The organism is Serinibacter arcticus, assembly GCF_003121705.1.
Taxonomy (GTDB): domain Bacteria; phylum Actinomycetota; class Actinomycetes; order Actinomycetales; family Beutenbergiaceae; genus Litorihabitans.
Window position 1 is genome coordinate 2,932,773 of the sequence record NZ_PYHR01000002.1, and the last position, 230,686, is coordinate 3,163,458.

Below are 230,686 nucleotides of genomic sequence, written 5' to 3' on the forward strand. Positions count from 1 at the left end.
GCCGACACCCCGGGCTGCACCGCCTACCGTGACCGCACGGGCACCCCCGTCACGGTCAACACCGGCTGCGCCCCGCGCGGTGCGTGGGGCACGGCCGACCTCGAGCGCCAGCAGTCCAAGCTGGTCGACGCCATCAACGCCACCGACGCCAGCATCGTCGGCCTGATGGAGATCGAGAACTCGGCGCGTCTGGGTGAGGACGCGGACGAGGCCACCGCGAGCCTGGTGACGGCGCTGAACGCCGACGCCGGCACGACCAAGTGGGACTACGTCGCCTCCTCCACCGACCTCCCGGCCGCCAGCGGCCAGGATGTCATCACGAACGCGATCATCTTCCAGCCGGCCGAGGTCGTCGAGCAGGGCCCCGCCCGCGCGCTGGGCAACCTCAGCGGCACCGGTCAGCCGTTCGTCAACGCTCGTGAGCCGATCGGCCAGGAGTTCGTGGCGGTCGACGGCGGCGACAGCATCTTCGTCGTCGTGAACCACTTCAAGTCCAAGGGTTCCGCCGGACCGCTCCCGGGCGACGCCGACAGCGGCGACGGCCAGAGCGCGTCCAACGCCTCGCGCGTGGCGCAGGCCACCGCGCTGAGCGAGTGGCTGCCGACGGTCACCGAGCAGGGCGACGCCGTCGCGCTGCTGGGCGACTTCAACTCCTACGGCCAGGAGGACCCGCTGCAGGTCCTGTACGCCGACGGCTTCACGAACGTCGACCAGGCGTTCGAGGACATCGGCTACTCCTACAGCTTCTCCGGCCTGTCCGGGTCGCTCGACCACATCCTGCTCAACGAGGCCGCTCTCGAGCGCGCCACCGGGGCGGACATCTGGAACATCAACTCGGGTGAGTCGCTGGCGCTGGAGTACAGCCGCCACAACTACCACGGCACGAACTTCTACGCCGAGGGCCCGTACCGCTCCTCCGACCACGACCCCGTGATCGTCGGCCTCACCGCCGACGGCGAGACGCAGCCCTCCGGCCCCGTCGACCTGTCGCTGCTGAACATCAACGACTTCCACGGACGCATCGCCGCCACGACGGTGACGAACAACGTCCCGAACTGGGACGGCACGCTGCAGTTCGCCGGCACGCTCGAGCAGGAGCGCGCGGAGATCGAGGCGGCCGGTGGCTCCTCGCTGTTCCTCTCCGCCGGTGACAACATCGGGGCGTCGCTCTTCGCCTCCTCGGTGGCGCAGGACCAGCCCACGATCGACGTGCTGAACGCGCTCGAGCTGGCCTCCTCCGCGGTGGGCAACCACGAGTTCGACGGCGGCTACGCCGACCTGGTCGACCGCGTGATCGACGGCGGCGACAACGCCGCGTTCCCCTACCTGGGCGCGAACGTCCGCAACGCCGACGGTTCCGCGGCCCTGCAGGAGTACTCGCTGCACGAGGTCGACGGCGTGACCGTCGCCGTCATCGGCGTCGTCACCGAGGAGACCCCCTCGCTGGTGACCCCGGGCGGCATCGAGGGCCTGACCTTCACCGACCCGGTCGAGGCGGTCAACCGCATCGCGACGCAGCTCTCCGACGGTGACCTCACCAACGACGAGGCCGACGTCATCATCGCCGAGTACCACGAGGGCGCCGGCGCCGGCATCCCCGACGGCTCCACGCTCGAGGAGGAGGTCGCCGACGGCGGTGCGTTCGCCGCCATCGTGACCGAGACCTCGGCCGCGGTCGACGTCATCTTCACCGGCCACACGCACAAGCAGTACGCGTGGGACGGCCCGATCCCGGGCGCCGAGGGCAAGACCCGTCCGATCCTGCAGACGGGTTCCTACGGCGAGTACCTCGGCCGCGTCGACCTGACGTTCGACCCCGAGGCGGGCGAGGTCGTCACCTACTCGGCCGAGAACGTCGCCCGCGTCAAGACGCCGGACGCCACGCTCGTGGCGACCTACCCGCGCGTCGCGGCCGTCAAGCAGATCGTCGACGAGGCGCTCGCCTACGCCGACGTCATCGGCTCGCGCGGCGTCGGTTCCGTCACGGCCGACATCACGACCGCCTACTCGGGCGGCTCGTACGTCGACGGGAAGTACACGGGCTCCGGCCCGCTGCCGACCACGGGTCGCGACAACCGCGCCGCCGAGTCGGTCCTGGGCAACCTCGTGGCCAACTCGCTCGTCAGCACGCTGTCCTCCCCGGACCGCGGCGCCGCGACGATCGGTGTGGTCAACCCCGGTGGCCTGCGCAACGAGCTGTTCAAGGGCGGTGACAGCATCGTCACGTACGCCGAGGCGAACGCCGTCCTGCCGTTCGTGAACAACCTCTGGACCACCACCCTCACCGGTGCGCAGTTCAAGGTGCTCCTCGAGCAGCAGTGGCAGACGAACGCCGACGGGTCCATCCCGTCGCGTCCGTACCTGCAGCTGGGTCTGTCGGACAACGTGTCGTACACGTTCGACGCGACGCGCCCGATGGGCGACCGCATCACGTCGATCACGGTGGACGGCGGCGTCATCGACCCCGCCGCCGAGTACCGCGTCGGCACGTTCTCGTTCCTCGCGACCGGTGGTGACAACTTCCGGATCTTCACGCAGGGCACGAACACGCGCGACTCGGGTCTCGTCGACCGCGACGCGTGGATCGAGTACATCACCGCCAGCTCGCCGCTCTCGCCCGACTTCGCCCGCCGTGCGGTGCAGGCTCCGGCCGTCGCCCCGGTCAAGGCCGGCGCGCAGCTGTCGGTCCCGGTCGGCCAGCTCAACCTGACGTCCCTCGGTTCGCCCGAGAACACGACGGTGACGGCGACGCTCGGCGACGTCGAGCTCGGCTCCTTCCCGGTCACGGGTGGGGCGACCACGATCACCGCACAGGTGCCCCGCACCGCCGCGGCGGGTCAGTACGACCTGGTCGTCACGGCCGCGCCCTCGGGCACGACCGTGCACATCCCGGTCACCGTCACGGCCGGGGACCCCGCGCCGTTCGGTGACGTCCCGGCCGACAACATGTTCTTCGAGGAGATCATGTGGGCCTTCGAGGCCGGGATCACCACCGGGTGGACGGAGGCCGACGGATCGGTCACCTACCGCCCGCTGGCGAAGATCAACCGTGACGCGATGGCGGCGTTCCTCTACCGCCTCGCCGACCCGGAGGGCTACGTGGCTCCCGAGGTGTCGCCGTTCACGGACGTCGCGACGGACAACCTGTTCTACACGGAGATCGCCTGGCTGGCTGAGCAGAAGATCTCCACGGGTTGGGTCGCGGCCGACGGCACGGCGCAGTTCCGGCCGCTCGAGCCGATCAACCGCGACGCGATGGCGGCGTTCCTCTACCGCCTCGCCGACTCGCCCGAGCACGAGGCCCCCGCGGTCTCGCCGTTCTCGGACGTCACGCCCGGCGACCAGTTCTACAGCGAGATCACGTGGCTCGCCGAGAACGGCATCACCCGCGGGTGGGTGGGCAACGACGGCAGCAAGCAGTTCCAGCCGCTGACCCCGATCGCCCGCGACGCCATGGCGGCCTTCCTGTTCCGCTACAACGAGCTGGGCCTCTGAGGTCGGCAGCTCTGAGCACAGGCGTTCCGAGCGCGTGAACGTCTGAGCTCGACGCGACACGGCGGCGCCCGGTGGGATCTCCCACCGGGCGCCGCTGCGTCGTTCCGGGGGGTGGTCCGCCAGGAGGTGGTCCGACGGTCCTGTGCGCCGTCCCAGAGTGTTCACCCGCGCGAGGGCCGTTCGTCACCGGGCGGTCCCCGACGCGTCGGTCCCCCTTGTTTGGGTCGAACGCGTGCGTGCCGTCTCGGCGCGTGCGCCCTTCGCCCCGACACGTGAGGATTTCCCCCGCATGGGACTTCGCCCCTCCCCGACCGACGGTGCGCCACGCCGTCGATCGAGATCCGCCGTCCTCGTCCTGGCGGCGGTGACCGCCGCCACCCCCCTGCTGGCAGCGGTCCCCGCCTCCGCCGACACCCTGACCGCGTTCGACGCGGTCGACCCCTTCATCGGCACCGAGCTCGACACCACCGAGAACAAGAGCAACGACGCCTACGGCAACACCTTCCCCGGGGCGACCGTCCCCTTCGGCCTCGTGCAGTCCAGCCCGACGACCTTCCGCGAGGGCGGCAACGGCGAGAAGGGCGGCTACGAGTACACGGGCACCCAGCTGCGCGGCTTCGGCCTCACGCGGATGTCGGGCACCGGCTGCACCGGCAACTACTCGGGCTTCGACGTCCCGATCCTCCCCTTCACCGGTGACCTCGTCGACGGTGCGCTGCCGACGGACCCGGGCGCCACGATCCGTGACTACTACCTCGACTTCTCCCACGACGACGAGATCGCCCAGCCGGGCTACTACTCCGTCGAGACGGCGAACGGCGTGGTCACGGAGCTGACCTCGACCGAGCGCACGGCCGTCAGCCGGTTCGACTTCCCCGAGGGCACCGACGCCACGCTCCTGCTCGACGTCGCCGGTTCCAACAACGCGATCTCCGCGAGCGCCGTGTCGATCGACGCCGCGACCAGCACGGTCGAGGGCTCCGTCACGGCCGCCGGCCTGTGCGGCAGCGCGCCGTACACGCTCCACTTCTCCGCCACCTTCGACGCCCCCTTCGCGTCGCACGGGGTGTGGGACGACGGCGCGGTGACCGCCGGTGGCGACGAGGCGAGCGGCACGAGCGCCAAGCACGGCACGGGCGCGTTCCTCACGTTCGCCGACGGCGCCGAGGTCACCGCGCGCATCGGCATCTCCTACGTCGACGTCGACGGTGCCGAGCTCAACCGCACCACCGAGGTCGGCGACACCTCCTTCGACGACGTGCGCGCCGGCGCGCGCGCCGCCTGGGAGGACGCCCTGGCCCGCATCGAGGTCGGCGGCGGCACGGACGAGCAGCGGATCAAGCTGTACACCGCGCTCTACCACGCGCTGCACCACCCCAACGCGTTCAACGACGTCGACGGCCGGTACATCGGCGCCGACAAGCAGATCCACGAGGTCGAGGAGGGTCGGACCCTCTACACGAACTACGCCGGCTGGGACTTCTACCGCTCCTCGGCGCAGCTGATCGCGATGCTCTACCCCGAGGTCGCCAGCGACATCAACCACTCGATCCTCACGCTGACCCAGCAGAACGGCGGCCGCTGGGTCGACGGCTGGGCGCAGCACAACCCGCAGACCCGCATGGCCGCGGACTCGCTGCCCACCGCCGTCTCGAGCATCGACGCGTTCGGCAGCACGGACTACGACCGCGAGGCGGCGCTGGCGTCCCTCACGAGCTCGCAGACCCTGCCGGGCACCCGGAGCTCGCGTCCCGACGCCCAGCAGTACTTCGCCACCGGCGTCGTGGAGAACCGCAAGGGCAACTTCGCCACGGCGCGCGTGCTCGAGTACTCCATCACCGACTTCGCCATCGCCCAGCTCGCCGAGCGCCTCGGCGACGACGCGGCGAGCGAGCGCTACATGGTGGGCGCGCAGAGCTGGCTCAACGTCTTCGACGACCAGACCCAGCACATCCGACCGCGCGAGCGCACCGGCTTCGACCGCGGTTTCGACCTGCGCGGCCGCGACGGCACCGGGGGCGGCCAGTTCAACCAGGCCACCGGCTACCAGTACGGCTGGCTCGTCCCCCACAACATGGGCAGCCTGGTGGACCGCCGCGGCGGCCTGGAGGCGGCGACGCGCGCGCTCGACGAGCACACGGTCGACCTCGACGCCGGCGCCTACACGCAGGTCGGCGCGTACCTGAGCAACCAGCCGAGCCTCAACATGCCGTGGTCGTACCACTGGCTGCAGGCCCCGCACCGCACCACCGACGTGCTCCACCGCGCGACCGACCTGTGGGACACCACGCCCGCCGGCATCCCGGGCAACGACGACCTCGGCGGGCTCTCCGCCTGGTACGTCTGGAGCAACCTCGGCATCTACCCGGGCATCTACGGCACCGCCAACCTGCTCGTCAGCGCCCCGCACTTCGAGCAGATCACGATCCGCAGCGCCGACTCCGACCGGGTCTACGAGATCAACGCCCCCGGTCAGAACGAGACGGTCCGCTACACCACGGCCCTGAAGGTCGACGGCGTCGAGCACACCTCGTCCTGGGTGGGCGAGGACTTCGCCCGCGAGGGCGGCACGCTCGACTTCACCCTGGCGGCCACGCCGGGCGCGTGGGGCACGACGGCGGCGGACGTCCCGCCGTCGTACACGGACGGGATGAACGACCGCAACAACGTGGGCACCACCCCCAACGGCCGCGGCAACATGGGCTCGCTCGACTACAGCGACTGGTCCTTCTCGCGCGAGACGCTCGCGCAGCGCGGCGCCGCCCCCGGCGCGCAGCTGCCGCTCGGCGACACCGGCATCACGTTCACGTGGCCCGAGACGGCGGTCGGCGAGCCCGACAACTGGATCGTCAACGGTCAGCGGATCGAGGTCGACGCCCCGGGCGCCGCCACGGTCTCGATCCTCGGCCTGGCCACCAACGGTCCCTCCAAGGGCACCGCCTACGCGGAGTACAGCGACGGCACGCGGCAGGCCATCGCCGTCGAGCTCACCGACTGGGCCGGCCAGCCGGGCGGGGGCAACTCCACGGTGGTGCAGCTCGAGGGCCGCAACAACGTCAACGGCACGTCGGCGGGCGGCACGTTCCGCGTGTTCGCCACGCGTCCGGCACCGCTCGACGCGAGCAAGGACCTCGTCGCGGTGCACCTGCCGCGCGTGACCGACAAGGGCGTCATGCACGTCTTCGACGTCGCCGCGAGCACGACCCCCTTCGTCGACCCGAACGCCCCGACCGGGGCGCCGGACCGCATCATCCTCACGGTCCCGGAGGACCCCTCCACGTCGCAGTACGTGACGTGGCGCAGCACGTCGTCCCTGCCGATCGACGGCAAGGTCGAGGTTCGCACGGTCGACGAGGCGGGGGTGCCCCAGGGCGCCGTCGTCACGGTCGACGCCGAGGAGAAGCCCGAGCGCACGCTGAACGGCTACCCCTCGCGCAGCCACTCGGCCAAGCTCGTCGACCTCGAGCCGGGAACGACGTACACCTACCGCGTCGGCGCCGGTGCGGCGTGGAGCGAGTGGTCGGAGTTCACGACGGCGACGGCCGAGGCCGACCCGTTCACGTTCCTGTACTTCGGGGACGCCCAGGAGGGGATCGACACCGTCTGGCACGACTCGGTCGACGCGGCGTGGGCCGCGGCGCCCGACGCCAGGCTCTCGATCTACGCGGGCGACATGACGAACACCTCCACGATCGAGAAGGAGTGGGACGACTGGCTCGGCGGCATCGGCGAGAAGGCCCGCACGACGAACGCGGTCCCCACGCCGGGCAACCACGAGGTCGGCCCCGAGCCCTTCATGGAGCACTACCTCGACACCTTCGAGCACGACGACAACGGCCCCGTGGCCGCTGACGCCGGGCGCTTCGCCGGGACCTACGGCGCCCACCTCGCGCGGGTGCTCAAGGACACGGTCTACTTCAGCGACTTCCAGGGCGTGCGCTTCGTGACGCTCAACGCCAACCGGGACGACATCTGCCCGATCTCGCGGCCGGCCGGGTTGGCCTCGTTCAGCTGCGACACGGCGCGGACCGCCTGGATGACGATGCAGGCCACCTGGCTGGACCGCGTGCTGCAGGAGAACCCCCACGAGTGGAGCGTCGTCACGGCGCACCAGCCGGTGTACTCCACGGGCGTCTCGGGCAACGGCCTGCGCGACGAGGCCAACTGGCGCTCGCACATCCTTCCGGTGCTGGAGACGAACAACGTCGACCTGGTGCTCCAGGGGCACGACCACACCTACGGTCGCGGCTACTCCAGCTCGACGGCGACGGGCATGGACGGCGTGACCGCCGGTCCCGTGTTCGTGGTGTCCAACGCCGGGCAGAAGCACTACACCCTGCCCTCGGCCACGGACAACATCTGGACCCGCAACAACGCCACGGCCGTGGTCCGGGCGCAGGACACGGCGACCTTCCAGAAGATCACCGTGGACGGCGACACGCTCGAGTACACCTCGGTCGTGACGCAGAACCGCCCGGGCGGCAGCGCGAGCGTGGCGGTGGGCGAGGAGCTCGACTCCTTCACCATCACCAAGCGCGAGGACGGCGCCAAGTGGGTCACCGAGGCCGGCGTCGCCGTCCCCGGTCCCGAGGTGGCCCCGGTGAACGTCGACCAGCCGTTCAACGGTTCCTTCGACGACGCCACGTTCGGCGAGGTCATCTTCGACGACGACTTCTCCACGGACCGCCTGGCGGAGTACACGACGTTCGCCGGACCGGGGGAGCCGCAGGCGGCCCTCAGCGTCGACACCGGTGCCGGGGTGCTGAACGCGGTGGCCGACGGCCGCCGCTGGAGCAACCTCCAGGTTCCGGTCGAGGCGGGGGACAGCTTCGCGATCGTCGTGGAGCCGGAGCACTTCGCGGGCGTCGCCTCCGGTGAGGACACGTTCTTCCTCGGGGCGGCCGCGGGCGCGAACGACCGCGCCCAGTCCTGGTACCACGACCCGGGCGGCAGCTCCGGCTTCGAGAAGTTCTCGGGCGGGACGCGCCGTGGTCTGGCCGAGGGCCCGGCTCGGTGCCCGTCCGCTGGGAGGAGGGCGACCGGTTCGCCACCGTCCTCGACGCCGGCGAGATGTCGTCGTGGATCGAGAAGGACGGCGAGTGGCGCCCGATCACCGCCGGCCTCACCCGTCTGTGGATCGATCCGGCCGACCTGGCCGGGTGGAAGCCCACGATCGGCCTCCGCCTGGACCCGGGCACGATCGCGCTCGACCGCGTGACCGTGCTGCGCCCGACGCAGGAGGTGACGCCGCTGGAGGTGACGTTCACCGACCTGCGCGGCCGCGAGGACGACACCTACACGGTGCCGCAGGTGACGGGTGTGGAGTACGTCGTCAACGGCGAGGTCACCCCGGCCGGCACCTACCCCGGTGCCGACCTGGTGCGGGTGGAGGCGCGGCCGCTCCCGGCCTACGTCTTCCCCGAGGGCTCGGTCACGGTGTGGGAGCACGTCTTCACGCCGCCCACCACGTCCCCGTTCGCCGACGTCCCCCTGGAGAACATGTTCTTCGAGGAGATCGCGTGGGCGTTCGAGGCCGGGATCACCACGGGGTGGTCGGAGTCCGACGGGTCGGTCACCTACCGGCCGCTGGCGAAGATCAACCGTGACGCGATGGCGGCGTTCCTCTACCGCCTCGCCGACCCGCAGGGCTACGTCGCCCCGGAGGTCTCGCCGTTCACGGACGTGGCCACGGGCGACCTGTTCTACACGGAGATCGCGTGGCTGGCTGAGCAGAAGATCTCCACGGGTTGGGTCGCGGCCGACGGCACGGCGCAGTTCCGGCCGCTCGAGCCGATCAACCGTGACGCGATGGCGGCGTTCCTCTACCGCCTCGCCGAGTCGCCGGAGCACGAGGCCCCCGCGGTCTCGCCGTTCCTCGACCTCGCCCCGACCGACCAGTTCTACGCCGAGATCACGTGGCTCGCGGAGAACCGGATCACGACGGGCTGGGTCGGCAACGACGGCACGGCGCAGTACGAGCCGCTGATGCCGATCGCGCGTGACGCGATGGCGGCGTTCGTGTACCGGTTCGCCCACCTGGGCTGATCCGTCGCGACCAGTGACGGGCGACGGCGTCCGGTGGCCTCACGGCCGCCGGGCGCCGTCGTCGTTGCGGCGGTTACGGTGGAGCTCAGCCCGATCTCGATCCCGTCGCCGCAGCCGGGAGTCCAGGAGGACGCCGGATGACCGCACGACCGTCACCGCGCCGTCGTGCGCGCGCCCGCGCCGCGGCCCTCGTCGTGGCGACGCTCGCCCTGGTCGGTTCCCTGGCCGCCGTCCCGGCGACGGCGGGCCCCGATCCGACGGCGACGCCGGCGGATCCGACCGTGGTGGTCGGCGACGACTGGGTCGTCACCGGTGCGGGCGGCCGCTACGAGGTCGTCCTGGAGCTGCCGGAACCCCTCGAGGCCCGGGCCGCGGCGCCCACCGTCGTCGTCGACGGCGTGGAGCTGGACACCGCGCAGGTGTCGGAGGACGGCCGCACGCTGACGGCCGTCACCGACGACCCGGCGGTGCTGGAGGCGGACGCCGTCGAGGCCGGCTGGTCCGGTCAGACCCCGACCGACGCCCTCCCCGCCGTGACCGGACCGACCACGACGGCGCTGCCGAGCGCGGTGCCGTTCCCGCTCGACCCGACCGCCGGCGGTCCGTACGGGTTCCAGAGGATCAGCTACGACGGCGGCCGGCAGGTCGTGCCGCTCGAGGGGATGGGCAGCACGCTCGGCGAGCTGGCCGGCGTCGTCCACGTGCCGGTCGGCGCCCCGGGGGAGCGACCGGTCGTGCTCGTGCTGCACGGCCGGGGAGGGCCCTGCCGGACCGCCGGCGGCGCGGTGGTGTTCACCTATCCGTGCACCGCCGCCCAGACCGAGGTGGCGTCGGCGGACGGGTTCACCACGCTGGGCGAGACGCTCGCCTCGTTCGGCTACGTCGTCGTCTCGATCAGCGCCAACGCCATCAGCGCCTACGACAACTCTCGCGCGCGCGACCTCGGTACCGCCGCGCGCGGCTCCCTCGTGCTGACCCACCTCGACCTGCTCGCCCGGGCCGACGCCGGGACGTCGACGATCCCGGCGCTCGCGCCGCTCCAGGGCAGGCTCGATCTCGACGACGTCGGTCTCGTCGGCCACTCGCGCGGGGCGAGGGCGTCGTGCGCGCCGCGCACCTCGCGGCCGAGCGGAACGCCCCCGTGACGATCACGTCCGCGCTGCTGCTCGCTCCGTCGGACTTCGGCCGGGTCGCGCTGCCGGACGTCCCGACGGCGGTCGTGCTGCCCTACTGCGACGGCGACCTCACCACGCTGCCCGGCCAGCGGATCGTCGACGACTCCGTCGCCGCGTTCGACGACGACGTGCTGCGGGTCACCGCGCTCGTCCAGGGAGCCAACCACAACGGCTTCACGACGGCGTGGCCCACCGACGACTGGGCGCGCCCCGACGGGCCGGACCCGGGTTCCACCGATCCCGTCTGCGGCGCCTCGGCGCCCGGCCGGCTGGCCGTAGCCGACCAGCTCGACCTGCGGGACTCCTGGGCGGCCGCCTGGTTCCGCCTCACCCTGGGCGACGAGATCGCCCTGCTGCCGATGTTCGACGGGTCGGGGGCCGTGCCCGACGCGCTCGGCGGCGCCGTCGTCACCACGACGGCCTCGGTCCCGCGGGGGAGCCGGACCGCGACGGCGACGCCGACCGCCCTGTCGGTGGGGACGGCCGCGGGGTCGGCAGACGCCTGCGCCTCGTTCGACGGTCGGCCGGCGCCGGGGGTCGGCGGCGTGTGCCTGAGCCTCGCGGGTCCCGGCGCCCTCGCGGTCGAGCAGGTCCCGCACCTCGCCCCGGCGCAGCTGGTGCCCTCGCTGCCGGCGTCGGGGATCACCCGGGTCGGCTGGACCGGGCCGGGAGCCGGCGCCGAGGCGCGGCTCGCGGCGGGCGGGACCGACGTCTCGATGCGCGCCGCCCTGACCCTCCGGGCGGCCGCCTGGCCCGTCCCCGACCCCGCGCACCCCGCGCCCGCGGTCGATCTCGTGCTGGTGGACACCCACGGCGTCCGGGCCGCCGTCGACCTGGCCGACCACAGCGACGCCCTGACTCCGCTGCCCGGGACGTCGGCCCCGCTCGCCCGGACGCTGCTGCGGCAGGTCACCGTCCCGCTCACCGCCTTCGGCGGCGTGGACCTGACGTCGATCGCCGCGGTCGAGGTGGTCGGCGCGACCTCCGCCGGCTCGGTGCTGGTGGCCGACCTCGCGTTCACGACCCCCGCCGTCGGCGCGCCCGTGGGCCTCGACCTGCCGTCCGTGACCGTCCAGGGCGGAACGGTCGAGGAGGGGTCGGGTGCCGGGACGGCGCTGATCGGGCTCCACCTCGACCCCGCCCCCACGGCGGCGGTGGAGGTCGCGGTCGAGCTGAGGGGGGTGGGGATCGCGGGCCCGCGGCCGGCGCTCGTCCGCCGCACGATCGCGCCGGGCACCACGTGCCTCGCGGTGGCGGTCCCGATCCAGGGCGACACGTCGCCGTCGGCCGCCCGCCTGACGGGGGAGCGCGTGACGGTGGTCGGGACCGGGGGCGTGATCCCCGGCACGACGGCGACCGACGAGCTCGTCGTCCGCGAGGACGACGGGGTGATCCGGTTCGTCGGGGGCGTGTGGGTGCCGGCCGACTCGGCCCGCAGCCCCGGACCGCAGGCGGACCCGTGCGCACCCCGCGCGTCGTCGGTGTTCCTCGACGTCCCCGCCGGCTTGCCGTTCGAGGACGAGATCGGCTGGCTCGCGGCCTCCGGGGTCTCGACGGGCTGGACGGTCGCCGCCGGTCAGGAGTTCCGCCCGCTCGCGCCCATCGCGCGCGACGCCATGGCGGCCTTCCTCTACCGGCACGCCGGCTCGCCGGACTTCACGATGCCGACCACCTCGCCGTTCGCCGACGTCAGCCCCACCCAGCAGCACTACCGGGCGATGGCGTGGCTGGCCACGACGGGGATCAGCACGGGCTGGGCGACGCCGCGCGGTCAGGAGTTCCGTCCGTTCGAGCCGATCAACCGCGATGCGATGGCGGCGTTCCTCTACCGCTACGCGGGCTCGCCGTCGTTCACCCCGACCGGGCCGTCGCCGTTCCTGGACGTGCCGGCCGGGATGCCGTTCGAGCGCGAGATGCGCTGGCTCGCCGCCGAGGGCATCAGCGCCGGCTGGACCGTTCCGGGCGGATCGGAGTACCGGCCCCTGGTGCCGATCAACCGCGACGCGATGGCGACGTTCCTGCACCGGTACTCCGGGCGTCCAGCGACGCCGCGCTGACGCGTCGCTCACCCGTCGCTGATGCGCCGCTGACCCCTCACTGACCCCTCGCTGACCCACCGCGTCAGTCCGGGTGTGCGAACCCGTTCCGTCGGAAACGTTTCCGGCATGAGTCGGGACCGGCCGGATCGAAACACAGCCGTTCCACAGGAGAAACCGCCGCTCAAGGTTGCCGGGAGATGGTGACGACACCACCACACCTCGGCGTCGCCGTCGAACGCGTGGCACGCCTGCGGCCGCACGCGCCGCACAACTCCTGAGGAGCACGATGAGAAAGACTCCAGCACGTCGTCGATCACTGGGGTGGGGCGCGGCCGCGGCCGTCGTCGCTCTCGTGGCGACCCCGGTCGCCGCGCAGGCGGCCCCCGACGCCCCCCTCGTGATCCAGGGGGACGGCTGGAAGGTCGAGCAGGTCAGCGGTCTGTACGAGGTCAGCGTCCAGCTGGACGCGCAGCTCGAGGTCAGGAGCGCCGCCCCCGCGGTGTTCGTGGACGGGGTCGAGGTGGGCAGCGCGGTCGAGTCGGCGGACGGGCTCACGCTCACCGTCGTGACGGCGGACCCCGCCGTCCTCGACGCCTCCGCGGTCGAGGCGGGCTGGTCCGGCCAGCCGCTCGGGTCGACGTCGTCGCCCGCGCAGCAGCGGAGCGCCTCGCCGCAGGGCGCCGCCCCGCAGAGCACGTCGCCGCAGGCGATCACCGACGTCGAGACGTACGCCATCGCGGCCGACCCGACGGCGCCCGGCGAGTTCACCGTCGCCCGCGCCGACTACGACCTGGGCGACCAGGCCGTCGACCTCGTCGACATCGGCGGCATCAAGGGCGAGGTCCGCGCTGCGGTCTACTACCCCGTGGAGGCGGAGGGCGAGCGCCCGGTCGTGATGTTCCTGCACGGCCGCCACACCTCGTGCACCCAGGGCACGCCCAACCCGCTGCGCTACCCGTGCGGGCCGAACCAGATCGACATCCCCAGCTTCGAGGGCTACGACGCCCCGGCCGAGACGCTCGCGTCCAACGGCTACGTAGTCGTCTCGATCGCCGCGAACGCGATCAACTCCAACGACAACCAGCTCGCCCCCGACTACGGCGCGACCGCCCGCGGTGGGCTCGTGCTGAGCCACCTCGAGCTGCTCGCCGAGGCGAACGCGGGCGAGGCCGAGGGCCTGTCCGCCGAGCTGGCCGGACGCCTCGACCTCGACCACGTCGGCCTCATGGGCCACTCGCGCGGCGGTGACGGCGTCGTGCGCGCCGCCCTCATGAACGAGGCGCTGGAGGAGCCGTTCGGCATCGAGTCGGTCCTCCCGCTCGCGCCGGTCGACTTCGGCCGCCTCAGCCTCCCGAACGTGCCGACCTACACGCTGCTGCCGTACTGCGACGGCGACGTGGTCAACCTGCAGGGCCAGCACTTCTACGAGGACTCCCGGCACGCGTTCGACGACGGGGTGCTCCGCGCCACCGGCCTCGTGATGGGTGCCAACCACAACTTCTTCAACACCAACTGGACCCCGGGCCTGTACCCCTACGCCGTCTCCGACGACTGGGCCGCGCAGGACCGCCAGCAGGTCAACCCCGTCTGCGGCCAGAACGCCGAGCCGCGCCTGACCCCGGCCGAGCAGTACTCGCTCGGTGACGCCTACGTCTCCGCGTGGTTCCTGCTGACCATGGGTGGCCAGGACGAGTTCCTGCCGATGTTCGACGGTTCGGGTGCGGTGCCCGACGTCGTCGGCGACGCCCAGGTCTACACGGTCGCCTCGCAGGCCGGCGCGAGCCAGCTCGACGTCGCCCCGCTGATGACCGAGTCCACGCGCGTCACGGTGCAGGGCGCGGCGGTCGCCACCTACTGCGCCTCGCTCGACGGCCGTCCGTTCCCGCAGCAGATCCCCGCGTGCGCCCAGACGGCGAACGTCACCAGCTCGCAGGCCCCGCACTGGACGCCGATGCGGTTCGCGCCGTCGGCCCCCAGCGGTCAGATGCTCGACCTGCGCTGGACCGCCGCCGGCGGCGGCGTCCGCATCGCGCTGCCGACCGGCTCGCGCGACGTGTCCGGCTTCGAGAACCTCTCCTTCCGCGGAGCTCCCGGCCAGCTCACCACCGGCGCCCAGGACCTGACGGTCTCGGTGCTGGACGGTTCCGGCCGCACGGCGTCGTTCACGGTCTCGCAGGTCAGCGGGGCGCTCGCGCCGCTGCCCGGCACCGCGACGCCCCTGAAGAAGACCTACCTGCGCACGATCAGCTACCCGGTGGCGAGCCTCACGGGGATCGACCTCACCGACGTCCGCCAGATCCGCCTCGCCGGGGTGGGCGCGTCCGGGTCGGTGTACCTGTCCGACGTGGCGTTCTCCACGCCCGACGTCGGCGGGGTGGCCGAGCTCGGCCTCCCGAGCCTCACCGTCGGCGACGCCTACGTGAACGAGGGCGACGGCCCGGGCGAGGCCCTCATCGGCCTGCGCCTGTCCGCGCCCAGCACCGTCCCGGTCACCACCTACGTGGAGGCGATCGGCGGCTCCGGCACCCCCGGCGCGCAGCGACTGGCGTCGTCGGTCACCTTCGCCCCCGGCCAGACGTGCGTTGCGTTCGCCGTGCCGCTCGAGGGCGACCGTCTGCCCTCGCGCGTGCCGACGACGTCGATCGCCGTCACCGCCGCTACCGTCACCAACGCCGTCACGGCCGACGCCTTCGGGCTGCTCACCGTGCGCGAGGACGACGCCGTCGTGCTCGCGGACGGCACGGTCGGCGTCATGGCGCCGGACCCGGGCCCGCAGGCCGACCCGTGCGCGCTGCGCGCCGACGAGGTCTTCACGGACGTCGCGCCGACCAACCAGTTCGTCGACGAGATCAGCTGGCTGGTGGCCACCAAGGTCACCACCGGCTGGGACACGCCGTCGGGCAAGGAGTTCCGCCCGCTCGCCCCCGTGGCGCGCGATGCGATGGCGGCGTTCCTGTACCGCTACGCGGGTTCGCCCGAGTACACGGCCCCGACGGTCTCGCCGTTCGTGGACGTCGCGACGACGAACCAGTTCTACAAGGAGATCGCCTGGCTGTCCGAGCGCGGGGTCAGCCTCGGCTGGGACACCCCGGCGGGCAAGGAGTTCCGTCCGCTCGCCCCGGTGGCGCGCGACGCGATGGCGGCGTTCCTGTACCGCTACGCGGGTTCGCCCGAGTACACGGCCCCGACGGTCTCGCCGTTCGTGGACGTCGCCACGAGCAACCCGTTCTACAAGGAGATCGCCTGGCTCGCCTCGACCGGCATCTCCACGGGCTGGCCGCAGGTGGACGACACGGTGAAGTTCGAGCCGTTCGTCTCGGTCAAGCGTGACGCCATGGCCGCGTTCCTGTTCCGGTACGCCGACCAGAGCTGACGGTTCTGGAATGACGAAGGCCGGGTCCCCTCGCGGGGGCCCGGCCTTCGGTCTGTCTGCTGGGTGGTGCCGTGGTGCTGTGGTGCTGGGTGGTGCTCAGGCGTCGACGGCGTCGGCCTTCTCGCTCGCCTCCTGGGCGGCGATGTCGGCGCGGACCTTGTCCATGTCGAGGTCGTTGACGGCGGTGAGGAGCTCCTCGAACGCCGCCGGCGGCAGGGCGCCCGAGGAACGGTGGACGAGGATCTGGTCGCGGAAGACCATCAGCGTCGGGATCGAGGAGATGCCGGCCTGACCGGCGAGCTCCTGCTCGGCGTCGGTGTCGACCTTCGCGAAGACGACGTCGCCGTGCTTCTCGGACGCGGCCGAGAAGGTCGGTGCGAACTGCTTGCACGGGCCGCACCACTCGGCCCAGAAGTCGACGACGACCGTGCCGTTGCCGGTGATCGTCTCGCCGAAGGTGGCGGCCGTGAGGTCGATGGTGCTCATGCTGCGCACTCCTTGGGGTTCGGGGCTGGTGTGCCTACGGGAGAACGTCGCGAGGTCCGTCTTCATTCCGCGACGGCGCGGGCGCGTCCTCCGGGGCCGTCGCGGCCAGCTCGCCGTGGGGCTCGGCGACCTCCTCGCCGTCGGCCTCGGGGACGGGGGTCGTGAGCCGGCCCCGGCTGCGGACCGCCATGGCCACCACGGTGACGACGACGGCGACCGCGCCCGCCCCGATCGAGACCAGGAAGCCGGAGTGCGAGCCGTGCACGTCGATGAGCGGGCCGGCGACGGCGGAGCCGCCCGCGACCCCGACGCCCAGCGCGGTGCCGATCCAGGTCAGGCCCTCGGTGAGGCGGTCCCTCGGCACGATCGCCTGCACGAGGGCGTTGCCGGTGATGAGCGTCGGGGCGATGGCGATACCGACGACGAGCATGACGGCGGCCAGGACGAGCAGCGAGCTCGCGAAGAAGAACATCGTGACGCCGACGGCGAGCGCGACCGTGCCGATCGCGAACCGGCGCCACAGCGAGGCCTTCCAGTCGCGCGCGCCGTAGAAGAGTCCGCCGACCAGCGAGCCGCCGGCGAAGCACGCGAGGATCACGCCGGCCAGGCCCTTGTTGCCGACCTCCTCCGCGAAGGCGACGGTGGCGACGTCGGTCGCGCCGAAGATCGCGCCCATGCAGATGAAGACGACGACGAGCACGCCCATCGCGCGCGAGCGCAGCAGCGAGGTGCGTCGCACGCCGTCGGTCCGCGGACCGCTCGGGGCCGGCTCGGTGCCGCGCTGCGCGAGGAACCAGTAGCCCCCGACGACGCACGTGACGATCGCGACGACGATCCCCGCCGTCGGGTGCACGCTCGTGGCCAGGACGGTCGCGAGGACCGGGCCGATGACGAAGACGACCTCGTCGAGCACCGACTCGAGCGAGTAGGCGGTGTGGAGCTCCTTCGAGTCGGCGGCGACGGCGTTCCAGCGCGTGCGCACCAGCGAGCCGATGCTGCCGAGCGTGGCGCCGACGACGACCGCCAATGCGAAGAGGACGAAGGTGGGGGAGAGGTTGGTCGCGGCGAACGCGAGCACCGCCAGACCGGACATCGAGATGGCGATGGCGGGGCGCATGACGCGCGCCTGGCCGTACCGGTCGATGAGCTTGGCGATCTGGGGCGCGGCGATCGCCTGGGCGATGATGTACGCCGCCGAGACCTGGCCGGCCAGGCCGTAGGACGCGTAGAGACGGTCGTCGGAGACCATCAGGACGATGCCGATGCCCACCATCGAGATGGGGAAGCGGGCGAGCAGGCCGGCGGCGGAGAACTGCCAGGCGCCGGGCTTGGTGAGGATCTGACGGTAGGGGTTCGCCACGTGCCTCATCTTCTCACCGACCAGGTGGTCGGTTGGGCGTGACGCCAGTCACCGGGCGGGCGACCCGACCGCGTCCTTGTGGTCGCTGTCCTCCGGTGGGCGCGCCCTTGTGGTCGCGATTCCGCGCGTGCAGCGACCACAAGGGCGCGCTCGCGCGCGGGAACTGGGGCTTGACCCCTCGCTACTCAGCGCTACTATCTACCAGTACCAAGTAGTGCTGAGTAGCGAGGGGGTGGCGATGGGCAAGCAGGGCAGGCAGATGACCGAGATGCTCAAGGGCACCCTCGAGGGCATGGTGCTGGCGCTGGTCCGGGGGCGTCCGGCCTACGGCTACGAGATCACGAGCTGGCTGCGCGACCAGGGGTTCTCCGACATCGCGGAGGGCACCGTCTACGCCCTCCTCGTCCGGCTCGAGCAGCGCGGCCTCGTTGACGTGGAGAAGGTCCCGTCCGAGAAGGGGCCGCCGCGCAAGGTCTACACGATCAACGCCGAGGGCGCCGCGTACCTCGACGAGTTCTGGAGGACGTGGAGCTTCCTCGCCGAACGCCTCGACCAGCTCCGCCAGGAAGGGAACTGACGTGACCGCGAAGTGGATCGAGCTCCTCACGGGATCGCTCGAGGAGAAGAAGCAGTACAAGCAGGCCCAGGCGCGGATCGACGCGCTTCCCGAGCCGTACCAGGCCGTGGCCAAGGCGCTGCAGCGCTACCTCATGTACTACGGCCAGATCGGCGACGGACCGACCCTGGTCACGATGACCGGCGACCTCGCCGACCTCTGGGACCGCGCCGCCACCGACGGCACGCCCGTGCGCGACGTCGTCGGCGACGACCCGGTCGACTTCGCCGAGACGTTCGCGAACGCGTACGTGAGCAAGCAGTGGATCGACAAGGAGCGCGCGCGCCTGCTGCGGAGCATCGAGGAGGCCGAACGGGGTGGTGGGCGGTGAGCACCGCCACGACGGCGACGACGGCGCCGCCCGCCGTCGCCATCGCGGTTACCGGGGTGAAGAAGGCCTACGGCGACCTCCGGGTGCTCCGGGGCGTCGACCTCGCCGTCGCGCGCGGGAGCGTCCACGCCCTGCTCGGCTCGAACGGCGCCGGTAAGACCACGCTGGTCCGGATCCTCGCGACCCTCCTGCGCGCCGACGCGGGGACCGCGGAGGTGAGCGGGTTCGACGTCGCGACCCGCGCCGAGGACGTGCGCCGCTCGATCAGCCTCACGGGCCAGTTCGCCGCCGTCGACGAGATCCTCACGGGGCGCGAGAACCTCGTGCTCGTCGCGCGGCTGCGCCACCTGGCCGATCCCGCCCCGATCGCCGACGCGATGCTCGCGCGGTTCGACCTCGTCGAGGCGGGTGCGCGGCCGGCGTCGACCTACTCGGGCGGGATGCGCCGTCGTCTCGACATCGCGATGAGCCTCATCGGTGACCCGCCCGTCGTCGTCCTCGACGAGCCGACCACGGGCCTGGACCCGCAGGCGCGCCTGGAGGTGTGGGCCACCGTGCGGCGGCTCGCGGAGGGCGGCACGACCGTGCTGCTCACCACGCAGCACCTGGAGGAGGCCGAGCAGCTCGCCGACCGGATCTCGATCCTGCACACCGGCCGGATCATCGCCGAGGGCTCGCTGGCGGAGCTCAAGGCGCTGTTCCCGCCGGCGACCGTCGAGTACGTGGAGAAGCAGCCGAGCCTCGAGGCTATCTTCCTCGCGATCACCGGGACCCCGGGCGGGGCCGACCCGAAGGAGCAGTCATGACCACGCACGCCGTCGCCGACACCTCGGCGCTCACCGGCCGCTCGCTGCGCCACGTCCTGCGCAGCCCGGACACGATCATCACGACGGCGGTGATGCCGATCGCCTTCATGCTCCTGTTCGTCTACGTGTTCGGCGGGGCGATCGACACGGGCGTCGTCGCCTACGTCGACTACCTGCTGCCCGGGATCCTGCTCATCACGGTCGCCTCCGGCGTCGCGTACACGTCCTACCGGCTCTTCCTCGACCTCAAGGGCGGCATCCTCGAGCGGTTCCGATCGATGCCGATCGCGCGGTCGTCGGTCCTGTGGGCGCACGTGCTGACCTCGCTCGTGGCGAACCTGGTCTCGCTCGTGATGGTCGTGGGCGTCGCCCTGCTGATGGGTTTCCGCAGCGGCGCCGGGATCGGGGCGTGGCTCGCCGTCGTCGGCATCCTGGCGCTGTTCACGCTCGCGCTGACGTGGCTCGCGGTGTTCGCCGGGCTGTCGGCCACGACGGTCGACGGCGCGAGCGCGTTCTCCTACCCGCTGATCCTCCTGCCGTTCATCAGCTCGGCGTTCGTGCCGACCGCGTCGATGCCCGGCCCCGTGCGGTGGTTCGCCGAGCACCAACCGGTGACGGCCGTCGTCGACACGCTGCTGGCGCTTTTCGGCGAGCAACCGGTGGGCGGGGACATCTGGGTGGCGCTGGCGTGGCTGGTCGGCGTGCTGGTGCTGGGCTACGTCCTGGCGAGCGTCACCTATCGCCGCAAGTTCGCCTGACCCTCCCCTGTCACGCGAGAACGCTCCTCGCTGCTGTATCCACGGGATACGGCAGCGAGGAGCGTTCTCAGCGGGCTGTGTCAGCCGATCGCGTCGGCGACGACGGCGCGGGCGGCGTCCTGCACCTGCTCCAGGTGGTCGGCGGAGACGAAGCTCTCCGCATAGATCTTGTAGACGTCCTCGGTGCCGGACGGCCGGGCGGCGAACCACGCGTTCGCCGTCGTGACCTTGAGGCCGCCGATCGCGGCGCCGTTGCCGGGCGCGGTCACGAGCCGACCGGTGATGTCCTCGCCGGCGAGCGTCGTGGCCGTGACGGCGTCGGCCGACAGGTCCTTCAGCTTGGCCTTCTCCTCGCGGGTGGCGACGGCGTCGACGCGGGCGTACCAGGACTCCCCGTGCTTCTCGACGAGCGTCGCGTGGTAGGCCGAGGGCGACTCGCCCGTCGTCGCGACGATCTCCGCGGCGAGCAGGTCGAGGATGAACCCGTCCTTGTCGGTGGTCCACACGGTGCCGTTGCGGCGCAGGAACGACGCGCCCGCGCTCTCCTCGCCGCCGAAGCCCATCGAGGTGTCGAGCAGGCCCTCGGCGAAGTACTTGAAGCCGACTGGCGTCTCGATGAGCGGGCGGCCGAGGTCGGCCGCGACCTTGTCGATGAGCGAGGAGGAGACGAGAGTCTTGCCGATGCCCGAGTTCGGCGACCACCCCGTGCGGTTGCGGAAGAGGTAGTCGATCGCGACGGCGAGGAAGTGGTTCGGGTTCATCAGCCCGCCGTCGGGCGTGACGATGCCGTGACGGTCGGCGTCGCCGTCGTTGCCGGTCGCGAGGTCGTACTTTCCGGCGTTCGTCGAGCCGGGCGCCATCAGCTCGCGCAGCGAGGCCATCGCGTAGGGGGAGGAGCAGTCCATGCGGATCTTGCCGTCCCAGTCGAGCGTCATGAACGAGAACTGGGGGTCGGGCTCGGGGTGGACGACCGTGAGGTCGAGGCCGTAGCGCTCGCCGATCTCGGCCCAGTAGTCGACGGCGGCGCCGCCCAGGGTGTCGGCCGCGATGCGGACGCCGGCGGCGCGGATCGCCTCGAGGTCGATGACGGAGTCGAGGTCGTCGACGTACGTCGTCATGAAGTCGTGCTTGATGACGAGCTCGTGCTCGACGGCGCGCTCGAACGGGATCCGCTCGATGGAGGCGAGGCCGTCGCGGACCAGCTCGTTGGCGCGGCGCGCGATCCAGCCGGTGACGTCGCCGCCCGCCGGGCCGCCGTCGGTGCCGTTGTACTTGATGCCGCCGTCGGTGGGCGGGTTGTGCGACGGCGTGATGACGATGCCGTCCGCGATGCCCGGTCCCGCGGTGCGCACGCCCTCGGACGTCGCCGCGCCGTTGTGCAGCAGGATCGAGTGCGAGACGGCGGGCGTCGGGGTGGAGGAGTCGCGGGCGTCGACGCGGACCTGGATCCCGGCGGCGACGAGCACCTCCACGACGGTGCGCTGCGCCGGCTCGGACAGCGCGTGCGTGTCGCGGCCCAGGTAGAGCGGGCCGTCGATGCCCTGGTTGCGGCGGAACTCCACGACGGCGGCGGCGATCGCGGCCACGTGAGTCTCGGTGAAGGAGCCGTTGAGGCTCGTGCCGCGGTGGCCAGAGGTCCCGAAGACCACCTGCTGCACCGGATCGGCGACGTCGGGCACCAGGTCGTAGTACAGACCGACGAGGCGGTCGACGTCGATGAGGTCCTCAGGCTGGGCGATCTGGCCGGCGCGACTGTGCATGCCTCGATCCTGCCAGTAACGGGGGGGTCGGCGTCAGGGGTGTTCGCGACCCGTCACGAGGCCGAGGGGCTGTGGCCCGGTCGGCGATCGGGACCGGGACCCAGCGCCGTCGGCCAGCGCCGCGCGAGCCAGGTCTCCCACCCCTCGTCGGGCGCGAGGAGGTCGTACCGGCCGGCGAGCTCGTCGGCGTCCGGCACGTCGAGGAACGTGCGCCACTCGTCGAGCTCGGCCTGCGTGAAGGGCCAGGTCCGGTCGGGCGTCTCGCGCCAGCGCTGCGCGACGCGGACCGCCTGCGTGTCCCGGTCGACGTCGACGTAGATCGTGCGCGGGGTGGCCCCGATCGTGCCGGCCAACCACGCGAGCGAACGCCGCTCGTCACGACCCCAGAGGCCGAAGTCGAGGATCACCGAAGTCCCCGCTTGCAGGATCTCGACCGCGGTCCAGACGAGCCGACCCTCCAGAACGTCGCGCTTCCCGTCCGGGTCCGAGGCGCCGAAGAGCGGTCCCATCCACTCGTCGGGGCTGAGTCGAACGGCGCCGGTGGCGGCCGCGAGAGACGTCGCGTGCGTCGTCTTCCCGGCGCCGACGTGGCCGACCATGAGGAGGAGCTCGGGCATCGGCCCACGATAGGTCGCGGGGGTCGGGCCCGAGGAGCGTATCGGTCTCGAGGGCGGCGGGAGGTGCGCGGGCGCGCCCGGCGGGCGTCCGGCCGCGTGGCAACTAGGCTGGTGGCCCATGGCCAAGAAGAACCGTCCGGGTAACCGTCCTGCCGCCTCGACGCGCCCCGGCAGCAAGCCGTCGACCGTCCCGCCGCAGCCGCCGAAGCCCAAGCGTCAGCTCGCCCCGTTCGTCGCCCGCCCCTTCGAGGGCCTGCCGAACGAGGCCGACTGGGTCGCGATGCGCGAGATCGTCCCCGCCGCCTCCGCCGTCGTCCGCACCACGAAGGAGCACGGCGCCCGCGAGGTCACGATCGTGAGCCTCCTGCCCGACATGCTCCCCGCCCTCCACCGCGAGGACGGCGTGATCCTCGTCGCGCTGCAGACCGTCGGCACCAGCGGTGACGCGAGCCGCGACGTCGCCGACGCCCTCCTCCAGGCTCTCGAGCTCGAGGCCGGCGCGGGTCTCGGCTCGGTCGACCTGCCCGAGGCCGGTCCGCGTCTGCAGGACATCCTCGACCTGGACGCCCCGTTCGAGGTGACCGTGCACGACACCTTCGACTACTGGGTCACCGAGGCCGAGAAGTCCGACGACGAGGTGCAGCACGCCCTCGAGAGCGCCAACGAGATGATCGTCCCGACGGTCGCCGTCGAGGTCCCCAAGGGTCTCGGCGCCGCGTACTGGTGCCGCATGAACGGCAAGGAGTTCCTGCGCTGGTCGGTGCCCGCCGAGGAGGAGGTCACGCTCGACGCCCTGGCCCGCCTGCAGGCCGCGCGCACGTCCTCGCTCGACGACGACGCCCGCGTCATCGGCGCGTTCCGCACCTGCGGCGTGCTCGTGCCGGTCTGGGAGCTCGCCCGCGGCACCGAGGCGGACGAGCTGGCCGACGCCGTCGCCGCCCTCGGCGCCCGGCTGCAGGACGCGCTCGACACGACAGACCCGCTCACGTCGGACCAGCGCCGCGCACGCGCCGGCCTCGTCTCGCGACAGGTCAACCTCCGCTAAAGGGTTGGGTAGGCCAGGGGCAAAGGCTGGGTAGGGTAGACCTGTGGATGCAGACACGGCTTCGAACCGCGATCCGTTGCGCGTCGTCCGTGCGAGGGGCGTCAGCGCACGGGTAGCCGCCGAGGGCGGTGCCGCCGCGCGCAGCCAGCGTGTCGCCGCGATCATCCCCGCCAAGGACGAGTCCGCCCGGATCGCGGCCACGATCCGGTCGGCCCGCTCGATCCCGAACGTCGACATCGTGCTCGTCGTCGACGACGGCAGCGAGGACGACACCCAGCACATCGCGCGGGCGGCGGGCGCCGTCGTCGTGCGCCACTCGCACAACCGCGGCAAGGCGTCCGCGATGGAGACCGGTGCCGCCGTCGCGGCCATGCGGGACGCCGACGGCGAGCCGCCGCGCCTCCTGCTGTTCATCGACGCCGACCTCGGCGACACGGCCGTGAACACCGCACCGCTCGTCCCGCCGGTGCTGGCCGGGAAGGCCGACCTCGCCGTCGCGGTCCTCCCGCCGCAGGCCGGGGCCGGGGGCCACGGCATCGTGCTCGGCCTGGCGCGCAAGGCGATCCACGCCGTCTCCGGGTGGACGCCGAAGGCACCGCTCTCGGGTCAGCGCTGCATCACGCGCGAGGCCTTCGAGGCCGCGACGCCGCTGGCCCGCGGTTGGGGCGTCGAGACCGGCATGACGCTCGACCTGCTGGAGCAGGGCTTCGGCGTGGTCGAGGTGCCGTGCGACCTCAAGCACCGCCCGAGCGGCTCCGACCTGCGGGGATACCTCCACCGGGCCTCGCAGTACCGCGACATCGCGCTGGCGATCGCGGTCCGCCGCGTGCGGCGCTACCCCGCCGAGCGCTGAGCTGCGGGGGCGGCGGCCGCTCTTCGCCGTCGTGATCCTCCGCCCCACCGTTCCCTCCCACACCGCTGCTGCGCTGGTAGCGGTTGACGGGGTCGTATCCGCAACTGCCGCAGCAGCGGTCTGGGGAGGGGTCGGGATCGGCTGATGGCCTGCGGCCCGACGGCGACTGGCGCGTCTCGCGCGGATCGGCGGCGGTATCCGCGCCAGGTGCGCCAGTCGTGACTCCGTCCCCTGAACGACTGCTGCGCCAGCTGCGGATACGTGTGGCGGATCCGCAACTGGCGCAGCAGTCGTCTGGGGTCCGGCGGTGTCAGCGGGTCGGGTCGGCGGGTCCGGGGTCGGCAGGGGCGACGGCGTCGGCCTCGTTGTCCGACGACGACTCACCCGCCTCACCGGCCACCTCCCCACCCGCCGGCAGCGTCAGCATCCAGCTCGCGCACGCCGCCAGCAGCAGCGGCACCGCCACGGCCACCCCGTACGCGGGGATCGCAATCCCCGAGTCGTTGACCGCGAAGCCGATCCCGAGCACCACCGCGAGCGCGACGAGCCCCGGGCGCAGCATCGGCGCGACGGTCCCCATCTGCGAGATCGGCGCCCCCGAGCTCAGCCACGAGAACTTGCCGCCGCCGGGCGAGGTGATCGCCGTCCGCAGCGGCCTGGCCAGCACGAACACGACCAGCGCGACGCCGGTGATCGCCAGGATCGTCAGCGGCCGGTTGTTCGCGAGGATCCGCAGGTTGGCCTCGAGCTTGCGTAGCACGACCTCCCACGCGCCGCCGTCGAACAGCGTCGCGATGAAGCTGCCCAGGTGCGAGCGTTCGCTCGCGGGCCGCAGGTAGTCGACGTAGGCGAACGCGAACGTCGCCAGCCCCGCGCCGCCCAGCACGAGCACCACGCGCTTCCACGTGATGCGGATCCCGGCAGCCATCAGCGAGAGCAGCGCGAACGCCGGCAGGATCGCGGGCGGACCGCCGAAGTCGGCGCCGATCGACGGGGCGCCGTCGACCACGGCCGCCACCACCCCGATGACGGCGATGATCCCGGCGGCGAGCCAGCGCCGCCCCCGCCGCACCAGCGGGTTGGTGATCGCCACGGACAGCAGCACGCACGCCGTCGCGAACAGGGCGAACGCCGTGTTGTTGAAGCCGTAGAACCGCCCGGCCACCAGCACCGGCACACCCATCACGGCCGAGAGCTGCAGCGTGGCTCCGGTCGCGATGTCGACCAGGAGGACGACGGCGGTGAGGCCCGCCACGATGCCGAGCGGCGTGAGGATCTGGTGCCGCCACGGTCGGGCGAGCGCGATCGCCGTCACGACAGCGATGATCGCGAGCGTCACGCCGGCCAGCCCCAGCGACGGGGAGTCCACCCGCCACCACGGCACGAGGTTGGCGAGATAGGTCGAGACGGGCAGCGAGGCCATCGCGACGGCGACGACGCGCAGCGCGCGCAGCACGTGCGGCCGCACGTGCGAGAGCGGGACGCCGCGGCCCTCGAGCTTCATCCAGCGGGCGACGGCGGCGCCCGTCCGCGTCGCGGCGGGCCGGCTCAGGCCGAGCGCGACGCCGGCGTACAGGGCGACGTTGAGGACGACCACGAGCAGGTAGAACGGCGCGACGATCGGCCGCATCGCCTGGGCGTGCCGCTCGGCGTCGACGAGGCCTTCGATCCGGTCGGCCCCGGCGGCCGCGTCCACCCCACCCTCGAGCACGCGCGGGGGCGAGCCGATCACGGCGGCCCGCGACGCCGTCGCGAGGTCGGTGATGCCGGAGGCGTCGAGGAACGCGGGCAGCAGGTCGGTGCTCTGCACGTACCCGGGCTGGCGCGTGGAGGTGGTGGTGAGGATGCCGTGCGTCAGGTCGGGCTGGCCGGCGACGAACGCCGGGCCGGTCGCGGCGAGCACCTGCATCGCGGGCGAGCGACCCGAGTCGGCGAGCGAGACGACGACGGTCGTGGTCGCGTCCGTGCCGGTCTCCGCGATGCCCGCGAGCGCGGCGGCGACGTTGGCCTCCACCAGCGCGACCTGCTGCGCGCGGTACAGCTCGGGGTTCGGGGGCGGCGACGGTGTGGGCGTCTCGACGGGCTCGGCACCGTCGGTCCCCAGGGACTCCTCGGGCGGCGCCGGCCGGGCGAAGTCCCGGATCTCGCCGGCGTCGACGACCACGACGCTCGTCGTCGCGACGGCGTCGCTCACCAGCGCGGTGAGGTCGGTGGGCTCCGTGGGGCGGGGAACGGCGGTGGCGGCCAGCGTCCCGTCGGGGAGCGCGAGGGCGATGGCGGCGCCGGGGCCGATCGCCGTCGCGCCGATGCCGGCCTCCCGGAGCTCGTCGCCCCAGAGGCCGAGCACGGTCCCGAACGACGACGCGTCGGCCGCCTCGAGGTAGTCGGGCCAGCCGGGGACGGCGCCGCCCACGCCGTCGAGCGCCGAGACCGTCTCCGCGAGCGGGCGGCACGCGAGGCGCGAGGCGTCGGTGGTGCGCTCCTCGAGCGGCAGGTCGGCGGCGCGGGCGCCGGAGCTCAGCGCGAGCCAGCCGTCCACGGGGCACGTGCTGGAGCGCACGGAACGGACGGTGAGGTTGCTGATCGCGCCGTCGACACCCAGCTGCCAGAGCGCCGGCGTGGCCTCGGGATCGACGTCGTCCCAGGTCAGTCCCGTGACGCCGAGGACGACCAGGCGACCGGGGTCGGCGGTCGGCGGCTGCGCGGGGCTGACGCGGGGGCGGGCGCGTTCGGGGCGGGCGCATTCGGGGCAGCGGCTGCCGCCGGCGCCCCGATCACGGCGACGAAGAAGCCGGAGAGCGTGGTCAGCAGGAGAGCCAGGATGCCGACGACCGCGGCGGTGACCGTGATGCGTCGTCGGCGGGCGGCCCGGCGTTCCCAGGGCGTCTGGTGGTTGGGCAAAGGCACCCTGCCAGGGTACGGGGGCGATAGTGTCGGCCCGCCTGGGATCCCGGGCGCAACCGCTTGAGATGACGGGGAGATGCTGTGGAGAACGCCCAGGCCCGACCGGCTGCCGAGCGCTACGCCTTCCTCGGTCCGGCGGGCACGTTCACCGAGGCAGCGCTGCTCCAGGTGGCGCCCGGCTCCGTCCACCAGCCGATGCCCGACGTCGTCACGGCGCTCGACGCCGTCCGTCGCGGCGAGGCGGACCGCGCCGTCGTCCCGATCGAGAACTCGGTCGAGGGCGGGGTGTCCGCGACGCTCGACGCCCTGACCTCCGGCGACCCGCTCGTGGTGGTCGGCGAGGTGCTCGTGGAGATCTCGTTCGTGCTGGTCGCGCGGCCGGGCACCCGCCTCGAGGACGTCCGCTACGTCGCCACGCACCCCCACGCCTGGGCCCAGTGCCGCGGCACGCTCGCGCGCCTCGTGCCCGGTGTGCAGCACCTGCCCGCGACGTCGACCGCGGCCGGGGCCGCGCTGCTCGTGGAGCACGACGGCGTGGAGGAGCTGGGCTTCGAGGCCGCGCTGGTCGCGGCGCACTCCGCCGCGGCGACCGGTCTGGAGGTGCTGGCCGAGGGGGTCGAGGACCGCATCGGCGCGGTGACGCGCTTCGTGGTCGTGGCGCGGCCCGGCGTCGTGCCTCCGCGCACGGGCGCCGACAAGACGACGCTGCTGGTCCACCTCCCGCACGACGACGCCGGTGCGCTCCTGACGATGCTCGAGCAGTTCGCGGCGCGCGGGGTGAACCTGTCGCGCATCGAGTCGCGCCCGATCGGCGACGCCCTCGGGCGGTACGCGTTCTCGATCGACGCCGACGGTCACCTCGCGGACGAGCGCGTGGCCGCGACCCTCATCGGGCTGCACCGCGTGTGCCCGTTCGTCCTGTTCCTCGGGTCGTACCCGCGGGCCGACATGTTGCCGACGACGGTGGCGGCCGGGACGTCGGACGACGCGTTCGCCGCGGCCCACGCGTGGGTCGCGGGACTGCGGGCGGGGCTCGACGAGGCGTAGCTCCCGGTCAGGACGACGAGAAGCTCAGCGCCGCACGCGCACGCGCAGCCCGTCGGGCTGGATGCGCACGCGGAGCGCGATCGCGTCGCCGATGAGGTCGCCGTCGACCTGCACGGCGTGCGGCTCCTCGAGCCGGACCGAGACCGTGCGTGCACGCCAGAAGTCGATGCGCGACGGGTTGTAGACGTTCGACGAGCGCCAGCCGAGCCCCTGCAGCAGCACGCGCCAGAGCAGCGACGCCCAGCCGATGAGGCCGCCGCGGGTGTCGATCGCGGCGACGTCGAGGTAGCCGTCGTCGAGCTCGGCGTCGGGGAGCAGCACGATCCCGCCGGGCAGCCGGCCGCAGTTGGCGAAGAGCAGGGTACGCACGCGCTGCTGGTCCCAGCCGCCGTTGCCGATGCGGAGCGACAGGCGCGTGCGGCGCGCGTGCAGGTGCCGGACGCCGACCAGGAAGTACGCGACCCAGCCGACCCGTCGCTTGAGGTCGTCGTCGGCCCCGGCGACCATCGCGGCGTCGAAACCGAGCCCGGCCATGACGAGGAACAGGTGCTCGCGCTCCGGAGCCGGACTGCCGGACGCGATCTCGTCGTCGGTGGGCTCGTCGCCGGCCGGGGGCCGCGCGGTGAGCCAGCCGAGGTCCATCGCCATGTCGCGGCCCGAGAGCGCCGTGCGGACCTGGTGCGGCAGCCCGTCGACGGGGAGGTCGAGGTTGCGGGCGAGCAGGTTGCCGGTGCCGGCGGGGATGAGGGCCATCGGGACGTTGGTGCCGGCGAGGGCCTCCGCGACGGCCCGGACGGTGCCGTCCCCACCCGCGGCGACGACGACGCTCGCCCCCGCCTCGAGCGCCGAGCGAGCCTGGCCGACGCCCGGATCCTCCGCCGTCGTGCGGTACACGAGAGGTTCCGGCATGCCGAGCTCTCTCGCGGTGAGGCGGGCGAGGTTCTCGAGCGCGGTGACGTCGGTGACCTTGATCGGGTTGACGATGAAGGCGGCGGGACCGTCGGGGACGGCCGGGGCGTCGTCGGGCAGCGGGGACACGGTGAGCGTGGTCCGCGGGGCGCGCAGCGCGGGCGACGTGCGGGAGGCGCGCTGCTCGCGGTAGCCGATGACGGAGATGATCAGGGCGATGGTGGCGATGGCGAGCGCGATGATGCCGATCACCAGGGCCGCGTTCGCTGTCACAGGGGCAACCGTAGTCGCGGTGCGCGGGCGGGCCGCCGGCGGTGAGCGCCTCGCGCGCTGCGGACGGCCCTCGCTGTCTGCGGACGGATGGGGGAGTCCGTTGCGCCCGCTCGGCATCGGTGCAGGTCAGAGGCTTGGCATCGCGACGGCGTGCGGTTCCGTCCGCAGACAGCGAGGGTCGTCCGCAGACGGCGAGGGCGACGCGGGCCACGCGGGCCGACCGGGCGCCGCTGCGTCCCCACCCCGTAACCTTGCAGGTGTGATCGACATCAAGGCTCTGCGCGACAACCCCGACCTCGGCCGCCGCAGCCAGCACGCTCGCGGCGCCGACGAGACCCTCGTCGACCGGATCCTCGCCGCGGACGAGAAGCAGCGCTCGCTCCTCACCGCGTTCGAGACGCTCCGCGCCGAGCAGAAGGCGATCTCCAAGTCGGTCGGCAAGGCCTCCCCGGAGGAGCGCCCCGCCGTCCTCGCGCAGGCGAAGGCGCTGGCCGACGGCGTGAAGGAGGCCGAGGCCGCGGCCGACGCCGCCCGCACCGAGCTGGACACGCTCGTCTGGCAGATGCCGAACCTGGTCGTCGACGGCGTCCCCGAGGGCGGGGAGGACGACTACGTCGTGCTGCGCCACGAGGGCACGATCCGCGACTTCGCCGCGGAGGGCTTCGAGCCCAAGGACCACCTCGAGATCGGCGAGGGTCTGGGCGGGATCGACATGGCGCGCGGCGCCAAGGTCTCCGGCTCGCGCTTCCACTACCTCGTCGGCCTCGGCGCGCGCCTCCAGCTCGCGCTGCTCAACGCCGCGATGGACCGCGCGATCGCGCACGGCTTCCTCCCGGTCATCACCCCGACGCTGGTCAAGCCGGAGATCATGGCCGGCACCGGCTTCCTCGGCGCGCACGCGGACGAGATCTACCACTTGCCCGCGGACGACCTCTACCTCGTCGGCACCTCGGAGGTCGCCCTCGCCGGGTACCACTCGGGCGAGATCGTCGACCTCGAGGACGGCCCGCTGCGGTACGCCGGCTGGAGCTCGTGCTTCCGCCGCGAGGCCGGCGCCGGCGGCAAGGACAACCGCGGCATCGTGCGTGTCCACCAGTTCGACAAGATCGAGATGTTCACCTGGGTCAAGCAGGAGGACGCGGCCGCCGAGCACGAGCGCCTCCTCGCCTGGCAGGAGGAGATGCTCGCGATCGCCGGCCTTCCCTACCGCGTCATCGACACCGCCGCGGGCGACCTCGGCTCCTCGGCCGCGCGCAAGTTCGACTGCGAGGCGTGGGTCCCGAGCCAGGGCACGTTCCGCGAGATGACGTCGACGTCGAACTGCACCACGTTCCAGGCCCGTCGCCTCGGCGTCCGCGAGCGCACCGAGGACGGCTCGACCCGCCCCGTCGCCACGCTCAACGGCACGCTCGCCACGACGCGCTGGATCGTCGCGATCCTCGAGAACCACCAGCAGGCCGACGGGTCCGTCACGGTCCCGGAGGGCCTGCGCGGCTACCTCGGCGGCCTCGCGGAGCTGCGCGCGTGACGGCAGCCGAGTACGACGGCGGGGAGTACGCCGGCAGCGCGTTCGAGGACGCCGACCTGGTCGACACCCCGGCGTTCGACGCCGCGATGCTCGAGTCCGCCGGCATCACCGCCGGCGCGGACACCCTGGTCGCGCTCGACATCGACGGCACCTTGCTCGGCCACGACGGCACCCTGAGCGCCGGGGTGCGCGACGCCGTCGCGGCCCTGCGCGACTCCGGCACCCACGTGGTGCTCTCCACGGGACGGGGCACGCCCGCGGTGCTGCCGGTCGCTGCCCAGCTCGGCCTGACGCACGGCTGGGCCGTGTGCTCCAACGGCGCCGTCACCCTGCGCCTGGACCCGGAGCTCGACGGCGGGTACGAGTTCGTGGAGGTCGTCACGTTCGACCCGGGCCCGGCCGTTCGGATGCTGCTCGCCGAGGACCCGGACGTGCTGGTCGCCGTCGAGGACCTCGGGCGCGGCTTCAAGGTGAGCGCCCCGTTCCCCGTGGGGGAGCTCGGCGACCCGGTCGAGGTCGTGACGCTGGACGAGCTGCTCGCCGCACCGGTCGCGCGCGTGACGCTGCGCGCGCCGGGCCGCCCGTCCGAGGACTTCATCGCGCTGGTCGAGCGCGCCGGCATGCACGGCGTGACCTACGCCGTCGGCTGGACGGCCTGGCTCGACATCACGCCCGACGGCGTCTCGAAGGCCTCGGCGCTCGAGCGCGTGCGCGGGTGGGCGGGCGTCGAGCTCGCGCGCACCGTCGCCGCGGGTGACGGCATGAACGACCGCGAGATGCTGCAGTGGGCGGGCGTCGGCGTCGCGATGGGCAACGCGGATCCCGGCACGGTCGCGCTGGCCGACGCGGTCACGACCACCGTGCACGACGACGGCGTGGTCGCCGTGCTGCGCGCCGTCCTGCGCTGAGCCGGCCCACGTCGTCGCCGAGAGCGATCCAACCGCGCCCGCGGCGACGTCGGCTCCGTCGTCGCGACGGCGGATGGATCGCTCTCGCGAGCGGCGGGAGGCCGAGCAGCTACAGGTACTGGCCCGGGTGCGGGCGACCGTCGGGCGCGCCGTCCGGCGCCTGACCCGCCGCCGCAGCAGCACCCGGCGGCAGCTGGTGCGCGAGCGCCGCGGCCTGCGCCGCCTGGAGCTGCTGCGCCGCGATCGCCGTCTGGATCCCGTGGAACAGACCCTCGAGCCACCCGACCAGCTGCGCCTGCGCGATCCGCAGCTCGGCGTCGGTGGGCGCCTCGCCGTCGTCGTCCGCGAGCGGGAGCGAGAGCCGGCGCAGCTCCTCCGCGAGCTCGGGGGAGAGCGCTGACTCGAGCTCGTGCACGGACGCCCGGTGGATGGTGACGAGGCGCTCGCGGGCGTCGGCGTCGAGCGGCGCGGAGCGCACCTCCTCGAGCAGGTGCCGGATCATCGTGCCGATCCGCATCACCTTGCCCGGCTGCCCGACGGCGACCGGTCGCCGCTGGTCGTCCGGCTCACCGCCCGGCGCGGCCCCGGCCTCGGGCGCGGTGGTCTCGGGGCGGGCTTCGCGGCGTCGTCGTCCATCGCCCCATCATGACTCCCCTGCCGCGATCGGGGAGAGGTGGAAGAGTGGAGGTCGTGACCAACGACGCCACGACCACGCCCTCCGTCCGCTCCGCGATCGACGCCCCCCTCGGCTGGCTCGGCAGCCCGGCCCACGCGCGCTGGCTCGAGCAGCACACCGACGAGCTCATCGCCTTCGCCTCGGGCAGCGCGATCGACGCCGGCTTCGGCTACCTGCTCGGCGACGGCGAGCTCCGCGGCGGTGACGACGCCGTCGACGGCGAGGCTGAGCTCTGGATCACCTGCCGGATGATCCACTCCTACAGCCTCGGCGTGCTGCTCGGCCGCCCGGGCTGCGCCGTCCTGGTCGACCACGGCCTCGCGACGCTCGAGCAGACGTTCGCCGACCACGCGAGCGGTGGGTGGTTCTCCAAGGTCGCCCCGGAGGGCCCGACGGCGGACGTCAAGGAGGCGTACGCGCACGCGTTCGTGCTGCTCGCGACCTCCTCCGCGCTGCTCGCCGGCCGCGACGGCGCCGACATCCTGCTCGAGCGGGCCAAGCAGGTGCACCTCAGCCGGTTCTGGAACGAGGACGAGGGCATGGCGGTGGAGTCGTGGAACGCCGACTTCACCGAGTGCGAGGACTACCGCGGCGTCAACGCGAACATGCACACGGTCGAGGCCTACCTCGCGGTGGCCGACGCGACCGGCGAGGACGTCTGGCGCGAGCGCGCGCTGCGGATCCTGGAGCGCGTGCTCGGCTACGCGAAGGACTTCTCCTGGCGCATCCCGGAGCACTTCACCACCTCGTGGGAGCCGCTGCCCGACTACAACACCGACGAGCGGGCGCACCCGTTCCGCCCGTACGGCGCGACCGTGGGGCACTGGTTCGAGTGGGCGCGGCTCGCGCTGCACGCCCGTGCCGCGGTCCTGGCCCACGGGGGCAGCGAGGGCGAGACGGCCTACCTGCTGGACTCCGCCGTCGCCCTCTTCGAGGCGGGGGTGCGCGAGGGCTGGGCGGTCGACGGCGCGGACGGCTTCGTCTACACCGTGGACTTCGACGGCGCACCCGTCGTGCGCGACCGGATGCACTGGGTGGTGACGGAGGCGATCGCGGCGGCCGCGGCGCTGTGGCGCGCGACGGGGGAGACCGGCTACGCCACCTGGTACGCGACCTGGTGGGACTACGCGCAGCTGACGATGCTCGACGGTTCCGGGTCCTGGGTGCACCAGCTCGACGTCGACAATCACCCGGCCGACTCGGTCTGGCCGGGCAAGCCCGACATCTACCACGCCATCCAGGCGAGCCTCATCCCGCGGCTGCCGCTGTGGCCGGCGCTCGCGAGCGCGGTGAAGGCGGGGCTGCTCGACAGCTGAGGGCCGTCGGCCGAGGCGGCGGCGCCCGCCGAGAACGGTCCAGCTCGCGGCTGGAGGCTGGTAGCCGCGAGCTGGGCCGTTCTCGATGGGTCGGATCCCGTTACCGTCCCAGGGCTTTCCGGATCTGGGCCGGCACGTAGCCCGGCCGGCGCAGGTCCTGGACGGTGAAGCGCAGGACGACGATCCGCCCCGCGGCGACCAACGCGTTCTGGCGCGCGCGGTCCGCGTAGGCGGCCTCGGGGTGCTCGTGCACCTCGCGGCCGTCGATCTCGACGACGAGCCACCGGCCGCCGGGGAGTCGCCAGGCGAGATCGCCCCGCAGGACCCGACCGTCGGGCAGCTGGATCGGTAGCTGCACCGCGTCCGGCGGGATCCCGGCGTCCACGCACTCCAGGCGCGCCCAGGTCTCGAGGAACGACTCCGCCCGACCGTCCGCGAGGTCGAGGCAGCACCGGAGGTGGCGAGCCCCGCGTCGACCGGCCGTGAGCTCCCGCACGGCGTCGATCGAGCTGAGGGTCCCCGACGCGAGGGCGGAGTCGACGGCGGCGGTGAGGTGGAGCCGACCGAGCTGGGTCGCGGACTGCGTGAGCGCCCACGGCACCGTCGCCGCGCGCGTGCCGCCGGCGAGCGTCACGACCTCGAACCGACGGTGCTGACTCACGAGTTGACCCGGGCGGTCCTGGTGGTCGGCCCGCGCAGCCGTGGCGCGGATCCGCAGGGGCAGACCGCGGTTGCCGTGGAGCGCCAGGGCGGCGACGCCGGTCGCGACGGCGTCGTCCCCGCACCGGACGAGAGCGAGATGGGCGGCGCGCACCCGCTGCTCGGACGGAGTCCGCGCGGCGTGGGGGTCGGTGTCGAGGACGCCGGGGGCGGGCCGGTCCCACAGGCCCGCCTCGACCCGACGTCGTCGCGAGTCGGACAGGACGCCGAGGCGGGTGCAGTCGTGGGCGGTGACGTAGCCGCTGCGCCGGGCGGCGACGTGCAGCAGCTCGGCGGGGAGGGGAGGGAACCGTGACATCCCGGGACAGTGGCAGCCGGGAGGTCGGGGCGTGGTCGGCCGTCCCCAGGCAGACGGGCCACGGATCGGTCGACGTCTGTGGGGACAGTCGAGCCCCGCGAGAACGCCCCAGCTCGCGGCTCGGCGGCCGGAGCCGCGAGCTGGCTCGTTCTCGCGAGCGCCGGTGCCCGCGAGAACGAGCTGGCTCGCGGATAGGGGGGCTGAGGCGCGAGGTGGGGCGTTCTCGCGGACGACGCCGGAGGGGCCGGCCACCGTGCGGTGACCGGCCCCTCCGGGTCGTGGTTCAGATCAGTGGCTCAGATCAGCGGAGCCACCGGTTCTTCTTGACCAGGTCCAGGCCGCCCCACCACTTGCCCAGGCCCCAGGTGTCACCGGCGAGCGTCGCGGCGGCGATCAGGAGGAGGCACGCCTCCACCCAGTGCGAGTCGAGGATGGGGTTGGTGCTCCCGGCCACGAACACGGGCCACTCGGCGAGGTACATGAAGATCATCAGCAGCGTGCCGCTGACGGCGGCGATCCGGAGCCCGGCGCCGGCGAGCATCGCGACGCCGATCCCGAGCAGCCCCGCCATGAACAGGACGTCGCCGAACGGGTTGATGAAGAGCTCGAAGAAGCCCTTGAACGGCGAGGTGCCGTCGGGGCCGGTCATGCCCTTGAGGAAGCCCTGGGCGGGGGTGCCGCCGTTGATCCAGGCGCGCTCGGCCGGCGTCGAGAAGCCGAGGCCGAAGGTCTTGTCGAGGAAGGGCCAGAGGAAGAAGAACCCGATCACGATCCGGGAGAACGCCAGCACCTTGCGGGCCAGCGGGCTGGTGACGATCGACGCCTGGCTCTCGGCGGTGAGAGTCGTGGTGGTCGACGTGGTTGCGCGTTGCGCGGTCGCGCTCATCTTCTCGGTCCTTTCGGGGCGAGGGTCGCGGTGTGCGACCCGATGACTCCACCCTCCCGCGCCCGCGCGCCGATATCTCGGGCCCAAGGTCCCAACTTTCCGAGCGCCCGGTCTCGCGACCAGAGGGTCCCTCAGGGGCGCGTGAGGAAGACCAGGCGATCGACGCCGTCGGGCACCTCGACCTCGCCCACGCCCAGATCCGCCCCCGCCCCCACCGGCTGCGCCACGAACAGGCTGACCTCGAACCCGCCCGGCAGCTCGCCCGCCCGCACCCGCGCGTCGCCCAGCGAGCGCGCCCGCGCGACCTGCGCCGCCTGCCGCGGCCCGACGGCCGTGTTGAGGTTGATCCCGTCGGCGACGGCGCCCGCGAGCTCCACCATCGCGTCCGACCCGCCGCCCAGCACGATCGGCGGCGCCTGCCCGGCCACGACGCCGGCGAGCCCGTCAGTCGCATACCTCCCGACGGCGTCGCTCCCGTTCCAGATCGCGCGCAGCGACGTGACGTACTCGCCCAGTCGCTCACGCCGCTCGGGCGCCGGGGCCGGCGCGCGCCGGAGAGCCGCGTCCTCGCGCGCGAAGGGCGACGACGGCGCCGACCCCGACCCGAGCCCGCACACCACGCGCCCGGGGGCGAGGTCGCCGAGCGTGTCCATCGCGAGCGCGAGCTGCGCCGGGTGGCGGTTGTGGAGGTTGGCCACGAGCGTGCCGAGCCGTACGCGCGACGTCCGCGCCGCGATGGCACCCAGCAGTGCGAACGGGTCGCGCGAGGCCCCGACGCCGGGCGCGGTGAGGGACGCGAGCGAGGTGATGTGGTCGAAGACCCAGACCCCGTCGTAGCCGTCGTCCTCGGCGCGGACGGCCAGGTCGACGATCGCGCGTGCGTCGCCGCCGAACGGGGAGATGACCAGGTCGCGCCTCATCGGGCCATCCTCCTACGTGGCGGGCCTGCGACGGAGCCGCGACCCCGGCCTACCGCCGCCCGCGCAGGACGGCCGCGACGGCGTCGTCGAGCACCTGGAGCTCCTCGGCGGCGTCGTGCCGCGCGACGGGCAGGATCCGCGATGTCGCCAGACCGTCCACGACCGTCATGAGCAGCCGCGCCGAGCGTTCCTCGCTGCCGGGGGCGACGGCGCCCTCCTCCGCCAGCACCGCCAACCAGCCGGCGACCCGACGCCGGAGCTGGGCGCCGTTGGCGGCCCAGGCCAAGCGGCTCTCGGCCGTGGCGTCGGGGCCGAAGACGGCGGCGAGCGCCTCGGCCCACCGGCTGAACGGCAGCTCCTCGACCAGCGCCTGCGGCGGCAGCAGCTGCAGCAGGCACTCGGTCAACCGCTCGGCCGGCGGCCGGCTGGAGTCGCGGATCGCGAGCTCGGACGGCGGCTCCTCGAGCGCCCGGTCCAGCACCGCCTCGCGCAGCGCGCGCTGCGTGGGGAAGTAGTGGCGGAGAGTGCTGGCGCCGATCCCGGCCTCCAGCGCCACGGCGCGCACGGTCGGGCTGGACTCGGGGTCGGCGGCGAGCAGGCGGCGGGCCGCCTCGACGATCTGGTCGCGTCGGGTGTCCACGGTGGTCCTCTCAGTGACGACTAGCACATTGTACTAACGGGACATGCCTTGCTACTGTCCTGGCACAGTGTGCTAGTACGCCGTGCTAGAGCCGATCGAGGAGCGCGGGAGCGCAGGGAGCAGGAGCACGATGAGTCAGGCCACCACGTCAACGCCGACAGCCACCCCCACCCGCCGTCTCGCGGTCTGGCACTTCCTCGTCCTGACCGTCGCCTACCTCGCCCTCGTCCAGGGCACGAGCGCCGTCCTCATGGCGGGCCAGGTCTTCGAGTACGCCGCGCCCACCTCGATCGACTACGTCGTGCGTGCGCTGGTCGTGCCGGTCGGCCTGGGGATCGTGCTCGTCGTCGGCGTCGTCGCCTACCTCGGCACCTGGCAGCAGATCTTCGTCGACCGCGTGCCGCTGCGCCGCTGGGTCGGGTGGATCGTCGTCGCCCTGCTCGTCACGGTCGTGGCGATCACGAACTACTCCGGGCTGGGCGAGAAGGGCCTGGCATTCGCTCTGCTCCTGCTGATCGCGACGCTCATGGTCGGGTTCGGCGAGGAGCTCCTGTTCCGCGGGGTCGGCGTCCAGGCCTTCCGCAATGGCGGCTTCAGCGAGTTCAGGGTGGGGCTGTGGACCACCGTGCTGTTCGGCGTCGCCCACGGCACCAACATCTTCTCGGCGGGACCCAGCGTGCTGATCCAGGTCGTGCTGACCACGGCGACCGGTTTCGTCTTCTACCTCGTGCTGCGCAGCACGGGCGCCCTCGTGATGGCCATGGCCGCGCACGGCCTGTGGGACTTTTCCGTGCTCAGCACCCAGGTGAATCCCGAGGACCCGTCGCCGCTGGCGAACGTCGCGGCGGTCGTCCTCGGGATCATCCTGCTGACGGTCCTGGTGCTGAGGAAGCGGCTCTCGCCGGCCACCTCCTGACCGCCCTACGGCAGCAGCACCACGCTCCCGGTCGCGACGCCGTCGCGCAGCATCTGGTGGGCCTCCTCGGCCCGCGCGAGCGGCAGCGTCGCGTGCACGAGCGGGCGGATGCGCCCGGCGGCGACGTGGGGGAGGAGGTGCGCGACGACGTCGTGCACCACCGCAGCCTTCTCGGCCGCCGGCCGCGCGCGCAGCGTGGTGCCGTGGACGCTCGCGCGCCGCTGCATCAGCTCGAGCAGGTCGAGCTCGCCCCGCCGTCCGGCCTGCGTGCCGATGACCACGAGCCGCCCGCCGGACGCGAGCCGGTGGACGTTCTCCGCCAGAGCGCCGCCCCCGAGCACGTCGAGCACGACGTCGACGCCGCGTCCGTCGGTCGCCTCGCGGACGTCCGCGGTCACCTCCCCGGGGGTGCGCTCGCGGTGGTCGATCACGACGGCGGCGCCCAGGTCGCGGACCGCGTCCAGCTTCGCGGTGCTCGCGGTGGCGATCACGCGCGCACCGAGCGCGGCGGCGACCTGCACGGCGATCGAGCCGATCCCGCCGGCGCCGCCGAGCACGAGCACGGTCTCGCCGGCGCGCAGGCCGCCGACCGGGCGGTCGCCCACGCCGACGAGGTTGGACCACACGGTGGCCAGCGCCTCGGGGAGCGCGGCGGCCTCGGCGTCGGACAGACCCTCGGGGATCGGCAGCAGCTGCCCGACCGGCGCCACCACGTGCGTCCCGTACCCGCCGCCGGCCAGGAGCGCGGCGACGCGGTCGCCGTCGTGCCACGCGGTCACGCCCTCGCCGACGGCCGCGATCGTTCCCGCGACCTCGAGCCCGGGATGCGCGGGCGCGCCGGGCGGGGAGGGGTAGTGGCCGGCGACCTGCATCAGGTCGGCGCGGTTCACCCCCGCCGCGGCGACGGCGATGAGCACCTCGCCGGGGCCGGGCTGCGGGGTGGGCACGGTCGCGGCGCGCAGGGCGGCGTCGTGCACCTCGAGGATCGTCGTGTCGGTCACAGCGTCACCGCGGGGCCCGGTTCAGGCGTCGTCGCCGGCGCGCAGCGGCTCGAGCGCCCGGGTCCACGCCTCGAGCTGGTCGAGCATCTCGCCGACCTGGGGCGTGAGCTCGTCGCTCGGGGTGAACGTGGAGAAGTCCTCGAACTCCGTGGCGAGCGGGAGCGCGATCTGCGCCCGCACGGTGGCGATCTGCAGCTCGGAGGCGATGAGGCGCAGGTGCTCGACGGCGCGGACCCCGCCCGCGCTGCCGTAGCTGACGAAGGCCGCGGCCTTGTTGTTCCACTCCGCGTAGACGAGGTCGAGCGCGTTCTTCAGCACGCCGGTGGTCGAGTGGTTGTACTCGGGGGTGACGAACACGTAGCCGTCGTAGCGCGCGACGACGCGGGCCCAGGCCTTCGTGTGCTCGTGGGTGTACTGGCCCATGGACGGCGGCACCGGCTCGTCCAGGTGCGGCAGGGGGTGGTCGGCCAGGTCCACGAGCTCGTACGTGACGTCGGAGCGACGGGAGGCGAGGTCGAGCACCCAGCGGGCGACGGCCTCCCCGTTGCGGCCGGGGCGGGTGCTTCCGAGGACGATCGCGATCGTGGTCATGCCTTCCAACGTACGGTCGGTCGGCAGTGGAGTCACGGGCCGTGATCGGAGGCGACGGACGACCACGCGACGGCGGGCGGGCCCGCGCCGTCGCCGTCCGGGACCGAGCTCCCGAGCGCGAACGTGAAGACGAACACCCCGAGGGCGATCACCGTGATGACGACGAACACGATGAGGAAGACGACCCTCCCGAGCGAGTTCGCGCCCGTCCGGACCGGCCCCACGCGGAACGGGTCGCGCAGCCCGCCCTGCCGCGGGGGTCCGGTCGGGGCGTAGGGGTTGGGCCCGAGGTCGGCGCCCGGCGCCGCGTCCTGCGTCCCGACGTCGGCGCCGGCCGCGGCGTCGGACACCCACAGCTGCCAGCCGGCGGGCGGCGGGCCCCAGGCGGGATCGGGCTGCCAGCCGGGCGGGGGAGTCCACCTGGGCGGGGCGTGGGCCAGCTCGGCGGAGGGTTGTAGGTCATGTCGCACACCTGCCTCTCGGCGATCGCGGGTCGCCTCGTCCGTCGGATGGGCCGAGACCAGGGTGCCACCGCTCGCGCGTTCGCACGGGTCTACGCTCGGACCATGCCTCTAGACGCCGAGTACGCACCGAGCACGTCCGACTGGGCCCGTGAGCAGGCCGAGCTCATCGAGAGCTCGGGCGGCACGCAGGGCACCGAGCTGCACGGCCGACCGGTCATCGTGCTGACCACGCTCGGCGCCAAGTCCGGGAAGCTCCGCAAGACCGCCCTGATGCGGGTCGAGCACGAGGGCGTCTACGCCGTCGTCGCCTCCCTCGGCGGGGCGCCGAAGCACCCGCAGTGGTACTTCAACATCGTCGCCGAGCCGCGCGTGGAGCTGCAGGACGGGCCCGACAAGCACGACTACGTCGCGCGCGAGATCACCGGCGAGGAGAAGGCGACCTGGTGGGAGCGTTCCGTCGCCGCCTTCCCGCCCTACGCCGACTACCAGGTCAAGACCGAGCGCGAGATCCCCGTGTTCCTGCTGGAGCGCACCGAGGGCTGAGCCCGGCGGCGGTCGGCCCGCGACTGGCACAATGGACCGGGCTCGACGGCGGTCATCCGCCGCGCCTGCTCCGGGAGAGGTGACAGAGCGGCCGAATGTGACGGTCTTGAAAACCGTTGTTGTGCAAGCAACCAGGGGTTCGAATCCCCTCCTCTCCGCGGCGTGACGAGGGCGGGGCGCCGACCGGTGCCCCGCCCTCGTCCGTTCTCCGGTGACGTCTCGCGAGCGCTCAGCTCGCGCGGTCGGCCACCCGACGGAACAGCAGCTGCGCGCGCACCTCGGTGTGGCCGGGCGACTTGTCGACGGCGACGTGGTCGAGCTGGTCGAGGCGCCAGCCGAGGTTCTCGACCGACTGGATCAGCGGCCCGATGTCGAACGCCGTCGAGCTGCCCAGCAGGCCGGTGATCCGGCTCTCCACCGGCACCGCGCAGGTGAAGATCGACCAGCCCTCACCGAGACGCTGCGACGCGAGGTCGAGGATCGGCTGGGCATCGTCCTGACCGAGCAGGGTCTGCGTCATCGTCGGCTCCTTCTGGCCCGCTCGGCGTCGGGACGGTCCCTCGCGAGGCGCGGCCGGGTGCCCCTCCATCGTGGCATCCGCGCGGCTCTCACCCCAGCGTCACCCGCAGGATCTCGTCGACCACGACGGCGAGCGGCGCGCCCGCGTCGATCCGCACCCCCGTCGCGGGGACGTCCTCCTGCGTGCGGTGCAGGCGCTCGATCAGCTCGCGCTCCCGCGTCCGACCATGCCCGCCCCACTCGTCCGCGGGCCGCTCGTCGAGCCGTCGCGCCAGTGTCGCGGCGTCGACCGTGAGCACGACGATCGCGTCGAACACGTCCGCGAAGGCCGCGACGTTCCGCGAGCCGCCGCAGAAGAACGTCACCGGGTGGCTGTGGTCGAGGGCCATCGCCCGCACCTCGTCCGCGCGCCACAGGTGGTGGTCGTGCACCGCGAGGCCGGTGACGTCGTCGCGCGCCTCACCGGTCTCCGGATCGCCCTGGTAGGCGAGCTCGCGGTCCCCGTTGATCGCGTGATGACCGCGACGGCGGAGCTCGTGGCAGACGGCCGTCTTGCCGGTTCCCGACACGCCCTCGACCAGGACGTTCCGCAGCCCCACGCCTCGCCCCCGGTCTCAGGACCGCGCGCGCCGGTGCACGGCCCCGAGCACGCTGCTCGGCGCGATCGTCACGTCCACCCCGAGCTCGCCGATGTGACCCAGCTCGACCGGTGAGGCGAGCGTGTCCGTGACGAGGATGTCGATGCGGTGGGCCGGCACGGTCTGGACCGTGGAGTCGACGCCCACCTTGGTGTGGTCGGCCAGCACCACGACGCGGTCGGCGGCGGCCATCGCCGCGCGGTCGATGCTCGCGACGTGGATGTTCGGGGTGCTGAGCCCGTGCCGAGCGGTCAGCCCGTTGCCGGACAGGAAGGTCGTGCGCACGCGCAGCCGGCCGAGCGCCGCCTCGGCGTCGCCCCCGACCACGGCGCGGATGTTGCCGCGCAGCACCCCGCCGATCATGAAGAGGTCGACGTCGTGCGCGTCGGCGAGCTCGCCGGCCACCAGCAGCGAGGTGGTGGCGACCATGAGCCGACGGCGGGTGAGCAGCCGGGCGAGCGCCTGCGTCGTCGTGCCGGCACCGATGAAGATGGCGTCGCCGTCCTCGACCAGGTCGAGCGCCGCGGCGGCGATCTCCTCCTTCTCCGACAGCGCGACGCCGCTCTTCTCGACGTAGGTGGGCTCGTCGATGGCGGACTTCAGCAGGCTGGCGCCGCCGCGGCGGCGCTGCAGCAGACCGGCCTCCTCGAGCAGGCGCAGGTCCCGCCGGATGGTGATCTCGGAGGCGCGGACGGTGCGCGCGAGATCCGCGACGGAGACCGAGCCGTGGACGGCCAGGACCGACAGGATGACCTGGCGTCGTTCGTCGGTGAACACGGGACGCTCCTTCGTGTCGTCGTGCGGGGGGCGGCCGTGCCCCTCGTTCTTTCGACCCTAACCCCGGCCCACGACGGCGGGCGCCCGACCCGGTGAGTGCTCACCGGAACCGGACGCCCGCCGTCGTGCTCAGCCCCCGATCAGGGCAGGGCGTCGAACCGTGACAGGAACGCGGCCATCGCGTCCCGGTTGACGGGCTGCAGCGGCTTGTAGTCCGCCGAGCCGTCGTTGCCGACCCAACCCGTGGAGATCTTGTTCTCCGCGAGCCAGGAGATCTCGTCGTAGAACTGGTTGCTCGTGGTCACGTCCAGGAACGGGGACGTGGCCGGAGCGTCGTAGTCCGTGACGGCCGCGAGGCGGAACAGGAACGCCGCCATCGCGTCACGCGCGATCGGGTCGAGCGGGCGGAAGCTCGCCGTCCCGTCGGCGTTGGCCCAACCGGTGGAGATCTTCGTCTCCGCCAGCCAGGTGATCTCCTTGTAGAACTGGTCCGTCGGCTTGACGTCGACGAACGGCGAGACGGTCGGCGCCGTGAACTCGGGCGACTCGGCGAGTCGGTAGAGGAACGCCGCCATCGCGTCACGCGCGATCGGGGCCAGCGGTCGGTACTCCCGGCCCTGCGGAGTGACCCACCCGGTGCTGATGCCCTTCTCGGCGAGCCAGGTGATCTCCGAGTAGAACTGCAGGCCCTGGGGCACGTCGAGGAAGAACGTGCGCACCGTGACGTCGAACGTCGCCGTCTGCTGGCGACCCTCGACCTCGTAGGTGAGCGTGATGGTCTGGGTGCCGACGGTGGTGCCGTCGAACCCGGTGACCGTGAGCGCGGTGAGCGGGACGTCGGCGACGGTCTCGTCCGAGAACGTGGCCGTCACCGCCAGCCCCGCCAGGTCCAGGCTCTCGCCCAGCACGTAGTCCGTCTTCGACGGCGGCGTCACGATCGTGAGCGCCTCCAGCGTGGCGGCGTCGATGGGCGTGAGCCCGGCGACGGCGGCAGCCAGCGCCGCGGTCGCCTCCGCGACCTCCTGGGAGGTGGCGTCGGCGTCGGCCAGCACGGCCGCCGCCTGGTCGAGCGCCGCCTCGAGGACGACCCACGACTCCGGCTTGAAGTCGTCCTCCTCGAGGAGGAGCGCGGCGTCGTACGCGGCCTGCAGGCCGGACTTCACCACGGCTCCGACGACGGACTCACCGTTGACGACGGCCGACACGATCCGGAGGTTCCCGGTCGCGGAGTACGGCGTGGCGTTGGTCAGCCCGACGCGGATGCGCTGCGTGAACACGCTGTCGAAGTCGAGCGTGGTCGGGGCGTTCGAGGCCGTGGCGAACGTCGTCTCCAGGCCCTCCACGTCCTGCCAGGCCAGACCGTCCCAGTACTGCGCGGTGACGGCCGACGGGCGGGCGTTGGGGCCCTCCGCCGTGAAGGAGAGCTGGACCTGGTCGAAGGTCCGCTCGCCGTCCCAGAACAGCTCGAACCACTCGTGCGTCCGCGAGGCCGAGTAGGCCGGGAGGAGCACGTTCGCGCCGCGGGAGTACTGGTTGCTCCACGCCGACGCGGTGTCGCCGTTGAGCGCGTTGTTCGGGTAGGTGGTGGCGGCCCCCGTGAAGGTGGCCGTCGCCAGGGCGCCGGCACGCAGCGGGGAGTCCGCGGGCAGAGCCGCGAAGTTCCACGCCTGGTTGTTCGCGCCGAGCGTCGGGTTCGCGGCGATGTCGCCGCTGGCCGTGCTCGTCACGACGGAGACGTAGGCCTTGGCCGGCGTCTCCACACCCTCGACCGTGCCCGTGATCACGAGCTCGCCCGGGGTGGCAAAGGACGAGGCCGGGGGCATCGTCCACGTGACCTCGCGCGTGACGCCGAAGGCACCGACGGTCGCGTCCGCGTAGGTGACCTGGACGTCGACGGGCAGCGTCGGGACGCTCCCGACCGGTGCCGCGTAGGCCACCGGGGCGATCCCGGTGAGCGTCGGGGCCAGGGTGGGCTGCGCCGGCGCGGTGCCGGTGCCGTCCTCGGTGGCCGCGATGGTCACGACGGCGGGCTGGAGCCCGTCGGCGCGGGCGGTCAGCGTGATCTGGCCGACCGCGTCCTTGTCGGACTGGACGATCGCCAGGACCTTGCCGGCGTAGGCGCTGCGCTGGGAGTAGGTGCTCCGCTGCTCACCGTCCCACTTGTACGGCTCGGTGCTCTCCTGCTGGCCGTTGTCGACACCGACGATCGCGCCGTTGTCCACGGTGAACTGCACCAGGTTGTCGGCGTCGGGGACCTCGTTGCCGTCCTCGTCGACCACCGTGGCCTCGATGTAGGCGAGGCTGCGGCCGTCGGCCGTGATGACCTCCTTGTTGGTGCTCAGCTCGATCGTGTACGGCGAGGACGCCGTGGCGACCGTGTCGATCGCGACCGGCTCCGTGGCGTCGGCGGAGTCGTAGGCGCGAGCCTCGAGCACCCCCTCCGCGAACGGGACCTTCCACGTCAGGTGGAGCTTGCCGTAGTTGGTGCCGGCCGGGATGGCGCTGTCACCGCTGGCGTCCACGATCGTGGCACCGGTGCTGGCGTAGCCGCCGGTGTTGCCGTTCGAGGTGGGCCAGGTCTTGTCGTCGGCGACCGCCTCGGACGTCTCGAGGTACTGCTTGCCGTAGGCGGTCTCCTTCACGTCGAAGGACTTGCGGCCGAGCGACTCGCCGTTGAGGAAGAGCTCGACGGTCGGGGCGTTCGCGTTGACCCAGACCTCGACCTCCTCGCCCTCGCGCCACTCGTTCCAGTTCCCGGGCAGCACGTGCACCTGGGCGCCGTCGGCCGGGTCCAGCCACTGGCTGCGGAACAGGTGGTAGGAGTCCTTGGGGAAGCCGGCCGTGTCGATCGCGCCGAAGGAGGAGACCCCCACCGGGTAGACGGAGTACGGCGTCGGCTCGCCCAGGTAGTCGAACCCGGTCCAGATGAACTGACCCAGGAACGCCTTGCGGTCACGGTCCTTCTTCAGGCCGTACTCGTTCGACATCGTCCAGGAGGCGAAGTCGTTGTCGTAGTTCGAGCCGCCGCGTCGACCGGGCGTCAGGTTGATGCCGGTGTTGCGGATGGTCGGGTCGAGGTAGACACCGCGCGAGGACGTCTGCGAGGAGGACTCGGACTCGAAGAAGAACGTGCCCGGGAAGCGCTCGGTCAGGCGGTCGACCGAGATGGCGGTGTTGTAGTTGAGCCCGTAGCCGTCGAGGAACCGGTTGACGCGACCCCACGTGGAGTCGATCGCCGGGGGGTTGCGCTGCTGGTCGCCGCCCATGGTGACGAGGCGGTTGGGGTCGATCGCCTTGATGCCCTGCGTCAGACGCACGGCCTCGGTGTACTCGTTGATGGCGGTCGCGCCACCGAAGCCGGCGAGGTCGTACTTGCTCGGGTCGTACCAGCTCGGACGGCTGCCGACGCCGCGGACCTCGTTGCCGATGGACCACATGAAGACGGACGGCTCGTTCTTGTCGCGCTGGACCATCTCGCGGATGACCCAGTCGCTCCAGAGGTACTGCGCGCCGTCGTAGTTCACGGCGGGCGTGGGCGGGCTCAGCAGACCGTTCGGCCCGAGGCCGGCCCAGTCCTGCGGGACCGGCTGGAGGAAGAAGCGACCGAAGTCGTAGGTCGCCTTGGTGGCGCCCCAGCCGTCGTAGGCCTCCTCGACGACGATGATGCCCTTCTCGCTCGCGACCTCGATCGCGTCCTTCGCGGCGGGGTTGTGCGCCGTGCGGAAGGCGTTGACGCCCATGCTGACGAGCTTGTCCCACTGACGGTCGAACGCGTCCTTGTTGGCCGCGGCACCGAGGGCGCCGGAGTCGTGGTGCAGGTCGACGCCCTGGATCTTGGTGTAGACGTCGTTGACGTACAGACCGCCCGAGGAGGGGTCGGTCAGGTCGACGTCGGCCACCTCGAACCAGCGGAAGCCGAAGCTCGTGTCGACGGTGTCGACCAGCCGCGTCTCGACCGTGCCGTTGCCCAGGTAGAAGAGCTCGGTGCGGACCGTGTAGAGCGTCGGGTCACCGATGTTCCACGGGTACCAGAGGTCGACGGCGGGGACCGTGATCGTGTCGCTCAGCGTGGTGAGCGTGCTCGGGTTGGTCTCGACCGGGTCGCCGACGGCGGTCGCCGCGACGGTGCCGTCGGCCTCGATCACCGAGGTCTTCGTGTAGATGATGCCGTTGGTGGCGTCGGAGAAGACCGAGGCCTCGAGCTCCAGCTGCGCGCTGCCGTCGGCGTTGTAGGTGGTCTCGAGCGTCGGCGTCGTGAGGTCGATGCCGTGGCGCACGAAGCGGACCGGGTCGGTGACGACGAGGTTCACCGGGAGCGTGATGCCGCTTCCCGTGTACCAGCGGCCCGACGGCGCGGGGTTCTGCACCTTCACGACGATGGTGTTCACCGCGTCGTCGCCGTAGACGAGACGGTCGGTGAGGTCGTAGGCGAAGCCCGTGTAGCCGCTGGGGGTGGTGCCGACGAGCTCGCCGTTGAGGTAGACGACCGAGTTCTGGTAGACGCCCTCGAAGTCGATCGTGACCCGCTTGCGCTCGGCCTGCATGGACTCCGGGACGGAGAACGTCTTGCGGTACCAGCCGAGGCCGCCCTGGAGGTAGGCCTGGGAGTTGGTGGAGCTGGAGACCTTGTCGCCCTCGATGCTCCAGTCGTGCGGCGTCTGGACCGTGCGCCAGGCGCTGTCGTCGAACGCCGGGTCGATCGCCTCGGCGGTGGTGACGCCGACGTCCTCGAGCTCGAGGGTCGCGTTGCTCAGGACCGTGGGGGTCCGGGTGGCGAGGAAGAACTTCCAGTCCTCGTTGAAGTCGATGGTGCGGGCGCCGGAGTCCTCGATCACCTCGGGGACGGCCGCGGCGGCGACCGCGGTGGAGCTGGTGGACGGGGTGGAGCTGGTCGAGCTGGGTGCTGCGAACGCACTGCTGGCTGTGCCGATGAGGAGGCCTGCTGCCAGGGTGGCGCCGATGATCGATTTCGATCGCTTCATCGAGGCTCAATCCTTCCTTGCATTGAACTGGCGCCTCACCGATGAGACGCCTAGATTCCGGACGCTAATGTGCACGGTCACAGACGGTCAATCGGGGGACTGGTAACGATCAAACGATGTTTCGGACCGATCAATCGCGATCAATGATGACGTCACCATGGCCTAGCCATGGGTTGACACGGGGATCGGGCCGGGCGTGCGAACGGGGCGGTCGAGAGGGCGTCAGCCGAGGCTGCCCTGGTACTCCTCGAACGAGAGGATCTCGTCAGCGGGAGGTGCCTCGATCGACACCGCGCCGTTGAAGCCGCTCATGCGGATGGTCACGGACGACGTGCCGATGCTGACCTCGGAGCGGATCGGTCGTCCCTCGGCGTCCAGGTAGATCTTGTACTTGAGCTCCTCCGGCACGACCGTTCCCGCGTCGAGCTCACCCGCGGGGAGCCTGGTTGGGTCGACCATCACCGTGTATCGCTCGGCCGGGACGCCGTTCTCCTGGACCGAGCCCTCCCGCACCACGCTCGTGATCGCCTGCGAGAAGTCCCTCATGTCGCCGATGGGGTCGTACGCCTCGGTCATGCCGGTCGCCTCGACCCACAGGTGCTGGCTCCGCTCACCCATGTACATGTACATGACCCCGTCGAGCGAGATGGCGTGCATCATCACGTCCGGGTCGTCGGGAGCGGGCATGGTGAAGGACGCCGCGATCGGGCTCCGGGTGTAGTCGATGACCCCGGCGATGATCGAGGGGTAGCCGGCGTCCCAGAGCTCCATCTCGTACTGCGCCGTCTGCACGGCGTCGAGCCCCTGGGTGAAGTGGGCGAGGAAGGCCTCCGTGTCGTCACCGATCGCCGGGGCGGGGGAGGCCTGCTCGGCGGTGTTCTCGGCGTCCTCGGTGTCCTCGGGCGAGGGCGTGCTCTCCTGCGTGACGGCGTCGGCCTCGGTCGATGCGGACGGGCTGGTCTCCGCCGGCTCCGGCGCCGCGCCGTCCTCGCCGGACCCGCACGCCGCGAGCGTGATCGCGACGGCGCAGGCGGCCGCGAGCAGCGCGGGGGTAACGGGACGGCGGCGTTGCCGGGAGGTGGCCATGGTGCCGAACTTAGCGCCGAGCCCCGCCGGCCGCCTGCCAGGCCGGCAACGATGTGGTCACGATGCTGGTCGACGATCGAGCCGGCGACGCGACGGCCCGTGGTCACCTCCCGGACACACACGTGCCTTACGGTTGGATGACCGATCCCTTGCCGAAGGAAAACCCCTGTGAGCCTTGTCGCCGAGCACGCCATCGTCTCGATCCAGGTCGCCGACTTCGCCATGGCGGATCCGGGCGGCAAGGCCACGATCGTCGGGTCCGGCATCTCGGTGCTGACCCACACCGCCGGCAAGACGTCCACGACCCGCTTCAGCGTCGTCGTCGAGATCGAGGTCCCCTACGACCTGCTGCCCCAGGACTTCCCGATCGAGATCGCGCTGATCGACGCCGTCGGCGGCCTCGTCTCGCCCGGTGGGAGCCAGCCGCTGCGCATCGCGCAGCTCGCCAGCGTCGAGCGCCCGCAGCGCACCGCCGGTCTCAGCTACCCGCGCGAGGCGCTCCGCGGCCGCACGCGCCTGGTCGTCGACTTCGCGCAGGGCCTGCCGCTGCCGGCCGAGGCCGCCTACGCGTGGCGCGTGACGGTCGACGGCGACGAGACCCGCAACTGGACGTACCCCTTCGCCGTCGCGACGAACGGCGCCGCCGCCGGCGGGGGCCCCGTCATCGGCTGAGGTCCCTCTTCTCGCCTACCCCTCACCCCCTCCGCCGAGCATGTCTGCGGCTGCTGTATCGCGCTGATACAGCAGCCACACGCATGCTCGGCGGAGGGGCTGGTCGGCCAGAATGCGCTCGGCTGCTGTATCAGCGCGATACAGCAGCCAGGCGCGTGCTCGGCGGGGGTGGGTCGGGTCAGGGGCGGGCGTCGCCTCCGGCCGGGGCGCCCGGCGGGCGCTCGCCGTCCGCGCCGCCCATGCCGCCGGGCATGCCGCCTCCGCCGCCCATCCCGCCCGTGTGCTCGCCGGCCGTCACGGTGACGCCCGCACCGCCGTCGACCGTGACGGTGTAGCTCTCGCCGGCGGTGACCTCCGCTGAGGAGTAGACGACCGAGGCGACTTGCTTCGCCGTCGTGAAGCTCGCGATCTCCGCGCCGGAGGCGTCGGTGACGACGACGCTCGATCCCGCCGCCGCGGTCACCTGCGCCGACAGCCAGCCCTGCGACGACTCGGTCGACGGCGCCACGGCCATCCCCGCCGAGCCGACCGCCAGCAGCGTGCCGCCCGAGACGTCGAACGTGCCGTCGACGTCGAACGCCCCGTTGCCGTCGTTCGTCGGACCGTTGACGACGACGTCGCCCCCGGTCACCGTGAACGCCCCGTTCGCGTCGATCCCGTCGCCGTCGCAGCTCACGAGCACCGACCCGGCCGAGACGAGGATCCACGGCTCGGCCACGACGTCGGAGGCGGCGTTGATGCCGTCGTCGGACGCCGTGACGTCCACGGTGGCGCCGGCGAGCGCGACCGTCGCCCCCTCGACGCCCTCGGTGGAGGCCGTCACGGTGACGGCCCCGCCGTCGAGCACGACCTCGGCCTCGCCCTTCACGCCGTCGTCGACCGCGTCGACCGCGAGCGTGCCGTCGGCCACGAGGGCGTCGGTCTGCGCGGCCACGCCGTCGTCCCCGGCCGTCACCGTCGCGGTGCCGCCCAGCAGCGCGACGTAGCCGGCGGTGCCGTCCTCGGTGTCGTCGGACTTCAGCCCGTCGCCCCCGGCCTCGACCGTGAGGGTCCCGCCGGTGACGACGAGGTAGTCCTTGCCGCGCACGCCGTCGTCGACCGCGGTGACGGTGATGTCGCCGCCCGCGATGACGAGGCCGTCCTTGGAGGTGATGCCGTCGTAGGCGCTGCCGGTGACGCTCAGGGCGCCGGTGCCGGCGATGGTGAGGTCCGCCGTCGAGAACAGCGCGGCGTTCGGCTCGTCGACGCCGTCGGCGTAGACGTACGTGGCGGCGTCGGTGAGCGCGTTCTCGGAGCCGTCCGCAAGCACGACGACGACGCTCTTGGCGTCCGTCACCTGCAGCGGGGAGGTGGTGGAGGAGGTGATGTCGGCGCCGTCGAGCACGAGGCGCACCACGCCGTCGTCGGTGCTGTTCACGACGACCTGGCCGTCGGTCAGCGTCCCCGACAGCACGTAGGTGCCGGACGCGGTGATGGTGACGGTGCGGCCGTCGACGGTCACGCCGTCGCCGTCCGTCGAGGCCGTGTCGCCCTCGAGGGTGATCGCGACGGCGGAGCTCGCGTCGTAGTCGGCGTCCCCCTCCTCGTAGGCGAGGTTCGCGGCGAGGGCGTCGGCGACGGTGGTACTGCCCGTCGTCGCGACGGCGGCGGTCGAGGTGGTCGCGTCGCCGTCGGTGGTCGGGGTGTCGGTGGTGGCGTCGTCCGCGGACGACGTGCCGGTCTCCTCGGAGGTGCCGGACGCCGTCGCCGAGTCGGTGCTGCAGGCGGCCAGGACGCCGAGGCCGAGCGAGGCGGCGAGGACGCCTGCGCCGGCCTTCGCGAAGGCGGTGTGGCGGAGGTGGCGGGCGGTGGTCGAGGGACGCATCAGAGGCTCCTGGGGGTGAGGGTCGGGGTGGGGGTGGCGAGCTCGTGCAGGTCGCGCACGATGCGGTGCCAGCGGTTGTGGGTGAGCGGCTGGTCGCTGGTGAGGGCGAGGCCGCAGGTGTACTTCGACAGACGGGTGGGGCGGTGGCCCGCGCGCCACAGGAGGCGGTCGAGCTCGCAGGGGCGGCCCGTCGTCTTCGTCTCGACGACGGCGTGGCCCGGCAGGGTGAGGACGTCACCGGTGGGGGCGCCGGTTGCGTCGAGGGCGGCCCAGGTGAGGCGGGTGTCGACGGTCACGCGGCTGCCGCTCGCGGGGAGGTAGTAGGTGGTGCGGTCGTAGGTGACCTCGAGGACCGGGGTCAGGGCGCCGAGCTCGTGTCCGGTGCGCATCCGGACCGTGAGGGGCGCGAAGCGCTGGTGCTCGCCGCGCGTGGCGAGCGCGAGATCGAGCCGGTCCTTGACCGTCTCGCCGCGCGCGCTGCGCGTCTTCACCTCGAGGAAGCTGAGGCCGGAGTCGCAGTACGTGCGGCGGCGAATCTTGAAGCGGCTCGGACGGGCGCGGGCGGCCAGGTGGTAGGCGGCGAGGTCGGCGGTGTCGAGATAGGTGGACGCGTAGGCGTGGGTGGTAAGGCCGTCGATCGTGAGGATCCGCAGGTCCGGGTCGGCGGCGTCGACGAGGGCGAGCTGCGACGTCGGGAGGAGGTACTTGCGGTCCGTGCGGGTGAGCAGCGGCGCGGTGGCGACGAGCTCGTCGAGGGTGATCGGGGTGCTCATCGGGTCACCGTGAGGTGGTCGACGGCGGAGGTGGGGGTGGGGGTGGTGGCGCTCGTTGCGGGGGTGGCGACGGCGGGGGTGAGCGTGGTGCGGAGGGTGGGCTCCGCCGTCGTGATCCTGGTCGGCCGGAGCCGGTAGCGGACCTCCACCCAGGTGGAGTCGTTGACGAGGTCGAGGCGTGTGACGGTGACGGCGCGGACGTCGGCGCCAAGCATGGCCTCGAGGTGGTCGGTGAGCTCGGTCTCGTCGGCGATAGCGCGGTCGAGCACGATCGTCTGGCTGCGCGAGTGGGGGAGGAGGCGGGGGTGGTCGGCGATCCAGATGAGCCCGACGATGAGGCCCATGCCGGCCGCGGCGAGCCACAGCGGGGTGGGGGCGAGGCCGCCGAGGAGGCCGATCGCGAGCGAGGCGAAGTAGTAGGCGACCTCGCGCTGGCTGAGCTCGTCGGAGCGGAGACGGATGATCGACAGGACGCCGAGGAGACCCAGGCCGAGGCCGGCGCCGACCGCCGAGCTGGCGAGCGTCGCCGAGACGGTGAAGACGCCGATGTTGATCCCGAGGTAGGCCACGACCAGATCGCGCCGGTGGTGGCGCGGGTGGTAGAGGCCGAACACGAGAACGGCGATGGCGGCGAGGTCGGCCGCCAGCAGGGTGAGGGTGGTGCTGATCGTCATGGGGACTCCTTCGGTGAGGAGTCCCAGTCAGCCGGGGGTTGCTGTGCGGTGGCTGTGCGGGGGGTGGGGTGGTTGCTGTGAGGGTGCGGCGCTGCACAGGATCGAGTGGTGGGTGACGCGAGGCCAAGCCGCGTTTGGTCGGACTGGCTGCGGGAGGGTAGCCTGCTTCGAGCCGATCGGCGCCAGCCGCGTCCCGCCAGACGCGCTGGAGCCGCCCGGTCTTGGAGACGTCGCATAGTCAGGTCTAGTGCGCGGCCCTGCTAAGGCCGTGAAGGGGCAACTCTTCCGTGGGTTCAAATCCCACCGTCTCCGCGTGTGTGATGTCTCAGGACATCGGGATGGCTCGGACCCACGGATGTGGGTTCGGGCCATCGCTCATTTTGGGTGTTGGGGCTGGTAGTTGCGGGTGAGGTCGATGGTGATCTCGCTTGTAGTGGCGTGGATGACGGTGGCCTCGAGGTCGTGGACGAGGACTTTGACGTGGGTTCCGGTTTGGGCTCGTCCGACGGCGAGGTGGCGGAGCTTGCCGGCTACTCGGGGTAGTCCCTAGCCTTGCATCGTGACCACCTAGTGCAGGAGTGTCGGCGCATGGTTCGCGCGGCGGCTTAATGACCTGCAGGGCGGCACGGTAGGCGAGTGAGTCTTGGGACTCGGCGCGTTAGGCTCGTGCCAGAATTGTGGAGGATCCTTTGACAGAGGAACGGCGGCAGGAATCGCCTAGTAGGGGCGCGGATTCTCTGTTGGAGGGGCTTCGGGCGGTGTTGGGCGCCGATTCGGGAAGAGTCGTGCCGGAGACAGCGCTTGTTCGTGATGGTGGGCCGATTGTGATTGCGTTTTTAGTAGCGCAAGGAGCTGTGTCTGAACGAAAGACCGACGGGCGCTTCGAGATTGTCAGTGACGTGGCTCGCGCCTATATTGCAACCCTTGCCGAACATGTTGACTCAGGTGTTCCCCTCTATGAGGGCTGGGACAGGGCGGTCCCGGCCGGTTCGGTGGAGGGAGTTGCGCTTAACGGACCTTACCTCACGCTCAAAATCGAGGAGAGGCGCTTCTCGGGGTCGAAGAGCGTCCCCACTCGAGAGGTCCGGATAGTTCAGGCGGCAATTAAAGCCCGGTTTGCCCTGGGTTACGGTGACCGATTCCTCGTGAGGTGGGACGCGAAGGCACGATGCTTTCAGCCAGTCGGCGGCCACGTTCGCAACTCTGACACCGACACAGAACGGGCGATGCGACGGGAGATCGAGGAGGAAATTCCGGACGTAGTCTCGGGCGAAGAGTTCACGATCAGCCGCGTCGGTGCTGGAGTGACTGCTCAAGTATCTCGGACTACGTCGGCGTTGACCCAGTATGATATGGAGTTCTTCTCGGTCACTTTCGGAGCGCGCTCGCCTAGGCTGACGCAAATCGACCGTTGGGTCAAGCGTCAAGAGATGCTGAATGGCCGAACGCGAGATGGAGAGGCCATCAATGTTCTCGGCATGGCTCGGTCCCAGCCTGATTTCGATTCGTTTCTGAATCGCTTACCGTACAGCTTTCCGACGTCCCTCAAGCCGTCTCGGCAGTTGATATTGCGGCGCATCTATGAGTCGATCTTGCTCATCAGCGGCTTGGCCGGAATCGCGACCGTGGTAAGCATGCTGCACGGCGTCCTTAGGGGATAGTCATTGAGATGCGCATGCCGCGCTGCGTCCAAGGCCTACGAGTGGCCCACTGAGCTAGGGGCACTCCGAACGGCCGGGTGGCGGCCGCTGGCAGATTTCTCGCCGGTCGGGTGTTGAGTTCGATTTTCGTTGGCCTGGGTGGCGGCTAGGGGTCTTGGTTGTCGAGAATAGGGAGTGGCCAAGCTGCCTGATCGATGGCTTATCGAATCACCCTGGGTTTGGTGGAGTCGCCTGAGTTTGGGAACGAGGATGGACTCATGCCGAAGGAGCAGAGTGCGGGGAAGCCGACCACGAGGCGGTACTCCGATCAGGAGAAGGCCGCCGCAGTCCGGATGGTCCGATCGCTGCGAGCGGAGCTGGGGACCGATCACGGCACGGTCCATCGGGTCGCGACCCAGCTCGACTACGGAGTCGAGTCGCTCCGAATCTGGGTCAAGCAGGCCGACATCGACGACGGCGTTACGCCGGGGGTGACGACCGACGAGGCTGCCAGGGTGAAGGCGCTGGAGCAGGAGAACCGGGAGCTGAAGCGGGCGAACGAGATATTGCGGCGAGCGGCGAATTTCTTCGGGGCGGAGCTCGACCGCCAGAGCAAGTAGCCGCGTTCATCGACGCCAACCGCACGGACGTCGTCGAAGGCCGCCGGCTGGGGATCGAGCTCATGTGCAGCGTGCTGCAGGTGGCCCCCAGCACCTACTACGCCCGCAAGGCCCGCCCGCCCTCGGCCCGGCAGGTCCGCGACGCGGTCACTGGGTCAGAGCTGTTGTCGTTGTGGGAGGCGAACTACTGCGTCTACGGAGCTCGCAAGCTCTGGAAAGTGGCCGGCCGAGCCGGGCTCGACGTGGGACGCGATCAAGTCGCGCGTCTGATGCGGGCCGCGGGAGTTGTGGGCGTGCGCCGGACGAAACGGGTACGGACGACCCGGCCAGACCCGCTGGCTGCCCGCCATCCGGACCTGGTGCGCCGGGACTTCACCGCGACGGCTCCAAACCAGTTGTGGGTGACGGACTTGACCTACGTCCCGACGTGGGTCGGGGTGGCCTACGTCTGCTTCATCATCGATGCCTACTCCCGGATGGTCGTGGGCTGGCGGGCAGCGCCGACGATGAGGACCGAGACCGTGCTGGACGCGATCGAGATGGCTCGCTGGTCGCGCGGGGCGAACCTTGCGGGGCCGCGATGTCACAGCGATGCGGGCAGTCAATTCACCTCGCTGCGCTACGGGGAACGTCTCGCCGAGATCGGTGCGACGCCCTCGATCGGCACCGTTGGCGACAGCTACGACAACGCCCTGGCCGAGACTGTGAACGGCTACTACAAGGCCGAACTCATCCGAAGCCCCGCCCGCCAGCGGCCCTGGAAGAGCGTCGAGGACGTCGAGCTCGCCACCCTCGGCTGGGTCCACTGGCACAACACCCTGCGGCTGCACGGCTACCTCGGCGACGTCCCACCGGCTGAGTTTGAGCGGGCCTTTTATGCTGACCAGACCGACCACCACCAGGTCGTCGGAATCCAATAGCGCGACCCTCCATCAGACCCAGGGCGATTCAGTGCCAGGCCAGCGTCTCGGCGCCCGCGTCCAGGCCCGCCGCGACGAGCCGGGCGCGTAGCTCACGCAGGACCATCACGGTCTGGGGTGGAGTCGGGTTTGGGGAGGATCGCGGCCGTCGCGAGCGGGGCTCGAACGCGGCCTCACCCTCAGCGGCGTAGCGGGCCAGGAGCTTGTAGATCCAGGAGCGGTGCACGCCATGGCGGCGGGCGACCTCGGCAACCGAGACCCCCTGGAGAGTCACGCCGGTGATGACGAATCTGGCTGTCGACATGCCCGAGCATCCAGCCCCACCCCGAGCCCGCGCCGGGGTGATGCCGATGACGTGAGACATCGTGGCTCCGATGACCCGAGACAGCCGTCGCCCATGTCCTGAACCTGGACACCATAGTCTCCGCATTCTTTGTAAAGCATTCGCAAAGGCCCGAGCTCTCCTCAGCTCGGGCCTTTGCCGTGCTGATACCTGTTAGTGCAGTTCCCGCTGGGCGGGTAGCCGGCCATGCCTCTAGTCCAGTTGGACGCAGGGATCCGCTGGCCCGGCGGACGCTTCCTGTGGGCGTGATGAACGTAGGGGTCAAGTTGAGACCCTGATAGTGGTATAACGCGGTGCCCGGCCTGGGCCGGATGCGGTCATCGTGCTACACCGCTTTCTGGGACCCAACCAGGCGCGTGGACCCTGGTCAGGTGACCCGTCGGATCTAACGCGCCGCTCGGGGGCCAAGTAGTCGCGTTGGGGGTGGCATTCAGGGGCACGCGCGCGCTAGGGTCTTCGAATGGAACCTGAGACTGCCGATGACGCCAACCTGAGTAAACTTCTAGATCGAACTCTGACCGAGCTGGAGTTCGATGATCAAAGCGACGCTGATGAGTCGCCGGTTCCAGTCACTTTCTCCACTCAGGACTACCCTGTCGACGGCTTAGTATCCCGCCTTGAGCGCGGAACGATGTTGGTTCCGCAGTTTGGAACGGCGGACGCCAGAATTCATACAGCTGGGTTCCAGAGGGGGTTCGTGTGGACGAAGAAACAGATGGACAAGTTTATCGAGTCTCTGCTGCTTGGGTATCCAATCCCTGGGATTTTCTTGGTGAAGCAGGCGGCCGACAATCGACTTCTTGTGCTGGACGGTCAGCAGCGACTGGAGACCTTGCGTCTCTTCTATTCGGGGATCTATGAAGATCGTGCGTTCAAGTTGACAAATGTTGGGACCGAGCTTCAGGGGTTGACGTATGCAACTCTCGGCGACGAGCGACAACTCATGCTCGATAATTCCTTCATGCAGGCTACCATCGTAACCGCTGACGGGACGGCTGAGGTCAATGAGGCCGTCTATAGTATCTTCGAGCGGCTCAACTCCGGCGGAACCCAGCTAACCCCTCATGAAATCCGCATGGCGCTCTTCGCTGGGCCGTTGATGGACTCGATCGCCGCCATAAATGAAGAAGAAGGCTGGCGCTGGATATACGGAACAAAGTCCAAGAGGGCGCGAGATCACGAGTTGATCCTTCGCGCAATCGCTCTCTTCGAGCGGAGCTCTGAGTATCGGAGACCGCTCAAGTCGTTCTTGAACTCGTTCTCCGCGGACCGCCGTGACGTGGACGCGGCTGCGACCGACTCCGGCCAGTGGTTTGTCGAAGCATGTGAGATCCTCTCGTCCGAAGTCGGCTCTGGCGTATTGCGGCGGGACGAAGGCGGCGCCGTGAACGCTGCCCTTGCGGAAGCGATCATTGTTGCCTTGATGGAGCATCTCCGAGACTCGGGTAGTGCGCCCGAGAACCTCGAGGAGCGCGTTGCAACTTTGAAGTCCGATTCGCAGTTCCTATCCGCAACGGCTCGTGCCACTGCTGACAACGAGGCCGTACGGCAAAGGTTGGCGAGTGCGCGAGCCATCCTTGCCGATCGCGAGCAGTAGCCCGTGGGTGAGAAGGGCGTTACTGCTGCTTGGCCACCAGTTTCGGTGCGCCAGAAGTCCTTGGCACTCAAGGAACTGGCCGACGTGGTGCGGGGTGCAGACACTGCCGTGAGTTCGCACCTAAGTAGGTACTTAGTGGTGCGCTCGGCGGGGCTGCTCGAGGCTGTTCGTGATGACCTGATGGATCAACACTGTCTAATCGTCGGCCATCCTCGGCTGCGCCGTAGAATTGTAGCCGGGCTCCGCCTAGGGCAAGGAGTCCGACCGTCTCAGCTTGGTGATTTCCTGGGGACGTTTGACCCTGACTGGAGAGTGCAGTTCGAGGCGTACATGAGTGAGGACGATAACGCCCGAAGGGATCGCCTGGGTGCTATGGTTGACGCTCGCAAGAAGATCGCGCATGGCGATGGTGAGCAGGTTCGCGTTTCCAGTGCTTTGGTGTGGTCTGACACGGCTCTGGAAATTGCGTCTTGGCTTGAGAGGATCCTGTCGCCTAACGTTTCCAAATGAGTACTGCCGGATCGGGGTCGTGCTTGCAGCGACCCAAGAAGAATGTGGGCGACCCCTCGGGTTCTGAGAAGCTCAACGAAATGCCCGCTCCTATGGGACCGGATCACGCGAGGTAGTCAAACAGTCCTTCGCTGAGTGGGCGTTCCAGCCGTATGTGCATCCTGACCACCGGAAGCCGTTTTCCCGAGTCGTCCGGCATGCTGGTATCGATCGCTTCGCTTACCGCCGCCTTTCCCAGATAGTAATGGTCGGCCCCTTCCGCTCCGTCGCGCTGGACAAAGACGTGGAGCGTGGTTGCCCCTGATGTTAAGGCCCGTACGTCCTTGCTTTCGAGTGTCCGATTATTCTTTGAGAACCACCGCATCGTTTGCGGATCAAGGAGTTCGTCCTCGTATGCGGTGCGCGCGTCGACGTCGTGCGCCTTATGCAAGGTGGAGAAGGCTGCGCAAACGCCGAGATCCTCGTCGACTTTATACCCGTAGATCGTCGAGGCTGTGCTACGGGACCATCCCAAGATGCGTGCTGCATCGCGGCGCGAGTACTGCATCCCCGCAGTGAATGGCTCGTCGGGCGCGTAGCGCTCGGCGATGAGTGCGAAGCCCGTGGTTACCAGGTCGTGGGTGGCTGCGACGAGCGCCGGTGAGTCGGCCCACTCGGTTAGAAACTCTTGCGTGAGGCGTACGCGCGAACCTGCGACCTCGGCGATGCCGTCGACGTAGCGCTTCTGGTCTGCTTGTGGGTAGCGACGCAGGGCGAGCGTGTCGATCGCGCTCTCTACTTGAGTGTCTGATCCGAGCATGCCACGCGTCGCAATCCCTGCCGTCAGCTCGGACCTCGTGACGACCTCACGGTCGAGAAGGAGCTCGAGCAGGACGAGCTCGTGGAGTCGCTTTGCTGCGAGGACCTCATGGGAGAGCAGGGCGAGGTAGCGGCTGGCTCGCGGCGACAGAGTTGTCTCGACTCGCAGGAGCCTGCGGGCCAGCTCGGGGTAGTGCTCTTCGCGGGTAGCGAGGAGAACGGGGTCGACAGACTTGAATCGGTGGAAGTCGCCAAGGGTCGGCACGCGACCCACCCTGTCCCGCATCGCTGTCATCGCGAGCTTGAGGTTGCTCATGCTGTCGAGTCTGTTCTCCGTGATCGACCGCAGCACGCGATCTCGGGAGAGCTCGTCGAAGCTCACGCTGGATAGTCCGGGCAGTGAGCCTCCGTCAACAGCCTCGTTGAGCTTCTCGCGCAGGGACTCCTTATTCAGGGTCTGGTCCCCAAACAGCGCGATTGGGATCAGATAGTTGTTGGCGTAGTTGCCGATGAAGTCGATGACGACGAGATAGTCCTTGCCCGTGGCGAGCCGCAGGCCCCGACCGAGTTGCTGGACGAAGACGATCGCCGATTGAGTCTGGCGGAGCATCACCACTTGGTTCACAGAGGGAATGTCGACACCCTCGTTGAAGATGTCGACGGTCAGGAGGTAGTCCAACTCTCCTCGCTCGAGCTCAGCGACGCGTTGCTCGCGGTGCTCGATGCTGTCGTCACTGGTCAACGCCACCGTCCGGAGCGCTCTCCCTCTCAAGGAGCGGGCGTTCAGTGCCGCGGAGAGCGCCTGTGCCTCCTCCTTTCGGCTGCAGAAGATCAGTCCGCAAGGCTGCGTGCCGGCCTGGCCATACAGGTCGAGCTTCGCGATGAGGTGTTCGATGCGCTCGGGGTTGATGAGCCGGTTCAGTTCGGCCTCTGCCGTGAGGACGGTGCCGTCGTCGAAGGCCACATCGGCTACCCCGTAGTAGTGGAATGGACTGAGCATCTCGGCCTCGAGGGCGTCGTGCAGACGGATCTCGTAGGGGACGTTGTAGTCGAAGAGCTCGAAGACGTTGAACGCGTCTGTGCGCTCCGGCGTCGCCGTCATTCCCAGCAGGAAGCGCGGCTTCAGCGTGTCGAGCACGCGCCGGTAGGTCGGCCCTCCGGCGCGATGCGCCTCGTCGACGATGACGTAGTCGAAGGCGTCGGGGTCGATCCCGTCAAGCACCTGTGGCTGTGAGAGGGTCTGGATCGTCGCGAAGACGTAGCGTCGATCTGCCTGCTTGTATCGGCCGGTGAGCTTGCCGTAGTCGGAATCGGAACCGCCCAGCACGTGCTGATAGGACGCGATGGTCCGGTCCAAGATCTGCTCTCGGTGGACGATAAAGAGCAAACGACCGGGCGCGGCGGCCCGCACGTCGAGGGCGGACAGGATGGTCTTGCCGGTACCTGTCGCCGAGATGATGATCGCCCGCTCCGCACCTTCAGCTCGCGCCAGCGAGAGCGCGAGGAGTGCATCCTGCTGCATCGCGTTCGGCTGGATGCGCTCAGCCCCTACGCCGAGCGGTGTCCGGACGGCAGCACGAGGCGGAGGCGGCACGTAGCGGCTCGCGTACTCTGCGATCCACTCGGCGGTGAGCGGCGTGGATGATGAGACTTCCCGTCCGACAAGCTCCTCGAACTGCTGCGCGAGGTGACTCCCGCGGGCAGCGGAGACCTTGAGATTCCACTCATGGTTGCTCGAGAGCGCCGCACTCGTCAGGTTCGAGCTTCCGATGACCGCCGTGAGGCTGGGTCCGCTCTCGAAGACGTATCCCTTGGGGTGGAACGCTTGGGAGTGGTGGATCCGGACGTCGAATCCGAGCTGTGTCTTCAAGGCCAGCAGCTCTGCGAAAGCGTGGGGGCTGTTGAAGGCGAGGTAGTCCGAGGTGATCACGGTGCCGTGACCATCGAAGTCGATCAAGTGCTGCTTGAGCTGTGCGATCGCCCCTGGGGAGATGAACGCCACCGAGAAGATGAAGCGCTCGCAGCGACGAAGCTCCTCGAGGAGTGTGTGCTCAACGGTGGTGCCGTCGCCGTTAAGGACGAGTCCGGGGACGTGGTGTAGCGGCGCCGCGACCTCGACGTTGAGGTACCCGTAGTGGAGGTCGCTACTGAACTGCTCTGACCAGTCGGCCGAATCGTTCATGCGCCCAGATCGGCCATGATGCGCCGGACGGCAGGGATGTCGGCGGGTGCCCACTCAAGGGTGTCGAGGTCGGCAGGCTTCAACCACGCCAGGTCGGCGTGTTCGGTCAGCTTCGGTGAGCCCGATACGAGGTCGCAGTAGAAGGTGGTCAGCGTGACCTCGCCAAACGGGTACACGTGCGTCGTGGTCTCCACCTCGTCGCCCACGCGCACGGTGCAGTCGAGCTCTTCGTCGATCTCACGCTCCAGCGCGCTTCTCGGTGTCTCGCCCGACTCGATCTTCCCGCCCGGGAACTCCCAAAGGCCCGGAAGCGATCCGTCCGGGCCGCGCTGCGCGCACATCACCAAGCCGTCTCGGAGAATGACTGCTCCGACGACGCGAATCTTGCGCACGACCTGGCCTCCCGTTTGCTCGTCATCCGGAGGGCTCCGAACCAGCTCGTTGAGCTTAGCTGCGGCCTGGCGGGGTCGCTCAGGACCCGAGACGAATCGGTTCGCCGGGCGGTCGCGCCATCGTCCGGGCAGCATGAGGAGTGACCGATCAAACGCTGCGAGACGAAGGAGTCCCTATGCCCCACCTGCTCTGCTTCGAGTTCCCCTCCGACGGGCCGTTCGGCCCCGAGGCGACGCCCGTCTACAGCGAGCTCGCCGGCGACATCGCGCACGAGGACGGCCTGATCTGGAAGGTGTGGACCGAGGACGCCGAGCGCGCTCGCGCGGGCGGCGTCTACCTGTTCGCTGACGAGGAGAAGGCCGCCCGGTACGTCGAGAAGCACTCAACCCGCCTCGGAACCTTCGGGATCACCGACATCGAGGTCCGCTCGATTGGCGTCCAGGGCGACCTCTCTAGCATCACCCACGCCACCCTCGCCTGACCCGCCGCGCGCCCAGCCCTGGCGCTCCGCTGCCGTCAGGGCTGGACTGGTCCCATGACCGTCGCCCGCAGCGCCGCCCTCCTCGTGGTTCGCCCCGACCCCGACCCCGACCCCGACCCCGACCCCGACGCCGGTCCGCTCCTCCTCATCGGTCACATGGGCGGCCCGTTCTGGGCGCGCAAGGACGCCGGGGCGTGGTCCATCCCCAAGGGCGAGCACGCCGACGACGAGCCGGCCGAGGCCGCTACGCGCCGGGAGCTCGCCGAGGAGACCGGCTACGTCTACCCGCCCGACGCCGAGCTGGTCTACCTCGGCGAGTTCGCCCAGTCCCGCAAGACCGTCCGGGTCTTCCTCGGCGTCGAGGAGCCCGACCTCCCAACCACCTGGGACCTCGCCGACTTCCGCAGCAACACCTTCGAGCTGGAGTGGCCGCCGCGGTCGGGCAACATGCGCGAGTTTCCCGAGCTGGACCGCGTCGGCTGGGTCTCGACCCAGATCGCGCGCACGCTCCTGGTGAAGGGCCAGATCCCGGCGGTCGAGGCCGCCGTCACCCACCTGGGCGAGGAGACGAGCGACCCCGCGGTCGCCCGGTTCCATCCGCCGGCCTGAATGTCGTACCTCAGGCCTACCGTGAACGCAGCAGCACTGTTGCCGCTCGCGACCCACTCCGCGATTCCGTCGTCCAGGAGCACCGCCCCCCAACCGAGGAGAGAACGTGACCGAACCGCTCGCCGTCGTCGTCCGCAACGACACCCTCCACCTCGGCCCCGTGAACGTCCACTTCCGGCGCACCGTGCGGATCCCCGAGAAGGGCCTTCACCACCTGCCACCCAGCCTCGGATCGTTCCCGCTCCGTCGGGTGCAGGACTACCCCGACACCGTGCCCGCTGACTGGCTCGCCCGCGGCGGCGTCATGCTTCCGATCCGTCAGCGCGAGGCGATGTGGCTCGATCTCGGCGGCGCCGAGCCAGCGGCGCTGCAGGTCGCTCTCGGCAAGGTGTGCGCCGTCAGCGGCGCGATCTGGTCCGCGACGCTGACCGCCAACCCGCAGAACTACGTGTCCCTCCCGCGGCAGCCCTGGCTCGACGGCATCAACTCGGGCGAGGGGTCCGTGCGCCAGTTCGTCGCGACCCGGCTCGGGCTCGGCGCCACGGTCGAGGGCCAGGTCACCGGAGAGGAGACGGTCGGCGGCTTCCAGCTGCGCGCTGTGGGCCTCACCGCCCAGGCGCTCGAGGTCTGGAAGGCGCAGGAGGTGGCGTCCCCGCAGATCCGTGGGGCGGCAGGCGTTCACGCGATGGCCGGCGCCCCGCTCGGCATGGGGGTCGGCGCCGGCGGCACGATGCGCCAGGAGATCTACCGCGACTCCCGTCCTCTCGACGACTACGACGCCGAGCGTTCCTCCCGCGTGTTCGTTCACCTGTGCTCCGCCGAGCAGTGGACGGCGATCACGGGGGAGGCGCCCCCGCCGTCGCCCATCGACCGCGAGACGTACGTCCACCTCAACCTGCCGTGGTTCGACTACTTCGACGACGACGGCGAGGACCTCGCCCCGAGCGACACCCTCGCCACCGTCAAGACGGTCGGCGATGTGCTGGAGCTCGACGAGCCCGCCTTCACCCCCACGAAGCCGGCGACCGTGGTCGTGCTGAAGGACCAGGGAGGGGACGCCGTCGCACCGGGGGAGTGGTGACCCGGGTGCACCCCGCCCCTTGCCATCCGTCCCCCCATCTGGGGAGGGTGGACGGATGAGATGCTCCGCTCTGACCCTCAGTGCCGTGCTCCTCGCGGGTTCGCTCGTCGCCTGCTCGCCCTCGTCCGACGGCGATGACGCCGCTCCGGACGAGTCCGCGACGCCGTCGACCAGCGAGAGCGCGTCCCCCACCGAGGAGGAGACGAGCCCCAGCCCGACGGCCACCAGCCCCACGGAGACCGAGCCACCGCCGTCGGAGCCCGCCGTCGAGGTCCCCGTCCAGGTGGTGCCGGAGGCGACCCTCGACGCCGAGACCCTCGGCACCGTCGACCAACCGCGCGAGGAGGCTGTCGGCCTCACCGCCTGGCGCCTCCCCGAGGACTGCCAGCCGACGACGCCGGACGCCCTCGACATGTGGACCGTCACCCAGGGCTCGGGTGAGTTCGAGGAGGCCGTCGGGGTCCAGCAGGTCGCGGTGTTCGCGGACTCCGACGCCGCGGCTGCCGCGGCTGACGAGCTGATCGCCGCGATGCAGAGCTGCACGGCGGCCGAGGGCGCGGCGACGCGCTACGTCGTCGAGGGGGTCGACATCGGCGCCCAGGGCAACGGCCTCGCCACCGACTACTACGGCGCGTCCGCCACCGGCGACCTCGCCACCGCGATCGGCGACTACGTCGCGGAGACGCGCCGCGGCACGGCCGTCACCCTCGTCGGCTACCAGGGCGGCGAGAGCCAGATCCAGTCGGCCGGCCAGAGCACCCGACTGCTCCTCGCCACGGCGTGGGAGCGCCTCTGCGTCTACGACAGCGAGGGCTGTTGAGCACCGCCGTCACTCGCGAGTCCGTCCGCGAGCTTGCCCGCGAACAGGCCGCCGACCCCACGACGGTCCGCGAGGTCATTCACTACGCCTTCAACGCCGATCCCGTCAGCGGCGGCTTCGCCTTCCTGCGCGACGAGGTGCTCCTGATCTGCGGCGTGGGCGGCGGGCGGACGTGGACCGTCGACCCCGGCGACGACGACGCGCGGCGCGACGCGATCGACGCCTTCTGGCGGGTCGCGCAGCGGCACAGCCTGCGCAAAAGGCTGGCAGCGCTGGAGCCGGAGGTGCGCGTCGCCGTCGCCGGCCTGGTCGCGGGCGTGCGGAGCGTGCGGAACCTGGACGCGGGGGCACTGAGGGACGACGAGGCCGGCGTCGACCCGTGGGTGGCGGACGCCCACCTCGCCTACCTCCGCTTCCACACGAACGCGAGGACGCAGGCCGAGGCGGTGCTCGCCGTCGAGCGCGCGCTGCGCGACCGCGGCCGCTCGACCCTCCCGATTCACCCGTGCCCGGTCTGCGGCTACCCCGCGCTCGGTGACGGTCCCTACGCGCGGGCGGTGTGCGAGGTCTGCGAGCTGCTGACCGTGTGCGAGCACGGCCGGGAGGTCCGTGGAGCGCCGACCAGCCGGTTCGGTGGGTTCGTCGCCCGGCACGCCGACGACGAGTCCGAGTGCGAGGCGACGACGGCGAGCGGCGCCGTCGTCATCGGGGAGCGCGCGGTGATGATGACCGGGGTGGACGGGAGCGTCGTCGTCGAGGTCGTGGCGTAGGCCGGGTCCGGGCAGGCCGTCCATGCCGAACCCGGTGCCGGCCGGCATCGGACGTGGCTGCCCAGGCCCCGACAGCCCTCGTCGCTCGATGATGCTCGTTGGCGATGAGAGCGGGCGGCTTGACCCCGCCCCTACGTCAGGGTGATGACTGAGGGGCATGAACCTCGTGCCCGCCGCCTATCTCGCGTCCTACGTGCTCTCGCTGCTCGGCACCTCGATCGCCGGCATCGCCCTTCCCCTGATCGTGCTGCAGACCACCGGGAGCGTGCTCGGTACCGGTGCGGTCGCTGCGGCGACCGCCGTCCCCGCCGTCCTCGCCGGCTTGTTCATGGGCGTCGTGATCGACCGGATCAACCGGCGCACCTCCTCGGTGGTCACCGACCTCGTCTCGGCCGCCGCGATCGCGGCGCTCCCCCTGATCGACGTCGTCACCGGCCTCAGCCTCGGCTGGTTCATCCTCTTCGGCGTCATCGGCTCCCTCGGCGACGTGCCGGGCATGACGGCGCGCGAGACCCTGCTGCCGGCGATCGTGCGCCACGGCCGGATCAGCGCTCAGCGACTGATGGGGATGCGTGAGGCACTGGGCGCCGTCGCCCTGATCGTCGGCCCAGCGGCGGCAGGGGTGCTCATGGTCGCCTTCGACGGGTCCACGGTCCTGTGGATCACGGCGGGGACGTCCCTGGCGGCAGCGCTGCTCACGCTGCTCATCCCGCACCGGGTGGGGGCGATCGTCGCCTCCGACGGTGCGGCGCCCCCGGCCTCGACCCGAGGCCGGACCTGGAGTCGCCTCCGGGAGGGTTGGCGGGTGCTGTTCCGCAGCCCGTTCCTGGTCGCGACGACGACGCTCAGCCTGGTCTCGGTGCTCGTCCTCGCGTCGCTGCAGGGCCTGATCCTGCCCGTCTGGTTCACGCTCGTGGAGCAGCCGGGGATGCTCGGGTTGGTGCTCACCGCACTCGGCGGCGGGACCTTCCTCGGCGGCGCCGCCTACGCGACCGCCGGGGCCCGGGGGCGCCGCCGCGCATGGTTCCTGTGCGGGCTGATCGGGACGGCGACCGGGTTCGCGATCATCGCCACCCTCGGGTCGGTGTGGATCGTGCTCACGGGCGCGTTCGTGGTCGGAGTGGCGAACGGGCTGTTCGGGAGCCTCCTCGGCGTCCTCATGATCGAGCGGATCCCCGAGGAGATGCGCGGCCGGATCATGGGCACGCAGAACGCGATGATGACGGCGGCGCCGTCGCTCGGGATCGTCGTCGCCGCCGTCCTGGTGGAGGTCGCGGGGGTCGAGGTCGCGGCGGTCGCGATCGCCGGGGTCTGGGTCGTCGCCCTCGTGGTCGGGCTCGCCGCGCGCTCGCTGCGTACCCTGGACCCGCTGACGGCGGGGACGGACGAGCACGTGACGGAGGCGGTCGTGCATGCACAGCGGTGAGCTGGCGCGGTTCGCCGGGGTGAGCGTGCGGACGCTTCGGCACTACCACCAGGTCGGGGTGCTGCCCGAGCCGGAGCGGCGCAGCAACGGCTACCGCGACTACGGCGTGCGCCACCTGGTGCGCGTGCTGCGGATCCGGCGTCTGGCCGCACTCGGACTGCCGCTCGAGCGGATGCCGGCGCTCCTGGACGACATCACGGGCGACCCCGGCGCGCTGCTCGCGGAGCTGGACGGCGAGCTGGCCGCCGAGATCGATCGGCTCAGCCGTCAGCGCGAGGTGATCGCCCGCCTTCGGCTGGCGGGCGGAGCCCCCGACGTCCCACCCGACCTCGCCCCGTTCCTCGCCGCCCTCGCGGCGCGCCTGCCGCCCGACCTGGCAGCGATGGACCGCGACCAGACGGTGCTCGTGGCGCATCTGGTGGGGGAGGACCACGGACCCGCGCTCGCCCGCCTGTACGAGCGGATCAGCGCCCCCGAGGCCCTCGCGGAGATCGCGGAGCGGTTCGGACGGCTGGGGCCGGACAGCACCGACGACGACGTGGCCGACGTCGCCGAGCGCTACGTCGTGGCACTCGACGGCGCGCTCGACGAGCTCGCGGACCTGTCGCCGTCGATCGACCCGCGCCGCGCCAGCGACGTCGCCCAGTACAGCACCGAGCTCCTCAACGAGCAGCAGCGGCGGGTGGTCGCGCTGCTGGAGCGGCGTCTGGCCGATCGGGCGGACGGCGGGGTCACGAGCTGATCTGGTCGGCCGTCGTTCACCGACGGACGAATCCACCGATCGGCCGCACTCCGTGTTGGGATTGAGCATCCGCCCACGAGCAGAGGAATCGCCATGGCTGCCCCACGCCCCCAGGTTGTCGCGGCCGTGATGGCCACGAACGGTCCCGAGGTCCCGTTCGTCTGGTCGACGACGCCCACCGGGCTCGTCGGCACCTGGAACTACGCCGACGCCCAGTGGGCCGGGCCGCTGGCTGCCGGCGCCGTCGACGCGACGTACCGGCTGATCGTCGAGCTCGACGACGACGCCACCTACACGCTCACCGATCACACCCAGGAGGCGCAGGGCGGCGTCGGGTTCGGGGGCGGGAGTGCGTCGTTCAGCAGCTTCCGCGGCACGGTCCGCAGGAAGAGCTTCAACAGCAGCGCTGCGCCGATCGCGTCCGACCACGGGCAGGTCGGGCAGACCTTCGGGTGGAACTTCGACAGCGCCGTTCCCAAGCGCGTGCTGCAGGACGTGCTTGCGCAGCACGGCTGGAGCGAGCGGAAGGTCGGGTTCTGGGCGCGATTGACGGGACGCACGAGCTGATCCGGGTCGGGGTTCGGCGTGCGAGCGAGCCCGGAAACGCACAGACGCCCCGGCCGGAGCCGGGGCGTCTGTCGTAGGCGCTGACGAGCGTGAGCGCGCGACCGAGGATCAGGCCGGCTGCGCCGCCCCGTCCCCACCGCTCGCGGCCCCCGCCGGGAGCAGCCGCGTCACCAGGTCGGAGATCGTGACGGCGACGCGCCGGTCGCCGTCGTGCACCACCGCGAGCTGGGTGCGGGCATCCCGCATCGTGCCCAGCGCCTCCCACGCGAGGGTCGCGGCGGGGAGCTCGAGCACCGGACGCGCCACCGATGCGGCGGGCGCCGAGGTCTCCAGCAGCAGGACGTCGCGCACGTGCACGACCTGCGTGGGGACCCCGGCGTCGTCGAGCAGGAGCACCCGCAGGTCGCCCCGGTGACGCGCCTCGTCCAGCACCTCGCCCACGCTCGCGCCGACCGGGAGACCCGTGACGGTCTCCGCGTCGGCCGCGAGCACGGCCAGCTCGAGCTGCTGCAGGTCGAGCGCGTGCGAGATCTGCGAGCCCAGCTCGGGCTCGAGCACCCCCACCTGCTCGGAGTGCTCCACCAGGCTGCGGATCGTGGCGACGTCGCGGCCACCCACCGCGGCGCGGTCCACCGGCGTGACACCGGTGCGCGCCACGAGCGCGTTGGCGATCGTGTTGATCAGCGTCAGCAGCGGGCGGAACACCCACGCCACCCCGCGCGCGGGGAGCGAGACGAACCGGGCCGCCACCTCGGGGTGCGCGATCGCCCACGACTTGGGCGCCATCTCGCCGATGACGAGGTGGAGGAACGTGACCACGAACAGCGCGATCGCGAACGAGACCCCGCCCGAGAGCCAGCCCGGCAGCCCCCAGCCCGACAGGATCGGCTCGAGCCAGCCGTCCACGGCCGGTTTGGTGACGGCGCCCAGCGCGAACGTGCACGCCGTGATGCCGAGCTGCGCGGTGGCGAGCATCATCGTGAGCTCGTTCATGCCGCGCAGCGCGGCGCGGGCCGCACGGTCCGTCGGCGCGAGCGCCTCCAGACGATGACGGCGCGCGCCCATCAGGGAGAACTCGATGACGACGAAGAACGCGCTCAGCACGATCAGTCCCACCGTCGCACCGGCGACGACCCAGCCGTTCATCGCTGCTCCTCGGAGTCGTGGGTGCCGGCGGCGTCGGCATCGGCCCCGTCGTCGGGATCGAGCGGGGCCTCGTGGAGGCTCAGCCGCACGCGGGAGGGGACGAAGCGGTCGACGTCGAGAGTCTCCGCCAGGGCGAAGCGGGCGACGGCGTGGTGCTCGAGCAGGTCCTCCACCATGACCGGCAGCTCGATCCGCTGCACCTCGCCCACCTCGGGCAGCGCCTCGCGCAGATCGATGAGCAGGCCGGCGATCGTCTCGTAGTCGCCGCGCGGCAGGTCGTGGCCGATCGCGCGCTCGACCTCGTCGAGGTGGGCGTCGCCGTCGAGCAGCCAGGTCGTCTCCGACTCCTGCTCCACGCCCTCGACGCCACCGTCGTCGCCGTCGTGCTCGTCGACGATGTCGCCGGTGAGCTCCTCGGTGAGGTCCTCGATCGTCAGCAGGCCGACGAAGCCGCCGTGCTCGTCGATCACGCACGCCAGCTCGTTGGCCGAGGTCTGCAGCTGCACGAGCGCCGTCGGGAGCGGCATCGCCGTGGGGAGCACGAGCGGCTCGCGCATGATCGCGGTGACGGGGCGGTCGTCGTCGGGATCGCACTCCAGGACGCCGACCAGGTCGACGACGCCGACCGGTTGCGACCGCTCGTCCACCACCGGGTAGCGGGTGTGAGCGGTGGCCATGAGCCGGCGGACGTCCGCGATGGTGGTGTCCTCGCCCACGACGTCGGCCCGCACGCGCGGGACCATCGCGTGGTCCACCTCGCGCTCGGGGAAGTCGAGGATGCGGCTCAGCAGCAGCGAGAGGTCGTCCGGCAGGTCGCCGCTGTCGCGCGAGTCGCCGATGATGTGGCCGAGGTCCTCGGCGCTCGCGCTGGAGTCGACGTCGTGCACGGGTTCGACGCGCACCAGCTTCAGCAGCAGGTTGGACGCCTTGTCGAAGAGCGTGATGAGCCACCCGAGCACCGCGAGGTAGATCAGCGTCGAGCGCGCCAGGGCCCGGGCGAGCGGCTCGGGGTTGGAGATGGCGAGGTTCTTGGGGAAGAGCTCACCGAAGATCATCTGGACGACGACGGAGACCAGCAGCACGCCGGTCGTGATCGCACCGACGGCTCCGGCGGCCCCGAACAGCGCGGCCAGCGATCCGCCGACGAGCGGTTCGGCCACGTAGCCGACCAGCAGTCCGGTGACGGTGATGCCGAGCTGGGCGCCCGAGAGCATGAAGGACGTGCGACGCGTGACGCGCAGGGCGCGTTCGGCGCCGGCGTCACCGGTGGCGGCACGGGCTCGCAGCGCGGAGCGGTCCACCGACATGTAGGCGAACTCCTGGGCGACGAAGTAGCCGCCGGCGGCGATGATCACTCCGATCAGCACGAGGCCGAGCAGGAGCTGGAGGACCTCGGCTAGCACGAGGGCCTCGGCAACGGCGCGAGGGGTGGAACGGGGCAGATTCTCGGCGGTGAAGCCGGACTGTCACTGGCCACGGGGCCGGTACCTCCTGTGATCGGGAGGACTCATCGTACGGTCGCGGGGCGATCAGGTGGTGGGTCGGGGAATCGGCGACTGGCGCGGCCGCCGCCCGGTCACCCCGAGCAGCGGCCGCGCCCACGCTCACGGGCGGATGAGCACCTTCAGCGCCTCGCGCGCGTCCATCAGCCGGTAGGCCTCGGCGATCTCGCCCAGCGGCAGCTCGCGGTCGAAGACGCGACCGGGGTCGATCGTGCCGTCGAGCACGGTCGGCAGCGCGGCCTCGAGGTAGGCGCGGACCGCCGCCGGGCCGCCCGTCAGCGTCACGTTCTTGCCGAACAGCGACGCGAAGCCGACCGGAGCATCCTCGTACTGCGGCACCCCCACGCGCGAGATCGTGCCGCCGGGACGGACGATCCCGTAGGACTGCTCGTAGGCGGGCATGTGGCCGACGGCCTCGAGGACCACGTGCACACCCAGGCCGTCGGTGATCTCAAGCACCGCTGCGATGCCCTCCTCACCGCGCTCGGCGACGACGTGGGTCGCGCCGAACTCGCGCCCCAGGTCGGTGCGCGCCTCGTGGCGGCCCATGAGGATGATCGTCGTCGCGCCGAGCTGTGCGGCCGCGAGCACCGCGGAGAGCCCGACCGCGCCGTCGCCGATCACCGCGACGGTCTTGCCGGCCTCGACCCCGCCCCGGACCGCGGCGTGGTGGCCGGTCAGGTAGACGTCGGAGAGCGTGAGCAGGGACGGGAAGAGCGACTCGTCGGTGCCGGCCGGGACGACGACGGCGGTGCCGTCCGCCTGCGGGACGCGCAGCTTCTCGGCCTGCGTGGCCGAGGGGGCGCCGTCGAAGAAGCCACCGTGCACGCACGAGGTGGTGATCCCGTCGCGGCAGTGCACGCAGGTGTTGTCCGACCACGCGAACGGCACGATGACCGTGTCGCCGATCGCCAGACGCTCGACGTCGGCACCGATCTGCTCGACGACGCCGATCGCCTCGTGACCCATCCGGCGCCCCTCGGGGGTGTCCTCGAGGTCGTGGTACGGGTGCAGGTCGGAGCCGCAGACGCACGCGTGCGTCACGCGGATCACCACGTCGGTGGGCGCCTCGATCTCGGGATCGGGCACCTCCACCACGCGCACGTCGCCGGCCTTGTACATCAGTGTTGCTCGCATGAAGCGGGTCCTCTCGTCGTGCTGTCGGACTCCAGTCAATCCGTGGCGCCGACGCGGGGGAGTCTCTGTCGAGAGGTGTACCCGCGGGGCATCCCTCCCCGTCCGGGACCGGCTTACCGTGGACGGCATGGACCAACGAGCCGAGGTGCGGGAGTTCCTCATGACGCGGCGGGCGCGGATCTCCCCGGCCGACGTCGGTCTGCCCGCGGGCACCAACCGGCGGGTGGCCGGTCTGCGGCGGGCGGAGGTTGCGATGCTCGCCGACGTCAGCGTGGAGTACTACGCCAAGATCGAGCGCGGCGACATCGCCGGCGCCTCCGCCGCGGTGCTCGAGTCGCTCGCGCGGGCCCTGAACCTGGACGAGACCGAGCGCCGGCACCTGCACCACCTGGCCCGCGCCGCGGACGGCATCCCGGCCTCGGGGCGCGTCCGCCGTCGGGCCTCCGCGCAGCAGCCGACCCGGCAGGGGCTGCAGCGCACGCTCGACGCGATCACCGGCGGGCCCGCGTTCGTGCGCGACCGCCGGCAGAACCTCGTCGCCACCAACGCGCTCGGCACGGCCTTCTACTCCCCGGTGATCGGGAGCGGCGGGCGGGTGCCGAACCTCGCGCGGTTCCAGTTCCTCGACCCGGCCTCGCGCGAGTTCTACCCGGACTGGGACCTGTTCGCCGCGATGTGCGTCGGCATCATGCGCGCCGAGGCGGGCCGCGACCCGCACGACCGCGAGCTGCAGGACCTCGTCGGCGAGCTCACCACGCGCAGCGAGACGTTCAGCCGGCTCTGGTCCGCGCACGACGTGCGCACGCACGGCGCCGGCACCAAGCGGTTCCACCACCCCGTCGTGGGCGAGCTGAGCCTGACGTACGAGGAGCTGACGATCGCGGCCGACGACGGGCGCACGCTCCTCGTCTACACGGCCGAGCCCGGGTCGCCGTCGGCCGACCGGCTGCAGATTCTCGCGAGCTGGGGGGCCGAGACCGGGGCACGGTCCGCCGTGCACGACGGGAGCGTCGCGCATGACTGAGGCTGCGCCGTCGGGCATCGCCGGTCTTCCCGAGCTCCTCGCGCTGCTCGACGGCGGGGAGCGCATCCCCGCCGGCTCGCCCGCCCACGCGGTGATGCACGCGGTCAGCCAGGAGTCGATGCGGATCACGGGTGAGCTCAACGGCGGCTACCACGAACCGGAGCGCGTGCGGGAGCTGCTCGCCCGGCTCACGGGCGCGCCCGTCGACGAGTCCGTGACCCTCTTCCCGCCGTTCACCGCGGACTTCGGCCGCAACCTCCACCTCGGCCGCCGCGTCTTCATCAACTCCGGCGGCCGGTTCCAGGACCAGGGCGGGATCACGATCGGGGACGACTGCCTCATCGGTCACAACGCCGTGATCGCGACGCTCCAGCACGACGTCGACCCGGCCCGCCGCGCGGACCTGCTCCCCGCGCCCGTGGTGCTGGGGCGCAACGTGTGGCTCGGCGCGAACGTGACGGTGCTGCCCGGCGTGACCATCGGGGACGACGCCGTGGTCGGCGCCGGGTCGATCGTCACGCGGGACGTGCCGGCCCGGGCGATCGTGGTGGGGTCGCCGGCGCGGGTGGTGCGGATGATCGACGGCGACGGCGGGCGTCCGCCCGGGGTCGAGGCCCGAGAGGCCTGACGGTCAGAACCCGAGGAACCGGGTCGCCGCTCGGCGCCCGATGAGCCGGCGGGTCGCCGCGATCGCCAGCAGGCTCAGCGCGAGCACGACGGCCAGCTCGACCAGCTGGAGCGCCGGCAGGACCGGCACCTGGCCGTCGTCGAACGGCACCTCGAGGACCCGCCAGGCGAGCACGAACCACAGCAGGTGCACGTAGTAGATGCCGTACGAGTCGCGGCCGAGACCGTCCAGACCGAACCACCGCTCGCCGTCGTGCGCCGCGCCGGTCCGCTCGCGGCGCTGGTGCAGCGCGAGCAGCAGCGCGATCACCGCGAACGCGCCCAGCACGGAGCCGACGGTGAGCTGCCCGGCCGCGAAGCCGATGTCGCCGCCGGACCGCACCAGGAGGAACGACTCGGCCACGCCGGCCGTGACCGTCACGGCCACCGCGCCGACGGCGACCGGCACCCGGATCGACGGCGCCCCGTGCCGCCGCACCCACAGCCCGGCCAGGTAGAAGGCGAACCAGCCGAAGAGCCACGTGTTGGAGAACGACGGCGGGGTGCCGTCAGCCAGCGTGCGGACGTACAGCCAGACGAGGTAGATCGGCGTGACGGCCCACAACGCCCACCGCCAGCGGGTCTCCAAGGCGCGCAGCAGCAGCGGCGTGAGGAGCACGAGCTGGAGCAGCACCACGATGAAGTACAGGTGCGGGACCGAGGCGCCGAGCACGACGTCGCGGACCAGCAGGCGAGGGTTCCACGCACCGCTGATCGTGGCGATCAGCAGCGTGTAGGCGGTGGACCAGAGCAGGAACGGCACGCCGAGGCGCACGGCGCGCGAGCGGAGCCAGGCCGCGCCGTCGGCCACCTTCGACGGCGAGACGAAGTACGCGGCCAGGAAGAGGAACACCGCGACGGGGAAGTTCACCAGCTGCCGCTGGGCCAGCCAGTAGTCGAGGTTCCAGGCGTGCGGGCCGTCGAGGTAGGGGATGCCGGTGGTGGTGTGGGTCCAGATGACGCCCAGGATGCAGAGGCCGCGGACGGCGTCCCAGTAGGTGTCGCGTCCCGAGGGTGCCGGCCGCTGCGTCGCGGGGGCGGTGGGCGTGGTCACCTCGTCAGGGTAGGTCGGGGGTGGGTGCGGGGGACAGGACGACGCACGCGGCCGTGATCGAAGCGGATCGGAGACGATCCGTCCGCGGTGGCCCGCGATCAGTTCCGAGCGGATCGGTGCGGATGTCGGAGGCAATTCGTACAGTCGATGGAGGTACTCAACGTGGAGTGCCGACTCAGAGGAGGACGCAGTGCTGCATTCTCAGAACCATCTCCATCCATCCGCGAGATCTCGCCGCAGGTCACGCTCCGCCGTCGCGCTCGGAGCGGCCGTGTCCGTGCTGGGCGCGAGCGCCCTGGTCGCCGCCCCGGCGTCGGCCGCGCCCGACGGCGAGTGGACCGTCACGTCACCGGGCGGCGGTGTCGTGGCTGACGTGGCCCTCGAGGCGGGCGTGCTCAACCTCACCGCCGGCACCGGCGGGGAGACCCTCGTCGACGTCGCGGACCTCGGCCTGGAGACCGACACCCTCGACCTGGCGACGGGGCTCGACGTCGTGGGGTCCTCGACCCGCACGGTCACCGAGACCTACACGATGGTCACCGGCAAGGAGCGCGAGCGCTCCGCGACCCACACCGAGCTGCGGCTCGACCTGGCCAAGGGCGGGATCACGTTCGGCGTCGTGATCCGCGCGGCCGACGACGGCGTGGCCTTCCGCTACGACCTGCCCGCCGCGCTGGGGACCTCCTACGAGGTCGTCCAGGAGCCGACGACCTTCACACTCCCGCCCGCGGCCGACGCGTGGCTGCAGCCCTACGGCCCCCAGTACGAGAACGCGCACGTCACGACCACCGCGGCGAACGCCGCCACCCGCGCGTACGGGTTCCCGAGCACCTTCCGCAGCGGTGAGGACTACGTCGTCCTCACCGAGTCCGACGTGACCGGCACGTACGCGGGCACCCACCTGACGAAGGTCGCCGGCGCTCCCACCTACGCCCTCGAGCTCTACGAGCAGGTCCCCGTGGAGGCCTCCGGCGCGCTCGTCACCCCGTGGCGCGTGGCGATCCTCGGCGACGCCGCGACCGTCGTGGAGTCCACCCTCGTGGACGACCTCGCCACCCCCAGCGTGGTGGCCGACACCTCGTGGATCGAGCCGGGCGTCTCGGCGTGGTCGTGGGTCCCGGGCGCCTCGCGTCCCGACCTCGGCTCGCAGATCGGCGCGCAGGGCAACCTCGAGTTCCAGAAGTCCTTCGCCGACCTGGCCGCGCGCAACAGCTGGCCGTACATCCTCATCGACGAGGGTTGGCAGGCCGAGTGGGTGCCGGAGCTCGTGCGCTACGCGGAGGCGCGCGGCGTGGGGGTCCTGGCCTGGTTCCACTCCGACCGGTTGTGGACCCGCGAGCAGCGCGACTCCTGGTTCGACCGCCTCCAGGAGTGGGGCGTGCGCGGCATCAAGGTCGACTTCATGGACTCCGACGACCAGGAGACCTTCCGCTGGTACGACGACATCCTCGCCGAGACCGCCGAGCGCCAGCTCATGATCAACTTCCACGGCTCGACCATCCCGCACGGCGTCCAGCGCACGTGGCCGAACGCGGTCACGTTCGAGGCCGTCCGCGGTGAGGAGCAGGGCAAGGACTCCGCCTGGGCGTCGCACAACACGGTGCTGCCCTTCACCCGCAACGTCGTCGGCTCGATGGACTACACGCCGGTGCGCTTCAGCGGCAACCGTCCGGCGAGCAAGGCGCACGAGCTGGCCCTGCCGGTCGTGTTCGAGTCCGGCATCCAGCACTACGCCGACACCCCGGAGGCCTACGCCGCGCAGCCCGCCGCCCAGCGCTTCCTGCGGCAGGTCCCGACGGTCTGGGACGAGACGCGCCTGGTCGCCGGGTCCCCCGGCTCCGAGGCCGTGATCGCCCGGCGCGACGCCGACACCTGGTTCATCGGCGGGATCTCGGGCACGGCGGCGCGCACCGCGACCGTCCCGCTCGAGGTGCTCGGCGACGGCGAGTGGCTCGTCCACACCATCACCGACCGCAACGGCGGGCTCCAGGAGACGGTCACGACGCGGACGGCGGCCGACGTGCTCAGCCTCCCGCTCGTGGAGAACGGCGGCTTCGCGCTGCTGGCCTGCCCCGCGACCGAGGGCCGCACCGCGTGCTACTCGGGCGGGGCGCAGACCGAGACGCTCGTCGACGTCGACCCCACCGCCGTCGCGATCGGTGACCAGATCACGGTCGACGCCGTGTTCGTGGTCCGCTCGGGCGGTCCGGTCACCGACGTCGAGCTCAGCCTCGACATCCCCGAGGCGTGGACGGTCGTCTCCGGCGAGACGGTCGCAGCGCCGTCGGTCGCCACGAGCGGCACCGTGACCGGACGCTGGGTGGTGCGCGTGGGGCCCGGTGGCCCCGTGAACGACGTCGCGATCTCCGCCGTCGCCGCCTACACCGACGCCGAGGGCAAGGCCATGCGCAACGGTGGTTCGGCTCTCGTGCAGGTGGAGCCGCCACCGCTCGAGGGCGACGTGTGGGTCTCGGAGCTCCCGTTCACCGAGGCCGTCACCGGCTTCGGCCAGGTGGGACGCGACCTCGACCTCAACGGCGGGAAGGTCGAGGTCGCGGGCGTCACCTACGACCGTGGCCTCGTCGTCCACGCGCCCGGTCGGGTGTCGGTCAGGCTCGGCGCCCAGTGCACGGTGTTCCGCGCCGTCGCGGGGGTGGAGCCCGGCGGCGAGCGGGTGCAGGAGGCGAGCATGACGTTCTCCGTGCTGGGCGACGGCGTCACGCTGGCGACGGCGGGCACCGACGCTGCGCCGATCCGGGTCGACACCCCGGCGCAGACGTTCGAGGTCGACGTCACCGGCGTCGAGACGCTGACCCTCGTGGTCGGCGACGGCGGCGACGGTCGCAACAACGACCACGGGGCGTTCGCGGACGCGAGGCTCGAGTGCGCCGAGCCGGCGGTCGCGGACGGCGTCGCGGTGACGACCGCCCCGACCGCGCCCGACGGCGACGGCGGCTGGTTCGTGACGCCGCCGCGCGTCTTCCTCGAGACCACGCCGCGCGGGACCGAGTCGCTCATCGCCTACAGCCTCGACGGCGAGACCTGGCTCGACTACGACGGGGCGTTCTCGGTGTCGCAGGAGGGTGTGACGACCCTGTCCACGCGCCTCGTGGGCGTGGACGGCTCGGTGAGCGAGACCACCACGACCGAGATCAGGCTCGAGACGTCGGCGCCGAGCGCGCCGGTGATCTCGGGGATCGCGGCCTCGGGCGAGGCCGGCGCGTCGATCGGGTGGACGGCGCAGGCCGTCTCCGGGATCGCCTCGTACGCGGTGACCCTGAACGGGGAGGCGGTCGCGGGTGACGTCGAGCTGGCCACCGCGGACCTGCCGGCGGGCACCCACACGCTGACGGTCACGGCCACGAGCGTGGCGGGCCACACCGGCCCGACGACGACGGCGACGTTCGCCATCCCCACCGAGTTCGTCGACATCCCGGTCGGGACGCTGTTCTTCGACGAGATCGCCTGGCTCAGCAACGCGGGCATCTCGCAGGGGTGGCCGCTGCCGGGCGGGGCGGTCGAGTTCCGACCGCTCGCTCCGGTCGCACGGGACGCGATGGCGGCGTTCCTGTACCGGCAGGCCGGTTCGCCGGACTACACGCCCCCGACGGTCTCGCCGTTCGTGGACGTGCCGACGACCAACCAGTTCTACACGGAGATCGCCTGGGCGCACGCGCAGAAGATCACCACGGGCTGGGAGCGGGCCGACGGCGGCCGGGAGTTCCGGCCGCTCGCACCGATCGCCCGCGACGCGATGGCGGCGTTCCTCCACCGGGCCGCGGGCTCGCCGGTGGTCACCGCGCCGACGGTCTCACCGTTCGAGGACGTCGCACCCGGCGACCAGTTCTACGACGAGATCACCTGGATGCAGGAGCAGGGGATCGCCACGGGCTGGGCGGGCAACGACGGGCGGTTCGAGTTCCGGCCGCTCGACAGCGTGAAGCGCGACGCGATGGCGGCGTTCCTCTTCCGGTTCGACGCGCTGTAGTCAGGCGCCCGGAGTAAGGGCGACGGCGGTGGTCCGGGATCTCCCGGGCCGCCGCCGCCGTCCGTGCGTCCGTGCGCCGCTGAAGGCCCCGCCGCTACTGCGGCGCCGGCGGCGGCTGGATCTGGAGCGCGTCCTCGCGCTCGACGTGAACGCCGTGGAGCGCGGCCAGCGCCTTCTCGCCCGCGTCGTCCACGGTCCCCGTCACGATCGACATCGTGGTGAGGGTCGCGTCCACCGTCAGGCCCGCCTCCCGCAGCCGCGGGAGGGTGCCGGCCAGGTCGCCGTCGACCGTGACGACGACCTTGCGGCGGCCGGCGTCTGCCGGACCGCCCGCGCCCGCGTCACCCTCCGGACCGCTCACGGCTTCGCCGCCGCGGGCCGGGTCGGCGCCGTCGCGAGACCGCGGCCCACCAGCTGGCTTCCCTCCGCCAGCGCGGTGGCCGTGCCGAGCAGCTTCTCCGACAGCTCGCGTCCCCGCAGCCCCGTCGCCTGGGCGTAGAGCGCCGCGATCCCGGACACGTGCGGCGTGGCCATGCTCGTGCCGCGCAGCACCTGGTAGGAGCCGGCGTCCACCGGCCAGGAGGAGTAGATCCCGACGCCCGGACCGGCGATGTTCACCTCGCCCCCGTTGCCGTTGAGCGCGATCGAGGAGAACGGCGCCCGGCGCAGGTGCTGGTCGACCGCGGCGACCGCGAGCACCGACGGGCAGTTCGCCGGGGAACCGACGGGGTTGTCGCCGTTGTTCCCGGCGGCAGCCACGATGATCGACCCGGCGTCCAGCGCCGCCCGGCCGGCGGCCTCGTAGTACCGCAGGTAGGTGTCGCCGACCCGCGTGTCCGAGCCGAGCGACATCGAGATGACGTCGGCACCCTGCTCGATCGCCCAGTTCATGCCCGCCAGCACCCCGCCCGACGTGCCGCCGCCGGAGTTGCCCAGCACCTTGCCCACCAGCAGCCGGCAGCCGGGGGCGACGGAGTAGCGCCGCTGACCTCCCGAGGGGTGCCGCACCGCGCCGATCGTGCCGGCGACGTGGGTGCCGTGGCCGTTGCCGTCCTGCGCCGTCTCCCCGGGGATGAACGAGTGCGACAGCGCCACCCGGCCGTCGAGGTCGGGGTGGTGGGCGTCGTACCCGGTGTCCAGCACGGCCACGGTGATGCCGCGCCCGCTCCACGGGAGCGGCGCAGCACGGGGGCGACCGCCTGGACGGCCAGCAGGCCCCAGGTCGCGGCGTCGGTGTCGCTCCACGGCAGGGCCGCCAGGGCGTCGGCGTCCTCCTCGTCGAGGAAGCCGTCGCCGCCGGACACGGTGCCCTCCCAGCTCTTCTCGCCGTCGTTGCCGATGTCACCGCCGCCCCAGCCGTCGCTGCGGCCGCCGGGCCACTCGGCGTGCGCGCCGTAGGCGTGCACGTACACCTCGGGCTCGGCGGTCATCACGGCCGTCGCGGGGTCGGCGGCCGCCTCGGCCATCAGCGCGGGGGCGTCCTCGAGGATCGCGATGCCGAGGTGGTCCAGCACCAGCGCGGTGCCGGGGGGAGTGGCGTGCCGGGCGCCCGGGTCGGAGTCGTCGGTCGCGTGGACCGAACGGACGCCCAGCGAGCGCAGCGTCTCGGCCGGAGCCTCCGCGGCGCGGTCCAGCACCACGATCGTGCGGCCGGTGGGGCCGGAGGGCAGGTCGTGCGAGGGAGTGGTCATGGCCGTCGTCCTTCGTGCGGGGTGGGGCACGGGGGCGGATCGCCCGCGTGCCGGTGTCACCGCAGGAGGGGCGCGGGGCCTGCTCCTGATACACACGGCCGCGAGCGTTCGACGTCGGCGCCGTCACCACCCGTTGCCGAAGCACTGCAGCGGCACGGGAGCCGCGCCCTCCGCCACCATCGCCACGAGCGCGTGCGCGGGCTCGAGACCGGCAGCGAGGTGCGCGTGCAGGCGGGCGAGGGTCACCGCCGTCGCGGCGTCGTTGATGCGCACCGGCGCCGCCACCACGCACCGCACGCCCGCGTGCAGCCACGCGCGCGCCATCCCGACGGTCTCCTGCCCCAGACGGCGGAGGAGCGCCCGAGCTCGCAGCTGCTCAGCACCACGTAGTCCGGCACCCGCTCCAGCTGCTCGATGTCGTACCCGAACCACGCGCCGTCGGCGAGCTCGAGCCCCGAGAACAGCGGGTTGTCGGCGCTGTGGCGGCCGTGCGCGGCCACGTGCAGCACGTCCACGCGCGCCGCCAGCCGCGAGAGCTGTGCGGTGCCCGCCTCGTCTCCGGCGATCACGACGGCGCCCGGCCACGCCGTCGCGGCCGCCCGCACCTCCGTCTCGGCCTGGGTGAGGCGTGGACCGGCGACGAAGCCCGCGCGGACCGGGTGGGCTCGCCGGCCGAGACGGACGTCGCGGCGCTCGCGGCCCGTGCCGCCCGTGCCCTTCGCGGGTGCCAGCCGTCGCAACCAGTCGGTGACGGTCTCGGGGATCGTCACGGCGCAGCGCCCGAGCCCGGGAACCATCGACCAGGGCACCCCGCTGAGCGCCGCGGGTGCGGTGATGACGAGGCGGTGCGGCCGGGGGAGGCCACCGCCGTCGGGCGCCTCGCCGTCGGGCCCCACGCCGTCGGGCCCCAGCCCGAGTCCGACGGCGGCCAGCACCGGGTCGAGCACCAGCGCAGCGATCTCCGCCAGCCGACGCTGCAACGACTGCGCCACCACGCGCTGCAGGTCACCCGGGAGGTCGAGCGCGGCGACGTCGAGGTCCGCGAGCAGCTCGGCCAGCACCGGCTCGACCTCCGCCCAGGCCCCCAGGCGCACGAGCACGGAACGGTCCGGCGTCACGACGACGGCGGCGAGCTCGACGTCGGTGCGCACGAAGGACACGAGCGTCGCCTCCTGCTCGGCCAGGGCGGAGCGCAGGCGGACGTCGCGACGGCCCTCCTCGGCGTCCGGCGGACCGCCGGGCCGTTCGTGCAACCGCCAGCCCTGGCCCCGGAGCGCGGCCAGCGGGTGACGCCCCGGATCCGGCGGTGGCCCCCCGCGCGCCTCGAGGTGCGGCTCGGCGGGCACGCGCACCGACGCCGCGCGGGAGACGACCCCGCGGGTCAGCTCGGCCCACGCCAGCACCAGCTCGGCGTCCCCGAGCGCGAGGGAGGTCTCGATCCCGGTGACCAGCAGCTGTCGGCCGTGCACCGCCAGGGAGGTGCGCAGGTCGATGTCCTCGTAGCGGTCCTGCCACGCCGTCACCTCCGAGATCCCGGCGAAGGCGTGCTGCAGGGCGAGCCGTCGACGCCCCGCCAGCGCGGCCACCTCGGCGCTCACCTCGCGGTGGAGCACCCGTCCCAGCAGCGGCTCGCGCGGGAGCACCCGCACCCGGCGGAGGCGTCCGACGGCGTCGCCCACGTCCCCGAGGCGAGCCGCCGCCCGCGCGGTGTGGCGCCGCAGCTCGCGGGACTGCTCCGGCATGCCTGCGGCGGCCAACCGATCGACGAGATCGTCCGCGCGCGCGAGCAGACGCCCGCCGGCGGCCCTCGTCCGGGCCGCGGCGCGCGCCTCGGCCCCGGTCACCGCGGCGGCCTCGAGCCCGAGCCTGACCACCAGGGCCTCGGCACGCAGCGCGGCGGTGGGGTTGCCCGCCCGGACGAACCGGCGCTGGGCCCGCCGCGCGACGGCGAGCGCCCGCCCCGGATCCAGCGGCAGCACGGTGCGCGCCAGGGTCAGGTCCGTCTCGGCCTGGAGCTGGGACAACCCCGCCCGGCCGTAGGCCGCGGAGGCGCTCACGAGCAGCGGCACGGCGTCCCGCGGCATCCCCGCGCGCTGCAGCAGGTCCGCGCGATCGCCGTCGCACGTCGCCCGCATCATCGGCGAGATCGGGGCGAGCACGTCCCTCGCGGCGTCCATCGCGTGCAGCGCCTCCACGAGGTCGCCGCGCAGCAGGGCGATCACGCCGGCGTTGTGGGTGGCCTTCGCCGTCCCGACGGCGTCGCCCGCCTCCTCGAACGCCACCACCGCCCGGCGGAAGTCGGCCTCGGCCGGCCCCAGCCGGTCCCGCTCCATCGCGACCATGCCGCGGTTGAGCAGCACCTGCCCCAGCAGCCGCGGTTCGTGGTCGAGCCCACGCACCGCCAGGTCGAGCATGGGCCCCGCCGTCCGCACGTCGCCGCCGCGCAGGGCGACGAGGCCGAGCTGGCCGGCGAGCACCGCCGTCGTGCGTCGATGGATCCCGGGCGTGGCCATCGCCGTGCGGCACAGCTCCTGGGCGCCCCCGGGGTCGCCCCGTTCGGCCAGGACGTAGGCGCGCGTGCCGAGGATGAGCGCCGCGACGTCGGGGTCGGTGCCGCGCGCCTCCGCGCGGTCGAGCAGGCGCAGCGCGGCCGCGAGGTGCCCGGCGTTGGCCCGGGTGACGGCCTCGCGGTAGAGCTCCTGCGTCGGTGCGACGGCCACGCTCGTCCCTTCCTCGATCGACGCCGTCGTCGCCCGCTACCGGTCCAGGAGCTGCGCCGCGACCTGGGCCGCCGTCGCGGAGGCCTTGTCGGTGTCGGTGTGACGCGGCAGCTCCCCGTGCGCGGCCGCCAGGCCGGTGGCGAGCAGGCCCGCCAGGTGGGGCGCCGCGAACGACGTCCCGCTCCACACGGCGAACCCCCCGACGTAGCTGTCCGGGTCGACGGTCTCGCGGCACTCGCGCAGCCGGCCGTCGGCGTCGACCGTCTCGGGGATCCGGGCGAGCGGCTGCAGCCCGCCCTCGAACGGCGGTGACGTGCTCACCACCGACGCCCCGAGCGCGTAGCAGCTCACCCAGTCGCCCGTGTTGCTGAACAGCGCGACGGTGCCGTTGGGGTTGCGCGCCCCCACGGCCAGCACGGGGGCGCCGGGGGAGGGCACGGCCGCGAACGCGGCGGGGAAGAGGGGCCGGTCGGTCGACTCGTTGCCGGCCGAGCAGACGATCGCGACGCCGTCGGCCGCCAGCGCGTGCAGCACCGGGCGGAGCATGGCGTCGTGCGCCGGGTCCTCGGGGCTCTCGTGGTAGTAGCCCAGGGAGAGGGAGAGCACGTCCAGGCGCAGCCCCGCCGTCGGGTCGTCGACGTTCGCGTGCACCAGGTCGGCCACGTGCGCGAGCGCCGCGACGAGCTCGGACTCGCTGATCGCGCCGTCCGAGGCCACCACGCGCCAGGAGTACACGTCCGCCGTCGGTGCGCTCTGCCGCACCACGCCGGCGATGAACGTCCCGTGACCGCTGACGGCGTCGAGCATCCCGTCCAGCGGTCCGTGCTGGTCGGGGTGGACCTCGGGATCGCGCACCAGGGCGGACTCGGGGCAGACGGGGGTGCCGACGAGGTTCGGGTGGTCGCGCACCACCGTGGTCAGCCAGGGGTGCTCGCCGCACCCGGAGTCCAGGATCCCGACGGCGGCGCGGCGCCCCTCGTGCGGATCCGGCCCCCGGTCGGGGGAGGGGAGCAGCACGGCGACGGGCGTGCGCCCGCCCGCACCCGGCGCGAGGTAGCTCGCCGTCGGGGAGCCGGCGGGGTTGGTGCCGTAGAACGGGTTGGTCCCGTAGAAGGGATTGGTCCCGTAGAACGGGTTGGTGCCGAAGAAGCCGCGGGCGTTCGGCTGGTAGGCCGCCAGGAAGATGGCGTGGTCGAGGCTGACGCGAGCGAGGGGATCCGCGGGGTCCAGCTCGAGGCGCCGGACCCGGGTGCCCGACGGCGGAGTGCCGGGTTCCACCCTCGGCAACCGGGCGGCGCGGGCGCTCTCCAGCAGGAGCCACGCGTCGACCACCGGAAGCGGCGAGGTGGGCAGGCTGGTGAGCACGAGGCGCGACACGGTGCCGTCCGTCCCGCCGTCGGCGTCGCGACCGCGGCCTCGACCGCGCAAGGTGCCGGGGGTGTCGCGATCGCCGAACGTGACGTCCCAGTCCAGCTGCCAGCCGAACGTGCCGGCGAGCTCGTCCAGGCTCGCGCGGCCGTCGTCGCGCGCGTCCCCCCGGACGAGCAGCCGGTCGGGGGAGTAGAGGGTGGGCTGCACGGGGCCGGTGCGCGCCGTCGTCGGGTCGAGCACGCGCCAGCGGCTGGGGGCGTCACGCCCGGCGGCGTCCTGGTGGGACGGTTCTGCGGCCATCGGGTACTCCTTCGGGGACGTCGGTCGGTCAGACGGTGAACGGGGGGCTCGCGTGCCGCAGCCCGGAGTCGAGCTCGAGCTGGAGACGCACGCGGCCCGGGTCCACGCCGTCGAGCACGAAGCGCCCCTCGGGGTCGATGGCGGCGCCGAGGGACCGGGTCCCCGTGAGGAGGACGACGCCGGGGGTCGGCGGCGAGACCCAGCCGTCGATCCGGCGCGCGGACCCCTCGGGCGTGGGCCGGGACAGGCGCAGCGCCACGTGGAGCCCGGGGGCCGTGAGCTCGAGGACCTCCGGGTCGGTGCCGCGGGCCCCGAGCGCGCCGAGCGCTGCGCCGTCGGGAGCGGTCACGAAGGTGAGCATCGCCCACTCCTCCTCGAGGTCGGCCGTGGCCACGGCCGCCACCATCTGCTCCTCGAGTCCGGGCGGCACCGGGTCGTGCTCGCGCCACATCGCGTTCAGCGCGAGCAGCAGCGCCTCGTCGTCGCGGGCGGGGGCGTCGAGGCGGTCGGGGGCGTCGTCGTCGGTCATCGGTCTCCCGTCGTGGCGTTCGCGAGGGCCAGTCGCAGCTTGTCGAGGCAGCGCCCGCGGGTCGGGCCGATGCTCCCCACCGGCATCCCCAGCTGCTGGGAGAGGTGCGCGTAGTCGGGGCGGTCGTCGAACGCGATGACGCGCAGCAGGCGCTGGCAGCGTTCGGGCAGCGTCTGCACGGCGCTCCACAGGGCTGCGTGCTCGCCGCGTTCGACGGCGACGGCCTCGGCCGCGGGCGCCGGCGGCAGCAGCTGCTCCCAGTCGGAGTCCTCGAAGACCTGCGCCTGGGTCGTGGCCGCGGCGGTCGTGGCGCTGCGGACGTGCCACGCCTCCCGCCGGGTCGCGGTGATGAGCCAGGACGCGACGGCGCGGGGGTGGCGGATCTCGCCGCGACGCCGGACCAGGGCCAGCCACACGGTCTGCAGCACGTCACGCGCCGCCTCCTCCTCGAGGCGGCAGGCGCGGGCGACGTGCCAGAGCACGGGGGTCATGAGGCGCACGAGATCGTCGGCGGGAGCCCTGCCCTCACGCCACCGGTCGAACGCGTCGGCCACCTGCTCCCACATGGTCGGGTCGCCCGACGGGGCGTGTTCGAGCGCGTCGGGTGAGCTCGGCGGTGGGGGCACGGGCACGGTGTGCTCGTCGCCCACGGTGGTCATTGTCCTCACGCAGGGGGAGAGGGCGCCAGGGGTTTCCTGATACGAGTTCGGGCGAGGTTTCTCGGGCCCGGCGGCGAAGCACCCCGTGAGTGCGGAGCTGTTGCCGGTGCCGACGGCGTGTCGGCGGCAGAAGCTCAGCACTCACGGGGGTGGGGGGCGGTTGAGACGGGGGCGGGTCCGGCGTCGTGCGTCTCGGCGGCGGCTGCGGGGGGTGCCTCGGCGACAGCTGCGAGGAGCCAGGCGGGCGGGCCGCCGGCGTCGATCGGCTCGTCGGTGACGGCGAGCTGGTCGACGCCGTCGGGCTCGACGGCGGCGCCGTCGTCCACCGGAGCGGCCTGGTTGATCGTGATGGAGATGCTCATGAGCGTGGTCCGTCCTGTCTCGGGTCAGTTGAAGACGGCGTAGCGGCCGTCGAACGTGATCGCCTGGTTGGTGAGGTTGCGCACCGTGATCCAGTACGTGATGCGGGTGGGGTCGGCGCGCTCGACCTGCACCGTCCACTCCACCTCGGGCGCGCCCACCACGGGGGTGGTCGGCATGACGTACCAGGCCACGTGCCAGGCGGCGGGCCAGCCGAAGGTGAACCAGCGGCCGGTGGCCTGGGGGCCGAGGGTTCCGGTGAACTGCGTGGCGACTCTCATGGCGATGTCCTTTCACCAGCCGAGAACCGCGAAGCGGCCCTCGACGTCGACGGGCGTGTTCGTGAGGTTGGTGATGTCGATCCAGTAGGTCGCGCGCGCGTCGGAGGCGCGCTCGACCCGGGTGCGGAACTGGATCTGCGGGGCGCCCACGCGGGGCGTCACGGGCACCGCCGTCCAGATCACGTGCCAGTGCGCGGGCCAGCCGAAGGTGAACCAGCGCGTGGTCGCGTGCGCGGCGAGCCGCCCCGTGAACTGGGTGCCGACCCACTGCGCGTTGGCCAGCGCGGCCGGGATGAGCTGCCGCAGGTTCGGACGGTTGCCGATGCGTTGCGTGGCGGGCCGTCCGGGGGTGTCGAGCTGCGGCGATCCGGTGGCACGCAGCAGCTCGCGGGCGCGGGCCGGGCTGAGCGGGGGTCGCCCGTGGGCCCGGAGCACGCCCTGGACGGCGACGATCGCGCCCACCACGATCGGTGACGCGCTGGAGGTGCCGGAGAAGTCGTGGGTGTACCAGAGGTCGGCGTCGCCGCCGCCCTGGAGCCACCCGTACCCGGTGGTCGCGACCTCGCGGCCCCAACCCTGGGCGTCCACGGCGGCGCCGTGGTTGGAGAAGCCCAGCCGGGAGCGGTCGGTCCCGTGGTTGCCCGACGGCGGTGCGCCCGCTCCCACGAGCACCGCGCCGGAGTCCAGCTCCCGACGGCGGAACGGGTTGCGCCACCAGCTCGGGAAACCGCGGGACGGTCTGTCGTAGATCGCGTCGTCGAGGTTGCGCGCGCCGTTGCCGGCCGCCTCCACGACGATCGTGCCGCGCTCGACGGCGTAGCGGATGGCCAGGTAGTCGTCGGGCCACCACTCCACGGCGATGAAGCCGTCCTGCCCGGTGCCGCTCGCGCCGGGGCCGGAGCGGTGGATCTCCAGCAGGATGATGTCGCCCCGCCCCAGCCGGTCGGCGGCCGCCCGGATGGCGGCGGCCGAGGGGTGGTGGTGAACGACGACGCGCTGATGACGGCGTCGGGCGCGATGCCCGTGACGCCGAGGGCGTTGACGTCACCGGAGATCTCGCCGAGCACCGCGGTGCCGTGGTCGGTGTCGGTGCTCGGGGTGCCGGCCACGACGCCGCCCTGGTTGGCCCGAAGGTCCTCGTGCGTGAAGCGCCAGCCCCACTCGCAGTCGATCACGCGCACCCCGGCGCCCCGGCCGCCCGGCTGGGTCCAGGCCCAGCGCGCGTCGATGCCGCCGGGCGCGGGGTCGAGGTAGCCCTGCCGAGCCGTGAAGTCCGGGGTGACGGCGGGGGGCTCGTCACCGGCGGCGGCCTCGGCGTCGTCGGCGCGGTGCTCGAGCCAGACCGGGGCGCTCGAGGCGGGCTTGACGTAGGCGGCCTCGACGGCGGGGCTCGCCAGGAGGCGCTCCGCGAGGGCCTCGAGGTCGGCCACCTCGGTGGCGGTGGTGGTGACCCGGTAGAAGGTCGCCATCGTGGCGCCGAGGGGGAGGGTGGGTGAGGCGGCCGACGGTGAGCCGGCGGTGTCGGGGGCGCCGCCGTCGTCGTCCGGCCGGGCGGGAGTGACCGTGGCGGTCGCCGGGACGGAGGCCCGCACCCGGTCCTCGCTCGAGCCGAAGAGCGGCTCGATGGTGATGGTCGGGTCGGCGGCGATCTCGGCGAGGTCGCCGAGGTCCCACCCGGCGGCGGAGCGGGCTCCGGTCGCGGTGATGCGGAGGCCGGCGTCGAGGTGGCCGACCACGATGAGCTCGGGCGGGCTGGACTCCGGTGGGAGCGTGCTGTTGTCGACGCGGTGGGGGTCGGGCGGATCCGGCGGCCGAGCCGCGCGGGTGGTCGAGCGAGCCATGGTGGTCATCCCTCTCGCGGCGGGGACCTTCCTCGCCTCGTGAGGTGGAGAGGGTGAGAGGGGCGCGGGTGATACGGCCGCCGTCAGTCGGGCGCGGGCCGGTACCGCACGACCGTCGCCCCGACCGGAGCTCCCGGCGATCGGTGAGCTCGAGCCGGAGCTGGTCGTGCAGGCCGGCGAGCAGGGTCGGTCCGCGACCGGCGACCACGGGGTGGACCAGGAACACGTACTCGTCGATCAGTCCCAGCTTCGCCAGCGCCGTCGGCAGCATCACGCCGCCGACGGACAGGCCGTCGCCGGGCTCCTCCTTGAGTCGTCGAACCGCCTCACCGAGGTCACCGTGGAGCAGCTCGGCGTTCCAGTCGACCGTCTCGAGCGTGCTCGAGACGACGTACTTCCTCGTCCTGTCGATCGCTTCGGCGAACAGCATCTCCGACTCGTCCATCCAGTCGGGCCAGGCGCCCGAGGTGGGCCGCCGCCACGCCTGCTCCATCATCTCGTAGGTGACCCGGCCGAACAGCTCGCCATCGGCGCGCTCGGTCTCCTCCGTCCAGAAGCGCATCGACTCCTCGTCGGGAGGAAGTCCGGTCTCGTGGCTGACGCAGCCGTCGAGCGTGACGTTGATCGCGTAGCGCAGGGGTCTCATGCAGGGGGGACCGCGCTGACGGGCGAAAGTCATCGGTGCGGCGGGCGTCCTGCGCGGCACGATGGGTCCATGACCGCCTCGCCGCCCGTCCACCCGTGCCCCGTCTGCGGCGCGTCCGCGCTCGGGGGGCCGCGCTACCCGGCGGCCGTCTGCGCGGAGTGCTCGACGCGGACCGAGTGCGCGCACGGCCGCCGGGTGGTTCCCGCGACGACGGGACCGGCCGGTGCGCTCGAGGTCAGGCACATCGACGACGGCACGCTCTGCGAGCCCGTCGTGCTGCACCACCGCGTGCGGATCGACGGCCATCCCGCCGTCGCGAAGGAGGCCCACCTCGGTGGGGTGGTCGTCGAGGCGCTCGCGCTGCCGCGGCTCGAGCTGGTGCGGGGTGACATCACCCGGGAGGCCACGGACGCCGTCGTGAACGCCGCGAACTCCGCGATGCGCGGGGGCGGGGGAGTGGACGGCGCGATCCACCGCGCGGGCGGGCCGCGGGTGCTCGCCGACTGCGTCACGCGGTTCCCGCGCGGGCTCGCGACGGGCGACGCCGGCTGGACCACCGCGGGAGACCTCGCCGCCCACTGGGTCATCCACACCGTCGGGCCGAACTACCGGCGCGGTGAGCGCGACCGCGGGCTGCTCGCGTCCTGCTACCGCCGCAGCCTCGAGGTCGCGGACGAGCTCGGCGTCCGGTCGCTCGCCGTCCCGCTCATCAGCGCGGGGATCTACGGGTGGCCGCTGCAGGACGCGGCGGACGTCGCCGTCGAGACGCTGGGCGGGACGGCGTCGCTCGTGCGGGAGGTGCGGATCGTGGCGTTCGACGGCGCGGCTCACGACGCGGTCGCGGCGGCGCTGGCGCGGGCCTGACTGTCCGCCCCTCCGGGCCGGGCCGGGGCGGCCGGCCGGGCCGGGGCGGGGCGCGTTGCGCGCACGGATGGTCGCTTCGGGGGGTGTGAGGCGGCCACCGGTGCGCGCAACGACGTTGGTGACGGAGGGCCGGGGCGGAGGACCTGGGCGGAGTGGGAGGGTGTCGGGGGCGGTCGTCGCCGTCGCCGTCGTGATCGCGCTGTGGGCGCTGGTCGCGAGCCCGCGGGCGCGCTGGCGCGGACCCGTGGCGACGCCGGTCGCGAAGGTCGCCGTGTTCGGCGGCGCGGGCCTGGGGCTGGCGCTGACGGGGAGCGGGGGGATGGGCGCCGGGCTCGTCGGGGCGGCGGTGCTGCTGAGTGCGTTGGCGCGGACGCCGGAGGTGCGGGCGCTGGCCGCGCCGGTTCCGGCGGCGGACGACGGCGGTCGGCCGGCCTCCGGCTGATCGCCGCAGCGGCGGCCTCGGTGCCGCCCGGGCCGGGGCCGGGCCTGTGGCGGGGCGTTGCGCGCAGGGATGGTCGCTTCGGGGCGTCGGAACCGACCAACGGTGCGCGCAACACGGCGGTGGGGCGGCGGAACCGGCCAACGGTGCGCGCAACGGGGCCGGCGGCGGCCGGCGGCGGGCCCGGGGACCCGGGCCCGCCGCCTACGGCCGCGGCGGCGCCGTCGTCCCGCGCACGACGAGCGTCGTCGGCAGCCGCACGTGCGCCGGCGGCCCCGCCGCCTCCCGCTCCGCCCGCCCGCCCGGCGCCGCGAGCTGCTCCAGCAGGATCCGCACCGCGTGGCCGCCGAGCTGCTGGATCTCCTGGCGGACGGTCGTGAGCGGGGGACGGGTGGCGGCGGCCTCGGGCACGTCGTCGAACCCGACCACGGACAGGTCGCCCGGCACGTCCACGCCGAGCCGGTGCGCGGTGTCGAGGATGCCCATCGCCGAGAGGTCGTTGCCGGCGAAGATCGCCGTCGGGGGATCGGGCAGCGCGAGCATCGCCGCGGTGGGGGCGTCGGCGCCGTCACGCTGGTACTCGGCCACGCGCATCAGCGCGGGATCGGCCGCCAGGCCCGCCTCGGCCAGCGCCTGGCGGAAGCCGGCCTCGCGCAGCCGGGACGACTCCAGGTCCGGGCGGCCGCCGAGGAAGCCGATGCGGGTGTGCCCGAGCTCGATGAGGTGCTGCGTGGCCAGCACGGCGCCCGCGAGGTTGTCGGAGTCGACGGTCGCGAGGTCGGCCGGTCCGGTGTGCGGGTCGACGGCGACCACGGGGATCTCCTCGTCGGCGTGTACGACCGTCGGCGTGACGAGCACGGCGCCGTCGATGAGGGTGCCGCTCAGCCGCGAGAGGTAGCGACGCTCCCAGCCGGGGCGGTCGGACCCGCCGGTGTAGGCCAGCAGCGCGTAGTCGGTGCCGGCGAGCGCGACCCCGGCGCCCTTGAGGATCTCGGTGCTGAACGGCTCGAACTCGGCCACCAGCACGCCGATGACGTTGGTGCGCTGCGACCGCAGGCTGCGGGCCACGATGCTCTGCTCGAACCCGAGGCGCTGCACCACGTCCTGCACGTGGGCGACAGTCGTGGCGGCGATGCCGTGCCGCTCGTTGATCACCTTCGAGACGGTCGCGATCGACACGCCCGCCTCCCGTGCGACGTCCGTGATCGTCACCCGCCTCGCCATGGCGCGAGCGTAGCTCGACCCGGGCCACGGGCGGCTGGTCTGTCCGGAGATGCGACAGCGTGGTACTTCGGTGGCGGTGTACGCCGCCGAAGTACCACGCCGGGTGGTGCGAGGTGTCGCGTCAGATGATCGGCGTCAGACCGCCGTCGTCGTGCCGGTCGGGCTCTTCGGCGCCTCGGCGCCGCCGATCAGGCCGGAGAAGTCGACGTTCGGGAACGCCGAGCCGAGCAGGCCCTGGTTCTCCGCGATCAGCTGCGTGATGCCCTTGCTGATCGAGCTGGCGCCGTCGTTGGAGATGATCGTCAGGCCGTCCACGTTGCCGTAGGCCTGCGCCGCGGCGGTGACGATCTCCGGCAGTCGCTCGATGTACTGCTGCGCAAGCACGGCCTGACCCTGCTCGGACAGCGCCTCGGCCTGCGCCTTGGTGGCCGCGGCCTGGGCGAGACCCCTCGCCTCGATCGCGGCGGCCTCGGCCTCACCCGTGGCGCGCGTGGCCTCGGCGTCGAGCACCGCGGCCGTCTTGTTGGCCTCGGCGATCTCCTTGCGACGGAACGCCTCGGCCTGCGTGGCCGCGTTGTCGGCGTCGCGCTGGGCGTTGGCGTCCTGCACCCGGGCGAAGGCCGCGGCCTCGGCCGGCTTGCGGACGTCGATGTCGAGCTGCTCCTCGGTGACGCGAGCCTGCTCCACGAGCGCCGTCTGCTGGCGGGCGGCCACGAGGGCTTCCTGCTCCGCGCGGGCGAGCTGGCCGGAGGCGAGCGCCTCGGCGTCGGCCCGGTCCGTCTCCGCCTTGATCCCGGCCCGCTTCAGGGCGAGGTCGCGCTCACGGGCGGCGACCTTCTCGTCGGCGGTGATGCGGGCGTTCTCCGACGCGAGGCGCGTCTCGGCCTCGACCATCTCGGCGGCCTGACGCGTGCGGGCGGCCTGGGCGCGACCGAGGTTGCGCAGGACGTCGCTGCCGGGGGTGTCGATGTCGGAGAGGTTGACCAGGTCGACCTGGAAGCCCTGCTCGGCGAGGTCGGTCTTGATCGAGCTGACCACCTTCTCCTGGAGGGTGTCGCGGTCCTTGATGAGCTCCTCGACCGTCATCGAGCCGATGATCGGGCGCAGCGCACCCTCGAGCGCCTGCTGCATCGGCGTCTTGATGTCGGCCTGCTGGGACAGGAAGCGCTGCGCCGCACGGCGCACGCCCTCCTCGTCGCCGCGCACCTTGAACAGCACGGTGGCCTTCACGGACGTCGGCACGTAGTTGGCGTCGACGGCGTCCACGCGCAGGTCGATCGAGCGCTGCTCGAGCGAGACCTCGAACGCGGCCTCGAGGATCGGGATGACGAACGCGCGGCCGCCGATGATGACGCGCTGGCCCGACGACGTGCCGTCCTTGCTGTTGCGACCCACGATCACGAGGGCCTGGTTCGGGGGGACGCGCTTGATCTGCTTGATGAGCAGCAGGCCGATCACGAGCACGGCCACCACGAGGATGGCGACGCCGATGAGGGCCGGGGAGACGGATTCGATCATGGGTGACCTTCCGGGTCGGGTGCCACGCGGGTGGCGCGGCGGTCGGGTGCGGGTGGCGCGGCGGTCGGGTGCGGGTGGTGCGGGTGGTTCGGGGTGCGGGTGTGGGTGCGGGTGCGACGGGGCGTCGTCGCGGGTGGGGCGCGGGGTGCGGGCGTGGTGAGGTCGGGCGAGGTCGGCCGGCGGGTCAGCGCGAGCGGTCGACGGCGCGCACCTCGACGCGGGAGCCGTCCAGCGCGACGACCTCCACGCGGGCCCCGGGTTCGAGCCAGTCCTCGCTGTAGGCGAGACGGGTCTCGATCTCACGGCTGTCGTCGAGCCGGACCTCGCCGCTGCTGGGGCCGGTCGTCGCCGTCAGGGTGCCGAGGGCGCCGACGAGGTCGTACCCGATGGAGCTCACCTCGCTGCTGCGCGCCCGCGTGATGACGAGCTGGACGAGAGCGCCGAGCGCCACGGCGGCGACGGTCGCGAGCAGGAAGCGCAGCGCGTCGTTGCTCACGATGAGGCCGATCGCGCCGAAGCCGGTGAGTGCGGCGCCGAACGCCGTCGTGGAGATGAAGAAGTCCGGGATCTCGAGGACGTCACCGAACACGAGCGAGGCGAGCAGCAGGAGCAGCCCGATCGCTCCGATCACGAGGAAGACGGTCATGGAACCCCCAGGGTTGGCCACGGTGGTGGTCAGGTGGTGCGGTGCCCGGTGGTCGACGACGTCGGTGGAGCTGACGCTCGGCCGGTGGGTTGGCACCAGTCTACTTGACTGAGTCTTGACTTGGGGAAAGTGGAGGAGTAAAAGACCCGGCGGATGTGCAAAAGCCCCTCGCCGGTGGTGCGCAAGCCCCTCGCCGGTGTGCGTAAGCCCCTCGCCGGTGGTGCAGAAACCCCTCGGCGAGAGAGGTGGGGCTTGTCAGAGTGAGTATTAGTCAGGCACACTAAAACCATGAACCCCACCCAGGAGGCCCAGCTCGAGGTCCTCGCCGCTCGTACGGCGTCGGACCTGTTCGGCGAGAACGACGGCGACCGCTCGCGTCGTGCGGCGCTGCGCACGCTGCGCCGGCTCCGGGCCCAGCTGCACCCCGACCGGGCGCGGGCCGCCGGCGTCGACGTGGGGGAGGCGACCTCGGCGTTCGTGACGGTCGGCGACTGGCACGCGGCGTGGCTCCAGGACGGCGCGACCGGGGCGCGAGCCGCCGCGGACGGCGGGACGACGGCCGTCGTGCACGGTCGCCGTCGCGACTGGACGGTCGGGGCGCAGGTCGCAGGCGGTACGTGGTCCACCCTCTACGCCGCGGACGGGGCGGTCGCGAAGATCGCCCGCAGCGAGCGGGCCAACCGGTTGGTCGCTGTCGCGGCCTCGAGCCTCACCCGCCTCGCTGCCTTCGCCGCCACCCGCTCCTGGGCCGAGCACGGCTACCCCCACCTGGTCGACGTCGGGGAGGTGCGCGGACCGCAAGGGCGCCGCGCCGCCGTCGTGATCGAGGACCTCGGGACCGGCACGGGACACGTCTCGCTCGAGCAGGTCCTCGCCGCCCACCCGGGCGGGCTCGACGGGCGCGACTGGGCCTGGATGATGCGGCGGCTGCTGTGGCTGGTGGCCGGGGCGCACGACGCCGGGCTCGTCCACGGCGCGATCGCGCCGGCGAACGTGCTGATCGCGCCGTCGGACCACCGGGTGGTGCTCGCCGGGTGGGGGATGTCGACGCCGAGCGGCGGCCGGCTGCCCGCGCGGATGGCGAGCGAGGCCGCGGCGTATCCGCCGGAGGCCGACGGCGCCGTGACCGGCGCGCTCGACGTCTGGATGCTCGCGCACCTGATGGAGCGGATGCTCCGGCCGGACGAGGCGCGGCAGCGGCGGTTCGCCCGCGGCTGCCGGCAGACGGCCCCCCGGATGCGTCCGACGGCGGCCGACCTGTCCGCCGAGTACGACGACCTCCTCGACCGGCTCCACGGGCCGCGGACCTTCCGTCCCTTCCCGATGCCGGCCGTCGCTCGCACCCCCTGACCAGCACGACCCCCGAACTCCGCCGGCACCCCGCCGGCGCCAACCGAAGGAGGCTCCCGTGGGAGCAGGAGCGTGGAACGACAGCACGTACCGGGCGGGTGCGGCGAGCCGCCGCAGCGCCGGGCAGGACGACTTCGGCTACACCTCGACGCTGCGTCGTCGGCCGGCCTCGGACTGGAAGGCCGACCCGGCGCTCGACCCCAAGGGCGTGACGCTGCGCGAGTCGCGCGACAGCGCCGAGCACCCGTCGTCGACGCCGATCGTCGTGCTCTTCGACGTCACGGGGTCGATGGGCCACGTGCCGCGGATCGTGCAGCAGAAGATGTCGGGCCTGCTGGGGCTGCTCGAGCGGCAGGGCTACGTCAGCAATCCGCAGATCATGTTCGGCGCGATCGGCGACGCCGACAGCGACCGCGTGCCGCTGCAGGTCGGGCAGTTCGAGTCCGACAACCGGATGGACGAGCAGCTGCGCACGATCTTCCTCGAGGGCAACGGCGGCGGGCAGAAGAGCGAGTCCTACGAGCTCGCGGCCTACTTCGTGGCCCGCCACACCGCCACCGACCACTGGGACAGGCGCGGCCGCAAGGGCTACCTGTTCGTGATCGGCGACGAGCTCAACAAGCGTCGGCTCGAGGCGCGGCACGTGCGTCGCGTGATCGGCGACGTGCTCGAGGGTGACGTCGCGGTCGAGGCGATCTGGGCCGAGGTCCAGGAGCGGTGGGAGACGTTCTACGTGCTGCCGCGCCAGACGGCCTACTTCGACGACCCCGAGGTCAACGAGCACTGGCGAGCGCTGCTGGGCGAGCGGCTGCTGAAGCTCGAGGACCCGGCCGCGGTGGCCGAGCTGATCGCGACGACGATCGGCCTGCTCGAGGACTCGATCGACCTGGACGAGGGGCTGGCGAACCTCGGGGCGATCGGGTCCGACGGCGGGGTCGCGGTCGGGCGGGCGCTCGCGGTCGTGGGCGCGGGCGTCGCGGCCAGGGGCGCGGCCGATGCGCGAGGTGGGGGCACCGCCGTCGGGGTCCTGCCGCCCGGCCTCGACGTCCCGGACGACCTGGCCTGACACCCACCCGCTCGAGGAGCACCCCATGACCACCCCCGCCATCCCGCGTGACGTGCCGATCGTCGTCGTCGGCCTGGCCTTCGGCGACGAGTCGAAGGGCGCGACCGTCGACCACCTCTGCTCGACGCGGGAGGTGGGGGCGGTCGTGCGGTTCAACGGCGGCGCGCAGGCGGCGCACAACGTGATCGCCGACGGCGTGCACCGCACCGCGCGGCTGTTCGGCTCAGGCTCGCTCGCCGGCACCCCGACGTTCCTCGCGGCTCCTGCGCTCGTGGACCCCGGCATCCTCGTGCGAGAGGCGGCGGAGCTGGCCCGGCTCGGCGTCGCGCACCCGTTCGGGCTCCTGACGGTGGACCCGGACGCGCTCGTCACCACCCCGATCCACCAGGTCGCCAACCGCACCCGCGAGGACCTGCGCGGCGCCGCGCGGCACGGGTCGACCGGGCTCGGGATCGGCGAGACCACCTGGTTCGACCTCGCCTGTCGTGCCGGGCTGCGCCGCGGTGGGACGCTGGGGAACTTCACGGCGCTCGCGGACGCGCCGCCCGCCGACCCCGGGGCGCTGCGGGTGCGCGACCTCGCCGACCGCGCGGCGGTCCGGGCCCGGCTCGTCGACCTCGAGCGGTTCTACTACCCGCTGATCGCGCAGGGCCGTCACGACGTGCCGAGCCTGGCGGCGATGGTGGAGGAGCTGCACGACGTCGGACGGCTGCTCCAGGTCGAGCCCGCCTCCTCCTACCTCGCCCGGGCGGGCGAGCGCGGGATCGTCGTCGCGGAGGGGGCGCAGGGCGTGCTGCTGGACGAGACCTACGGCTTCCACCCGTACACGACCTGGTCGACGACGCGGCCCGCCGGCGCCCGCGCGGTGCTCGACGCCGCGGGGTTCGCCCGGCCGTACGTGCTCGGGCTGACGCGGTCGTACACGACGCGGCACGGCGCGGGGCCGCTGCCGAGCGAGGACCCTGCGCTCCTCGCGGCGCTGCCGGAGCCGCACAACGACACGGGGGAGTACCAGGGCTCGTGGCGGACCGGGCACCTCGACCTGGTGGCGCTCGACTACGCGCGGCAGGTCGCTGGGCCGCTCGACGGTGTGGCGGTGTCGCACCTGGAGTGGGCGGACCGGGTCGACGTCGTGACGGCGTACGACGGGCTGCCGGGTGGGCGTGTGGGTCTGACCCACCGCCCCGACCACGACCTCGACGCGATGGCGAGGATCACGCGGGAGCTGGCCTCCGCCGTCGTGATCCGGGAGCGTACGGACGCCGGCCGCACCCTGGCGCTGCTGGAGCGCACGCTCCGCGCCCCGGTGGTCCTGACGGCCGACGGCCCGACCCGCGCCGACCGCCGGGCGCACGGCGCCCCTCCCCGCTGAGTGCTGACTCGTTGCCGCCCCTGACGGCGTGTCGGCGGCAGAAACTCAGCACTCAGCGGTGGGGGTCAGTCCTGCCAGCGCCAGACGCGGCCCGGGCGACCCGGGCCGTGGCCGGCGGGCTCGCCGCGCTCCAGGCCCGGCAGGCGGGCGAGGTCGCGGTTGAGGTTCCCGCGGTCGACCTTGCCGACCAGCGCCTGGGTGAGCGCGACGGCATCGCCCGCCGAGAAGGTCCGGCCCGTCAGCGCGCGGCTGAAGGTGAGGTCGCGCCACAGCAGCGACGCCAGCAGCGGGCGCGTCGTGGCGAGGATCTGGTCGTGGTCGAAGGCGAGGGGCGGCGTCGCGTCGAGGCCGTGCCAGACGGCGGCGTCCCCGGCGCCCGACCCCACCACGGCCCACGTCGCGACCGACAGCGTCGGTCCGCGCGGATCCCGGTTGGGCTCGTCGAACGTGAGCAGCTGCCCCGTGGCGACCGGCGCGGCGTCGACCTTCGCCAGCGCGCGACGGGCCGCGTGCGCGATCGTCTCGTCGGCCAGCAGGAGGACGCCTGGCAGCGCGAGCTCACCGGCGAACGGGTCGAACGGGCGGACGTGCGTGGCGAGCTCGAGCCCGCGGGCGGCCCGGTCGAACCGGAGCGCGAGGACGTCGACGCTGACGTGGGTGGCGGGCGTCGGAGTCACCCGGCCGAGTCTAGGAGGCCCGGGGTCACCCGCCCCGCCGACCCCCAGCCGCCCGACCACCCTCTACCGCCGTAGCCTGATCCTCGTGTCCCGTCTCGCGCAGCTCTCCCTGGGCCGTCGTGCCCTCACCGCCCTCATCACCGCCGCGATCGCGATCCTCGGGGTCGTGAGCCTCGGCTCGCTGCGCCAGGAGCTCATCCCGTCGGTCTCGCTGCCCGTGGCCGCCGTCGTCGGCGTCTACCCGGGCGCCTCGCCGGAGATCGTCGAGACCCAGGTGACCGCGCCGCTCGAGCAGGCCGCGCTCGGCATCGGCGGCGTCGAGAGCGTCAGCTCGACCGCGTCTTCGAACGTCTCGACCACGACGATCGAGTTCCGCTACGGCATCAACGTGACCGACGCCGTCTCCCAGCTCCGCGGCGCGATCGACGCGATCTCCGGCCAGCTGCCCGACGACGTCGACCCGCAGGTGATCGCCGGCTCCATCGACGACCTGCCCGTCCTGCAGCTCGCGGTCAGCGGCGGCGGCGACTCCGCCGCGCTCCAGCAGGGCGTCACCGACATCCTCCAGCCCGCACTCGAGGACATCCCCGGCGTCCGCGGCGTCTCCGTCACCGGTGCGCCCGAGCGCCAGGTGCAGCTCGACGTCGACCCCGTCGTGCTCGCCGCGAACGGTCTCACGCCCGACGCCGTCCTCGGCGTGCTCGAGGACAACGGCGTCAGCATCCCCACCGGCACGGTCACCGACGGCGACCAGACCCTCTCGGTCCAGGTCGGCACCCCGATCACCGATCTCGCCGCGCTCGAGGCGCTCCCGCTCACGACGGCGGAGGGCGCCACCGTGCCGCTCGGCCAGGTGGTCACGGTGACCGACGGCGAGGCGCCCTCGACGTCGTACTCGCGCGTCGACGGCGAGGACTCGCTCGCCGTCGCCGTCACCAAGACGCCCGAGGCGAACGTCGTGGAGGTCTCCGAGGCCGTCCAGGCCGAGCTCGACGCGCTGGCCGACCGCCTCGACGCGCAGGCGATCTCCGCGACCGTGGTCTTCGACCAGGCGCCGTTCATCACCGAGTCGATCGAGGGCCTGGCCACCGAGGGCGGGCTCGGGCTCGTGTTCGCCGTCGTCGTGATCCTGCTGTTCCTGGTCTCCTGGCGCTCGACGGCGGTCTCCGCCGTCTCCATCCCGCTGTCGCTGCTCGTGGCCTTCTCGGTCATGAACGCCACGGGCTACACGCTCAACATCCTCACGCTGGCGGCCCTGACGATCTCGATCGGGCGCGTGGTCGACGACTCGATCGTCGTCATCGAGAACATCACGCGGCACCTCAGCTACGGCGAGGAGCGCACGGCGGCGGTGATCGGTGCCGTGAAGGAGGTCGGCGGGGCCATCACGTCCTCGACGCTCGCGACCATCGCCGTGTTCCTGCCGATCGGGTTCGTCAGCGGGTTCGTCGGGGAGATCTTCCGACCGTTCGCGTTCACCGTCGCGATCGCGATGCTGGCCTCGCTGTTCGTCGCCCTCACGATCATCCCGGTGCTGGCGTACTGGTTCCTCAAGAGCCCGGTGGCCGTCGACGGCGACGAGGAGGCCGCCGCCGAGGCGCAGCGCGTCGTCCGCGAGAAGGCCGAGGCCAAGGAGCGCCGCGGGATCTGGCAGCGCGGGTACCTCCCGCTGCTCGCGGCGTCGCTCCGCCGCCCGTTCGTGGCGCTCGGCGTCGCGTTCGCGGTGCTCGCGGGGACGCTCGCCCTCGTGCCGCAGCTCGAGACCAACCTCATCGGCGACTCCGGTCAGGACACCGTGACCGTCACGGCCGGCTACACGCCGGGCACCTCGCTCGAGGCGCAGGACGCCGCCGCGCGCGGCATCGAGGCCGAGCTCATCGGGCTGGACGGGGTCGAGTCGGTCCAGACGTCCGTCGGGTCGGGCGACGGCGCGGCCGCCTTCTTCGGCGGGGGCAGCGCCGGGTCGGCGACGTTTGCGCTCACCCTCGCGCACGACGGCGACGGCGTCGCGATCACCGACGAGGTGCGCTCCGTCGTCGCTGACCTGGTCGCCGAGCCCGTGCGCGACATCGAGGTCTCGGCGGGTGCCGCCGGGTTCGGCACGAGCTCGACGGTCGACCTCGTCGTCACGGCCGACGACCCGGCTGTGCTGGCCGAGGCCGCCGACGTCGCGCTCGCCGCGGCGCGGGAGGTGCCGGGCACCAGCGCGGTCTCGACCTCCGCCGCCGCGGACCAGCCCGTGATCCAGGTGAGCGTCGACCGGGACGCGGCGGCCGCCGTCGGGCTCTCGGAGACCGCCGTGGCCACCACGGTGGCCGGCGTGATGGCGACGCCGGAGGTCGGGCAGGTCCAGCTCGACGACGCCCGCGTCACCGTGGTCGCCTCCTTCGGCGACGGGCCCGCCTCGGTCGAGGAGCTGCAGGCGCTGCCGCTGCTGACCGACGCCGGGCCGGTGCCGCTCGCGCAGGTCGCGACCGTCGAGGTCGTGGAGACGCCGGCGGCGATCACGCGCGTGGACGGGCGCCGGACCGTGACGATCGCGCTCACGCCGGCGGGGCAGGACGTCGGGGCGCTGACCGCCGACGTCACCGCCGCGATCGACGACCTCCAGCTCCCCGCGGGCGCGGACGTCGACGTCGCCGGGCTGGCGACCGACCAGGCCGAGGCGTTCGAGGACCTCGGGCTCGCGCTCGTGCTCGCCGTCGCGATCGTCTACATCGTGCTCGTGGCGACGTTCAACTCGCTCGGCCAGCCGCTCATCCTGCTGGTGTCGGTGCCGTTCGCGGTCACCGGGTCGCTCGTCGCGCTGCTGCTCACGGGGACGCCGCTCGGGGTGCCCGCGCTGATCGGGTTCCTCATGCTCGTGGGCGTCGTGGTCTCCAACGCCATCGTGCTGATCGACCTCATCAACCAGTACCGAACACGCGGCCGCTCGATCGCCGACGCCGTCACGGAGGGTGCGCGCAAGCGTCTCCGCCCGATCGTCATGACGGCCGCCGCGACGATCTTCGCGCTGCTGCCCATGGCGTTCGGCATCACCGGCGGCGGGGCGTTCATCTCGCAGCCGCTCGCCGTCGTGGTCATCGGCGGGCTCATCAGCTCGACGGCGCTGACGCTCGTCGTGGTGCCGGTGCTGTACGTGCTGGTGGAGCGGGGCAAGGAGCGTCGGGCCGCGAAGCGGGCGGCGAAGCGTGGGGAGGGTGCGTCGGCGGCCGACGGGTCGGAGTCGGTCGAGGGTGACGAGCCGGAGTCGTCCGACGAGCCGACCCCGCTCGACCCCGACGCCGACGCCCTCGCCGGCGAGCGCGCCCCGATCGAGCACCGCGGTCGCCACGCCGCCACCTGACCCCGACCCCGTCCGCCGTTCTCGCGGGACGGGCCAACCCGATCCGTGGCGAACGGTTCATGAGAGACCTCTCACGTCGGCCTCACGTTGTTCTCCCGCAGGCCCGGCACCGTTCACGTCATGGTCAGCCACCACCGCCCCCTCGGCAGCCCCGGTCCCCGCCCCCGCGTCGCCCTGTACTCCCACGACGCGCAGGGTCTCGGACACATCCGCCGCAACCTCGCGATCGCCGAGAGCCTGGCGCCGCTCGGGGCGGACGTTCTGCTCCTCACGGGCGCACCGGCGACGGCGGCGGCCCGCCGTCCCCCGGGCGTCGACCTCGTCGCGGTGCCCGCGCTGGCCAAGGACGCCGACGGCGGCTACGGCGCCCGCCACCTGGGTCTCGACCTCGACGCGACGCTCCGGATCCGGGCGGACGTGCTCCGCGCCGCCGTCGCGAGCTTCCGCCCCGACCTGCTGATCGTCGACAAGCACCCCCGCGGTTTCCGCGGCGAGATGGAGGGCGCGCTGCGCGAGGCCCGCCGGCAGGGCGCCCGCACGGTGCTCGGCCTGCGGGACGTGCTCGACACCCCTGACGTCGCCCGGCACGAGTGGCGCCGGGACCGTGGCGCGGCCGCCGTCGCCGAGCTCTACGACGAGACCTGGGTCTACGGGGACCCGCGGGTGCACGACGTCGCGGCCGTCCTCGACCTCGACGGCCCGGTGCGGGCCACCGGCTACCTGGCCCACGGCCGGGTCCCGGCGCTGGGCGACGGCGTCCCGCCGAGCGGCGCCCCGGCCACGCCGTACGTCCTGTGCGTGCTGGGCGGCGGGTCCGACGGCGAGGAGCTCGCCGAGGCGTTCACCCGTGCCGCCATGCCCGCCGGCCACACCGGCGTCCTCATCACCGGCCCGCACCTGCCCGAACCCCTGCGCCGGGCGGCGAAGTCGCGCGCCGCCCGACGGTCCGACCTGCGCGTCCACACCTGGCGCGAGGACCTGGTGCGCTGGTACGCGGGAGCCGCGGCCGTCGTCGCGATGGGCGGTTACAACACCGTGTGCGAGGTGCTCGCCACCGACCGCCCCCTGCTGGTGGTGCCGCGGACGACGCCGCGCGCCGAGCAGCTCGTGCGGGCCGAGGCGATGGCCCGGCTCGGCGCGCTCGCGGTGTGCCGACCGGAGGACCTGGGGCCCGAGGCCCTGACGCGGGAGCTGGCGGCGCTGATCGCCGGACCGCCGCCGACCCGGACGGAGATCGACCTCGACGGGCTCGCGCGCGTGCCGGCCCTGGCGGCCGCGCTGATCGCGTCCACCGTCGCGCCCGCGGGGACGGAGCCCCTCAGTGCCTGAGCCGACCGTGCCCGAGCCGACCCCCACCCGCATCGGCTACGTGCTGAAGATGTACCCGCGCTTCTCGGAGACGTTCATCGTCACCGAGATCCTTGCCCGCGAGGCGCTCGGCGCCGACCTCGAGATCTTCTCGCTCCGCGCGCCCGTCGACCCGCGGTTCCACGACTCGCTGGCCCGCGTGCAGGCGCCCGTGCGCTACGTCCCCCGCGTCCGTCGCGCCGAGGACCTGTGGACGGCGCTCGCCACCGCCCGCGAGGTCCTCGGGCCGCTCCCGGACCGCCTGCTCGCCGAGCTGCTCGCGGCCGACGCCGAGGACGCCGCGCAGGCGCTGGCGGTCGCCGTCGCGGCACGCCGGTCGGGGCTGACGCACCTGCACGCGCACTTCGCGTCGCTCGCGACGACGGTCGCCCGCCTCGCGGCGCTCGCGGCCGGGATCACCTACTCCTTCACCGCCCACGCGAGGGACCTGTTCCACGAGCAGGTCGACGACGCCGACGTGCTCCGCAAGGCCGCCGACGCCCACCACGTCGTGACCATCAGCCGCTTCAACGTGGCCCACCTGCGCGCGATCGGCGTCGCCCCCGAGCGCGTCAGGCTCGTCTACAACGGCCTCGACCTCGAGGCGTTCCCAGCACGCACCGGCACCGACGACGACGTGGAGGCCACCCCCACCACCGGCCTCCACGTCGTCGGCGTCGGCCGCCTCGTGGAGAAGAAGGGCTTCGACGACCTGCTGCACGCCGTCGCGATCCTGCGCGGCCGCGGCCACCGCGTGCGGGCCACCCTCGTGGGCGGCGGCGAGCTCGAGGAGCGGCTGCGCGCGACGTCGTCCGCCCTCGGGCTCGACGACGTCGTCACCTTCACGGGCCCGCTCCCGCAGCCGCAGGTGCGCGACGTCGTGGGCACCGCCGACGTGCTGGCCGCACCCTGCGTCGTGGGGAGCGACGGCAACGCCGACGGTCTGCCGACCGTCGTCCTCGAGGCCATGGCGCTCGGCACCCCGTGCGTCACGACCGGCGTCACCGGTCTCGGCGAGGCGGTCGTGCACGAGAGCACGGGCCTCGTCGTCGACCAGCACGACCCGACCGGCCTCGCCGAGGCCGTCGCCCGGCTCGACGCCGACCCCGCCCTCGCCCGATCGCTGGCCACCGCGGCCCGCGCCCTCGTCCAGGACCGTTTCGACTCGCGTCGCCAGGCAGCCCAGCTGCAGGCGGCGCTCGCCCCGGAGGCCGCCGCATGAGCACCCCGACCAGCCCCAGCCCCAGCCCCAGCACCAGCCCCGCCAGCACGACCCCCGCCACCGACGCCGCCACCCGGCTCGCCGCCCTGCTCGACGGCGCCCGCGTGCAGTACCTCAGCGCCGATCCCGGCATCGGGATCTACGGCACGAAGGGCGCCTCCGTCCACGTCCAGGAGGTCGTGCGCGCGATGCGCACCGCGGGCGCCGACGTCCGGATCCTCGCGGCGAAGATCGACGGCGAGGCCCCCGCCGACCTCGCGGACGTGCCCGTGCACGCGCTCGCCTCGCGCCCCCGCGTCGCGGCCGCCGAGCGGGAGGCGTGGCTGCTCGCGCAGGACTCCGAGATCGCCGCCGCCCTCGATCCGACGGGCACCGACCTGACGGGCACCGACCTGGTCTACGAGCGCTACTCCCTGTTCTCCGCGGCCGCCCTCGAGCGGGCCCGCGCCGCCGGCGTCGCGACCGTCCTGGAGGTCAACGCCCCCCTGATCGACGAGCACGCCGCCCACCGCGGTCTCGTGCACGAGGCGGAGGCCCGCGAGGTGATGCGCCGCGCGGTCACGGCCGCCGACGTCGTCACGTGCGTCTCCGAGCCCGTCGCCCGGTGGGTGGCCGCCCAGGTGCCCGGCGCGCGCACCGTCGTCGCCCCCAACGGGGTGAACACCGACCGGATCCGGCCCCGGCCCGAGCGGTCGGAGGGTCCGGTCACGCTCGGGTTCGTCGGCACGCTGAAGCCGTGGCACGGCGTCGAGATCCTGCTCGAGGCGGCCGCGCCCCTGGTGCGCGACGGCGTCGCGCGCCTCCTGCTCGTCGGTGACGGTCCGCAGGCCGCGGCGCTGGGCGAGCGGGCCGCCGCGCTCGGGATCGCCGACGGCGTCGAGCGCACCGGGGCGCTGGACCCGCGGGACGTCCCCGCGCACCTGCACCGGATGGACGTCGGGGTCGCGCCCTACCCCGCCGGCGCCGACGACTACTTCTCCCCGCTCAAGGTCTACGAGTACCTCGCGGCCGGGCTGCCGGTCGTGGCCAGCGCCGTCGGGCAGATCCCCGACGTCGTGCGCGACGGGCTCACGGGGGTCCTCGTGCCGCCGTCGGACGTCGAGGCGCTCCGCGACGCGCTCGCGCTGCTGTGCGAGCACGCCCCCACGCGCGAGCGGATGGGGCGCGCGGCCCGCGCGGACGCCGTCGAGCTCCACGGCTGGGACCGGACCGTGGCGACGTCGCTGGGCGCGCTCCCGCTCGGGCGACCGCTCGGGCGCCCGACGGCGGTGACCGCGTGAGCGCGACGAGCACCAGGACGTCCGCCAGGTCGTCCGCCAAGGCATCGGCCGGGACACCCACGACGCAGCTCGCCTCGGCGATCCCCGGTCTGCGCCGGACCCTGGGTCACGTCCGCCCGCACCTGCGTCCGCACCGCAAGCTCGTCGTCGGCGGTTTCGTCGCGCTGTTCGCCGAGGTGGCGTTCCGGCTGCTCGAGCCGTGGCCGCTGAAGATCGTGCTCGACACCCTGATCGCCGCCGGCACGGTCTCGGCGATCACGAACCAGCAGCCCACCGGGGACCCGGTGACCGACGTCGTGCGCGTCGTCGTCATCGCCTCGCTCGGCGTCGTGGCGCTCGCCGGGCTCCGCGCCGGGGCGTCCTACGTCATGACCGTGTGCTTCGCGCTGGCCGGCACCCGCGCCATGACCGGCGTGCGGGCGACGCTGTACGACCACCTCCAGTCGCTCTCGCTGCAGTTCCACCGCGGCTCGCGCTCGGGCGACCTGCTCAACCGGCTGATCGGCGACGTCGGCCGGGTGCAGGAGGTCGCCGTGACGGCCGGGCTCCCGCTGCTCGGCAACGTCGTCACCCTCGTCGGCATGCTCGTGGTGATGCTCGTGCTCGACCCGCTGCTCGCGCTGGTCGTCGTCGGCGCGCTGCTCCTCTTCGGTCTCGGCGTCGCGCGCCAGGGGCCCCGGATCACGACGGCGGCGCGGCGCCAGCGCGGTCGCGAGGGCGACCTCGCGGGGGCGGCGAACGAGACGCTCGGCGCGATGGTCCTCGTGCAGTCTTACGGGCTGCAGGGCGTGCTCTCCAAGCGGTTCGAGTCGTCCAACTCCGGGGCGCTGACCGAGGGCGTGCGCGCCTCGCGGATGTCGGCCGCCCTGGAGCGCGGGACCGATGTCCTGGTCGGGCTCGCGGCCGGCGCCGTGCTGCTGCTCGGGGCGCGCCAGGTGATCGCCGGCACGCTCACGCCCGGCGAGCTCACGGTGTTCGTCTCCTACCTCAAGAGCGCGTTCAAGCCGATGCGCGACCTCGCCAAGTACACCGGCCGGATCGCCAAGGCGGCGGCGTCCGGCGAGCGGATCAGCGACCTGCTCGACACCGAGATCGACGTGCGGGACACGTCCTGGGCGCGCGAGCCGCGCCGGGTCGCCGGCGCGATCACGTTCGAGGGCGTCTCGACGTCCTACGGGGACGGGCGCTACGCGCTGCGCGACGTCAGCTTCCACGTCCCGGCCGGGCGTCGCGTCGGGCTGCTCGGACCGTCGGGGGCCGGGAAGTCGACGCTCGTCTCGCTGCTGCCGCGGCTGCAGGACCCGGTCGCCGGCGTCGTCCGGCTGGACGGCTACGACCTGCGCGACCTCACGGTGTCCGGGGTGCGCGACCACGTCGCGATCGTGCTGCAGGACTCCGTGCTGTTCGCCACCAGCATCGAGGAGAACATCTCCTACGGCCGCCCCGGCGCCACGCGGGAGGAGATCGAGGCGGCGGCGCGGGCGGCCGGGGCGCACGAGTTCGTCCTCGCCATGCCGCAGGGCTACGAGACGGTCGTGGGGGAGCGCGGCGGCACGCTGTCGGGCGGGCAGCGGCAGCGGATCGCTGTGGCGCGCGCGATGCTCAGGGACGCGCCCGTCGTCGTGCTCGACGAGGCGACGACGGGGCTGGACCGCGCGACGGCGGACGGCGTCCGCGAGGCGCTGCTCGATCTCACGGCCGGGCGGACGACGTTCGTCATCACCCACGACCCCGAGGACGTGCGCACGTGCGACCTCGTGCTGTGGATCGAGGACGGGCGGATCGCCGACCGCGGTACGCCCGAGGAGATCCTGGCGCGGCACGGCTCGCCGGGTGAGGAGCCGACGCGTGTCGGCTGAGCGGGTGGGGTCTGCGGAGGGTGCGGACGCCGGCGACCCGCGGCTGCCCGGTCTCGCCGTCCTGCTCGACGACGACGCGACCACGTGGTGGCTGCGCGGGCACGGCGTGCCCGGCCGCGCGCGCGTGCGCTACCTCCGGCACAAGCCGGGCACGTCCGTGCAGGCCTGGGTCGAGATCGTCCGGCCGGACGGCGGCACCGAGCACGCGATCGCCCAGGCCACGGCGCCCGACGACGCCGCGAAGCTGCGCAAGCTCGTCCGTTCGGCGCAGGCGCGTGGGACGTGGGCGGTCGCGGCGGGCTCGGTCGTCGTCGCGGGTCACGCCGCCGACCGCCCGCTGCCGGCGCTCGCACCGGTGCTCGCCGCGGGCGGGACGACGCTGCGCCACAACCCCGGCCGCCGCTGGGTCGGGCGCTCCGCGGACGGCGACCTGGTCAAGGTCGGGCGGCCGGGGCGCGAGGCGGTCGCGGTGGCCGCCGCGCACGCGCTGGCCGAGCACGGCGTGGCCACGCCGCCGGTGCTCGAGCACGGCGGCGGGCTGCTGCGGCTGGGCTGGTGGTCCGGTCGGACGCTCGAGCACGAGCTGACCGCGGCGCTCGACGGCGGAGCCCTGGCCGGCGACCGGCTCGCCGCCGTCGGGGCGCTGGTCGCGTCGTTGCACGCCGTGCGGCCGGTGGGCGACGACGACGGGGGCGTCGCCTCGCACGGCGACCTCTCGCCCGACCAGGTCCTCGTCCGCGACGACGGACGTCTCGCGCTGCTCGACCTCGACCGGTTCACGACGGCGCCGCCCGAGGCGGACCTGGGGAGCTTCCTCGGGGACCTGCTCGCGCGGGCGTGCTCGCGATGGGTCGAGCACGGTGCCGCCGACCCGCTCGACGAGGTCGCCCGGCGGGCGTGGGGCGTGCTCGCCCCCGTCCTGGTGGGCTACCGGGAGGCGGGCGGGACGGTCCTCGACGAGGCCGTGATCGATGCCGGCGTGGCGTCCCTGCGCTCGCGTGCGGACGAACCGTGGCGACGGCGCGAGCCCCGGGCCGCGCACGCCGTCGCGGCGAGGCACCGGCTGGTGCGCACGGCCGCGGACGTGCTCGGCCGCCACCCCGCGGCGCGCGCGACCGCCGCGCCGTCGCTCCGCCACCCACCCGAGGCGCCACGACCGCAGGGCTGGACCGACGCCGTCGTGCTCGCCGGGGTCCGGCACGAGGTGCTGCGCGGCTGGCCGCGCCCCGACGGCGTCGTGCTGCTCGAGCTCGGCGCGGCCGACGAGGTGCGCCGCGGCGCCGAGCTGCACCCCGACGAGGCATCGGCCCGGGCCCGGGCCGCCCGGTCACCCGGGGCCGAGATCGTGGCCACCGGGACGCCGGGCGGCGGCCGACTCCTGATGCACCCGATGGGGAGCGACGCGCGGCTGCCCGCACTCGCCGACCGCCTCGCGCGCGGTGAGCGGATCGTCGTGCACCGCCCCGGGCGGCGTGCCGTGCTGCGCGGCCCCGGGGCCGCCGACCCGTACGTCAAGGTGACCCGGCGCGGGCGGGCGAGCGACGCCGTCGCGCGCCATCGCGTCCTCGCGGCGCATCTCGCGGGGACGGCGCGGGCCGCCGAGATCCGGGAGGCGGGCGGCGACGCCGTCGTGCTCGCGCCGCTCCCGGGAGCGTCGCTGCTGCGGCTCGGGGGCGACGCGGGGGTGCCGGTCGGGACGCTCGCCGCGGCGTGGGGCGGCGTCGGGAGGATGCTCCGGGCGCTGCGCCGGGCGCCGACCACGGGCGCCGTCGCCGGGCTGCCGGTGCACGACGCGGAGGCCGAGCGCCGGACCGCCCTGGCGTGGGTCGGACCGGCGCTGGAGCGGGGGCTGCTGCCGGCGGTCGACCGCCCGGAGGTGGAGGAGGCGCTCGCGGAGCTGACGCAGGGGACGCCCGCGGCCGAGGGGCTGCTGCACCGCGACCTGCACGACCAGCAGGTGCTCGTGGCCGACGACGGCGCCCTCGGGCTGCTCGACCTCGACACCGCCGCGCGGGGCGAGAGCGTGCTGGACCTGGCGAACCTGCTGGCGCACCTCGGGCTGCGGGAGCGTCAGGGGCTGCTCACGCCGGAGCGGCGCGAGGCCGCGGAGGCGGCGCTGCTCGACGCGCTCGACCCTGACGAGGTCGAGCTCGCGCGCACGGCGGCCTACGTCCGGTCGGCGCGGCTCCGGCTGGCGGGCGTCTACGCGCTGCGCCCGCGCTGGCGCGGTGTGGCGGAGGACCTGCTGAGGGAGGCTCTGCGCTGACCGCCGCTCGTACGGCAGGTCTACTGCGTGTAGACGTCGTAGTGGTTGCCGACCGTGCCGCGGTCGTAGACCTTGCCCTGGTAGCCGAACGGGGTGTCGATGATCGTCCCCTTGGCCGAGCTGTTCGCGAGCACGATGTACCCGTCGGCGTCGGCCACGTAGCCGTCGGCGTTGATGTGGCGGCCGGGGATCGCGAGGCCGCCGCCGGGCAGGACGCTCTGGCTGTAGTACGTGAAGCGGTAGCCGCCCCAGTTCACGACGCCGGCGCTCATGAACTGGCGCAGCGTGTAGAGCTTGGTGGAGGTGGGCAGCTCGCGCGTGCCGACCTCGACGATCTCGGGGACGGACGCCGTCGCCTGCGCGGTGAGCACCGTCGTGCGCGCGACCTCCACCCCGTCCACGAGGCGCACCTCGCTCGTCACGGTGGCGTCGCCGTCGACCCCCTCCTGCACCACGCGCGTCTCGCCGACGGCGAGCTCGTCGGTCTCGCGCTGCTCGACCGGGTGCGGGGTGAGGGACTGCTCGGTGACGTAGGTGGTCGCGGTGCGCGCGATCGTGACCTGGGCGCCGGCCTCGGGGGCGGCGGTCAGGTCGGCCGACACCTCGTCCTCCCAGCCCAGCGCGATCCCGGCCTCGGCGAGGGCATCACCCAGGGTGGCGGCCGCCGTCGTGAGCTCGCGCGTCCCGCCGTCGACGACGACGGAGAACGTCACGCCCTCGCTCGCGAGCAGGGCCTCGCGCGCGGTGCTGCGGGAGGCGGGGGAGACGTGGACGAGGTCCTCGGCGTCGAGGGCGGGGTTGAGGAGCGGGACGTCCGCGGTCACGGTGGTGGCGGCCGCGTCGGCGGCGGCGGTGGCCTGCTGCTCGGCGAGACCGTGGGCGACGACGCCCCCGGTCGCGAGCGCGAGGACCGCGAGGACTCCCGTGCCGGCGACGGCCTTGACGGCGCGGCGAGAGCTCATGCGGGACCCCGATCAGGATGGCGGCCCACGGACGGCGGGCGACCGGTCGACGGTAACGGACGGATCACGGCGCTGGCGAGCGATCGTGACGGCCCGCACTCACGGCGCCCGCCGCCCTCGCTGTCTGCGGACGACCCTCGCTCACTGCGGACAGAACTCCGCACCCGGAACGGTCGACCGCATCGCCGCAGGTCACAGCCCCGGCTCGCGACGGCGGCCGAATCCGTCCGCAGTGAGCGAGGGCGGTCCGCAGTGAGCGAGGCGAGCCGCGGCGCCCACCGTCGGTCCCCCGCGCCGCCCCGACCCGACCTAGTCTCGAGTGCGTGACCGATCCGAACGGAACCACCCAGCACTGGACCGAGGGCTTCCCGCACCTGACGGAGCGCGCCGCCGCCCTCCTGCGCATCGACCCGGCCGACGTCGCCCGGCACAGCCAGGTCGTGCCCGGCGCCTTCCACGTCTGGACCCCGGGACGCGGCGGACCGCACGCGATCCTCGGCTTCGACGGCACCGCCCTCGTGCGCGAGTCCACCTTCACGCAGGCGCAGCTCCACGCGGCGTACACGGCCGGGCAGCGCAACGACGAGGCCGTCGCGCGCGAGCCGATCATGCACGCGGGCTCCGCCGTCGCGATCCTCACCGACGTCCTGGGAGGCCGCGAGCGGCGCACGATCTCCGCCGTCGGACCGACCGAGGACGAGCTCGCCGCCCTCGGGCACGGACCGTTCGCCCTGACCACGCCCGACGAGATCGCCACCCGGCTGCGGGGCCGGGGCGAGGGGTCCTGGACGATCGTCGGGATCGATCGCGCCGCCGGGCCCGGCCACTGGCTGATCGCGCTGCACCAGGGCGACCAGATCCACACGTTCGACCCGGTCGCGAACGCGCGCGGCACCTGGCCGCCGGAGACCGGCGCGATCCGGTGGTGGGCCAACGGCCGGCCGGAGGCTCCGCCGTCGCGCGTCGTCGTGGACGCCCGGCACGGCAGCGGCCGCCGGATCTGGGTTGAGACCACGCCCGCGCTGGCCCCGACGGCGCAGCAGCTCGTCAGCTACTACGCCGGCGTCGACGGGCTCCGGAACGGGCTCGGTGTCTGGAACGGCTTCTGGTGGGCGGTCGCGCACGAGGATGGCCAGGACCTGCGCATCGCCGTCACGGACCTGACGAAGCCCGGGATCGCCGCGCTCACCTGGGACGCCGACCCGGCGTTCACGCTCCTCCAGGCCGAGCACGCCGTCGCGCACCGCTTCGGCGTCGATCGGGCGCCGGTCCGGTTCGTCAACGGCGTGCGGCTGCGCGAGGCGGCGATCGGCGCGGCCGAGACCCACCTCGTGCGGCGCACCCCCGCGCCCGGCACCGACGAGTCCGGCTGGCTCGTCACCACCGCGCCCGACGACGACGGCGCGGACGCTCCAGTCGTCCCCGCCCACGAGCTGTGGCGGCGCGCCCCGCACCTGGTGCCGCTGCTGGCGCTGCCGGTCGGGTTCCACGTGGTCGCCGGCCCCGACGAGGGGGGCACCGTCGCCGTGCGCGTCGTGGAGCGACCCGCGACCTGACCCGGTCGGTCCCGGTTTGGCGTTCTCTCGTGACCTGGGGCAAAATTGCCTGGCACTTCCGCGCTCGTGACCAGTGGCGTCGGCTGTCCCTCGGCACACTGTCTGCCTCGGCACGGAAGAACGCCATGTCCCGGCCCGAAGACCTCACCTCCGACCCGATGGCCCAGCTCGCGGCCTCGTTGGACGGGCTCCTCACGCTCGAGGAGACCGTCGCGGCCGTCGCGCAGACGGCCCTCGAGCTGATCCCCGGCTGCTACTCGGCCAGCATCACCGTGCGCCGCGCGTCCGGTCGGCTGGAGTCCTGCGCCGCGACGTCCGACGTCGCCAGGAACGCCGACGACCTCCAGCACCCGTTCTCCGAGGGGCCCTGCTACGTGCTGCCGCTGGAGCAGGGCATCGTCGAGTCGGGCGACGTCGCCCGCGACGAGCGCTGGACCTCCTGGGGGCCCAAGGTCCACGAGGCCGAGGGGGTCTCCTCCGTCCTCAGCGTCCGGCTGCTCAGCGCCCGCGGGGTCCAGGGCGCGCTCAACCTCTACGCCCGTGAGGTCGACGCCTTCGGACGCGACGCCGTCGAGCTCGCCGCGACCCTGGGCATCCACGCCGCCGTCGCCGTGCGCGCCGCGCTGCTCGCCCAGGACCTCGCCGAGGCGGTCCCGAGCTCGCGGCTCGTCGGCCAGGCCCAGGGCCTGCTGATGGAGCGGTTCTCGATGGATCCCGACACGGCGTTCGCGGTGCTGCGGCGGCTGTCCCAGACGAGCAACGTCAAGGTCGTCGAGATCGCGCGACGGATGGTCGACGAGCGGGCGGTCCGCGACGCGACGGTGCGCGACGCCGTCGCGCAGGCCGAGTCCGAGGTGCGCGAGGGCTGAGGACCGGTCGGCCGGGGTCGGCCCGGGTTCGGCGCGGGTTCGGCGCGGCCCGGCTCAGCTCAGGCGATCGCGGTTCCGAACAGCGTCCCGACGGCGAAGGTCAGTCCCAGGGCGAGCCCGCCTCCCAGCACCACGCGCACGACGGCGCGGCGCACCGGGGCCTGGCCCAGCCGCGCGCCGAGGCCGCCGGTGAGCGCGAGCGCGAGCAGGGTGGCGGCGACGGTGGCCGGCACGCGCGCGGCGCCCGGCACCGCGACGACGGTGAGGAACGGCAGCAGCGCGCCGGCGACGAACGCCAGCGCCGAGGCCAGCGCGGCGTGCCAGGGGTTGGCGATCTCGTCGTCGTCCACCGGGGCGCCGCTCGCGAGCTGCGAGTCGCGCGCGGAGGAGACCGAGACGTACTCGCCGAGCGCCATCGAGAGCGCCCCGCCCACGAGCGCGGCGAGGCCGGCCATCACGACGACCGGGAGCGACGACGTCGCGCCCGCCACCCCGACGACGATCGCGGCGACGGAGACGATGCCGTCGTTCGCGCCGAGGACGCCCGCGCGCAGCCAGTTGAGGTGAGCGGCGGTGGGGGCGGAGGCGAGCGCGGGCGTGGTCGCGGAACCCTGGCCGTCGGGGGTGCCGGTGACGACCCGGGTGAGGCCGTGGAGTGCAGGGGACGTCGTGGTCATGCCCCGATGGAACGCCCATGCGAGAAACCTGTCCAGCAAGGACATCGTGTCCTCATCCCAGGTCAGGGGAGGCTCGCGAATGGCAGCCTCGCCTCATGTCAGGCCAGGCTTCTCTACGGTGGGGAGGGTGACGACGCCACCCGCGCCCCCGCCCGCCCCCGCCACGGCTCCCGCCGTTCGTGCGACGCCGACCGGCCTGACCGGCCGCAGCCTCGCCCCGACCTGGCGCGCGGCGTGATGCTCCTGCTCATCGCCGCCGCCAACGCGCCCTGGTACCTGTGGGCGTCGCAGACGCGGGACCTCTCCCAGCACCCGGTCGACGCCTCGAGCCTCGACCGGGTGGTGCAGACCGTCATGCTCGTCGCCGTCGACGCGCGCTCGTACCCGATGTTCGCGATGCTCTTCGGCTACGGCATCTGGCAGCTCTACAGCCGCCAGGCCGCCGCCGGCGTGGAGCGCACGGAGGCGCGGGGCCTGCTGCGCCGTCGCCACTGGTGGATGCTCGCGATCGGCGCGGTGCACGCCGCGCTGCTGTGGGCCGGCGACGTCGTGGGCGCCTACGGGCTCGCCGGGCTCGTGCTCGTGGCGCTGTTCATCGACCGGGCCGACCGGGTGCTGCGCGTGTGGGTGATCGTGCTGACCAGCCTCATCGCCGTCGCGGGCGTCTTCTCGCTCATCGGGGCGTTCGCGGTGCAGGCCAGCGGGGTCGACGCGGGCGCGACCGCGGCCGGCTTCGACATCGACGCCGGGGCGGGGGAGGCGAGCTACCCGGCGTCGGTCCTCGTCCGCTCGACCATGTGGCTCATCGCGACGCCGGCGCAGGCGTTCCTCTCGGTGACGATCCCGATCGCGATCCTCGGCGGCATCCTCGCGGCGCGGCACCGCCTGCTGGAGGACCCCGCGCGGCACCGCCGGCTGCTGCGGCGGCTCGCCGTCGTCGGGATCGGGGTCGGCTGGCTGGGCGGCGCCGTCGTCGCGGCCCAGAACCTCGGCCTGCTGGGCCTGTCGCCCGAGCTCGACTGGGGCTTCATCTACCTGCAGTCCACCACCGGCCTGTTCTGCGGCGTCGGGTACGTCGCCCTCTTCGGGCTGATCGCCGCCCGGCTCAGCGGCTCGACGGCGGAGCCCCGTCCCGTCGGGCGCGTCACCTGGGCGCTCGCGGCCGTGGGCAAGCGGTCGCTGACGAGCTATCTCGCGCAGTCCGTGGTGATGGCGCCGCTGCTCGCCGCGTGGGGCCTGGGCCTCGGCGCGGATCTGGGCTCGTCGACGGTGCTGCTGGTCGCCGTCGGGACCTGGCTGCTCACCGTGGCACTGGCCTGCTGGCTCGAGGCGACGGGACGGCGCGGGCCGGCGGAGTGGGCGCTGCGACGGCTGGCCTACCGGCGGTAAGTACCCCCTGGTAGGGCGGGAAGTACCCCCTGGTGGGGCGGGAACTACCCCCTCGTGGGGTGAGGTGGGTCAGCGGCGGGGGCGGGTGTACGTCGCGCCGTCCCACCAGTGCGCCACGACCGAGAGCGCGACCTCCTCGCCCGCCGCGATGCGGCCGAGCGCCAGGCGTCGCAGGCGGACCAGCGAGATCAGCATCATCGACGTCGAGAACAGCGAGATCGCGACCAGCGAGAGCAGCGCCCACCGGTAGTCGGCGAGCACGGGCGTGCCGTGGCGGGACAGCTGGTCGAGCACGATGCCGAACACCACCACCCCGACCATCGCCCCGGCGAAACCGCCCATGTTGACGAGGCCGGTCGCCGTCGAGATCCGCTCGCGGGGGTTGTAGTCGCGGGCGAGGTGGAAGCCGACCTGGGACGCGGGCCCGCCGACCGCCAGCATCAGGAACGCGACGGTGACGGCGACGGCGGGCGGCCCGCCCGGCCACCACGCGAGCATGCCCAGCGCCAGCATGCCGGCCAGGGACGCGCCGATCGCCAGCGGCATCCGCCAGCCGGGGCGGCGTCCGGCGAGCGGGCCGATGACGAGGTTGAACCCCAACGTGCCCAGCACGAGCAGGGACAGCTGGGCGGCGGCGCGGTCACCGCTCCAACCCAGCCCCTCCGTCAGGTACGGGAAGCCCCACACCATCGCGATCACCGTGCCGCCCGCCATCGTCGCCTGGTGCGTCCAGAAGCCCACCTGCGTGCCCCGGCCGAGCTCGGTGCCGCGCCACGACGCGCGGACGTCGCCCAGCACGCCGGCCCAGCCGCGCGGCGTCGGCGCCTCGGCCTCGCGGTCGGCGACCTCGGCCAGGTGCGCGCGGGTGCTGCGGAACGGGGCGGTGACGGCGGGGCGCAGCAGCAGGACGGCGTAGATCAGGGACGTCGCACCGGTCACGAGGAACGTGCGCGTCCACCCGAACTCCCCGAGCGCCCACACCAGCGGCACGGTCGCGGCGAGGTTGCCCGCCATGCCGAACAGGCCCGAGAACATCGTCAGGACCGCGTAGCGGCTGCGCGGGAACCACTCCGCGGCCAGCCGCAGGCACGAGAGGTAGACGGCGGAGTCGCCCAGCCCGAGCAGCGCGCGGGCGGCGAGGGCGAGCGGGTAGGAGCCCGCGAACGCGAAGGCGACCTGCGCCGTTCCCATGATCAGCGTGGCCAGCAGCAGCACCCGGCGCGGGCCGATGCGGTCGATCGCGAGGCCGGCGGGCACCTGCATCGCTGCGTAGACGGCCAGCTGCACCATCACGAACGTGCCGAGCTGGGCGGAGGAGATGTCGAGGCGGGCGACGGCGTCAGGCCCGGCCACGCCGAGCGAGGAGCGGTGCAGGACGGCGAGGAGGTAGACCACGCACCCGGTCACCCAGACGACCCACGGGTTGCGGCGAGCCGCTCGGTCGAGGCGGGGCAGGAGGGACGTCACGGAAGGCCATTGTCCTCCCCCGGACGCCCGACCGCCCCGCCACGCGCGAGGCGTGACGGGGCGGTCGGGGTGGTGCGGTCGGACGGGGTGCGGTCAGGCGATCAGTTCCACACGACCGTCTTGGGCTCCACCGAGAAGTCCACGGTGGGGGAGCCGAGGCTCGTCCCGCCGCCGAACCCGAAGATCGTGCCGCGGCCGGTCGTGCCGTTCTGCGTGACGTCGGCGGCCACGTCGACGCTGCCGATGTAGTCGCCCTTGACGAAGAACGGGTTGCTGTAGTCCGGACGCGGGTTGAGGCCGCCGAGCTTGAGGCCCGTGTCGCCGGGGAGCGTGCGGGTGATCGTGCCGTCCACGATGGTCGAACCGTCGTTGAGCGTCGCCTGGAGCTCGAGGCCGCAGCCGGCCGCGAGCGTCGTCGAGGCGATGCACTCGTCCACGGCGGCCTTGACCGTGTCGTGGAAGATCTGCTGACCCTCGGCGTTCAGGGCGATCTCGACCCCCGAGAACGACGCGCTCTTGAAGGATTCGGTGATGGACTCGATCACCGGGCCGGTGAGCTCGTAGAGCGGTGTGCTCGTGGCGATCTGGTACGTGCCCAGGAAGGCGTCGTAGCTGCCCGGTGTCACCGTCACACCGTTGACCGTGACGTCGAGACCCTTGTAGGAGTCCGCGATGTAGACGCTGCCACCGGTCGAGCCGACCGTGTAGCCGTCCTCCTCGTCGCCGTACACGGAGAAGGTGCTGGAGACCGGGGTGTCGCCGACGTTGAACGTGGCGTCGACGTCCCCGCCGTAGGTCATGTCGCCCGTCGGCGGGGTGACCTCGATGGCGGTGATCGGCGAGATCGCGTTCGAGGCCGCGAGGACCTCGTCCGTCAGCAGCGACTTGTCGCCCGACGAGTAGTCGTCCACCAGGGCGAGCGCTGCCGCGGAGTCGCCGTCGGCCAGCGCGGTGAGGTAGGCCTCGACGGCGCCGTCGGGCGTGGAGGTCACGGCGTCGTCGGTCGGCGACGGCGAGTCGGTCTCGGTGGTGCCGCCACCGCCGTCGGTCGTCGGGTCGTCGGCGACGTCGTCGCCACCGCCGCGGGTGACGAGGAAGATCACCAGGGCGATGATCGCGATCACCGCGACCGCGCCGCCGATGATGAGGGCGAGCGGGGCCTTCTTCTTGGGGCCGCCGGGACCGCCAGGACCACCGGGAGCGCCGTAGCCGGGCTGACCGGGCTGGCCAGGGCCGCCGGGCTGACCCGGCTGGCCCCCGTAGGGCTGCTGGCCGTAGCCGGGCTGGCCGTAGCCGGGCTGACCGTAGCCGGGCTGACCGCCCGGCTGGCCGCCGTAGGGCTGCTGGCCGTAGCCCGGCTGGGCGCCGTAGCCGCCGGACTGGCCCTGGTCGCCGCCGGGCTGGGACTGGCCCCACTGCTGGGTGGGCTGGCCGCTCTGCTCGCCCCACTGCTGACCGGGCTGGCCGTGCTGACCGGGCTGCTCGCCGTAGCCGGGCTGGCCGGTCGGCTGGCCGCCGTACGGCTGACCGCCGTAGGAGGGCTGCTCGCCGCCGTAGGCGGGCTGGCCGCCCTGCTGCGGGTAGCCCTGCGAGCCGGACGGTGCACCGTACGGGTCCTGCGGAGGGGTGGGTCCACCCTGCCCGTTGCTCGGGTTCTGGGGGAGCGGCGGCGTGCCGTCGTTGCTCATGTGGTTCTCCTGGTCGGCGCGAGTCCCCTGAGGCTAGCGGTTTCGGCCCCCGCACAAGGATGTGGGTTGCAGGGTGTCAGCGCGTGACCCTCCCCGGCGCTGCCGGGGAGGGTCGGGCGGAGGATCGCGGGCGGGCGTCCCGCGCCGGATCAGGCCTCCTGGGCCACCATCCGGCGGGCGACCGGCGTGCTCGCGGCCGCGCCGAGCAGCACCAGCGCGCTCGCGCCGAGGATGCTCAGGACGTACTGCACGAGCACGACGGGCTGCGCGAACGACCCGACCCCGATGAGCGGCACGATGATCACGAGCATCGCGACGGCGGCCGTGCCCACCGCGGCCAGCAGGGGGACGAGGGTCTCGCGGAACCGGGCGGCGTCGAGCGTCCGGGTCTCGGTGCCGGCCAGCACGAGGTTGCGGTACGCCTGACGCTGGTCGATGACCCGGCCGGCCTGCATGACACCGGTCGAGACGCCCGCGAGCAGCCCGGCGATCGCCAGCGTGAGCATGCCGCCGGTGGCGATGTCCTGCGAGATCAGCGCGTCGTCGGGCGAACCGCTGCCCGTCGCCCCGAACAGGGCCGCGACGGCGGTGATGCCGGCGATGAAGGTGGCCAGCGCGACCCCGCCGACGCTGCGCCAGGCCGTCTTGGGGTCGTCGACGATGCGGCGGCCGGCGAGCAGGGTCGCGGGGGTGCGGGCGCGGGCGACGGCGATGCGCCCGATGAGGCCGAGCACGAACGGGCCGAGCAGGTTGAGCGTCGCCATGCCCGCGGCGACCAGACCCATGAGCACGAAGATCACGACGACGCCGCCGGCCGAGCCGAGGGCGGCGTTGGCCGCCGTGACGGCACCGACCGCCACGACGAGCGAGACGAGCCGGAACCAGTGCAGGGCCGGCGGCGTGGTGCGAGCCGCGACGCCGAGCGGGGTGATCGCCACCCGGCCGAGGCTCGAGATCGAGGAGAACAGGGCGATCGCGAGGACGCCGCCGACCGCGGCGAGGACGCCGGGGACGCCGACCCACAGTTCCGCGAGGTCGAACGGCCGACCCTGGAACCGCAGCTGCGCGACGGCGGGGAGCAGCGCCGCGTAGCCCGCGACGCCGATGACGGCGCCGAGCACGGCCTGCACCCCGGCGTCGAGCACCGTGAGCGTCGCGACCTGGCCGTTGGTGGCGCCGGCCAGACGCAGCGCGGCGAGCCGCGCGTCCCGACGGGCGACGGCGAGCCGGGCGGCCGCCCCGCCCAGCGTCGCGAGCGGGACCAGCAGCAGCATCGTGGCGAACGCCGCGAGGAAGATGTAGAGCGACTCGTCGTCGGAGGCCCCCACCGCGAGGGACCGCTGGACGAACGCGGTCAGGCCGCCGACGACGACGAGCGAGATCGCCGTCGTGACCGCGAAGGCGATCACCGCGAGCACGCTCGTCAGGCCGGCGGGGTCGGAGGAGCCGCTGCTGCGACGACGCAGCAGGAGCCACAGGCGCAGGGTGGTCATCGGGTCACCGCCTGGAACGAGGTGGGGACGGCGTGCGCCTGGGGCGGCTCGTGCGCCTGGGGCGCCTCGGGGGCGCCGGGCTGCGCCGTCGTCCCGCCGTCGCCCGCCGTCTGGCTCAGCTCGCGCACGATGCGTCCGTCGCGCATCTCCACGATCCGCCGGCACCAGCGGGCGACCTCGAGGTCGTGCGTGACGACGACGAGGGACGCGCCCTGGGCGCGCGCCGCCGTCGTGAGCGCCTTCATGACCTCCCAGCCGGTGGTGCGGTCGAGGGCGCCGGTGGGCTCGTCGGCGAAGATGACGCCGGGGCTGCCGACCAGGGCGCGGGCGATCGCGACGCGCTGCGCCTGACCGCCGGAGAGCTCGCCAGGGCGGCGGGACTCCATGCCGCCCAGGCCGAGGTGGCTCAGCCACTGCCGGGCGCGAGCCGTCGCCTCGGGGCGAGCCACGCCGTCGAGCAGCAGCGGCAGCGCGGCGTTCTCGTCCGCGGGGAGCTCGGGCAGGAGCTGGCCGGACTGGAACACGAAGCCGAAGTCCTGGCGGCGCAGCGCGGTGCGCTCCTTGTCGCTCATCGAGCCGAGCGAGCGGCCGCCCCAGAGGGTGTCGCCCGCGGTCGGGGCGAGGACGCCGGCGAGCAGGTGGAGGAGGGTCGTCTTGCCGGAGCCGGACGGGCCCATGATCGCGACCGACTCACCCGTTCGGATCGTGAGGTCGACACCGAGCAGCGCGTGCGTCGCGCTGGTGGCGGTGCCGTAGGTCTTGGTGAGCGCGAGGGCCTCGAGGGAGCGGTTGCTGGTCATGCCTCCGAGCATGCGTCGCGACGGCGGGCGCTCGCGTCCGGCCCCGGGCGTCACCTCCGGGCGGGGTGTGCGCCCGCGGTCGGGGGCCGGCGTCATCCCGTGGGCGGCCTCGCTCCCGGCGGACGGCCCTCGCTCTCTGCGGACAGAACGCCGCCGCGCGGGGCGGCCACGGCGTCGTCGCAGGTCAGGGGCACGGCCTACCGACGGTGCCGGGATCCGTCCGCAGAGAGCGAGGGTTCGACGACGTCCCGCCGCCTCGCAACTACTTTGCAGAGAAAGAAGTACTTGCATGTCTGCCAAGTAGATGGCAGTCTGAAACCACACCGACGCACCACCGAACGAGGAGTCGACACCATGAGCGAGCCCCGCACCGCAGCGACCACCGGACCGGCCTCCGCCGCCGACGCCCTCGCGAAGGCCGACGCACTCGCCGCCGGTATGAACAAGCAGGTCATCGGCGTGCAGGTGGCCGTCGGCGGATTCGCCCTCGCCTCCGTGGCGGGCCTCGCGATCATGGGCCTCGCTCCGGCGCCCGGCGGCATCATCGGCGGCACGTTCTTCATCGTCGGCGCGGCCATCATGCTCAGCGTGATCGGCGCCTCGGCGAAGGCCCGCCCGGCCGCCTTCAAGCGCCGCTACGGCCTGATGATCGCCACCTGGGCGCTCGTCTACGTAGCCGTGGTGGCCCTCGGGATGACGGTGCTCCTGGGCAACGAGGCGTTCTGGATCGTCGGGGCCGTGGCCAGCGCGATCCCGGGCCTGTGGTTCCTCCTCCAGACGCGGAGCGCGAAGTGACCGACCGGGACGCCGGGCCGGCGACCGCCCTCGACGCCACGCCGGCACCGCATCCCCGCACCGAGCTCGACGCCGAGCTCAGCGCCCCGCTCCGGCTCTCCATCGTCGCCGCCCTCTCCCGGGTCGGCGAGGCCGAGTTCGCCGCCGTCCGCGACGCCGTCGAGACGAACGACGCCGAGCTCTCCCGCCAGGTCTCCCGGCTCGAGAAGGCCGGCTACCTCGAGGTCTCCAAGCAGCGCTCGGGCCGCTATGCCAAGACCTGGCTGTCGCTCACGGCCGAGGGGCTCGCGGTGTTCCGGGGGCACGTCGACGCCCTGCGCCGCATCACCGGCTGAGGCGACCGAGCGGGGCGACGGCGGACGCCATCCTTCACTCGGGCGTCACGGCTTGGTAAAATCGGATCCCCTGAACATCGGCTCCACCGTAGGAGGTCAGCATGTCCAGCACGCCGTTCCAGCCGGTCACACCGGTCATCGTTCCCGCAGCCGCGGGACGCGAACCCGAGGACGAGACTCGCGACGGCGAGGTGCCCCAGTCCGAGGTCGAGGAGGAGGTCGAGGTCGTGAGCAAGATCAACGACCCGGCCAACGACGACGTCTTCGAGCACCTCCGGCCGTCGAAGGACTGACGCCCCGCCCCGACCGTGACGGCCCCGGTCCCCGCCCTCCGAGGCCGGGGACCGGGGCCGTCGTCGCGATCGCTGGTCCCCAGGACGGGCGTCACCGCCTCGCCTAGGGTGGGGAGGTGCCGCCCGATCCCGTTGTCGCGACGATCCCCAGCGGCGGCGACCCGGTCCACCCCGGATCCTCGCCCGCGCGCACCGCAGCCCCCTGGCGACGTCTCGCGTGGCTCACCCTGCCCGTCCTCACCGCCGCGGCGGTCCTGCTCGCCGACGCCCTTCGCACGTGGGCGGCCGGCTCCCTCGTCGCTGCGTCCTGGCACAGCCTCGATCCGTGGTTGCCGACCGTGCTGCCGGCGCGGGTGGGTTGGGCCGTGGCGCCGTGGCCGGCCCTGCTGACGACGGCGACCCTCGCCACCGTCGTCCTCGTCACCGCGGCGCTCGCGCTCGTCGTGCTCCGGGCCGTGGCCGAGCGCCGTCGCGTCCTCCGGTTCCTCCTGCTGTGGCTCGCCGCCGTGGTGGGCGGCGTGGTGGCGGTCGGGGCGACGCAGCTCGGGGACGTGCTGCACGTCATCGACCTGTTCGGCGGGCGAGGCGGGTCGTGGATACGGACCTTCACGCTCCCGGCGCTCGTCGCGGCGGTGCGGTGGGGACTGGTCTGGGGGCTCGTCCCGGCGCTGCTGACGACGCTGCTGGTTCCGGCGCGGGTGCCGCCCGACGTTCTCGGGCCGTGGTCGAGGCGGGCGCCCGTGCTGCTCCTGCTCGCCGCCGTGGTCGCCGGGCTCTGGCTGACGAGCACGGCGCGTTCCGCGAGCGTCTCGACCATGACGGAGGTGGCCACCCCCGAGCCCACCGCCGACCCCGGGCCCAGCGATCCGCCGCCCACGGTCGCGCCGGGCGACGGGTCCGCAGCGGCGAACGCTCTCCCCGGTCGCTGCGACGAGGCCGACCTCGTCACCACCGCCGCGCACACCGATGCCGCGACGGGGAGGCGGTTCGGCGTCGCGACGACGACCAACACGGGAGACGCCACGTGCTTGGTGGTCGGACTGCCCGACCTCGCGTTCGCGGACGAGGACGGCGACGCCGTCGTCCCGGTGGTCGAGCCGTGGGGCGGGTTCTCCGACGGCGGCGTCCCCGGCGACGGCGTGCTCGAGCAGGTCGACCTCGGCGTCCCGGTGACGCTCGAGCCCGGAGCGAGCGCGACGGCGGAGCTCACCTGGCGGGGGAGCGGCGCCGGTGCGATCACGGTCGAGAAGGTGCTGGTCGCGCCTTGGCCGGGCGCACAGCGCACGGTCGTCGACGAGTGGATGGACCTGGAGACGGGCGCGATCCTCGGCGTCGCCCCGTGGCGCGCCGCGCCCGACCCTGCCTCCGCCGTCGACTGACCACCGGCGAGGGGCTTACGCACCACCGGCGAGGGGGTTGCGCACCACCGGCGAGGGGTTTCCGGCGCCCTCAGCCCCGCACGACCGCCAGCGCGCCCTCGGCGGCGTCGCGGAACGCGACCTCCAGCGAGGTCCACGCCTCATCGGGCGACGGCGCCGTCGCCACGATCCCGAACGCCATCCGCCACGCGAGCAGCACCCCTGAGACGTCGAGCTGATCCGTGACCGCCCCGGCGGCCTGCGCCCGCTCCAGCGCGGAGGCGAGCGCGACGCGGAGGCGCGTCTCGCCGTCGTACTCCGAGCGCGCGAGCCGCGCCTCGAGCATCATCTCCACGAACGCGGCCTCGCGGACCGTCTGCTCCAGGAGCAGGTTCCACAGTCGCCCGAAGGTCGACGGTGACGGGTCGCCGGCGAGCGTCTCGAAGGTCGCGAGGTTGTCCTCGAAGGCGGCGAACGCGAGGCCGAGGCGGTGGGGGAAGTGCCGGTACAGCACGCCCTGGCCGACTCCGGCCTCCTTCGCGATCGCGTTGAGCGGCACGTGGAAGCCACGCTCGGCGAACAGCCGGCGGGCCGCCTCGAGGATCGCGCTCCGATTCTCGACGGCGGCGGCCGGGCCCCGGTTGGGGACCCTGTTGACGGGCGAGGCGGAGGTGGGCACGATGTGATCCTAGATCCGGACACCGATGTCCGGTTGAGTCGAGGGAGTTGCGATGAGCACCGAGGACCACACCTACGACGTCGTGGTGGTGGGCTCGGGCAGCGCCGGGTTCGCGACCGCCATGGGCGCGGTCGACGAGGGCCTGTCCGTCCTGATCGTCGAGTCCACCGACAAGTGGGGCGGGAGCACGGCGATGTCCGGCGGCGGGATGTGGCTCCCGAACAACCCGCTCATGCGTCGCGACGACGTCGGCGACTCCCGCGAGGAGGCGCTCACCTACCTGGAGGCGACCGTGGGGGAGACCGGCGCCGCCACCTCGCGGGCGCGCAAGGAGGCGTTCGTCGACGGCGTGGACGACTTCGTCACGACGGCGGAGCGGTTCGGCGTGGTCTTCGCCCGCGCCACCGACTACCCCGACTACTACCCGGAGCTGCCGGGCGGGAAGATCGGTCGCTCGATCGAGGTGAAGCCGCTCGACTCCAAGATCCTCGGCGACCGGTGGAACACGCTGCGCGGCGCGATCCCGCTGCCGGCGATGACCAACGACGTCTGGCTGCTCGGACGCGCGTGGTCGACGGTCTCCGGCATGGTGCGCGGTGCGCAGGTCGTGGGTCGCATCGCGGGCGGGCTCGTCACCGGCAAGCGGCTCGTCGGCATCGGAAACGCGTGGGCGGCGGCGTTCTGCAAGGCCGTCGTGATCGATCGCGGGGTGCCGCTCTGGTTGAACGCGCCGCTCGAGGAGCTCGTGGTCGAGGACGGTCGCGTCGTCGGCATCCGGGTGGAGCACCAGGGCCGGAGCGTCACTGTCCGGGCGACGCGCGGCGTCATGATCGCCGGCGGCGGCTTCGAGTCGAACCCCGACCTGCGGCAGAAGCACCACGGGATCGACGGGGCGCCGTCGGGCAACCCGGGCAACGTCGGGGTGCCGATCGCGGTCGCGCAGGAGGCGGGCGCCGCCGTCGAGCTGATGGACGACGCCTGGTGGGGCGGCTCGGTCGCCGCACCGCCCGGGGGCCACCCGTCCTTCATCGTGGGGGAGCGGTCGATGCCGTTCTCGATCATGGTCGACTCGACCGGGAAGCGGTTCGCCAACGAGTCGGAGTCCTACGTCGACCTGGGCCACCACATGCTCGAGAACGACGAGGGCCGCGGGCCGTACTGGTTGATCCTGGACGCTCGCTACGCGCTCCGGTACTTCCGCACCTTCGCGATGGACCCGCGCGCCACGAAGGCGATGAAGGAGTCGGGGATCCAGGTCTCCGCGCGGACGCTCGAGGAGCTCGCCGGGAAGATCGAGGTCGACCCGACCACCTTCCGCCGCACGATCGCGCGCTTCAACGGCTTCGCGCGCTCCGGCGTCGACGGCGACTTCGGCCGCGGCAACTCCGCCTACGACCGCTACTACGGCGACCCGACCGTGCACCCGAACAACAACCTCGGGCCGATCGAGCGCGGCCCGTTCACCGCCTACCGCGTGGTGCTCGGCGACCTCGGCACGAAGGGCGGCGTGGTGACGGACGCCGACGGTCGCGCGCTGCGCGAGGACGGTTCGGTGATCGATGGCCTGTTCGCGGCCGGCAACAGCTCGGCGTCGGTGATGGGGCGGACCTACCCCGGTCCGGGGTCGACGATCGGACCGGCCGCGGTCTTCGGGCTGCGGGCCGCGCGGTTCATGGCGCGCCACGGGGGCTGACGACGGCGGGGGGCGGGGTGTGCGCAAGCCCCTCGCGGGTGGTGCAGAAGCCCCCCGCGGGGTGTGCGCAAGCCCCTCGTCGGTGGGGGCGGCCTACGTGAACGTCGCCGCGTAGTACGTCTGGACGTCGATCTCCTGGGCGGTGAGGTCGGTGACCCGTCGCGCCCGCTCGAACAGGTGGGCCGCGAACCGCCGCGAGGTGTCGTTGAAGTGGGAGACGTCGTAGCCCACCGTCACCCGGTTCTCCCGCAGCAGGTCGATGAGGGTGTCGAGCATGTCCACGAACGCCGACGTCCGGCGGGCCGCGGGGTGGGCCAGCGTGTAGCCGACGTACCAGAGCGCGTCGCGCTCGAGCGCCTCGCGGTATCGCTCCCGGTAGAACGCCGGGCTGATCCAGGCGACGGCATCGAGGTCGGTCGCCACGGTCGTCATGGCGACCGCGTTGCCGTCGAGATCGCTCGCGAGGAGCTTGAGGATCCGCGGGTCGGCCATCTCCTCGGCGAACTCCTGCCGCTCCAGCAGGTGCCGCGCGGCCGCCCGCGTCTTCATCGGGGTGAAGGCAGCCTCGTAGACGGGCCACCACTCGTCGATCTCGGACGGCCCCAGCGTGCGCACCGAGGTGATGCGGGTGGGGATCGTCGTCGTCATGACCAGCCCTGGGTCCGGTAGGACGCGATGACCAGCGCGCACACGGGCTCGGTCTCGCACGTCGCGCTCGTGACGAGGCGTCCGGCGGGCTGGTAGCCGCCCCCGCGCCCGATGATCAGGTCGTCGAGGCTGACCTGGAGGTCCCGCTCGACCTGGTCGCGCGAGGGCCCCTCGTGCTCGACGAACAGCCCGGCTCCGGAGCCGTCGTCGGCCAGTGCCCACGCGACGCCCGCCCAGGCCTCGTGCAGCGGGAGCTCGGCGTGCGCCTCCGCGTAGACGCAGAACAGGAGGTCGCCGTGACCGCCGGCGATCTGCTCGGTGCCCGGGACCACCGTGACCCGTGCACCCGGGGGATGACGGAGCTCAGACGGACGAGGTTGAAGTCCGCCGTGCCGGCCTCGCGGAGGGCGGCGTCGAAAGCACTCAGAGGTGTACGACCGGAGCCGGAGCCCGCGCTGACCGAGATGAGAGGGGTGGGTGGGGGCGGGTCGCTGTGCACGCTTTCGATACTAGGCTCCGGGCCCGAATCTCTCACCTCGACCTCACGTGAAACTCACGCGTCTGCGACGACGAGTCCGACGCCGCGTCCGCCGTCGGAAGCGTGAACCGGAAGGTGGAGCCGACCCCTGGGCTCGACTCCGCCCAGATGCGGCCGCCGTGCCGCCCGACGATCCCGCGGGATATCGCCAGCCCGAGCCCCGTCCCGCCCTTCTCGCGGGCGTCGGAGGAGTCGACCTGCTCGAAGCGACCGAAGATCGCCTCGAGCTGTCCGGCGGGGATGCCCCGGCCGGTGTCGGCGACGGCGATCTCGGCGAACGTGCCGGTCGTGGTCCCGGACACCGTGATGTGGCCGCCGGACTCCGTGAACTTGACCGCGTTGCCGAGCAGGTTGACGAGCGTCTGCACGATGCGGTCGGCGTCGGCGCGCACGGTCCCCGGCGCGTCGCGGACATCGACGGTGACCCCCGCCTGCGCCGCCAGCGTCTCGATCTGCTCGACGGCGATCCGCACGAGCTCGTCGACCCGCACGTCGACGAGGTTGAGGGGATCGCTGCCGCTGCTCAGGCGCTCCACCTCGAGGATGTCGTTGATCAGCCGGGTCAGTCGGTCGACGCTGCTTCCCGCGATCGCCAGGAGCCGCCGCGCCTCGGGGCTGATCACGCCGGTCGCGCCGCCCTCGACGAGCCCGATCGAGCCCTTGATGGAGGTCAGCGGGGTGCGCAGCTCGTGGCTGATGACGGCGATGAACTCGTTCTTGAGGCGCTCGACCTCACGCCGCTGCGCCACGTCACGGAAGACGACGACGGCACCGGTGACCTCGCCGTCGTCGAGCACGGGACTGGCCGTCACCTCCACGGGCACGGCTTTGCCGTCCGCCCGGCGGTAGACGTCCTCCTCGGAGTTCACGGTGACGCCCTTGGTGATCGCCTCCGAGATGTAGCAGCCCTCGTAGGGGAAGGGGGTGTCGTCGTCGCGGAACGCGTGGAGGTGGTCGTGGGCGTGGACCCCGACGAGGTCCTCGGCCCAGTACCCGAGGGTCCGCGCTCCGGCCGGGTTGACGAAGGTGACGACGCCGTTGCGGTCGACGCCGTAGATGCCCTCGCCCACCGAGGAGAGCGTCAGCTCGGTGGTGTGGGTGGCGGCGGCGAGCTCGGCCGTGCGCTCGATGACCCGCTTCTCGAGGGTGCGCCGCAGCCGCTCGTTCGCTGCGACGAGCGCGATCTGCCGGGCGGCCACGGCGGTGATGACCAGGAACCAGAGGGAGACGGCGAGCGTCGGGACCTGCGCGAGACTGCCCTGGACCTGGAAGACGGCGGCGCCGATGAACAGCGCGAACGTCACCACCGTCCCCACGACGGGGGAGCCCTCGCGCACCTCCCCGTCGTCGTCGCCGCAGCTTCCGCCGGAGCCGGCCGGGTGGCACGCGGCGACACCGCCGAGCGCATAGCCGACGACCCAGCCGAGGTCCGCCAGGGTGCCGAACTGGAAGCCGCTGGTCGAGTCGACGACGGCGTAGGCGAGGTCGGCGACCGCGTACATCGTGAAGCTGATGCCCACCAGGGCGAGGGGGGTGCGGTCGGATCCCACGCTCCGGAGGATGAGGAGCACCGCGAGCGTCGCGAGCACGGCGTCGACGATGGGGAGCGAGAGGGAGGCGACCCGACCGATGTCGAGGCCGTCCGAGCCGACTCCGAAGCCGAGCTCGGGGAAGACCACGAGCGCCGAGACGAAGAGGACCGAGCCGCCCACCACGATCCCGTCGAGGATCGCCCGGACGAGCTCCGCCCGCCGCAGCGCGCGCGTCGGGAAGGACAGCAGTGCGGCAATCCCCGTGAGGAGGGCGATCAGGAGGACGACGTCGTCGAGGCCGGCGGTGTCGGTCAGGGCCGCGAGCGCGTTGCCGAAGAGGCCGACGAAGCCGGCAGCGGCGAACAGCGACCAGGCCTGGCGTCGGCGCCCAGCGCTGCGACGGGCACGCCACCAGCACAGGAGCGAGGAGACGAACGCCGTCGCCATGATGGCGACCTGCGAGACGAGGGCGCGGGTCTCCTGCTCGAGACCGGAGGCGAGCACGACGACGAGGACCAGCACCCACGCGACCGCGACGACCGTCGCGATCGTCAGCGACCCCTTCAGACTTCGTGTGGTTCTCACGTTTCGAGAGTAGTTCTCGAAAGCGTTTACGTCGCGAGATGCCGACACCCCCCTGTCGGGTCTAGCGTTGTCTCGTCAACGTCCGGGGGACGAGGGTGGAAGGGATACGCCATGACCGTCTCACCGGGCCACGTGCTGGTCGTCGACGACGACGACTCGATACGCGAGGTCTCGACGCTCGCCCTGCAGCTGGTCGGCGGCTGGCAGGTCACGACCGCGTCGGACGGCCTGTCCGCGCTCGCCCTCGCCGCCGAGAACCAGCCGGACGTCATCCTGCTCGACGTCATGATGCCCGGTATCGACGGACTCGAGACGCTCGCGCGACTGCGTTCCGAGCCCACGACCTCCGGCATCCCCGTGGTGCTCATGACGGCGAAAGCCTCCACCGGGGACGAGGCCGAGTGGCGCGGGCTGGGGGTGCTGGGAGTCATCGCGAAGCCGTTCGACCCCATGACGCTCGGCGCACGACTCCGGGACGCCCTCGAGAAGCCGTCGAGCCTTGGTTAACTTTACGTTAGTTTACGACCTATGAGTACGGCCGGCCCCGACGAGGACGCGCAGTTCGCGGAGATCGCCGCGCGCGCCCACGAGCGCAATCGTGACCGCGCGACCCGCCTGCTCGAGATCGTCGCGGGGCCTGTGCCCCTGCTGCCGGGCGACCGGCGAGAGGCGCGGCTGCTGGCCCACACGGTGGCCGGGTCGGCCGGGACCTTCGGCAAGGACGAGGCCTCCGTCGTCGCGCGCAGAGTCGTGCGCGCGGTGGACGACGGCGCCGAGTCGGACGAGCTTCGCACGCTGGTCGAGGAGCTGCTGAGCGCGCTGGCGTGACCGAAAGGCCTCGCGAGTGGACCCGAAGGGCCTCGCGAGGGGACACGAAGGGCCTCGCGAGTGGACCCGAAGGGCCTCGCGAGTGGATCCGAAGGGCCTCGCGATAGCTCGAGCGGCCGAGCCGTCGGCGCGTCCTCGATGGAGTTTGCTCACGGTCGGGGGCTCGCGCGAACCGTTACCCGTTTGTGATACGGAGCGGTTGCAGGGCTCCGAGAACGACGGTTCACTACCAGCGTTGCGTGCAACGGTCGTAGCGCGATCTGGCGTTGCGACCGAGAGCTCGAGGGGGCGCGCAGCAAAAGGTGGCGGTGTCAGAGGGGCACTCCCGCCAGGTGACGACCATCGTGCCGTGCGCGGTGGTGGTGACCGGACTCTGAGGGGAGTCTGGACATGAAGGACAAGGCTGAGTCTCTGGCGACCCGTCGCCGCCGCCCGTGGATCGTCGCGGGCGTGGTGCTGGCGCTGCTGCTGCAGATGGTCCCGGCGTTCGCGTTCCGGTTCGCCACCGTCGGCGTCCCGAACGCGAACTCGCAGACGTTCACCCAGGCGAACACGCCGAACGTCGTGGCGACCTACTCGGCCAGCGGTGGCAACACCGTGATGGCCCCCGCGCTCGACACCTGGCCGTGGACCGGGGCCGCCTCCACAACCTTCACCCCGAACCTCACGACGAATCCGTCCGCGAAGCAGTTCGAGGTCGCGCCCACCGGGTGCCCCGGTCGCCTGCGTTCGTCGAGTGCGACAACCGGGGCACCATCACCATCTCGTTCTCGAGTCCGGTGACCAATCCGGTACTGAACGTCGCCGGCTTCGGTGCCAACTCGAGTACCGGCAGCGCGCAGTTCGGCAGCACCCTCACGATCGCCACGCCCGGAATCACGTTCGGGGCTCCTTCCGCAGGCGCCACCAACCTCACGATCGACACCTCCGACACCCGGCTCCGCACCACGACCGCTCGCCCCAGCACCGAGTGCAACGTCTTCGACGGCAACTCGGTCGACGGATTCGCCGGGTGCGGCTCCGTCCAGCTCAACGGCACCTTCAGCACGGTGACCTTCAACCTCGGTCAGCGAATCTCGCAGACGGCGGGGAGTGGTACCTGGTCCGCCGGCTCCGAGGACACGATCCGGCTCCACGTCACCCTCCAGGACCAGCCGATGCCGGTGGCCAACCCCGACGTGGCGACGATCAACGCCGGCCAGGTGGCCACCACGAACGTCCTGACCAACGACACCCCGGCGACGGGGCTCCCCCTGACGGCCGGCTCGACGACGCTGCTGAACGCTGCCGGGAACCCGACCTCCTCCGTCACGAACACCGCCGGCACCTACACGATGTCGAACGGCGTGGTGACGTTCACCCCCGCAGCAGGCTTCGTCGGTGTCGCTCCACCGGTCTCCTACCGGATCACCGACTCGGCCGGGAGCACCGCCACCTCGACGTACATCGTCACCGTCCTGGGGGGCGTCTTCCAGTGCAACGACACCTTCTACCGCTCCGACGACGGCAGCATCATCGTCTCGGTCGCGGCCTCGGCTGTCGGTGCGGGTGCCACGAACACGACCTTCGCCAACTTCCCGGCTGCCGTGACGTCCGCGAACGCCTTCGGTGTATCCCCGGACGGTACGAAGGGCTACTGGGCGGGGACCGTCACCGGGGTGACCGGGACGGCGATCATCACCTACACCGCCGGCTCGGCGACCCCCTTCACCTACGCCCCGGCGGGCGTGTCCCCGGCCAGCAGGGTTGCCGGAGCCGTGAACCCGGTCAACGGCTACTACTACTTCGGTGGCGTCAGCAGCGGCAGCGCTCTCTACATGTACAACCCGACCACGGGCACGACGATCCAGATCGGCACCTCACCAGGATCGGCGGGAGCGAACGGCGACATCACGTTCACCGGCAACGGCGACATGGTCATCCTGAGCAACACGACGTTGACGATCGTCCCCGCCGGCAACGTCCGCACCACGGCCTCCACCGCCCAGCTCACGGGCTCCAGCGTGATCAGCGCCAGCACCATCGGCACCAGCGACGGCATCGCCTTCGCGAGCGACGGCTTCCTCTACACGAACAGCGGCAGCCAGATCGTCCGCAACAACCCGCTCTCGGGCGCGACGGCCGGGACGAACACGCCGGGTGGGACGTTCAACGACCTCGGCTCGTGCGCCAAGTCACCCACGGTCGGCGTCTCCAAGGTGGTGACGGGACGCACGCTTCCCACCGACCAGTTCACGCTCTCGCTCAGCGCGACCGGTGTCACCTCGCCCCCCACCGGTTCCACCTCGGGGACGGCAACCGGTGTCCAGACCCTGAGCACCGGCGCCACGGTCCTGGGGCCGCTGCCGGGTCTCCCCGGAGCGACCTACACGTTCGCCGAGACCTCGAGCGCGGGTGTTCTGGCCCGCTACGCCACCACGTACCAGTGTGTCGACACGGCCAACGGCAACGCCGTGGTCGCCTCCGGCAACGGCACCAGCTTCACCTGGCCGTTCCCGGCGACCGCGAGCGGTCAGCAGATCGTCTGCTCCTTCACCAACGGTCCCAACGCCCCGAACCTCACCCTGGCCAAGACCGCGCCGACGAGCCTGCTCGTCAACGCGCCGGCGACGTACGGCCTCACGGTCACCAACAGTGGGCAGCAGCCCGCGTCGGCGGTCCAGGTGCGTGACCAGCTCCCGCCGAACGTGGCCTACACGTCTGCCACCGGTGCGACCTGCACCGCCTCCGGAACGGTGGCGGCGGGCCAGCTGGTCACCTGCACGGTGGCCGGACCGATCGCTGCGAACGGTGGCACCGCGAACATCGGTCTCGTCGTGACCCCCAACCAGGCGGCGGTCGGCACCTCCGTGGTCAACCGCGCCGTGGTCGACGTCCTCGGCGGCACGACGTCGCTCCCCAGCGCCTGCACCGCGAACGGCGCCCCTTCCGCGGGCTGTGCGGTGACGGAGGCTGTCACGGTGATCGGTGAGCCGCTCCAGTGCAGCGCGACGCTCTACCAGATCAGCACGACGGACATCCGCTCCTACGCCACCTCGACGATCGGCACGACGGCCAGCCAGGCCGGCACGCTGGTCGACACGCTGCCGGCGTTGTACGCGGGTACCACGGCCCTCGCGAACAGCCTCGCGATCACGTCTGGCGGCGGAGCCGCCTACTTCACCACCGTCACCGGCGCGACCGGCACGGTGAGAGTCACGAGGTACGACCCCGTGACCGACACCTACACGGACTACGCGACGACGCTCCCCGCCAGCGCCGCCCGGACCAGCGGTGCCATCAACCCGCTCGACGGCTCCTTCTACTTCGGCGGAGTCGGTGCCGGGCAGGGGCTCTACCGTTTCGACCCGGCGACGTCCACGACGGTCCAGGTCGGTGTGGTCTCGGCTCCCGCGGGCAACGCCAACGGTGACTACGCGTTCACCGCCGGCGGCGACCTCGTGCTGCTGCGCAACACCGACATCACCATGGTGCCGGCGGCGTCCGTGCCGACGACGGCCGGCACCGGGGCCGTGGCCTCGACGACGCTGGCCGTGATCCAGGCCCACGCTCTCGCTTCCTACAACGGCATCGCCTTCGGCGAGGACGGCTTCTTCTACGTCCAGTCGACGGTCCAGACCGGCGCGGGGCAGTCCTACCTCTGGAAGTTCAACCCGGTGACGGGTGCGCTGGTCGGGACGCAGACGCTCGGCGCCACCGTGGTCGGCACCGACCTGAGCTCCTGCTCCTACCCGACCACGATCTCGCTGCAGAAGAACATCCCCGCCCGGGTTCTCGCCGGCGACCAGTTCGGTCTCTCGATCGCGGCCACCGGTGCCACGACGCAGACGGTCACGACCTCGGGCGGAGCCACCGGTGTCCAGCCGGTGGTCGCCGGTCCCGTGCTCGTCCTCCCCGGTGCCACCAAGACGCTGTCGGAGACGGCGGCGGGCACGACGGTGCTCGGCAACTACGCCAGCAGCTACCAGTGCATCGACCGCGCCAACGGCAACGCGCCGGTGCTCGGAGGCACCGGAACCTCGTTCACGTTCACAGGCCCGGCCACGACCGGGCAGGACGTGCTCTGCACGTTCACCAACGCGCCATCGGTCCCGAACCTGGGTCTGGCCAAGACAGGTCCCCCCACGCTCGCCGTGGGTACACCGGCGACCTACAACCTCACGGTCACCAACGCCGGGACAGGTCCGTCGCCGGCCAGCGTCACGGTCGTCGACCAGCTTCCGGCAGGCGCCGCCTTCAGCTCGGCGTCGGGTGCGACCTGCGTCCCCACGGGCACGGTCGCCGCGGGCCAGGTCGTGACCTGCCTCGTGCCCGGTCCGATCGCCGCCGGTGGGGGGACTGCGAGCTTCTCGATCACCGCGACCCCCACCGCGGCCTCGTCCGGCACCTCCGTGATCAACCGGGCGTCGGTCTCCCCGACAGGTGGCACGCCGGTCGCCCCCAGCACGTGCACGGCCAACGGCACGCCCGCCGGCTGCGCGATCACGCCCGCCGTCGTCGTCGCCCCGAACGTCGTCCTCGGCCTGGCCAAGACGAACCCGGCCAGCCTGCAGGTCGGCGTGGCCTCGAACTACTCGTTCACCGTCACCAACACGGGCCTCAACGCCTCGCCGAACGCGACCGTCGTGGACGTCCTCCCGCCGAACATCGCCTTCAACTCCGCCGCCGGTGCGACCTGCTCGGTGACGGGCGGGACCCTCGCGACCGGCCTCGTCGTCTCGTGCACCGTGCCCGGTCCGATCGCCGCGAGCGGTGGGACGGCGTCGTTCACGATGAACGTCACGCCGCAGCTCGCCTCGGGCGGGACGATCGCGTCCAACCGCGCCGCAGTCGACCCGACCGGTGGCACCACGCCGCCGAACCCGGCCACCTGCTCCGCCACCGGCACCCCCGCCGGCTGCGCCGTCACCCCGGGCATCACGGTCCTGGCCTTCCCGAACCTGTCGCTGACCAAGTCGAACCCGGCCCAGCTCATCGTCGGTCAGACCGCGACCTACTCGCTCACGGTCGCCAACACCGGCACCGCAGCCTCGCCGTCGGCCACCGTCTCCGACGTTCTCCCGGCCGGCCTGACCTACGCCTCGGCGACCGGCGCCACGTGCACCGCGACCGGCCAGACCGTCACGTGCGCCGTGCCCGGTCCGATCGCCGTCGGGGCCTCCGTCCCGCTCACGCTCACCGTGAACGTCACGGCGGCCGCGGGCGGCACGACCGTCCAGAACAAGGCGGCCGTCGACCCGACGGGCGGCACCACCCCGCCGAACCCGGCCACGTGCACCGCGACCGGGACGCCCGCGGGCTGCGCCGTCGCCCCGCTGCAGCCGGTCGTCGTCGTCACCGCGAACGACGACGTCACGACCACGCCGCCGGCCACGCCGACGACCACGACCGTGCTCGCCAACGACACCGTCAGCCCGGTCGGCTCGCTGAACCCCGCCTCGGTCGCGATCACGACCGCGCCGCTCAACGGCACGGCCACGGCGAACCCGGACGGGACGATCACCTACACCCCCAACGCGGGCTTCTCGGGCACGGACTCCTACACCTACTCGGTGTGCGACTCCTCGGCCCCGACGCCGATCTGCGACACCGCGACCGTCACCATCACGGTGCCGAGCACGGTGACGGCGGTCGACGACGAGGCCTCGACGCCGCAGAACACCCCGGCCGAGATCCCGATCCTGTCCAACGACACGATCACGGCCGGCGGCTCGCCGCTGGACCCGGCCTCGGTCACGATCACCGACGGCCCCGACAACGGCACCGTGACCTTCGACCCGACGACGGGTCTGGCGACCTACGTCCCGAACCCCGGTTTCTCCGGCACGGACACGTTCGTCTACTCGGTGTGCGACTCCTCGCTCCCGACGCCCGTGTGCGACACCGGAGTCGTCACGGTCACGGTCGGCGCGAACACGGTGACGGCGGCCGACGACTCCGCCACCACGGCGCCGGCGACCCCCGTCACCACGACCGTGCTCGAGAACGACTCCTCGAGCACCGGCCAGCCGTTCGCGCCGATCACGATCGCGACGCCGCCGGCGAACGGCACCGTCGTCGTGAACGACGACCAGACGATCACCTACACGCCCGACCCGGGCTTCTCCGGGGTGGACACGTACGTCTACCAGCTCTGCGACACCTCGACCCCGACCCCGGTGTGCGACACCGCCACGGTGACGGTCACGGTGCCCAACGCCGTCGAGGCGTTCCCGGACGTCGACACCACCACGCCGGCGACGCCGGTGACGGTCGACGTGCTCGGCAACGACACGGTGACGCCGGACGGCTCGCCCCTGGACCCGGCCTCGGTCGCGGTCACGACGCAGCCGGCCAACGGCACGACCCTGGTCAACCCGGACGGCTCGATCACGTACACGCCCGAGCCGGGCTTCTCGGGTCAGGACACGTTCACCTACCAGGTGTGCGACAGCTCGACGCCGGACCCGGTGTGCGACTCCGCGACGGTGACGGTCACGATCGTCAGCGTGGTCGACGCCCCGGACGCCACGGAGACGACGCCGCAGAACACGCCGGTCACCACCAGCCCGGTCGACCTCGCGACGACCTCGCCGAACGGCGCCCCGCTGGACCCGGCGTCGGTGACGGTCCCGACCGGTCCGGCCAACGGCACGGTCGACATCGACCCGCTCACGGGTGAGATCACCTACACGCCGGACCCGAACTTCTCCGGCACGGACACCTACACCTACTCGATCTGCGACACCTCGACCCCGACCCCGGTGTGCGACACCGGCGTCGTGACGGTCACGGTGGAGCCGAACGCGGTCACGGCCGAGCCGGACGCCGCCACCACGCCGGCGGGCACGCCCGTCGACATCGCCGTCGTCGACAACGACACGGTGCTGCCGAACGGCGCCCCGCTGGACCCGGCGTCCGTGGCCGTCACCGCCCCGCCGGCCGGCGGCACGGTGACGATCGTGGACGGTGTGATCACCTACCTGCCCAACCCGGGCTTCTCGGGCACCGACACCTTCACCTACCAGGTGTGCGACACCTCGACCCCGACGCCCGTGTGCGACACGGCCGTCGTCACGGTCGCGGTGGAGGGCGCGGTGACCGCCGAGGACGACGACGCGACCACGGCGCAGAACACCCCGGTGACGATCGACGTCCCCGCGAACGACAGCTCGGCCGGCGCCCCCCTCGACCTGGGCTCGGTGACGATCGTCGACGCCCCGGCGAACGGCACGGTCGACATCGACCCGGTCACGGGTGAGATCACCTACACGCCGGCGCTCAACTTCTCCGGTACGGACACCTTCACCTATTCCATCTGCGACACCTCCGACCCGACGCCGCTGTGCGACACGGCGACGGTCACCGTGACGGTGCCCGCGAACACGGTCGACGCCGTCGACGACTCGGCGACGACCGGCCCGGTCACGCCGGTCGACATCGACCTGCTGGACAACGACACGGTGTCGCCGACGGGCGCGCCGCTGGACCCGGCCTCGGTCGAGCTCGTGACGGCCCCGGCCAACGGCACCCTCGTGATCGACCCGGCCACGGGCGTCGCGACCTACACGCCGCTCCCCGGCTTCTCCGGCACCGACTCGTTCGTCTACTCCGTCTGCGACCTCTCGGTGCCCACGCCGGTCTGCGACACCGCCACCGTCACCATCACGGTGGACAACATCATCCAGGTGAACGACGACACCGCGACCGTCCCGCAGAACACCGCGACCGACATCCCGGTGCTCGCCAACGACACCACCACCGGCGTCGGGTTCGACCCCGCGACGGTCGCGATCGGCACCGGCCCGGCCAACGGCACGGTCACGATCGACCCGGCGACCGGGATCATCACGTACACCCCGAACGCCAACTACTCGGGTCCGGACACGTTCACCTACACGGTCTGCGACACGAGCCCGACGCCGCTGTGCGACGAGGCGACGGTCACGGTGACCGTCTCCCCGAACGTGGTGACGGCGGACGACGAGACCGCCACGACGCCGCAGAACACGCCCGTCACCACGGAGGTGCTCGACGGCGACACCGTGCTGCCGAACGGCGCGCCGCTCGACCCGGCGTCGGTCACGGTCACGACGCCCGCTGCGAACGGGACGACCTCGGTCGACCCGGCCACGGGCGCCATCACCTACACCCCGAACGCGGGCTTCTCGGGCACGGACACCTACAGCTACACGGTGTGCGACGTCTCGGTCCCGACGCCGGTGTGCGACACGGCGACCGTCACGGTCACCGTCCCGGCGAACGTCGTCACGGCGAACCCGGACACGGCGCTCACGACGCCGGTCACCCCGGTCACGACGACGGTGCTCGACAACGACACGGTCTCCCCGACGGGTGCTCCGCTGGACCCGGCCTCGGTCGCGGTCACGACGCCCCCGGCTGGCGGCACGACGGTGGTCAACCCGGACGGGTCGATCACGTACACGCCGAACCCCGGCTTCGCCGGGACGGACACCTACACCTACACGGTGTGCGACACCTCCAACCCGACCCCGGTGTGCGACACGACCGTGGTGACGGTGACGGTGACCAACGCCGTCGTCGCGAACGACGACGCCGACTCGACGCCGCAGAACACCCCGGTGGACGTGGCGGTGCTCGGCAACGACACCGTCAGCACCGGGGGACCGGCGCTGGACCCGGCCTCGATCACCACGACCGCTCCGGCCAACGGCACGGTCACGGTCGACGATGACGGCCTCATCACCTACACCCCGAACACGAACTTCTCAGGCACGGAGACCTTCACCTACACGGTCTGCGACCTCTCGACGCCGACCCCGACCTGCGACACGGCCACGGTGACGATCACGGTCGAGCCCAACGAGCTGACCGTGGCCGACGATGCCGCGACGACCCCGCCGGCGACCCCGGTCGAGATCGACGTGCTCGAGAACGACTCCGCCACGGGCGCGCCGCTGGACGCGACGTCGGTGACGATCACGACGCAGCCGGCCAACGGCACGGTCGACGTGGACCCGGTCTCGGGCCTGGTCACCTACACGCCGAACGACGGGTTCGCGGGGGTGGACACCTTCGTCTACTCCGTCTGCGACATCTCGACCCCGACGCCGGTCTGCCTCACGGCGACCGTCACGGTCACGGTCCTGAACGAGGTCGACGCGGTGGACGACACGGCGACGACCGAGCAGAACACCCCGGTCTCGGTCCCGGTGCTGGGCAACGACACCCAGCTCGACGGCGGTCCGGGTCTCGATCCGGCCTCGGTCACCGTGACCACCCCGCCGGCGAACGGCAGCACGCTGGTCGACCCGACCACGGGGGCCGTCACGTACACGCCGAACCCGGGCTTCTCGGGCGAGGACACGTTCACCTACCAGGTGTGCGACCTCTCGACGCCGACCCCGGTGTGCGACTCCGCGACGGTGACGGTGACGATCGGTGAGAACGTCGTCACCGCCGTCGACGACGCCGACACCACGACGCCGCAGACCCCGGTCACGACCGCGGTCTGGACCAACGACACGGTCACGCCGGGCGGAGCCCCGCTCGACCTGGCCTCCGTCGTCGTCGCGACGCAGCCCGCCAACGGGACGGTCGTCGCCAACGGCGACGGCACGATCACCTACACGCCGGACGCCGGCTTCTCCGGCACCGACAGCTACACGTACACCATCTGCGACACCTCGACCCCGGACCCGGTCTGCGACACCGCGACGGTGACGATCGACGTCGTCAACGTCGTCGTCGCGACCGACGACACCGCGACGGTGGAGCAGAACGGCAGCGTCACCACGCCGGTGATCCTCAACGACACGGTCCTCCCCGGTGGCGCGCCGCTCGACCCGGCCTCGGTCACGATCACCACGGACCCGGAGAACGGGACCGTGACGGTCAACCCGGACGGGTCGATCACCTACACCCCGACCCCGGGCTTCACGGGCACGGACACCTACTCCTACGAGGTGTGCGACACGTCCGACCCGACGCCTGTATGCGACACGGCCACGGCCACGGTCACGGTCGAGGTGGGCGCCAACATCGTGGTCGCCGACGACGACTCCGCGACGACCCAGCCCGTCACCCCGGTGACGATCCCGGTGCTCGAGAACGACTCGAGCTCCACCGGGACGCCGCTGACGACGGTCACGATCGTCGACGCCCCGGCCGGTGGCACCGCCGTCGTCAAACCCGACGGCACCATCACCTACACGCCGGACGAGGGCTTCTCGGGCACGGACACCTTCACCTACTCCGTGTGCGACGCCTCGACGCCGACCCCGGTCTGTGACGAGGCCACCGTGACCGTCACGGTCCCGAACGTGGTCACGGCCGTCCCGGACAGCGCGACGACGCCGCAGAACACGCCGTCGGCCCCGATCGACGTGCTCGGCAACGACACGGTCACCCCGGGGGCGGCTCCGCTGGACCCGACCTCGGTGACGATCCCGACCGCGCCGGCCAACGGCACGGTCGAGGTCGACCCGGTGACGGGTGAGATCGTCTACACCCCGAACCAGGACTTCTCGGGCACGGACAGCTTCACCTACTCCGTCTGCGACACCTCCACGCCGGATCCGGTGTGCGTGACCGCCACGGTCACGATCACGGTCCCGGCCAACGTGGTGACCGCGGTGCCGGACACCGACACGACGACACCGGGCACCCCGGTGACGACGCCGGTGCTCGCCAACGACACCGTGACCACTGACGGCGCCCCGCTGGACCCGGCCTCGGTCACCGCGACCGCCCCGCCGGCCAGGGGCACGGTGACGGTCGACCCGGCCACGGGCGACATCACCTACACGCCGAACCCGGGCACCTCCGGAACGGACACGTACACCTACCAGGTGTGCGACACCTCGGTCCCGACGCCGGTGTGCGCGAGCACCACCGTCACGATCGAGGTGGTCAGCACGGTCGTCGCCGAGGACGACTCGGCCAGCACGCCGCAGAACACGGCGGTCGTGATCGACGTGCCGGGGAACGACTCGGTCGCCGACGGCGGCGCTCCGCTCGACCTGACCTCGGTCGAGGTCACCACGGCGCCGGCCAACGGCACCACGACGGTCAACCCGCTCACGGGTGAGATCACGTACGCGCCGAACCCGGGCTTCTCGGGGACGGACACCTTCGAGTACACGATCTGCGACACCTCGACGCCGACCCCGGTCTGCGACACGGCGACGGTCACGGTGACGATCGAGCCCAACCAGCTCACCCTCACGCCCGACGTGGACACCACGGCGCCTGCCACCTCGGTGACCACGCCGGTCCTGGCCAACGACTCCACGACGGGGGCCCCGCTGGACCCGGCCACCGTCACGGTGACGATCCTGCCTGCGAACGGGTCGACCGCGGTCGACCCGGCCACCGGCACGGTGACCTACACGCCGAACCCGGGCTTCTCGGGCGAGGACGTCTACACCTACTCCGTCTGCGACACCTCGACGCCGACCCCGGTCTGCGACGAGTCCACGGTGACGATCACGGTCGTCAACGAGATCGTCGCTCCGGACCTGACCGAGACGACGCCGCAGAACACCCCGGTGACCACGGACGTCGTCACCCCGACGACCGTCCTGCCGGGCGGCTCGCTGCCCGACCCGGCCTCGGTCGCCGTCACGACGCAGCCGGCCAACGGCACCACCACGGTGGACCCGGCCACGGGTGCCATCACCTACGTCCCGAACCCCGGCTTCTCGGGCGAGGACACCTACTCGTTCCAGATCTGCGACGGCTCGACGCCGACGCCGGTCTGCGACACGGGCACGGTGACGGTCACGGTCGCGCCGAACACGGTCACGGCCAACCCCGACACCGCCACCACCACGCCGGGCGCCCCGGTCACCACGCCGGTGCTGGGCAACGACACCACGACGCCGGGCGGGGCCCCGCTGGACCCGGCCACGGTTGAGGTGACCGTCCCGCCGACGAAGGGCACGGTCACGGTCGACCCGGTCACGGGCGACATCACCTACACCCCGAACCCGGGCACGTCGGGCACCGACACGTACACCTACCAGGTGTGCGACACCTCGACGCCCGACCCGGTCTGCGCCACCGCCGTCGTGACGGTCACCGTCGTGAACACGGTCACGGCCGTGGACGACGGGGCGATCACGCCGCAGAACACCCCGGTCACGGTCGGTGTGCTGGGCAACGACACGGTCGCCACGGACGGCGCCCCGCTCGACCCGAGCTCGGTGACGGTCACGGTCGACCCGGCCAACGGCACCGTGACGATCGACCCGGCCACGGGCGAGATCACCTACACGCCGGCGGAGAACTTCTCCGGAACCGACACCTTCACGTACTCCGTGTGCGACACCTCGACGCCGACCCCGGTCTGCGACACGGCGACGGTGACGATCAAGGTGCCGCCGAACACGGTCACGGCCGTGCCGGACACCGACACCACGACGCCGGGCACGCCGGTCACCACGCCGGTCCTCGGCAACGACACGGTCACCCCGGGCGGAGCTCCGCTCGACCCGGAGAGCGTGACGATCACGACGTCGCCGACCAAGGGCACGGTGACGGTCGACCCCGAGACGGGCGACATCACCTACACGCCGACGCCGGGCACCTCGGGGACGGACACGTACACCTACCAGGTGTGCGACACCTCGACCCCGGAGCCGGTCTGCGCGACGGCGACGGTCACGATCGAGGTGGCGAACACGGTCACCGCGATCGACGACTCGGTCACGACGCCGCAGAACACCGCGGTGCCGATCGCGGTCACGGCGAACGACACCGTCGCCACCGGCGGGGCTCCGCTGGACCCGGCCTCGGTCGCGGTCACCGCGCCGCCGGCCAACGGGACGGTGACGATCGACCCGGCCACCGGAGTCATCACCTACACGCCGGACCTGAACTTCTCAGGCACGGACACCTTCAGCTACCAGGTGTGCGACACCTCGACGCCGACGCCGGTCTGCGACACCGCCGTCGTCACGGTCACGGTGCCGCCGAACACGGTGACGGCGCTGCCGGACGCGTCCGACACGACGCCGGGCGTCCCGGTCACGACCCCGGTCCTGGGCAACGACACGATCACCCCGGGCGGGGCCCCGCTGGACCCGGCCTCGGTCACGGTCACCGCGGGGCCGACCAAGGGCACGGTGACGGTCGACCCGGAGACGGGCGACATCACGTACACGCCGAACCCGGGCACCTCGGGCACGGACACGTACACCTACCAGGTCTGCGACACCTCGGTGCCGACGCCGGTGTGCTCGACGGCGGTCGTCACGATCGACGTGATCACCACGGTGACCGCGGTGGACGACGCCGCGACCACGCCGCAGAACACCCCGGTCGCCGTCGACGTGCTCGACAACGACACGGTCGCCGACGGCGGGGCCCCGCTGGACCCGGCCTCGGTGGAGGTGACGGTCGCCCCGGCGAACGGCACCACCGCCGTCGACCCGGTCACCGGTTTCATCACGTACACGCCGGCGGAGAACTTCTCCGGCACGGACGTCTTCACCTACCAGGTGTGCGACACCTCGAGCCCGGACCCGGTCTGCGCGACGGCGACGGTGACGATCACGGTGCCGCCGAACACGGTCACGGCCGTGCCGGACGAGGCCTCGACCACCCCGGCCACCCCGGTCACGACCCCGGTGCTGGACAACGACACGGTCACCCCGGGTGGCGCTCCGCTCGACCCGGCGACCGTGACGATCACGACGCCGCCGACGAAGGGCACGGTGACGGTCGACCCCGGGACGGGCGACATCACCTACACCCCGAACCCGGGCACGTCGGGCGAGGACAGCTACAGCTACACCGTCTGCGACACCTCGGTGCCGACGCCGGTCTGCTCGACTGCGACCGTCACCGTCCAGGTGATCAGCACGGTCACCGCCGTGGACGACGAGGCCACCACGCCGCAGAACACCCCGGTGGGCATCACGGTCCTGGGCAACGACACCGTCTCCGCCGGTGGCGCCCCGCTCGACCCGGCCTCGGTCGCGGTCACGACGGCTCCGGCCAACGGGACGGTGACGGTCGACCCGGCCACCGGAGTCATCACCTACACGCCGAACCTGAACTTCTCAGGCACGGACACCTTCAGCTACCAGGTGTGCGACACCTCGACCCCGACGCCGGTCTGCGACACGGCCGTCGTCACGGTCACGGTGCCGGCGAACACGGTGACGGCGCTGCCGGACGCGTCCGACACGACGCCGGGCGTCCCGGTCACGACCCCGGTCCTGGGCAACGACACGATCACCCCGGGTGGAGCTCCGCTGGACCCGGCCACGGTCGCGGTCACCGCGGGGCCGACCAAGGGCACGGTGACGGTCGACCCGGTCACGGGCGACATCACCTACACGCCGAACCCGGGCACGTCGGGCACGGACACCTTCACCTACCAGGTGTGCGACACCTCGGTCCCGACGCCGGTGTGCGCGAGCACCACGGTGACGGTCGAGGTCGTCAGCACGGTGACCGCGGTGGACGACGTCGCGACCACGCCGCAGAACACCCCCGTGGTGATCCCGGTCGTGGGGAACGACTCGGTCGCCGACGGCGGCGCTCCGCTGAACCCGGCCTCGGTGTCGGTGACGACGCCGCCGGCCGACGGGACGGTCACGATCGACCCGGTCACGGGCGACGTCACCTACACGCCGGGGGCGAACTTCTCCGGCGAGGACACGTTCAGCTACCAGGTGTGCGACACCTCGACGCCGACGCCCGTGTGCGACACGGCCACGGTCACGGTGACCGTGCCGCCGAACACGCTGACTCTGACGCCGGACGAGGCCGCGACCACGCCGGGCACCCCGGTGGCGATCCCGGTCCTGACCAACGACACCGTCACCCCGGGTGGAGCGCCGCTCGACCCGAGCTCGGTCGAGGTCACGACCCCGCCGACCAAGGGCACCGTCGCGGTCGACCCGGTCACCGGAGTCGTCACCTACACGCCGACGCCCGGCACCTCGGGGACGGACACGTTCACGTACACCGTCTGCGACACCTCGGTGCCGACCCCCGTGTGCGCGAGCACCACGGTCACGGTCACGGTGCCCAGCACGGTGACCGCGGTCGACGACGTCGCCTCGGTGCCGCAGAACGGCAGCGTGCCGATCCCGGTGATCGGCAACGACACCGTCAGCCTCGGCGGCGCCCCGCTGGACCCGACCTCGGTGACGATCACGGCCGAGCCGGCCAACGGGACGGTCACGGTCGACCCGGTCACCGGCGTCGTGACCTACACCCCGACCCCGGGCTTCTCGGGTGAGGACGTCTTCAGCTACCAGGTGTGCGACACCTCGACGCCGGAGCCCGTCTGCGACATCGCGACCGTCACGGTCACGGTGGGTCAGAACGCCGTCTCGGCCAACCCGGACTCCGCCACGACGCCCCCGGGCACCGCGGTCGAGATCCCGGTGGGGGACAACGACACCTCGGGCACGGGCACGCCGCTCGACCCGACCTCCGTCGAGATCGTCACGCCGCCCACCAAGGGCACGGTGACGGTCGACCCCGAGACCGGTGTGGTGACCTACACCCCGACCCCGGGCACCTCGGGGACGGACACGTTCACCTACACGATCTGCGACACCTCGTCGCCGACCCCGGTCTGCGCGACCGGGACCGTGACGGTGACCGTGCCGAACGTGGTCGTGGCCAACCCGAACACGGCGACGACGGTCCAGGACTACGGCGTGACGATCCCGGTGATCGGGAACGACACGACCAGCCCCGACGGCGCCCCGCTCGACCCGTCCTCGGTCGTGGTCACGGACGGGCCGGCGAACGGCACGACGACCGTCAACCCGGACGGCTCGATCGACTACACCCCGAACCCGGGCTTCACGGGCACGGACACGTTCACCTACCAGGTGTGCGACACCTCGACCCCGGAGCCGGTGTGCGCGAGCACCACGGTGACGGTCACGGTGGCGCCGACCGGGATCGAGGTCGTCAAGACCGCGGTGCCGATCGACGTGGACGGTGACGGGATCCTCGGGATCGGCGACCAGATCGGCTACACGTTCACGGTGACCAACACCGGTGCGGTCGAGCTGCTCGACGTCGCGGTGAACGACCCGATGATCGGTGCGGTGACCTGCGAGGCCACCACGCTGATGGCCGGCGAGTCCACGACCTGCACCGCGGACGTGCCGCACACCATCACCGCGGCCGACGCCGAGGTGGGTGGCGTGACCAACGCGGCGTCCGCCGTCGGGACCCCGCAGTGCACGGGCCCGATGGAGGGCGACGGCGACCGGGCGGGCCTGTTCGCGATCGTCGCGCCGCTGTTCGTCGACCCGACGGCCTGCCCGCCGATCACGTCGGAGACGGTCACGATCACGACGCCGGTGACGCCGGACGACGCGCTCACGGTGGCGAAGTCGGGTGTGTACCGCGACGCGAACGGCAACGGCCGTACGGACGCCGGGGACACCGTCACGTGGACCATCACGGTGACCAACCCGGGCCGCAGCACGATCTCCGACATCGCGGTGAGCGACCCGACGGCCGGTGTGGTGACCTGCCCGACCACCGAGCTGGCGGCCGGCGCGTCGATGACGTGCACGGCTCCGGTGACGGTGCTGACGGCGGCGCAGGCAGCGGCGGGGTCGATCGTGAACGTGGCCACGGCCTCGGGCACGACGACCACGGGCACCCCGACGACGTCGCTCCCGGCGACGGCGACGGTGACCTTCACGACGACGCCGCCGGTCCCGCCGGTCACGCCGCCGAAGCCGAAGCCGCCGCTGCCCTCCACGGGTGCCGACACCTGGCCGCTCACCGGCCTGGCCGCGGCCCTGCTGGTGACCGGGGCGGTCACGCTGATCACGCGTCGCCGCCGCGACGAGGCCTGACGGACGGACGACCCACGGTGCCGCGGCCACCCTCGGGGTGGTCGCGGCACCGTCGCCTCGCCGGTCCCGGCAGGGCGTGCGAGGGTGGAACGTCGGACGATATGAGGGAGTGACGACGATGCACAGATCGACGATGAGCACGATGACGGTGGCGGGGCTGGTGGCTGTCGCCGTCCTGGCGGGCTGCTCGAACGGGGACGATCCGGCCCCGGAGCCGACCGACTCCGAGAGCACCGAGGCGCCGACCGAGGACGGGACCGACGAGGCGCCCGAGGACGGTGGGGCGACCGAGGCCCCGACGGCGCTCCCGCCGGCCGAGGTCCAGAACGAGCTGCCCACCGACCTGCCCGACGACCCGGCGCTGCGGACCTCGGTCCTGCTGACCGGGTGCGGCGAGGCCGAGGGTGGCTGGCAGGGGACCGGGACCGCGGCGAACCCCGGCGGCGAGGACCTCGGCTACCAGATCATCGTCTTCTTCACCGATGCCTACTCCCGCGCCGTCGACTCCTCCACCATCACCGTCGAGGTGCCGGCGGGCGAGACCGTCGAGTGGTCGGCCGCGAAGGAGTTCGCCCCGCCCGAGGGCACGCAGTGCGTGCTGCGGGCGGTCGCCCAGCTCGAGTGAGCTGCGGCCCGGCCGCCGAGAACGGCCGGGGCGGCCCGAGGACGATCCTCGAGCCGCCCCGGCCGTTCTCGCGTCCCGCCCGTGCGGGGCGGGCTCAGTCCTTCGTCTGGGTCGGCTTCCGGAACGCGAGGTCCGTGGCGACGGCGTGGGCCCGCGCCAGCGTCTCGGACTGCTCGTCGGACTGCTCGATCAGTCGCGTGAAGACGGCCTTCGGCAGCCCGAGGTCGTCGGCGTAGTGCTGCAGGACCTCCCACCCCGCGCCCTTGCCGTTGACGGCCGCGCGCACGAGGTCGAGCTCCAGGACCGGCGTCATCGGCGACTCCCCGATCAGGCGGCCGTTCGGCTTGAGCGACCCGACGCGCTCGCCCACCTTCGCCACGACCCGGCGGACGGGGTGGGTGCTGAGGTCCAGCGCCCGGATCACGGCCTCGAGGGTGGCGCACTCGCGTTCGACCTCTCCGGCGATGCGCGCGAGGTCGGGGCCGTAGGGCTCGTCGGCGTGCCGCTCGGCCATGTCGGAGATGCGGGAGCTGCCCGCGGTGGCCCCCGTCAGGTGGTCGCCGAGGTAGATGCCCAGCAGGTCGCCGTCGACGTCGGGGCCGATCTCGGCGGCGGACAGCTCGGCGTCGGACAGGTAGGTCGTCGTCATGGTTCCTCCAGCGTGTGGTGGAGCGGGGTCTGACATGCCATTGTCTCGCGCACGTCCGACACGAACGCCCGGTGGCCGGGCCGGCCACCGGGCGTTCGTCGAGCGTGATCAGGCGATCTCGTCCTCCTCGTAGACGCCCGCGAGCACCCACGTGGCAAGCGTGCGACCAAGGCGGACCGGGGCGGCGTCGACCTTGAGCCGCACCTGACCGTTGTCGGCCGTCAGACGCATGGCGAACGCGGCCCGCTGGGCGTCGAGTCGGAGGATCGGCTCGTGCGAGGCGACGCCGCCGCTCCAGCCGTGCTTGGTGAGACGTCGGACGATGAGGGCAATGACCTCCTCGGTCGGGACGCCCCCCTGGACGACGACGCGGAACGTGGGCACGAGGACGTCGGGCGTGGGCCCGGCCTCCCAGCGGGCGTTGCCCCACGTGCTGGTCATGCCCATGAGGTGGCAGAGGTCCTTGCCGGTGGAGTCGACGCGGTCCAGCTCGCCCTGGAGCTCCTCGCGGACCTCCTCCGACGACGGCGGGGGAGGGGTCTCGAGGACGTGGGCGCGGAGCTGGCGAGCAGTGAGGTGGGGGAGCTCGGAGAGATAGGACAGGGGCATCGTGTGCACCCTTCTTGGGCGGAAGGCCCGGAGAAGCGGCCGCGCCACGGTTCTCGAGCGCAGGACTTGACGCCATTGTGCCCCGCTTTTGACCAGGCGTCGAACACCGATGCCGAGATCACACCTCTCGCGGTTGAGCGGGGCCACATGAGGTGCCACTCTTGGCCCACCACACCCGGTGCACCTGTTCGGAGGTCCCATGCCCGAGGAACGGATCTCGCTCGAGATGCGCATGGCGGCGCTCGCCGCCACCCTGGACGAACTCGGCACGTTGGAGGAGACCCTCACGGCCGTCACCCACGCCGCGCTCGAGCTGATCCCGGCTGCCACGGCGGTCAGCATCACGCTGCGGCGCGGCAGCGGCAGGGTCGAGTCGATCGGGATGGCCTCGGAGATCGCCCGCAACGTCGTCGCCCTCCAGTACTCCCTCAACGAGGGGCCGTGCCTCGACGCGGCGCGCGAGGTGCCGCTGTGCCAGTCCCCGGACATCCGTGTCGACACCCGGTGGCCGGTCTGGGGCCCGGCCGCCCACGCCGCCGAGGGGATCGTCTCGATCCTCAGCATCCAGCTCCTCAGCGCCCGCGGGGTTCACGGCGCCCTGAACATCTTCGGCCGTCGCCCGAACGGCTTCGACAGCGACGACGTCGCGCAGGCGTCGGTCCTCACGGTGCACGCCGGCATCGCCCTGCGGACGACCCTGCTCGAGGAGGACCTCAGGGCGGCGATCACCAGTCGTCACCTCATCGGTCAGGCCCAGGGCCTGCTGATGGAGCGCTACCAGCTGGACGCCGAGTCCGCGTTCGCCCTGCTCAAGCGGCTCTCGTCGACGAGCAACACCAAGGTCGTGGAGATCGCGCGTCGACTGGTCGAGGAGCGAGGGGCGGTCGTCCCGACGGCCTGAGGCGGGGCCTCGCCGTCGGGGATCAAGCGCCGAGAGGGTGGCTGGTCGAACGGCTCACCCGCACAAGGTGTCCCGTCCGTTTCCGTGGTGCCGGCTCTCGCACGGCACCGCCAGCCACCTCTCGGCCTTTCCTCCGGTCCTGGCGGCCTCGCCCGGTCCGGGAGCTCTGTCTCAGCGTGGCGTCGAGGGGGTCGGGGGCTCCCGATCCTCCTCGCGCGTGGTGTCCGTGCCCGGTGCCTGCTCCACGGGCGCACCCTCGATCCGCACCGTGGGCTCCTCGGCCGCGACGGCCGGCAGGGGCAGGGTGTCCTCGAGGTCGTCCGCGGGTCCGGTCACGTCGTCGTGCATCGTCAACTTCCGCTGGATACCGAACCCGGCCACGCTTCTCGAGCCGGGTGGTCCTCCCAGTGTGACCCGCGCGGGCCGAGAAGTCACGATCCGGTCTCGGCGATCAGCCGGCGACGAGGTCCTCGCGCAGGTAGCCGGCGTAGCCGCCGTCCGTCCGCCCGACCAGCCGGCCCGAGGTCAGCACGTCGCACCGCTGGGTCGCGACGATCCGCGCCCCCGCCCCCCGCGCCCGCTCGACCACGTCGACGTCCTCGTGCAGCCCGAGCGGTGCGATCCCCCCGACGAGCGCGTCGGTGCTCGCCCGCATCCCGAGGTTGGCACCGTGCACGTGGCCGTTGGCGACCGCCGTCCGGGTGAGCCGCCACGCGGCCAGCCGGGCGGCGTCGAGGTCGGCGGGATCGGGTCGCACGGTCCCCACCAGCACGTCCGCACCGGCCTCCGCCGTCGCCACGTGCTCGACGAGCCAGTCGGCCGGCACCCGGCTGTCCCCGTCGGTGTGGGCGAGCCACGCCGTCGCGCCCCAGTCCGCACCGGCCAGCCCCGCGGCGTGCGCGACGCCGAGCGCCCGCGCCGCGCCGACGTTCCCGGCATCGGTGAGCAGCACGACGTCGGCCCGGCCGGCCGCCACGGCGGCGGAGCCGTCGTGGCAGTCGTCGAGCACGACGACGACGGCGGTGCGCACGTCGGGGCGGTCGGCCGCGAGTCGTGCCCGGGCCGCCTCGAGAGCGTCCAGGCACGCCGGGAGCAGCAGCTCCTCGTCTCGCGCCGGGACGACCACGGCGACGAACGTGATCCGGTCGCTCGCAGCAGCCCTCTCGCTCACAGCAGCCCGTCCCTGTCCGCGACCGACCGGCCGTCCAGCGACAGCACCTCGAGCACGACGTCCTCGTCCTCGTACCGCCCGGTGACCACCGCACCGCGCGAGGCGGCCAGCGCCGTCCGCAGCTCGCGCTGCGCCTCGTCGCCGCCGAGCGCGTAGCCCGTCACGGGGTGGCGCCAGTGGCAGCCGACGACGACCGCCCGGTCCGCCAGCGCGGGCGCGAGCCGCTCGAGGAAGCGTCGCAGCGTGGGCAGCGAGAAGTAGTACAGGACCTCCGACAGCACGACGAGGTCGAACGGCCCGGCGGGCACGTCCGCGGTGACGTCGGCGACCTCGACGCTCAGCCCGTCCCGCTCGCCCAGCCGCTCGCGGGCGCTGGTGACGGCGGCCGGGGCGACATCGACGGCGAGCAGGTTCTCGCAGCGCTCCGCCAGCTCGGCCGTCAGCACGCCGATCGAGCAGCCGACCTCCCAGGCGCGGGCGAACCGGCGCCGGGGCAGCGCCGCGAGCGTGAGGGCGCGCTTGCGCTCCTCGTACCAGCGGCTGGTGAAGCCCCACGGGTCGTCGCGGCGCTCGTAGGTGGCGTCGAAGAACGCGGCGGTGACGTCGGCGCCGTCGCGCGCGTCGTCGCGGTCACGGGCGCCGTCCTCGTCGCGGACCTCGACGGGCGGCTCCGTCACCACGAAGGTGTCGACGCCGCGGCCGGTGATGCGCCGCAGGTCGTGCGGTACGAGCGCGTCCGGGCCGGCCACCTGCGACGCGTGCGCGTCCAGGGCCCGCGACCGTCGCGCGGCCGCCTCCGGTCCGCCCGCGAAGGTCCGCAGCGTCTCCCAGGGCACCTCCGCCGTCGTCGGGTCGGCCCAGTGCCACATCCAGATCGGGTACTCCCACAGGGTCAGCCCGTGCCGGCGCGCGACCTCGCCCGCGATCTCGCCGAGCACGCGGTGGTCGCGGTGCCCGTCGCCGGACCACGGCGCCACGAGCGTGGTGACGGGCGTCCCCGCGACGTCGCGGTCGCGGACCAGCCGCTCCAGCCAGGTCCGGACGGCGTCGCGGTCCTCGCGCAGGCCGCCGTCGGGGAAGCGCAGGGTCACCAGGTCGGCACCGGGGGCGAGCTCCGCCACCGCCTCCCGCAGCTCGGCGGCCCGCCGCGAGGCGAGGCCGGGGTCGCGGGTGCCGTCCGCGCCGGGGGCGGCCGCACCGTCGGTGACGACGACGACCGTCGGGGCCCGCCCGCGCAGCGCGAGCTCGGCGACGAGGTTGCCGGCGCCGAGGGTCTCGTCGTCGGGATGGGCCGCGAGCACGACGACGCCACGGCCGGGCAGACCGAGCTCGGGCAGCGCGGCGAGCCGGGGGTCGCGGAGCCAGGTGCGCGCGGGGGTGCCCGGCTCCCGGGCGTCGAACGTCACCACGCCGACCCCTCCTGCCCGACGACGGCGGTGCCGAGCGAGACGGCCTCACGCCACGGGTGGTGCTGGCGCACGTAGATCGCGAGATCGGCGACGCGCTTGGCGTGCGCCTCCTCCTGGGTCAACGGCGCGGGGCCGAGCGCGTCGGCCGCCTCGCGCAGCACGACGTCGCAGGCGCGCGCCACGGTGGCGCGCACGCGCTTGGCCAGCACCCGGCCCTCGCCGGGCTCCGGCGGGGCGTCATCGCCGTCCACGTCGACGCCGTCCACGGCCGCGGCCCCCGCGGCGAGGGCGCGGCGGGCGTCGGCGAGCTGCTCGTCCAGGAGCCCGACGACGCCGATCAGTCGCTCGGCCCGCGCCTCAGGGGCCTGCCGCGCAGCCTCGAGCACGCGCCGGGCGACACCGACGGCCCCGCCGTACCAGCACGCGGCGACGCCGATCCCGCCCCACCAGAAGCCCGGACGACCGAGGTACCAGCCGGGGGCGCCGACCGCGGCGGCCGGCGCGTCGTCGAACGCCACGGGCGTCGAGGGGATCTCGGCGAGCCCGCGGGAGACCCAGCCCTCACCCGCCACCGCGACCCCCGTCCCGCGCAGGTCGACGGCGAACAGGCCCCGCTCGCCGTCGGGCAGGTGGGCGGTCACGAGGCCGCCCTCGAGGCTGCCGGCGAGCGAGCACCACGGCTTCACCCCCGTGAGGCGCCAGCCGCCGTCGCGCGGTGAGGCGGCCAGCCGCGTGCCGGGGGCCTCCGCGGCGTACACGCCCCACGTGCTCGCGGCGTCGAGGCCGGCGGGCAGGTCGACGGCGGGCCCCGGGGCGCCGTCTGCCGTCGGCGTGCGGGCCTGGTCGAGGATCGAGCGCGCGTCCAGCGTCGGCTCGAGGGCGCGGGCGACGGCGACGTCGCCGGCCGCGGTCGTGGCCAGCAGCTCCCACAGGGCGAGCGTCGAGCCGCCCCCGGTGAGGAAGCGGGGGCCGGTCCAGGTGCGGGCGACCTCGAGGGCGGCGGCCACGTCGAGCGGCGGCAGGTCGGAGGAGCCGAAGGGCGCGGGGGCGCCGAGGTGGACCCAGGCGGGGTCGGCGGGCGGGACGGGGGGATCGGGGTGCTGCACGGTCGGGCTCCTTCTGACGAGGACCGGGCGCGGTCCCGTCCGGCCCGCCCTGCCGTGGGACCGACGCGGAGGTGCTCCGGTCGTCCTTCGATCTTGCGGGACGACCCGCCGCAGGGGAAGGACGGCGTCCCGGTGGGCCGATCTGGCCGACGGGGCCGCGACGTGCGACCGTGGTCGGATGACCGCCACTCCCGCCGTCCTCGGTCCGATCGACACCGCCCGCGCGCTGTCGGTCCTCGCCCCGCTCGTCGCGCAGGGCGCGATCGTGCGTCGCCCCGCCGTCACGGCCTGGGCCGAACGCCACCAGGTGGACCGCAGGGGCGCGGCCACGCTGGCGGGGCTGCGCCGTCGGACCGGCGGTGGCCCCGCCGTCGTGCGGCTGCCCGGCCTGAGCCTCGCCGTCCTGCTCGACCCCGAGCACGTGGTGCGGGTCCTGGACGAGACGCCCTCGCCGTTCCGCGCCGACTCCCGCGAGAAGCGGGCGGCGCTGCACAAGTTCCAGCCCGAGGCGGTGCTGGTGACCGAGCCCGCCGGGCGGGCCCCGAAGCGGGCCGCGAACGTCACGGCCCTCCAGCCGGGTCGCCCCCAGCACGAGCTGGGGGCGGTGTTCGACGCGGCCGTGGACCGGGCGGTGGATCGGATGGCCACCCGGGCGCTCGCCGTCGGGCGCCTGGAGTGGGAGCCCTTCACGCAGGCGTTCGACAGCGCGGTGCGCGAGGTGGTGCTCGGTCCGGGCGCGGTCGACGACGTCGACCTCACCACCCGGTTGACCGACCTGCGCGCGGCCGCCAACTGGGCCTTCCTCCTCCCCGATCGGCCCGTCGAGCGCGAGGAGTTCACCGCGCACCTGCGCTCCCGGGTCGAGGCGGCGCCGGCGGACGCCAGCCTCGCGGGGTTCTTCGGCGCGCGGACCGACGGTGATGCCACCGGCCAGGTGCCGCACTGGCTGTTCGCGTTCGACGCCGCCGGGGCCGCGGTCTTCCGCGCCCTCGCCGTCGCCGCGGCCCGTCCCGACCTGACGGCGGAGCTCGCCGCCGAGGCGCACCTGCCCGCCCCCGAGCGGCTCGTGGCGCGCGGGAGCGTGCTCGAGTCGGTGCGGCTCTGGCCGACGACGCTGGTCGTGCTGCGCGAGTCCGACTCGGCCACGACCTGGGGTGACGGCGAGCTGCCCGCCGGGACCGCCGTCGTCATCGTGTCCTCGTTCTTCCACCGGGACTCGGGCCGGGTGCCGTTCGCGCACTCCTTCTCACCCCAGGTGTGGAACGACGGCCGGGCCGAGGCCGACCGGGCGCTCATCCCGTTCAGCACCGGGCCGGCGGGGTGCCCGGGTCGCGACGTCGTGGCCGCCGTCGCCGGGCGGTTCCTCGCCCGCAGCGTCGCCGAGCTGCGGCTCTCCTCGCCGCGATCGGTGCACCTGGCGCAGGACCCGTTGCCGTGGACGGTCGACCACTCCGGGCTGACGTTCGCCGCCGAGCGACGGAACGCCGCGTGAGCGCCGCCGGACGCCGGACCGTCGTCATCACCGGCGCCTCCGACGGGATCGGGGCCGCCGCCGCGCGGACCCGGGTCGCCGCGGGCGACCGCGTGCTGATCGTGGGTCGCTCGCCCGGGAAGACGGCCGCCGTCGCCGCCGAGACGGGCGCCGAGGCGTTCGTCGCCGACTTCGCCCGCTTCGAGGACGTCCGACGGGTGGCGAGCGAGATCGCCGCCCGGGTCGAGTCGATCGACGTGCTCGCCAACAACGCCGGGGGAGTGTTCGGCGACCGCGAACCCACGGTGGACGGTCACGAGCGCACCTTCCAGGTGAACCACCTCTCCCCGTTCCTCCTGACGGAGCTGCTGCACGAGCAGCTCGTCGCGGGCGGCGCGAGCGTCGTGAACACCTCGAGCGTGGCGGCCGTGCGTTTCGGGGCCATCGACACGACCGACCTCGAGAACTCCCGCGGCTTCACCGCGACCCGGGCCTACGGCGACTCCAAGCTCGCCAACATCCTCCACGTGCGCGGGTTGCACCACCGCTACGGCGGGAGGGGGATCTCCGCCGTCGCGTTCCATCCCGGGATGGTCGGCACGAGCTTCGCCGCGGGGTCGAAGAGCTGGTTCCGGCTGGTCTACCGGACGCCGCTGCGGCGGCTGTTCCTGATCAGCGCCGCCCAGGGCGGGACGACGCTGGACCACTTCATCGCCGGACGGCCCGGCGTCGACTGGCAGTCCGGGGCCTACTACGACGAGCGGACGCTGGTGGCCCAGCCGCACCCGCAGGTGCGCGACGACGAGCTGGTCGAGGAGCTGTGGCGTCGCAGCGCGGCGATGGTGGGGCTGCCGGGCTGAGGCCCGGAACCGACGGGCCTTGACTTCCCCGTCGGGGGCGGGGAGTCATCTGGGAACTGCTCGATCACGGAGTGCGCGGTCGTCGTCGGGCGCGCGCACACTGGGGCCAACGGTCGGCTCGAGAAACGTGGTCGACCGCGCGGGACCGCGGCAGCAGCAGCAGCCGCGTTCACCGGTCGACGGGTGCGGTGCGCGCGCCGTCTCCGTTCGACAGGGTCCGGACGTCCCCGACGAGGTCGCCTCCCGCGACGTCACCATCCGTGACGACGACGCCTCGACGACGACCTCAGGGTCGATCTCGGCGTGCTCGGCGTACCGAGCAAGGAGAAACCCATGAGCGATCCGTCCATCACACCTCCGCCCACCTACGGCAGCGTCCCGACGCCCGTGACCGGCCACGAGCCGGTCGCCCCCGGCGCCGTGCCGAGCACCACACCCATCCCCGTCGCCCCGTCGACGGGTCACCCCGGGTCGTCCGACTCCGGCGCCGGCGCAGCGGCCTCGGCCGCGAAGCAGGCCGCCTCCACGGTCAAGGACGAGGTCACCTCCGTGGCCTCCGACGCCGCCGCGTCGGCCGGTGACGTCCTCGGCACCGCCAGGGACGAGGCCGCAAAGGTCGCCTCCGAGGCCAAGGACCAGGTCTCGACCCTGCTGCACGAGGCCACGGGCCAGCTCCGCTCGCAGAGCACCGCCGGCAAGGAGCGCGCGACGGTCGGTCTGCGCGGTGTCTCGGGCGAGCTCGCCTCGCTCGCCGACGCCAGCGAGGACCAGGGCATGGTCTCCGACCTCGCCCGCCAGGCGTCGCAGCGCCTCGACGGCGCTGCCGGGTGGCTCGAGGACCGCGACCTCGACGGCGTTCTCACGGACGTGCAGCGCTTCGCGCGTCGTCGCCCGTTCGCGTTCCTCGCGATCGCCGTCGGCGCCGGCGTCGTCGTGGGTCGCCTCACCCGCGCCCTCAAGGACGCACCGTCCGGTACGACGTCGGCGCACCGCACCCACGACGACGACGGCGCGAGCCTCGACGAGGCGTCCGTCACCCGCCTCGATCACGGGCGGCCGCCACACCGCTGACGAGGCGTTCGCGTCCCCGGCGTTCGAGCCCGGCGCCCCGGCCGTCCCCGTGACCGACGGCGGCGAGCACGCCTGGGGCACGCCGGACGCCGGCACCGCGCCGGTGCGTTCCTGATGACCGGGACCCCCGGCGCCCCTGGGGCACCCGGCCCGCTGCGGTCGCGATCGACGGCACCCGGGACCCCGGTGACCCCCGTGTCGCCGGAGGACTCGCTCGGCACGATCGTCGGTCGTCTCACCGGTGACCTCTCGCAGCTCGTGCGCCAGGAGATCGCCCTGGCCAAGGCCGAGGTCACGCAGGACGTCACGCAGGCGGGGAAGGGTGCCGGCCTGCTCGCCGGTGCCGGCGTCGCCGGCCACTTCGTCCTGCTGTTCGTCTCGATCGCCGCCTGGTGGGGGCTGGGGTACGTCCTCGGCCACGCCTGGTCGGCCCTCGTCGTCGCGCTCGTCTGGGCGATCATCGCCGCCGTCCTGTACCAGCGCGGCCGCAAGGAGCTCGCCCGGACCCCGGGCCTGCCCCGCACCACGGAGACGGTGGCGAAGATCCCCGCCGCCCTCAAGGGACACCAGGAGACCTCATGACCACGAACGACCCCGACCAGATCCGCGCCGACATCGACCGCACGCGCGAGCGGGTGGCCGCCGACGTCGACGTGCTCGGCGAGAAGGTCAGCCCGAGCGCGATCGCCTCGCGCCAGGGCGACAAGCTCCGCGGCCTCGCCTCCGGGGCGAAGGACGCCGTCTTCGGCACCGCGTCGGACGCCGGTGACGCGGTCGGCTCGGCCGCCTCGTCGGCGAAGCAGTCGCTGGGGGACACCCCCGGTGCCGTGAGGTCGACGGTCCAGGGCAACGCCCTCGCCGTCGGCGTCGTCGGGTTCGGTGTCGGGCTGCTGCTCGCGGCACTCGTCCCGGCCAGCCGCAAGGAGCAGGAGCTCGCCACCCGCCTCAAGGACAGCGATCAGCTGGACGAGGTCAAGGAGGGCGCCACGTCGGCGGCCCACGAGCTGCTCGACGTCGCGAAGACGTCGGCCCAGCACGTCGCCGAGAAGGCGAAGGAGGGTGCCGCCGTCGTCAAGGACGAGGGCGCGGGTGCCGCCGAGGACGTCGCCGCCAGCGCGCACGACTCGGCCGACGCCACACGGAGCTCGCTCTCCTAGAGCTTCCGGACGCGGCCCGCGTCGATCAGGACGCGGGCCGCAGCGCGGGGGCGATCAGCGGGGGGGCATCCGCCACGGACGAGAGGCCCGACATGTACCTGCACGTGCAACGACTCATCCACGACATCGTCTCCGACGAGCCCGATCCCGCAGCGGCCAACGCCCTCCAGGAGGGACTCGGCGGCCAGTTCGGCGAGATGCGGACGATGATGCAGTACCTGTTCCAGAGCATGAACTTCCGCGGTGCCGCGGCCAAGCCGTACCGCGACCTGCTGCAGGGCATCGGCACCGAGGAGATCAGCCACGTCGAGCTCATCGGGACGACCATCTCGCGGCTGCTCGACGGCTCGCCGCGCTACAACGGCAAGAAGACCGATCCGCTGGACACCCCGGGTGCCGGTGGCGACGTCCCGCTCGCCCTGGCGCTCGACCAGGGCAACATCCACCACTACCTGGTGGCGGCCCAGGGCGCGCTGCCCGTCGACTCGGCGGGCAACCCGTGGAGCGGCAGCTACGTCTACAACTCGGGCAACCTCGTGCTCGACCTGCTCTACAACCTCATGCTGGAGTCGACAGGTCGCCTGCAGAAGTGCCGGATCTACGAGATGACCGACAACAAGACGGCGCGCTCGACGCTGGCCTACCTGATCGTCCGCGACCAGGCGCACGAGAACGCCTACGCCAAGGCGCTGGAGTCGCTCGGGGTCGACTGGGGCACGCTGCTGCCGATCCCGAAGACCAACGCGGAGAAGTTTCCCGAGGTGAAGAAGCTCGTCGACCTCGGGCTGCAGAGCAAGCAGTACACGTTCGACCTCACCGGGGCGTCCGAGGCCGGGAAGATCTTCCGCGGCATGTCGCCCTCCAACGACGGCACCGAGCTCGACGCCTCCGAGCAGGTGCCGGCCGGGGTGCCCATGACGATCGCCGACGAGCGCTACGAGGAGTTCGCCCCGGGTCTCGACCCGGAGCTGCTCGCGCTGATCCAGGCGACGGCGGACATCGAGCTCGCCGAGGCCGAGATGGTCTACGCACCGGTGGCTCCGGCGTCGAAGAAGTAGCGGTCGAGGAGGGCCCGGGCCATCAGGTCCGGGCCCTCCTCCACGCCACCCTGGTCAGTCGCGCTCCGATCTTGCAGAGTGGAGGGACCGACCCGAGGAGAATCGTGACCACGCCCGTAGTGACCACCGAGCCCACCGAGCCCGACCCGATCGTCCCGATCACAGCGACGACGGCCGATCCGCACCACCCCACGGTCCTGTTCGTCTGCGTGCGCAACGGCGGGAAGTCGCAGATGGCTGCCGCCCTGACGCGGCTGCACGCGGGGGAGAGCCTCACCGTCCGCTCGGCGGGTACGGACCCGGGCGAGCGGCTGAGCGCCGAGGCCGCCGCGAGCGTCGAGCAGGTCGGCGCCACGTTCCGGGGCGAGTACCCGAAGGCCATCACCGAGGGGCTGCTCGACGGCGTCGACCGCATCGTCGTCATCGGCGAGGCCGAGATCGACCCGGCGCTGCTGGACGGCGACGACGCTCCCACCGTCGAGCGCTGGCAGACGGACGAGCCGTCGGAGCGCGGCATCGAGGGCCAGGAGCGCCTCGCGATCATCCGCGACGATCTCGACACCCGCGTCCGGGCGCTGGTGCAGGAACTGCTGGTCTGACGCACACCGTGGCGTGCGCGGGCCGGCGTCAGGAGCGGGTCTGGTCCGACTCCGCGAGCTCGGCCGGCGTCACCCCACCGGGGAACGCCCCGAGCGGGGGCTCGTCGGGCAGGGGGGTGAGCGCCCGCCGTCGCGCCTCCCACGAGATCCACAGAGGCACGAGCGCGCCGACCCACGCCAGCGGCGCGGCCAGCACCGCCCCGAGGAAGCCCAGCGGCGTGACGAGCACGAGCGCAGCGGCGGACCGCAGCACGAGCTCGACGACGCCCGAGAACGTCGGGATGCCCGCGTGCCCCAGGCCCTGGAGCGCGCTGCGGAAGACGAACAGCAGGCCGAGCGTGAAGTAGAGCAGGCCGTTGACGAGCAGCAGGGTGTGGGCGTCGGCGAGGATCGCCTCGGCGTGGGCGTCGTGCCCCGCGAAGACCCGCACCATCGAGGTGCCCCACAGGATGCACGCGAGCCCGACGGCGAGGGCGACCCCGACCGACAGCCACGCCGTCTGTGTCACCCCCTGACGGATGCGCGACCACTGACCGGCACCGCGGTTCTGGGCGACGTAGGTCGCGATCGCCATGCCGAAGGCCTGGTACGGCGTCATCGCGAGCGCGTCGACGCGTGACGCGGCCGCGAAGGCGGCGACGGCGTCGGGCCCGAGCCGGTTGATCGCGTACTGCAGCACCAGGGTGCCGATCGCGATGATCGACATCTGGAAGCCCATCGGCAGCCCGAGGCGCAGCGACTCGACGACGTCGGCCCGGCGCAGCCGCCAGTCAGCGCGGCGGGGCCGCAGCAGCGGCATGCGACGCGCGATGAGCGCCAGGCAGGCGACGACGGTCGCGAGCTGGGCCAGGACGGTCGCGAGCGCGGCGCCCGCGATCCCCATCGACGTGCCGCCGACGAGCAGGAGCACGAGGCCGACGTTCAGCACGCTCGAGACGGCGAGGAACATCAGCGGCGTTCGGCTGTCTCCCAGCGCGCGGATGATCCCGGAGAGGTAGTTGAACGCGATGCCGGCCGAGCAGCCGGCGAAGGTGACGGCCATGAAGATCGTCGCGCCGTCGAGCAGCTCCGCCGGGGTGGCCATCCAGATCAGGAGCTGACGCGAGAGCGGGATGCCGACCAGGGTCAGCCCCGCGGCGACGATCGCCGACAGCACGGCGCCGACGGCGACGGAGCGGCGGACGGCGTCGGCGTCGCCCGCCCCGAACGCGCGGGCGACGGGGATGGCGAAGCCGTTCGTCATGCCCATGGTGAAGCCGAGCAGCAGGAACGCGATGGACCCCGTCGCCCCGACCGCGGCGAGCGCCTGGATGCCGAGGGTGCGACCCACGACGACGGCGTCGGCCAGGTGGTACAGCTGCTGCAGCACGAGGCCCGCCAGCAGCGGGAGGGTGAAGGTGAGGATGAGCCGGAGCGGCTTGCCGGTGGTCAGGTCAGTGGTCACGTGGAGTCCGAAGGTGGTGCGTGGGCGGGCGCGGCACACCCTCGCGGTGAGCGCGAAAGGTGGGGGAGGGGTGGTGCGGTGGACGCTGCGGCGTCGAGGTCGAATCGATTCTATGACCGTTCCGGGCGGGCGCGCGAGGGGTGGGCCGTGATCTGGGCAACGCGCCTGTTTACATCGAATCGATGTATAGCAGTGCTACGGTGCGGTGGTGATCGAGCTGATGATCCTGGGATTTCTCGTCGACGGACCGGTGCACGGCTACGACCTCCGTCGGCGCATGGAGCAGCTCCACGGCTACGCCCGCCCGCTCAGCGACGGAACGATCTACCCCGCGATCGCGCGTCTGGCGGCTGCCGGCCTGGTCACCCGGTCCGAGGAGCCGGGGAGCCGTGCCGCCGTCCGCCGGACGCTGCAGCTCACCGAGGCGGGCCGGGCCGAGCTGGTCCGTCGGCTGCGGGACGCCGACGGTCACGCGATCACCGATCACGCGCGATTCGCCGTCATCCTCGCGTTCCTCTCGCTCGTCCCGGAGCGGGCGGCGCGCGACGCCGTCCTCCGTCGACGTCTCGACTTCCTCGACCAGCCAGCCAGCTTCTTCTACGACGGTGAGCGGGGGGACCGTCCCGTCCGCGCCGAGGAGGTCGAGGATCCCTACCGTCGCGGTCTCCTCCTGTCCGCGAGATCGCTCAGCAGGGCGGAACGCGCCTGGATCCGCGACGTGCTCGCCGACGACCCCGACTCCCTGCCCCCCGACCTGGAGACCTCATGACCGAGACCATGCGCGCCGTCGTGCTCGACGAGCCCGGCCCCGCCACGAACCTGCACGTGCGAAGGGTTCCTCTCCCACGTCCCGCCCCCGGCTGGGTACGGATCCGGGTGAAGGCCTTCGGGCTCAACCGCTCCGAGGTCATGACGCGGGTCGGCCACTCGGGTGCCGCCGTCATCTATCCCCGCATCCTGGGGATCGAGGCGGTCGGCGTCGTCGACCTCGACCTCACCGGGACGTTCCGGGAGGGGCAGCAGGTCGCCACCCTGATGGGCGACATGGGTCGCGCGTTCGACGGCGGCTACGCAGAGTTCACCTGCGTGCCGGTCGCCCAGGTGATCCCGTTCTCCTCCGATCTCGACTGGTCGCTGATCGGCGCGGTGCCCGAGATGCTGCAGACGGCGCACGGCTCCCTGACCGTGGGACTGGACGCACGACCCGGGCAGACGCTGCTCGTGCGCGGCGGAACCTCGTCGGTCGGGATGGCGACGGCGGTGCTCGCCAAGCGCCTCGGCCTCACCGTCCTGTCGACCACGCGTTCCCCGGCGAAGGCTGAGGCGCTGACGGCGATCGGCGTCGACCACGTGATCGTGGACGACGGTGACATCGCCGCCCGTGTGCGGGCGATCGTTCCCGGAGGGGTCGACGCAGCACTCGAGCTGGTCGGGACTCCGACGCTCCACGACACGCTGCGGGCCACCCGGGTGCACGGCACGGTCTGCTTCACGGGGATGCTGTCGGAGCAGTGGACCGTGACGGACTTCTACCCGATCGACTACCTGCCCGCGGGGGTGCGTCTGACGGCCTACACGGGCGGCGCGGCCGATCTCCTGCCGGAGGTGCTGCAGACCTTCCTCGACGAGGCGGCCGCGGGCCACGTCACCATCCCCTTGGACCGGACGTTCCCGCTCGCACGCACCCCGGAGGCGCACCTGTACCTGGAGTCGGGGCAGACGCGGGGGAAGGTGGTCGTGCTGCCGTAGGCGACCACGGCTCGTCCGTCCGGACGACCGAGGTCTGGACCCCGGTCGGTGGTGGCGGCGGGGTGGTGACGGGAGGATCGACGGCATGGTCCTCTCCAGCGCCGCCCTCGCCGATGCCGATGCGCTCGACCCCGAGCCGCGTTCCAGCTCCTGGCGGCAGGTGTCGCCCGGTGTTCTCCGCACCTTCTCGTGGGCGCTCGCCGGGGTGGGGGCTGCCCTGGTGCTGCTGGCGCAGTGGAGCCCCGTGGCCTACGCGCTCGAGTCGGCCCTGCTCGGCCTGCCCCTCGGGACCCTGACGCCCGGAGGTTATCTGGGTCCGGTGCTCCTGACGGGACCGGCCGGCGGGTACTGGGTCGCCGCGGCGGCCCTCGCGGGGACGGTGGGCGTCCTGCTCGCACCCCGCACCGTCTACTCCGCGACCGCGCTCGCCGTCCTGCCCTACCTCTCGGTCCTGCTGGTCGGGCAGCACCAGCTCGCCTGGCTGCTCGGCCTCGGGCTCGTGACGGCGATCATCGCCCTGCGCTCGCCGCTCGCCGGCGCCCTGCCGGGGCTGCTGGCGCTCGCCGCCATCTGGCTCGTCCTCCCGTTCGTCTTCTCCTTCGACCGCTGGGGCGGGTACACCCTCTGGTCGGTGGGGCAGTGCGCCGCGGCAACGGCGATCCTCGCCGCCGCGTACCTGGCCGCCGCCGGCCTCGGCGTCTGGGTCCGCGGCCGCCGCAGCGCCCGCGAGGCCCTGCTGGCCGAGCGCCGCGCCGCCGTCGTGGAGGCCCAGGCCGCCGAGCGGGCGGCGATCTCGCGCGACCTGCACGACGTCGTCGCGCACCACGTCTCGCTGGTGGCCGTCCGCGCGGAGAGCGCCCCCTACCAGCACGACCTCGAACCGGCCGCCCGCGAGGTGCTCGCGGACATCGCGTCCGACGCCCGGGCGGCGCTCGGCGAGCTGCGCCACGTGCTGAGCGTGCTGCAGCGCAGCGAGGTGACCGAGCTCGCGCCGCAGCCGCTGGCGGACGACGTCGACGAGCTCGTCGCCGTCGCCGTCGCGGCCGGTCAGGACGTCGTGGTGACGGGGGAGTGGGGCGAGGTCCCGCCCGCCGTCGGCTACATGCTGTACCGGGCCACGCAGGAGGTGCTGACGAACGCGCGGCGCCATGCGCCCGGGGCCCGCGTCCATCTCGTCCGCGAGGCGACGGCGGGGGCGGTGACGCTGCGAGCCTCCAGCGCGGGGGGTGCTCGAGGCGCCTCGGGCGAGGTGCGGCCGGGCCGTGGTCTGATCGGGATGCGGGAGCGGGTGGAGTCGGTCGGCGGGGAGCTCGAGGTCGCGCTGCTCGCCGGGGTGTTCACCCTGGCGGTCTCGATCCCGCTCGACGCGGAGCAGCAGGAGGAGGACGAGTGAGCGGGACGACGACGGTCGTCGTGGCCGACGACCAACCGGTGGTGCTCGCGGGCTTCAGCGCGATGATCGGCTCGGCGCCCGACCTCGAGGTGGTCGCGACGGCGGCCGACGGCGTGGAGCTCGTCGCCGCGGTGGCGCGGCTGCGGCCGGACGTCGCCGTCGTGGACGTCCGCATGCCGCGGCTGGACGGGATCGCGGCGACGCGACGAATCGCCGTCGAGAACCCCGGCACCCGGGTGCTCGTCCTGACGACGTTCGACCTCGACTCCTACGTCTACGACGCGCTCCACGCCGGCGCGAGCGGGTTCCTGCTGAAGGACACGACGGCGGAGCGGCTCGTGGAGGCGGTGCGGCTGGTGGCCGACGGCTCGATGCTCCTCGGGCCGAGCGCCACGCGTCGGCTGGTGACCGACCTCGCCGAGCGCGGGTCGCGGCAGCCGAACCCGGGCATCGCCGACCTCAGCGAGCGTGAGCGCGAGGTGATGCTCGCGATCGCCCAGGGACGCTCCAACATCGAGATCGCGAGCGACATGGTCGTCTCGGAGAGCACGGTGAAGTCGCACGTCTCGCAGATCCTGCGGAAGCTCGGCGCGCGCGACCGGGTGCAGGTGGTGATCGCCGCCTACGAGGCGGGGCTGGTGTGAGTCCGGGGCGGCCGGACGGGGCGGTCCGGGGCGGCCCCAGCCGCAGCACCGCGCCGATTTCGTGGTTCGGCCGGGGACGGGGTATGCTCTTTTCCGGCCTCAGGGCCACGCGCCCGTAGCTCAATGGATAGAGCATCTGACTACGGATCAGAAGGTTGGGGGTTCGAGTCCCTCCGGGCGCGCTCGTTGAGACAGCGACGTCAGAAGGCCCTCCCGGGAGACCGGGAGGGCCTTCTGCGTTGTCGGGCGGACGCGGTGGGGGCGTCCGGACGACGGTCAGTCCGTCGCCGCGTCTCCGGCCGCGTCGTCGACCCCGACCACGGCCACGGTGACGGTGTCCGTCGCCGTCTGCTTGGAGAACGTCTCGGCGTCGTCGTCCGTGGCCACGAGGACCTCGTAGGAGAACGTCAGCTGGACCGACCGGGCCTCGGCGGGCAGGGCGGGGACCAGCACGGTGGTGGAGTAGCTGTACGGGTCCTCGATCGTGTACCCGGGGGAGACGGTGGCGTCGTCGACCAGGTCGGGGAGCGACTCCACGAGCTCACCGGCGCCGTCGCGGGCGCTGGAGACCACCTGCAGTCGCGAGAGGAACAGCGGGTTCCCCTCGGCGCTGGTCGCGGTGAGCGAGAGGCTGACCGGCTTGGACGCGTCCGGCGTCCACTGCGACATGTCGAGCTCCGACCAGTACGTGACGGTCAGCGTGGCGGACCCGGCCGTGAGCGTGCGCTCCGTGCTGCCCGAGGCCAGGTCGTTCACGATCTGCGTCAACGTCGGGGTGGGAGTGGGCGTCGGAGAGGGGGTCGGGCTGCTGGAGGTCGACGTCTCCTCGGGAGCCGAGGACGTCTCCGACGCCGACGGCTCGTCGGTGGTCGAGGTCTCGGAGGTCTCCGGGGGCGTCTCCCAGGGCGGGGTTCCGCAGGCTCCGAGAAGTCCGACGGCGAGCGCGCACGTGATCGCGGTCACACCGGCGGTGCGAAGGCTGCGGTGGGGCTGACGCTTCTGTGACATGTGCGCTCCGGTGTCGGTTCCCTTAGGGGAACGGTAGGTCAAGACGTGGTTCACGCTCGGGTCGCGCCAGGGTTCCGCGAGCAGGATCATTCTCGTCCGGAACACCCCGGACCACCAGCAGCAGGAGCACGAGATGGTCGGTACGGCGATGACGGTACGTGAGGACCAGGCGAGCGGGGCCGAGGCTCCGGGCGTCGAGCTCGAGGTCTTCGAGTTCACCCCCGAGGAGCTCGTGATCATCGAGCCGACCCGGCGGGCGACCATCGCCTGCATCATCCCGGCCTACAACGAGGCGGAGACGATCGAGCAGGTGCTCGACGGGCTGCTCGCCCAGACCCGACTCCCCGATGCCATCCACGTGATCATCAACAACACCTCCGACGCGAGCTTCGAGCTCGCCCGCGCCTACGCCGGCGAGTACAGCGTTCAGCGACTGGGCCTCGTGCAGCAGACCACCATCTACGTGCACGACATGGGCAAGGTCGCCGAGAAGAAGGTGGGCGCGCTCAACTACGGCTTCCGTCTCGCCCAGGGCGCGGACCTGCTCCTCGGGGTCGACGGCGACACGGTCGTGGCGCCGGACGCCGTGGAGCGGCTCGAGGAGGAGATGGTCTCCGACCCGCGGATCGGCGGGATCTCGGCCATCTACACGATCGACAACACCGCGCGGCACCCGATGGCCTCGCTCCTGCTGTCCGGCCAGCGGGCCCAGTTCGCCGCGTTCAACCTGCAGAACCTGCTGCGTGGTCGCAACATGGCGGTGCTCGGCGGGCAGGCCTCGCTGTTCCGCATGTCAGCGCTCGAGGAGGTCATGGCGCAGTACCACCAGAGCACGCCCTGGGTCAGCGACTCCGAGGTCGAGGACTCGCTCCTGAGCCTGCAGATCAAGAACCTGGGCTACTCCACCAAGATCAGCGCGACGGCACGGGCGACCGTGGGAGGCATGGAGAACCTGCGGGCCCTGGACGGTCAGCAGGTGAAGTGGAACTACGGCGCGATCGACCTCATGTGGCCCGGGCAGCGCGGCGGCACCAGCGGTCAGCCGTTCCACCCGAACCTGCGCCTGCGCTGGCTCGAGAACGCGGGGATGCTCGTCAACGTCTTCTCCCGCGTCTCGTTCCTGCTGCTCCTGCTCGGCGCTCTGTCCATCGACGCGCTGGTGTTCTCCCCGATCTGGCTCATCCCGCCGCTCGTGGCGATGGCGCTGAACGTGCGCATCGCGATGTCGATCCAGGGCCGCACGTGGAAGGACATCCTGTTCGCCGCGACGATGATTCCCGCGGAGATCTACATGTGGGTCCGCATCGGACACTTCTTCCGGGCGTGGACCAAGTTCCTCTCGAAGGTCCGCACCGACAACTGGGCGGCCCAGGCTCGGGCGGAGCGAGGCGCCGGCTGGGCGCACCTGACGCCCCTGGTCGTGGCTCTCGCCGGCTTCGGTGCGCTGGTCTACGGCTGGTCGACGCTGCCGATCATCGCCCAGGCCTCGATCCTGTGGGTCGGCTGGCCGATGCTCGCCGTCCTCACCACGCTGCAGACGCTCTCGATGCTCCGTCAGCTCCTGCGTCGCCAGTACGGCTACCGGGCCTGACGGTCGGTCGGCGAACGGTCGGACGCGGAGGCGCCAGGCGCTGAGGTGCCAGACGCGGGGGTGTCAGGCGCGGGGGGCGTTCAGCCGGTAGCCGACACCGCGCACGGTGTCGATCCAGCGCGGGTTGCTGATGTCCTCGCCCAGCTTGCGGCGCAGGTTCACCATGTGGACCTCGACGCTGCGGTGGTCGGCGGGCGTGATGAGCGTGCCGACGTCGTACTCCTCGCCCCAGACGGCGCGCACGAGGTCGTGCTTGGTGACGACCTTGCCGATGGAGACCCACAGGGCGGCGAGGATGTCGAACTCGCTGCGGGTGAGCGCGATCGTCGCTCCGTCGACCTCCACGATGCGGGCGTCGCGGTCCACGCGAAGCCCGTCGACGGTGCCGGCGACCGGCGCGGCGGTGGCCGCAGCGGGCGTCGCCACCGGGGCGGGAGCGGTTGCGGTGTCCTCGGTCGTGACCGGGACGGGGTGGGGACGGACCTCCGCCGGAGCGACCGCGGCGACCTGGGGTGCGGGGGCTGCGGGGGGCGCTTCCGGAGCGGGGCTCGCGGGCGCGGCGTGTCGTGCCGTGGCTGCGGCCGAACCGTGGGGCGGCGAGACGCGAGGGCGGCGCAGCATCGCCTCGACCCGGGCGCGCAGCTCGCGGGGGCGGAACGGCTTCGTGATGTAGTCGTCCGCCCCGACGTCGAGCCCCGAGAGGGTGTCGATCTCGTCGTCCCGCGCGGTGAGCATCACGATGTACGCATCGCTGGCCGCACGAACGCGCCGCGCGACCTCGAACCCGTCGATGTCGGGAAGGTTCACGTCGAGCGTGATGATCAGCGGATCGACCTGGTGGGCCAGCTTGACGCCGGCGCTCCCGGTACCTGCCGAGTGCACCATGAATCCGGCCTTCTCGAGGACCGATTCGAGCAGCAGGCGAATGTCGGGGTCATCCTCGATGACGAGGGCAACTCTCTCGGTGAATTCCACGCTCCGATCCTACGGTCGCCCCTGAGGATCTGGCCTTGCGAGATGTGAGGTTCTACGCAGGTAGTGGGTGTGGGGGTCGTGCCCCGGGACGGTCGGTCAGGGTCGTCGTGACGACCGCGACGTAGTGTGAATGCGGGCGACGCCGCCGGGGGTGGTTCTCCGGTCGAGCTCGTGCGAGCGACAGGAGAGAGATGCGCACCCTTCGATCCTTCACGTCACGGCCGGACTCCGGCGGACCCCGCGCCCACGCCTCTCCCGGCCCGACCTGGTCGCGTCGGCTGACCCCGCTCGTCGCCGGCGTTCTCGTCCTCGCCGGCTGCGCCGGTCCGGGTGACGAGCCCGCGCCCGGATCAGGGTCTCCGACACCGATCCCGAGCGAGCCGGCCACGAGCGAGCCGAGCTCGAGCACGTCCTCCCCGGGCGGCAGCGACCCGTCGTCGTCGCCAACCGGGTCGAGCACCGACACCGGGACGGCCGGCAGCGGCTGCCCCGCGACGAACGACGGCCCTCCGCCCGGCGCCGCCGTCGCGGAGATCGTCGACGTCGACGGCGACGGTCGCCCCGACAGCGCCTGGATCACCGCCGGTGCCGACCGTGCGATCGGCGTCACCACCGCGTCCGGCGCCACCTTCTCGGCGCCGATCAGCTCGGCCAGCCCGATCCCCGCCTCCGCCGTCGTGGGCAGCGTCGCGACCACCGACGCCGGCGACGCCCCCGTCGTGCTCGTCGACCTCGGCCGCGAGGCGCAGGTCTTCGCCCTCACGGGGTGCGCGGTGACGCAGACGGTGGACGACGCCGGGCAGCCCTACGTGTTCGACCGCGGTTTCGGCGGGCAGGGCACGGGGGTCGGGTGCAGCGACGTCGACGGTGCGCCCCGTCTGGCCGGGTTGCTGGCCGAGGAGACGAGCGACGGCTGGACGGTCACCCGCACGCTGATCGACCTGAGCGACGGCGCGCGTCTGGCCGGGAACGGGTCGGTCGAGGTCGTGGCCACCGCCGCGGCGGCCGACGATCCCGTGGTGACCACCGCCCAGGAGGTCTCCTGCGGTGACCAGGTCGCGGGAGCCGGCGGCCTGACCGAACCCGCCGACGGCTGAGAGGGAACAGATGACCGACGCGCAGGGCCGGACCGGCCCCCAGGACCGGATCGAACCCCATGACGCGATGGAGCCCCGCGACGAGCTGGACCGGGTCGACGACGTCGCCGGGGGACACCTGGACCTCCCGCTCGTGCGGACCGTCCGACTGACGGCCCTCGAGCGCCAGGCGTCCCGGGCCGCCGCCGCCCAGCTGCGCCGCGACGCCGTGGCGGGACGTGTCCCCGGGGCGGAGCGCCTCCTGAAGGAGGAAGGTCGGGCCGGTCCTGCCAGGGTGGGGCTGATCATGGGCGGGGCGGCCTTCGGGCTCTTCCTCGTCGGGGCGCTCCTGCAGGCGTTCACCTCCGACAGCGGCGACCTGTCCTTCGGGCTGGCCGCGGCCGCGGTCTTCGGCGTGCTGATGGGCGGAGTGGGCTACCTCGGCCTCGGCATCGCGCGGGGTCGGCGCTGGCGACGTCACGCCACGGTCGCGGCCTTCGCCGCCGACAACGGGCTCCACCACGTCCTGCGCGGCCGATCGGGCCGGCTGCCTCGCGCGGTTGGGTCCCGGCTCGGGTCGCACGAGCGCGTGGTGCACCACGACGTCGTGACCGGACGCGTCGCCGGGAGGCGGCTCCGCCTGGGTCACCGGGCCCTCGACGTCCGGGTCGGCTCCGACGCCACCTCGACCCGTCACCTGATGTGGATCGCGCTCGAGGTCCTCCCTGGTACCGCGCCGCCGTCGCCGGTGATGCGGAACCGGATCGAGGGGATCCTGGGACGCGGCACCGTCGTCATCGACCAGGACGGGGAGTGGCTCGTCCTCGGGGTCGAGGACCGACGGGGGTCGCTGGCGAGGATCGGTGACCTCGTCGCGGCGATGGACCTGGTGCTGAGCGAGGACGTCTGAGGCTCAGGTCGGTCGGACCCCCATGTGGATGATGGCGTGCGCGACGTCGCGGATCTTGAGGTTGCGGTCGCGCGAGTAGCGTCGGATGACCCCGTAGGCCTGGTCGACGCTGATGGACCGCGCCCCCGCCAGGATCCCCTTGGCCTGCTCGATCAGCACCCGGGTGTCGAGGGCGTGCTGCAGCTGCTCGGCGAGCTGGACCTGCTTGGCGAGGGCGGAGGCGTTGATGAGGAAGGCGGTAGCCATGCTGGCGAGCACCGTCACGGCCGTCAGGTCCTCCTCGCTCCACGACCCGGCGCGCTTGCTGTAGAGGGTGAACGACCCGATCGCCTCCTCGGTGAGCACGAGCGGGACGGCGGCGACCGACCGGATGCCGATGGACGCGGCCACCCGCCGGTAGCCGGGCCAGCGCTCCTCCTGCTCGAGGTCGGGAATCGTGACGACGTCGCCCGTGGCGTAGGAGGCGATGGAGGGTCCGGCCTGATCGGTGGTCTGCTGCTCCTCGAGCAGCACGAGCTCGACCGGCACGGCGGTGACCGCCTCGAGCCGGCCGTCCCGTGCGAGGCTGACGCCGCTGCCGGCGAGGTCGAGCAGCTCGGTGGCGCGCTCCGCGAGCTCCTCCAGCACCTCGCTGACGTCGTAGTCCGTCAGCAGCCTCCTGCTGAACGCCGTCACGGTGCGGACGAAGAGGTCGGTGGTCTGCATCGGGGCCGCCCTTCGCGGTCGTCATCGCCGGGGAGCGACTCACCGCGGTGTGCGTCCGTGACGTCGACCAGGGACCAGGGCTGATGTCACGCTAGCCCGAGCCCGGACCGGCGACAACAGGTGCGGTCCCGCGTGATCCGCCGTCGGTATCCGTTACCGTTGCTCCACCTTCTTCCCCACTCCGGACCGTCGGTGGGGTTCCTCCACTCCTGACCCCGGTGGCGAGCTTCTCGACCTCCGGATGGTGGGCTGTGGTACTCGCATTCATCGATCGACCACTCGCGGTGGACGAGGCTCGACGTGTCCTCGCCTGAGGTCGAGCGCCCCCGGGGCGATCGCGCCGGGAACCGCCGCACCCCGACGTGGGCCGACGCCGACGTCGAGCGCGTGCTCGCGACGGAGGGGTCGGAGGTCGCGTGGCAGATGGCGCACCTGGTGTCGGAGCTGGACGAGGTGGACGACGTCGCCGCGGCGCTGCAGCTCGTGACGTCGACGGCGCTGTCCGTGGTCGACGGCGCTGAGTTCGCCGGCGTCACGGTTCGCGGCCCCGGCAAGGAGCTGGAGACGGCGGCGCCGACCTCCCCGCTGGTGCTCACGGCCGACGCGCTGCAGTACGACCTCCAGGAGGGTCCGTGCGTGGACGCCGTGCGTGGTCAGTTCATGATCGTGGCGCACGACGTCGCCACGGACCCCCGGTGGCCCGCGTGGAGCTCGGCGGTGTCCGGCACGGTCGGCTCGGTGCTGTCCGTCCGGCTCGTGAGCGCACGCGGGAACCACGGGGGCATCAACCTCTACTCCTCCCGGCCGCACGCCTACAGCACGCAGTCCCAGCTGGCGGCGGCGCTGCTCGCCGCGCACGCCGGCGTCGCCATCCGCTCCATCCTCCTCGAGCAGGATCTGAGGGACGGACTGGCCGGACGACTGGTCATCGGACAGGCGCAGGGGATCCTGATGCACCGGTTCGGGATCGACGAGCACGCGGCCTTCGCCGTGCTGCGGCGCCTGTCCAACAACCTCAACCAGAAGGTCGCCCGGGTTGCCGCCGACCTCGTCGCCGAGCCGGGGAAGGATCTCGCCGCGGGTTAGGTCGGGCGTGCCCCGCGACGGCGCCCGGGGACCCGGATCGTCAGCAGCCGGGTCTGGGGGGCGAGCTTGGTGGCGAGCGCCAGCACGGACTCGGTCCGAGCGCCGTCCGGGTCGAGGACCGAGAACAGGTTCACGCCGAGGTAGAACGTGATGGCCGCGTTCGCGACGTCGCGCGTCGGAAGCATGGCGCCCAGCGGCGTACCGCCGACCACGCGCTCCCAGCTCTCCTCGATGAAGGTGACCCAGACCTGCGTGCGCTCCGCGAGCTCGGCGCGCAGCTCCGGCTTGGTGACGGCGGCGGCCACCAGCTCGCTGAACTGGGCGAGGTAGCCGCGCTCGACGTCGGTGCGGTAGATCGTGATCGCGGCGGCGACCAGCTCCTCCACCGTCCGCGCCGCGGCGGCGGTCTCGCGGTGCATCGCCAGGCGCTCCGTGCTGGAGCGGTCGAGGGCCGCGAGCAGCAGCGCGTCGACCCCGCCGAAGTGGTAGAAGATCAGCGCCGCGTTGACCTCGGCGGCGCTCGCGACCACCCGGGCCGAGGTGCCCGCGTAGCCGTGCTCGCGCAGGACGACGTCCGCGGCGTCGAGCAGGCGACGCCGCGTGTCCTCCGCCGTGCGCCGTCCGCCTCCGGAACCCCCGCTGCTCGCCATGGTCTTGATCATATGCTTTGATCAGTCGACTTAAACGAGTGATCAAATTGGGGAGTCGCGATGAGCATCGATCCGTCGGACGGTGACCGGGCCGACCTCCCGGCCGACCCGCCGGGAGCCGAGGGGGCGGCGACGGCGCGGACGCTCCGACGTCGTCCCCCGCCAGTCCCTGGGGGCGAGCGCTGCGCTGGCCGCTGACCGAGGGCGTGGGCGTGGGCGTGCCGTCCGACGCCACCGACCCGCCCGACCCGCCCGCGCCGCCCCGCGACCTTCCGCCGGCGCCGTCCTGGCCGTCATCGTCGTCGGACCCCGTCCCGCCGCCCCCGATGCTCCCGCCCTACCCCGGTTGGGACGCTCCGCCGGTCCAGCCGCGGCCGGCGGTGGACGAGGGCCCGCCACCCGGAAGCGTCGGCGCCCGCCTCCTGCTCACGGCGCTCCTGCTCGCCGCGTTCGCCGCCATCTTCTGGGCCCGCGGCGTGACGGCGTTCGGCACGGAGCGGACGGCGATCTTCTACGTCGGGGTGCCCGCGGTGCTGGCCGTCTCCGTCGTGCTGCTCGCGCGTCCGCGTCGACCCGTCGGGATGACGATGGCCGCCACGACCGTCGGCCTCGCGCTCGCCGGTCCGCTGCTGTCCGAGGGCATCGTCTGCCTCGTGATGGCGGCGCCGCTCATCTACGCCGTCGCCGCCCTGCTCGCCTGGGGGCTCGGCAACCGCGACCAGCACCCGCACCGCGCCCTCGCGACCGTGCCGCTCCTGCTCGTCCTCATGGTCGAGGGCCTCGGCGGGATCAGCTTCGCGTCGCGCGAGGACGTGGGCACGGCGACCGCCGTCGTCGACGCCTCGCCCGCGGAGGTCGTGGCCGCGCTGGCCGCCGAGCCCGACTACGCCCCCTACGACGCCCTGTTGCTGCGCGCCGTCCCGTTCCCCGTCCCGCTCGGGGCCACGGGGACCGGCGTCGCGGTGGGCGACGTCAGGGAGATCGACTTCACCCCGCGGCGCAGCCTCGGGATCGGGGCCGAGCCGACGGCGCGGTCGATGGACCTCGAGGTGGCGGAGAGCGAGGTGGGCGACGACGGCGGCCGGGTCCTGTTCGACGTCACGCACGACTCCACGCTCGCGCGGTGGCTCGACCTGCACGCGGCCGAGGTGAGCTGGCGGGCGGTCGACGGCGGCACGGAGGTCACCTGGACGCTGCACTACAGCCGCACGTTCGACCCCTCGTGGTACTTCGGCCCGGTCCAGCGCTACGCCACCGGGCTGGCCGCGGAGTACCTGCTGGAGACGTTCGCCGTGCCCGCCGAGGCGTCGGCCGTCACGGTCGCCGCCCAGGGCTGACGATGACGGGCCCGGAGCTGGACCCCGCCGTCGTGCGCGGGTTGGGGATGCTGCTCCCGCTCGTCGGGGTGCTGGTGCTCGTGCTGCGCCGTCGCCCCACACGGGGCGAGGTCGGGGCCGCCGTCACCGCGGGCGCATGGGCCGCGCTGAGCCTCCTCGCCGTCAACGTGCTCGCCGTCGAGATCGGCTGGTGGTCGTTCGGGGCCGGTGCGGCGGTCTGGTTCGGGATCCCGGTCGACCTGTGGCTGGCCTGGAGCCTGCTGTGGGGCGCGCTCCCCGCCCTCGCGCTGCGCGAGGTGCCCGCCGTCGTCGTCGGGATCGCGGTGGTCTGGCTCGACCTGGTGGCGATGCCGCAGCTCGAACCGCTCGTGCTCCTGACGACGACGCCGGGGGTGCGGCACTGGCTCGTCGGCGAGGCGGTCGCGCTGGTCGTCGTGCTGCTGCCCGCCCTCGTGCTCGCGGGGCTGACGCTGCAGCACCGGCACGCGTCGGTCCGCGCGTGGGGGCAGGCGGTGTGGGCCACGGGGCTCGTCGTGGCGCTGCCCGCGATCACGCTCGTGGCCGACCGCGAGCCGGGCGCCGGTCCCGGGACCGGCCGGCTGGGGACGGGGCTGCAGGTCGTCGTCCTGCTGGGCCTGCCGGCGCTCGCGGCGATGCGCGAGCTCGCGCTCGTGGGACGCGGGACGCCGCTCCCGTTCGACCCGCCGGTGCGCCTGGTCACCTCCGGGCCCTACGCCTACGTGCGCAACCCGATGCAGCTCTCGGTCGTCCTCGTCCAGCTCGCGCTGGCCGCCCTGCTCGGTGAGCCCCTCCTGCTCCTGGCGGGTGTGGTGTCGGTGGGCTTTCTCGTCGGTCTCGCGAAGGGCCTCGAGGACCGCCAGCTCGAGGCCGACTTCGCGACGGCGTGGCGCCGCTACCGCGCGGAGGTGCGCGAGTGGTGGCCGCGGTGGCGCCCCTGGCCCGGGCGTCCGGTCGGCACGCTGTACGCCGCGGGGGACTGCGACCTGTGCACGGGCGTGGGCGGCTGGTTCGCCAGGCGATCACCGGTGGCGCTCCGGATCCGAGCGGCGGCCGAGCACCCGGAGTCGCTCCGGCGGATCCGGTACGAGTCACCGGGGGTGCGCGTCGACGGCGTCCGGGCGGTCGCGCGGGCGCTCGAGCACCTCGGTCTCGGCTGGGCGCTGATCGGGTGGGGGCTCGACCTCCCGGCGGTGCGGCACTTCGCGCAGCTGTGCGCCGACGTGTTCGGGGCGGGACCGCGGGCCGAGGTCGAGCGTCCGCCTGTCGTCCTCGACGCGCGGAACCGTTGAGGTTCGGTTAGCGTTCTCGCGGTTCACCGCGCAGGGGCGGTTCCGTCCTGCTCGACGCGTCGGCGCACGAGCACCTCACGATCGGTTCATGTCGCCATGCCCAGATTCACCCGATGGCTCGCCGCCGTCGCCCTCCTGGCGGTGGGCGTCCTCGTCCCCACCGGCTCCGCCCCCACGGCGGTCGCCGCCCCCGGCCAGCTCGGAGCCCCCCAGGTGGTCCTCAACCCGGCCGGCGGCACGTCCGGTGACAACGGGATCCGCCTCACCCTGAACTCCGTCAACTCCGGAGGGGACGAGCTTCTCTACCGCGGCCAGCAGCAGTACTACGGGCCGTCCGACTTCAACCCGTCGTTGGCGATCGGCGACCGGACGTTCTCCCAGGCGGGATTCGGCCGATACTCCATCCCCTCCCCGAGCTGGACCTCCCTCGAGGTCGTGCGGACCACGGGAAGCGCGGCGGCCGGAGGCACGGGGTCGGCGAGCGCGACGCTCCGCTACACCGCGGTCGTCGACGGCCTGTCCTACGTGATGGAGCGGCTGGTGAGCTACACCTACCCGAACACGTTCGTCACGGAGACCTACGCCTTCACCATTCCCGAGGGCAACACGAAGAACCTGCGCTTCTACCACGGTGGTGACACCACCCCCGGTGGGACCGACGTGGGCTACGGCCTCATGATCACCCAGCCCTCGCGCACCGTCGTCTCGCTCAACCAGGAGTCCGGTGTGCAGGTCGCCCTCCGTGAGCGGCCGGACTCCAAGCCGTTCGACGGCGCGGTCTCCGGGGGCTACTCGATCCCGTACGCGCCCATGCGGACGGGGCAGCCGATCGGCTTCCGTGCGGACACCGCCTTCCACGACGCCGGCCTGATGGTCGAGTGGAACCTCGGCAGCACGCCGGGCACGCAGACCTACTCGCTGGACCAGGTCGCGACGCTGCAGGGCGCCAACCTCACGGCGACCTTCGGCCAGACGTTCACCGTCGCGGGAGCGCCCGTCAGCCTCGACCTCGCCGTGAACAACAGCTTCCTCGAGGGACGCGCCGGCATCGGCTACACCGTCGCCCTGCCGGCGGGCGTCCGCGTCGCCGGGGCGCCGACCAGGGCCCCCGCCTGCGCCGGGACGGTCTCCGCCACGATCGGCGGATCGACCATCACCACGAGCGGCGGCTCCGTGGCCGCCACGTCGACCTGCCTGCTCCAGGTGCCCGTCACGGCCGACGCCGTCGGCACCTACACGCTCACGGCCGCCAGCGTCACCGCGGTCACGGGTGCGACCAACACCGTCGGGACGACCTCGTTCTTCGTCCCGCTCGCGCCGGCCATCACGACGGAGCAGCTGCCGACGATGACCGCGGGCGTGGCCTACTCCGCCACCGTCGCGGCCGACGGCGCCCCGGCCCCCGAGTGGGCCGTCACCGGTGGCGCGCTGCCGGAGGGGCTGCGTCTCGACGCCGTCAGCGGTGCGATCACCGGCACCCCGACGGCGAGCGGCCCGTGGTCCGTGCAGCTGACGGCCACGAACGTGGGCGGCACCGACGTCCGCGCCTACGCCGGCGTCGTCACCGCACGGACGGCGCCGCTGGTGCTCGCGTTCGACCCCACCGTCGTGAGCTACGGCCAGGCCTCCACCGTCGCCGTCCAGGGCGTCCCGGCCGGGGCGACCGGCACGGTCGCGATCAGCCTCGACGGTGCCGAGCTGTGCACGGTGACCCTCCCGGCCACGTCGTGCACCACCTCCGCGGCGCTCGAGCCCGGGACCCACGCCGCCGTCGGCTCCTACAGCGGCGACGCCGTCTGGGCCCCGGCGACCTTCACGGGTCCCGTCCTCGTGGTGACGCGCGCCGAGGCGGCCCTGACGGCCGCGCTGAGCGCGTCGACGATCACCTACGGCGAGACGGCGTCGGTCGTCGTCTCGGCCGCGCCTGGCGCGACCGGCGAGGTCCGGATCACGTCCGGCGACCGCACCCTGTGCACGATCACCCTCCCGACGGCGACGTCGTGCACGACGCCGGTGCTGGCCGCGGGGGCGTACACGCTCGCCGCGACCTACGCGGGCGACGGCCGCTTCGCCCCGGGTGCCGCCCAGGCCGGCACGCTCACGGTCCAGCGCGTCGTGGCCGAGCCCGGCCCGGTCGAGCTCACGGGGGTCTACGGCACGCCGGTCACCGTCACGCTGCCCGACCTGCCCGCCGGTGCCACGGGAGACGTCGTCGTGCAGCTCGACGGCGAGGTCCTGTGCACCTACGCCGTCGACGGCGGCACCGGTCCCGGCTGCGTGGTTCCGGCGGACACGTCCGCGGGCAGCCACGAGCTGACGCTGGCCTACTCGGGCGACGCCAACCACGAGGGCGCCACCGTCGAGGGCTCGGTCGAGATCGCCCGCGCGGCGAGCACGCTCGAGCTGCCGGACGACGTCGCGGGTGTCTTCGGCGTCGCCACCCCGGTGACGGTCGGCCTCGCGCCGTCGACCGCGACCGGTGACGTGACGCTCTCGCTCGGGGAGGCCGAGCTGTGCTCGGCCGCTCCCGGGTCGCCCTGCGTCCTGCCCGCCGATCTCGCGGCCGGCACCCACGAGGTGCTCGCGTCCTACGCCGGCGACGCCAACCACGAGCCGACCACCGGCGTCGTCACGGTCGTCATCGCCCGCGCCGGCACCGACCTCGTCGGCGAGGTCACGGCCACCACGGTGGGCACGCCCGCCACGGTCACGGTGTCCGGGCTGCCCGACGCCGCGACCGGCCTCGTCACGGTGAGCAACCCCGACCTCGGCACCCTGTGCACGATCGACGTCGCCGAGACGGCGTCGTGCGTCACGGACGGGACGACGGCGGCCGGCACGTGGGCGCTGACCCTCGACTACGCGGGGGACGCGAACCACGAGCCCTCCACCGCGACGGCGAGCCTCGTCGTCGAGCGGAACGCGACGTCGTTCACGGCGCAGGCGACCGGGACCGACGTCTACGGCACGACCGTCATCACCGTCGCCGGCCTGCCGGCGGACGCGACCGGCACCGTCGTCGTGACGGCGGACGGCCTCGGCACGATCTGCACGATCGCGCTCGACGCCGACTCGTGCGAGAGCGCGGTGCTGGCCACCGCCGGCACCGTCGCCCTGGCGCTGGACTACTCGGGCGACACGACCTACCTCCCGTCCTCGGCCACCGCCGAGCTGGTCGTGGCGCCGCTGACCACCGCCCTCACGGCGCAGGTCGAGCCGGTGACGGTCGGTGACACCGCGGTCGTCACGATCGCCGGTCTGCCGGAGACCGCCAACGGAGTCGTCACGGTGTCCTCGCCCGAGCTGGGGGAGCTCTGCTCGATCGACCTGGGCGAGGCGCTCACCTGCGAGACGGGTGCGATGGCCTCGGTCGGTTCCTTCCTGCTGGACGTGGCCTACCCGGGCGATGTCAACCACGAGGCCTCCGCCACCACGGTGGAGCTGTGGGTGGTGCCGATCGTCACGTCGATCTCCGTCCCGGAGGTGCTCACGGGCGTCGAGGGCGAGCCGGTCGTCGTCGAGGTCTCCGGTCTGCCGGAGACCGCGACCGGCGTCGTGCAGGTGCGCAACGGCGCCCTGCCTCCGGTCGAGGACGAGCAGGACGAGGACGGTGCGGTCGAGGACGGTGCGGTCACCCTGCTCGCGCTGGTCCCCGCCGAGGGCGAGGTGCTGTGCTCGTACGACGTCAGCGAGGCGAGCGCCTGCACGCTGCCGCTCGACCTCGTCGCCGGCGAGTACGACCTCCTCGTGACCTACCTGGGCGACGTCGCGCACGACGGCGCCCAGGCGTCCACGACGCTCGTCCTGGCGCCCGCGCCGGTGCCTCCGGTCGAGGAGCCGTCGGAGACCCCGGCGCCGACCTCGCCCGCGCCCACCTCGCCGGCGCCGACCTCGCCGGCGCCGACTTCGCCGGCGCCGACGGCGTCCGCCACCCCGCCGGCGCAGTCCCCGCTGCCGGTGACCGGGGCCGGGCTGCTCGGTGCCGCCGGTGCGGCGCTGGCGCTGCTCGTCGTCGGTGGAACGGTGCTGGTGGTCCGTCGCCGCACGGTCTGATCGCCTGACGACGGCAGCGAGAAGGCCCTCCCGGTTCGCCGGGAGGGCCTTCTCGCGTCAACGGCTCGTGCCGTGGATCACCGCGAGGTCTTGGGGGCGTACCAGGTGTAGTACCAGCCGGTGGTGTCGCCCTTGACGCGGTAGCAGTTCGTGGCCGTGTAGTAGTTGCTGCTGCGGACGTGGGCGACCTGGCGGTTGCAGGCGGACAGGGTGCTGTAGCGGACGGTGCCCTGGTTGGGGTTCGCCTCGGCCGACACGGGCGAGGCGAGCACGGCTCCCGCCGCCAGGGCGAAGGCGGCGGCGGCGACGGTCAGGAATCGGGGGCGCGATGTCGTGGTCATGGCACGACGCTAGGAGCGGGTGGCCCCCGACGTCGATGGGGAGAGCTCCCCACCCCGACCGCGCCGGGCGACCAGCCTGTTGAGGCGCTCGGACATGACGAGCCCGAGCACCACGAGCACCGCGAGGAAGTACGGGAAGGTCCAGGCACCGGCGCAGGCGGAGATGACGCCGAACAGGGGTGGGGCCAGCGTCGAGCCGGTGTAGGCCGCCGCCATCTGGATGCCGATGATCGCCTGGGAGTTGCGGCGCCCGAAGTTCACCGGCGTGGAGTGGATGATCGCGGGGTAGATCGGCGCGCAGCCGAGACCCGCGATCACCAGTCCGGCCAGGGCGAGCACGTCCGTCTCCAGGGGCAGGGCGATGAGCGCGACGCCGAGGCCGAGCGCCGCGAAGCCGCCCCGGATCAGCTGCACGTCACCGATGCGGTCCGCGAAGAAACCGGCCAGGAAACGTCCGCCGGTGATGCCCAGGAGGAAGAGGGACGCGAACGCCGCCGCGGTGGCGACCTCGACGCCGCGATCGGCGACCAGGAACGTCGAGGCCCACAGGATCGCCGTGCCCTCGAGCCCGCAGTAGGCGAAGAAGGCCACGAGGATCAGCGCGACGCCGGGGATGCGCAGCGCCGTCGCGAGCGGGACGTGGCCGGTGCTCGGGGCGGGCCGGTCCGCGCCGTCGCCTGTCGTGGCGTCGCCGGTCGCGCCGCCGTCGTGCTCGTCGTCGGTGTGGACGGGGGCGACCGCGTGCACCTTGCGCCACAGCGGCAGGCTGACGATCAGCCCGACCGTGATGACCGCCTGGATGATGCCGACGGTGCGGTAGGCGCCGTCCCAACCCATCCCGGAGGTGAGCGCGTAGCTCATGATGAACGGGCTGATCGCGGCGCCCACGCCCCAGAAGCTGTGCAGCCAGTTCATGTGCCGCGCGGCGTAGTGCAGGGCGACGTAGTTGTTGAGGGCGGCGTCCACCGCGCCGGCGCCGAGCCCGTACGGGATCGCCCACAGGACCAGCAGCCAGAACGAGCCCGACAGCGAGAACCCGACGAGTGCGCACGCGGTCAGTCCGACGCTGACGGCGGTGACGGTCCCGGCCCCGAACCGGCGCGTGAGGCGCTCGGAGGCGAGGCTGGCGACGATGGTCCCGCCGGCGATGACCATCGTGATGATGCCGGCGAAGGCGATGGGGACGCCGAGGTCGGCATGCATGACCGGCCAGCCGGCGCCCACGAGCGCGTCAGGGAGGCCGAGGCTGACGAAGGCGACGTAGATGACCGCCAGGAGAGTCGAGTACACGAGGCGTCACCCTACCGCGCGCCAGTGTACGTCCGTACACATCATCGGCCCTCGCGCCGTCCCCGCGCCCCGACACCCCCGCGCAACCTCCCGGATCCCGACCACCCGCCAGGCATTCGCGCGCGCGCCAACCGCGCGTCGCGCACCGTTCACCCGGACTCCCTACCGTCGCCGTGGTCGTCCTCAGCCGAGGCCGACAGCCCCTCGGTTCGGAGCACGCGTCCATGGCAGTCACCTCAGCGGCAGGGATCGACGAGGTCGCCGCGACCCGGCGCACCCCGGTCCCCGCCCCGACCCCGCCGTCCGGCCCGGACGAGGCGGACCGCCGACGACGACGGCGACGGGCCACCTCCCGCCGCTACCTCACCTTCGTCCTGCTCGCGGGCCCGAACGTCGCGCTGATCCTCGCGTTCATCTACTTCCCGCTGATCTCGAACCTCTACTACTCCACGCTCGACTGGCGCCTCGGCGCCCGGACGGCCGACCCCGTCGGCCTGGCGAACTACGTGGAGCTGTTCACGTCCTCGCGCGGCTTCGACGTCTGGCGCGTCACGCTGATCTTCACGGGTGCGACCGTGATCGGATCGATGGTGCTGGGCCTGCTGGTGGCACTGGTGCTGGACCGCAACCTCCCGGGCAAGGCGGTCGCGCGGACCGCCGTCTTCGCGCCGTACGTGCTCTCCGGCGTCGGCGTCGGCCTCATCTGGATGTTCATCTTCGACCCGCGGATCGGCATCCTCGGCCACGGGCTGCGGGCGTTCGGCCGGACCTCGCCCGAGTGGTTCATCGACCCCCAGCTCGCTCTGCTGATGGTGATCGTCGTCTACGTCTGGAAGAATCTCGGCTACTGCGCCGTCGTCTTCCTCGCGGGCCTGCAGGCGATCCCGAAGGACCTCACCGAGGCCGCTTCGCTCGACGGCGCCGGACCCGTGCGGCAGCTGTTCTCGATCAAGCTGCCGCTGCTCGGGCCGACCGTGTTCTTCCTGTCGGTGACGTGCATCCTCTCCTCGATGCAGGCCTTCGACATCCTGCGGATCATGACGCCGACCGGCAACGGGACGAACACGATCATCTTCGAGATCTTCCTGCAGTCCTTCGGCGCCTACCAGCGCGCCGGCTACTCGGCCGCGATCGCCGTCGTCCTCTTCCTCGTGCTGTTCGCGATCACGGCGATCCAGCTCCGCTACGTCGAGCGGAAGGTGCACTACCGATGACCGCCCCCACCACCACGCCCACCGACCCCACGGCGGCCGCCCCGGCCACCCCGGCCGCTCCCGCCCCCGTGGAGAAGGAGTGGCGCCGCGCCTTCCGTCGCGAGAACGTCCTCGGCACCCTGGTCGGTGGCTACCTGCCGCTGATCCTCGCCGTCGCCATCATCGCGGCGCCGCTCGTCTGGATGCTCATCGCCTCCTTCAAGCCGGCGTCGGAGATCGTCACGCTCGACCCGACGCTCTGGCCGCAGGACCCCACGACCGCGAACTACGCGCTCGTGGCCGACCGGGTGCCGCTGGCCCGCGTCTTCGCCAACAGCGTGGTCGTCACGGCGGTGGGTGCCGGCATCAAGGTGCTGCTCGCGATCACGACGGCGTACGCGCTCGTCTTCGTGCGCATCCCGGGTCGCAACGCGATCTTCCTCGGCATCCTCGTGGCCCTCATGGTCCCGCCCGAGGCCGCGATGCTCCCGAACTACCTGACGATCTCGGCGATGGGCGGACGCGACACCCTCTGGGGGATCATCCTCCCCGGCCTCGGGACGGCGTTCGGCACCTTCCTCCTGCGCCAGCAGTTCAAGGCGCTCCCGCTCGAGCTGGTCGAGGCGGCCGAGCTCGACGGCGCGGGCCACTGGCGGCGGCTGTGGGCGATCGTCGCCCCGGTCAGCCTCCCGGCGATCGTCACCGTGGCGCTCGTGACGGTCGTCAACGAGTGGAACAACTTCCTCTGGCCGCTCGTCATCATCGACAGCCCGCGGAACATGACCCTCCCGGTCGGGCTGAACCTGCTGCAGTCGATCGAGAGCCAGACCGGCGCGTACGGCGTGCTCATGGCCGGCGCCGTCCTCGTCATCGTGCCGGTGCTGGTGGTGTTCGCGCTCCTGCAGCGCAACATCGTCGCCGGCCTCACCCAGGGCGCCGTCAAGTAGCCCTCCCCGAACCCGCGAGCGCCCCGCACCACGGATCGCGCGCGCGTGCCAGAAACCCGAGCGGTCGCCTGACCGGTCACCCCGACGAAAGGTCCCGACGTGTCCCGTCACTCCCGTCCGATCCTCACCTCCGTGCTCGCGGCGGCCACCGTGGCGGTCCTCGCCGCGTGCGGCCCGGCCACCGGTTCCACCGACGACGCCGCCGAGGCGATCGACTTCTCCGGCGTCGAGCCGGCTACCGAGATCACGTTCTGGTCCAACCACCCGGGCGGCTCGATCGACCTGGAGAAGGAGCTCATCGCGGGCTTCGAGGAGGAGACCGGCATCTCGGTCGAGCTCGTCACCGCGGGCGCCAACTACGAGGAGGTCTCGCAGAAGTTCCAGACCGCGCAGACCTCGGGTGACGTCGGCGACCTCGTCGTGCTCTCGGACGCCACCTGGTTCCCGGCCTACCTCAACGGCTCGATCCTGCCGCTGGACGACGTCTTCGAGGCGGCCGACGTCGACACCTCCACGTACCAGGACACCCTGTTCGGCGACTACCTCTACGAGGGCGACCACTACGCCGTGCCGTACGCGCGCTCGACGCCGCTGTTCTACTACAACAAGGACCACTACACGGCCGCCGGCCTCGAGGACCGCGCGCCGGAGACGTGGGACGAGGCCAAGGAGTTCTCCGAGGCGATCGCCACGGCCGTCCCCGCCGCCACGCCGTTCGGCTACCCGGCCGAGGACCAGTACCCCGCGTGGACGATGTCCAACCTGGTGTGGGGCTTCGGCGGTGGCTGGAGCGACGAGTGGGACCTCTCGAAGGTCGCCGACGAGAACACGGTCGCCGCGCTCGAGTTCGCCCAGACGTCGGTCGACGACGGCTGGGCCGCCGTCGCCTCGGGCGACCCGGCCACCGCCTTCTCCTCGGGCGCCGTCTCCCAGGTCATCGCCTCGACCGGCTCGCTCTCGGGCATCCTCGAGGCCGCGACGTTCGAGGTCGGCACCGGCTTCCTGCCGGGCGGCCCGGAGACCTCCGAGGGCGTCGTCCCGACCGGCGGCGCCGGCGTCGCGATCGCCTCGGCCTCCGACCCGGAGCGCCAGCTCGCGGCGGCGATGTTCGCCGCGTACCTGACCAACGCCGAGAGCACGGCGTTCTTCTCGGCCGGCACCGGCTACCTGCCCGTCCAGAAGGACGCCGACATGTCGGCCGTCTACGCCGAGGCGCCGCAGTTCGAGGTGGCCGTCGAGCAGCTGGAGCGCACCCGCAGCCAGGACTTCGCCCGGGTGTTCCTGCCGGGCGGCGACCTCGAGCTGGCGCAGGGCCTGCAGGCGATCCTCACGCGGGGCGCCGACGTCACCGAGACCCTCACCGGCCTCGAGACCAGCCTCCAGACGAATTACGACCGCGACCTGAAGGACGAGCTCGAGTCCGAGTGATCCCGGGCAGCACGACGCCCCCGTCCCGCTGCTGCGGGGCGGGGGCGTCGCCGTCGGTCGTCGTGGTGCCGGTCAGTCCGACGCGGACCGCCCCGGCAGGTGGCTGAGGACCTGGCGCACGACGTTCGTCCGGGCGACGTCGAGGAGCTCGCCGGCGCCGCCCGCGAGCACGGTGCGGATCCCGTAGAGCGCGAACCCCTTGACCTGCTCGGCCGTGACGGACGGCGGCAGCGCGAGCACGTGGCGCGCCGTCGAGACGTCGACGAGGGCCGGCCCGCGGTGGGCGAGTGCCGCCCCGAGCGCCTCCTCGAGGTCGGCCGGGTCCTCGACGCGGCGCGCGAACAGCCCCGCCGCCGTCGCGATGGCCGCGAGGTCGGGGTTGTCCAGCTCGGTCCCGAAGGTCACGACGCCGGCGGCCTTCATCTCCAGTTCGACGAAGCTGTACGCGGCGTTGTTGTAGACGAGGACGGTCACGTCGAGGTCGTCCTGCACGAGCGTGAGCAGCTCGCCCATCATCATCGTCAGCCCGCCGTCGCCGGCCAGCGCGACGACCTGGCGGCCGGGGAACGCCCGCGCCGCGCCGATCGCCTGCGGCACCGCGCCGGCCATCGAGCCGTGCACGAACGACCCGAGCAGGCGCCGTCGCCCATTCATCGTCAGGTACCGCGCCGCCCACACCACCGGGGAGCCGACGTCGGTGGTGAACACCGCGTCGTCGGCCGCGACGCGGTCCAGCGCCACGGTGGTGCGCTCCGGGCGAACGGGGGAGGCGTCGTCGTCGGCCAGCGCGTCCAGGGTGGCGCGCGAGTCGCGGTGCTCGGCCTGCATCGCGGTGAGGAAGCCCGCGTCGCGATCGCCGTCGAGCAGCGGCAGCAGCGCGGGCACGGTGTCGAGCACCGTCCCCACGAGCCCCACCTCGACGTCGGTGCGGCGCCCGATGACGCTCCCGCGGAGGTCGACCTGCACCACCCGCGCGTCGTCGGGGTAGAACTCCCGGTAGGGCAGATCGGTGCCGAGCATGAGGAGCGTGTCGGCCTCCTTGACGGCCTTCGCGCCGGAGGTCGTTCCGAGCAGGCCGGTCTGCCCGACGTCGTAGGGGTTGTCGTACGCGACGTGCTCCATGCCGCGCAGGGCGTGCACGACCGGGGCCCGCAGGCGCTCGGCGACGGCGAGCAGCTCGGCGTGCGCGCCGGCGCACCCGGCGCCGGCGAGGATCGTGATCCTCTCGCCCGCGTTGAGGACGGCGGCGGCGGCCGCGAGCTCGTCCGCGTGGGGGACGACGTGCGGTCGGGAGGCGACGACCGGGCGCGCGTCGGGAGCCTCGGTCTCGGCCAGGAAGATCTCCCCGGGAACGACGACGACGGCGACCCCCCGCTGCTCGAGGGCGGCGCGCATCGCGGTCCGCAGGATCCGGGGCAGCTCCGACGGCTCGCTGACGAGTTCGCAGTAGACGCTGCACTCGGTGAACAGGCGCTCGGGATGGGTCTCCTGGAAGTAGCCCGACCCGATCTCGGCGTGCGGGATCTGGGCCGCGATCGCGAGCACCGGGACCCGGCTGCGCTGCGCGTCGAAGAGTCCGTTGATCAGGTGGAGGTTGCCGGGGCCGCAGCTGCCCGCGCAGACGCCGAGACCACCCGTGAGGGCGGCCTCGGCGCCGGCGGCGAACGCCGCGGTCTCCTCGTGACGCACCTGCGCCCACATGAGGGTGTCCGCTCGGCGGATCGCGTCGGTCAGGCCGTTGAGCGAGTCCCCGGCCAGGCCGTGGATGCGCTCGACGCCGGAGGCGACGAGGGCCTGGACGAGGTGGTCGGCGTTGGTGGTCACGGGGGGATCAGGCCTCGCGCTGCGGGTGGGGGCCCTCGGCGATCTCCTCGATCAGCTTGTCGCAGAAGGCGGGGAGGTCCTCCGGCGTCCGGCTGCTGACGAGGCCGAGGTCGCAGACGACCTCCTCGTCCACCCAGGTCGCCCCGGCGTTGGTGAGGTCGGTGCGCAGGCTCGGGTAGCTGGTGATCGTGCGGCCCGTGAGGACGTCGGCGTCGGCGAGGATCCACGCACCGTGGCAGATCACGCCGACGGGCTTCGCGTCCGTGACGATGTCGCGCACGAGCGCGACGGCGGCGGCGTCGAGCCGCAGGTGGTCGGCGTTCACGACGCCGCCCGGGAGCACCAGGGCGTCGTACTCGCTCGCGACGGCGTCGGCCGTCGTGAGGTCGACGGTCGCCTCGTGACCGTTCTTGCCGGTGATGGTGCCGGCCTCGGGAGCGATGAGGACGGCGGTGGCGCCGGCCGCGGTGACGGCCTTCCAGGGCTCGAGGAGCTCGGAGTCCTCGAAGCCGTCGGTGGAGACGAACGCGACACGGGTGCCGGTCAGGGTGGTGGACATGGTGCTCTCCTTCGGTCGTGGGGGGTGGTGCGGGATGACGTCGGGGCGACCTGACGTCGGGGTGCGGCGGGCCGGCGTCTAGAAGACGGCGCGCCCGCCGGTGACGCCCAGGACGGTGCCGCTCACGTACGACGCCTCGTCGCTCGCGAGGAACACGAACGCGGCGGCGACCTCGACGGGCTGGCCGGGGCGGCCGAGCGGCGTGTCGGACCCGAAGCCGTCGACCTTCTCCTCGTCGAACGTCGACGGGATGAGCGGCGTCCAGATCGGGCCGGGGGCGACGGCGTTGACGCGGACGCCCCGCGGGCCGAGCTCGGCGGCGAGATTGACCACGAGGTTGTTCAGCGCGGCCTTGGTCGAGGCGTAGTCCAGCAGCGGGCCCGAGGGCTGGTAGGCCTGGATCGACGTCGTCACGATCACGTTCGAGCCCGGCGCCAGGTGCGGCGACGCGGCCTTGACCAGCCAGAACGTGGCGAACACGTTCGTCTCGTAGACCTGGCGCAGCTGGGAGTCGGTGAAGTTCTCGATCCCGCCCTTGACGCCCATCTGGAACGCGGCGTTCGAGACGACGACGTCGATCCCGCCCAGCCCCTCGACCGTCGCGGCGACCAGGTCGATGTTCGCCTGCTCGGTGCGCTGGTCGGTGGGCAGCAGGAGGCATGTGCGCCCGAGGGCCTCGACGGCGTCGCGGGTCGCCTCGGCGCCCCCGCTCTCCTGCGGCAGGTAGGCGATGGCGACGTCGGCACCCTCGTGGGCGTAGGTGAGCGCGACGGCCCGGCCGATCCCGGAGTCGCCGCCGGTGATGAGGGCGCGTCTGCCGGTCAGGCGTCCGCGGCCGGTCCAGGACGTCTCACCGTGGTCGGGCGCGGGATCCATGGCGGCGACGGAGCCGGGCCAGTCCTGGGTCTGCCCGGGCACGTGCTCGGGACGGTCGGGGACGGTGGGGGTGGACGAGGTGGAGTCGGACACGGATCCTCCTGGGTGTCGGCGCGGTCGGCCCATGCCTCCGCGTCCGGGAAGTGGCAGAGCCGCGGGGCTCGCGCCCCGCGGCTCTGTCGTCGTGCTGGTGGTGCAGGTTGTGCAGCGGAAGGTCAGTCCTTCTTGAAGGCGTCCTTGATGCTGTCGCCCACCTTGCGAGCGGCGTCCTTGGCGTCCTCGGCGGCGTCCTTCAGGCCACCCTGCGCCTGGTCGCCGCGACCCTCGGCCTCGAGGCGCTCGTTGTCGGTGACCTTGCCGGCCGTCTCCTTGAGCTTGCCGCCCGCGGTGTCGGTCTTCGCGTCGAGCTTGTCGTCGAGTCCCATGGTGTGCTCCTTCTGATCGGGTACCACCACGGTAGGCACGCACCGGGGCGAATGGCCAGGATCATGTGTCGGCGAGATGACGGGTCTCCGCCCGGAGGGGTGACTCAGGCGGGGTCGGGGCGCTGCAGCGGGATCCCCGCGATGCTCGGCGGCTTGGGCGCGACCGTGTCCTCGGGCTGGACCGCGTCGGTCGGCCGGGGGAGCGGGCCGACCCAGACGCGCCACACGCCGGCGTCGCGGAACACCTCGGCGTCGGTCACGAGCCGGCCGCGGCCGGCCGCGGCCGCCTGGGCGGCGAGCGGGAGCCGCTGCTCCTCCGGCGCGAGACCGACGTTGCGGTTGTTCCAGGAGAGCACGACGACGCCGCTCGGCTCCGCGTGCACCGTGAGCTCCGCGGCGACCCGGCTGACCTGCCGCCCGGTGCCGGCACTCGCCTCCAGCGCGGCCTGGTGCGCCGCGGTCTCGAGCGCGAGGAACCCCGCACCCACGTCGGCGGTCACGGTGGCACGTCGGAACAGTCCCATGCGCGTCACTCCGTCGCGGTGTCGGTGGTCGCGTCCAGCCCGAGCACGTCGGCGACCGTGGGCCAGGCGGCAGCGGCGAGCACGGCCTGGCCGGTGGCCGAGGGGTGGAAGTGGTCGACGGGCGAGAGCCACTCGGCAGTGACGGGCGCGGCCGCGACGGCACCGTCGTCGAACCGGCACGCGGCGTGCCGCTCGCACGCGGGCGCGATGGCGGCCTGCAGCTCCGCGAGCCGCTCGGCGGCCTGCGCGCGCACGGCGTCGTCGCCGCCGAGCACCGTCTCGCACAGTCCGTACGACCAGACCTGACGTGCCGCCGGGTCGTCCTCGGCCGCGTCCCAGACGTCGATGACGGCGGGCACGCTCGTGACGACCACGTCGGCCCCGGGCGTCACCGTCTCGAGGTGGGTGAGCAGACCGTCGAGCGCGTCGGCGAAGTCGCCGCGCGCCGTCATCGACGCGGCGTCGGGGGCGCACACGTCGTTGGCGCCGAACATCACGGTGACGAGCCCGACGTCGGTGCCGGCCGGGGCGCCCGGCTGCGCGAGCGCCTCGTCGACGAGCGCCACGCCGTCGTGCATCTGCGCGCCCTCGAGCGCCGCGTCGACCGAGGTGACGGCGTATCCGGCGGCGCCCAGGCGCGTGGCGATCGAGTCCACGGCCGGGTCGGTCCCGAGCGCCCACGACGCGGCCGTGCAGCCGATGACGGTGTCGCACGAGGCGAAACCGGTCGTCAGCGAGTCGCCGACCGCCAGGAGCACGAGGGGCTGACCGGCCGCGGGCGCGGGCTCCGGCGCGGCGGTCGGAGTGGGGGAGGAGGGGGCGGTGGTGGACGACGGCGGGGCCTCACCCGTCGCCGTCGGCTCGCCCCCGCCGTCGGCCGGGGAGCAGGAGGTGAGCATCGCCGTCGCGAGGACGACGGCGGTCAGCCCGAGGGTGGCGGCGCGGGGGCCCGGGCGCGTGATCACGTCTCCACGGTAGCCCGCGCGACGAGGTCGCGCCGGTCCGGTTCCGGGCAAAGAGGTGCTGGCCCGTCGGCAGGGGGCGGTCGACGGGCCAGCTGGGAAAAACTGTACATGGATCGCGCCGAGAGTGTCGCGTCGAGATCGCGTCGGCGGCGCGTCGGTGTCGCGTCGTCGGCCAGTCACCGGCTGCCCGGCCCCGGGTCGTTAGCATCGGGGCATGACCACCGGGGTGCAGCCACCGACGCGACGGCGCCCCGCGCTCGTGCGGGTGGCGAGCCGCTCGGTGTGGGTGTGGGGGATCGTCGCTGGCACGATCGCCCTGGCGCTCGGCACCTGGGCGGGTGGCGGGTTCCGGGAGGTGCCGGAGGACGGGCTGCCCGTGATCCCTGCCGACGCCCTCGTCTCGCTCGGGCCGTTCGACGTCGCGATCGAGGGCTGGACGGTGTCGAGCTCCATCCTCACGAGCGACCTCGAGTACGCCGACGCCGCCGCCTGGTTGGTCATCGCGGCCGACTTCCGTGCGAACCCGCCCCGGTCGACCGTGTTCTACGAGGACATGATGACGGTCAGCGCGCTCGAGCCGGTCGGCTTCGCCAAGACGGTCCACCCCACCGACGGGACCTACCTGACCTACCTCCACCCGGGCGTCACGACCCCGGCCCTCGTGCTCATCCCCCTCGGTTCGTCCGACGCCGCCACGATCGACGACCTCTCCGTGCTCCCCGTGGTGCTGGGCTCGCGCGTCTGGGTGGCGCACTCGCTCACCGACGAGATGGGCTGGTTCCGCACCACCCCGCGCGCGAGCGTCCAGGTCCCCCGGGACGACTCCGTGGCCGAGCTGGCCGAGCTGGCGGAGGACGCGGCGTGAGCGGCGCGGACGCCCGACGCCGCCTCACGCCCGGCGCGGTCGTCCCCGGGGTGGTGCTGCTGGCCCTCGCGATGGGGCTGGGCGTGCACGAGGCCAACCGCAAGGTCGTGCCGACCGTCGCGACGACGATCCACGGCACGGTCGGGCAGGAGCTCGCCGTCGGAGGGACCAGGGTCGAGGTCCTCGGGGCGAGCACCGCCCCGGTCGTCCGGGTCGAGGGAACCTTCTCCGACGAGGTCACCGAGCCGACCACGACCGGTGAGTGGCTGGTGCTGCGGGTCCGGTTCGCCGGTGAGCGCGAGCCCTCGGCCGTTCGTCGCTACGTCTGGCGGGACACGGAGGGCGTGGAGTACCAGACGAGCCAGTGGTTCGACTACGGCTACCCCTTCGCGCAGCCGGACGAGTGGTGGCACGAGGACGTCGTCTTCGAGGTCCCGCCGGCCGCGCTCGAGAGCGGCACCCTGCTGCTGCTCCCCGAGGGCCAGAACTGGGCGCTGCCCATGGAGGTCGGCGCGATCCGCGTGGACGACGTCGAGGTCGTGGACGTCATCGACGCCGTCGACGCGACGGTGGGGGAGGCGCCGTGAGGCTGCGGGCGGTGGCGGCGGGGGCGGCGTCCCTGGTCGCGATCGCGGGGCTGCTCGTCAGCGTCGGGTGGCGGGAGGGCTCGAGCTGGACGCGGAACAATCCCGTGGACGCCGCCGAGGTGGCGCCCGACGGGTCCGCGACCCAGCGCGGCGTGACCATCCGGTTCGACGGGCTCGACCAGGTCGACCGCCTCACGGGGCGGTTCGGGGACGCGCTGGTGCCGCCGGAGGGCTGGACGCTCTGGGTCGCCGGGCTCGAGGTCTCCGGCGTGACGGGGACCGGGTTCAGCGTGGAGGCCGTCGTCGTCGCCTCGGACGGCACGAGGTACACCCGGTCGGACCGGATCACGTTCGACCACGCCCCCGAGGAGGGCTGGTTCGCCGAGTTCCTCATCGAGAACGGGACGTGGACCGACGCCTTCCTGCTGCCCGAGGACGTCGAGCCGGTGCGGCTCGAGCTCGTGCCGACCGACGTCGCCCGGAACTACTGGTCCTTCGACGTCTGACCCCGCGCCGGGAGCCGCAGCACGCCCGGCAGGCCGAGGCGCCGCAGGGTGAGCTCGGTCCCGGCCGCCACGAGCGCAAGCGTCAGCACCTGCACGACGATCTGCCCGACGGCGGCGACCAGCGGGTAGAGGGCGCGCCAGTCCGTGGCGGCGACGGTGGGCAGCAGGAGGTCGGCCAGCCACCAGACGGCGTAGTCGGCCTGGGCCACGACCGTGAAGATCACGCAGAACACCAGCACCGGCGTCCAGCCGCGGGCGAGCACCAGGCCGAGCGCACCGCCCATCGGGCCCCAGCGGCTGGTGGGCCGCACCAGCGACGTCCACGACCGCTCGAGCCGGGCGGTGTCGGTGAACGTGTCCCCGTACCGCGACGTCAGGTCCGAGACGCGGCCGCCGAGCCGTCCGCGCCGACCCTCCGTGGTCTCGAGCGGCGCGCGCACGCGTCCGGTGATCGTCGCGGTCACCTCGGCGGCGCGCTGCGCGAGGACCGCCGGAGCCCCGCGCCGCGTCCCGAACAGGATCGCCCCGAGGGCGAGCCACGCCGTCGGGATGAGGATGCCGGCGACGGCGATCCCCACGACGGTGCCGACGATCCGGCTGATCGCGCCGATCGAGGGGGCGATCGAGGGCCACTCCAGCGAGGCCCACGCCTGGCTCACGGCGTGCACCGCGAACCGGCTGCTCCACCACTCGCCGAGGATGTTGCCGATCGCGACGGCGACGAGCACCGACAGCACCATCCAGACGAGCTCGGAGTAGGTGACGAGCACCCGCAGGACCGCCGTGCCGGCGTCGCCCCCGCGGCCGGGGGTGATCGTCCCGGCCTCGAGCCGCTGCTCCCGCCGCTCCAGGACGCGGGCGCCGACGCTCCGCACGAGCAGGGCGACCGCGATCGCGGAGATGACCGAGAAGGAGATCGGCTGCGGGATGCGCGTGCCGACGTCGACGGCCGCGTCGGTGCCCATGTTGCCCACGATGACCTCCATCGTGGCCTCGTAGAGGTAGTCCTTGCGGTCCTGGGTCAGCTGCCCGTTCTGCTCGTAGAGCACGAGGTAGAGCAGCAGCGCGCTGCCGAAGGTCGCCAGCGCCGCCGTCGCGCTGCGCCGACCGGTGTCGCTCAGCCGTCCCATCACGGTGAGCATCGCGACCGCCGCCACGAAGGTGATGCCGGGCACGAGCGCGAACACGAGGGTGCCCGGCGTCGCGCCCGTGCGAGAGACGATGACCGCGAGACGCATCGTCCAGTACGCGGCGAGGGCGCCGAGGGCCGAGACCCCCGCGAGCACGAGCCAGTAGCGGGCCAGCAGTCGTCCGGTGAGGACGACGAGGTCGCGCGCCTCCTCCCCGAGGGCGCGCCACGCGAGGCCCGCCGTGATCCGGGGCGGGGGGTCGTCGCCGCCCGCGGCGGCGGGGCGTACCGGGCCGACGGGCGTCGTCGGCCGCGAGTCGTGCGGGTGCGGGGTCGGCAGCGGAGTCGTGGGGCGCGAGTCGTGCGGGTGCCGGCCGGGCTGGCCGGGTTGCGACTGCCGGCCGGGCGACGGCTGGCCGGGCTGCGGCTGGATCGGCTGGAGCGGGCCGAACGGGTGGTGCCCGCTCACAGCCGCCGGTCGATCCAGTCGAGGAGCGCGTGCTCGTAGTCCTCGCGGGCGGGCGACGGCGAGAGGGCGAGGTCGTGCATGCCGTTCGGCACGGTGCGCAGGGTGACGTCGCTGCCGAGCTTCCCGGCGACGGCCCACATGTGCCGCACGTCGAGGACCGTGTCCGTGGTGCGCACCTGGGCCGGGGTGATCGCGGTCCCGCCGGCGCCGCCCGAGCGCGTCGACGTCGCCATCAGCACCGGCACGCGCAGGTCGAGCCCCTCGGCGACGCGGCGCTGGGCGCGGCGGATCGCGCTCAGCCAGGACGCGCGCACGGGGAAGCCCTCGAGCGGCTTCCAGGCCAGGTCGAAGTCCCACTCGCCGCCCGTGCTGGCGTGGATCGAGGCGGTGTAGGTGCGGGACAGGCGCGAGATGACGGCGTCGGGGTCGCGCCAGGAGGCGACCGCCGCGAGCGGTCCGCTGAGGCTGCGCCTGAGCGGGGTGTCGTTGATGTCGTACCAGGGACTGTTGAGCACGACGGCGTGGATCGAGCGCGGGTGGTGGTGGGCGAACAGCGTCACGACCAGGCCCCCGGTGGAGTGCCCGACCAGCACGACCTGGCGGTGCCCCTCCGACCGGATGATCGCCAGCGCGGCGAGGATCTCCTCGTCGTACTCCGCGACGTCGCGGACCAGCGCCGGGACCTGCCCGGGGCGCAGCGAGCGGCCGTAGCGGCGCAGGTCGAGCGCGTAGAAGTCGAGCCCGCCAGCGACCACGTTGCGCGCGTGCTGCGCCTGGAAGAAGTAGTCCGAGAACCCGTGCACGAACAGCACCGCGCGCTCGCGGGTCGGGGTGCCGCACCGCACGAGGGTGGCGGTCGTGCCGTCGGGACCGTCGCCGTCGTCCGCGAGCGGGATGGTGCGGGAGACGAACTCGCCGCCCAGGACGTCGGCGTCGTACGTCGTCGTGACGGGGTCCATGCGCGGCAGCCTAACGCGGCGCGTGCAGCCGGGCCCGTGCCGCCTCGCTAGCATCGCCACCATGACCTCGCCCCTGCGCACCGCGCTGACCTCGCGCTGGACGTGGGGGACCGCGGCGACGCTCGCCGTCGGGGTCGCCGCGATCGGCATCGGCGGCGGCTGGGGCGCGTCGCCGCCCGCCGAGCTCCCCGAGCTGGCCGCGGGGGCGACGGCGGAGCTGGGTCCGTACGACGTGGACGTGCGGGGGTGGACGGTGAGCGACGAGCTGCTGCCCGACGACCTCTCCTACAGCGACGCCGCGGCCTGGATCGTGATCGACCTCGGCATCACCGCCAACCCGCCCGCGACCGTCGGGTGGTTCGCCGACTCGCTCGCGGTCGAGGGCGTCGAGCCGACCGGGCGCGTGCTCCTGGTGGACCCCGCCGACGGCGACCTGATCGCGCAGGTCCACCCGGGCGTCCCGACCGACGCGCTGCTCCTCGTCCCGGTCGACGCGGAGGCCGCCGCCGCGGCCGACGAGCTGGACCGCCTGCCGGTCGTGCTCTCGGCGCACGTCTTCACCGCCCACGTCATCTCCGGCGAGGAGTGGTGGTGGCGCGCGAGGCCGACGGTGACGCTCGAGGTCTCCCGCGACGACGACGTCGCCCGCGTCGGGGCCGCCTCGTGAGCCGTGTGCGCCTCACCCCGGCGGCCTGGGCCTCCGCGGCCGGGCTCACCGCCGTCGCGCTGCTCCTCGGTCAGCACGCCGTGAGTCGGCCGGAGGTCGCCACGGGCACGTCGATCCTGCGGGCCGACGCCGGCCAGGAGCTGGTCGTCTCGGGCGCGCGGGTCGTGGTGCTCGAGGCGCGCTCGACCGACCAGGTGCTGGTCGAGGGCGAGGTGGACTACTCCCTCGAGTCCGACGGGTCCGACGAATCGTCCGACGAGGGCGACGGCCTCGTCCCGCTGACGACGACCGGGCGCTGGCTGGTGCTCCGCGTCGCCGTCGCCGGTGAGAACGCCCCGACCGATCAGGTCTCCTACGTCTGGGTCGACGACGAGGGCGTGCGGTACCAGCTCTCCGAACGCGTCGACCGCGACATCGACGACGCGCAGCCCGGGGAGTGGTGGCACGAGGACATCACGTTCGAGGTCCCGGCGGAGGCCGCCGACGGAGGCACCCTGCGCGTCGAGCCCGAGGGCGTCAGCCGCGAGGTACCCATGCAGGTCGGCGACATCCGGGTCGCCGACGTCGAGCGGGTGGAGTCGGTCGAACCCGCAGCGCTGAGCCCGGGGAGGTCCTGATGGTCGGGGAACGACGCCCGGTCAGGACGGCGGCGCTCGCGGCGGGCTCGCTCCTCGCCGTCGCGGCCCTCGTCTGGACGACGGGCCACGAGTCGTGGGCGACGTGGTCGCAGGGGCGGCCGCTGTCGGCTGCCCCGGTCGAGGCCGACGGCTCCGCCGAGGTCGCCGGGATCACGGTCGCGTTCGAGGGGGTCGAGCTCCTCGGGGGCGGGCTCGTGAGCCGGTTCGACGACGCGTTCGAGGCGCCCGAGGGCTGGGAGCTGTGGCGGGCCTCGTTCGAGGTGTCGGGCGTGCCCGAGGAGGACTCGCCCGAGGAGGAGGCGTGGGAGGCCGTCGGCGCGACGATGCACGTGGACGCCTCCGACGGGCGCACCTACACGCGCTCCGACGTCATCCCCTCCTCCGTCGAGCCCGACAACGGCTGGCTGGACCCGTACTCGCTCGAGGGCGGGGCGCAGACGGACGTCGTGCTGCTGCCCGACGGGGTCGTGCCGCAGCGGGTGCGGCTCCTGCCGACGGCCGAGACGTCGCGCTACTGGTCGTTCGAGGTCGACGCCGAGGAGGGCGCGGGGGCCGACGGGGGCTGAGCGTCGTGCGCGGCGCGACGGGCTCGGCGCCCGCCCGCGCGCCCGCCCGCCGGCGGGAGCCGCAGCACGCCGGGCATCCCGAGCCGCCGCAGCGTCAGGTCGGTCCCGGCCGCGACCGCCGCGATCGTCACGGTCTGCACCACGACCAGCGCGAGCGCCTCGAGCACGGGGAAGAGCGCGATCCAGTCAGCCAGCGCGACCGTGGGGAGCAGGAGGTCGGCCAGCCACCACACGACGTGGTCGACCTGGGCGAGCACCGTGAACAGGATGGCGAAGGTCAGCACGGGCAGCCAGCCGCGCGCCAGCACGAGCCCGACGGCGCCCCCGAGCGGGCCCCACCGGCTCTCCGGCCGGAGCACCGAGGCCCACGACCGCTCGAGGCGCTCGGTGTCCAGGAGCCGGTCCGTGTCGACGGAGGCGAGCCGTCGCGAGCGCGAGCCGAGCCGGGCGCCGTAGGTCGCCGTCGCCGCAGCGGCGCGCCGGGCGAGCGGCATGCCCGCGCCCTCGCGCCGGCCGTGCAGCAGGAAGCCGAGGGCCAGCCACGCCGTCGGGACGAGGATCCCGGCGACGGCGATCTGGAGCACGTGCCCGACGACGTCGGCGACCGCCCCGATCGCCGGCGCGATCGCCGGCCACTCCAGGGCGGCCCACGCCTGGCTCGCGCCGACCACCACGCGCCGGCTGTCCCACCAGTCGCCGAGCCGCCCGAGGACGGCGGCGACGACGAGGAACGAGAGCACCAGCCAGATCAGCTCGGCGTAGGCGACCAGGGTGCGCAGCGTCGCGGTGCCGATCCCGCCGATCCGGGTGCTGCGCGCCCCGGGACCACGGGCGTCGTGCCGCTCGAGCACGCGGGCACCGATGCCGCGCAGCACGAAGGCGACGACGATCGTGCCGAGCATCGGCACGGACAGCCCGTCGGGGATGCGGCCGACCAGGGCGTCGGCCGGGCCGACCTCGTCGGAGTAGACCGTCTCCTGCATCAGGGTGCGGAAGTAGCCGCTGCGCTCCGCCTCGAGCTGGCCGCTCTGCTCGTACAGCACCAGGTACAGGAGCAGGGCGCTCGCGAACGCGGCCAGCGACGTCGCGACGCCCCTCCCCGCGCCCCCGTGAGCCGGGCGGTGACGGCGAGCATCCCGACGGCGGTGGCGAACGCGATGCCCGGGCTGAGAGCGAAGACGGCCAGCCCCGCCGTCGCGCTCCGCTCGGAGACGAGGACGGCGAGCTCGAGCACCCAGCTGCGCGCGGTCGCGCCGAGGGCGGCGACGGCGAGCAGCACGTACCAGTAGCGCGCCAGCAGGCGGCCGGTGGTGACGAGGAGCTCGCGGCCGTCGTCGCGGACGACGGAGGCGACGTCGCGGGCGGTGAGGGCGGGACGCGGGGGGTCGGGAGAGACGGCCGGCTGCGTGGCGACGGCTGCCTGCGTGGCCTCGGCCTCGGCCGGCGCGTCCCCGTGCGTCATGCGCCGCAGCCTAGCCCTCGGGGCCCTGCGTCCCCCGCGTAGCCCACGCCACAGCCGTCGCACCGTCCGGCCATCGTGCGGTCAGGCACCGTTCACCGCGCTGCGGCACAATGCGGATCGTGACGACACCTTCCCCGGACCGGCCTGCGACCGGGGTGATGGACCGGATCGCCGAGGCCCCGAGGCCCCGGACCCTGCTCGACGTGCTGGCGGCCACGGCCGAGGCCCACCCCGACGCCCCCGCGATCGAGGACGAGGCCGGCCACCTGACCTACGCCGAGCTGCTGGAGCACATCGGCGAGCTGGCTGCCCAGCTGCGCGCGGCCGGTGTCGTCACGGGCGACACGGTGGGGGTGCGGCTGCCGTCGGGCGGGCGCGAGCTGTACGTCGCGATCCTCGCCGTCATCGCGGCCGGTGCCGCCTACGTGCCCGTCGACGCCGACGACCCGCCCGAGCGCGCCGCCCTCGTCCTCGGTGAGGCGCGGGTCCACGGCGTGCTCGACGCCGTCGGGAGCTACCGCCGGCTGCGCGGCGGCGAGGAGCTGCTCGAGCTGGTGCCCGACGCCGAGGGCCGGATCGGCGGCGGCGACGTCCCCGAGCCCGGCGACTGGGAGCAGCCCGGGCTCGAGCACGACGCCTGGGTCATCTTCACCTCCGGCTCCACCGGCACCCCCAAGGGGTCGCCGTCAGCCACCGCAGCGCCGCCGCGTTCGTCGACGCCGAGGCCGCCCTCTTCCTCGTCGACGCCCCGCTCGTTCCCGGCGACCGCGTGCTCGCTGGCCTGTCGGTCGCGTTCGACGCCTCGTGCGAGGAGATGTGGCTCGCGTGGCGCAACGGCGCGTGCCTCGTGCCGGCGCCGCGCTCGCTCGTGCGCTCCGGCGAGGACCTCGGACCGTGGCTGCAGCGCCGCTCCGTCACCGCCGTCTCCACCGTGCCGACCCTCGCCTCGCTCTGGCCGGCCGAGGCGCTGGAGTCCGTGCGCCTGCTGATCTTCGGCGGTGAGGCGTGCCCGCCCGAGCTCGGTCGCCGTCTGGCGAGCCCCGACCGCGAGGTCTGGAACACCTACGGCCCGACCGAGGCGACCGTCGTCGCGTGCGGCGCCCCGCTCGGCGGCCCCGGCCCCGTGCGCATCGGGCTGCCGCTCGCGGGCTGGGCGCTCGCCGTCGTCGACGCCGAGGGCCACCCGGTGCCCGAGGGCGGCCAGGGCGAGCTGGTCATCGGCGGCGTCGGGCTCGCCCGCTACCTCGATCCCGCCAAGGACGCCGAGAAGTACGCCCCGATGCCGACGCTCGGCTGGGAGCGGGCCTACCGCTCCGGTGACCTCGTGCGGTTCGAGCGCGAGGGCCTGATCTTCCTCGGCCGCGCCGACGACCAGGTCAAGGTCGGCGGCCGCCGCATCGAGCTCGGCGAGGTCGACACGGCCCTGCAGGGGTTGCCAGGCGTGACGGCGGCGGCCGCCGCGGTGCGCCGCACCGAGGCGGGCACGCCGGTGCTGGTCGGTTACCTCACGGTGACGCCCGAGTTCCAGCGGCAGGAGGCCCGCGCGCTGCTCGCCGAGGAGCTGCCGGCCGCGCTGGTGCCGCTGCTCGCCGTCGTCGAGGACCTGCCCACCCGCACCTCGGGCAAGGTCGACCGCGACGCGCTGCCGTGGCCGCTGCCCGGGGCGGGCGGGGGAGCGGGGGGCGACGTCGACGGCGACGCCCTCGCGGACCTGCCGCCGGCCCAGGCGTGGCTGGCCGAGCAGTGGCGTGCGGTGCTCGGCGTCGCCGTCGCGAGCCCCGACGCCGACTTCTTCGAGGTCGGCGGCGGCTCGCTGTCGGCCGCCCAGCTCGTCTCGCGCATCCGTGCCCGCAGGGCCGAGGTGACGGTCGCCGACCTGTACGACCGGCCTCGGCTGGCCGCGATGGCCGAGCTGCTCGGAGACCTCGGCGACGACGACCCGACCACCGGCTCCGGCGCCGACGGCACGTTCTCGCGCCCCTCGCCCACGCCGCGCCTCACGCAGCTGCTCCAGACGCTCACCGCCGTGCCGCTGTACATCCTCACGGGTGCGCGCTGGCTCGTGTACGTGCTCACCGCCGGCAACCTGCTGCACCTCGCGGCGGGCTCGCCGAACGGTGCCGGCGAGGACTTCAGCTTCCTGCCGTGGACGCCGTGGCCGGTCATCGCCGTCGGGCTGCTGGTGCTCGTGACGCCCTGGGGCGGATGGCCGTCGCGGCGCTCGCGGCCCGGATCCTGCTCGCCGGTGTGAAGCCGGGCGACTACCGCCGTGGCGGCGCGACCCACCTGCGGCTGTGGCTCGCCGAGGCGATCGCGCACCAGATCGACGCCGTCAGCCTCGCGGGCGCGCCCTGGGTGGTCGTCTACGCGCGGGCGCTCGGCGCGCGGATCGGTCGCGACGTCGACCTCCACACCCTCCCGCCGATCACCGGGATGCTCGTGGTGGGCGACGGCGCCGCCGTCGAGCCCGAGGTCGACCTCGCCGGGTACTGGCTGGACGGCGACGTCGTGCGGCTGGGCGGCATCGAGATCGGAGCGCACGCGTGCGTCGGGGCCCGCAGCACGCTCGCCCCCGGAACCCGCATCGGGGCCGGCGCCACCGTCAGCCCCGGCAGCGCGGTGTTCGGCAAGGTCGGCGCAGGCAAGACGTGGAGCGGCTCGCCCGCCGTCCGCGTCCCCACGAGCGACGGCGGGTGGCCGACGACGGCGCCGCCCAGCAACCGCTCGTGGCTGGTGGCCTACGGGCTGGCCTCGACCGCCGTCGCGCTGCTCCCGATCCTCGCCTTCGTGCTCGGCGGTCTCGTCGTGGCGCAGGGGCTGCGCGGCGCCGAGACGTTCTCCCAGGCCGCGCTCGCGGGGCTGGTGTGGATCGCGCCGGCGGGCGTCGTGACGTTCGTGGCGTTCGCCGTCGGCGTCGTGGTGGCGGTGCGGCTGCTGTCGATCGGCCTGACGCCGGGCGACCACCCGGTCCTGTCGCGCGTGGCGTGGCAGGCCTGGACGATCGAGCGGCTGCTCGACGCCGCGCGCACCATCCTCTTCCCGCTCTACGCCTCGCTGTTCACGCCCGTGTGGCTGCGGCTGCTGGGCGCCAAGGTGGGCAAGGACGTCGAGGCGTCCACCGTGCTGCTGCTCCCCACGATGACGACGATCGACGACGGCGCGTTCCTCGCCGACGACACGATGATCGCCTCCTACGAGCTGCGCCAGGGCTGGATGCGCATCGCGAAGGTGCGGATCGGCGCGCGCGCGTTCATCGGGAACTCGGGCATGGCCGGCGCAGGTCACAAGGTGCCGAAGGACTCCCTCGTCGCCGTGCTGTCGATCGCGCCGGCCAAGGCCAAGGCGGGCAGCTCGTGGCTCGGCTCGCCGCCCGTGCGGCTGCGGCGCGTGCCGACGGAGGGCGACGACCGACTCACCTACAGCCCCGACGCCCGGCTCCGGGTGGCGCGCGCGTTCTGGGAGCTTCTGCGCGCCGTCCCGGTGATCCTCAGCTACGGGCTCGGGCTCGCCGTCCTGCTCGTGCTCGCGTGGCTGGCCGTCGAGGTCGGGCCGGGATGGGCGCTGCTGCTCTCGGGCGTGGTGCTCGTCAGCGCCGCGGTCGTCGCGGCCGCGGTGAGCACGGTCGCGAAGTGGCTGATCGTGGGTCCGATCCGCGCCGGCGACCACCCGCTGTGGAGCTCGTTCGTGTGGCGCACCGAGGTCTCGGACACGTTCGTGGAGATGCTCGCGGCACCGTGGTTCGCGCACGCGGCGGCCGGCACCCCGGCGCTCGCGGTGTGGCTGCGCTCGCTCGGCGCCCGGATCGGGCGCGGCGTCTGGTGCGACTCCTACTGGCTGCCGGAGCCTGACCTCGTGACCCTGGGGGACGGCGCCGTCGTGAACCGCGGCTGCGTGGTGCAGACCCACCTGTTCCACGACCGGGTGATGAGCATCGACGGCGTGACGCTCGGCGTCGGCGCCACGCTCGGACCGCACAGCGTGATCCTGCCCGCGGCTAGTATCGGTGATCACGCCACCGTCGGCCCCGCCTCGCTGGTCATGCGGGGCGAGGACGTGCCGGTCGGCAGCCGCTGGAGCGGGAACCCGATCGGCCCCTGGAGGTCGGTCAGGGTGCGCGCCTACGTGGGTAACGACTAGGCGCCGGAGCACGACGCCCGGTCGCGGACGAGCAGACGGCAGACGATCAGGCGACGACCGGGCCCCGGCCCGAGGCAGGGATGACGATGGTGCGATCGACCTCCGCGACGGGACTGGGCGACCGCTACACGCCGACGAGCGGCAACCCCGGCTACCACGTCGAGCTGTACGACCTCGAGCTCGACTACAAGGTGCGGACCAACCGGCTCGAGGGCGTCGCGATCCTGTCGATCCTCACGACCGACGACGTCAGCTCGCTCGCGTTCGACCTCGTCACCCTCAAGGTGTCCGGGGCCAGGGTCAACGGGCACCGGGCCCCGTACACGCAGGGGCCGACCAAGGTCCGCGTGCAGCTCCCGCGGCCGACGGTCGCGGGGGTGCGGCTGACGGTCGAGCTCGACTACGTCGGTCGTCCGGGGCCGCGGCGCACGCGCTGGGGCCGCATCGGGTGGGAGGAGCTGGAGGACGGCGTCCTCGTCGCCTCGCAGCCCACCGGGGCGCCGACCTGGTTCCCCTGCAACGACCACCCGAGCGAGAAGTCGCGCTACCGCCTCGCGATCACGACGGAGAAGCCGTACCGCGTCGTCGCGCACGGGGTGCCCGCCGGCCACACGAGCCGCGGCGAGCAGCGGACCTGGCGCTACATCCAGGACATCCCGGCCGCGAGCTACCTCGCCACGGTCCAGGTGGGCGACTACGTCGCCGACGAGATCGACCTCGGCACCGTGCCCGGCACCCTGCACTACCCGCGCGCGCTGGCCAAGCGGGTCAAGCACGACTTCGCCGACCTCGGCCGGATGGTCGCGCTGTTCTCCGACCGGTTCGGGCCCTACCCGCTGTCGAAGTACGACGTCGTCATCACGCCGGACGAGCTCGAGATCCCGATCGAGGCGCAGGGGATGGCCACGTTCGGCAGCAACCACGCCGACGGCGAGAAGGGCTCGGAGCGGCTCGTCGCGCACGAGCTCGCGCACCAGTGGTTCGGCAACAGCGTCGGCCTGGCGTCCTGGCAGCACATCTGGCTCAACGAGGGCTTCGCCTGCTACTCGGAGTGGCTGTGGTCGGAGGAGTCCGGCGGGCCGGCCGCGGACGTGCTCGCGCGGCAGTACCACGCGCGGCTGACGCTGCAGCCGCAGGACATCGTGCTCGGCGACCCCGGGCCCGACCTCATGTTCGACGACCGCATCTACAAGCGCGGCGCCCTGCTCGTGCACGCGCTGCGCCTCACGCTCGGCGACGAGGCGTTCTTCGACGTCGTGCGCGGGTGGACCGAGCTGAAGCGGCACGGCGTCGCGACGACGGAGGAGTTCGTGCAGCACGCGTCCGACCGGTCGGGGCGCGACCTGGGTGGGCTGTTCGACGCGTGGCTGGTGCGGACGGCGCTTCCGGCGCTGCCCCTGCCCTGAGGGGGCCGGTGAGGGCGGCGGCCTAGCGAGCCTGGCGGCGGCCCACCGCGATCGCGACGGCGAAGCCCGGGACCTCGAGCGACGTCACCTCGTAGCGGTGGGGGAGCGCGGCGACGGCCGCCGCGAGCGCGGCCGGGTCGGTCTCGCCGCGGTTGCGGGCGATGCCGCGGCCGTCCGCCTTCAGGGTCGCCTCGTAGCGGGTCCAGGCGCGGGTGCGGGCGTGAGGGTCGGCGGTGGCATCGGCGTCGCGGTCCGGTGCGACCAGGGGCTCGACGTCGACGCCCAGCGCGCGCACCGCCGTCGTCGGGGCGAGGGCCGCGACCGCCAGGCCGCCCGCGTGCGCGAGGCTCGCGACGACGGGGTGCCCGACGACGACGGGGCGCCCGTGCGGGCCGCCGCACACCTCGCAGCGGGCGTCGATCTCGATGTGGGCGGGGTCGCCGTCGTTCGCGGGCCGGCCCGCCCGGCTCGCGCGGACCAGCCGGCGCAGCAGGTGGCGCCCGAGCAGCAGCTCGTCAGCCCGGGCGTCGCCCAGCCCCTCGAGACGCGCGCGCTCGGCGTCGCCCAGCTCCGCGAACGCGGCGCGATGGACGCCGTCGAGCGCCGCCACGGGCGCGAGGGCGAGCGAGACGTCGCCGACGCTGCGGAGCTGGATCACCCGACCACGGTAGCGACCCCGGTCGCAACGCCGGACGGGAATGTCGCCCCGCGACGGCGGGAGTTGCGGCACGACCCCGTCGCGGAAATGCCCCGAAGAGAATCGGCGGGCGCCGCCGCGGTCGAAATACGGACGCCGTGATCGTTGCTGCTGCGAGGTTTCCGGCATTAACGGCACACCGCCGTGCGGAAAACAATGCAAGGTGAGGCGTCCCTGAATGCGCGTGAGGCAAGCCTTGGTAAGCATTGCCTGAATTGTCAGGAAATGTGGCGCCATTGTCATTCCCGGCGTATTGTCGATGCATCAACCCGTCCTGAGGAGGATCCCGTGTCAGCTCTCGTCGAGATGCCCCACGTCGCCGACTGCGCCGTGACCGACTGCTCCTACAACCACGACGGCTGCCACGCGTTCGCCGTCACCATCGACGACGACGTCGACTGCGCGACCTTCATCGACATCGGTACGCGCGGCGGCCTCGACCGCGTCGTCGCCCAGGTCGGTGCCTGCCAGCGCACGTCCTGCCAGTTCAACACCAACCTCGAGTGCGGGGCCGACGCCGTGCGCATCGGACCGGGCGGGTCCGGCACCGCGAACTGCCTGACCTTCGTCGAGGGCTGAGGCTCCCGCGACAGTCGTTCCCGAAGCGCCCGGTGGCACCAGCTGCCGGGCGCTTCGTGCTGTCCGCGTGCAGGAGGCCCTCGTCGGTGGTGCGCAACCCCCTCGCCAGTGGTGCGGAAACCCCTCGTCGGTGGTGCAGAAGGCCCTCGTCGGTGGTGCGGAAGCCCCTCGCCGGCGGAAGGGTCTCGGATGGTGAGACGGTGGCGGGGGTGGGTGACTCGGGCTCGCGGGCGCTCCTAGAGTCGTCCCGTCAGCAGCACCCACGAGCACCCCAGCGGAAGGAGTCGGCCATGACCCGCACGTCGCAGCACGCGCAGCAGCCGCACCTCCTCGCCGCCCGCGGTTGTCGGTCGACCTGTATGCACAGGCCCGACTCCGCCGTCGCGAACTGACGAGCGTCGCGCGAGTCGGGCTTCCCGCCCCCGACCGACTCTGATCCGGAGCTCACCGTGACCACCACCCTCCTCGTTCGCCCCGCCCGTCCCCTCGGCACCGTCGCCCTCAGCCGTGACCTCGACCGCCGCCCCCGTCCTCGTGCGACGACGGCGCAGCCTGCGGCCGAGACCCCGCACCCGGCGCCCACCCCGACCCGGACCGCCTCCCTCGAGCTCGCCGCCGACCTCCCGTTCCACGTGCTGGTCGCGGCGGCCCAGGACGCCGAGCGCGCCGGCCGCGACGTCCTGTGGCTCACCGGCGGCGGTGCGGCCGCCGTCGCCTCCCGCCTCCTGCGCCTGACCCGCACGCTCGCGATCGGCGCCGAGCTCGACCTCTCCCGCGGCGCCGAGGCGGCCGCCCTCGACGCCGTCGCCCTCACGCGCATCGGCGACGCCCGCGCCCACGTCCTCGTCAGGGACGCCCGTCAGCTGCCCGCCCTGGCCCGCGAGCTCGGGCTGCGCCCCCGCGCCCGTGCGACACGCTTCGGCGGCGACGCCTTCGCGGCCACCCTGCCGCCCGCGGAGAGCCAGGACGTGCGGATCACGGCCGTCGTCGACTACGACGGCGACCTCGTCACCGTCCTCCCGCTCGTCCGGGCGATCCTCGTCGTGGCCCCGAGCGGTGTGGACGCCCACGCGCTGGTGCGTCGCGCCCGCGCCGCCGGGGCGGGCTGGCCCGACGTCGTCGTCCACGTCGCCGTCCCCGCCGACCAGCGCCCCGCCGGCTGGCCGCACGCCGACGGTCTCGTGCTCGGGCCGCCGGCCGAGCGCCGCGCCGCCTGACCCGCGCCCAGCAGTACCCGCCCGCGCCGAGGCCGGGCAGGATGGCCCCATGACTGCAGACGAGAACCTCCGCTGGGGCATCCTCGGACCGGGACGCATCGCCGGAGGAGTCGCCCGCGACTTCGGCAACGTCGCGCACGGCGAGATCGTCGCCGTCGGCTCGCGGGACCTCGACCGGGCCTCCGCGTTCGCCGCCGAGCACGCCCCGGCCGCCCGCTCCCACGGCTCCTACGCCGAGCTCCTCGAGGACCCCGACGTCGAGGCGGTCTACATCGCGACGCCGCACTCCCAGCACGCGGTGCAGGCCTCCGCGGCGATCGCCGCGGGCAAGGCGGTCCTCGTGGAGAAGAGCTTCACCGCCACCTACGCCGGCGCCGAGCGCGTCGTCAACGAGGCCCGCGAGGCCGGCGTGTTCGCGATGGAGGCGATGTGGACGAGGTTCGTCCCCGCCGTCGTGCGTGTCCGTGAGCTGCTCGCCGACGGCGCGATCGGCGAGGTCCGCGCCGTCACCGCCGACCTGGGGGTGCGCCGCGAGTTCGCCCCCGAGGACCGCCTGTTCAGCCTCGCCCTCGGCGGCGGCACGCTGCTCGATCTCGGCGTCTACGTGGTCTCGTTCGCCCAGATGGTGCTCGGGCACCCGCGCTCCGTGACGGCCCACGGCTCCCGCCTGCCCACCGGCGTCGACGCCGAGGCCGGCCTGCTCGTGGACTTCGGCGACGGTCGCACGGCCACGCTGCAGACGTCGTTCCGCGCGCCGACGCCAGGCAACGCGCGGATCTACGGCAGCGAGGGCTGGATCGACGTCCCGCCGCGCTTCCACCACCCCGACCGCCTCGTGCTGCACCGATTCGGCAGCGACCCCGTCGAGGAGGTGCTGCCGCCGCGCGGCGCCGGCTACGCGCACGAGTTCGACGAGGTCGCCACGCGGATCCGCGCCGGCCACACCGAGTCCGCCGTGATGTCGCTGGCCGACACCCTCGTGGTGCAGCGGATGCTCCAGGACGCCGCCGACCAGCTCGGGGTCGCGCTCGTCGACGCGGACGGTGAGCTCTGATGGCCCTGCCGCTCGGGGCGCCGATCGCGCCGATGCTCGCCAAGAGCGTCGCGGCCGTGCCGGCCGCCGACGCCGCGGGCGGCCCGTACTCCTACGAGCCCAAGTGGGACGGGTTCCGGGCGATCGTGCTGGTGGACGACGGCGAGGTGGAGATCCTCTCCCGCAGCGGCAAGTCGATGACGCGCTACTTCCCCGACGTCGTCGAGGCCGCGATCGCCGAGCTGCCCGCCCGGGCGGTGGTCGACGGCGAGATCGTCCTCGCTCGCGGCTCGCGTCTCGACTTCGAGCTGCTCGGGCAGCGGATCCACCCCGCCGCGACGCGCGTGCGGATGCTGGCGGAGCACGCGCCCGCGAACCTCGTGGTGTTCGACGTGCTCGCGCTGGGGGACGACGTCGTGATGGACCGTCCGCTGAGCGAGCGGCTGGAGGTGCTCGACGGTCTGGACCTGACCGGACCCCGGGTGCACGCCACCCCGCGGACGCTCGACGCCGCCGTCGCGCAGGAGTGGCTGGGGGTGTTCGAGGGCGCCGGCCTCGACGGTGTGATGGCCAAACCGCTGGCCGACCCGTACGCCCCGGGCAAGCGCGCGATGCTCAAGATCAAGCACGCCCGGACGGCGGACGTCGTGCTGGCCGGGTACCGCGAGCACAAGGACTCGACACCGGACGAGCCGCTCGTCGGGTCGCTCCTGCTCGGTCTCTACGAGGGCGAGCAGCTCCACTTCGTCGGCGTCTCCGCGTCGTTCCCGATGGCGCGACGGGCCGAGCTGATCGAGGAGCTGGCGCCGCTCGTGGTCGACGTGACCGACCGTGAGCAGGCCGAGGCGCACCCGTGGGCGGAGTGGGCGGACCCGTCGGCGCACGCCGAGGGACGCAAACCCGGGGCCCAGTCGCGCTGGTCGGGCGGGAAGGACCTCAGCTTCACGCCGTTGCGCGTCGAGCGCGTGCTCGAGGTCGGCTACGACCACATGGAGGGTGCCCGGTTCCGGCACACCACGCAGCTCAAGCGGTGGCGCCCGGACCGCGAGCCGCGCTCGTGCACGTACGAGCAGCTCGACGAACCCGTCGGTTACGACCTCGCCGAGCTGCTGCCGGGCGCGCCGGCCGCCGACCCGACGTTCACCGGGGCGCTCGAGTGACCCGCACCATCACGCTCGCGCAGGAGCTGGAACGTCTCGACGCCTCCGGGCTGGCCCTCTGCTGGGAGGGGCTGCCGGAGGGGGAGGAGGACGCCTTTCGCGGCGGCCTCGCCGCGATGCTCGAGCTCCCGCAGCTCCTCGAGGAGGAGGTGCTCATCGTTCCGGGGGCGCTGATGAACGCCACCTACGGACTTACGGGCGACAACGCCTACCCGGCGTCGCTGCGCATCGCCGTCGTCGAGGTTCCCTCGCAGGTGCGCGCGCTCGTGCCGGTCCTCACGCCCCGGGGCCTGCGCTTCTTCGACAACCTCGTGACGAACGACGCGCGCGAGCAGCACCGGATCGACGGCGGGCCGAGCGGCGGCTGATCGCTCCGGACGAGGCCCTGCCGCGATCGGGGTCGGCCCGTCCGCGGCAGGGGGTGGGTGGGGCCGCGCGGGTGCGCGGCCGTGGGGGCGTGTCAGCCCTGGAGGGCTGCCTTGAGCTCGCGCAGCAACCACTCGACCTCGTCGCGGCTGATGACGAGCGGCGGAGCGAGGCGCAGCGTGCGGGTGTGCGTGTCCTTGGCGAGGATCCCGCGATCGAGCAGGCGCAGGGCGACGTCACGCGCGGTCCCCACCTCGGGGTCGATGTCCACGCCGGCCCACAGACCGCGCCCGCGGACCGCCGTCACGCCCGAGCCGATCAGCCCGGTCAGGCCCGCGTGCAGCCGTGCCCCCAGCACGGCCGAACGCTCCTGGTACTCACCGGTGCGCAGCAGGCGGACGACGGCGGTCGCCACGGCGGCCGCGAGCGGGTTGCCCCCGAAGGTGGAGCCGTGGGTGCCGGGCGTGAGCACGCCGAGCACGTCGGCGTTGCCGGCGACGGCGGAGACCGGCACGATGCCGCCGCCCAGCGCCTTGCCGAGCAGGTAGAGGTCGGGCTCCACGCCGTCGTGCTCGATCGCGAACGTGGTGCCGGTGCGGCCGAGGCCGGACTGGATCTCGTCGGCGATGAGGAGCACGCCGCGCTCGGCGGTCAGCGCCCGCACGCGCGGGAAGTAGTCGGCGGGGGGCACGACGACGCCGGCCTCGCCCTGGATCGACTCCAGCAGCACCGCGGCCGTGTTCTCCGTGATCGCCGAGGCGAGCGCGTCGGCGTCGCCGTAGGGCACGGTGACGAAGCCGGGGGTGTACGGGCCGAACCCGTCGCGCGCGACGGCGTCGTCGGAGAAGCTGACGATCGTCGTGGTGCGGCCGTGGAAGTTGCCGCCGGCCACGATGATCTCCGGCACGGCGATGCCGCGGACGTCGTGGGCGTACTTGCGCGCCACCTTGATCGCCGTCTCCACGGCCTCGGCGCCGGTGTTCATCGGCACCACCATGTCCTTGCCCGCGAGCGCGGCGAGCTCGGTGACGAACTCGGCCATCCGGTCGTGGTGGAAGGCGCGGGAGGTCAGCGTGAGGCGGTCCAGCTGCTCGTGCGCCGCGGCCAGCAGCTCGGGGTGACCGTGACCGAAGTTCACCGCGGAGTACGCGGCGAGGCAGTCGAGGTAGCGCTTGCCGTCGACGTCCGTCACCCAGGCGCCCTCACCGCGCGCGATCACGACGTCGAGCGGGTGGTAGTTGTGCGCGGCGTGCGCCTCGATGTCGGCGATCTGCTCGGCGGCGGTGCCGGCAGCGGTGCCGGTGGTGGTCTCGACGGCGGTCACGGGGGACTCCTCAGCTCTGGACGGGCGCGGGGCGCAGCTCGAGGGTGCAGCACTTGATGCCGCCGCCACCCTTGAGGAGCTCGGACAGGTCGACCGGCACCGGGTGGTAGCCGGCCGCGGCGAGGTCGGCGATGAACTGCGTCGCCTGGGCGGCGACCACGACGTTGCGGCCGTCGGAGACGGCGTTGAGCCCGAACACGCTCGCGTCCTCGAGGCTGACGTGGATCGCATCCGGATACAGCTCCTGGAGGCGCTCGTGCGCGGCGAGGGAGAAGGCCTGCGGCAGGTAGGCGATGTTCTCGTCGTCGAGCACGGCGAGCGCCGTGTCGATGTGGTAGAAGCTCGGGTCGACCAGCTCGAGCGTGACGACCTCGAGGCCGGTCGCACCGGCGAGCTCGACGTGCGAGGCGGGGTCGGAGCGGAAGCCGGTGCCGGCGAGCATCCTGCGGCCGACGGTGAGGAAGTCGCCCTCGCCCTCGTTGGTGGCGACGGCGTCGGTCACCTCGATCCCGTCGGCGCGCAGCCACGCGGCGTAGAGCGCGGCCTCGTCGGTGCGCTGGGCGTAGCGGAAGTTCACGGCGAGGGCGCGGCCGTCGACGACGGTCGCGCCGTTGGCGGCGAACACCATGTCGGGCAGGCCCGGGGCGCCCTCGATGACCTCGACGTCGTGGCCCAGGTCGAGGTAGGTGCGGCGGAGGTTCTCCCACTGCTGCATCACCAGGTCGTGGTCGACCGGCACCTCGGGGTGCATCCACGGGTTGATCGTGTAGACGACGTCGAAGTGGGTCGGGCGGCACATGAGGTAGCGCCGCTTCGTGGCCGTGCGGATGGTCACGGGCGGGGCGGCGACGACGTCGGGGACGTCGGTGGTGTGCGTGCTCAATGGTCTCCCTCGCTGCGATCACCGGTAGGCCTCTACGGTCGCACCCCGGGGCGGGCGCGGCAATCGGCCACGCTTGCGTGTCGGCGCAACGGATCGACGCTCGGTCGGGGTGAGGCGACGATTCGTTGCGGATGTGTGACCCAGCCCGGCTAGCCTCGTGGCATGGACTCCCTCGACCAGCAGATCCTCGCCGAGCTGACCGCCGACGGGCGGGCCACCTACGCCACGATCGGCGGCGTCGTCGGGCTGTCGGCGCCGGCCGTGAAGCGACGGGTGGACCGCCTGCTCGACGACGGCGTGATCGACCACTTCACCGCCGTCGTGGACCCCGCGGCGCTGGGGTGGGGGATCGAGGCGCTGATCGACGTCTACTGCCAGGGGCGCATCGCGCCGGCGGACCTGCGCTCCGCGTGGGAGCCGATCCCCGAGATCGTGCAGGCGAGCACCGTGGCCGGGAGCGCCGACGCGGTGCTGCGGGTGCGGGCGCGCGACGTCGCGCACCTCGAGGAGACGCTGGAGAACATCCGGGACTCGGCCGACATCGAGCGGACCGAGTCGACGATCGTGCTGTCCCGCCTCATCGAGCGCGGCTAGGCGCTCGTCGCGGGAACGACGCCGAGGGCGACCCTTCCGCCGTCGCGACGATGCCTGTGGCATCGCCCCCGGTGCGGATGGATCGCCCTCGGTCAGTGCTGGTGGAGCTGGCGGAGCTGGGTTCGTCAGATCCCGTAGTTGTGCGGCTGGTCGGTGGCGTCGGCGACCGGAGTCACCGGGGCGACCGGCTCGGCAGCGGCCTCGGCCGGCTTGGCCTCGCCGCGGACGACGGCGACCGTCACCGAGGACACCATCGCCGCGATCGCGCCGACGGCGACGAGCACGGGGGCGAACACGGCCGCCACGGTCGTGACGGCGAGTCCGGCGTTGAGCGGCACCTCGAGCAGCGTGCGGCCGTCGTCGTTCTTGATGATGACGCGGCGGACGTTGCCCTCGGCGAAGAGCTCCTTCACCTTGGCGAGCAGGTTCTCGCCCGACACCTTGAACTCCTCGGTGCGGGTGCGGCCCTCACCGGCGGCGGGGGCGTCGTGCAGCGGGTTCGTCTGGTCCTCGGTCATGGTGCTGGCTCCGTTCCCGGCGCGACCACCGCGCCGATCTGTCTCCATCCTGCGCCCCGGGGCCCCGGCGCGGGTATCCGGATGTTCCCTGATTCCGACCCTGGTTCCTGCCTACGCCCGGGGTCGGACCCCTTAGCGCTCCCAGGTGAGGATATCCAGCAGCCGAAGGTCAGACACGCGGCCAAGACGCTCGGCAACCTCGCGAACGTGCGGGCCATTCACAGGGTCTTCGTCGTTGTGCGCCCGGCTCGTGAGGTTGTCCCGGAGCGACGTCAGGGCACCGCTGTCGGTGGCCGAGGTCAGGTCCTCGGCGATGGCAAGCCACGTCCGGCGACGCCAGTTCTCCCGGCCGGGGAGGCGGCCCGCGTCGGCGAGCGCCCTCTGGTGCGTCCGGTAGATCGCCTTCAAGCGGGAGTCGAGGATCGGGAACACGGTTGGACGGACCAGGTGCAACACCTTGTGGACCTTCGCAAACGAGACTCCCTTGGGGCTGGCGCTGACGAAGTGCGAGTAGGCGCTGTCGGCGGCCTCCCACGCACTCTCATTCGACAACAGCTGGCGGAGATCATCGAGCCGTGCGACCTCGCTCAGGTCGAGCGACCGTCCGTGCTCGACGAACCAGGCTTGCTCGGCGCGCGTGATCCGAGAAGCGAGGGCTCGGGTGCGACGGATGAGATCGTCTGTGATCCCTTGGCTCGGGAGACCGGGCGACTCGTCGTACTTCTTCAGGGTGCGCACGTAGTAGGCCAACGCCCGCTCGACGCACCATTCCTGCGATCTTTTCGTACCGGCGATGATGAGGTCCGGGCCGCTGGCGACCGATTGTGCGGAATTCATGGTCACGACGTTATCGGGCCGGTTCTCTTCGCGCAGCCGGAGCCGATGTCACATTCTGGGGCTCGGGTCGAGGGCACGCCAGTCGGGTTCGCAGAGCAGTGACGTCCCTCTCTCCCCGAGTGTCGACGTCAATGACCAGGCCAGATAGCTGGAGGCGATCGCGTTGTGCGCGGGATCATCCGTGTGCACGATTTCGCTGCGCGACCCGCGGTGGTGGGATGGCGCAGCTCCGCCGTGCGGCCAAGTCTCCACCTCGTCGGGGAATCTGAGGTGGAGGGCGTACGCGTCGCTGCCTCGCAGTTCGCCAAGCCACTCCGCGAGCCCGGTGACGGTGACGGCGGCCAGCTCTGTGAGGCGTGCACGGGTGTTTGGCGACACCCTCGGAGTGGGAGTCGTGAGGGTCTGATGGGTGACTCGGCCGTCGTCCAGAAGATCGATGTTGATCGCGACCTCGACATCGTCGACGCGGTCGCTGCGCCCGAGGGTCCAGGCATGAGCGGTGCGAACGGGCGTCATACCGCGAAGTGTGCTCGGCGTGGATGGGGCAGGAGCTCATCGACCCGGTCGGCTGCACGCTCGACCAGGTCGAGCACCTCAGCCTTGCTCAGGGAGGCTGGGGAACTGGGTTCGAGTCGGGGCCAGGCCCGTAGGTCGATGATCACACCGGCCTCGTCGAACGCCCGCAGCCTGTGGTCGGCCCCGCGCCAGGCGACGCCCTTGGGGTGGCTGCCGGACAAATAATGGGATCTCAGGTGCGCCTCGGAGCCGTCGAAATCCGAGATTCCATCGCGCAGCGGCAGTCTCATCCCGCGCCCCTCCGCGATGAGATGAGGCCCGGAGTCGGAGGTCGGCACAAAGGCGACGAACACCATGCCGTAGGCCATCGGCAGGTAACGGAGACGTACGCCGTGCAGCGAAGGGTCCAGCCCGATTACTGGCGCGCTCTCGAAAGCCTCCAGCTCTACAGGAGTCAGAGGCGCGACTCCCGGGAAAGTGACCGCGCCGATGTCATCGAGGTGACCGCCGATCAGCACGACGCCACCCCCTGCGTTGACGATTCTGCCGACGATCTCGGCAAACTCCCTCGGGTTCGGCACGTGCTCGACCAGAGACAAACGGGGCGCCCGCGGCAGGTTTCGTCGGCTGAGGAGGTCGAGAAGCCAGGGGGTGACCGGTCCGGCGGACGCTCCTGCCATGCGGTGCAGCGATGTGAACACTGGGCTGGTTCAGTCCTTCTTGGCCCGGCTCGGCTGCACCCGCAGCGGCTCGCCCGGCATCTTGGGGTACTCGGGCGGGTAGGGCGCCTCACCGAGGCCGTGGTCGCGCTCGTCGCGGTCGGCCCACTCCAGCAGGGTCTCGAGGCCGCCGACGGTCCCGTCGGCGATCCCCTCGGCAGAGGCGTTGGCCCCCGCGAACAGGTCGCCGACCTCCGCGAACCGGGCCGGCATGCTGCGCACGGTGAAGTCGTCGGGGTGGACGTCGGCCACCTCCTCCCAGCGCAGCGGCGCGGACACGGTGGCGCGCGCGTTCGCGCGGATCGAGTACGCCGAGGCGATGGTGCGGTCACGAGCCATCTGGTTGTAGTCGATGAAGACCTTCTCCCCGCGCTCCTCCTTCCACCACTTCGTGGTGACCGCGCCGGGCGCCCGGCGCTCGATCTCGCGGGCCAGCGCGATGGTGGCGCGGCGCGCGGGGATGAACTCCCACTCCGCGCGGATCGGCGCGAACAGGTGCAGCCCGCGGCCGCCCGAGGTCTTGGGGACGAGCGTCAGCCCGGCCTCGGCCGCGACCTCGCGCACGAGCGGGGCGATCGCGGCGGCGTCGTCGTAGTCCGTGCCGGGCTGCGGGTCGAGGTCGATGCGCAGCTGGTCGGGGCGGTCGACGCCGCCGGTGGCCACGCCGTCGACGTCGCTCTCCCCGCGCCGCACGGGCCACGGGTGGAAGGTCAGGGTGTTCTGCTGCACCGCCCAGACGACGACGGCGAGCTCGGTCGGGCAGACCTCGTCGGCGAAGCGGCCGCTCGGGAACGCGATCCGCACGCTCTCCACCCACTCGGGTGCGCCCTTGGGCACGCGCTTGGAGTAGAAGCCGTCGCCCTGCACGCCGGTCCGCGTCGTCAGGGCCATGCCCTCGCGGAAGCCGCCGGGCCAGCGCTCGAGCGCCGTCGGCCGCTCCGCGAGCGCGGCGAGGATCCCGTCGCCCACGGAGATCACGTACTCCGCGACCTCCAGCTTGGTGATCCCGGAGGCGAACACGACCTTCGTCGGCGAGCTCACGCGCACGGCGCGACCACGGACGTCCAGCTCAACTGCATCGGAGGCGGCCATGGCGGTCAGCCTACGCACGCGCCCCGCGCAGGGGGAGGCTGCCGCTCCCGCTCCTGCTGCGGGTACCGGGAGTCGTGATCGTCGCGGACGTCGGGCTTGCACCGCGCCCGTCGGCGCAGTTCGATCAGGGGTGGGGTGGTCCGGGTGCGCCCCCATCGCACCCGGACCGCCTCGCCTACGCTGGGTCGTCGTGGAACGTGTCGAGATCGCGGTCGTCGGTGGCGGGGTCATGGGGGCGGCGACGGCGTGGCAGCTCGCCCGCCGCGGCGCGGACGTCCTGCTGCTGGAGCGGTTCGAGCCCGGGCACCACGAGGGTGCCTCGCACGGCGCGACTCGCAACTACAACACCGCCTACTCCTCCGAGCACTACCTCGACCTCGTGCTGCGCGCCCGCACGCTGTGGGACGAGCTCGCGTCCGAGGCCGGCACCCGGGTGCTCGACGACGTCGGGCTCCTCAACCACGGGGGCGGCGAGGCGCGCTGGGGCGGGGTCCGCACCGCCCTGCACGCCCGCGGCCTGGCGGCCGACTGGCTCAGCGCCCCCGAGGCGCAGGAGCGCTGGCCCGCGCTCCGGTTCCGCCCCTGCGGCACGGCCGGCCGCGACGTGCTCCTGGTCCCGTCGGGCGCCCGGGTGCGGGCGGCCGTCGCCTGGCGGGCGCTGCACGACGGCGTCGCCCGCCACGGTGGCCGGGTCCGGACCGGCGCCCGCGCCGTCGCCCTCGTGCCGCAGCGCCGCGGGGGCGTGCGCATCGAGCTCCAGGGCGGTGACGACGTCGTCGCCGGCACCGTCGTCGTCACGGTGGGTGCCTGGACGGCGGGGCTGGTGGGCGAGCTCGTCCCGCTGCCCGACCTCGTGGTCACGCAGGAGCAGCCCGCGCACTTCGCCCCCGTGCTGGCGGCGGCCGAGGGCATCCCCGGCTTCAACCACGCCGCCGACCCCGACCGGCCCGAGGACGCCTTCTTCCGCTCGGACTTCTACGGCATGGCGACCCCGGGTGAGGGGGTGAAGGCGGGCTGGCACGGCACGGGCGCCGTCGTCGACCCCGACGCCCGGACGTACGCCGCCGAACCCGTGCAGCTCGCCGACCTCCGGCGCTACGCCGAGCTCTGGCTGCCCGGCGTCGACCCGGAGGCGGCGACGCCCATCAGCTGCACGTACACCTCGACGGCGACGACCGACTTCGTGCTGGACCGGCACGGCGACCTCGTCGTCGGCGCAGGCTTCTCGGGCCACGGCTACAAGTTCGCGCCGGCGATCGGGGAGGTGCTCGCCCGGCTCGCCCTCGGCGGGGGCGCCCCGGAGGCTCGCGCGGCGGCCCCGTTCCGGATCGGTGACGGGCGCCGCGCCGGGGCCGGCCGGGCGGGCGGCTTCGGGACCTGAGAGACGTGAGGGAGCTCGGGCGCCCGTGGGCACCTGAGCGCTCGAGGCTTGCGGCCTCAGGCCTCCAGGTCGGCCGACAGCACCACCGCGAGCTCGATGTCCTGGGGCTGGAGCTCGAGCGTCGGGCCGCCCCCGGCGTCGAACGCCATGGCGCGCATCGCCCGCGCCGGCTCGGGGAAGCCGGGCGAGCTGCCGCCGGTGCCCGGCCGGAGCCCGTCCTCCCACAGCGCGGTCAGACGCGGGGTCGGCAGGCCGAGGGCGGCGGCGTACGCGGCGGCGCGGGCGGTCGCGTCCCGGGCGGCCTCGGCCCGCAGGGTGTCGACGGCGCTCGCGCGGGTGCCGGAGGACAGCGCCCAGGCGACGTTCTCGACGGCGACGTCCTCCCGACCGGCGACGTCCAGCGACCAGGCGCCGAGCGCCCCGAAGTCGGCGAAGCGCACGCTGACCCGGGCCTGCGCGCGGAATCGCCGGACGCGCTCCTGGGTCTCCCCGGCGCCGATCCACTCCTCGAAGACGCCGGTCGAGACGTCGGCGGCCTCCCACGCGGTGGCGTCGCCGGCCTCGACGAAGGCCTTCGCCTCGGCGACGAGCGCGGCGTGCTGTCGAACGGCCCGGTCGACCACGACGGTGCGGTCATCACCGCTCGCCTCGATGCGGATCGTGACGGTGCCGCGCTCGGCGGCGATCCGGGTGCCGGCCTCCCCGGTGACGGCGATGCTGACCACTGCGACCTCCTGGGTTGGGCTGTCGGAGCCGCGTCCCGACTCTCGTGCCGCGACAGTACCCGCGGCCCTCGTCTTGATCCGAGTTAACGGTTGAACCGACGCCGTTGACCGTGATCAAGAGGCTGCTTGCCACTGCTGGAGGTCGATCCCTATGTTCGTCGCGTATCCGGCGACGATGCAGGGGAGACGTCCGGGTACGGGATGGGTTGGACAGTTCTGGCAGGGGCGCTCGTGCTGTGGCACCTCGGTGTCGGGCAGGGAGGGGGCCGAGCGCGCCGGCGGTGGGAGTCGCAGAGTTGCTGCTCCCACCGCACGCCAGGACCACCGACCCGCCCGGCGGACGGCGCTCGCACCGATCGTCTCTCCCCTGCGACACGTCTCCGGATGCACGTCCTCGCCGCCTGCCCCTCAACAGGTGGCGTCGGCCCTTCGGAGGCTCCCGGGCCTGCATTCATGCCCCCTGCCGGCCCGGGATCGTTCGGCAGCTGCGCGGCCCCGGTAGCCGCGCCACCGGATGAGCATCGGACGGGGCCCACGGGATCAGCCCGTCGGCCCCGTCCGTGGCTCGACCGCCGGGGCAGAGGCGGCGCGCTCGAAGCGCCGGGCGAGGTGGGCGAAGGCCGCGGCGAGCTCCGGTGGGCCGATCTGCTCGACGTCCGCGTCGAACCGGCCGATCGTGGCGGCCAGCGCGGGCCACGACCAGGCCCCGAGCCTGACCCGGGTGCGATCGTCCCCGAGGCTCTCCGCGACGCCGTCGTCCGCGGCGACGAAGGGTGCGACCCGGTGTCGCGGCAGGCGCAGGACCGCCTCACCCCAGCAGGGCCAGGTGTTCGCCGTCGCGGATCCCTTGAAGCGCGCGGCCACATAGGTCGCCACGTCACCCCCGGGGACCTGCCGCGGGGCGAACCGGGGACCGGTCGGGGTGCGCGTCGAGAGCCGGTCGACCCGGTAGGTGCGCCAGTCGGCGGCGTCGAGGTCCCAGGCCACGAGGTACCAGCGGCCGGCGTGCGTGACCACGTGGTGCGGCTCGACCCGGCGGGGCGGGCGGTCGTCGTCGCCCGAGCTCGCGTAGTCGAACCGCAGCACCTCCCGGGCTCGCACCGCTGCGCTGACGGCGAGCAGCTCCTCCGGGTCGACGACGTCGCCGCCGGGGCGGGGGAGCGGGGTGACCTCGACGGCGTCGATCCGGTGCCGCAGCCGCGCCGGCATCACCTGGCGCACGGCGAGCAGGGCGCGGGCCGCGCCGTCGACGATCTCCACTCCGCTGACCGCGGCCGTGCGGAGGGCGACGGCGACCGCGACCGCCTGCTCGTCGTCGAACAGCAGCGGCGGGAGCTCGGCGCCGGCCTCGAGCCGGTAGCCGCCGTCCGGTCCCATGAGCGCCGTGATGCGGTAGCCCATCGAACGGAGGCGGTCGACGTCGCGGCGCACGGTGCGCGGGCTCACCTCGAGACGTCCCGCGAGGTCACCGCCGCCCCAGTCGCGGCGCACCTGGAGCAGCGACAGCAGCAGGAGGAGTCGGGAGGAGGGCGCGGTCACGGGGTCGATTCTGCTCCAGGTGGAGGACAGGAACTGACCGCAACTGGCGAGAGAGTCGTTCCTGTCAGCACGAACCGCCCCGACCGGGGCCCACCCGAGGAGTCCGTATGAGCATCGCCGTCACCCCCCACCTCAACTTCCGCGGCGACGCTCGCGCCGCCCTGGAGCACTACCGCGACGCCTTCGGCGGCGAGCTCGCCATCGCCACGCACGGCGAGGCCGGCCCGGTCGAGGACCCGAGCGAGGTCGACCTCGTGATCTGGGGTCAGGTCGCCGCGCCCAGCGGCTTCCGCATCATGGCCTTCGACGTACCGGCCGCCCGTCCGTGGGACCAGGGCGTCGCGTCGTTCTTCGTCTCGGTGCGCACGACCGACGGGGCGGAGCTCGCCGCGTCGTTCGAGGTCCTCGCGCAGGACGGCACCGTCGTCGTCCCGCTCGGCCCGTCGCCGTGGTCCCCGCTGTACGGCATGGTCACCGACCGCTTCGGCGTGACCTGGGTGCTCGACGTCGAGGTCGCCCACGCGGGCTGAGCCCGGAGGCGTCCGAGAACGACGACGGCGCCGCCCCCCGGGAGGGGAGCGGCGCCGTCGCGGTTCGAGCGGGTCGGATCAGAAGTTGATCATGTGGCCCGAGATGCCGTGCAGGGCCTCCTTGACGGCCTCGCCCAGCGTCGGGTGGGCGAAGACGACGCGCGACATCTCGTCGGCCGTGAGGTCCCAGGTCTGCGCGGCGTTGAGGGCCGGGAGCAGCTCCGTGACGTCCGGGCCGATGAGGTGGGCGCCGAGGAGCTCGTTGTGCTCGGCGTCGGCGACGATCTTGACGAAGCCGACGGCGTCGCCCAGGCCCTGTGCCTTGCCGTTCGCGGAGAACGGGAACGTGGCGACCTTGATCTCGTGGCCGGCCTCCTTGGCCTGCGCCTCGGTGAGGCCCATCGAGCCGATCTGCGGGTGGCAGTAGGTGGCGCGCGGGATGAAGCGGTAGTCGATCGACTGCGTCTCGACGCCCGCGAGCGTCTCGGCGGCGACGATGCCCTGGGCCTCGGCCACGTGGGCGAGCATCATCTTCGCGGTGACGTCGCCGATGGCGTAGACGTTCGGCACGTTGGTGCGCATGTAGTCGTCGATCGCGACGGCGCCGCGGTCGGTGAGCTGGACGCCGGCGGCCTCGAGGCCGAAGCCCTCGGTGCGCGGGGCGAAGCCGATGGCGGACAGGAGGCGGTCGGCCTCGAGCACGCGCTGCTCGCCGTTGGAGCTCACGGTGACCTTGACGCCCGAGCCGGTGTCCTCGACGGCCTCGACCTTGGTGCTCGTGAGCACCGTGACGCCGAGCTTCTTGTAGTGCTTGGCGAGCTCCTTGGACACGTCGGCGTCCTCGGTGGGGACCATGCGGTCCAGGAACTCCACGATCGTGACGTCGACGCCGAAGTTCTTCATGACGTAGGCGAACTCGACGCCGATCGCGCCGGAGCCCGCGATGATGAGCGACTTCGGGAGGTCGGGGTCGAGGATCTGCTCCTCGTAGGTGACCACGTTCTCGCTGACCTTGACGCCGGGCAGCATGCGGGTGACCGAGCCGGTGGCGATGATGAGGTTGTCGAAGGTGAGCTGCTGGCTCTCGCCGTCGTCTCCTGCGACGTCCATCGAGGTCGCGCTGGTGAGGGTGCCCCAGCCGTCGATCTCGGTGATCTTGTTCTTCTTCATCAGGAAGTGGACGCCCTTGACGATCCCGGCCGAGACCTGGCGGCTGCGGGCGTGCGTCGGGCCGTAGGACATCGTGGCGTCGCCCTCGATGCCGTACTTCGCCTTGTCGTGCGTGAGGGTGTGGGCGAGCTCCGCGTTCTTGAGGAGAGCCTTGGAGGGGATGCAGCCGACGTTCAGGCAGACACCGCCCCAGTACTTCTTCTCGACGACGGCGACGGACTTGCCGAGCTGGGCGGCGCGGATGGCGGCGACGTAGCCACCAGGGCCCGCACCGAGGACGACGACATCAAAGTGGGAAGCCATGGGGCCAGCCTAGTTCCGCGCGGGGGCGAGGGGTGGCGCGGGGGGACGTGGGCCGTGTCACCCGGGGATCGCCGTCACCCGGGGTCAGGACGGGTGCTCGCACGCGGTCCGATCGAACTCCTCGCGCGTGAGGAGGTCCCGCGGGGCCGCCAGCCCCGTGACCACCTCGCCCGGTGTCAGCCCCGCCACGATCTCGGTGTCGAGGTCGACCCGCTCGAGCTGGTCGCCCGGGCTCCACGGGAGGCTCGGCCCCAGGGCGTGCACGTAGTAGCTCTCGCCCGGCTCGAGCTCCGCCTCGACGACGACCTCGATCGGAGCGCCGTCGCTGACCAGGTCGAGGTTCGTCTCGTGCGAGATCCGGTCCCACGCGTCGGAGCCGCGCTCCCCGGGGATCAGCCGCGTGAGCACGACGTCGTCGACCTCGCCGCCGATCGTCTCGCCGTCGCACGGCGCCAGCAGCGCCAGGACCCGACCGGCGTCGTCGACCGTCAGCCCGACCACGCCGCCGGGGACCGCGGAGCATCCGCCCAGCGCGAGCGTCGCCGCCGCGACGAGGCCCGCCGTCGCCGTCGCCCTCGCGGTTCGCCCCATGGACCGAGTGTGCTCCGCACGCCCGGTCACGTCCACGACTGCCGCGCGGCCTCGCGCAACCGCGAGCCCGACCCGCTCGCCCGCTGAGACGCCCGGGCGGGCCCCGCCGCCCCCCGCGCTACCATCGATCACGACCATCCAGAGCAGCTGAGAGACCTGGCTCGACGACGCTGCAGCAACCCCCCGACTCGGGTGCGGGTGCTACCGCCAGGACCGATGGAGGAGCGAGCATGACCGATTCCCCCCTGTCCGACTGTCGCCGCCGCGGTGGTGACCCGCGATGACGACTCCGCACCCGCACGTCCACGGCTACGCCGGTGACCTCACGCCCCAGGAGGCGTGGACCGCCCTCGAGGGCGACGCCGACGCCGTCCTGGTCGACGTCCGCACCCCGCAGGAGTGGGCCCAGGTCGGCATCCCCGACCTCACCGAGCTCGACCGCGAGCCCGTCCTCGACCCGCTGCAGACGTTCCTCGGCCCGAACCCCGACTTCCTCGCGACCCTGACGGCCGCCGGCCTCGAGCCCGGGGACGGCCGCACGCTCGTCTTCCTGTGCAAGTCGGGCGTCCGCTCGATCGCGGCCGCCCAGCTCGCGACGTCCGCGGGCTTCGGGCCCGCCTACAACGTCGTCGACGGCTACGAGGGCCAGTTCGGTCCCGGCTGGGCCCCGCTCGGCCTGCCCGTCGCGGCGTACGAGGGGGACCGATGAGCGACCCGCAGCCGCGCTCCAGCCTCCCCGAGGGCCTGCGCCCCGGGACGCTCGCCGTCCGCGGTGGGCAGGAGCGCACCGGCTTCCACGAGATCTCCGAGCCGCTGTTCCTCACGCAGGGCTACTCCTACCCGCGCGCGGCCGACGCCGAGGCCGCGTTCCTGGGGGAGCTCGACCGCTTCACCTACACGCGCTACTCCAACCCGACCACGTCGGCGTTCGAGGAGCGGCTGCGCCTGATCGAGGGCGCCGAGGCGTGCTTCGCGACGGCGACCGGGATGGCCGCGGTGTTCGCGTCGATGGCGTGCCTCGTCAAGGCGGGGTCGCGCATCGTGGCCGGCCGTGCGATGTTCGGCTCGACGCTCCTCGTGCTCGACGAGCTCTTCACCGGCTGGGGCATCGAGACCGTCTACGTCGACGCGCACGACAACGCGCAGTGGGCCAAGGCCCTGGCGACGCCGGCCGACGTCGTCTTCTTCGAGACGCCGTCCAACCCGATGCAGGACATCGTCGACGTGCCCGAGGTGAGCCGGCTGGCCCACGCCGCGGGCGCCGTCGTGATCGTCGACAACGTGTTTGCGACGCCGGTGCTCCAGCGGCCGCTCGAGCTCGGGGCGGACGTCGTCGTCTACTCGGCGACCAAGCACATCGACGGTCAGGGTCGCGTCATGGGCGGGGCGGTGCTCGGTCCGCGCGACTACATCGTGGGGCCGCTGCAGACGTTCCTGCGCAACACGGGCCCCACGATGAGCCCGTTCAACGCGTGGACCCTGCTCAAGAGCATCGAGACCATGGACCTGCGCGTCCACCGGCAGTGCGAGTCGGCGCTCGCCGTCGCGCGCTGGCTCGAGGACCGCTCGGAGGTCACCCAGGTGCGCTACCCGTACCTCGAGTCGCACCCGCAGCACGAGCTGGTCAAGCTGCAGCAGAGCGCCGGCGGCACGGTCGTCGCGTTCACGCTGGACGGCCCCGCGGACGATCCGGAGGGCGGCAAGCACCGCTCCTTCGCCTTCCTCGACGCGCTGCGCCTGATCGACATCTCCAACAACCTCGGTGACGCCAAGTCGCTCGTCACGCACCCCGCGACGACGACCCACATGAAGACCGGTTTCTCCGGCCGACAGCGCGTCGGGATCTCCGAGACGACGATCCGGCTGTCGATCGGTCTCGAGGACCCGCGCGATCTGCTCGACGACCTCGAGCGGGGGCTCGCCGCCGGGTGGTGAGGCTCGCCGCCGGGTGGTGAGCGCGTGCGTCAGCGCGGGAGCAGCCCGCGCCGTCGCGCGATCGCGACGGCGTCGACCCGGTTGGCGGCGTTCAGCTTCGCGATGATGTGCGAGACGTGCACGCTCGCCGTCTTCGTCGTGATGTAGAGCCGCCGACCGACGTCGCCGTTCGAGGCGCCCTCGGCCACCAGCTCGAGCACCTCCTGCTCGCGTGCGGTGAGCGGGCCGGGGCCCGTGCGCCCGCGCGGTCGGTGCTCGCCGCCGTCGCCCCCGGTGCCCGACGGCGCGAGGCGCGCCCGGGCGGCCTCGCCCGCCACCCGCTCGGCCAGGGCCCGCGCGCCGAGCCGGTCGGCGAGCTCCTCCGCGCGGCGGCCGACGTCCAGCGTGGCGTCGTCGCGCAGGCCCGACCGCAGCCGGGCCTCGAACCCGCGGGCCAGCGCGTACGCCTGCTCGGGCACCCGGGCCGCCTCCTCCGCCAGGGCGAGCATCGCGTCCCAGCCGGCGACGTCGTCGTCGGACTCCGCGAGCACGCGCGAGCGCAGCAGCCGGCCGTAGACGCCGCGAAGCATCGGGGTGTCCGCGAGGTGGTCCGCCCGCTCGCGGAGCTCCGCGAGCGCGGCGCGGTGGGTGCCGGCCGCGACGCCGTCGGCGGGGACGGCACGACGCAGCAGCTCGGCGTGCGCGGCGGCCTCGACGGCCGCCAGGTGCAGCGCCTCGGTGGACATGCGCATCCCGTCGAGCTCCGCGCGGACCGTGACGGCGTCGCGCACGACCTGCTCGGGGCGGCCGGAGTCGAGGTGGAGGCGCAGCTGGTCGACGTCCAGCTGGAGCTGGACGAGCACGTCGGGGACCGACCGCAGCCGCGCGAGCGCGGCGGGCGCCTCGGGGTCCTGCCGCGCCACGAGCACGGCGACGAGCTGGATCCCGAGGATGCTGGCCGTCGGCGCGGGTTCGTACATCGTGATCGTCGCGCGCTCGACGACCTCGTCCCAGCGTCCGGAGGCCATCAGGGCCCACCCCCGCAGCAGGTGCAGGTCGACGCCGTAGAAGGTCCACATCAGCCCGGTCTCGCGCGCGAGCCCGACCCCGGCGTCGGCGGCGGCCAGCGCGAGGTCGGGGGTGTCGTTCTCGAGGTGCAGGTTGGCGATGAAGCGGAGCGCGCGCAGGCGGATGGCGGCTCCGGCCGGCCCCTCGCCGGCGCGTTCGAGCGCCTCGGCGAGCAGCCGCCCGGCGTCCTCGGTGACGGCGCCGCGCCAGGCCAGGAGCGCGCGGGAGATCATCGCGTCGGCCGCGAGGTGCTGCGCCCCGACGCGGTCGGCGACGGCGATCGCGGCCTCCAGCAATCGTCCCGACTCGGCGGGATCGAGCCACAGGATCGTGCGCGCCCACGTCGCGAGCACGCGCGCGGTCAGCGGTGACTCCGGCAGGTCGGTGACCAGGGCGCCGGCCTCGGCGGCCACCAGGCGGGCGGTGTCGCCGTCGTCGGTCGCGACGTCGATCAGGTAGTGCGCGGTGCGCTCGCGGGTCGCGGCCCGCAGCGCCGTCGCGACCGGCCCCGGCTCGGCCGCCGCGCGCTCGTCAGCCTCGGCGACGGAGGCCCGTCCGAGGGTCACGGCGCGGCGCGTCTCGCCCGCGGCGAACGCCGACGCTGCCGCCATCGTCAGCAGCTCCAGCCGGTCGGCACCCCCGCCGAGCCGGTCCAGGATCGCCAGCGCCTGCTCGAGGTGCTGCAGGCCCTCGCTCGGACCGGCGAGGTGCTCGGCCTGGCGGGCGGCGGCGACGAGCGAGCCCAGCGCCTCGGCGTCCTGGCGCGCGGCGAGCTGGTGGTGGGCGAGCTCGCCCAGGGAGCCGCCGGCGCCGCCGTCGAGCAGCGCCCCGGCGACCCGGGCGTGCAGCCGGGTGCGCTCGCCCGGCAGCAGGTCGGAGTAGACGGCCTCCTGGAGCAGCGCGTGCCGGAACGTGTAGGAGCCGGTGACGTCGTCGAGCGCCAGCAGCCCGGCCTCGCGCGCGCTGCGCAGGCCGAGGACGAGATCGTCCGGCTCGAGCCCGGCGACGGCGGCGAGCAGCGGCTCGTCGATCGTGCGACCGGCGACGGCGGCCACGCGCAGCACCTGCTGGGCCTCCTCGGGCAGCGCCGTGACCCGGTCGAGCAGGACGTCGGCGAGCCGGGTCGGGAGGCGCCCGGCGCGGGCCTCGTCGATGAGCTGCTCGGCGTAGAACGGGTTGCCGTCGCTGCGGCGCTGCAGCTCATCGGCGCGCTGCGGCGTCGGCGGCGTCCCGGTGATCGCCTCCACCAGCTCGGCGACCTCCGCGACCGAGAGCGGGGGCAGCGTGACGTGCTCGACCTGCGGGAGCCGGTTCAGCTCGGCCAGGTGGGGGCGCAGCGGGTGACGGCGGTGGAGGTCGTCGGTGCGGTAGCTCGCGACGACGGCGACGCGCGCCTCCCGCAGCGCCCGCGCCACGAAGCCCAGCAGGTCCCGGGTCGAGCGGTCGGCCCAGTGCAGGTCCTCGACCACCAGCAGCAGCGGGGTCGTCGCGGCGATCTCGACGAAGGTCTGGAGCACGGCCTCGAACAGCAGGCCCTGCGCGAGGGAGTCGGCGGAACCCTCGCCGGAGACGAGCGTCTCGGCGAGGAGCTCGCCCGTCGTGGCGACGCCGGCCAGGTGCGGCAGGAGCGAGGCGAGCGCGGGGCGGCGGGCGACCTGCGCCTGGAGAAGCGCGGGGTCGTGGGCCTCGAGCTGCCGGAGCAGGTCGATCACCGGGAGGTACGGCAGGCCGTAGTCGCCCACCTGGACGCAGGACCCGGTGACGGCGGTCCAGCCCGTCGCCCTGGCCTCGCCGACCAGCTCCTCCAGCAGGCGGGTCTTGCCGCCGCCGGCGTCGCCACCCAGGAGGGTGAGCGTCGCGCGACCGTCGGCCGCCGTCGCGAGCGCCCCGTGGAGCTGGGCGAGCTCGGCCCTGCGGCCGACGATCCTGCTCGCGCTCCTCATGCCTCCATCGTGGCCCACGCGGTCAGGACCGGCGACGGGCGCGGCGCAGCAGCGAGGGGCGGCGCGTGTGGCGTCCGGCGAGGAACGCCTGCGCCCGCTCGCCGTCGTAGTGGGTGAGGGTGTGCTCGAACTCGAACCATGACGTGTTCATGGCCCCGACCCTGCCCGTGAGACACGGGGCCGTCATGGGGGCGGGGCAGCGGTGCGTACCTCAGGGTTCGGGGCCTAGGGGACGGGGGTGGTCTGAGGTACCTCAGGCGGGATCGCGTGGAACCAGTGCTCGACCGTCTGCATGGCCCAGAACACGATGTAGAGCACGAGCAGGACGAGCTCGAGCCAGAACACGAGCGGGAACCCGCTCTGCTCGCCCGTCACCAGGAACGTCACCACACCGGCGACCACCGCCCCCGCCATCGCGAGCGCGACGGCGTAGTACCGACGGCGGTAGTCCGCCGTCGTCGGCCCCAGCATCCCCACGGTGGGGACGGCGCGGCGGCCGTTGATGAAGACGACCACGATGAGGAGCACGAAGAACGAGATGGCGCTCGTGTAGTGCGCCCACTCGAGGAACGACGCCCGGCCGAGCAGGAACCACCCGCCGAACGCGGTCCAGACCCCGGTGGCGGCGAGGACGGCGTTGCGGGTGCGGGGACGCCACGCCTCGCCGCGCTGCCGGGCGCGCGCGAGGCGCACCCAGACGAAGGCCAGGCCGGCCGCGCCGAGCAGCAGGTAGGCGGTCACGTTGTTGGCGACGTCGGGCGCGAGCTCCGTGGGCACGCAGGCCTCGTCCGGATCGGGGCACGTGAGCGGGAGCTCCGTGCCGCCCGGGATGGTGGAGAGCGTCACCGGCGTCGGGACGAAGCCCACGAGCGGGACCAGGGCGCCGGCGACGTTGAGGAGGCCGTCCTCCCAACCGGGGCGGCCCTTGATGGCCACCAGCGCGAGCCCGACCGCCAGCAGGGAGGCGACGAAGACGCCGCGGACGGGGGAGTAGAAGGTCGCGCTGATGGACCCGGGGATCTCGTCCACGCGGGCCACCTCCACGGCGACCGCGACCAGCAGGAGAAGTCCGGCCCCGACCATCCCGACGCGCAGCGCGCGGTAGGTGTCGAGGGCCGAGTCGGGGGAGTCGGTCGGGCGGGGATCTATCTGTGCGGACATCGTCGTCCTCCCTGTGGTGGGCCCCTGTGCTCGTGAGGGTCCCACCACGGCGGGGGCGTGTCGAGGGCCGGTCCGGGTGGGACGGATCCCCCGCGTGTCGGTCCCCCTGGATACCCTGCCCTGGACGACGACGATGCGACGGCGAGGGGCTCACCGGTGGGATTCCTGGACAGGTTCACAGGCGGACGGACGAAGCACCTGAGGACGTGCCTGGCGTGGCTCTCGACGCTGCCGGGGGACGTGCTGGGACGCGCGGTGCGGCACGTGCGCACGGGGTCGGACGCCGACGTCCTGTCGGACGTCGCGGCGGCCGCGCGGGCGGGGTCGCTCCAGCCCTACGCCTACCGCCGGGCCGTCGCGCCCCTGATCGACAGCGACGAGATCGACGCGGGTGGGATCGTCAGGCTCGCTCGGCTCTGGGACGCCGCCGGGGTGCTCCCCACCGTCGCGCCGCGGCGGTCGACTTCGACCGGCGTCCCGGTCCCGGAGATCGTGGCACGGGGCGCGGACCTGCTCGGCGACGTCGGTCAGGTCCTCCGGGCCGGCGGTCGCCGCGCCGTGGGGCTGCCCCTGCTGCTCGCGGCGCTCGAGTCCGACGGGTACGACCGGGAGACGGCGCTCGCGGCCGCGCTGACGTTCGATCTCCGGCAGTCGAGCCTGAGCGGCTACCAGCGACTGCCGCTCGAGGGCGCCGAGACCCTCATGCGCGACTCGCCTGCGGTCGTCGTCGCGGCGCTCGGGGCGACCGATCCCGAGGTCAGGACCGCAGCGCTCGACCGCCTCACCCTCGCGCCCGAGGCGATCGGCACCCACCTCGAGCGGGTGCTGGAGCTGACGCGGGACTCCTCCCGTCGGGTCCGTCAGGCGACGCTGAACGTCCTCGACCGCCTGCCCGAGGACCAGCGCCGGTCCGCGCTGGAGCGCGCGCACGCCGAGGCGCCCGCCGCGATCGCCCGCACCCTCGCCCCGCGACTCGAGCAGGCCTCCGCGGGACCGGGCGCCGCAGGCGACGTCGACGTCGTCCCGCCGCCGTGGGAGCCGCTGCCGGCCACGCCGGTGGGCCCCGACGTCGTCGAGCACCTCGAGCGGGCCGTCGCGAGGCAGCGGTCCCAGCTCGCGGCGTCGCTGCAGAGCACTCCGCAGTCGACCTACGTCAAGGACCGGCTCCGCGAGCTGGAGCGCCTCGACCGCGCAGCCCTCGACGCGATCGCCGCCGACCTCGGTCGCACGGGCCCGGTGGACGTCCGGCACGTCTCCGGCGCGCCGATCCACACCCTGATGTACGCCATCGGCAGCGCGCCGGGAGTCACGCTGCGCCACGTGCTCCGGCTGGCGTCCCTGGGCAGGAACGTGCACCCGTTCCACTTCGCGACGCAGCAGCACCCGGTCGACGTGGACCTGCGGGCGGCCGCAGCGGCGACGGAGGAGGCGCTCGGCGACCGCGCGACACCCCCGGGCGAGCACGTCCGGGTGCAGAACGGCCGACCCACGAGCGTCGCCGACCAGATCAGGTCGCGCGTGCTGACGACCTGGAACCCAATCGTGATCGCGCCGGAGCACCTGTGGCCGTACTTCGCCGAGCGGCTCGAGCTGCTCGAGGAGGGGTTGGGGCTGCGTCCCACGGCCGGCGGCCGCACCTCCTCCTCGCCCAGCCCGGGCCCGACGCTCGACGTGCTGGAGGCCTTCCCGCGCGTGCCGCAGCGCTTCGTCGCCCGACTGACCGAGCTCGCCCTGGGTGACGGACGCTCGCACCGGACGCAGGCCCAGGACCTGCTCTCGCGTCAGGGCGGGCTGGCGATCGCCGTCGACGGCCTCACCGCGAGCGCGGCCGAGATCCGCGCGACGGCGGCGCGCTGGCTCGCGCGGATCGTCGCGGACGCAGCCCCCGAGCAGCGCGACGCCGTGCGCGAGGACGTGGTCGAAACGCTGTCCGCCGCGCTCGGGACCGAGCGTCGCGAGGTCGTGCAGGCGGCGATCCTCGGCTCGCTGCGCACGATCGGCGTCGACATCTCCGCGCACCTCTCGCCGGCCGCGCTCGGTGCCGCGGCGACCGCCGGACTGAAGAAGAAGGCGCCCGCGGGCATGGCCTGGGTGCCGCTGGACCAGCTGCCGGCCGCACGCTGGGCCGACGGCTCCGACGTCGATCCCGCGATCCTGCGGTGGTGGGCCGTGCTCGCCGTCAAGCTCAAGGACCCGACCGGCGAGGGCCTCATCCCGCTGTACGTCTCGCTGCTGGACGTCCCGAGCCGGCAGGCGCTGGGCTCGTTCGTGCTCGGGGCCTGGATCGCGCACGACCTCACGCGCATGACCGAGGACGACGTCCGCGCCGCGGCGACCGCGGAGGGTCCGGCCCGCCTCGCCCAGTACCAGCGGTGGGCCCAGCACGGCGGTCAGCACGCGCAGCGCTGGGGAACCCTCACGCTGGCCGACGCGGAGAGCGAGATCGCCGAGGGGTTGCGCGGCACGTTCCTGGGCTCCGCGATCAAGGAGAAGGGCCTGCTGGCACTCGCCTCCGGCGCGCCCGGGCACGAGCTCACCGAGGCGATCACCCGGTACGCCAAGCGGCACCCCGAGCGGCGCTCGCAGATCGAGACCCTGGTGGTCGCGGCGTCGGTCAACGACGACCCGGCGGCGCTGCAGGCGGTCATCTCTGTCGCACGCAGCTTCAAGCAGCGCACGGTGCGCGAGCGCGCGGGCGAGCTCGTCGAGCAGATCGCGCAGCAGCGGGGCTGGAGTCCCGAGGAGCTGGCCGACCGCACGATCCCGACGGCGGGCTTCCCGAGCGCCGCGGAGCTCGCGGCCGAGCGTGACGGGGAGGGTGACGGCGGCGCGGCCTCGAGCGGCGTCGCGACCCTGGACTACGGGTCCCGTCAGTTCACGATGCGGATCGGTGACGACCTCGCGCTGGCGCTGTTCTCGGGGGAGGGCAAGCCGCTCAAGACCCTGCCGAAACCGGGCGTGAAGGACGACGCCGAGCTCGCCAAGGCCGCCCGCTCCGCCTTCTCCTCCGCGAAGAAGGAGCTGGTCCAGGTCGTCGACCTGCAGTCGGCGCGACTGCAGGAGGCGATGGCGCTCGGACGCACCTGGGACGCTGCGACCTGGCGCACCGCCTTCCTCGAGCACCCCGTCATGCGTCACCTCGTCTCCCGGCTCGTGTGGGCCGTCGGGCCCGTGGCCGGCGACGACGACGCGGACTCCCCGGCCGCCACCGTCCTGTTCGCCCCGACGCTCGACGGCGAGCTGCTCGACGCCGAGGACGGCGAGGTCGAGCTGCCCGTG

189 protein-coding genes, 3 tRNA genes, 4 pseudogenes and 1 riboswitch (2 of these 197 only partly in view) are annotated in these 230,686 nt (G+C 73.0%); of the genes and pseudogenes, 103 read left to right on the forward strand and 93 right to left on the reverse strand.

The annotated features are described in order from the left end of the window. The 5 genes from C8046_RS13125 to C8046_RS19515 all read left to right on the forward strand — a co-directional run. A protein-coding gene (locus C8046_RS13125; protein WP_235866326.1) for an ExeM/NucH family extracellular endonuclease crosses the window boundary here: on the forward strand, positions 1 to 3,495 show its 3' portion. Its footprint begins 1,410 nt before the window's first position; 3,495 of the gene's 4,905 nt are visible here — the last part of the coding sequence; the start codon falls outside the window, past its left edge; its stop codon occupies positions 3,493 to 3,495. Positions 3,496 to 3,784: 289 nt separating this feature from the next. Beyond that, a complete protein-coding gene (locus C8046_RS19500; protein WP_109229836.1) occupies positions 3,785 to 8,713 on the forward strand; it encodes a GH92 family glycosyl hydrolase in 4,929 nt (1,642 codons plus the stop codon). A 964-nt stretch (positions 8,714 to 9,677) separates the two neighbouring features. After that, complete coding sequence (locus C8046_RS13140; protein WP_109229837.1) at positions 9,678 to 10,685, forward strand: hypothetical protein; 1,008 nt, start codon at positions 9,678 to 9,680, stop codon at positions 10,683 to 10,685. Further along, positions 10,643 to 12,772, forward strand: coding sequence for an S-layer homology domain-containing protein (locus tag C8046_RS19510; RefSeq protein WP_235866327.1), 2,130 nt, complete (start codon positions 10,643 to 10,645; stop codon positions 12,770 to 12,772). Before C8046_RS13140 ends, C8046_RS19510 begins: the two co-directional genes overlap by 43 nt. 268 nt (positions 12,773 to 13,040) lie before the next feature. Next, positions 13,041 to 16,127, forward strand: coding sequence for an S-layer homology domain-containing protein (locus C8046_RS19515; protein WP_235866328.1), 3,087 nt, complete (start codon positions 13,041 to 13,043; stop codon positions 16,125 to 16,127). A gap of 96 nt (positions 16,128 to 16,223) precedes the next feature. Here the strand turns inward: C8046_RS19515 and trxA are convergent, their stop codons facing one another. After that, positions 16,224 to 16,613 carry a thioredoxin gene (trxA, locus tag C8046_RS13155; protein ID WP_109229838.1) on the reverse strand — a complete coding sequence of 130 codons (390 nt, stop codon included), beginning with the start codon at positions 16,611 to 16,613 and terminating at the stop codon, positions 16,224 to 16,226. Between the two features lie 34 nt (positions 16,614 to 16,647). Further along, positions 16,648 to 17,982 (reverse strand): MFS transporter, encoded by a 1,335-nt coding sequence (locus C8046_RS13160; RefSeq protein ID WP_328587599.1) that lies wholly within the window; start codon positions 17,980 to 17,982, stop codon positions 16,648 to 16,650. Positions 17,983 to 18,211: 229 nt separating this feature from the next. Here C8046_RS13160 and C8046_RS13165 point away from each other — a divergent pair, with 229 nt between their 5' ends. From C8046_RS13165 to C8046_RS13180, 4 genes are read left to right on the forward strand one after another with little or no spacing between them, the layout of a single operon-like run. Continuing rightward, a complete protein-coding gene (locus C8046_RS13165; protein WP_109230937.1) occupies positions 18,212 to 18,550 on the forward strand; it encodes a PadR family transcriptional regulator in 339 nt (112 codons plus the stop codon). Between the two features lies 1 nt (position 18,551). Next, positions 18,552 to 18,920 carry a DUF1048 domain-containing protein gene (locus C8046_RS13170; protein ID WP_109229840.1) on the forward strand — a complete coding sequence of 123 codons (369 nt, stop codon included), beginning with the start codon at positions 18,552 to 18,554 and terminating at the stop codon, positions 18,918 to 18,920. Next, positions 18,917 to 19,726 (forward strand): ABC transporter ATP-binding protein, encoded by an 810-nt coding sequence (locus C8046_RS13175; protein ID WP_109229841.1) that lies wholly within the window; start codon positions 18,917 to 18,919, stop codon positions 19,724 to 19,726. The genes C8046_RS13170 and C8046_RS13175 overlap by 4 nt, the downstream gene beginning before the upstream one ends. Continuing rightward, positions 19,723 to 20,484 carry an ABC transporter permease gene (locus tag C8046_RS13180; RefSeq protein ID WP_109229842.1) on the forward strand — a complete coding sequence of 254 codons (762 nt, stop codon included), beginning with the start codon at positions 19,723 to 19,725 and terminating at the stop codon, positions 20,482 to 20,484. Before C8046_RS13175 ends, C8046_RS13180 begins: the two co-directional genes overlap by 4 nt. A gap of 80 nt (positions 20,485 to 20,564) precedes the next feature. Here C8046_RS13180 and pgm read toward each other — a convergent pair whose 3' ends face one another. Continuing rightward, positions 20,565 to 22,244, reverse strand: coding sequence for a phosphoglucomutase (alpha-D-glucose-1,6-bisphosphate-dependent) (gene pgm, locus C8046_RS13185; RefSeq protein ID WP_109229843.1), 1,680 nt, complete (start codon positions 22,242 to 22,244; stop codon positions 20,565 to 20,567). Between the two features lie 53 nt (positions 22,245 to 22,297). Next, a complete protein-coding gene (locus C8046_RS13190; protein ID WP_109229844.1) occupies positions 22,298 to 22,861 on the reverse strand; it encodes an AAA family ATPase in 564 nt (187 codons plus the stop codon). 118 nt (positions 22,862 to 22,979) lie between these two features. Here C8046_RS13190 and C8046_RS13195 point away from each other — a divergent pair, with 118 nt between their 5' ends. Further along, positions 22,980 to 23,906: a DUF5926 family protein gene (locus C8046_RS13195; RefSeq protein WP_109229845.1), complete on the forward strand. Its 927-nt coding sequence runs from the start codon at positions 22,980 to 22,982 to the stop codon at positions 23,904 to 23,906. Positions 23,907 to 24,066: 160 nt separating this feature from the next. After that, positions 24,067 to 24,759, forward strand: a complete 693-nt coding sequence (locus tag C8046_RS13200) for a glycosyltransferase family 2 protein (RefSeq protein ID WP_235866468.1) — start codon at positions 24,067 to 24,069, stop codon at positions 24,757 to 24,759. Between the two features lie 310 nt (positions 24,760 to 25,069). Here C8046_RS13200 and C8046_RS13205 read toward each other — a convergent pair whose 3' ends face one another. Both C8046_RS13205 and C8046_RS13210 read right to left on the reverse strand, forming a co-directional pair. Then, on the reverse strand, positions 25,070 to 27,319 hold the full coding sequence (locus tag C8046_RS13205; RefSeq protein WP_146197162.1) for a hypothetical protein: 2,250 nt from the start codon (positions 27,317 to 27,319) through the stop codon (positions 25,070 to 25,072). An 86-nt stretch (positions 27,320 to 27,405) separates the two neighbouring features. Continuing rightward, complete coding sequence (locus tag C8046_RS13210) at positions 27,406 to 27,666, reverse strand: hypothetical protein (RefSeq protein WP_146197163.1); 261 nt, start codon at positions 27,664 to 27,666, stop codon at positions 27,406 to 27,408. Positions 27,667 to 27,744: 78 nt separating this feature from the next. Here C8046_RS13210 and pheA point away from each other — a divergent pair, with 78 nt between their 5' ends. Further along, positions 27,745 to 28,710, forward strand: coding sequence for a prephenate dehydratase (gene pheA / locus C8046_RS13215; protein ID WP_109229849.1), 966 nt, complete (start codon positions 27,745 to 27,747; stop codon positions 28,708 to 28,710). A 24-nt stretch (positions 28,711 to 28,734) separates the two neighbouring features. On the opposite strand, the gene C8046_RS13220 is transcribed toward pheA, so the two are convergent. Then, complete coding sequence (locus C8046_RS13220) at positions 28,735 to 29,892, reverse strand: diacylglycerol/lipid kinase family protein (protein ID WP_235866329.1); 1,158 nt, start codon at positions 29,890 to 29,892, stop codon at positions 28,735 to 28,737. Between the two features lie 259 nt (positions 29,893 to 30,151). Between C8046_RS13220 and serS the strand changes: the two genes are divergently transcribed. Next, a complete protein-coding gene (serS, locus tag C8046_RS13225; protein WP_109229851.1) occupies positions 30,152 to 31,420 on the forward strand; it encodes a serine--tRNA ligase in 1,269 nt (422 codons plus the stop codon). Beyond that, positions 31,417 to 32,328, forward strand: coding sequence for an HAD family hydrolase (locus C8046_RS13230; RefSeq protein ID WP_328587600.1), 912 nt, complete (start codon positions 31,417 to 31,419; stop codon positions 32,326 to 32,328). Before serS ends, C8046_RS13230 begins: the two co-directional genes overlap by 4 nt. Before the next feature lie 109 nt (positions 32,329 to 32,437). Here C8046_RS13230 and C8046_RS13235 read toward each other — a convergent pair whose 3' ends face one another. After that, the gene (locus C8046_RS13235) at positions 32,438 to 32,830 is read right to left on the reverse strand and encodes a proteasome activator (protein ID WP_419183560.1); all 393 of its coding nucleotides are present in this window, start codon (positions 32,828 to 32,830) and stop codon (positions 32,438 to 32,440) included. A 188-nt stretch (positions 32,831 to 33,018) separates the two neighbouring features. On the opposite strand from C8046_RS13235, the gene C8046_RS13240 reads away from it, so the two are divergent. Continuing rightward, positions 33,019 to 34,320 (forward strand): AGE family epimerase/isomerase, encoded by a 1,302-nt coding sequence (locus tag C8046_RS13240; protein ID WP_235866330.1) that lies wholly within the window; start codon positions 33,019 to 33,021, stop codon positions 34,318 to 34,320. A 100-nt stretch (positions 34,321 to 34,420) separates the two neighbouring features. Here the strand turns inward: C8046_RS13240 and C8046_RS13245 are convergent, their stop codons facing one another. The 4 genes from C8046_RS13245 to C8046_RS13260 all read right to left on the reverse strand — a co-directional run bounded on the left by C8046_RS13245 (position 34,421) and on the right by C8046_RS13260 (position 37,784). After that, positions 34,421 to 35,338, reverse strand: a complete 918-nt coding sequence (locus C8046_RS13245) for a hypothetical protein (protein ID WP_109229854.1) — start codon at positions 35,336 to 35,338, stop codon at positions 34,421 to 34,423. 301 nt (positions 35,339 to 35,639) lie between these two features. After that, complete coding sequence (locus C8046_RS13250) at positions 35,640 to 36,224, reverse strand: DoxX family protein (protein ID WP_109229855.1); 585 nt, start codon at positions 36,222 to 36,224, stop codon at positions 35,640 to 35,642. 131 nt (positions 36,225 to 36,355) lie between these two features. Continuing rightward, a complete protein-coding gene (locus C8046_RS13255; protein ID WP_109229856.1) occupies positions 36,356 to 37,144 on the reverse strand; it encodes an LLM class flavin-dependent oxidoreductase in 789 nt (262 codons plus the stop codon). 49 nt (positions 37,145 to 37,193) lie between these two features. Further along, complete coding sequence (locus tag C8046_RS13260) at positions 37,194 to 37,784, reverse strand: TetR/AcrR family transcriptional regulator (protein WP_158277218.1); 591 nt, start codon at positions 37,782 to 37,784, stop codon at positions 37,194 to 37,196. A gap of 130 nt (positions 37,785 to 37,914) precedes the next feature. On the opposite strand from C8046_RS13260, the gene C8046_RS13265 reads away from it, so the two are divergent. Further along, positions 37,915 to 38,700 carry a CPBP family intramembrane glutamic endopeptidase gene (locus tag C8046_RS13265; RefSeq protein ID WP_109229858.1) on the forward strand — a complete coding sequence of 262 codons (786 nt, stop codon included), beginning with the start codon at positions 37,915 to 37,917 and terminating at the stop codon, positions 38,698 to 38,700. A gap of 5 nt (positions 38,701 to 38,705) precedes the next feature. On the opposite strand, the gene C8046_RS13270 is transcribed toward C8046_RS13265, so the two are convergent. Genes C8046_RS13270 through C8046_RS18490 form a run of 3 tightly spaced genes read right to left on the reverse strand, consistent with a single transcriptional unit; the run spans position 38,706 to position 40,642 of the window. Next, positions 38,706 to 39,701, reverse strand: coding sequence for an NAD(P)H-quinone oxidoreductase (locus C8046_RS13270; protein ID WP_109229859.1), 996 nt, complete (start codon positions 39,699 to 39,701; stop codon positions 38,706 to 38,708). A gap of 21 nt (positions 39,702 to 39,722) precedes the next feature. Further along, entirely contained in the window at positions 39,723 to 40,292 is a 570-nt protein-coding gene (locus C8046_RS13275; RefSeq protein WP_109229860.1) for an NADPH-dependent FMN reductase, read from the reverse strand. 32 nt (positions 40,293 to 40,324) lie between these two features. Next, positions 40,325 to 40,642 (reverse strand): hypothetical protein, encoded by a 318-nt coding sequence (locus C8046_RS18490; RefSeq protein WP_158277219.1) that lies wholly within the window; start codon positions 40,640 to 40,642, stop codon positions 40,325 to 40,327. 216 nt (positions 40,643 to 40,858) lie between these two features. On the opposite strand from C8046_RS18490, the gene C8046_RS13280 reads away from it, so the two are divergent. Beyond that, positions 40,859 to 41,299 (forward strand): nitroreductase family deazaflavin-dependent oxidoreductase, encoded by a 441-nt coding sequence (locus C8046_RS13280; protein ID WP_109230939.1) that lies wholly within the window; start codon positions 40,859 to 40,861, stop codon positions 41,297 to 41,299. Between the two features lie 73 nt (positions 41,300 to 41,372). Beyond that, positions 41,373 to 41,457: transfer RNA gene (locus C8046_RS13285), tRNA-Ser, on the forward strand. Positions 41,458 to 41,528: 71 nt separating this feature from the next. On the opposite strand, the gene C8046_RS13290 is transcribed toward C8046_RS13285, so the two are convergent. From C8046_RS13290 to C8046_RS13310, 5 genes are all read right to left on the reverse strand, one after another. Beyond that, positions 41,529 to 41,819 carry a hypothetical protein gene (locus C8046_RS13290; RefSeq protein WP_109229861.1) on the reverse strand — a complete coding sequence of 97 codons (291 nt, stop codon included), beginning with the start codon at positions 41,817 to 41,819 and terminating at the stop codon, positions 41,529 to 41,531. A gap of 88 nt (positions 41,820 to 41,907) precedes the next feature. Beyond that, positions 41,908 to 42,417: an AAA family ATPase gene (locus tag C8046_RS13295; protein WP_109229862.1), complete on the reverse strand. Its 510-nt coding sequence runs from the start codon at positions 42,415 to 42,417 to the stop codon at positions 41,908 to 41,910. A 15-nt stretch (positions 42,418 to 42,432) separates the two neighbouring features. Further along, positions 42,433 to 43,233, reverse strand: coding sequence for a DeoR/GlpR family DNA-binding transcription regulator (locus C8046_RS13300; protein WP_109229863.1), 801 nt, complete (start codon positions 43,231 to 43,233; stop codon positions 42,433 to 42,435). A gap of 140 nt (positions 43,234 to 43,373) precedes the next feature. Next, a complete protein-coding gene (locus C8046_RS13305) occupies positions 43,374 to 48,215 on the reverse strand; it encodes a sugar-binding domain-containing protein (RefSeq protein ID WP_109229864.1) in 4,842 nt (1,613 codons plus the stop codon). Positions 48,216 to 48,437: 222 nt separating this feature from the next. Continuing rightward, positions 48,438 to 49,301 carry a hypothetical protein gene (locus C8046_RS13310; RefSeq protein ID WP_109229865.1) on the reverse strand — a complete coding sequence of 288 codons (864 nt, stop codon included), beginning with the start codon at positions 49,299 to 49,301 and terminating at the stop codon, positions 48,438 to 48,440. 168 nt (positions 49,302 to 49,469) lie between these two features. Here C8046_RS13310 and C8046_RS13315 point away from each other — a divergent pair, with 168 nt between their 5' ends. Further along, positions 49,470 to 49,973, forward strand: coding sequence for a hypothetical protein (locus C8046_RS13315; protein ID WP_109229866.1), 504 nt, complete (start codon positions 49,470 to 49,472; stop codon positions 49,971 to 49,973). A gap of 178 nt (positions 49,974 to 50,151) precedes the next feature. On the opposite strand, the gene C8046_RS13320 is transcribed toward C8046_RS13315, so the two are convergent. From C8046_RS13320 to C8046_RS13330, 3 genes are read right to left on the reverse strand one after another with little or no spacing between them, the layout of a single operon-like run. Beyond that, complete coding sequence (locus tag C8046_RS13320) at positions 50,152 to 51,837, reverse strand: carbohydrate-binding domain-containing protein (RefSeq protein ID WP_109229867.1); 1,686 nt, start codon at positions 51,835 to 51,837, stop codon at positions 50,152 to 50,154. Next, entirely contained in the window at positions 51,837 to 52,610 is a 774-nt protein-coding gene (locus tag C8046_RS13325; RefSeq protein WP_109229868.1) for a polyphosphate polymerase domain-containing protein, read from the reverse strand. Before C8046_RS13325 ends, C8046_RS13320 begins: the two co-directional genes overlap by 1 nt. After that, positions 52,607 to 53,284 (reverse strand): DUF4956 domain-containing protein, encoded by a 678-nt coding sequence (locus C8046_RS13330; RefSeq protein ID WP_109229869.1) that lies wholly within the window; start codon positions 53,282 to 53,284, stop codon positions 52,607 to 52,609. The genes C8046_RS13325 and C8046_RS13330 overlap by 4 nt, the downstream gene beginning before the upstream one ends. 223 nt (positions 53,285 to 53,507) lie before the next feature. Here C8046_RS13330 and C8046_RS13335 point away from each other — a divergent pair. The 3 genes from C8046_RS13335 to C8046_RS13345 all read left to right on the forward strand — a co-directional run bounded on the left by C8046_RS13335 (position 53,508) and on the right by C8046_RS13345 (position 56,464). Continuing rightward, positions 53,508 to 53,596, forward strand: a tRNA-Ser gene (locus C8046_RS13335). Positions 53,597 to 54,138: 542 nt separating this feature from the next. Beyond that, a complete protein-coding gene (locus tag C8046_RS18115; protein ID WP_146197164.1) occupies positions 54,139 to 54,945 on the forward strand; it encodes a hypothetical protein in 807 nt (268 codons plus the stop codon). A gap of 257 nt (positions 54,946 to 55,202) precedes the next feature. Continuing rightward, a protein-coding gene (locus tag C8046_RS13345; protein WP_109229871.1) for an IS3 family transposase occupies positions 55,203 to 56,464 on the forward strand; the annotation gives its coding sequence in 2 pieces (ribosomal slippage) (positions 55,203 to 55,506 and positions 55,506 to 56,464; 1,263 coding nt in all). Between the two features lie 28 nt (positions 56,465 to 56,492). On the opposite strand, the gene C8046_RS13350 is transcribed toward C8046_RS13345, so the two are convergent. Beyond that, positions 56,493 to 56,768: a helix-turn-helix domain-containing protein gene (locus C8046_RS13350; protein ID WP_158277220.1), complete on the reverse strand. Its 276-nt coding sequence runs from the start codon at positions 56,766 to 56,768 to the stop codon at positions 56,493 to 56,495. A gap of 499 nt (positions 56,769 to 57,267) precedes the next feature. Between C8046_RS13350 and C8046_RS13355 the strand changes: the two genes are divergently transcribed. Next, the gene (locus tag C8046_RS13355) at positions 57,268 to 58,404 is read left to right on the forward strand and encodes a DUF262 domain-containing protein (RefSeq protein ID WP_109229873.1); all 1,137 of its coding nucleotides are present in this window, start codon (positions 57,268 to 57,270) and stop codon (positions 58,402 to 58,404) included. 613 nt (positions 58,405 to 59,017) lie between these two features. Here C8046_RS13355 and C8046_RS13360 read toward each other — a convergent pair. Next, on the reverse strand, positions 59,018 to 61,894 hold the full coding sequence (locus tag C8046_RS13360) for a DUF3427 domain-containing protein (protein WP_109229874.1): 2,877 nt from the start codon (positions 61,892 to 61,894) through the stop codon (positions 59,018 to 59,020). Further along, positions 61,891 to 62,286, reverse strand: coding sequence for a (deoxy)nucleoside triphosphate pyrophosphohydrolase (locus C8046_RS19520; RefSeq protein ID WP_268921370.1), 396 nt, complete (start codon positions 62,284 to 62,286; stop codon positions 61,891 to 61,893). The genes C8046_RS13360 and C8046_RS19520 overlap by 4 nt, the downstream gene beginning before the upstream one ends. Before the next feature lie 176 nt (positions 62,287 to 62,462). On the opposite strand from C8046_RS19520, the gene C8046_RS13370 reads away from it, so the two are divergent. The 8 genes from C8046_RS13370 to C8046_RS13405 all read left to right on the forward strand — a co-directional run bounded on the left by C8046_RS13370 (position 62,463) and on the right by C8046_RS13405 (position 68,783). Then, entirely contained in the window at positions 62,463 to 62,768 is a 306-nt protein-coding gene (locus C8046_RS13370; RefSeq protein WP_109229876.1) for a monooxygenase, read from the forward strand. Between the two features lie 54 nt (positions 62,769 to 62,822). Further along, complete coding sequence (locus C8046_RS13375; protein WP_109229877.1) at positions 62,823 to 63,377, forward strand: NUDIX domain-containing protein; 555 nt, start codon at positions 62,823 to 62,825, stop codon at positions 63,375 to 63,377. 106 nt (positions 63,378 to 63,483) lie between these two features. Beyond that, positions 63,484 to 64,458 (forward strand): hypothetical protein, encoded by a 975-nt coding sequence (locus C8046_RS13380; RefSeq protein ID WP_109229878.1) that lies wholly within the window; start codon positions 63,484 to 63,486, stop codon positions 64,456 to 64,458. 55 nt (positions 64,459 to 64,513) lie between these two features. Continuing rightward, complete coding sequence (locus C8046_RS13385) at positions 64,514 to 65,278, forward strand: hypothetical protein (RefSeq protein ID WP_146197165.1); 765 nt, start codon at positions 64,514 to 64,516, stop codon at positions 65,276 to 65,278. Next, positions 65,275 to 66,048 carry a hypothetical protein gene (locus C8046_RS13390; RefSeq protein ID WP_109229880.1) on the forward strand — a complete coding sequence of 258 codons (774 nt, stop codon included), beginning with the start codon at positions 65,275 to 65,277 and terminating at the stop codon, positions 66,046 to 66,048. The genes C8046_RS13385 and C8046_RS13390 overlap by 4 nt, the downstream gene beginning before the upstream one ends. Before the next feature lie 157 nt (positions 66,049 to 66,205). Continuing rightward, positions 66,206 to 67,474: an MFS transporter gene (locus tag C8046_RS13395; protein ID WP_109229881.1), complete on the forward strand. Its 1,269-nt coding sequence runs from the start codon at positions 66,206 to 66,208 to the stop codon at positions 67,472 to 67,474. Beyond that, positions 67,461 to 68,216, forward strand: coding sequence for a MerR family transcriptional regulator (locus C8046_RS13400; protein ID WP_109229882.1), 756 nt, complete (start codon positions 67,461 to 67,463; stop codon positions 68,214 to 68,216). The genes C8046_RS13395 and C8046_RS13400 overlap by 14 nt, the downstream gene beginning before the upstream one ends. Before the next feature lie 93 nt (positions 68,217 to 68,309). Further along, positions 68,310 to 68,783, forward strand: a complete 474-nt coding sequence (locus C8046_RS13405; RefSeq protein WP_146197166.1) for a hypothetical protein — start codon at positions 68,310 to 68,312, stop codon at positions 68,781 to 68,783. 108 nt (positions 68,784 to 68,891) lie between these two features. Here the strand turns inward: C8046_RS13405 and C8046_RS13410 are convergent, their stop codons facing one another. The 3 genes from C8046_RS13410 to C8046_RS13420 form a co-directional block, all read right to left on the reverse strand. Next, positions 68,892 to 69,929 carry a CNNM domain-containing protein gene (locus C8046_RS13410; RefSeq protein ID WP_109229884.1) on the reverse strand — a complete coding sequence of 346 codons (1,038 nt, stop codon included), beginning with the start codon at positions 69,927 to 69,929 and terminating at the stop codon, positions 68,892 to 68,894. Next, positions 69,926 to 71,332 carry a hemolysin family protein gene (locus C8046_RS13415; RefSeq protein ID WP_109229885.1) on the reverse strand — a complete coding sequence of 469 codons (1,407 nt, stop codon included), beginning with the start codon at positions 71,330 to 71,332 and terminating at the stop codon, positions 69,926 to 69,928. The genes C8046_RS13410 and C8046_RS13415 overlap by 4 nt, the downstream gene beginning before the upstream one ends. 201 nt (positions 71,333 to 71,533) lie before the next feature. Next, a complete protein-coding gene (locus tag C8046_RS13420) occupies positions 71,534 to 72,568 on the reverse strand; it encodes a zinc-binding dehydrogenase (RefSeq protein ID WP_109229886.1) in 1,035 nt (344 codons plus the stop codon). A 127-nt stretch (positions 72,569 to 72,695) separates the two neighbouring features. On the opposite strand from C8046_RS13420, the gene C8046_RS13425 reads away from it, so the two are divergent. Both C8046_RS13425 and C8046_RS13430 read left to right on the forward strand, forming a co-directional pair. Further along, positions 72,696 to 73,592: a helix-turn-helix transcriptional regulator gene (locus tag C8046_RS13425; protein WP_109229887.1), complete on the forward strand. Its 897-nt coding sequence runs from the start codon at positions 72,696 to 72,698 to the stop codon at positions 73,590 to 73,592. After that, positions 73,585 to 74,220 carry a DapH/DapD/GlmU-related protein gene (locus tag C8046_RS13430; protein WP_109229888.1) on the forward strand — a complete coding sequence of 212 codons (636 nt, stop codon included), beginning with the start codon at positions 73,585 to 73,587 and terminating at the stop codon, positions 74,218 to 74,220. The genes C8046_RS13425 and C8046_RS13430 overlap by 8 nt, the downstream gene beginning before the upstream one ends. A gap of 3 nt (positions 74,221 to 74,223) precedes the next feature. Here C8046_RS13430 and C8046_RS13435 read toward each other — a convergent pair whose 3' ends face one another. Beyond that, complete coding sequence (locus C8046_RS13435; RefSeq protein WP_158277221.1) at positions 74,224 to 75,312, reverse strand: acyltransferase family protein; 1,089 nt, start codon at positions 75,310 to 75,312, stop codon at positions 74,224 to 74,226. Between the two features lie 271 nt (positions 75,313 to 75,583). Between C8046_RS13435 and C8046_RS13440 the strand changes: the two genes are divergently transcribed. After that, complete coding sequence (locus C8046_RS13440; protein ID WP_146197167.1) at positions 75,584 to 79,300, forward strand: glycoside hydrolase family 97 catalytic domain-containing protein; 3,717 nt, start codon at positions 75,584 to 75,586, stop codon at positions 79,298 to 79,300. Between the two features lie 94 nt (positions 79,301 to 79,394). On the opposite strand, the gene C8046_RS13445 is transcribed toward C8046_RS13440, so the two are convergent. The 10 genes from C8046_RS13445 to C8046_RS18850 all read right to left on the reverse strand — a co-directional run bounded on the left by C8046_RS13445 (position 79,395) and on the right by C8046_RS18850 (position 88,066). After that, a complete protein-coding gene (locus C8046_RS13445) occupies positions 79,395 to 79,661 on the reverse strand; it encodes a hypothetical protein (RefSeq protein ID WP_109229891.1) in 267 nt (88 codons plus the stop codon). After that, complete coding sequence (locus C8046_RS13450; protein WP_328587601.1) at positions 79,658 to 80,545, reverse strand: S8 family serine peptidase; 888 nt, start codon at positions 80,543 to 80,545, stop codon at positions 79,658 to 79,660. The genes C8046_RS13445 and C8046_RS13450 overlap by 4 nt, the downstream gene beginning before the upstream one ends. A 569-nt stretch (positions 80,546 to 81,114) precedes the next feature. Beyond that, entirely contained in the window at positions 81,115 to 81,315 is a 201-nt protein-coding gene (locus C8046_RS19800; protein ID WP_109229893.1) for a CHAT domain-containing protein, read from the reverse strand. Beyond that, positions 81,234 to 83,711 carry a CHAT domain-containing protein gene (locus tag C8046_RS19805; RefSeq protein WP_109229894.1) on the reverse strand — a complete coding sequence of 826 codons (2,478 nt, stop codon included), beginning with the start codon at positions 83,709 to 83,711 and terminating at the stop codon, positions 81,234 to 81,236. Before C8046_RS19805 ends, C8046_RS19800 begins: the two co-directional genes overlap by 82 nt. Positions 83,712 to 83,747: 36 nt before the next feature. Continuing rightward, positions 83,748 to 85,382, reverse strand: a complete 1,635-nt coding sequence (locus C8046_RS18120) for a S8 family peptidase (protein WP_146197168.1) — start codon at positions 85,380 to 85,382, stop codon at positions 83,748 to 83,750. Positions 85,383 to 85,410: 28 nt separating this feature from the next. Further along, complete coding sequence (locus C8046_RS13470; RefSeq protein WP_109229895.1) at positions 85,411 to 85,911, reverse strand: hypothetical protein; 501 nt, start codon at positions 85,909 to 85,911, stop codon at positions 85,411 to 85,413. Then, positions 85,908 to 86,561, reverse strand: coding sequence for a sigma-70 family RNA polymerase sigma factor (locus C8046_RS13475; RefSeq protein WP_235866331.1), 654 nt, complete (start codon positions 86,559 to 86,561; stop codon positions 85,908 to 85,910). Before C8046_RS13475 ends, C8046_RS13470 begins: the two co-directional genes overlap by 4 nt. A 143-nt stretch (positions 86,562 to 86,704) precedes the next feature. Next, complete coding sequence (locus C8046_RS13480; RefSeq protein WP_109229896.1) at positions 86,705 to 86,932, reverse strand: hypothetical protein; 228 nt, start codon at positions 86,930 to 86,932, stop codon at positions 86,705 to 86,707. A 24-nt stretch (positions 86,933 to 86,956) separates the two neighbouring features. Continuing rightward, complete coding sequence (locus C8046_RS13485; protein WP_109229897.1) at positions 86,957 to 87,211, reverse strand: hypothetical protein; 255 nt, start codon at positions 87,209 to 87,211, stop codon at positions 86,957 to 86,959. A 12-nt stretch (positions 87,212 to 87,223) separates the two neighbouring features. After that, entirely contained in the window at positions 87,224 to 88,066 is an 843-nt protein-coding gene (locus C8046_RS18850; RefSeq protein ID WP_199224479.1) for a S8 family serine peptidase, read from the reverse strand. Positions 88,067 to 88,192: 126 nt separating this feature from the next. Between C8046_RS18850 and C8046_RS18855 the strand changes: the two genes are divergently transcribed. After that, positions 88,193 to 88,465 carry a hypothetical protein gene (locus C8046_RS18855; protein ID WP_199224480.1) on the forward strand — a complete coding sequence of 91 codons (273 nt, stop codon included), beginning with the start codon at positions 88,193 to 88,195 and terminating at the stop codon, positions 88,463 to 88,465. A 234-nt stretch (positions 88,466 to 88,699) separates the two neighbouring features. Then, positions 88,700 to 89,095 (forward strand): hypothetical protein, encoded by a 396-nt coding sequence (locus C8046_RS19530; protein ID WP_235866492.1) that lies wholly within the window; start codon positions 88,700 to 88,702, stop codon positions 89,093 to 89,095. Positions 89,096 to 89,135: 40 nt separating this feature from the next. On the opposite strand, the pseudogene C8046_RS19535 reads toward C8046_RS19530, so the two are convergent. Further along, positions 89,136 to 89,698: pseudogene (locus tag C8046_RS19535) on the reverse strand (dihydrofolate reductase family protein). 360 nt (positions 89,699 to 90,058) lie between these two features. Between C8046_RS19535 and C8046_RS13500 the strand changes: the two are divergent. Continuing rightward, positions 90,059 to 90,562: an O-acetyl-ADP-ribose deacetylase gene (locus C8046_RS13500; RefSeq protein ID WP_109230942.1), complete on the forward strand. Its 504-nt coding sequence runs from the start codon at positions 90,059 to 90,061 to the stop codon at positions 90,560 to 90,562. 160 nt (positions 90,563 to 90,722) lie between these two features. Continuing rightward, positions 90,723 to 91,004, forward strand: coding sequence for a DUF2568 domain-containing protein (locus tag C8046_RS13505; RefSeq protein WP_158277223.1), 282 nt, complete (start codon positions 90,723 to 90,725; stop codon positions 91,002 to 91,004). A gap of 201 nt (positions 91,005 to 91,205) precedes the next feature. On the opposite strand, the gene C8046_RS13510 is transcribed toward C8046_RS13505, so the two are convergent. From C8046_RS13510 to C8046_RS13520, 3 genes are all read right to left on the reverse strand, one after another. Beyond that, entirely contained in the window at positions 91,206 to 92,225 is a 1,020-nt protein-coding gene (locus tag C8046_RS13510) for a LacI family DNA-binding transcriptional regulator (RefSeq protein WP_109229899.1), read from the reverse strand. Between the two features lie 135 nt (positions 92,226 to 92,360). Further along, positions 92,361 to 93,743: an SPFH domain-containing protein gene (locus tag C8046_RS13515; RefSeq protein WP_109229900.1), complete on the reverse strand. Its 1,383-nt coding sequence runs from the start codon at positions 93,741 to 93,743 to the stop codon at positions 92,361 to 92,363. A gap of 184 nt (positions 93,744 to 93,927) precedes the next feature. Further along, positions 93,928 to 94,485 (reverse strand): NfeD family protein, encoded by a 558-nt coding sequence (locus tag C8046_RS13520; RefSeq protein WP_235866332.1) that lies wholly within the window; start codon positions 94,483 to 94,485, stop codon positions 93,928 to 93,930. 192 nt (positions 94,486 to 94,677) lie between these two features. On the opposite strand from C8046_RS13520, the gene C8046_RS13525 reads away from it, so the two are divergent. From C8046_RS13525 to C8046_RS13535, 3 genes are read left to right on the forward strand one after another with little or no spacing between them, the layout of a single operon-like run. After that, the gene (locus C8046_RS13525; RefSeq protein ID WP_109229902.1) at positions 94,678 to 95,739 is read left to right on the forward strand and encodes a protein kinase family protein; all 1,062 of its coding nucleotides are present in this window, start codon (positions 94,678 to 94,680) and stop codon (positions 95,737 to 95,739) included. A gap of 58 nt (positions 95,740 to 95,797) precedes the next feature. Then, complete coding sequence (locus C8046_RS13530) at positions 95,798 to 96,805, forward strand: hypothetical protein (protein ID WP_199224482.1); 1,008 nt, start codon at positions 95,798 to 95,800, stop codon at positions 96,803 to 96,805. Positions 96,806 to 96,830: 25 nt separating this feature from the next. Continuing rightward, complete coding sequence (locus C8046_RS13535) at positions 96,831 to 98,177, forward strand: adenylosuccinate synthetase (RefSeq protein ID WP_109230943.1); 1,347 nt, start codon at positions 96,831 to 96,833, stop codon at positions 98,175 to 98,177. A 65-nt stretch (positions 98,178 to 98,242) separates the two neighbouring features. On the opposite strand, the gene C8046_RS13540 is transcribed toward C8046_RS13535, so the two are convergent. Further along, positions 98,243 to 98,854, reverse strand: a complete 612-nt coding sequence (locus C8046_RS13540) for an NUDIX hydrolase (protein ID WP_109229903.1) — start codon at positions 98,852 to 98,854, stop codon at positions 98,243 to 98,245. 85 nt (positions 98,855 to 98,939) lie between these two features. On the opposite strand from C8046_RS13540, the gene C8046_RS13545 reads away from it, so the two are divergent. From C8046_RS13545 to C8046_RS13570, 6 genes are all read left to right on the forward strand, one after another. Next, positions 98,940 to 102,200: an efflux RND transporter permease subunit gene (locus C8046_RS13545; RefSeq protein ID WP_109229904.1), complete on the forward strand. Its 3,261-nt coding sequence runs from the start codon at positions 98,940 to 98,942 to the stop codon at positions 102,198 to 102,200. Between the two features lie 120 nt (positions 102,201 to 102,320). After that, complete coding sequence (locus tag C8046_RS13550) at positions 102,321 to 103,529, forward strand: glycosyltransferase family protein (protein WP_109229905.1); 1,209 nt, start codon at positions 102,321 to 102,323, stop codon at positions 103,527 to 103,529. Continuing rightward, positions 103,522 to 104,769, forward strand: a complete 1,248-nt coding sequence (locus tag C8046_RS13555; protein ID WP_235866333.1) for a glycosyltransferase family 4 protein — start codon at positions 103,522 to 103,524, stop codon at positions 104,767 to 104,769. Before C8046_RS13550 ends, C8046_RS13555 begins: the two co-directional genes overlap by 8 nt. After that, positions 104,766 to 106,049: a glycosyltransferase family 4 protein gene (locus C8046_RS13560; RefSeq protein WP_109229906.1), complete on the forward strand. Its 1,284-nt coding sequence runs from the start codon at positions 104,766 to 104,768 to the stop codon at positions 106,047 to 106,049. Before C8046_RS13555 ends, C8046_RS13560 begins: the two co-directional genes overlap by 4 nt. Then, complete coding sequence (locus C8046_RS13565; RefSeq protein WP_109229907.1) at positions 106,046 to 107,908, forward strand: ABC transporter ATP-binding protein; 1,863 nt, start codon at positions 106,046 to 106,048, stop codon at positions 107,906 to 107,908. Before C8046_RS13560 ends, C8046_RS13565 begins: the two co-directional genes overlap by 4 nt. Then, complete coding sequence (locus tag C8046_RS13570; RefSeq protein ID WP_109229908.1) at positions 107,898 to 110,174, forward strand: hypothetical protein; 2,277 nt, start codon at positions 107,898 to 107,900, stop codon at positions 110,172 to 110,174. Before C8046_RS13565 ends, C8046_RS13570 begins: the two co-directional genes overlap by 11 nt. Positions 110,175 to 110,194: 20 nt before the next feature. Here C8046_RS13570 and C8046_RS13575 read toward each other — a convergent pair whose 3' ends face one another. Next, positions 110,195 to 111,136 (reverse strand): G5 domain-containing protein, encoded by a 942-nt coding sequence (locus tag C8046_RS13575; RefSeq protein WP_109229909.1) that lies wholly within the window; start codon positions 111,134 to 111,136, stop codon positions 110,195 to 110,197. Between the two features lie 323 nt (positions 111,137 to 111,459). On the opposite strand from C8046_RS13575, the gene C8046_RS13580 reads away from it, so the two are divergent. Next, positions 111,460 to 112,692 carry a hypothetical protein gene (locus tag C8046_RS13580; protein WP_109229910.1) on the forward strand — a complete coding sequence of 411 codons (1,233 nt, stop codon included), beginning with the start codon at positions 111,460 to 111,462 and terminating at the stop codon, positions 112,690 to 112,692. Between the two features lie 125 nt (positions 112,693 to 112,817). Next, the gene (locus C8046_RS13585; RefSeq protein WP_109229911.1) at positions 112,818 to 113,561 is read left to right on the forward strand and encodes a GAF and ANTAR domain-containing protein; all 744 of its coding nucleotides are present in this window, start codon (positions 112,818 to 112,820) and stop codon (positions 113,559 to 113,561) included. A gap of 59 nt (positions 113,562 to 113,620) precedes the next feature. Here the strand turns inward: C8046_RS13585 and C8046_RS13590 are convergent, their stop codons facing one another. After that, positions 113,621 to 114,238 carry a VIT1/CCC1 transporter family protein gene (locus tag C8046_RS13590; protein WP_109229912.1) on the reverse strand — a complete coding sequence of 206 codons (618 nt, stop codon included), beginning with the start codon at positions 114,236 to 114,238 and terminating at the stop codon, positions 113,621 to 113,623. A 237-nt stretch (positions 114,239 to 114,475) separates the two neighbouring features. Here C8046_RS13590 and C8046_RS13595 point away from each other — a divergent pair, with 237 nt between their 5' ends. Beyond that, entirely contained in the window at positions 114,476 to 115,627 is a 1,152-nt protein-coding gene (locus C8046_RS13595; RefSeq protein ID WP_109230945.1) for a DUF418 domain-containing protein, read from the forward strand. Positions 115,628 to 115,696: 69 nt separating this feature from the next. On the opposite strand, the gene C8046_RS13600 is transcribed toward C8046_RS13595, so the two are convergent. The 4 genes from C8046_RS13600 to C8046_RS13615 all read right to left on the reverse strand — a co-directional run bounded on the left by C8046_RS13600 (position 115,697) and on the right by C8046_RS13615 (position 121,075). Continuing rightward, positions 115,697 to 117,094, reverse strand: coding sequence for an MFS transporter (locus C8046_RS13600; protein WP_109229913.1), 1,398 nt, complete (start codon positions 117,092 to 117,094; stop codon positions 115,697 to 115,699). Positions 117,095 to 117,195: 101 nt separating this feature from the next. Further along, positions 117,196 to 118,782, reverse strand: a complete 1,587-nt coding sequence (locus C8046_RS18865; protein WP_199224483.1) for a hypothetical protein — start codon at positions 118,780 to 118,782, stop codon at positions 117,196 to 117,198. A 149-nt stretch (positions 118,783 to 118,931) separates the two neighbouring features. Then, positions 118,932 to 120,275: an FtsX-like permease family protein gene (locus C8046_RS13610; RefSeq protein WP_109229914.1), complete on the reverse strand. Its 1,344-nt coding sequence runs from the start codon at positions 120,273 to 120,275 to the stop codon at positions 118,932 to 118,934. Continuing rightward, positions 120,272 to 121,075 (reverse strand): ABC transporter ATP-binding protein, encoded by an 804-nt coding sequence (locus C8046_RS13615; protein ID WP_199224484.1) that lies wholly within the window; start codon positions 121,073 to 121,075, stop codon positions 120,272 to 120,274. The genes C8046_RS13610 and C8046_RS13615 overlap by 4 nt, the downstream gene beginning before the upstream one ends. A 354-nt stretch (positions 121,076 to 121,429) precedes the next feature. On the opposite strand from C8046_RS13615, the gene C8046_RS13620 reads away from it, so the two are divergent. The 4 genes from C8046_RS13620 (at position 121,430) to C8046_RS13635 (ending at position 123,877) form a co-directional block, all read left to right on the forward strand. Further along, complete coding sequence (locus C8046_RS13620) at positions 121,430 to 121,870, forward strand: hypothetical protein (protein WP_109229916.1); 441 nt, start codon at positions 121,430 to 121,432, stop codon at positions 121,868 to 121,870. Beyond that, positions 121,867 to 122,205 (forward strand): transcriptional regulator, encoded by a 339-nt coding sequence (locus C8046_RS13625; RefSeq protein WP_109229917.1) that lies wholly within the window; start codon positions 121,867 to 121,869, stop codon positions 122,203 to 122,205. Before C8046_RS13620 ends, C8046_RS13625 begins: the two co-directional genes overlap by 4 nt. A 101-nt stretch (positions 122,206 to 122,306) precedes the next feature. Continuing rightward, the gene (locus C8046_RS13630; RefSeq protein WP_109229918.1) at positions 122,307 to 122,498 is read left to right on the forward strand and encodes a hypothetical protein; all 192 of its coding nucleotides are present in this window, start codon (positions 122,307 to 122,309) and stop codon (positions 122,496 to 122,498) included. Positions 122,499 to 122,614: 116 nt separating this feature from the next. Beyond that, on the forward strand, positions 122,615 to 123,877 hold the full coding sequence (locus C8046_RS13635; protein ID WP_109229919.1) for a DUF4232 domain-containing protein: 1,263 nt from the start codon (positions 122,615 to 122,617) through the stop codon (positions 123,875 to 123,877). 70 nt (positions 123,878 to 123,947) lie between these two features. On the opposite strand, the gene C8046_RS13640 is transcribed toward C8046_RS13635, so the two are convergent. Next, a complete protein-coding gene (locus tag C8046_RS13640) occupies positions 123,948 to 124,535 on the reverse strand; it encodes a TetR/AcrR family transcriptional regulator (RefSeq protein ID WP_216628976.1) in 588 nt (195 codons plus the stop codon). A 52-nt stretch (positions 124,536 to 124,587) separates the two neighbouring features. On the opposite strand from C8046_RS13640, the gene C8046_RS13645 reads away from it, so the two are divergent. Then, the gene (locus tag C8046_RS13645) at positions 124,588 to 126,228 is read left to right on the forward strand and encodes an FAD-binding protein (protein WP_109229921.1); all 1,641 of its coding nucleotides are present in this window, start codon (positions 124,588 to 124,590) and stop codon (positions 126,226 to 126,228) included. 93 nt (positions 126,229 to 126,321) lie between these two features. Here the strand turns inward: C8046_RS13645 and C8046_RS13650 are convergent, their stop codons facing one another. The 3 genes and pseudogenes from C8046_RS13650 to C8046_RS13660 all read right to left on the reverse strand — a co-directional run bounded on the left by C8046_RS13650 (position 126,322) and on the right by C8046_RS13660 (position 129,531). Next, positions 126,322 to 126,876, reverse strand: coding sequence for a hypothetical protein (locus C8046_RS13650; RefSeq protein WP_109229922.1), 555 nt, complete (start codon positions 126,874 to 126,876; stop codon positions 126,322 to 126,324). Further along, positions 126,873 to 127,411 (reverse strand): annotated as a pseudogene (locus C8046_RS20240) (pyruvoyl-dependent arginine decarboxylase). Before C8046_RS20240 ends, C8046_RS13650 begins: the two are co-directional and overlap by 4 nt. Beyond that, complete coding sequence (locus tag C8046_RS13660) at positions 127,408 to 129,531, reverse strand: ATP-binding protein (RefSeq protein ID WP_109229923.1); 2,124 nt, start codon at positions 129,529 to 129,531, stop codon at positions 127,408 to 127,410. Before C8046_RS13660 ends, C8046_RS20240 begins: the two are co-directional and overlap by 4 nt. A gap of 111 nt (positions 129,532 to 129,642) precedes the next feature. Here C8046_RS13660 and C8046_RS13665 point away from each other — a divergent pair, with 111 nt between their 5' ends. The 5 genes from C8046_RS13665 (at position 129,643) to C8046_RS18500 (ending at position 147,792) form a co-directional block, all read left to right on the forward strand. Further along, complete coding sequence (locus C8046_RS13665; RefSeq protein ID WP_109229924.1) at positions 129,643 to 130,038, forward strand: response regulator; 396 nt, start codon at positions 129,643 to 129,645, stop codon at positions 130,036 to 130,038. 21 nt (positions 130,039 to 130,059) lie between these two features. Beyond that, positions 130,060 to 130,359 (forward strand): Hpt domain-containing protein, encoded by a 300-nt coding sequence (locus C8046_RS13670; protein ID WP_109229925.1) that lies wholly within the window; start codon positions 130,060 to 130,062, stop codon positions 130,357 to 130,359. Positions 130,360 to 130,749: 390 nt separating this feature from the next. Next, positions 130,750 to 131,142, forward strand: a complete 393-nt coding sequence (locus tag C8046_RS13675) for a hypothetical protein (RefSeq protein ID WP_109229926.1) — start codon at positions 130,750 to 130,752, stop codon at positions 131,140 to 131,142. After that, positions 131,139 to 147,167 (forward strand): Ig-like domain-containing protein, encoded by a 16,029-nt coding sequence (locus tag C8046_RS18495; RefSeq protein WP_158277224.1) that lies wholly within the window; start codon positions 131,139 to 131,141, stop codon positions 147,165 to 147,167. Before C8046_RS13675 ends, C8046_RS18495 begins: the two co-directional genes overlap by 4 nt. Before the next feature lie 133 nt (positions 147,168 to 147,300). Further along, on the forward strand, positions 147,301 to 147,792 hold the full coding sequence (locus C8046_RS18500; protein ID WP_158277225.1) for a hypothetical protein: 492 nt from the start codon (positions 147,301 to 147,303) through the stop codon (positions 147,790 to 147,792). A 94-nt stretch (positions 147,793 to 147,886) separates the two neighbouring features. Here the strand turns inward: C8046_RS18500 and C8046_RS13765 are convergent, their stop codons facing one another. Both C8046_RS13765 and C8046_RS13770 read right to left on the reverse strand, forming a co-directional pair. After that, on the reverse strand, positions 147,887 to 148,441 hold the full coding sequence (locus C8046_RS13765; RefSeq protein WP_109229927.1) for a hypothetical protein: 555 nt from the start codon (positions 148,439 to 148,441) through the stop codon (positions 147,887 to 147,889). Positions 148,442 to 148,549: 108 nt separating this feature from the next. Further along, positions 148,550 to 149,050 carry a hypothetical protein gene (locus tag C8046_RS13770; RefSeq protein WP_109229928.1) on the reverse strand — a complete coding sequence of 167 codons (501 nt, stop codon included), beginning with the start codon at positions 149,048 to 149,050 and terminating at the stop codon, positions 148,550 to 148,552. A 199-nt stretch (positions 149,051 to 149,249) separates the two neighbouring features. Here C8046_RS13770 and C8046_RS13775 point away from each other — a divergent pair, with 199 nt between their 5' ends. Continuing rightward, on the forward strand, positions 149,250 to 149,951 hold the full coding sequence (locus C8046_RS13775; RefSeq protein ID WP_109229929.1) for a GAF and ANTAR domain-containing protein: 702 nt from the start codon (positions 149,250 to 149,252) through the stop codon (positions 149,949 to 149,951). A gap of 171 nt (positions 149,952 to 150,122) precedes the next feature. Here the strand turns inward: C8046_RS13775 and C8046_RS18505 are convergent, their stop codons facing one another. From C8046_RS18505 to C8046_RS18510, 4 genes are all read right to left on the reverse strand, one after another. Continuing rightward, positions 150,123 to 150,299, reverse strand: a complete 177-nt coding sequence (locus tag C8046_RS18505) for a hypothetical protein (RefSeq protein ID WP_216628977.1) — start codon at positions 150,297 to 150,299, stop codon at positions 150,123 to 150,125. Positions 150,300 to 150,402: 103 nt separating this feature from the next. Beyond that, positions 150,403 to 151,122, reverse strand: coding sequence for a glycosyltransferase (locus C8046_RS13785; RefSeq protein WP_109229931.1), 720 nt, complete (start codon positions 151,120 to 151,122; stop codon positions 150,403 to 150,405). Beyond that, the gene (locus tag C8046_RS13790; protein WP_109229932.1) at positions 151,119 to 152,531 is read right to left on the reverse strand and encodes a bifunctional PIG-L family deacetylase/class I SAM-dependent methyltransferase; all 1,413 of its coding nucleotides are present in this window, start codon (positions 152,529 to 152,531) and stop codon (positions 151,119 to 151,121) included. The genes C8046_RS13785 and C8046_RS13790 overlap by 4 nt, the downstream gene beginning before the upstream one ends. After that, the gene (locus C8046_RS18510; RefSeq protein ID WP_158277227.1) at positions 152,525 to 153,637 is read right to left on the reverse strand and encodes an acyl-CoA dehydrogenase; all 1,113 of its coding nucleotides are present in this window, start codon (positions 153,635 to 153,637) and stop codon (positions 152,525 to 152,527) included. The genes C8046_RS13790 and C8046_RS18510 overlap by 7 nt, the downstream gene beginning before the upstream one ends. Positions 153,638 to 153,815: 178 nt before the next feature. Between C8046_RS18510 and C8046_RS13800 the strand changes: the two genes are divergently transcribed. The 7 genes from C8046_RS13800 to C8046_RS13830 all read left to right on the forward strand — a co-directional run bounded on the left by C8046_RS13800 (position 153,816) and on the right by C8046_RS13830 (position 159,853). Then, on the forward strand, positions 153,816 to 155,129 hold the full coding sequence (locus C8046_RS13800; RefSeq protein WP_109229933.1) for a cytochrome P450: 1,314 nt from the start codon (positions 153,816 to 153,818) through the stop codon (positions 155,127 to 155,129). Further along, positions 155,126 to 155,968, forward strand: coding sequence for an SDR family NAD(P)-dependent oxidoreductase (locus tag C8046_RS13805; RefSeq protein WP_109229934.1), 843 nt, complete (start codon positions 155,126 to 155,128; stop codon positions 155,966 to 155,968). Before C8046_RS13800 ends, C8046_RS13805 begins: the two co-directional genes overlap by 4 nt. A 333-nt stretch (positions 155,969 to 156,301) precedes the next feature. Further along, positions 156,302 to 157,039, forward strand: coding sequence for a hypothetical protein (locus tag C8046_RS13810; RefSeq protein ID WP_109229935.1), 738 nt, complete (start codon positions 156,302 to 156,304; stop codon positions 157,037 to 157,039). Positions 157,040 to 157,225: 186 nt separating this feature from the next. Then, positions 157,226 to 157,621 carry a phage holin family protein gene (locus C8046_RS13815; protein WP_235866335.1) on the forward strand — a complete coding sequence of 132 codons (396 nt, stop codon included), beginning with the start codon at positions 157,226 to 157,228 and terminating at the stop codon, positions 157,619 to 157,621. Beyond that, positions 157,618 to 158,196 carry a DUF3618 domain-containing protein gene (locus C8046_RS13820; protein ID WP_109229937.1) on the forward strand — a complete coding sequence of 193 codons (579 nt, stop codon included), beginning with the start codon at positions 157,618 to 157,620 and terminating at the stop codon, positions 158,194 to 158,196. Before C8046_RS13815 ends, C8046_RS13820 begins: the two co-directional genes overlap by 4 nt. 92 nt (positions 158,197 to 158,288) lie before the next feature. Next, positions 158,289 to 159,254 carry a manganese catalase family protein gene (locus C8046_RS13825; protein ID WP_109229938.1) on the forward strand — a complete coding sequence of 322 codons (966 nt, stop codon included), beginning with the start codon at positions 158,289 to 158,291 and terminating at the stop codon, positions 159,252 to 159,254. 104 nt (positions 159,255 to 159,358) lie between these two features. After that, a complete protein-coding gene (locus C8046_RS13830; RefSeq protein WP_328587602.1) occupies positions 159,359 to 159,853 on the forward strand; it encodes a low molecular weight phosphatase family protein in 495 nt (164 codons plus the stop codon). A 28-nt stretch (positions 159,854 to 159,881) separates the two neighbouring features. On the opposite strand, the gene C8046_RS13835 is transcribed toward C8046_RS13830, so the two are convergent. Beyond that, complete coding sequence (locus tag C8046_RS13835) at positions 159,882 to 161,297, reverse strand: MATE family efflux transporter (RefSeq protein WP_158277228.1); 1,416 nt, start codon at positions 161,295 to 161,297, stop codon at positions 159,882 to 159,884. A gap of 208 nt (positions 161,298 to 161,505) precedes the next feature. Between C8046_RS13835 and C8046_RS13840 the strand changes: the two genes are divergently transcribed. From C8046_RS13840 to C8046_RS13860, 5 genes are all read left to right on the forward strand, one after another. Further along, positions 161,506 to 162,066, forward strand: coding sequence for a PadR family transcriptional regulator (locus C8046_RS13840; protein WP_109230947.1), 561 nt, complete (start codon positions 161,506 to 161,508; stop codon positions 162,064 to 162,066). Beyond that, positions 162,063 to 163,046 carry a zinc-binding alcohol dehydrogenase family protein gene (locus C8046_RS13845; protein ID WP_109229940.1) on the forward strand — a complete coding sequence of 328 codons (984 nt, stop codon included), beginning with the start codon at positions 162,063 to 162,065 and terminating at the stop codon, positions 163,044 to 163,046. The genes C8046_RS13840 and C8046_RS13845 overlap by 4 nt, the downstream gene beginning before the upstream one ends. Before the next feature lie 85 nt (positions 163,047 to 163,131). Next, entirely contained in the window at positions 163,132 to 164,439 is a 1,308-nt protein-coding gene (locus tag C8046_RS13850; RefSeq protein ID WP_109229941.1) for a sensor histidine kinase, read from the forward strand. After that, positions 164,436 to 165,083: a response regulator transcription factor gene (locus C8046_RS13855; RefSeq protein WP_268921374.1), complete on the forward strand. Its 648-nt coding sequence runs from the start codon at positions 164,436 to 164,438 to the stop codon at positions 165,081 to 165,083. The genes C8046_RS13850 and C8046_RS13855 overlap by 4 nt, the downstream gene beginning before the upstream one ends. Positions 165,084 to 165,192: 109 nt before the next feature. Further along, positions 165,193 to 165,265, forward strand: a tRNA-Arg gene (locus tag C8046_RS13860). A gap of 94 nt (positions 165,266 to 165,359) precedes the next feature. Here the strand turns inward: C8046_RS13860 and C8046_RS13865 are convergent. Beyond that, positions 165,360 to 166,091, reverse strand: a complete 732-nt coding sequence (locus C8046_RS13865; protein ID WP_146197169.1) for a hypothetical protein — start codon at positions 166,089 to 166,091, stop codon at positions 165,360 to 165,362. A gap of 148 nt (positions 166,092 to 166,239) precedes the next feature. Here C8046_RS13865 and C8046_RS13875 point away from each other — a divergent pair, with 148 nt between their 5' ends. Continuing rightward, entirely contained in the window at positions 166,240 to 167,682 is a 1,443-nt protein-coding gene (locus C8046_RS13875; protein WP_109230948.1) for a glycosyltransferase family 2 protein, read from the forward strand. Positions 167,683 to 167,745: 63 nt separating this feature from the next. On the opposite strand, the gene C8046_RS13880 is transcribed toward C8046_RS13875, so the two are convergent. Continuing rightward, the gene (locus tag C8046_RS13880) at positions 167,746 to 168,657 is read right to left on the reverse strand and encodes a response regulator transcription factor (RefSeq protein WP_235866336.1); all 912 of its coding nucleotides are present in this window, start codon (positions 168,655 to 168,657) and stop codon (positions 167,746 to 167,748) included. 191 nt (positions 168,658 to 168,848) lie between these two features. Between C8046_RS13880 and C8046_RS13885 the strand changes: the two genes are divergently transcribed. Both C8046_RS13885 and C8046_RS13890 read left to right on the forward strand, forming a co-directional pair. After that, positions 168,849 to 169,754, forward strand: coding sequence for a hypothetical protein (locus tag C8046_RS13885; protein ID WP_109229944.1), 906 nt, complete (start codon positions 168,849 to 168,851; stop codon positions 169,752 to 169,754). A gap of 10 nt (positions 169,755 to 169,764) precedes the next feature. After that, positions 169,765 to 170,643, forward strand: coding sequence for a hypothetical protein (locus tag C8046_RS13890; RefSeq protein WP_109229945.1), 879 nt, complete (start codon positions 169,765 to 169,767; stop codon positions 170,641 to 170,643). 3 nt (positions 170,644 to 170,646) lie between these two features. Here the strand turns inward: C8046_RS13890 and C8046_RS13895 are convergent, their stop codons facing one another. Next, a complete protein-coding gene (locus C8046_RS13895; protein ID WP_109229946.1) occupies positions 170,647 to 171,348 on the reverse strand; it encodes a GAF and ANTAR domain-containing protein in 702 nt (233 codons plus the stop codon). 300 nt (positions 171,349 to 171,648) lie between these two features. Here C8046_RS13895 and C8046_RS13900 point away from each other — a divergent pair, with 300 nt between their 5' ends. Next, positions 171,649 to 172,434, forward strand: coding sequence for a GAF and ANTAR domain-containing protein (locus C8046_RS13900; protein ID WP_109229947.1), 786 nt, complete (start codon positions 171,649 to 171,651; stop codon positions 172,432 to 172,434). On the opposite strand, the gene C8046_RS13905 is transcribed toward C8046_RS13900, so the two are convergent. Then, on the reverse strand, positions 172,431 to 173,084 hold the full coding sequence (locus C8046_RS13905; protein ID WP_109230949.1) for a TetR/AcrR family transcriptional regulator: 654 nt from the start codon (positions 173,082 to 173,084) through the stop codon (positions 172,431 to 172,433). The two genes, C8046_RS13900 and C8046_RS13905, sit on opposite strands and share 4 nt — an antisense overlap. 212 nt (positions 173,085 to 173,296) lie before the next feature. Between C8046_RS13905 and C8046_RS13910 the strand changes: the two genes are divergently transcribed. The 4 genes and pseudogenes from C8046_RS13910 to C8046_RS20250 all read left to right on the forward strand — a co-directional run bounded on the left by C8046_RS13910 (position 173,297) and on the right by C8046_RS20250 (position 179,792). Continuing rightward, a complete protein-coding gene (locus C8046_RS13910; RefSeq protein ID WP_199224485.1) occupies positions 173,297 to 174,421 on the forward strand; it encodes a hypothetical protein in 1,125 nt (374 codons plus the stop codon). 2 nt (positions 174,422 to 174,423) lie between these two features. Then, complete coding sequence (locus tag C8046_RS19810) at positions 174,424 to 175,731, forward strand: methyltransferase (RefSeq protein ID WP_109229948.1); 1,308 nt, start codon at positions 174,424 to 174,426, stop codon at positions 175,729 to 175,731. 870 nt (positions 175,732 to 176,601) lie between these two features. Further along, positions 176,602 to 177,828, forward strand: a pseudogene (locus C8046_RS20245) (Ig-like domain repeat protein); the annotation flags it as partial. Positions 177,829 to 179,402: 1,574 nt separating this feature from the next. Next, positions 179,403 to 179,792, forward strand: coding sequence for a pentapeptide repeat-containing protein (locus tag C8046_RS20250; RefSeq protein WP_419183579.1), 390 nt, complete (start codon positions 179,403 to 179,405; stop codon positions 179,790 to 179,792). Positions 179,793 to 179,861: 69 nt separating this feature from the next. Here the strand turns inward: C8046_RS20250 and C8046_RS13925 are convergent, their stop codons facing one another. Next, positions 179,862 to 180,125: a hypothetical protein gene (locus C8046_RS13925; protein WP_109229950.1), complete on the reverse strand. Its 264-nt coding sequence runs from the start codon at positions 180,123 to 180,125 to the stop codon at positions 179,862 to 179,864. Between the two features lie 9 nt (positions 180,126 to 180,134). Beyond that, positions 180,135 to 181,415 (reverse strand): MFS transporter, encoded by a 1,281-nt coding sequence (locus C8046_RS13930; protein WP_109229951.1) that lies wholly within the window; start codon positions 181,413 to 181,415, stop codon positions 180,135 to 180,137. Positions 181,416 to 181,639: 224 nt separating this feature from the next. Between C8046_RS13930 and C8046_RS13935 the strand changes: the two genes are divergently transcribed. The 3 genes from C8046_RS13935 (at position 181,640) to C8046_RS13945 (ending at position 184,983) form a co-directional block, all read left to right on the forward strand. Continuing rightward, entirely contained in the window at positions 181,640 to 182,629 is a 990-nt protein-coding gene (locus C8046_RS13935) for a carbohydrate ABC transporter permease (protein ID WP_109229952.1), read from the forward strand. Beyond that, positions 182,626 to 183,555, forward strand: coding sequence for a carbohydrate ABC transporter permease (locus tag C8046_RS13940; protein WP_109229953.1), 930 nt, complete (start codon positions 182,626 to 182,628; stop codon positions 183,553 to 183,555). Before C8046_RS13935 ends, C8046_RS13940 begins: the two co-directional genes overlap by 4 nt. 99 nt (positions 183,556 to 183,654) lie before the next feature. After that, on the forward strand, positions 183,655 to 184,983 hold the full coding sequence (locus C8046_RS13945) for an ABC transporter substrate-binding protein (protein ID WP_109229954.1): 1,329 nt from the start codon (positions 183,655 to 183,657) through the stop codon (positions 184,981 to 184,983). A gap of 72 nt (positions 184,984 to 185,055) precedes the next feature. Here C8046_RS13945 and poxB read toward each other — a convergent pair whose 3' ends face one another. The 6 genes from poxB to C8046_RS13975 all read right to left on the reverse strand — a co-directional run bounded on the left by poxB (position 185,056) and on the right by C8046_RS13975 (position 190,156). Then, complete coding sequence (gene poxB, locus C8046_RS13950) at positions 185,056 to 186,807, reverse strand: ubiquinone-dependent pyruvate dehydrogenase (RefSeq protein ID WP_109229955.1); 1,752 nt, start codon at positions 186,805 to 186,807, stop codon at positions 185,056 to 185,058. 7 nt (positions 186,808 to 186,814) lie between these two features. Beyond that, positions 186,815 to 187,366 (reverse strand): type 1 glutamine amidotransferase domain-containing protein, encoded by a 552-nt coding sequence (locus C8046_RS13955; RefSeq protein ID WP_109229956.1) that lies wholly within the window; start codon positions 187,364 to 187,366, stop codon positions 186,815 to 186,817. Positions 187,367 to 187,444: 78 nt separating this feature from the next. After that, positions 187,445 to 188,242 (reverse strand): SDR family oxidoreductase, encoded by a 798-nt coding sequence (locus C8046_RS13960; protein ID WP_235866472.1) that lies wholly within the window; start codon positions 188,240 to 188,242, stop codon positions 187,445 to 187,447. A 215-nt stretch (positions 188,243 to 188,457) separates the two neighbouring features. Further along, entirely contained in the window at positions 188,458 to 188,667 is a 210-nt protein-coding gene (locus C8046_RS13965; protein ID WP_109229958.1) for a CsbD family protein, read from the reverse strand. A gap of 104 nt (positions 188,668 to 188,771) precedes the next feature. Then, positions 188,772 to 189,191, reverse strand: coding sequence for a hypothetical protein (locus C8046_RS13970; RefSeq protein ID WP_109229959.1), 420 nt, complete (start codon positions 189,189 to 189,191; stop codon positions 188,772 to 188,774). A gap of 5 nt (positions 189,192 to 189,196) precedes the next feature. Then, on the reverse strand, positions 189,197 to 190,156 hold the full coding sequence (locus C8046_RS13975; protein ID WP_109229960.1) for an SGNH/GDSL hydrolase family protein: 960 nt from the start codon (positions 190,154 to 190,156) through the stop codon (positions 189,197 to 189,199). A 214-nt stretch (positions 190,157 to 190,370) separates the two neighbouring features. On the opposite strand from C8046_RS13975, the gene C8046_RS13980 reads away from it, so the two are divergent. The 3 genes from C8046_RS13980 to C8046_RS13990 are packed head-to-tail and all read left to right on the forward strand — an operon-like array spanning position 190,371 to position 192,114. After that, entirely contained in the window at positions 190,371 to 191,021 is a 651-nt protein-coding gene (locus C8046_RS13980) for a hypothetical protein (protein ID WP_109229961.1), read from the forward strand. Beyond that, a complete protein-coding gene (locus C8046_RS13985) occupies positions 191,018 to 191,608 on the forward strand; it encodes a hypothetical protein (protein ID WP_109229962.1) in 591 nt (196 codons plus the stop codon). The genes C8046_RS13980 and C8046_RS13985 overlap by 4 nt, the downstream gene beginning before the upstream one ends. Further along, on the forward strand, positions 191,605 to 192,114 hold the full coding sequence (locus C8046_RS13990; RefSeq protein ID WP_109229963.1) for a hypothetical protein: 510 nt from the start codon (positions 191,605 to 191,607) through the stop codon (positions 192,112 to 192,114). The genes C8046_RS13985 and C8046_RS13990 overlap by 4 nt, the downstream gene beginning before the upstream one ends. Here C8046_RS13990 and C8046_RS13995 read toward each other — a convergent pair. Both C8046_RS13995 and C8046_RS14000 read right to left on the reverse strand, forming a co-directional pair. Next, positions 192,093 to 193,712 (reverse strand): hypothetical protein, encoded by a 1,620-nt coding sequence (locus C8046_RS13995; protein WP_109229964.1) that lies wholly within the window; start codon positions 193,710 to 193,712, stop codon positions 192,093 to 192,095. The genes C8046_RS13990 and C8046_RS13995 overlap by 22 nt on opposite strands. Then, complete coding sequence (locus tag C8046_RS14000) at positions 193,709 to 194,671, reverse strand: alpha/beta hydrolase (protein WP_109229965.1); 963 nt, start codon at positions 194,669 to 194,671, stop codon at positions 193,709 to 193,711. Before C8046_RS14000 ends, C8046_RS13995 begins: the two co-directional genes overlap by 4 nt. Positions 194,672 to 194,732: 61 nt before the next feature. Between C8046_RS14000 and C8046_RS14005 the strand changes: the two genes are divergently transcribed. Genes C8046_RS14005 through C8046_RS14015 form a run of 3 tightly spaced genes read left to right on the forward strand, consistent with a single transcriptional unit; the run spans position 194,733 to position 196,542 of the window. After that, on the forward strand, positions 194,733 to 195,338 hold the full coding sequence (locus C8046_RS14005) for a hypothetical protein (protein WP_109229966.1): 606 nt from the start codon (positions 194,733 to 194,735) through the stop codon (positions 195,336 to 195,338). Beyond that, positions 195,335 to 195,955, forward strand: a complete 621-nt coding sequence (locus tag C8046_RS14010; protein ID WP_146197170.1) for a hypothetical protein — start codon at positions 195,335 to 195,337, stop codon at positions 195,953 to 195,955. The genes C8046_RS14005 and C8046_RS14010 overlap by 4 nt, the downstream gene beginning before the upstream one ends. Further along, positions 195,955 to 196,542 (forward strand): hypothetical protein, encoded by a 588-nt coding sequence (locus C8046_RS14015; RefSeq protein WP_109229968.1) that lies wholly within the window; start codon positions 195,955 to 195,957, stop codon positions 196,540 to 196,542. The genes C8046_RS14010 and C8046_RS14015 overlap by 1 nt, the downstream gene beginning before the upstream one ends. Here the strand turns inward: C8046_RS14015 and C8046_RS14020 are convergent. Together C8046_RS14020 and C8046_RS14025 are read right to left on the reverse strand one after the other, a co-directional pair. Beyond that, entirely contained in the window at positions 196,488 to 197,585 is a 1,098-nt protein-coding gene (locus C8046_RS14020) for a hypothetical protein (protein ID WP_109229969.1), read from the reverse strand. The two genes, C8046_RS14015 and C8046_RS14020, sit on opposite strands and share 55 nt — an antisense overlap. Beyond that, positions 197,525 to 198,004: a hypothetical protein gene (locus C8046_RS14025; protein ID WP_109229970.1), complete on the reverse strand. Its 480-nt coding sequence runs from the start codon at positions 198,002 to 198,004 to the stop codon at positions 197,525 to 197,527. Before C8046_RS14025 ends, C8046_RS14020 begins: the two co-directional genes overlap by 61 nt. 158 nt (positions 198,005 to 198,162) lie before the next feature. Here C8046_RS14025 and C8046_RS14030 point away from each other — a divergent pair. Together C8046_RS14030 and C8046_RS14035 are read left to right on the forward strand one after the other, a co-directional pair. Next, a pseudogene (locus tag C8046_RS14030) lies at positions 198,163 to 202,141 on the forward strand (Pls/PosA family non-ribosomal peptide synthetase). A gap of 86 nt (positions 202,142 to 202,227) precedes the next feature. Then, positions 202,228 to 203,547: a M1 family metallopeptidase gene (locus C8046_RS14035; RefSeq protein WP_109230951.1), complete on the forward strand. Its 1,320-nt coding sequence runs from the start codon at positions 202,228 to 202,230 to the stop codon at positions 203,545 to 203,547. A gap of 22 nt (positions 203,548 to 203,569) precedes the next feature. On the opposite strand, the gene C8046_RS14040 is transcribed toward C8046_RS14035, so the two are convergent. Beyond that, complete coding sequence (locus C8046_RS14040; RefSeq protein ID WP_109229971.1) at positions 203,570 to 204,205, reverse strand: hypothetical protein; 636 nt, start codon at positions 204,203 to 204,205, stop codon at positions 203,570 to 203,572. Positions 204,206 to 204,532: 327 nt separating this feature from the next. Between C8046_RS14040 and C8046_RS14045 the strand changes: the two genes are divergently transcribed. From C8046_RS14045 to C8046_RS14065, 5 genes are all read left to right on the forward strand, one after another. After that, a complete protein-coding gene (locus C8046_RS14045) occupies positions 204,533 to 204,823 on the forward strand; it encodes a DUF1540 domain-containing protein (protein ID WP_199224486.1) in 291 nt (96 codons plus the stop codon). Between the two features lie 449 nt (positions 204,824 to 205,272). Then, on the forward strand, positions 205,273 to 206,040 hold the full coding sequence (locus tag C8046_RS14050) for a hypothetical protein (RefSeq protein WP_109229973.1): 768 nt from the start codon (positions 205,273 to 205,275) through the stop codon (positions 206,038 to 206,040). 49 nt (positions 206,041 to 206,089) lie between these two features. After that, positions 206,090 to 207,094 carry a Gfo/Idh/MocA family protein gene (locus C8046_RS14055; protein WP_109229974.1) on the forward strand — a complete coding sequence of 335 codons (1,005 nt, stop codon included), beginning with the start codon at positions 206,090 to 206,092 and terminating at the stop codon, positions 207,092 to 207,094. After that, on the forward strand, positions 207,094 to 208,233 hold the full coding sequence (locus C8046_RS14060; protein ID WP_109229975.1) for an ATP-dependent DNA ligase: 1,140 nt from the start codon (positions 207,094 to 207,096) through the stop codon (positions 208,231 to 208,233). Before C8046_RS14055 ends, C8046_RS14060 begins: the two co-directional genes overlap by 1 nt. Next, positions 208,230 to 208,601 carry a hypothetical protein gene (locus C8046_RS14065; RefSeq protein WP_109229976.1) on the forward strand — a complete coding sequence of 124 codons (372 nt, stop codon included), beginning with the start codon at positions 208,230 to 208,232 and terminating at the stop codon, positions 208,599 to 208,601. The genes C8046_RS14060 and C8046_RS14065 overlap by 4 nt, the downstream gene beginning before the upstream one ends. A gap of 92 nt (positions 208,602 to 208,693) precedes the next feature. Here C8046_RS14065 and rocD read toward each other — a convergent pair whose 3' ends face one another. Further along, positions 208,694 to 209,923 carry an ornithine--oxo-acid transaminase gene (gene rocD / locus C8046_RS14070; RefSeq protein ID WP_199224487.1) on the reverse strand — a complete coding sequence of 410 codons (1,230 nt, stop codon included), beginning with the start codon at positions 209,921 to 209,923 and terminating at the stop codon, positions 208,694 to 208,696. 10 nt (positions 209,924 to 209,933) lie between these two features. Next, positions 209,934 to 210,806, reverse strand: a complete 873-nt coding sequence (ddaH, locus tag C8046_RS18870) for a dimethylargininase (protein ID WP_328587603.1) — start codon at positions 210,804 to 210,806, stop codon at positions 209,934 to 209,936. Positions 210,807 to 210,968: 162 nt separating this feature from the next. On the opposite strand from ddaH, the gene C8046_RS14075 reads away from it, so the two are divergent. Next, positions 210,969 to 211,400, forward strand: a complete 432-nt coding sequence (locus tag C8046_RS14075) for an Lrp/AsnC family transcriptional regulator (RefSeq protein WP_109229978.1) — start codon at positions 210,969 to 210,971, stop codon at positions 211,398 to 211,400. 125 nt (positions 211,401 to 211,525) lie between these two features. On the opposite strand, the gene C8046_RS14080 is transcribed toward C8046_RS14075, so the two are convergent. The 5 genes from C8046_RS14080 to C8046_RS14100 all read right to left on the reverse strand — a co-directional run bounded on the left by C8046_RS14080 (position 211,526) and on the right by C8046_RS14100 (position 215,082). Next, positions 211,526 to 211,918, reverse strand: a complete 393-nt coding sequence (locus C8046_RS14080; RefSeq protein WP_109229979.1) for a DUF4342 domain-containing protein — start codon at positions 211,916 to 211,918, stop codon at positions 211,526 to 211,528. 132 nt (positions 211,919 to 212,050) lie between these two features. Continuing rightward, entirely contained in the window at positions 212,051 to 212,755 is a 705-nt protein-coding gene (locus C8046_RS14085) for a DUF6308 family protein (protein WP_109229980.1), read from the reverse strand. 48 nt (positions 212,756 to 212,803) lie between these two features. Next, positions 212,804 to 213,271: a hypothetical protein gene (locus C8046_RS14090; protein WP_109229981.1), complete on the reverse strand. Its 468-nt coding sequence runs from the start codon at positions 213,269 to 213,271 to the stop codon at positions 212,804 to 212,806. Continuing rightward, complete coding sequence (locus C8046_RS14095) at positions 213,268 to 213,972, reverse strand: hypothetical protein (protein ID WP_146197171.1); 705 nt, start codon at positions 213,970 to 213,972, stop codon at positions 213,268 to 213,270. Before C8046_RS14095 ends, C8046_RS14090 begins: the two co-directional genes overlap by 4 nt. Positions 213,973 to 213,981: 9 nt before the next feature. After that, positions 213,982 to 215,082 (reverse strand): DNA polymerase domain-containing protein, encoded by a 1,101-nt coding sequence (locus C8046_RS14100; protein ID WP_109229983.1) that lies wholly within the window; start codon positions 215,080 to 215,082, stop codon positions 213,982 to 213,984. A 190-nt stretch (positions 215,083 to 215,272) separates the two neighbouring features. Between C8046_RS14100 and C8046_RS14105 the strand changes: the two genes are divergently transcribed. Further along, positions 215,273 to 216,463 carry an FAD-dependent oxidoreductase gene (locus C8046_RS14105; protein WP_268921375.1) on the forward strand — a complete coding sequence of 397 codons (1,191 nt, stop codon included), beginning with the start codon at positions 215,273 to 215,275 and terminating at the stop codon, positions 216,461 to 216,463. A 56-nt stretch (positions 216,464 to 216,519) separates the two neighbouring features. Here C8046_RS14105 and C8046_RS14110 read toward each other — a convergent pair whose 3' ends face one another. Beyond that, positions 216,520 to 217,188 carry an SIMPL domain-containing protein gene (locus C8046_RS14110; protein ID WP_158277230.1) on the reverse strand — a complete coding sequence of 223 codons (669 nt, stop codon included), beginning with the start codon at positions 217,186 to 217,188 and terminating at the stop codon, positions 216,520 to 216,522. A 540-nt stretch (positions 217,189 to 217,728) separates the two neighbouring features. Beyond that, positions 217,729 to 218,727, reverse strand: a complete 999-nt coding sequence (locus tag C8046_RS14115) for a helix-turn-helix transcriptional regulator (protein WP_109229986.1) — start codon at positions 218,725 to 218,727, stop codon at positions 217,729 to 217,731. A gap of 107 nt (positions 218,728 to 218,834) precedes the next feature. On the opposite strand from C8046_RS14115, the gene C8046_RS14120 reads away from it, so the two are divergent. Then, complete coding sequence (locus C8046_RS14120; RefSeq protein WP_109229987.1) at positions 218,835 to 219,257, forward strand: VOC family protein; 423 nt, start codon at positions 218,835 to 218,837, stop codon at positions 219,255 to 219,257. 78 nt (positions 219,258 to 219,335) lie between these two features. On the opposite strand, the gene lpdA is transcribed toward C8046_RS14120, so the two are convergent. Together lpdA and C8046_RS14130 are read right to left on the reverse strand one after the other, a co-directional pair. Next, positions 219,336 to 220,730, reverse strand: coding sequence for a dihydrolipoyl dehydrogenase (gene lpdA / locus C8046_RS14125; protein WP_109229988.1), 1,395 nt, complete (start codon positions 220,728 to 220,730; stop codon positions 219,336 to 219,338). Positions 220,731 to 220,814: 84 nt separating this feature from the next. Then, positions 220,815 to 221,321: a hypothetical protein gene (locus tag C8046_RS14130; protein ID WP_109229989.1), complete on the reverse strand. Its 507-nt coding sequence runs from the start codon at positions 221,319 to 221,321 to the stop codon at positions 220,815 to 220,817. A 131-nt stretch (positions 221,322 to 221,452) separates the two neighbouring features. Continuing rightward, positions 221,453 to 221,544: riboswitch (SAM riboswitch) on the forward strand. A 57-nt stretch (positions 221,545 to 221,601) separates the two neighbouring features. Between C8046_RS14130 and C8046_RS14135 the strand changes: the two genes are divergently transcribed. Together C8046_RS14135 and C8046_RS14140 are read left to right on the forward strand one after the other, a co-directional pair. Beyond that, positions 221,602 to 222,030 carry a rhodanese-like domain-containing protein gene (locus tag C8046_RS14135; protein WP_109229990.1) on the forward strand — a complete coding sequence of 143 codons (429 nt, stop codon included), beginning with the start codon at positions 221,602 to 221,604 and terminating at the stop codon, positions 222,028 to 222,030. Further along, the gene (locus C8046_RS14140) at positions 222,027 to 223,256 is read left to right on the forward strand and encodes an O-succinylhomoserine sulfhydrylase (RefSeq protein WP_109229991.1); all 1,230 of its coding nucleotides are present in this window, start codon (positions 222,027 to 222,029) and stop codon (positions 223,254 to 223,256) included. The genes C8046_RS14135 and C8046_RS14140 overlap by 4 nt, the downstream gene beginning before the upstream one ends. Before the next feature lie 29 nt (positions 223,257 to 223,285). Here the strand turns inward: C8046_RS14140 and C8046_RS14145 are convergent, their stop codons facing one another. From C8046_RS14145 to C8046_RS14150, 3 genes are all read right to left on the reverse strand, one after another. Then, a complete protein-coding gene (locus C8046_RS14145; protein ID WP_109229992.1) occupies positions 223,286 to 226,246 on the reverse strand; it encodes a helix-turn-helix transcriptional regulator in 2,961 nt (986 codons plus the stop codon). 22 nt (positions 226,247 to 226,268) lie between these two features. Further along, entirely contained in the window at positions 226,269 to 226,397 is a 129-nt protein-coding gene (locus C8046_RS19815; RefSeq protein ID WP_268921376.1) for a hypothetical protein, read from the reverse strand. A gap of 74 nt (positions 226,398 to 226,471) precedes the next feature. Then, the gene (locus tag C8046_RS14150) at positions 226,472 to 227,407 is read right to left on the reverse strand and encodes a hypothetical protein (RefSeq protein ID WP_109229993.1); all 936 of its coding nucleotides are present in this window, start codon (positions 227,405 to 227,407) and stop codon (positions 226,472 to 226,474) included. A gap of 156 nt (positions 227,408 to 227,563) precedes the next feature. Between C8046_RS14150 and C8046_RS14155 the strand changes: the two genes are divergently transcribed. Further along, positions 227,564 to 230,686, forward strand: the 5' portion of a protein-coding gene (locus C8046_RS14155) for a DUF4132 domain-containing protein (RefSeq protein ID WP_109229994.1). It continues 510 nt past the right edge of the window; the window shows 3,123 of its 3,633 coding nt (coding positions 1–3,123); its start codon is at positions 227,564 to 227,566; its stop codon lies beyond the right edge, outside the window.

What these genes read in the sequence shown, in the direction of transcription:
- C8046_RS19500 (WP_109229836.1), top strand. Translation starts at nt 3,785, where the DNA reads ATGGGACTTCGCCCCTCCCCGACCGACGGTGCGCCACGCCGTCGATCG.
- C8046_RS13140 (WP_109229837.1), top strand. Translation starts at nt 9,678, where the DNA reads ATGACCGCACGACCGTCACCGCGCCGTCGTGCGCGCGCCCGCGCCGCG.
- C8046_RS19515 (WP_235866328.1), top strand. Translation starts at nt 13,041, where the DNA reads ATGAGAAAGACTCCAGCACGTCGTCGATCACTGGGGTGGGGCGCGGCC.
- trxA (WP_109229838.1), bottom strand. Translation starts at nt 16,613, where the DNA reads ATGAGCACCATCGACCTCACGGCCGCCACCTTCGGCGAGACGATCACC.
- C8046_RS13160 (WP_328587599.1), bottom strand. Translation starts at nt 17,982, where the DNA reads ATGAGGCACGTGGCGAACCCCTACCGTCAGATCCTCACCAAGCCCGGC.
- C8046_RS13165 (WP_109230937.1), top strand. Translation starts at nt 18,212, where the DNA reads ATGGGCAAGCAGGGCAGGCAGATGACCGAGATGCTCAAGGGCACCCTC.
- C8046_RS13180 (WP_109229842.1), top strand. Translation starts at nt 19,723, where the DNA reads ATGACCACGCACGCCGTCGCCGACACCTCGGCGCTCACCGGCCGCTCG.
- pgm (WP_109229843.1), bottom strand. Translation starts at nt 22,244, where the DNA reads ATGCACAGTCGCGCCGGCCAGATCGCCCAGCCTGAGGACCTCATCGAC.
- C8046_RS13190 (WP_109229844.1), bottom strand. Translation starts at nt 22,861, where the DNA reads ATGCCCGAGCTCCTCCTCATGGTCGGCCACGTCGGCGCCGGGAAGACG.
- C8046_RS13195 (WP_109229845.1), top strand. Translation starts at nt 22,980, where the DNA reads ATGGCCAAGAAGAACCGTCCGGGTAACCGTCCTGCCGCCTCGACGCGC.
- C8046_RS13235 (WP_419183560.1), bottom strand. Translation starts at nt 32,830, where the DNA reads ATGATCCGGCACCTGCTCGAGGAGGTGCGCTCCGCGCCGCTCGACGCC.
- C8046_RS13245 (WP_109229854.1), bottom strand. Translation starts at nt 35,338, where the DNA reads ATGTCACGGTTCCCTCCCCTCCCCGCCGAGCTGCTGCACGTCGCCGCC.
- C8046_RS13250 (WP_109229855.1), bottom strand. Translation starts at nt 36,224, where the DNA reads ATGAGCGCGACCGCGCAACGCGCAACCACGTCGACCACCACGACTCTC.
- C8046_RS13255 (WP_109229856.1), bottom strand. Translation starts at nt 37,144, where the DNA reads ATGAGGCGCGACCTGGTCATCTCCCCGTTCGGCGGCGACGCACGCGCG.
- C8046_RS13265 (WP_109229858.1), top strand. Translation starts at nt 37,915, where the DNA reads ATGAGTCAGGCCACCACGTCAACGCCGACAGCCACCCCCACCCGCCGT.
- C8046_RS13275 (WP_109229860.1), bottom strand. Translation starts at nt 40,292, where the DNA reads ATGACCACGATCGCGATCGTCCTCGGAAGCACCCGCCCCGGCCGCAAC.
- C8046_RS13280 (WP_109230939.1), top strand. Translation starts at nt 40,859, where the DNA reads ATGCCTCTAGACGCCGAGTACGCACCGAGCACGTCCGACTGGGCCCGT.
- C8046_RS13290 (WP_109229861.1), bottom strand. Translation starts at nt 41,819, where the DNA reads ATGACGCAGACCCTGCTCGGTCAGGACGATGCCCAGCCGATCCTCGAC.
- C8046_RS13305 (WP_109229864.1), bottom strand. Translation starts at nt 48,215, where the DNA reads ATGAAGCGATCGAAATCGATCATCGGCGCCACCCTGGCAGCAGGCCTC.
- C8046_RS13310 (WP_109229865.1), bottom strand. Translation starts at nt 49,301, where the DNA reads ATGGCCACCTCCCGGCAACGCCGCCGTCCCGTTACCCCCGCGCTGCTC.
- C8046_RS13320 (WP_109229867.1), bottom strand. Translation starts at nt 51,837, where the DNA reads ATGCGTCCCTCGACCACCGCCCGCCACCTCCGCCACACCGCCTTCGCG.
- C8046_RS13325 (WP_109229868.1), bottom strand. Translation starts at nt 52,610, where the DNA reads ATGAGCACCCCGATCACCCTCGACGAGCTCGTCGCCACCGCGCCGCTG.
- C8046_RS13330 (WP_109229869.1), bottom strand. Translation starts at nt 53,284, where the DNA reads ATGACGATCAGCACCACCCTCACCCTGCTGGCGGCCGACCTCGCCGCC.
- C8046_RS13350 (WP_158277220.1), bottom strand. Translation starts at nt 56,768, where the DNA reads ATGTCGACAGCCAGATTCGTCATCACCGGCGTGACTCTCCAGGGGGTC.
- C8046_RS13355 (WP_109229873.1), top strand. Translation starts at nt 57,268, where the DNA reads ATGGAACCTGAGACTGCCGATGACGCCAACCTGAGTAAACTTCTAGAT.
- C8046_RS13360 (WP_109229874.1), bottom strand. Translation starts at nt 61,894, where the DNA reads ATGAACGATTCGGCCGACTGGTCAGAGCAGTTCAGTAGCGACCTCCAC.
- C8046_RS13370 (WP_109229876.1), top strand. Translation starts at nt 62,463, where the DNA reads ATGCCCCACCTGCTCTGCTTCGAGTTCCCCTCCGACGGGCCGTTCGGC.
- C8046_RS13375 (WP_109229877.1), top strand. Translation starts at nt 62,823, where the DNA reads ATGACCGTCGCCCGCAGCGCCGCCCTCCTCGTGGTTCGCCCCGACCCC.
- C8046_RS13385 (WP_146197165.1), top strand. Translation starts at nt 64,514, where the DNA reads ATGAGATGCTCCGCTCTGACCCTCAGTGCCGTGCTCCTCGCGGGTTCG.
- C8046_RS13395 (WP_109229881.1), top strand. Translation starts at nt 66,206, where the DNA reads ATGAACCTCGTGCCCGCCGCCTATCTCGCGTCCTACGTGCTCTCGCTG.
- C8046_RS13400 (WP_109229882.1), top strand. Translation starts at nt 67,461, where the DNA reads ATGCACAGCGGTGAGCTGGCGCGGTTCGCCGGGGTGAGCGTGCGGACG.
- C8046_RS13405 (WP_146197166.1), top strand. Translation starts at nt 68,310, where the DNA reads ATGGCTGCCCCACGCCCCCAGGTTGTCGCGGCCGTGATGGCCACGAAC.
- C8046_RS13410 (WP_109229884.1), bottom strand. Translation starts at nt 69,929, where the DNA reads ATGAACGGCTGGGTCGTCGCCGGTGCGACGGTGGGACTGATCGTGCTG.
- C8046_RS13420 (WP_109229886.1), bottom strand. Translation starts at nt 72,568, where the DNA reads ATGCGAGCAACACTGATGTACAAGGCCGGCGACGTGCGCGTGGTGGAG.
- C8046_RS13425 (WP_109229887.1), top strand. Translation starts at nt 72,696, where the DNA reads ATGGACCAACGAGCCGAGGTGCGGGAGTTCCTCATGACGCGGCGGGCG.
- C8046_RS13430 (WP_109229888.1), top strand. Translation starts at nt 73,585, where the DNA reads ATGACTGAGGCTGCGCCGTCGGGCATCGCCGGTCTTCCCGAGCTCCTC.
- C8046_RS19800 (WP_109229893.1), bottom strand. Translation starts at nt 81,315, where the DNA reads ATGGCGCGCGCGTGGCTGCACGCGGGCGTGCGGTGCGTGGTGGCGGCG.
- C8046_RS18120 (WP_146197168.1), bottom strand. Translation starts at nt 85,382, where the DNA reads ATGGCCGCAGAACCGTCCCACCAGGACGCCGCCGGGCGTGACGCCCCC.
- C8046_RS13470 (WP_109229895.1), bottom strand. Translation starts at nt 85,911, where the DNA reads ATGACCGACGACGACGCCCCCGACCGCCTCGACGCCCCCGCCCGCGAC.
- C8046_RS13480 (WP_109229896.1), bottom strand. Translation starts at nt 86,932, where the DNA reads ATGAGCATCTCCATCACGATCAACCAGGCCGCTCCGGTGGACGACGGC.
- C8046_RS13485 (WP_109229897.1), bottom strand. Translation starts at nt 87,211, where the DNA reads ATGAGAGTCGCCACGCAGTTCACCGGAACCCTCGGCCCCCAGGCCACC.
- C8046_RS13510 (WP_109229899.1), bottom strand. Translation starts at nt 92,225, where the DNA reads ATGGCGAGGCGGGTGACGATCACGGACGTCGCACGGGAGGCGGGCGTG.
- C8046_RS13515 (WP_109229900.1), bottom strand. Translation starts at nt 93,743, where the DNA reads ATGATCGAATCCGTCTCCCCGGCCCTCATCGGCGTCGCCATCCTCGTG.
- C8046_RS13525 (WP_109229902.1), top strand. Translation starts at nt 94,678, where the DNA reads ATGAACCCCACCCAGGAGGCCCAGCTCGAGGTCCTCGCCGCTCGTACG.
- C8046_RS13535 (WP_109230943.1), top strand. Translation starts at nt 96,831, where the DNA reads ATGACCACCCCCGCCATCCCGCGTGACGTGCCGATCGTCGTCGTCGGC.
- C8046_RS13550 (WP_109229905.1), top strand. Translation starts at nt 102,321, where the DNA reads ATGGTCAGCCACCACCGCCCCCTCGGCAGCCCCGGTCCCCGCCCCCGC.
- C8046_RS13560 (WP_109229906.1), top strand. Translation starts at nt 104,766, where the DNA reads ATGAGCACCCCGACCAGCCCCAGCCCCAGCCCCAGCACCAGCCCCGCC.
- C8046_RS13575 (WP_109229909.1), bottom strand. Translation starts at nt 111,136, where the DNA reads ATGAGCTCTCGCCGCGCCGTCAAGGCCGTCGCCGGCACGGGAGTCCTC.
- C8046_RS13585 (WP_109229911.1), top strand. Translation starts at nt 112,818, where the DNA reads ATGTCCCGGCCCGAAGACCTCACCTCCGACCCGATGGCCCAGCTCGCG.
- C8046_RS13590 (WP_109229912.1), bottom strand. Translation starts at nt 114,238, where the DNA reads ATGACCACGACGTCCCCTGCACTCCACGGCCTCACCCGGGTCGTCACC.
- C8046_RS13595 (WP_109230945.1), top strand. Translation starts at nt 114,476, where the DNA reads ATGCTCCTGCTCATCGCCGCCGCCAACGCGCCCTGGTACCTGTGGGCG.
- C8046_RS18865 (WP_199224483.1), bottom strand. Translation starts at nt 118,782, where the DNA reads ATGAGCAACGACGGCACGCCGCCGCTCCCCCAGAACCCGAGCAACGGG.
- C8046_RS13610 (WP_109229914.1), bottom strand. Translation starts at nt 120,275, where the DNA reads ATGACCACCCTGCGCCTGTGGCTCCTGCTGCGTCGTCGCAGCAGCGGC.
- C8046_RS13615 (WP_199224484.1), bottom strand. Translation starts at nt 121,075, where the DNA reads ATGACCAGCAACCGCTCCCTCGAGGCCCTCGCGCTCACCAAGACCTAC.
- C8046_RS13620 (WP_109229916.1), top strand. Translation starts at nt 121,430, where the DNA reads ATGAGCGAGCCCCGCACCGCAGCGACCACCGGACCGGCCTCCGCCGCC.
- C8046_RS13630 (WP_109229918.1), top strand. Translation starts at nt 122,307, where the DNA reads ATGTCCAGCACGCCGTTCCAGCCGGTCACACCGGTCATCGTTCCCGCA.
- C8046_RS13645 (WP_109229921.1), top strand. Translation starts at nt 124,588, where the DNA reads ATGAGCACCGAGGACCACACCTACGACGTCGTGGTGGTGGGCTCGGGC.
- C8046_RS13650 (WP_109229922.1), bottom strand. Translation starts at nt 126,876, where the DNA reads ATGACGACGACGATCCCCACCCGCATCACCTCGGTGCGCACGCTGGGG.
- C8046_RS13665 (WP_109229924.1), top strand. Translation starts at nt 129,643, where the DNA reads ATGACCGTCTCACCGGGCCACGTGCTGGTCGTCGACGACGACGACTCG.
- C8046_RS13670 (WP_109229925.1), top strand. Translation starts at nt 130,060, where the DNA reads ATGAGTACGGCCGGCCCCGACGAGGACGCGCAGTTCGCGGAGATCGCC.
- C8046_RS13675 (WP_109229926.1), top strand. Translation starts at nt 130,750, where the DNA reads ATGAAGGACAAGGCTGAGTCTCTGGCGACCCGTCGCCGCCGCCCGTGG.
- C8046_RS18500 (WP_158277225.1), top strand. Translation starts at nt 147,301, where the DNA reads ATGAGCACGATGACGGTGGCGGGGCTGGTGGCTGTCGCCGTCCTGGCG.
- C8046_RS13765 (WP_109229927.1), bottom strand. Translation starts at nt 148,441, where the DNA reads ATGACGACGACCTACCTGTCCGACGCCGAGCTGTCCGCCGCCGAGATC.
- C8046_RS13770 (WP_109229928.1), bottom strand. Translation starts at nt 149,050, where the DNA reads ATGCCCCTGTCCTATCTCTCCGAGCTCCCCCACCTCACTGCTCGCCAG.
- C8046_RS13775 (WP_109229929.1), top strand. Translation starts at nt 149,250, where the DNA reads ATGCCCGAGGAACGGATCTCGCTCGAGATGCGCATGGCGGCGCTCGCC.
- C8046_RS18505 (WP_216628977.1), bottom strand. Translation starts at nt 150,299, where the DNA reads ATGCACGACGACGTGACCGGACCCGCGGACGACCTCGAGGACACCCTG.
- C8046_RS13800 (WP_109229933.1), top strand. Translation starts at nt 153,816, where the DNA reads ATGACCGCCACTCCCGCCGTCCTCGGTCCGATCGACACCGCCCGCGCG.
- C8046_RS13810 (WP_109229935.1), top strand. Translation starts at nt 156,302, where the DNA reads ATGAGCGATCCGTCCATCACACCTCCGCCCACCTACGGCAGCGTCCCG.
- C8046_RS13820 (WP_109229937.1), top strand. Translation starts at nt 157,618, where the DNA reads ATGACCACGAACGACCCCGACCAGATCCGCGCCGACATCGACCGCACG.
- C8046_RS13825 (WP_109229938.1), top strand. Translation starts at nt 158,289, where the DNA reads ATGTACCTGCACGTGCAACGACTCATCCACGACATCGTCTCCGACGAG.
- C8046_RS13845 (WP_109229940.1), top strand. Translation starts at nt 162,063, where the DNA reads ATGACCGAGACCATGCGCGCCGTCGTGCTCGACGAGCCCGGCCCCGCC.
- C8046_RS13850 (WP_109229941.1), top strand. Translation starts at nt 163,132, where the DNA reads ATGGTCCTCTCCAGCGCCGCCCTCGCCGATGCCGATGCGCTCGACCCC.
- C8046_RS13865 (WP_146197169.1), bottom strand. Translation starts at nt 166,091, where the DNA reads ATGTCACAGAAGCGTCAGCCCCACCGCAGCCTTCGCACCGCCGGTGTG.
- C8046_RS13875 (WP_109230948.1), top strand. Translation starts at nt 166,240, where the DNA reads ATGACGGTACGTGAGGACCAGGCGAGCGGGGCCGAGGCTCCGGGCGTC.
- C8046_RS13885 (WP_109229944.1), top strand. Translation starts at nt 168,849, where the DNA reads ATGCGCACCCTTCGATCCTTCACGTCACGGCCGGACTCCGGCGGACCC.
- C8046_RS13890 (WP_109229945.1), top strand. Translation starts at nt 169,765, where the DNA reads ATGACCGACGCGCAGGGCCGGACCGGCCCCCAGGACCGGATCGAACCC.
- C8046_RS13895 (WP_109229946.1), bottom strand. Translation starts at nt 171,348, where the DNA reads ATGCAGACCACCGACCTCTTCGTCCGCACCGTGACGGCGTTCAGCAGG.
- C8046_RS13905 (WP_109230949.1), bottom strand. Translation starts at nt 173,084, where the DNA reads ATGGCGAGCAGCGGGGGTTCCGGAGGCGGACGGCGCACGGCGGAGGAC.
- C8046_RS19810 (WP_109229948.1), top strand. Translation starts at nt 174,424, where the DNA reads ATGACGGGCCCGGAGCTGGACCCCGCCGTCGTGCGCGGGTTGGGGATG.
- C8046_RS13925 (WP_109229950.1), bottom strand. Translation starts at nt 180,125, where the DNA reads ATGACCACGACATCGCGCCCCCGATTCCTGACCGTCGCCGCCGCCGCC.
- C8046_RS13935 (WP_109229952.1), top strand. Translation starts at nt 181,640, where the DNA reads ATGGCAGTCACCTCAGCGGCAGGGATCGACGAGGTCGCCGCGACCCGG.
- C8046_RS13940 (WP_109229953.1), top strand. Translation starts at nt 182,626, where the DNA reads ATGACCGCCCCCACCACCACGCCCACCGACCCCACGGCGGCCGCCCCG.
- C8046_RS13955 (WP_109229956.1), bottom strand. Translation starts at nt 187,366, where the DNA reads ATGTCCACCACCCTGACCGGCACCCGTGTCGCGTTCGTCTCCACCGAC.
- C8046_RS13960 (WP_235866472.1), bottom strand. Translation starts at nt 188,242, where the DNA reads ATGGATCCCGCGCCCGACCACGGTGAGACGTCCTGGACCGGCCGCGGA.
- C8046_RS13965 (WP_109229958.1), bottom strand. Translation starts at nt 188,667, where the DNA reads ATGGGACTCGACGACAAGCTCGACGCGAAGACCGACACCGCGGGCGGC.
- C8046_RS13970 (WP_109229959.1), bottom strand. Translation starts at nt 189,191, where the DNA reads ATGGGACTGTTCCGACGTGCCACCGTGACCGCCGACGTGGGTGCGGGG.
- C8046_RS13980 (WP_109229961.1), top strand. Translation starts at nt 190,371, where the DNA reads ATGACCACCGGGGTGCAGCCACCGACGCGACGGCGCCCCGCGCTCGTG.
- C8046_RS14000 (WP_109229965.1), bottom strand. Translation starts at nt 194,671, where the DNA reads ATGGACCCCGTCACGACGACGTACGACGCCGACGTCCTGGGCGGCGAG.
- C8046_RS14005 (WP_109229966.1), top strand. Translation starts at nt 194,733, where the DNA reads ATGACCTCGCCCCTGCGCACCGCGCTGACCTCGCGCTGGACGTGGGGG.
- C8046_RS14015 (WP_109229968.1), top strand. Translation starts at nt 195,955, where the DNA reads ATGGTCGGGGAACGACGCCCGGTCAGGACGGCGGCGCTCGCGGCGGGC.
- C8046_RS14025 (WP_109229970.1), bottom strand. Translation starts at nt 198,004, where the DNA reads ATGACGCACGGGGACGCGCCGGCCGAGGCCGAGGCCACGCAGGCAGCC.
- C8046_RS14035 (WP_109230951.1), top strand. Translation starts at nt 202,228, where the DNA reads ATGGTGCGATCGACCTCCGCGACGGGACTGGGCGACCGCTACACGCCG.
- C8046_RS14055 (WP_109229974.1), top strand. Translation starts at nt 206,090, where the DNA reads ATGACTGCAGACGAGAACCTCCGCTGGGGCATCCTCGGACCGGGACGC.
- C8046_RS14060 (WP_109229975.1), top strand. Translation starts at nt 207,094, where the DNA reads ATGGCCCTGCCGCTCGGGGCGCCGATCGCGCCGATGCTCGCCAAGAGC.
- C8046_RS14075 (WP_109229978.1), top strand. Translation starts at nt 210,969, where the DNA reads ATGGACTCCCTCGACCAGCAGATCCTCGCCGAGCTGACCGCCGACGGG.
- C8046_RS14080 (WP_109229979.1), bottom strand. Translation starts at nt 211,918, where the DNA reads ATGACCGAGGACCAGACGAACCCGCTGCACGACGCCCCCGCCGCCGGT.
- C8046_RS14085 (WP_109229980.1), bottom strand. Translation starts at nt 212,755, where the DNA reads ATGAATTCCGCACAATCGGTCGCCAGCGGCCCGGACCTCATCATCGCC.
- C8046_RS14090 (WP_109229981.1), bottom strand. Translation starts at nt 213,271, where the DNA reads ATGACGCCCGTTCGCACCGCTCATGCCTGGACCCTCGGGCGCAGCGAC.
- C8046_RS14100 (WP_109229983.1), bottom strand. Translation starts at nt 215,082, where the DNA reads ATGGCCGCCTCCGATGCAGTTGAGCTGGACGTCCGTGGTCGCGCCGTG.
- C8046_RS14120 (WP_109229987.1), top strand. Translation starts at nt 218,835, where the DNA reads ATGAGCATCGCCGTCACCCCCCACCTCAACTTCCGCGGCGACGCTCGC.
- lpdA (WP_109229988.1), bottom strand. Translation starts at nt 220,730, where the DNA reads ATGGCTTCCCACTTTGATGTCGTCGTCCTCGGTGCGGGCCCTGGTGGC.
- C8046_RS14130 (WP_109229989.1), bottom strand. Translation starts at nt 221,321, where the DNA reads ATGGGGCGAACCGCGAGGGCGACGGCGACGGCGGGCCTCGTCGCGGCG.
- C8046_RS14135 (WP_109229990.1), top strand. Translation starts at nt 221,602, where the DNA reads ATGACGACTCCGCACCCGCACGTCCACGGCTACGCCGGTGACCTCACG.
- C8046_RS14140 (WP_109229991.1), top strand. Translation starts at nt 222,027, where the DNA reads ATGAGCGACCCGCAGCCGCGCTCCAGCCTCCCCGAGGGCCTGCGCCCC.
- C8046_RS14145 (WP_109229992.1), bottom strand. Translation starts at nt 226,246, where the DNA reads ATGAGGAGCGCGAGCAGGATCGTCGGCCGCAGGGCCGAGCTCGCCCAG.
- C8046_RS19815 (WP_268921376.1), bottom strand. Translation starts at nt 226,397, where the DNA reads ATGAACACGTCATGGTTCGAGTTCGAGCACACCCTCACCCACTACGAC.
- C8046_RS14150 (WP_109229993.1), bottom strand. Translation starts at nt 227,407, where the DNA reads ATGTCCGCACAGATAGATCCCCGCCCGACCGACTCCCCCGACTCGGCC.